The organism is Massilia sp. CT11-137 (genome assembly GCF_047302885.1).
In the GTDB taxonomy this organism is placed as follows: Bacteria; Pseudomonadota; Gammaproteobacteria; order Burkholderiales; family Burkholderiaceae_D; genus Telluria; species Telluria orientalis.
Genome location: NZ_JBKYMP010000002.1, coordinates 2,463,916 through 2,687,860 on the forward strand (window position 1 = coordinate 2,463,916; position 223,945 = coordinate 2,687,860).

Annotated in this window: 216 protein-coding genes, 5 tRNA genes, 5 pseudogenes and 1 riboswitch (2 of these 227 running past the window's edge); of the genes and pseudogenes, 100 read left to right on the forward strand and 126 right to left on the reverse strand. The window is 66.5% G+C overall.

Annotated features, from left to right (window positions below; all coding sequences use genetic code 11):
- From ACEN98_RS27660 to ACEN98_RS27680, 5 genes are all read right to left on the reverse strand, one after another.
- Window positions 1-405, reverse strand: partial view of a family 43 glycosylhydrolase gene (locus tag ACEN98_RS27660; protein ID WP_413388097.1) — the beginning only. 1,656 nt of this gene lie to the left of the window's left edge; only the first 405 of its 2,061 coding nucleotides appear in the window; it begins with the start codon at window positions 403-405; the stop codon falls past the left edge of the window.
- A 244-nt stretch (window positions 406-649) separates the two neighbouring features.
- The gene (locus ACEN98_RS27665) at window positions 650-1,525 is read right to left on the reverse strand and encodes a peptidase (RefSeq protein WP_413388098.1); all 876 of its coding nucleotides are present in this window, start codon (window positions 1,523-1,525) and stop codon (window positions 650-652) included.
- 36 nt (window positions 1,526-1,561) lie between these two features.
- Window positions 1,562-2,371 (reverse strand): transglutaminase family protein, encoded by an 810-nt coding sequence (locus ACEN98_RS27670; protein ID WP_413388099.1) that lies wholly within the window; start codon window positions 2,369-2,371, stop codon window positions 1,562-1,564.
- Window position 2,372: 1 nt separating this feature from the next.
- Entirely contained in the window at window positions 2,373-3,320 is a 948-nt protein-coding gene (locus ACEN98_RS27675) for an alpha-E domain-containing protein (RefSeq protein ID WP_413388100.1), read from the reverse strand.
- Window positions 3,320-4,735, reverse strand: a complete 1,416-nt coding sequence (locus tag ACEN98_RS27680) for a circularly permuted type 2 ATP-grasp protein (protein WP_413388101.1) — start codon at window positions 4,733-4,735, stop codon at window positions 3,320-3,322. Before ACEN98_RS27680 ends, ACEN98_RS27675 begins: the two co-directional genes overlap by 1 nt.
- Window positions 4,736-4,887: 152 nt before the next feature.
- Here ACEN98_RS27680 and ACEN98_RS27685 point away from each other — a divergent pair, with 152 nt between their 5' ends.
- Window positions 4,888-5,877: a GlxA family transcriptional regulator gene (locus ACEN98_RS27685; protein WP_413388102.1), complete on the forward strand. Its 990-nt coding sequence runs from the start codon at window positions 4,888-4,890 to the stop codon at window positions 5,875-5,877.
- Here ACEN98_RS27685 and ACEN98_RS27690 read toward each other — a convergent pair.
- The 4 genes from ACEN98_RS27690 to ACEN98_RS27705 all read right to left on the reverse strand — a co-directional run bounded on the left by ACEN98_RS27690 (window position 5,850) and on the right by ACEN98_RS27705 (window position 9,050).
- Complete coding sequence (locus tag ACEN98_RS27690) at window positions 5,850-6,623, reverse strand: SDR family oxidoreductase (RefSeq protein WP_413388103.1); 774 nt, start codon at window positions 6,621-6,623, stop codon at window positions 5,850-5,852. The genes ACEN98_RS27685 and ACEN98_RS27690 overlap by 28 nt on opposite strands.
- Before the next feature lie 13 nt (window positions 6,624-6,636).
- Complete coding sequence (locus tag ACEN98_RS27695; RefSeq protein WP_413388104.1) at window positions 6,637-7,116, reverse strand: carboxymuconolactone decarboxylase family protein; 480 nt, start codon at window positions 7,114-7,116, stop codon at window positions 6,637-6,639.
- Between the two features lie 126 nt (window positions 7,117-7,242).
- On the reverse strand, window positions 7,243-8,055 hold the full coding sequence (locus ACEN98_RS27700) for a DMT family transporter (RefSeq protein WP_413388105.1): 813 nt from the start codon (window positions 8,053-8,055) through the stop codon (window positions 7,243-7,245).
- Complete coding sequence (locus tag ACEN98_RS27705; protein WP_413388106.1) at window positions 8,052-9,050, reverse strand: LysR family transcriptional regulator; 999 nt, start codon at window positions 9,048-9,050, stop codon at window positions 8,052-8,054. The genes ACEN98_RS27700 and ACEN98_RS27705 overlap by 4 nt, the downstream gene beginning before the upstream one ends.
- 201 nt (window positions 9,051-9,251) lie before the next feature.
- On the opposite strand from ACEN98_RS27705, the gene ACEN98_RS27710 reads away from it, so the two are divergent.
- The gene (locus ACEN98_RS27710; protein ID WP_413388107.1) at window positions 9,252-9,647 is read left to right on the forward strand and encodes a cupin domain-containing protein; all 396 of its coding nucleotides are present in this window, start codon (window positions 9,252-9,254) and stop codon (window positions 9,645-9,647) included.
- Here the strand turns inward: ACEN98_RS27710 and ACEN98_RS27715 are convergent.
- From ACEN98_RS27715 to ACEN98_RS27725, 3 genes are all read right to left on the reverse strand, one after another.
- Window positions 9,625-11,532, reverse strand: a complete 1,908-nt coding sequence (locus ACEN98_RS27715; RefSeq protein ID WP_413388108.1) for a response regulator — start codon at window positions 11,530-11,532, stop codon at window positions 9,625-9,627. The two genes, ACEN98_RS27710 and ACEN98_RS27715, sit on opposite strands and share 23 nt — an antisense overlap.
- Window positions 11,529-13,031, reverse strand: a complete 1,503-nt coding sequence (locus ACEN98_RS27720; RefSeq protein ID WP_413388109.1) for a sensor histidine kinase — start codon at window positions 13,029-13,031, stop codon at window positions 11,529-11,531. The genes ACEN98_RS27715 and ACEN98_RS27720 overlap by 4 nt, the downstream gene beginning before the upstream one ends.
- Window positions 13,032-13,100: 69 nt before the next feature.
- Entirely contained in the window at window positions 13,101-14,915 is a 1,815-nt protein-coding gene (locus ACEN98_RS27725; protein ID WP_413388111.1) for a sensor histidine kinase, read from the reverse strand.
- Window positions 14,916-15,005: 90 nt separating this feature from the next.
- On the opposite strand from ACEN98_RS27725, the pseudogene ACEN98_RS27730 reads away from it, so the two are divergent.
- A pseudogene (locus ACEN98_RS27730) lies at window positions 15,006-15,532 on the forward strand (M23 family metallopeptidase).
- An 87-nt stretch (window positions 15,533-15,619) separates the two neighbouring features.
- Window positions 15,620-16,375 (forward strand): hypothetical protein, encoded by a 756-nt coding sequence (locus tag ACEN98_RS27735; RefSeq protein WP_413388112.1) that lies wholly within the window; start codon window positions 15,620-15,622, stop codon window positions 16,373-16,375.
- Between the two features lie 118 nt (window positions 16,376-16,493).
- Here the strand turns inward: ACEN98_RS27735 and ACEN98_RS27740 are convergent, their stop codons facing one another.
- The 3 genes from ACEN98_RS27740 to ACEN98_RS27750 are packed head-to-tail and all read right to left on the reverse strand — an operon-like array spanning window position 16,494 to window position 20,285.
- On the reverse strand, window positions 16,494-17,861 hold the full coding sequence (locus ACEN98_RS27740) for an MFS transporter (protein ID WP_413342793.1): 1,368 nt from the start codon (window positions 17,859-17,861) through the stop codon (window positions 16,494-16,496).
- Window positions 17,848-18,900: a glucokinase gene (locus ACEN98_RS27745; RefSeq protein ID WP_413388113.1), complete on the reverse strand. Its 1,053-nt coding sequence runs from the start codon at window positions 18,898-18,900 to the stop codon at window positions 17,848-17,850. The genes ACEN98_RS27740 and ACEN98_RS27745 overlap by 14 nt, the downstream gene beginning before the upstream one ends.
- Before the next feature lie 44 nt (window positions 18,901-18,944).
- Window positions 18,945-20,285 (reverse strand): GH1 family beta-glucosidase, encoded by a 1,341-nt coding sequence (locus ACEN98_RS27750; protein WP_413388114.1) that lies wholly within the window; start codon window positions 20,283-20,285, stop codon window positions 18,945-18,947.
- 191 nt (window positions 20,286-20,476) lie between these two features.
- Here ACEN98_RS27750 and ACEN98_RS27755 point away from each other — a divergent pair, with 191 nt between their 5' ends.
- Entirely contained in the window at window positions 20,477-21,496 is a 1,020-nt protein-coding gene (locus tag ACEN98_RS27755; protein WP_413342787.1) for a LacI family DNA-binding transcriptional regulator, read from the forward strand.
- A gap of 59 nt (window positions 21,497-21,555) precedes the next feature.
- Here ACEN98_RS27755 and ACEN98_RS27760 read toward each other — a convergent pair whose 3' ends face one another.
- Window positions 21,556-22,302: an SDR family oxidoreductase gene (locus ACEN98_RS27760; protein WP_413388115.1), complete on the reverse strand. Its 747-nt coding sequence runs from the start codon at window positions 22,300-22,302 to the stop codon at window positions 21,556-21,558.
- Window positions 22,303-22,414: 112 nt separating this feature from the next.
- Between ACEN98_RS27760 and ACEN98_RS27765 the strand changes: the two genes are divergently transcribed.
- From ACEN98_RS27765 to ACEN98_RS27785, 5 genes are all read left to right on the forward strand, one after another.
- On the forward strand, window positions 22,415-23,326 hold the full coding sequence (locus ACEN98_RS27765) for a LysR family transcriptional regulator (protein WP_413388116.1): 912 nt from the start codon (window positions 22,415-22,417) through the stop codon (window positions 23,324-23,326).
- An 81-nt stretch (window positions 23,327-23,407) separates the two neighbouring features.
- Window positions 23,408-25,096, forward strand: a complete 1,689-nt coding sequence (locus ACEN98_RS27770) for an alkaline phosphatase family protein (protein WP_413388117.1) — start codon at window positions 23,408-23,410, stop codon at window positions 25,094-25,096.
- Window positions 25,097-25,182: 86 nt separating this feature from the next.
- Complete coding sequence (locus tag ACEN98_RS27775) at window positions 25,183-26,634, forward strand: Ppx/GppA family phosphatase (protein ID WP_413388118.1); 1,452 nt, start codon at window positions 25,183-25,185, stop codon at window positions 26,632-26,634.
- A gap of 103 nt (window positions 26,635-26,737) precedes the next feature.
- Window positions 26,738-27,184 (forward strand): nuclear transport factor 2 family protein, encoded by a 447-nt coding sequence (locus ACEN98_RS27780; protein ID WP_413342743.1) that lies wholly within the window; start codon window positions 26,738-26,740, stop codon window positions 27,182-27,184.
- 20 nt (window positions 27,185-27,204) lie between these two features.
- Complete coding sequence (locus tag ACEN98_RS27785) at window positions 27,205-27,843, forward strand: GNAT family N-acetyltransferase (protein ID WP_413388119.1); 639 nt, start codon at window positions 27,205-27,207, stop codon at window positions 27,841-27,843.
- On the opposite strand, the gene ACEN98_RS27790 is transcribed toward ACEN98_RS27785, so the two are convergent.
- From ACEN98_RS27790 to ACEN98_RS27805, 4 genes are all read right to left on the reverse strand, one after another.
- Window positions 27,776-28,942, reverse strand: coding sequence for a helix-turn-helix domain-containing protein (locus ACEN98_RS27790; RefSeq protein WP_413388120.1), 1,167 nt, complete (start codon window positions 28,940-28,942; stop codon window positions 27,776-27,778). The two genes, ACEN98_RS27785 and ACEN98_RS27790, sit on opposite strands and share 68 nt — an antisense overlap.
- 46 nt (window positions 28,943-28,988) lie before the next feature.
- Complete coding sequence (locus ACEN98_RS27795; RefSeq protein ID WP_413388121.1) at window positions 28,989-30,404, reverse strand: polysaccharide deacetylase family protein; 1,416 nt, start codon at window positions 30,402-30,404, stop codon at window positions 28,989-28,991.
- 123 nt (window positions 30,405-30,527) lie between these two features.
- The gene (locus ACEN98_RS27800; RefSeq protein ID WP_413388122.1) at window positions 30,528-31,625 is read right to left on the reverse strand and encodes a helix-turn-helix domain-containing protein; all 1,098 of its coding nucleotides are present in this window, start codon (window positions 31,623-31,625) and stop codon (window positions 30,528-30,530) included.
- Between the two features lie 37 nt (window positions 31,626-31,662).
- Window positions 31,663-32,454, reverse strand: coding sequence for an AraC family transcriptional regulator (locus ACEN98_RS27805; RefSeq protein WP_413388123.1), 792 nt, complete (start codon window positions 32,452-32,454; stop codon window positions 31,663-31,665).
- A gap of 89 nt (window positions 32,455-32,543) precedes the next feature.
- Here ACEN98_RS27805 and ACEN98_RS27810 point away from each other — a divergent pair, with 89 nt between their 5' ends.
- Window positions 32,544-33,767, forward strand: coding sequence for an MFS transporter (locus tag ACEN98_RS27810; RefSeq protein WP_413388124.1), 1,224 nt, complete (start codon window positions 32,544-32,546; stop codon window positions 33,765-33,767).
- Here ACEN98_RS27810 and ACEN98_RS27815 read toward each other — a convergent pair.
- Together ACEN98_RS27815 and ppk1 are read right to left on the reverse strand one after the other, a co-directional pair.
- Window positions 33,759-34,232 (reverse strand): SixA phosphatase family protein, encoded by a 474-nt coding sequence (locus tag ACEN98_RS27815; RefSeq protein WP_413388125.1) that lies wholly within the window; start codon window positions 34,230-34,232, stop codon window positions 33,759-33,761. The two genes, ACEN98_RS27810 and ACEN98_RS27815, sit on opposite strands and share 9 nt — an antisense overlap.
- The gene (ppk1, locus tag ACEN98_RS27820) at window positions 34,198-36,357 is read right to left on the reverse strand and encodes a polyphosphate kinase 1 (protein WP_413388126.1); all 2,160 of its coding nucleotides are present in this window, start codon (window positions 36,355-36,357) and stop codon (window positions 34,198-34,200) included. The genes ACEN98_RS27815 and ppk1 overlap by 35 nt, the downstream gene beginning before the upstream one ends.
- Before the next feature lie 456 nt (window positions 36,358-36,813).
- On the opposite strand from ppk1, the gene ACEN98_RS27825 reads away from it, so the two are divergent.
- Genes ACEN98_RS27825 through ACEN98_RS27850 form a run of 6 tightly spaced genes read left to right on the forward strand, consistent with a single transcriptional unit; the run spans window position 36,814 to window position 43,815 of the window.
- On the forward strand, window positions 36,814-38,385 hold the full coding sequence (locus ACEN98_RS27825; RefSeq protein ID WP_413388127.1) for a type VI secretion system Vgr family protein: 1,572 nt from the start codon (window positions 36,814-36,816) through the stop codon (window positions 38,383-38,385).
- Between the two features lie 60 nt (window positions 38,386-38,445).
- Complete coding sequence (gene istA / locus ACEN98_RS27830) at window positions 38,446-39,504, forward strand: IS21 family transposase (RefSeq protein WP_413385955.1); 1,059 nt, start codon at window positions 38,446-38,448, stop codon at window positions 39,502-39,504.
- Window positions 39,501-40,286, forward strand: a complete 786-nt coding sequence (gene istB / locus ACEN98_RS27835) for an IS21-like element helper ATPase IstB (protein ID WP_413382469.1) — start codon at window positions 39,501-39,503, stop codon at window positions 40,284-40,286. The genes istA and istB overlap by 4 nt, the downstream gene beginning before the upstream one ends.
- Before the next feature lie 9 nt (window positions 40,287-40,295).
- Window positions 40,296-41,615, forward strand: coding sequence for a DUF2345 domain-containing protein (locus tag ACEN98_RS27840; protein ID WP_413388128.1), 1,320 nt, complete (start codon window positions 40,296-40,298; stop codon window positions 41,613-41,615).
- Entirely contained in the window at window positions 41,612-43,222 is a 1,611-nt protein-coding gene (locus ACEN98_RS27845; RefSeq protein ID WP_413388129.1) for a hypothetical protein, read from the forward strand. The genes ACEN98_RS27840 and ACEN98_RS27845 overlap by 4 nt, the downstream gene beginning before the upstream one ends.
- A complete protein-coding gene (locus tag ACEN98_RS27850; RefSeq protein ID WP_413388130.1) occupies window positions 43,219-43,815 on the forward strand; it encodes a hypothetical protein in 597 nt (198 codons plus the stop codon). The genes ACEN98_RS27845 and ACEN98_RS27850 overlap by 4 nt, the downstream gene beginning before the upstream one ends.
- A 14-nt stretch (window positions 43,816-43,829) precedes the next feature.
- On the opposite strand, the gene ACEN98_RS27855 is transcribed toward ACEN98_RS27850, so the two are convergent.
- The 3 genes from ACEN98_RS27855 to ACEN98_RS27865 form a co-directional block, all read right to left on the reverse strand.
- A complete protein-coding gene (locus tag ACEN98_RS27855) occupies window positions 43,830-44,336 on the reverse strand; it encodes a DUF1993 domain-containing protein (RefSeq protein WP_413388131.1) in 507 nt (168 codons plus the stop codon).
- Window positions 44,333-45,205, reverse strand: coding sequence for an AraC family transcriptional regulator N-terminal domain-containing protein (locus ACEN98_RS27860; protein ID WP_413388132.1), 873 nt, complete (start codon window positions 45,203-45,205; stop codon window positions 44,333-44,335). Before ACEN98_RS27860 ends, ACEN98_RS27855 begins: the two co-directional genes overlap by 4 nt.
- A gap of 86 nt (window positions 45,206-45,291) precedes the next feature.
- Entirely contained in the window at window positions 45,292-48,306 is a 3,015-nt protein-coding gene (locus tag ACEN98_RS27865) for a triple tyrosine motif-containing protein (RefSeq protein ID WP_413388133.1), read from the reverse strand.
- Between the two features lie 133 nt (window positions 48,307-48,439).
- Between ACEN98_RS27865 and ACEN98_RS27870 the strand changes: the two genes are divergently transcribed.
- The 4 genes from ACEN98_RS27870 (at window position 48,440) to ACEN98_RS27885 (ending at window position 50,569) form a co-directional block, all read left to right on the forward strand.
- Complete coding sequence (locus ACEN98_RS27870) at window positions 48,440-49,126, forward strand: hydrolase (protein WP_371760293.1); 687 nt, start codon at window positions 48,440-48,442, stop codon at window positions 49,124-49,126.
- Window positions 49,127-49,222: 96 nt separating this feature from the next.
- Entirely contained in the window at window positions 49,223-49,498 is a 276-nt protein-coding gene (locus ACEN98_RS27875) for a XapX domain-containing protein (RefSeq protein WP_413388134.1), read from the forward strand.
- A complete protein-coding gene (locus ACEN98_RS27880) occupies window positions 49,482-49,877 on the forward strand; it encodes a response regulator (RefSeq protein ID WP_413388135.1) in 396 nt (131 codons plus the stop codon). The genes ACEN98_RS27875 and ACEN98_RS27880 overlap by 17 nt, the downstream gene beginning before the upstream one ends.
- Before the next feature lie 68 nt (window positions 49,878-49,945).
- The gene (locus ACEN98_RS27885) at window positions 49,946-50,569 is read left to right on the forward strand and encodes a response regulator transcription factor (RefSeq protein ID WP_413388136.1); all 624 of its coding nucleotides are present in this window, start codon (window positions 49,946-49,948) and stop codon (window positions 50,567-50,569) included.
- Window positions 50,570-50,721: 152 nt separating this feature from the next.
- Here the strand turns inward: ACEN98_RS27885 and ACEN98_RS27890 are convergent, their stop codons facing one another.
- The 8 genes from ACEN98_RS27890 to ACEN98_RS27925 all read right to left on the reverse strand — a co-directional run bounded on the left by ACEN98_RS27890 (window position 50,722) and on the right by ACEN98_RS27925 (window position 60,856).
- Window positions 50,722-51,552, reverse strand: a complete 831-nt coding sequence (locus tag ACEN98_RS27890) for an alpha/beta fold hydrolase (protein ID WP_413389103.1) — start codon at window positions 51,550-51,552, stop codon at window positions 50,722-50,724.
- Window positions 51,553-51,825: 273 nt separating this feature from the next.
- Window positions 51,826-52,521 carry a YoaK family protein gene (locus ACEN98_RS27895; protein ID WP_413388137.1) on the reverse strand — a complete coding sequence of 232 codons (696 nt, stop codon included), beginning with the start codon at window positions 52,519-52,521 and terminating at the stop codon, window positions 51,826-51,828.
- A 16-nt stretch (window positions 52,522-52,537) separates the two neighbouring features.
- Window positions 52,538-54,400: an amidohydrolase gene (locus ACEN98_RS27900; protein WP_413388138.1), complete on the reverse strand. Its 1,863-nt coding sequence runs from the start codon at window positions 54,398-54,400 to the stop codon at window positions 52,538-52,540.
- Between the two features lie 24 nt (window positions 54,401-54,424).
- Window positions 54,425-54,751: a helix-turn-helix domain-containing protein gene (locus ACEN98_RS27905; RefSeq protein ID WP_056131176.1), complete on the reverse strand. Its 327-nt coding sequence runs from the start codon at window positions 54,749-54,751 to the stop codon at window positions 54,425-54,427.
- Window positions 54,744-56,759 carry a sensor histidine kinase gene (locus ACEN98_RS27910; protein ID WP_413388139.1) on the reverse strand — a complete coding sequence of 672 codons (2,016 nt, stop codon included), beginning with the start codon at window positions 56,757-56,759 and terminating at the stop codon, window positions 54,744-54,746. The genes ACEN98_RS27905 and ACEN98_RS27910 overlap by 8 nt, the downstream gene beginning before the upstream one ends.
- 130 nt (window positions 56,760-56,889) lie before the next feature.
- Complete coding sequence (locus tag ACEN98_RS27915) at window positions 56,890-59,127, reverse strand: molybdopterin cofactor-binding domain-containing protein (protein WP_413388140.1); 2,238 nt, start codon at window positions 59,125-59,127, stop codon at window positions 56,890-56,892.
- Window positions 59,124-59,597 carry a (2Fe-2S)-binding protein gene (locus ACEN98_RS27920; protein ID WP_413388141.1) on the reverse strand — a complete coding sequence of 158 codons (474 nt, stop codon included), beginning with the start codon at window positions 59,595-59,597 and terminating at the stop codon, window positions 59,124-59,126. The genes ACEN98_RS27915 and ACEN98_RS27920 overlap by 4 nt, the downstream gene beginning before the upstream one ends.
- Window positions 59,594-60,856 carry a cytochrome c gene (locus ACEN98_RS27925; protein ID WP_413388142.1) on the reverse strand — a complete coding sequence of 421 codons (1,263 nt, stop codon included), beginning with the start codon at window positions 60,854-60,856 and terminating at the stop codon, window positions 59,594-59,596. The genes ACEN98_RS27920 and ACEN98_RS27925 overlap by 4 nt, the downstream gene beginning before the upstream one ends.
- 202 nt (window positions 60,857-61,058) lie before the next feature.
- Between ACEN98_RS27925 and ACEN98_RS27930 the strand changes: the two genes are divergently transcribed.
- Entirely contained in the window at window positions 61,059-62,027 is a 969-nt protein-coding gene (locus tag ACEN98_RS27930; protein ID WP_413388143.1) for a TIGR03571 family LLM class oxidoreductase, read from the forward strand.
- Here the strand turns inward: ACEN98_RS27930 and ACEN98_RS27935 are convergent.
- Window positions 61,996-62,943, reverse strand: coding sequence for a LysR family transcriptional regulator (locus tag ACEN98_RS27935; protein WP_413388144.1), 948 nt, complete (start codon window positions 62,941-62,943; stop codon window positions 61,996-61,998). The two genes, ACEN98_RS27930 and ACEN98_RS27935, sit on opposite strands and share 32 nt — an antisense overlap.
- A 115-nt stretch (window positions 62,944-63,058) precedes the next feature.
- On the opposite strand from ACEN98_RS27935, the gene ACEN98_RS27940 reads away from it, so the two are divergent.
- Window positions 63,059-63,223, forward strand: coding sequence for a hypothetical protein (locus tag ACEN98_RS27940; protein ID WP_413388145.1), 165 nt, complete (start codon window positions 63,059-63,061; stop codon window positions 63,221-63,223).
- Window positions 63,224-63,228: 5 nt separating this feature from the next.
- Here ACEN98_RS27940 and ACEN98_RS27945 read toward each other — a convergent pair whose 3' ends face one another.
- From ACEN98_RS27945 to ACEN98_RS27955, 3 genes are all read right to left on the reverse strand, one after another.
- Window positions 63,229-64,068 (reverse strand): alpha/beta fold hydrolase, encoded by an 840-nt coding sequence (locus ACEN98_RS27945; RefSeq protein ID WP_413388146.1) that lies wholly within the window; start codon window positions 64,066-64,068, stop codon window positions 63,229-63,231.
- A 123-nt stretch (window positions 64,069-64,191) separates the two neighbouring features.
- Window positions 64,192-65,139 (reverse strand): LysR substrate-binding domain-containing protein, encoded by a 948-nt coding sequence (locus ACEN98_RS27950; protein WP_413388147.1) that lies wholly within the window; start codon window positions 65,137-65,139, stop codon window positions 64,192-64,194.
- A 346-nt stretch (window positions 65,140-65,485) separates the two neighbouring features.
- A complete protein-coding gene (locus ACEN98_RS27955) occupies window positions 65,486-67,159 on the reverse strand; it encodes an AMP-binding protein (protein WP_413388148.1) in 1,674 nt (557 codons plus the stop codon).
- Between the two features lie 225 nt (window positions 67,160-67,384).
- On the opposite strand from ACEN98_RS27955, the gene ACEN98_RS27960 reads away from it, so the two are divergent.
- From ACEN98_RS27960 to ACEN98_RS27975, 4 genes are all read left to right on the forward strand, one after another.
- Window positions 67,385-68,086, forward strand: coding sequence for a pirin family protein (locus tag ACEN98_RS27960; protein ID WP_413388149.1), 702 nt, complete (start codon window positions 67,385-67,387; stop codon window positions 68,084-68,086).
- 50 nt (window positions 68,087-68,136) lie between these two features.
- Entirely contained in the window at window positions 68,137-68,556 is a 420-nt protein-coding gene (locus tag ACEN98_RS27965) for a DoxX family protein (RefSeq protein WP_056131209.1), read from the forward strand.
- Between the two features lie 111 nt (window positions 68,557-68,667).
- The gene (locus tag ACEN98_RS27970; protein ID WP_413388150.1) at window positions 68,668-69,051 is read left to right on the forward strand and encodes an OsmC family protein; all 384 of its coding nucleotides are present in this window, start codon (window positions 68,668-68,670) and stop codon (window positions 69,049-69,051) included.
- 1 nt (window position 69,052) lies between these two features.
- Window positions 69,053-69,973 (forward strand): pirin family protein, encoded by a 921-nt coding sequence (locus tag ACEN98_RS27975; RefSeq protein ID WP_413388151.1) that lies wholly within the window; start codon window positions 69,053-69,055, stop codon window positions 69,971-69,973.
- A gap of 2 nt (window positions 69,974-69,975) precedes the next feature.
- Here the strand turns inward: ACEN98_RS27975 and ACEN98_RS27980 are convergent, their stop codons facing one another.
- Complete coding sequence (locus tag ACEN98_RS27980; RefSeq protein ID WP_056131219.1) at window positions 69,976-70,173, reverse strand: hypothetical protein; 198 nt, start codon at window positions 70,171-70,173, stop codon at window positions 69,976-69,978.
- 103 nt (window positions 70,174-70,276) lie between these two features.
- Between ACEN98_RS27980 and ACEN98_RS27985 the strand changes: the two genes are divergently transcribed.
- The gene (locus ACEN98_RS27985; RefSeq protein ID WP_413388152.1) at window positions 70,277-72,058 is read left to right on the forward strand and encodes an amidohydrolase; all 1,782 of its coding nucleotides are present in this window, start codon (window positions 70,277-70,279) and stop codon (window positions 72,056-72,058) included.
- On the opposite strand, the gene ACEN98_RS27990 is transcribed toward ACEN98_RS27985, so the two are convergent.
- A complete protein-coding gene (locus ACEN98_RS27990; protein WP_413388153.1) occupies window positions 72,055-72,942 on the reverse strand; it encodes a LysR family transcriptional regulator in 888 nt (295 codons plus the stop codon). The two genes, ACEN98_RS27985 and ACEN98_RS27990, sit on opposite strands and share 4 nt — an antisense overlap.
- Before the next feature lie 132 nt (window positions 72,943-73,074).
- Here ACEN98_RS27990 and ACEN98_RS27995 point away from each other — a divergent pair, with 132 nt between their 5' ends.
- Entirely contained in the window at window positions 73,075-74,064 is a 990-nt protein-coding gene (locus ACEN98_RS27995; protein ID WP_413388154.1) for an aldo/keto reductase, read from the forward strand.
- Window positions 74,065-74,087: 23 nt separating this feature from the next.
- On the opposite strand, the gene ACEN98_RS28000 is transcribed toward ACEN98_RS27995, so the two are convergent.
- Entirely contained in the window at window positions 74,088-74,333 is a 246-nt protein-coding gene (locus ACEN98_RS28000; protein WP_413388155.1) for a hypothetical protein, read from the reverse strand.
- Window positions 74,326-74,730, reverse strand: coding sequence for a hypothetical protein (locus tag ACEN98_RS28005; protein ID WP_413388156.1), 405 nt, complete (start codon window positions 74,728-74,730; stop codon window positions 74,326-74,328). The genes ACEN98_RS28000 and ACEN98_RS28005 overlap by 8 nt, the downstream gene beginning before the upstream one ends.
- A gap of 629 nt (window positions 74,731-75,359) precedes the next feature.
- On the opposite strand from ACEN98_RS28005, the gene ACEN98_RS28010 reads away from it, so the two are divergent.
- Window positions 75,360-75,575: a PEP-CTERM sorting domain-containing protein gene (locus tag ACEN98_RS28010; RefSeq protein ID WP_413389104.1), complete on the forward strand. Its 216-nt coding sequence runs from the start codon at window positions 75,360-75,362 to the stop codon at window positions 75,573-75,575.
- An 85-nt stretch (window positions 75,576-75,660) separates the two neighbouring features.
- On the opposite strand, the gene ACEN98_RS28015 is transcribed toward ACEN98_RS28010, so the two are convergent.
- Genes ACEN98_RS28015 through tssI form a run of 7 tightly spaced genes read right to left on the reverse strand, consistent with a single transcriptional unit; the run spans window position 75,661 to window position 82,264 of the window.
- Window positions 75,661-76,113 carry an SMI1/KNR4 family protein gene (locus tag ACEN98_RS28015; protein ID WP_413388157.1) on the reverse strand — a complete coding sequence of 151 codons (453 nt, stop codon included), beginning with the start codon at window positions 76,111-76,113 and terminating at the stop codon, window positions 75,661-75,663.
- A 16-nt stretch (window positions 76,114-76,129) separates the two neighbouring features.
- Window positions 76,130-76,603 (reverse strand): hypothetical protein, encoded by a 474-nt coding sequence (locus ACEN98_RS28020; RefSeq protein ID WP_413388158.1) that lies wholly within the window; start codon window positions 76,601-76,603, stop codon window positions 76,130-76,132.
- Window positions 76,600-77,004 carry a tetratricopeptide repeat protein gene (locus ACEN98_RS28025; RefSeq protein WP_413388159.1) on the reverse strand — a complete coding sequence of 135 codons (405 nt, stop codon included), beginning with the start codon at window positions 77,002-77,004 and terminating at the stop codon, window positions 76,600-76,602. The genes ACEN98_RS28020 and ACEN98_RS28025 overlap by 4 nt, the downstream gene beginning before the upstream one ends.
- Complete coding sequence (locus ACEN98_RS28030; protein ID WP_413388160.1) at window positions 76,997-77,725, reverse strand: SMI1/KNR4 family protein; 729 nt, start codon at window positions 77,723-77,725, stop codon at window positions 76,997-76,999. The genes ACEN98_RS28025 and ACEN98_RS28030 overlap by 8 nt, the downstream gene beginning before the upstream one ends.
- A gap of 31 nt (window positions 77,726-77,756) precedes the next feature.
- On the reverse strand, window positions 77,757-79,031 hold the full coding sequence (locus tag ACEN98_RS28035) for a PAAR domain-containing protein (RefSeq protein ID WP_413388161.1): 1,275 nt from the start codon (window positions 79,029-79,031) through the stop codon (window positions 77,757-77,759).
- Complete coding sequence (locus tag ACEN98_RS28040) at window positions 79,032-79,889, reverse strand: DcrB-related protein (protein ID WP_413388162.1); 858 nt, start codon at window positions 79,887-79,889, stop codon at window positions 79,032-79,034.
- 8 nt (window positions 79,890-79,897) lie between these two features.
- Window positions 79,898-82,264: a type VI secretion system tip protein TssI/VgrG gene (tssI, locus tag ACEN98_RS28045; RefSeq protein ID WP_413388164.1), complete on the reverse strand. Its 2,367-nt coding sequence runs from the start codon at window positions 82,262-82,264 to the stop codon at window positions 79,898-79,900.
- A gap of 137 nt (window positions 82,265-82,401) precedes the next feature.
- Between tssI and ACEN98_RS28050 the strand changes: the two genes are divergently transcribed.
- The 18 genes and pseudogenes from ACEN98_RS28050 to ACEN98_RS28135 all read left to right on the forward strand — a co-directional run bounded on the left by ACEN98_RS28050 (window position 82,402) and on the right by ACEN98_RS28135 (window position 96,785).
- On the forward strand, window positions 82,402-86,880 hold the full coding sequence (locus ACEN98_RS28050) for a DUF6861 domain-containing protein (protein ID WP_413388165.1): 4,479 nt from the start codon (window positions 82,402-82,404) through the stop codon (window positions 86,878-86,880).
- Window positions 86,881-86,888: 8 nt separating this feature from the next.
- Complete coding sequence (locus tag ACEN98_RS28055) at window positions 86,889-87,344, forward strand: hypothetical protein (protein ID WP_413388166.1); 456 nt, start codon at window positions 86,889-86,891, stop codon at window positions 87,342-87,344.
- Window positions 87,345-87,468: 124 nt separating this feature from the next.
- The gene (locus tag ACEN98_RS28060) at window positions 87,469-87,888 is read left to right on the forward strand and encodes an HNH/ENDO VII family nuclease (RefSeq protein WP_413342483.1); all 420 of its coding nucleotides are present in this window, start codon (window positions 87,469-87,471) and stop codon (window positions 87,886-87,888) included.
- A gap of 11 nt (window positions 87,889-87,899) precedes the next feature.
- Window positions 87,900-88,010: a hypothetical protein gene (locus tag ACEN98_RS28065; RefSeq protein ID WP_413342494.1), complete on the forward strand. Its 111-nt coding sequence runs from the start codon at window positions 87,900-87,902 to the stop codon at window positions 88,008-88,010.
- 3 nt (window positions 88,011-88,013) lie between these two features.
- Window positions 88,014-88,286 carry an SMI1/KNR4 family protein gene (locus tag ACEN98_RS28070; protein ID WP_413388168.1) on the forward strand — a complete coding sequence of 91 codons (273 nt, stop codon included), beginning with the start codon at window positions 88,014-88,016 and terminating at the stop codon, window positions 88,284-88,286.
- Window positions 88,287-88,646: 360 nt separating this feature from the next.
- On the forward strand, window positions 88,647-90,173 hold the full coding sequence (locus ACEN98_RS28075) for an RHS repeat domain-containing protein (RefSeq protein WP_413388169.1): 1,527 nt from the start codon (window positions 88,647-88,649) through the stop codon (window positions 90,171-90,173).
- Window positions 90,173-90,646 (forward strand): hypothetical protein, encoded by a 474-nt coding sequence (locus ACEN98_RS28080; protein ID WP_413342487.1) that lies wholly within the window; start codon window positions 90,173-90,175, stop codon window positions 90,644-90,646. Before ACEN98_RS28075 ends, ACEN98_RS28080 begins: the two co-directional genes overlap by 1 nt.
- A gap of 191 nt (window positions 90,647-90,837) precedes the next feature.
- Window positions 90,838-91,158, forward strand: coding sequence for an SMI1/KNR4 family protein (locus ACEN98_RS28085; RefSeq protein WP_413342489.1), 321 nt, complete (start codon window positions 90,838-90,840; stop codon window positions 91,156-91,158).
- Window positions 91,159-91,172: 14 nt separating this feature from the next.
- On the forward strand, window positions 91,173-91,511 hold the full coding sequence (locus ACEN98_RS28090; RefSeq protein WP_413388170.1) for a hypothetical protein: 339 nt from the start codon (window positions 91,173-91,175) through the stop codon (window positions 91,509-91,511).
- Between the two features lie 117 nt (window positions 91,512-91,628).
- Window positions 91,629-92,104: pseudogene (locus ACEN98_RS28095) on the forward strand (IS5 family transposase); the annotation flags it as partial.
- A 407-nt stretch (window positions 92,105-92,511) separates the two neighbouring features.
- A complete protein-coding gene (locus tag ACEN98_RS28100; protein WP_413388171.1) occupies window positions 92,512-93,000 on the forward strand; it encodes an RHS repeat domain-containing protein in 489 nt (162 codons plus the stop codon).
- Complete coding sequence (locus ACEN98_RS28105) at window positions 92,985-94,292, forward strand: RHS repeat-associated core domain-containing protein (protein ID WP_413388172.1); 1,308 nt, start codon at window positions 92,985-92,987, stop codon at window positions 94,290-94,292. The genes ACEN98_RS28100 and ACEN98_RS28105 overlap by 16 nt, the downstream gene beginning before the upstream one ends.
- A 98-nt stretch (window positions 94,293-94,390) precedes the next feature.
- The gene (locus tag ACEN98_RS28110) at window positions 94,391-94,549 is read left to right on the forward strand and encodes a hypothetical protein (RefSeq protein WP_156403799.1); all 159 of its coding nucleotides are present in this window, start codon (window positions 94,391-94,393) and stop codon (window positions 94,547-94,549) included.
- On the forward strand, window positions 94,546-95,019 hold the full coding sequence (locus tag ACEN98_RS28115) for a macro domain-containing protein (protein WP_413388173.1): 474 nt from the start codon (window positions 94,546-94,548) through the stop codon (window positions 95,017-95,019). The genes ACEN98_RS28110 and ACEN98_RS28115 overlap by 4 nt, the downstream gene beginning before the upstream one ends.
- Before the next feature lie 654 nt (window positions 95,020-95,673).
- Entirely contained in the window at window positions 95,674-95,904 is a 231-nt protein-coding gene (locus ACEN98_RS28120) for a hypothetical protein (protein ID WP_413388174.1), read from the forward strand.
- Complete coding sequence (locus ACEN98_RS28125) at window positions 95,901-96,368, forward strand: SMI1/KNR4 family protein (protein ID WP_413388176.1); 468 nt, start codon at window positions 95,901-95,903, stop codon at window positions 96,366-96,368. The genes ACEN98_RS28120 and ACEN98_RS28125 overlap by 4 nt, the downstream gene beginning before the upstream one ends.
- 80 nt (window positions 96,369-96,448) lie before the next feature.
- Window positions 96,449-96,700 (forward strand): RHS domain-containing protein, encoded by a 252-nt coding sequence (locus ACEN98_RS28130; RefSeq protein ID WP_413389105.1) that lies wholly within the window; start codon window positions 96,449-96,451, stop codon window positions 96,698-96,700.
- Complete coding sequence (locus ACEN98_RS28135; protein ID WP_413345649.1) at window positions 96,621-96,785, forward strand: SRPBCC family protein; 165 nt, start codon at window positions 96,621-96,623, stop codon at window positions 96,783-96,785. The genes ACEN98_RS28130 and ACEN98_RS28135 overlap by 80 nt, the downstream gene beginning before the upstream one ends.
- 71 nt (window positions 96,786-96,856) lie before the next feature.
- On the opposite strand, the gene ACEN98_RS28140 is transcribed toward ACEN98_RS28135, so the two are convergent.
- Window positions 96,857-97,750 (reverse strand): AraC family transcriptional regulator N-terminal domain-containing protein, encoded by an 894-nt coding sequence (locus ACEN98_RS28140; RefSeq protein ID WP_413388177.1) that lies wholly within the window; start codon window positions 97,748-97,750, stop codon window positions 96,857-96,859.
- Window positions 97,751-97,888: 138 nt separating this feature from the next.
- On the opposite strand from ACEN98_RS28140, the gene ACEN98_RS28145 reads away from it, so the two are divergent.
- Window positions 97,889-98,953, forward strand: a complete 1,065-nt coding sequence (locus tag ACEN98_RS28145; RefSeq protein WP_413388178.1) for an aldo/keto reductase — start codon at window positions 97,889-97,891, stop codon at window positions 98,951-98,953.
- Between the two features lie 5 nt (window positions 98,954-98,958).
- Here ACEN98_RS28145 and ACEN98_RS28150 read toward each other — a convergent pair whose 3' ends face one another.
- The 3 genes from ACEN98_RS28150 to ACEN98_RS28160 all read right to left on the reverse strand — a co-directional run bounded on the left by ACEN98_RS28150 (window position 98,959) and on the right by ACEN98_RS28160 (window position 102,668).
- On the reverse strand, window positions 98,959-99,516 hold the full coding sequence (locus tag ACEN98_RS28150) for a TetR/AcrR family transcriptional regulator (protein ID WP_413388179.1): 558 nt from the start codon (window positions 99,514-99,516) through the stop codon (window positions 98,959-98,961).
- A gap of 190 nt (window positions 99,517-99,706) precedes the next feature.
- On the reverse strand, window positions 99,707-101,608 hold the full coding sequence (locus ACEN98_RS28155; RefSeq protein WP_413345166.1) for a putative bifunctional diguanylate cyclase/phosphodiesterase: 1,902 nt from the start codon (window positions 101,606-101,608) through the stop codon (window positions 99,707-99,709).
- Window positions 101,609-101,696: 88 nt separating this feature from the next.
- A complete protein-coding gene (locus ACEN98_RS28160) occupies window positions 101,697-102,668 on the reverse strand; it encodes a GlxA family transcriptional regulator (RefSeq protein WP_413388180.1) in 972 nt (323 codons plus the stop codon).
- A gap of 173 nt (window positions 102,669-102,841) precedes the next feature.
- Between ACEN98_RS28160 and ACEN98_RS28165 the strand changes: the two genes are divergently transcribed.
- Window positions 102,842-103,516, forward strand: coding sequence for a M24 family metallopeptidase (locus ACEN98_RS28165; RefSeq protein ID WP_413388181.1), 675 nt, complete (start codon window positions 102,842-102,844; stop codon window positions 103,514-103,516).
- Here ACEN98_RS28165 and ACEN98_RS28170 read toward each other — a convergent pair.
- Genes ACEN98_RS28170 through ACEN98_RS28180 form a run of 3 tightly spaced genes read right to left on the reverse strand, consistent with a single transcriptional unit; the run spans window position 103,507 to window position 106,088 of the window.
- On the reverse strand, window positions 103,507-104,394 hold the full coding sequence (locus tag ACEN98_RS28170) for a LysR substrate-binding domain-containing protein (RefSeq protein ID WP_413389106.1): 888 nt from the start codon (window positions 104,392-104,394) through the stop codon (window positions 103,507-103,509). The genes ACEN98_RS28165 and ACEN98_RS28170 overlap by 10 nt on opposite strands.
- Window positions 104,395-104,425: 31 nt before the next feature.
- Window positions 104,426-105,325, reverse strand: a complete 900-nt coding sequence (locus ACEN98_RS28175) for an SDR family NAD(P)-dependent oxidoreductase (RefSeq protein ID WP_413388182.1) — start codon at window positions 105,323-105,325, stop codon at window positions 104,426-104,428.
- A 13-nt stretch (window positions 105,326-105,338) separates the two neighbouring features.
- A complete protein-coding gene (locus ACEN98_RS28180) occupies window positions 105,339-106,088 on the reverse strand; it encodes an SDR family oxidoreductase (RefSeq protein WP_413388183.1) in 750 nt (249 codons plus the stop codon).
- 234 nt (window positions 106,089-106,322) lie between these two features.
- Between ACEN98_RS28180 and ACEN98_RS28185 the strand changes: the two genes are divergently transcribed.
- Complete coding sequence (locus tag ACEN98_RS28185) at window positions 106,323-106,655, forward strand: energy transducer TonB (protein WP_413388184.1); 333 nt, start codon at window positions 106,323-106,325, stop codon at window positions 106,653-106,655.
- A 197-nt stretch (window positions 106,656-106,852) separates the two neighbouring features.
- On the forward strand, window positions 106,853-107,545 hold the full coding sequence (locus tag ACEN98_RS28190) for a hydrolase (RefSeq protein ID WP_413388185.1): 693 nt from the start codon (window positions 106,853-106,855) through the stop codon (window positions 107,543-107,545).
- Window positions 107,546-107,600: 55 nt separating this feature from the next.
- On the opposite strand, the pseudogene ACEN98_RS28195 reads toward ACEN98_RS28190, so the two are convergent.
- Window positions 107,601-107,783 (reverse strand): annotated as a pseudogene (locus ACEN98_RS28195) (hypothetical protein); the annotation flags it as partial.
- On the opposite strand from ACEN98_RS28195, the gene ACEN98_RS28200 reads away from it, so the two are divergent.
- Window positions 107,774-108,502: an SDR family oxidoreductase gene (locus tag ACEN98_RS28200; protein WP_413388186.1), complete on the forward strand. Its 729-nt coding sequence runs from the start codon at window positions 107,774-107,776 to the stop codon at window positions 108,500-108,502. The pseudogene ACEN98_RS28195 and the gene ACEN98_RS28200 sit on opposite strands and share 10 nt — an antisense overlap.
- A gap of 6 nt (window positions 108,503-108,508) precedes the next feature.
- Here ACEN98_RS28200 and ACEN98_RS28205 read toward each other — a convergent pair whose 3' ends face one another.
- A complete protein-coding gene (locus tag ACEN98_RS28205) occupies window positions 108,509-109,219 on the reverse strand; it encodes a glutathione S-transferase N-terminal domain-containing protein (RefSeq protein WP_413388187.1) in 711 nt (236 codons plus the stop codon).
- 98 nt (window positions 109,220-109,317) lie between these two features.
- Between ACEN98_RS28205 and tssF the strand changes: the two genes are divergently transcribed.
- From tssF to ACEN98_RS28220, 3 genes are read left to right on the forward strand one after another with little or no spacing between them, the layout of a single operon-like run.
- Entirely contained in the window at window positions 109,318-111,159 is a 1,842-nt protein-coding gene (gene tssF / locus ACEN98_RS28210) for a type VI secretion system baseplate subunit TssF (RefSeq protein ID WP_413388188.1), read from the forward strand.
- On the forward strand, window positions 111,150-112,151 hold the full coding sequence (gene tssG, locus ACEN98_RS28215) for a type VI secretion system baseplate subunit TssG (RefSeq protein ID WP_413388189.1): 1,002 nt from the start codon (window positions 111,150-111,152) through the stop codon (window positions 112,149-112,151). Before tssF ends, tssG begins: the two co-directional genes overlap by 10 nt.
- Window positions 112,152-112,204: 53 nt before the next feature.
- Window positions 112,205-114,610 (forward strand): heavy metal translocating P-type ATPase, encoded by a 2,406-nt coding sequence (locus ACEN98_RS28220; RefSeq protein ID WP_413388190.1) that lies wholly within the window; start codon window positions 112,205-112,207, stop codon window positions 114,608-114,610.
- A gap of 190 nt (window positions 114,611-114,800) precedes the next feature.
- On the opposite strand, the gene ACEN98_RS28225 is transcribed toward ACEN98_RS28220, so the two are convergent.
- The 3 genes from ACEN98_RS28225 to ACEN98_RS28235 form a co-directional block, all read right to left on the reverse strand.
- Window positions 114,801-116,168, reverse strand: coding sequence for a multicopper oxidase family protein (locus ACEN98_RS28225; RefSeq protein ID WP_413388191.1), 1,368 nt, complete (start codon window positions 116,166-116,168; stop codon window positions 114,801-114,803).
- Window positions 116,165-117,568, reverse strand: a complete 1,404-nt coding sequence (locus ACEN98_RS28230; RefSeq protein ID WP_413388192.1) for a TolC family protein — start codon at window positions 117,566-117,568, stop codon at window positions 116,165-116,167. The genes ACEN98_RS28225 and ACEN98_RS28230 overlap by 4 nt, the downstream gene beginning before the upstream one ends.
- 65 nt (window positions 117,569-117,633) lie before the next feature.
- A complete protein-coding gene (locus tag ACEN98_RS28235) occupies window positions 117,634-117,975 on the reverse strand; it encodes a hypothetical protein (RefSeq protein ID WP_413388193.1) in 342 nt (113 codons plus the stop codon).
- Window positions 117,976-118,119: 144 nt separating this feature from the next.
- Here ACEN98_RS28235 and ACEN98_RS28240 point away from each other — a divergent pair, with 144 nt between their 5' ends.
- Window positions 118,120-118,509 carry a hypothetical protein gene (locus ACEN98_RS28240; RefSeq protein ID WP_413388195.1) on the forward strand — a complete coding sequence of 130 codons (390 nt, stop codon included), beginning with the start codon at window positions 118,120-118,122 and terminating at the stop codon, window positions 118,507-118,509.
- On the opposite strand, the gene ACEN98_RS28245 is transcribed toward ACEN98_RS28240, so the two are convergent.
- Window positions 118,470-119,420, reverse strand: coding sequence for a cation diffusion facilitator family transporter (locus ACEN98_RS28245; RefSeq protein ID WP_413388196.1), 951 nt, complete (start codon window positions 119,418-119,420; stop codon window positions 118,470-118,472). The two genes, ACEN98_RS28240 and ACEN98_RS28245, sit on opposite strands and share 40 nt — an antisense overlap.
- Window positions 119,421-119,508: 88 nt before the next feature.
- Between ACEN98_RS28245 and ACEN98_RS28250 the strand changes: the two genes are divergently transcribed.
- From ACEN98_RS28250 to ACEN98_RS28260, 3 genes are all read left to right on the forward strand, one after another.
- On the forward strand, window positions 119,509-122,199 hold the full coding sequence (locus ACEN98_RS28250) for a GNAT family N-acetyltransferase (RefSeq protein ID WP_413388198.1): 2,691 nt from the start codon (window positions 119,509-119,511) through the stop codon (window positions 122,197-122,199).
- Window positions 122,196-122,693, forward strand: coding sequence for an N-acetyltransferase family protein (locus tag ACEN98_RS28255; RefSeq protein WP_413388199.1), 498 nt, complete (start codon window positions 122,196-122,198; stop codon window positions 122,691-122,693). The genes ACEN98_RS28250 and ACEN98_RS28255 overlap by 4 nt, the downstream gene beginning before the upstream one ends.
- Before the next feature lie 89 nt (window positions 122,694-122,782).
- The gene (locus tag ACEN98_RS28260) at window positions 122,783-123,118 is read left to right on the forward strand and encodes a hypothetical protein (protein WP_413388200.1); all 336 of its coding nucleotides are present in this window, start codon (window positions 122,783-122,785) and stop codon (window positions 123,116-123,118) included.
- Here the strand turns inward: ACEN98_RS28260 and ACEN98_RS28265 are convergent.
- Window positions 123,108-124,376, reverse strand: coding sequence for a DEAD/DEAH box helicase (locus ACEN98_RS28265; protein ID WP_413388201.1), 1,269 nt, complete (start codon window positions 124,374-124,376; stop codon window positions 123,108-123,110). The genes ACEN98_RS28260 and ACEN98_RS28265 overlap by 11 nt on opposite strands.
- A 179-nt stretch (window positions 124,377-124,555) precedes the next feature.
- Between ACEN98_RS28265 and ACEN98_RS28270 the strand changes: the two genes are divergently transcribed.
- The gene (locus ACEN98_RS28270; RefSeq protein ID WP_413388202.1) at window positions 124,556-124,735 is read left to right on the forward strand and encodes a hypothetical protein; all 180 of its coding nucleotides are present in this window, start codon (window positions 124,556-124,558) and stop codon (window positions 124,733-124,735) included.
- Window positions 124,736-124,806: 71 nt separating this feature from the next.
- Here ACEN98_RS28270 and ACEN98_RS28275 read toward each other — a convergent pair whose 3' ends face one another.
- From ACEN98_RS28275 to ACEN98_RS28290, 4 genes are all read right to left on the reverse strand, one after another.
- Window positions 124,807-125,049, reverse strand: coding sequence for a hypothetical protein (locus ACEN98_RS28275; protein ID WP_413388203.1), 243 nt, complete (start codon window positions 125,047-125,049; stop codon window positions 124,807-124,809).
- A gap of 64 nt (window positions 125,050-125,113) precedes the next feature.
- Window positions 125,114-126,373 (reverse strand): D-amino acid dehydrogenase, encoded by a 1,260-nt coding sequence (locus ACEN98_RS28280; protein ID WP_413388204.1) that lies wholly within the window; start codon window positions 126,371-126,373, stop codon window positions 125,114-125,116.
- Window positions 126,374-126,467: 94 nt separating this feature from the next.
- A riboswitch (TPP riboswitch) is annotated at window positions 126,468-126,572 on the reverse strand.
- Between the two features lie 92 nt (window positions 126,573-126,664).
- The gene (locus ACEN98_RS28285) at window positions 126,665-126,793 is read right to left on the reverse strand and encodes a hypothetical protein (protein WP_413388205.1); all 129 of its coding nucleotides are present in this window, start codon (window positions 126,791-126,793) and stop codon (window positions 126,665-126,667) included.
- A gap of 63 nt (window positions 126,794-126,856) precedes the next feature.
- Window positions 126,857-127,528, reverse strand: a complete 672-nt coding sequence (locus ACEN98_RS28290) for a hypothetical protein (protein ID WP_413341731.1) — start codon at window positions 127,526-127,528, stop codon at window positions 126,857-126,859.
- Between the two features lie 178 nt (window positions 127,529-127,706).
- On the opposite strand from ACEN98_RS28290, the gene ACEN98_RS28295 reads away from it, so the two are divergent.
- Together ACEN98_RS28295 and ACEN98_RS28300 are read left to right on the forward strand one after the other, a co-directional pair.
- Window positions 127,707-128,213: a hypothetical protein gene (locus ACEN98_RS28295; RefSeq protein WP_413388206.1), complete on the forward strand. Its 507-nt coding sequence runs from the start codon at window positions 127,707-127,709 to the stop codon at window positions 128,211-128,213.
- Between the two features lie 79 nt (window positions 128,214-128,292).
- Window positions 128,293-129,597, forward strand: coding sequence for an NAD(P)/FAD-dependent oxidoreductase (locus ACEN98_RS28300; protein WP_413388207.1), 1,305 nt, complete (start codon window positions 128,293-128,295; stop codon window positions 129,595-129,597).
- A 3-nt stretch (window positions 129,598-129,600) separates the two neighbouring features.
- Here ACEN98_RS28300 and ACEN98_RS28305 read toward each other — a convergent pair whose 3' ends face one another.
- Window positions 129,601-130,326 carry a sensor histidine kinase gene (locus ACEN98_RS28305; RefSeq protein ID WP_413388208.1) on the reverse strand — a complete coding sequence of 242 codons (726 nt, stop codon included), beginning with the start codon at window positions 130,324-130,326 and terminating at the stop codon, window positions 129,601-129,603.
- A 156-nt stretch (window positions 130,327-130,482) separates the two neighbouring features.
- Here ACEN98_RS28305 and ACEN98_RS28310 point away from each other — a divergent pair, with 156 nt between their 5' ends.
- Window positions 130,483-130,992, forward strand: coding sequence for a hemerythrin domain-containing protein (locus tag ACEN98_RS28310; protein WP_413388209.1), 510 nt, complete (start codon window positions 130,483-130,485; stop codon window positions 130,990-130,992).
- 93 nt (window positions 130,993-131,085) lie between these two features.
- On the opposite strand, the gene ACEN98_RS28315 is transcribed toward ACEN98_RS28310, so the two are convergent.
- Window positions 131,086-132,732 carry a response regulator gene (locus tag ACEN98_RS28315; RefSeq protein WP_413388210.1) on the reverse strand — a complete coding sequence of 549 codons (1,647 nt, stop codon included), beginning with the start codon at window positions 132,730-132,732 and terminating at the stop codon, window positions 131,086-131,088.
- A gap of 226 nt (window positions 132,733-132,958) precedes the next feature.
- On the opposite strand from ACEN98_RS28315, the gene ACEN98_RS28320 reads away from it, so the two are divergent.
- Complete coding sequence (locus ACEN98_RS28320; RefSeq protein WP_413388211.1) at window positions 132,959-133,405, forward strand: hypothetical protein; 447 nt, start codon at window positions 132,959-132,961, stop codon at window positions 133,403-133,405.
- A 41-nt stretch (window positions 133,406-133,446) separates the two neighbouring features.
- Here the strand turns inward: ACEN98_RS28320 and ACEN98_RS28325 are convergent, their stop codons facing one another.
- The 5 genes from ACEN98_RS28325 to ACEN98_RS28345 form a co-directional block, all read right to left on the reverse strand.
- Complete coding sequence (locus tag ACEN98_RS28325) at window positions 133,447-135,765, reverse strand: TonB-dependent receptor (RefSeq protein WP_413388212.1); 2,319 nt, start codon at window positions 135,763-135,765, stop codon at window positions 133,447-133,449.
- A gap of 310 nt (window positions 135,766-136,075) precedes the next feature.
- Window positions 136,076-137,002: a hypothetical protein gene (locus tag ACEN98_RS28330; protein ID WP_413388213.1), complete on the reverse strand. Its 927-nt coding sequence runs from the start codon at window positions 137,000-137,002 to the stop codon at window positions 136,076-136,078.
- Between the two features lie 132 nt (window positions 137,003-137,134).
- Window positions 137,135-138,157, reverse strand: coding sequence for a diguanylate cyclase domain-containing protein (locus ACEN98_RS28335; protein WP_413388214.1), 1,023 nt, complete (start codon window positions 138,155-138,157; stop codon window positions 137,135-137,137).
- Between the two features lie 158 nt (window positions 138,158-138,315).
- Window positions 138,316-141,360 (reverse strand): ATP-binding protein, encoded by a 3,045-nt coding sequence (locus tag ACEN98_RS28340; protein WP_413388215.1) that lies wholly within the window; start codon window positions 141,358-141,360, stop codon window positions 138,316-138,318.
- Between the two features lie 233 nt (window positions 141,361-141,593).
- Window positions 141,594-142,427 (reverse strand): response regulator, encoded by an 834-nt coding sequence (locus ACEN98_RS28345; RefSeq protein ID WP_413388216.1) that lies wholly within the window; start codon window positions 142,425-142,427, stop codon window positions 141,594-141,596.
- A 606-nt stretch (window positions 142,428-143,033) separates the two neighbouring features.
- On the opposite strand from ACEN98_RS28345, the gene ACEN98_RS28350 reads away from it, so the two are divergent.
- Window positions 143,034-143,618, forward strand: a complete 585-nt coding sequence (locus ACEN98_RS28350) for a YfiR family protein (protein ID WP_413388217.1) — start codon at window positions 143,034-143,036, stop codon at window positions 143,616-143,618.
- Window positions 143,618-145,507, forward strand: a complete 1,890-nt coding sequence (locus ACEN98_RS28355) for an ATP-binding protein (RefSeq protein ID WP_371765043.1) — start codon at window positions 143,618-143,620, stop codon at window positions 145,505-145,507. The genes ACEN98_RS28350 and ACEN98_RS28355 overlap by 1 nt, the downstream gene beginning before the upstream one ends.
- A 49-nt stretch (window positions 145,508-145,556) precedes the next feature.
- Here the strand turns inward: ACEN98_RS28355 and ACEN98_RS28360 are convergent, their stop codons facing one another.
- The 7 genes and pseudogenes from ACEN98_RS28360 to ACEN98_RS28390 form a co-directional block, all read right to left on the reverse strand.
- Window positions 145,557-146,108: an FxDxF family PEP-CTERM protein gene (locus ACEN98_RS28360; RefSeq protein WP_413388218.1), complete on the reverse strand. Its 552-nt coding sequence runs from the start codon at window positions 146,106-146,108 to the stop codon at window positions 145,557-145,559.
- A gap of 402 nt (window positions 146,109-146,510) precedes the next feature.
- Window positions 146,511-146,587, reverse strand: a tRNA-Arg gene (locus ACEN98_RS28365).
- Between the two features lie 120 nt (window positions 146,588-146,707).
- Window positions 146,708-146,784 (reverse strand) — tRNA-Arg (locus ACEN98_RS28370).
- A 48-nt stretch (window positions 146,785-146,832) separates the two neighbouring features.
- Window positions 146,833-147,006, reverse strand: coding sequence for an Ig-like domain-containing protein (locus tag ACEN98_RS28375; RefSeq protein WP_413388219.1), 174 nt, complete (start codon window positions 147,004-147,006; stop codon window positions 146,833-146,835).
- Window positions 146,939-147,472, reverse strand: a complete 534-nt coding sequence (locus ACEN98_RS28380; protein ID WP_413389107.1) for a S8 family peptidase — start codon at window positions 147,470-147,472, stop codon at window positions 146,939-146,941. The genes ACEN98_RS28375 and ACEN98_RS28380 overlap by 68 nt, the downstream gene beginning before the upstream one ends.
- Window positions 147,376-147,579 (reverse strand): annotated as a pseudogene (locus tag ACEN98_RS28385) (hypothetical protein); the annotation flags it as partial. The gene ACEN98_RS28380 and the pseudogene ACEN98_RS28385, both read right to left, overlap by 97 nt.
- Window positions 147,580-147,692: 113 nt before the next feature.
- Window positions 147,693-147,769 (reverse strand) — tRNA-Arg (locus tag ACEN98_RS28390).
- A 112-nt stretch (window positions 147,770-147,881) separates the two neighbouring features.
- Between ACEN98_RS28390 and ACEN98_RS28395 the strand changes: the two genes are divergently transcribed.
- Together ACEN98_RS28395 and ACEN98_RS28400 are read left to right on the forward strand one after the other, a co-directional pair.
- On the forward strand, window positions 147,882-148,775 hold the full coding sequence (locus tag ACEN98_RS28395) for an SPFH domain-containing protein (protein WP_413388220.1): 894 nt from the start codon (window positions 147,882-147,884) through the stop codon (window positions 148,773-148,775).
- A 12-nt stretch (window positions 148,776-148,787) separates the two neighbouring features.
- On the forward strand, window positions 148,788-148,982 hold the full coding sequence (locus ACEN98_RS28400; RefSeq protein WP_413388221.1) for a hypothetical protein: 195 nt from the start codon (window positions 148,788-148,790) through the stop codon (window positions 148,980-148,982).
- Between the two features lie 38 nt (window positions 148,983-149,020).
- Here the strand turns inward: ACEN98_RS28400 and ACEN98_RS28405 are convergent.
- From ACEN98_RS28405 to ACEN98_RS28415, 3 genes are all read right to left on the reverse strand, one after another.
- A tRNA-Arg gene (locus tag ACEN98_RS28405) sits at window positions 149,021-149,097 on the reverse strand.
- Window positions 149,098-149,155: 58 nt separating this feature from the next.
- The gene (locus ACEN98_RS28410; RefSeq protein WP_413388222.1) at window positions 149,156-149,617 is read right to left on the reverse strand and encodes an N-acetyltransferase family protein; all 462 of its coding nucleotides are present in this window, start codon (window positions 149,615-149,617) and stop codon (window positions 149,156-149,158) included.
- Window positions 149,618-149,692: 75 nt separating this feature from the next.
- A tRNA-Arg gene (locus ACEN98_RS28415) sits at window positions 149,693-149,769 on the reverse strand.
- A gap of 87 nt (window positions 149,770-149,856) precedes the next feature.
- Here ACEN98_RS28415 and ACEN98_RS28420 point away from each other — a divergent pair.
- Window positions 149,857-153,762, forward strand: coding sequence for a two-component regulator propeller domain-containing protein (locus ACEN98_RS28420; protein ID WP_413388223.1), 3,906 nt, complete (start codon window positions 149,857-149,859; stop codon window positions 153,760-153,762).
- Here the strand turns inward: ACEN98_RS28420 and ACEN98_RS28425 are convergent.
- Both ACEN98_RS28425 and ACEN98_RS28430 read right to left on the reverse strand, forming a co-directional pair.
- The gene (locus ACEN98_RS28425) at window positions 153,759-154,703 is read right to left on the reverse strand and encodes a D-2-hydroxyacid dehydrogenase (protein WP_413388224.1); all 945 of its coding nucleotides are present in this window, start codon (window positions 154,701-154,703) and stop codon (window positions 153,759-153,761) included. The genes ACEN98_RS28420 and ACEN98_RS28425 overlap by 4 nt on opposite strands.
- Before the next feature lie 117 nt (window positions 154,704-154,820).
- The gene (locus ACEN98_RS28430) at window positions 154,821-155,147 is read right to left on the reverse strand and encodes a hypothetical protein (RefSeq protein WP_413388225.1); all 327 of its coding nucleotides are present in this window, start codon (window positions 155,145-155,147) and stop codon (window positions 154,821-154,823) included.
- Window positions 155,148-155,358: 211 nt separating this feature from the next.
- Here ACEN98_RS28430 and ACEN98_RS28435 point away from each other — a divergent pair, with 211 nt between their 5' ends.
- Complete coding sequence (locus ACEN98_RS28435) at window positions 155,359-157,029, forward strand: M28 family metallopeptidase (RefSeq protein WP_413388226.1); 1,671 nt, start codon at window positions 155,359-155,361, stop codon at window positions 157,027-157,029.
- 160 nt (window positions 157,030-157,189) lie between these two features.
- Window positions 157,190-159,808 (forward strand): DNA ligase D, encoded by a 2,619-nt coding sequence (gene ligD, locus ACEN98_RS28440; protein WP_413388227.1) that lies wholly within the window; start codon window positions 157,190-157,192, stop codon window positions 159,806-159,808.
- 48 nt (window positions 159,809-159,856) lie between these two features.
- On the opposite strand, the gene ACEN98_RS28445 is transcribed toward ligD, so the two are convergent.
- From ACEN98_RS28445 to ACEN98_RS28455, 3 genes are all read right to left on the reverse strand, one after another.
- Window positions 159,857-160,144: a hypothetical protein gene (locus tag ACEN98_RS28445; protein WP_413388229.1), complete on the reverse strand. Its 288-nt coding sequence runs from the start codon at window positions 160,142-160,144 to the stop codon at window positions 159,857-159,859.
- Window positions 160,145-161,245 carry a Ku protein gene (locus ACEN98_RS28450; RefSeq protein ID WP_413388230.1) on the reverse strand — a complete coding sequence of 367 codons (1,101 nt, stop codon included), beginning with the start codon at window positions 161,243-161,245 and terminating at the stop codon, window positions 160,145-160,147.
- A gap of 163 nt (window positions 161,246-161,408) precedes the next feature.
- Complete coding sequence (locus tag ACEN98_RS28455; RefSeq protein ID WP_413388231.1) at window positions 161,409-162,380, reverse strand: SDR family oxidoreductase; 972 nt, start codon at window positions 162,378-162,380, stop codon at window positions 161,409-161,411.
- A gap of 147 nt (window positions 162,381-162,527) precedes the next feature.
- Between ACEN98_RS28455 and ACEN98_RS28460 the strand changes: the two genes are divergently transcribed.
- From ACEN98_RS28460 to ACEN98_RS28510, 11 genes are all read left to right on the forward strand, one after another.
- On the forward strand, window positions 162,528-163,964 hold the full coding sequence (locus tag ACEN98_RS28460) for a diguanylate cyclase (protein WP_413388233.1): 1,437 nt from the start codon (window positions 162,528-162,530) through the stop codon (window positions 163,962-163,964).
- Window positions 163,965-163,978: 14 nt separating this feature from the next.
- Entirely contained in the window at window positions 163,979-165,646 is a 1,668-nt protein-coding gene (locus tag ACEN98_RS28465; RefSeq protein ID WP_413388234.1) for a SulP family inorganic anion transporter, read from the forward strand.
- A 91-nt stretch (window positions 165,647-165,737) separates the two neighbouring features.
- Entirely contained in the window at window positions 165,738-165,899 is a 162-nt protein-coding gene (locus ACEN98_RS28470; protein WP_156133696.1) for a hypothetical protein, read from the forward strand.
- Window positions 165,900-166,154: 255 nt separating this feature from the next.
- Window positions 166,155-166,979: an urease accessory protein UreD gene (locus ACEN98_RS28475; protein ID WP_413388235.1), complete on the forward strand. Its 825-nt coding sequence runs from the start codon at window positions 166,155-166,157 to the stop codon at window positions 166,977-166,979.
- Between the two features lie 9 nt (window positions 166,980-166,988).
- Window positions 166,989-167,291 carry an urease subunit gamma gene (locus ACEN98_RS28480; RefSeq protein ID WP_413344107.1) on the forward strand — a complete coding sequence of 101 codons (303 nt, stop codon included), beginning with the start codon at window positions 166,989-166,991 and terminating at the stop codon, window positions 167,289-167,291.
- Window positions 167,292-167,298: 7 nt separating this feature from the next.
- Window positions 167,299-167,616: an urease subunit beta gene (locus ACEN98_RS28485; RefSeq protein ID WP_413388236.1), complete on the forward strand. Its 318-nt coding sequence runs from the start codon at window positions 167,299-167,301 to the stop codon at window positions 167,614-167,616.
- The gene (gene ureC / locus ACEN98_RS28490) at window positions 167,617-169,317 is read left to right on the forward strand and encodes an urease subunit alpha (protein ID WP_413388237.1); all 1,701 of its coding nucleotides are present in this window, start codon (window positions 167,617-167,619) and stop codon (window positions 169,315-169,317) included.
- A gap of 15 nt (window positions 169,318-169,332) precedes the next feature.
- Entirely contained in the window at window positions 169,333-169,842 is a 510-nt protein-coding gene (gene ureE, locus ACEN98_RS28495) for an urease accessory protein UreE (protein ID WP_413388238.1), read from the forward strand.
- On the forward strand, window positions 169,839-170,504 hold the full coding sequence (locus tag ACEN98_RS28500) for an urease accessory protein UreF (RefSeq protein ID WP_413344103.1): 666 nt from the start codon (window positions 169,839-169,841) through the stop codon (window positions 170,502-170,504). The genes ureE and ACEN98_RS28500 overlap by 4 nt, the downstream gene beginning before the upstream one ends.
- Window positions 170,505-170,517: 13 nt before the next feature.
- The gene (gene ureG / locus ACEN98_RS28505) at window positions 170,518-171,129 is read left to right on the forward strand and encodes an urease accessory protein UreG (RefSeq protein WP_413388240.1); all 612 of its coding nucleotides are present in this window, start codon (window positions 170,518-170,520) and stop codon (window positions 171,127-171,129) included.
- 12 nt (window positions 171,130-171,141) lie between these two features.
- Window positions 171,142-171,756 carry a HupE/UreJ family protein gene (locus tag ACEN98_RS28510; protein WP_413388241.1) on the forward strand — a complete coding sequence of 205 codons (615 nt, stop codon included), beginning with the start codon at window positions 171,142-171,144 and terminating at the stop codon, window positions 171,754-171,756.
- Here ACEN98_RS28510 and ACEN98_RS28515 read toward each other — a convergent pair.
- Window positions 171,730-172,362 carry a 1-acyl-sn-glycerol-3-phosphate acyltransferase gene (locus tag ACEN98_RS28515; RefSeq protein ID WP_413388242.1) on the reverse strand — a complete coding sequence of 211 codons (633 nt, stop codon included), beginning with the start codon at window positions 172,360-172,362 and terminating at the stop codon, window positions 171,730-171,732. The two genes, ACEN98_RS28510 and ACEN98_RS28515, sit on opposite strands and share 27 nt — an antisense overlap.
- A gap of 160 nt (window positions 172,363-172,522) precedes the next feature.
- Between ACEN98_RS28515 and arsC the strand changes: the two genes are divergently transcribed.
- The 5 genes from arsC to ACEN98_RS28540 all read left to right on the forward strand — a co-directional run bounded on the left by arsC (window position 172,523) and on the right by ACEN98_RS28540 (window position 178,176).
- Window positions 172,523-172,870: an arsenate reductase (glutaredoxin) gene (gene arsC / locus ACEN98_RS28520; protein ID WP_413388243.1), complete on the forward strand. Its 348-nt coding sequence runs from the start codon at window positions 172,523-172,525 to the stop codon at window positions 172,868-172,870.
- Between the two features lie 99 nt (window positions 172,871-172,969).
- Window positions 172,970-174,448, forward strand: a complete 1,479-nt coding sequence (locus ACEN98_RS28525) for a glycoside hydrolase family 30 protein (protein WP_413388244.1) — start codon at window positions 172,970-172,972, stop codon at window positions 174,446-174,448.
- Between the two features lie 246 nt (window positions 174,449-174,694).
- A complete protein-coding gene (gene fusA, locus ACEN98_RS28530) occupies window positions 174,695-176,803 on the forward strand; it encodes an elongation factor G (protein ID WP_413388245.1) in 2,109 nt (702 codons plus the stop codon).
- Complete coding sequence (locus tag ACEN98_RS28535; RefSeq protein WP_413388246.1) at window positions 176,800-177,630, forward strand: aldo/keto reductase; 831 nt, start codon at window positions 176,800-176,802, stop codon at window positions 177,628-177,630. Before fusA ends, ACEN98_RS28535 begins: the two co-directional genes overlap by 4 nt.
- A gap of 177 nt (window positions 177,631-177,807) precedes the next feature.
- Window positions 177,808-178,176: a hypothetical protein gene (locus tag ACEN98_RS28540; RefSeq protein WP_413388247.1), complete on the forward strand. Its 369-nt coding sequence runs from the start codon at window positions 177,808-177,810 to the stop codon at window positions 178,174-178,176.
- A 29-nt stretch (window positions 178,177-178,205) separates the two neighbouring features.
- Here ACEN98_RS28540 and ACEN98_RS28545 read toward each other — a convergent pair whose 3' ends face one another.
- Window positions 178,206-178,373: a hypothetical protein gene (locus tag ACEN98_RS28545; RefSeq protein WP_413388248.1), complete on the reverse strand. Its 168-nt coding sequence runs from the start codon at window positions 178,371-178,373 to the stop codon at window positions 178,206-178,208.
- 358 nt (window positions 178,374-178,731) lie between these two features.
- On the reverse strand, window positions 178,732-179,598 hold the full coding sequence (locus ACEN98_RS28550; RefSeq protein ID WP_413388249.1) for an endonuclease/exonuclease/phosphatase family protein: 867 nt from the start codon (window positions 179,596-179,598) through the stop codon (window positions 178,732-178,734).
- Between the two features lie 121 nt (window positions 179,599-179,719).
- Between ACEN98_RS28550 and ACEN98_RS28555 the strand changes: the two genes are divergently transcribed.
- Entirely contained in the window at window positions 179,720-180,157 is a 438-nt protein-coding gene (locus ACEN98_RS28555) for a hypothetical protein (protein ID WP_413388250.1), read from the forward strand.
- On the opposite strand, the gene ACEN98_RS28560 is transcribed toward ACEN98_RS28555, so the two are convergent.
- From ACEN98_RS28560 to ACEN98_RS28575, 4 genes are all read right to left on the reverse strand, one after another.
- Window positions 180,114-180,975, reverse strand: a protein-coding gene (locus ACEN98_RS28560; RefSeq protein WP_413388251.1) for an IS5 family transposase whose coding sequence is annotated in 2 segments (ribosomal slippage) — window positions 180,114-180,621 and window positions 180,620-180,975 — 864 coding nt in all. Because the reading frame shifts where the segments join, the coding sequence is not laid out codon by codon here. The genes ACEN98_RS28555 and ACEN98_RS28560 overlap by 44 nt on opposite strands.
- Window positions 180,976-181,047: 72 nt before the next feature.
- Window positions 181,048-181,866 carry a hypothetical protein gene (locus ACEN98_RS28565; protein WP_413388252.1) on the reverse strand — a complete coding sequence of 273 codons (819 nt, stop codon included), beginning with the start codon at window positions 181,864-181,866 and terminating at the stop codon, window positions 181,048-181,050.
- A gap of 2 nt (window positions 181,867-181,868) precedes the next feature.
- A complete protein-coding gene (pepN, locus tag ACEN98_RS28570) occupies window positions 181,869-184,532 on the reverse strand; it encodes an aminopeptidase N (protein ID WP_413388253.1) in 2,664 nt (887 codons plus the stop codon).
- 195 nt (window positions 184,533-184,727) lie between these two features.
- Window positions 184,728-185,792, reverse strand: coding sequence for an alkene reductase (locus tag ACEN98_RS28575; RefSeq protein WP_413388254.1), 1,065 nt, complete (start codon window positions 185,790-185,792; stop codon window positions 184,728-184,730).
- Between the two features lie 162 nt (window positions 185,793-185,954).
- Between ACEN98_RS28575 and sugE the strand changes: the two genes are divergently transcribed.
- Window positions 185,955-186,275 (forward strand): quaternary ammonium compound efflux SMR transporter SugE, encoded by a 321-nt coding sequence (gene sugE, locus ACEN98_RS28580; protein WP_056131479.1) that lies wholly within the window; start codon window positions 185,955-185,957, stop codon window positions 186,273-186,275.
- Window positions 186,276-186,293: 18 nt separating this feature from the next.
- Here sugE and ACEN98_RS28585 read toward each other — a convergent pair whose 3' ends face one another.
- Window positions 186,294-187,061, reverse strand: coding sequence for a substrate-binding periplasmic protein (locus tag ACEN98_RS28585; protein ID WP_413388255.1), 768 nt, complete (start codon window positions 187,059-187,061; stop codon window positions 186,294-186,296).
- A 205-nt stretch (window positions 187,062-187,266) separates the two neighbouring features.
- Here ACEN98_RS28585 and ACEN98_RS28590 point away from each other — a divergent pair, with 205 nt between their 5' ends.
- The 4 genes and pseudogenes from ACEN98_RS28590 to ACEN98_RS28605 form a co-directional block, all read left to right on the forward strand.
- Window positions 187,267-188,307 carry a glycosyltransferase family 2 protein gene (locus ACEN98_RS28590; RefSeq protein ID WP_413388256.1) on the forward strand — a complete coding sequence of 347 codons (1,041 nt, stop codon included), beginning with the start codon at window positions 187,267-187,269 and terminating at the stop codon, window positions 188,305-188,307.
- Window positions 188,304-189,902 (forward strand): ArnT family glycosyltransferase, encoded by a 1,599-nt coding sequence (locus ACEN98_RS28595; protein ID WP_413388257.1) that lies wholly within the window; start codon window positions 188,304-188,306, stop codon window positions 189,900-189,902. The genes ACEN98_RS28590 and ACEN98_RS28595 overlap by 4 nt, the downstream gene beginning before the upstream one ends.
- Before the next feature lie 4 nt (window positions 189,903-189,906).
- Window positions 189,907-190,770 (forward strand): phosphatase PAP2 family protein, encoded by an 864-nt coding sequence (locus ACEN98_RS28600; RefSeq protein WP_413388258.1) that lies wholly within the window; start codon window positions 189,907-189,909, stop codon window positions 190,768-190,770.
- Window positions 190,763-190,987 (forward strand): annotated as a pseudogene (locus tag ACEN98_RS28605) (lipid-A-disaccharide synthase N-terminal domain-containing protein); the annotation flags it as partial. The gene ACEN98_RS28600 and the pseudogene ACEN98_RS28605, both read left to right, overlap by 8 nt.
- A gap of 27 nt (window positions 190,988-191,014) precedes the next feature.
- Here ACEN98_RS28605 and ACEN98_RS28610 read toward each other — a convergent pair.
- Window positions 191,015-191,626 carry a LysE family transporter gene (locus ACEN98_RS28610; RefSeq protein ID WP_413388259.1) on the reverse strand — a complete coding sequence of 204 codons (612 nt, stop codon included), beginning with the start codon at window positions 191,624-191,626 and terminating at the stop codon, window positions 191,015-191,017.
- Window positions 191,627-191,694: 68 nt separating this feature from the next.
- Window positions 191,695-192,669, reverse strand: coding sequence for a succinylglutamate desuccinylase/aspartoacylase family protein (locus ACEN98_RS28615; RefSeq protein ID WP_413388260.1), 975 nt, complete (start codon window positions 192,667-192,669; stop codon window positions 191,695-191,697).
- Window positions 192,670-192,760: 91 nt separating this feature from the next.
- On the opposite strand from ACEN98_RS28615, the gene ACEN98_RS28620 reads away from it, so the two are divergent.
- Window positions 192,761-193,909: an acyltransferase family protein gene (locus ACEN98_RS28620; RefSeq protein WP_413388261.1), complete on the forward strand. Its 1,149-nt coding sequence runs from the start codon at window positions 192,761-192,763 to the stop codon at window positions 193,907-193,909.
- Here ACEN98_RS28620 and ACEN98_RS28625 read toward each other — a convergent pair.
- The 3 genes from ACEN98_RS28625 to ACEN98_RS28635 all read right to left on the reverse strand — a co-directional run bounded on the left by ACEN98_RS28625 (window position 193,878) and on the right by ACEN98_RS28635 (window position 195,988).
- The gene (locus ACEN98_RS28625) at window positions 193,878-194,363 is read right to left on the reverse strand and encodes a hypothetical protein (protein WP_413388262.1); all 486 of its coding nucleotides are present in this window, start codon (window positions 194,361-194,363) and stop codon (window positions 193,878-193,880) included. The two genes, ACEN98_RS28620 and ACEN98_RS28625, sit on opposite strands and share 32 nt — an antisense overlap.
- Before the next feature lie 109 nt (window positions 194,364-194,472).
- Window positions 194,473-195,366, reverse strand: coding sequence for a pirin family protein (locus tag ACEN98_RS28630; protein ID WP_413388263.1), 894 nt, complete (start codon window positions 195,364-195,366; stop codon window positions 194,473-194,475).
- Window positions 195,367-195,394: 28 nt separating this feature from the next.
- On the reverse strand, window positions 195,395-195,988 hold the full coding sequence (locus ACEN98_RS28635; protein ID WP_413340035.1) for an FMN-dependent NADH-azoreductase: 594 nt from the start codon (window positions 195,986-195,988) through the stop codon (window positions 195,395-195,397).
- Between the two features lie 105 nt (window positions 195,989-196,093).
- On the opposite strand from ACEN98_RS28635, the gene ACEN98_RS28640 reads away from it, so the two are divergent.
- The gene (locus tag ACEN98_RS28640) at window positions 196,094-197,005 is read left to right on the forward strand and encodes a LysR substrate-binding domain-containing protein (RefSeq protein WP_413340037.1); all 912 of its coding nucleotides are present in this window, start codon (window positions 196,094-196,096) and stop codon (window positions 197,003-197,005) included.
- A 3-nt stretch (window positions 197,006-197,008) separates the two neighbouring features.
- On the opposite strand, the gene ACEN98_RS28645 is transcribed toward ACEN98_RS28640, so the two are convergent.
- Window positions 197,009-197,575: a DUF7010 family protein gene (locus ACEN98_RS28645; RefSeq protein WP_413388264.1), complete on the reverse strand. Its 567-nt coding sequence runs from the start codon at window positions 197,573-197,575 to the stop codon at window positions 197,009-197,011.
- Between the two features lie 56 nt (window positions 197,576-197,631).
- On the reverse strand, window positions 197,632-198,483 hold the full coding sequence (gene asd, locus ACEN98_RS28650) for an archaetidylserine decarboxylase (RefSeq protein ID WP_413388265.1): 852 nt from the start codon (window positions 198,481-198,483) through the stop codon (window positions 197,632-197,634).
- Between the two features lie 191 nt (window positions 198,484-198,674).
- Between asd and ACEN98_RS28655 the strand changes: the two genes are divergently transcribed.
- The 4 genes from ACEN98_RS28655 to ACEN98_RS28670 all read left to right on the forward strand — a co-directional run bounded on the left by ACEN98_RS28655 (window position 198,675) and on the right by ACEN98_RS28670 (window position 207,086).
- Window positions 198,675-200,858 (forward strand): TonB-dependent receptor plug domain-containing protein, encoded by a 2,184-nt coding sequence (locus tag ACEN98_RS28655; protein WP_413388266.1) that lies wholly within the window; start codon window positions 198,675-198,677, stop codon window positions 200,856-200,858.
- Window positions 200,859-201,174: 316 nt separating this feature from the next.
- Window positions 201,175-203,994, forward strand: coding sequence for a TonB-dependent receptor (locus ACEN98_RS28660; RefSeq protein ID WP_413388267.1), 2,820 nt, complete (start codon window positions 201,175-201,177; stop codon window positions 203,992-203,994).
- A 92-nt stretch (window positions 203,995-204,086) separates the two neighbouring features.
- On the forward strand, window positions 204,087-205,589 hold the full coding sequence (locus ACEN98_RS28665) for a tryptophan halogenase family protein (RefSeq protein WP_413388268.1): 1,503 nt from the start codon (window positions 204,087-204,089) through the stop codon (window positions 205,587-205,589).
- A complete protein-coding gene (locus tag ACEN98_RS28670) occupies window positions 205,590-207,086 on the forward strand; it encodes a glycoside hydrolase (RefSeq protein ID WP_413388269.1) in 1,497 nt (498 codons plus the stop codon).
- A gap of 2 nt (window positions 207,087-207,088) precedes the next feature.
- Here the strand turns inward: ACEN98_RS28670 and ACEN98_RS28675 are convergent, their stop codons facing one another.
- The 23 genes from ACEN98_RS28675 to ACEN98_RS28785 all read right to left on the reverse strand — a co-directional run.
- A complete protein-coding gene (locus ACEN98_RS28675; RefSeq protein WP_413388270.1) occupies window positions 207,089-207,925 on the reverse strand; it encodes an EamA family transporter in 837 nt (278 codons plus the stop codon).
- Window positions 207,922-209,157, reverse strand: a complete 1,236-nt coding sequence (locus ACEN98_RS28680; protein WP_413388271.1) for an MFS transporter — start codon at window positions 209,155-209,157, stop codon at window positions 207,922-207,924. The genes ACEN98_RS28675 and ACEN98_RS28680 overlap by 4 nt, the downstream gene beginning before the upstream one ends.
- 73 nt (window positions 209,158-209,230) lie before the next feature.
- The gene (locus tag ACEN98_RS28685) at window positions 209,231-209,911 is read right to left on the reverse strand and encodes an HD domain-containing protein (protein WP_413388272.1); all 681 of its coding nucleotides are present in this window, start codon (window positions 209,909-209,911) and stop codon (window positions 209,231-209,233) included.
- On the reverse strand, window positions 209,892-210,560 hold the full coding sequence (locus ACEN98_RS28690) for a ribonuclease HI family protein (protein ID WP_413388273.1): 669 nt from the start codon (window positions 210,558-210,560) through the stop codon (window positions 209,892-209,894). The genes ACEN98_RS28685 and ACEN98_RS28690 overlap by 20 nt, the downstream gene beginning before the upstream one ends.
- A gap of 50 nt (window positions 210,561-210,610) precedes the next feature.
- Complete coding sequence (locus ACEN98_RS28695; protein WP_413388274.1) at window positions 210,611-211,177, reverse strand: hypothetical protein; 567 nt, start codon at window positions 211,175-211,177, stop codon at window positions 210,611-210,613.
- A 197-nt stretch (window positions 211,178-211,374) separates the two neighbouring features.
- The gene (locus ACEN98_RS28700; protein ID WP_413388275.1) at window positions 211,375-211,512 is read right to left on the reverse strand and encodes a hypothetical protein; all 138 of its coding nucleotides are present in this window, start codon (window positions 211,510-211,512) and stop codon (window positions 211,375-211,377) included.
- The gene (locus tag ACEN98_RS28705) at window positions 211,509-211,994 is read right to left on the reverse strand and encodes a hypothetical protein (protein ID WP_413388276.1); all 486 of its coding nucleotides are present in this window, start codon (window positions 211,992-211,994) and stop codon (window positions 211,509-211,511) included. The genes ACEN98_RS28700 and ACEN98_RS28705 overlap by 4 nt, the downstream gene beginning before the upstream one ends.
- On the reverse strand, window positions 211,991-212,446 hold the full coding sequence (locus ACEN98_RS28710) for a glycoside hydrolase family 73 protein (protein WP_413388277.1): 456 nt from the start codon (window positions 212,444-212,446) through the stop codon (window positions 211,991-211,993). The genes ACEN98_RS28705 and ACEN98_RS28710 overlap by 4 nt, the downstream gene beginning before the upstream one ends.
- Window positions 212,436-212,681 carry a hypothetical protein gene (locus ACEN98_RS28715; protein WP_413388278.1) on the reverse strand — a complete coding sequence of 82 codons (246 nt, stop codon included), beginning with the start codon at window positions 212,679-212,681 and terminating at the stop codon, window positions 212,436-212,438. The genes ACEN98_RS28710 and ACEN98_RS28715 overlap by 11 nt, the downstream gene beginning before the upstream one ends.
- On the reverse strand, window positions 212,678-212,926 hold the full coding sequence (locus ACEN98_RS28720; RefSeq protein WP_413387699.1) for a hypothetical protein: 249 nt from the start codon (window positions 212,924-212,926) through the stop codon (window positions 212,678-212,680). The genes ACEN98_RS28715 and ACEN98_RS28720 overlap by 4 nt, the downstream gene beginning before the upstream one ends.
- A gap of 11 nt (window positions 212,927-212,937) precedes the next feature.
- Complete coding sequence (locus tag ACEN98_RS28725; RefSeq protein WP_413387700.1) at window positions 212,938-213,342, reverse strand: hypothetical protein; 405 nt, start codon at window positions 213,340-213,342, stop codon at window positions 212,938-212,940.
- A 127-nt stretch (window positions 213,343-213,469) separates the two neighbouring features.
- Window positions 213,470-215,587, reverse strand: a complete 2,118-nt coding sequence (locus ACEN98_RS28730) for a tail fiber domain-containing protein (RefSeq protein WP_413388279.1) — start codon at window positions 215,585-215,587, stop codon at window positions 213,470-213,472.
- Window positions 215,588-215,596: 9 nt separating this feature from the next.
- Window positions 215,597-217,615: a hypothetical protein gene (locus tag ACEN98_RS28735; protein ID WP_413388280.1), complete on the reverse strand. Its 2,019-nt coding sequence runs from the start codon at window positions 217,613-217,615 to the stop codon at window positions 215,597-215,599.
- Window positions 217,615-218,976 carry a hypothetical protein gene (locus ACEN98_RS28740; protein WP_413388281.1) on the reverse strand — a complete coding sequence of 454 codons (1,362 nt, stop codon included), beginning with the start codon at window positions 218,974-218,976 and terminating at the stop codon, window positions 217,615-217,617. The genes ACEN98_RS28735 and ACEN98_RS28740 overlap by 1 nt, the downstream gene beginning before the upstream one ends.
- Window positions 218,976-219,596, reverse strand: coding sequence for a hypothetical protein (locus tag ACEN98_RS28745; protein ID WP_413387704.1), 621 nt, complete (start codon window positions 219,594-219,596; stop codon window positions 218,976-218,978). The genes ACEN98_RS28740 and ACEN98_RS28745 overlap by 1 nt, the downstream gene beginning before the upstream one ends.
- Window positions 219,597-219,600: 4 nt before the next feature.
- On the reverse strand, window positions 219,601-220,137 hold the full coding sequence (locus tag ACEN98_RS28750) for an aspartyl/asparaginyl beta-hydroxylase domain-containing protein (RefSeq protein ID WP_413387705.1): 537 nt from the start codon (window positions 220,135-220,137) through the stop codon (window positions 219,601-219,603).
- Window positions 220,134-220,538 carry a cupin domain-containing protein gene (locus tag ACEN98_RS28755; RefSeq protein ID WP_413387706.1) on the reverse strand — a complete coding sequence of 135 codons (405 nt, stop codon included), beginning with the start codon at window positions 220,536-220,538 and terminating at the stop codon, window positions 220,134-220,136. The genes ACEN98_RS28750 and ACEN98_RS28755 overlap by 4 nt, the downstream gene beginning before the upstream one ends.
- A gap of 127 nt (window positions 220,539-220,665) precedes the next feature.
- On the reverse strand, window positions 220,666-221,001 hold the full coding sequence (locus tag ACEN98_RS28760; protein WP_413387707.1) for a hypothetical protein: 336 nt from the start codon (window positions 220,999-221,001) through the stop codon (window positions 220,666-220,668).
- A 3-nt stretch (window positions 221,002-221,004) separates the two neighbouring features.
- Window positions 221,005-221,700: a hypothetical protein gene (locus ACEN98_RS28765; protein WP_413387708.1), complete on the reverse strand. Its 696-nt coding sequence runs from the start codon at window positions 221,698-221,700 to the stop codon at window positions 221,005-221,007.
- Window positions 221,693-223,096 (reverse strand): packaged DNA stabilization protein, encoded by a 1,404-nt coding sequence (locus ACEN98_RS28770; protein WP_413387709.1) that lies wholly within the window; start codon window positions 223,094-223,096, stop codon window positions 221,693-221,695. Before ACEN98_RS28770 ends, ACEN98_RS28765 begins: the two co-directional genes overlap by 8 nt.
- Before the next feature lie 3 nt (window positions 223,097-223,099).
- Window positions 223,100-223,396 (reverse strand): hypothetical protein, encoded by a 297-nt coding sequence (locus tag ACEN98_RS28775; RefSeq protein WP_413387710.1) that lies wholly within the window; start codon window positions 223,394-223,396, stop codon window positions 223,100-223,102.
- A 12-nt stretch (window positions 223,397-223,408) separates the two neighbouring features.
- Complete coding sequence (locus ACEN98_RS28780) at window positions 223,409-223,816, reverse strand: packaged DNA stabilization gp4 family protein (protein WP_413387711.1); 408 nt, start codon at window positions 223,814-223,816, stop codon at window positions 223,409-223,411.
- A 2-nt stretch (window positions 223,817-223,818) separates the two neighbouring features.
- A protein-coding gene (locus ACEN98_RS28785) for a hypothetical protein (RefSeq protein ID WP_413387712.1) crosses the window boundary here: on the reverse strand, window positions 223,819-223,945 show its end. It continues 170 nt past the right edge of the window; the window shows 127 of its 297 coding nt (coding positions 171-297); its start codon lies off the right edge, out of view; the stop codon is at window positions 223,819-223,821.

Consider the following 223,945-nt stretch of genomic DNA (forward strand, 5'->3'; position numbering starts at 1 on the left):
CCGGTAGCGCAGGCTCGGGGCCCAGATGCCCTGGCCATAGATGCTCTTGCCGTCCTCCAGGCGGTAGGCCGGGCCGAAGTCCAGCTTGTCGACGGCATAGCCGAGGAATTCCCAGTTCACGAGATCGCGCGAGCGCAGGATCGGCAGGCCGGGCATCGCGTGCATCGTCGTGCCGGTGAGGTAGAACCAGTCGCCCACGCGGATCATGTCCGGGTCGGAGAACTCGTCGTAGAACAGCGGGTTCGTGAACGTGCCGTTGCCGTTGTCCGGCGTCCAGGTGGACGTCGACAGGCCGGTGGCGGGGCGCGGTTCTTCCTGCGCACGTGCGCCCATGCAGGCGAGGGTGGCGCAGAGGGCGAGGACCGTCGCGGCAAGGCGCGGCGGGCGGGGGCGGTGTGCGGTCATGTGCGGTCCGGTGGATTCAGGGCATCCGGCAATGTAGGGCATGCATGCTAGCGCTGTCAAAAGGGCGGTGTGGTGCCGGCGGCGGCAGGTGCACGGCGCGCCGGCGTCGCCAAGTCGTTGTTATTGCTGGCTTTTACGCGATAACCCGCCATCAGTTCTGCAACTAACCGACATGAGCGATACCCAACCCGATATCGGTCGCCAGGAAAAAATCATCGCTCCGCGGGTGTGCCGGACGGCGCGGTCAATGCTGGCCAGGCGCGGGCGGCTGTTCGGCGACCGACTGTAATGGCGCCGGAGGCGCCCCGGCCGTCATGCCCGGCGGCAGCGCCGCACGCACGGGCCGGCTGTGCAGGTTGGCGGAGGAGAGCACGTTGTCCGTCGTACCCGGCGCCGCGTCCCACACGGGTGCGGCGATCCCCTCGAACACGGTTTTAAGTTGCTGGCCCCAGCTGGTGCGCAGCAGCTGGAAGTACTGGTTGTGTTCGTCGATGGTGACGAAGCGGGTGACGGCCAGGCTGCCGTCCTCGTACACGAGCAGGTCCAGGGGCAGGCCGACCGAGATGTTCGAGCGCAGGGTCGAATCCATCGAGATCAGGGCGCACTTGGCCGCGTCGTCCAGCGACGTGCGCGGCGTGACGACGCGGTCGATGATCGGCTTGCCGTATTTCGCCTCGCCGATCTGGAAATAGGGGTTCTCGTCGTGCGACTCGATGAAGTTGCCGGCCGAGTACACGTAGAACAGGCGGCAGCGCTCGCCCCGGATCTGGCCGCCGAACACGATGCTGATGTTGAAGTCGACGCCGTGCTCGGCCAGCCGGCTTGACTCCTGCCGGTAGATCGCGCGGACCGCTTCGCCGACGATGCGCGCGGCCTCGTACATGTCCGGTGCGGTCCAGATCGTCGTGCCGTTCTCGCTCACCCACGCCGACACGGTCTGGCGCACGGCCTGCGAGATCGCAAGGTTCCCCGCGGTCATCATGACCATCATGCGGTCGCCCGGGTTTTCGAAGACGGAGAGCTTGCGGAACGTGCCGACCTGGTCGACGCCGGCGTTCGTGCGTGAATCGGCAAGGAACACGAGGCCGGCCTCGAGGCGCATGCCCACACAGTAAGTCATCGGCGAAATCCGTAATGGTCGAAGAAAGCGGTCATTCTACACGGGGACGATCTGCGCCTCGACCCGCATGACTTCGTCGCCGCCGCCGCGCCGCATGCCGCGCACGGGGGCGGCCGATTCGTAGTCGCGGCCGATCGCGAGGCGGCAGTACCCGTCCGTCATCAGGCGGTTGTGCGTCACGTCGATGCTGACCCAGCCCGTGAAGTCGGCATCCTCGGCCCACGCGTCCACCCACGCATGGCTGGCCGCGTGGCCCGTCGATCCCGGGTCGATGTAGCCGGACACGTAGCGCGCCGGTACCCCGTGCGCATGGCAGCAGGCGAGGAACACGTGGGCATGGTCCTGGCAGACGCCGGCGCCCAGCAGCATCGCCTCGGCGGCGGCCGTGTCCACGTGGGTGGCACCAGTCTGGTACGTGATCGCACCGTGGACGTGCGCGGCGAGCCGCAGCAGGTCGGCCGTCGTCACCGGGTTCCCGCGCACCGGCAGGCAGGCCGCCGCGACGTCGGCCAGCGCCGTCGTCGGCTGCGTCAGCCGGGTGGGGACCGTGAAGATCAGCGGCGGCAGGCTGTCGTGGGCCTGCAGGCGCCCGCCGGGCAGCGGCACCGTCGCGACGATCCCTTCGACGAGGATGCGCACGGCGGTGTGCGGCGCGTTCAAGGTCAGCATGTGCGAGGCGTTGCCGTAAGCGTCCACGTAAGCGGCACAATGGCCGGGGGTCGCGATGTGCCAGGACAGCACCTGCTGTTGCGGCTCGGCGCGCGGCGTCAGGTGCAGTTGCTCGATACTGTAGGCCTGCGGCTGCGAATAGCGGTACAGGGTTTCGTGGCGGATGGACAGGTGCATGTCAGGCTCCCAGGGGGACGAGGAAATCGCGGCTGATGCCGTTGCCGAGCGCGTAGATGTTTTCCATGAAGGTGCCGAGCGTCTCGTCGATGCCGGCGGCCAGCACGTCCCCGATGCGCGCGAACTGCAGCTCGGCGTGCATCTTCCCCGCCAGCCGCTCCGTGCCGGCGGAGACGTCGTTGCGCACGGCCTTCAGGTTCGCGACGACCTGCTCCATGCAGGCGAGCAGGGAGCGCGGCATGTCGGCGCGCAGCATCAGCAGTTCGGCCACGCGCGCCGGCGTGATCGAATCGCGGTAGACCTTGCGGTAGATTTCGAAGCCGGCCACGGAGCGCAGCAGCGCCGCCCAGTAATAGAACTCGCGCTGCGTGAGCACGTCGTGCGTGGCCGCGGCGCCGGCGCCGTGGTATTTCACGTCCAGCAGGCGGGCCGTGTTGTCGGCCCGCTCCAGGAACGTGCCGAGGCGGATGAACACGAGGGCCTCGTCGTCCAGCATGGTGCCGAGCGTGACCCCGCGCGCCAGGTGGCAGCGCAATTTGACCCAGTCGAAGAACTCGCCCGGGTCGGCGTCGAGGTTCGCGCCGAGGCGGTCGCGCAGCTCGATCCATGTCGCGTTCTGCGTTTCCCACACTTCCGTCGTGAGCACGCCGCGCACGGCCCGGGCGTTCTCGCGCGCCGCCGTCAGGCACGCCACGATCGACGATGGATTGGCCGGATCGCTCACCATGAAGGCGAGGACGTTCTTCGCGTCGAGCGTGCCGTAGGCGGCGTCGAACGCGCCCTGCAGCTCGGAGATGCCGAGGATGGCGCGCCACGCCTGTTCGGTGTCGAGGGCGGACTGCGGCAGCATGGCCGTCTGCACGGCGACGTCGAGCATGCGCGCCGTATTCTCGGCGCGCTCGGTGTAGCGCGCCATCCAGTACAAGTGGTCTGCGGTGCGGCTCAGCATCATTCCTCCAGTATCCAGGTGTCCTTGGTGCCGCCGCCCTGCGACGAGTTCACCACCAGCGAGCCTTCCTGCAGCGCGACCCGGGTCAGGCCGCCCGGCACCATCGAGATGGTCTTGCCCGACAGGACGAACGGACGCAGGTCGATGTGGCGCGGCGCGATGCCGCTTTCCACGTAGGTGGGGCACGCCGACAGGGCCAGGGTCGGCTGAGCGATGTAGCCGTCCGGGCGGGCGAGGAGGCGGCGCCGGAAATCCTCGATCTCCTGCTTCGAGGCCGCCGGCCCGATCAGCATGCCGTAGCCGCCGGCGCCGTGCACCTCCTTGACGACCAGCCGGTCGAGGTGGTCCAGCGTGTACGCGAGGTCTTCCGGCCGCCGGCACTGCCAGGTCGGCACGTTGTGCAGCAGCGGTTCTTCCGACAGGTAGAAGCGGATCATGTCGGGCACGTACGGGTAGATGGACTTGTCGTCGGCGACGCCGGTGCCGATGGCGTTCGCCAGCGTGACGCGGCCGGCGCGGTAGACGGAGAGGAGGCCCGGCACGCCCAGCGTGGAATCGGCGCGGAATGCCAGGGGATCGAGGAAATCGTCGTCGAGGCGGCGGTAGATCACGTCGACGCGGCGCGGTCCGCGGATCGTCCGCATGTACACGGCGTTGGCGTCCACGAACAGGTCCTTGCCCTCGACCAGCTCGACACCCATCTGCTGCGCGAGGAACGCATGCTCGAAGTAGGCCGAGTTGTAGGTCCCGGGCGTCATGACGACGACGGTCGGGTCGAGCACGCCGGCCGGCGCGACGGAGCGCAGGTTCTCCAGCAGCATGTCGGGATAGTGCTCCACGGGCGCGACGCGGTGGCGCGCGAACAGTTCCGGGAACAGGCGCATCATCATCTTGCGGTCTTCCAGCATGTACGACACGCCGGACGGCACCCGCAGGTTGTCTTCCAGGACGTAGAACTCGCCTTCGCCGGCGCGCACGATGTCCACGCCCGCGATGTGCGCATAGATGTCGGACGCCACGCTGATGCCCTGCATCTCCGGGCGGTACTGCGCGTTCTGGTAGATCTGCTGCGCCGGGATGATGCCGGCGCGGACGATGTCCTGGCCGTGGTAGATGTCGTGCACGAACATGTTCAGCGCCTTGATGCGCTGCGCGAGGCCCGCCTGCAGCCGCGCCCACTCGTGCGCCGGTATGATGCGCGGGATCGTGTCGAACGGGATCAGCCGCTCGGTGCCGGCGCCGTCGCCGTACACGGCGAAGGTGATGCCGACGCGGCGGAACGTGAGGTCCGCCTCGGCGCGCTTGCGTTCGATCCGCTCGGGCGGCTGGTGCCTGAGCCAGTCGTCGAAGGCGCGATAGTGGTCGCGCACGGCGCCCGCGCCGTCCGCCGTCATCTCGTTGAAAAAGTCTGTCATGGCCGCCTTCCGTGATGTCGACACGGAAGTCGTATCAAGAAGCGTGCCAGCGGAATACGGCTGCGCCGCACGATTCCGGTGCAGGCGGTGCCGCGGCTTGACATCGCCCGCACGCACAGTAAGATCGCAGGATCCACCCAGCCGTACATACGATGACCCCTGTCTTTGCTTCCCCCCTCGTCCTGTTCGTCGCCTTCCCGGGCATGGGTCTGCTCGACCTGACCGGGCCGCAGACCGTGTTCTGGTGCGCCGCCAAGCGGATGGCGGAGCGGGGCCTCGTGCCGTACGAACGGCACACGGTCAGCGTGGACGGCGGCCTCGTGGTGACGGCCGAAGGCGTCGCGCTCGACACGCTGCCGGCCGCGCAGTTCGCGGGGCGCGCGCTCGACACGATCCTCGTGCCCGGTGCGCCGGGCATCGCGGCCGTGCTCGCGGACGTGGGCACGACGGTCGACTGGATCGCCGGCGCCGCGCCGCATGCGCGCCGCGTCACGTCCGTGTGCACGGGCGCGTTCCTGCTCGCGCAGGGCGGGCTGCTGGATGGACGGCGCGTGGCGACGCACTGGAACATGGCGGACGTGCTGGAACAACGCTTCCCCGCGCTCGAAGTGGACCGCGAGGCGATCTTCGTGCGCCAGGATCCCGTGTGGACGTCGGCGGGCGTCACGGCCGGCATCGACCTCGCGCTGGCGCTCGTCGAAGAAGATTGCGGGCGCGCGCTCGCGATGGACGTCGCGCGCGAACTGGTCGTGTTCATGAAGCGCGCCGGCGGCCAGGCGCAGGAGAGCGAACTGCTGCGCGCCCAGGTGCGCGACGACGCGGCATTCGACGCGCTGCACGGCTGGATCCTCGACAACCTGCACGACGCCGGTCTCACCGTGGAACGCCTGGCCGCACAGGTCCATATGAGCGCCCGCAACTTCGCCCGCGTCTACAAGCAGAAGACCGGCCGCCCGCCGGCGAAGGCGGTGGAACTGTTCCGCATCGGCGCGGCGAAGCGCATGCTGGAACAGTCGGAAGCGAATCTCGCCCAGATCGCCCGCCAGTGCGGCTTCGGCGACGAGGACCGCATGTGCACCGCGTTCCGGCGCCACCTGGACGAGACGCCTTCGGCCTACCGCAAGCGGCTCGCCGGCGCCTGAGCCTGCAGCCAGTTGCCGATGCGGCTGGCGCCGAGGCGCGCGGGGCCCTGCGGCACCAGCGTGTCCTCCTTGAGCTCCGCGCCGAAATAGCGCGCGTGGACGTCGGCGCGCACCGTGCGCGTGTCGCCCCTGGCCGCGAGGTAGTCGCGCACGAGGTCGGACAGGCGGAAGCGGTCCGGCCCCGCGATCTCGACGATGCCGTTCACGGGCGCACCGAGGACCACATCCGCCAGCGCCGCCGCCACGTCGTCCGAGGCGATGGGCTGGATGAACGCGGGCGACAGGGCGATCGTGTCGTCCTGGCCCGCCGCCGCGGCCGCAGTTGCAACCGCGCCGAGGAATTCGAAGAACTGCGTCGAGTGCACGATGGTGTACGGCAGGCTTGATGCGCGAATGAGCTCTTCCTGCGCGATCTTGGCGCGGAAGTAGCCGCTCTCGGCGAGGCGCTGCGTGCCGACGACGGACAAGGCCACGTGGTGTCGCACGCCCGCCCGGCGTGCGGCAGCCAGCAGGTTGCGGCCCGAGGTCGTGAAGAATTCGAGGACGGCGTCGTCCGCGAACGACGGCGAGTTCGCCACGTCCACGACGACGTCGCAGCCTTCCAGCGCGGCGTCCAGGCCTTCGCCCGTCAGCGTGTTCACGCCCGAGTTGGGCGACGCGGCCAGCGCTTCATGGCCGCGGGCGCGCAGCAGGGTCACGAGCTTGCTGCCGATGAGGCCCGTGCCGCCGATGACGACGATGTTCATGGGTGTCTCCTTGTCAGTTCAGGTTGGCGCGGTCCAGGCCGAAGTCCTTGTCGTACGAACCCGGCACCGCCTGGAACGCGACGTTGATGCGGTTCCACGCATTGATCGCCATGATCTCGTACGTCAGGTCCACGAGTTCCTGCTCCGTGAGCTGGGTGCGCACGCGCTCGTAGATCTCGTCCGGCACGCCCTGGCGCGACAGCGTCGTCAGCGCTTCCGTCCACGCCAGCGCCGCCCGTTCGCGCGGGGCGAACAGGGTCGATTCGCGCCACGCGGCCAGATGGTGCAGGCGCAGCGCGCGCTCGCCGTGGATCGTGGCCTGCTTCACGTGCATGTCGATGCAGAAGGTGCAGCCGTTGATCTGCGACGCGCGGATGGCGACGAGGTCGCGGATGCTTTCCTCGATGCTGCCGTCGTTGATCAGGGTGCCCAGCTCGACGAGCTTCTTGAAGAGGGCGGGGGACTGCTTGAGGTAGTTGATACGCTGGGTCATCTCGTTCTCCTTGGTGGTTGTGGTACGACAGGAGTGTAGGCAGCGCGCCGCGCGGCCGGTAGGCGGCTGGCCGGCCGCACGGTGGTGCCGAAAACGCACCAATGAGCGCACCAATGAGCGCACCAATCAGCGCGACAGGCGCACCCCGGCGACGACGAGCAGCAGCGCGGGTCCCAGGCGCCACCAGCTGCCTGCGGCCACGGCGCCCGTGACGGCCAGCGCGAGCGTGGACAGCACGGGCGTCAGGTAGGACAGAGACCCGATCGTCGCCGCGCGGCCCAGGCGCATGGCGCGGTCCCACAGGACGAACGAGAGACCGAGCGGCCCGATGCCGATGGCGGCCATGCCGGCGAGCTCCGTCCCGGACGGCCGGTACGGCGGTTCGAACAGCGCGTGCGCCGCCAGCGCGAGCAGGCCGGCGCCGAGGCAGAAACCGCCCGTGGCCCAGGACGAATAGGCGGGCAGGCGGGACGGCGCCAGCGAATACACGGCCCACGTGAACGCCGCGAGCACGGCGAGCGCGTAGCCGGCGAGATGCGTGACGGTGGGCGCGGACGGCGCGATGACGAGCGCCCCGCCCGCGAAGGCGATGATGCAGCCGGCCAGCTGGCGCCGCCGCAGCGGCACGGCGCGCTGGGCCAGCACGACGATCAACAGCGGCCACAGATAATTCAGCAGGTTCGCCTCGGCGATCGGCGCGAGCCGGAACGCGGCCACGAGGCTCGCGTGGTACAGGAACAGGCTGGCGATCCCGAAACCCAGGATGGCGGCCGGCACCCTCCATTCGCGCCACCGGTGGATGGAAGCGAGGCCGCCGCAGCACAGCGCGACGCCCGTCAGCAGCAGCGGCGGGGCGTCGCCCGCCAGGCGCACGAGGGCCGCGAACAGCGCCCACAGCAGGATGGCGCCGAGCGCGCATGCCCAGGCGGTCCGGCTCATGGCTGGCCTCCGCCCGCCAGGTCGGGATCGTCGAGGCCGAGGGCGCGGATGCGCTGCGAGATGTCGTCGACGAAGACGCGCACGCGCATCGGCATGTGGTGCCGGCTCAGGTAGCACAGGAAGTGGCCGCGGTCGTCCGGCGCGTACTCGGCCAGGCAGGCGACGAGGCGCCCGGCGCGCAGGTGGTCGCGGATCTGGTAGCCGGCCATCTGCGCGATGCCGTCGCCGTCGAGGACGGCCTGCAGCACGAGGTCGGCGTCGTTGAAGCAGAGCCACCCTTGCGGCGTGTGCTTGCGCACGGCGCCGTCGACCTTGAATTCCCAGTCGAACAAGCGGCCCGACGCGAAGCGGAAGTTGACGCAGCCGTGACCCGCCAGTTCGTCCGGCGTGCGCGGCAGGCCGTGGCGCTGCGCGTACGCGGGCGACGCGCACACGAGCATGCGCATCGGGACGAGCTTCTTGGCGACGATCTGGCTGTCGTCCATGCGGCCGTTGCGGAAGGCCACGTCGATGCGGTCGGACGTGAAATCGGTGGGGCGGTCGTCGAGGATCAGGTCCACGGTGATGTCCGGGTAGCGCGCATGAAAATCCTTCAGCAGCGGCGCGACGATCTTGCGCCCGAAGCCCACGGTGGACGAGATGCGCAGGTGCCCGCGGGGGATGCCCGTACGCAGCTCGCGCATCTCGTCGAGCGCCTGGAAGATGCGGTCGACGCCGGGCCGGCAGCCCTCGAAGAAGCGCTGGCCCTCGGCCGTGAGGGCTGTGCTGCGCGTCGTGCGCAGGAACAGCCGCGTGTCGAGCTGGGTCTCCAGTTTCAGTACGCTGCGGCTGACGGCGGAGCGCCCGATGCCGAGCCGCTCGGCCGCCCGGGCGAAGCTCCCTTCGTGGACGACGGCCATGAATGCGACCACGCCCGCATACGTCGTGGCGAAGCTGGAGGCCAGCGCGTCGTTGCGGTCGGGGCTGGGAAGAACGGAAGTGAGGCTGCGGGGCACGGCTGTCCTGTCGGTACGCAAGTACGCCGATGGTAGGCCTGCTCCCTTCCAGCGGCAATGACAAGAATCCCCGGTTTCCTGCCAGCGCCGCGCGCGCCGATTGGTGTTTTTGCGGCACCGGCTTGCGTCCCCGCCGGCGCCTGTCGCAGGGCGGGCGCCCTGTCTACACTGGCGTTTTCACGCCCAACAAGGACCTCGATCATGTTCCGCTACCTTCCCCTCGCCCTGGCCGCCTGCGCCACGCTCGCCCACGCGGCCCCGCCCGAACCCGTCGTCAAGACGCTGATGAACCAGGCCCTGTCCGACGCGCCGGGCAAGGAAGTCATGATGCTCGCCGTCGACTACGCGCCCGGCGCGGCCGACCCCGTGCACCGCCACGACGCGCACGGCTTCGTCTACGTGCTCGAAGGGACCATCGTCATGGGCGTGGAGGGCGGCAAGGAAAAGACGCTGCGCGCCGGCGAGACTTTTTATGAAGGGCCGCGCGACGTGCACACGGTCGGCCGCAATGCGAGCAAGACGAAGCCGGCGCGCTTCGTCGTGTTCTTGCTGAAGGACAAGGACAAGCCGGCGCTCATCCCGGTGGGGAGCCACTGACGGCAGCGAGCAGCTGCGCCATGTCGACGGGCTTCACCAGGCGCACGTCGAAGCCCGCGTCCAGCGCCTGGCCGCCGTCGTGCTCGATGCCCCAGCCGGTCACGGCGACGAGCCGCACGGCCGCGCCCCACGGCTGTTCGCGTACCCAGCGCGCGACCTCGTAGCCGTTCGCGCCCGGCATGCCGATGTCCAGCACCATCACGTCCGGGCGGTGCGCTTCGGCCAGTGCCATCGCGGTGATGCCGTCGAACCCCGTGTGGACCGTGTGTCCCTCGGCTTCCAGCAGCAGCGCCAGCAGGTTCGCCGCGTCGGCATTGTCGTCCGCGAGCAGCACGCGCAGGCCGCGGGCGCCGCCGTCCGCCGCCGGTGCGCCGGATGCGGCGGCAGGCGCGGATTGCGCGAGGGCGGGCAAGGTCACGCGGATGCGCGTGCCCTGGTCCGCGCCCGCGCTGAACGCGCGCACGGTGCCGCCATGCAGGCCGACGAGCGAGCGCACGACCGCGAGGCCGATGCCCAGGCCGGGCGTGCCGCCGTGTGCCTTCGTCTCGCCCTGCGAGAACATCTCGAACACGCCGTCCAGGCGGTGCGGCGCGATGCCGATGCCGTCGTCGGCGACCTCGATCACCGCGTCCAGGTCTTCGCGCGCCACGCGCACCTCGATGTGTCCCGGCGCCGGCGTGAACTTGGCGGCATTGACGAGCAGGTTGGCGACGACTTGCGTCAGGCGGACCTCGTCGCCGACGACCATGACCGGTTCCGCCGGCAGCGACAGGCGCAGGCCGTGGCCCTTGCCCTCGAGCGCGGGCAGGGCGTTCTCGCACGCGAGTTCGGCGATCCCGCGCACGTCGAGCGGCGCCCGTTCGAGTTCGATGCGGTTGTGGGCGATGCGGCTCAGGTCCAGCAGCTCGTCCAGCATCTTCGCCATGTGGCCGATCTGGCGGTCGATCACGTCGATGGCGCGGGCGCGCGCGGCGGCGTCGTCCGGGGCCTGGCGCAGCAGCGCGATCGAATAGCGCGCGGCGCCCAGCGGGTTGCGCAGCTCGTGCGCGAGGATCGCCAGGAATTCGTTCTTCTGGCGGTCGGCGCGTTCCAGTTCCCCGGTCTTGCGTTCCAGGTTCTGGCGCGTCTCGATGTCGGCCGTGACTTCGCGCGCCGTGCCGATCACCATGGACGGCTTGCCGTCCGCGCCGCGCAGCACGCGCGCGCTCGACGCGATCCAGCGCACGATGCCGTCGGCGCCGCGGAAGCGGTATTGCATGCGGTAGTGGTCCGCACCCGCGAACGCGGCCTTCCACGCGTCGATCACGTGGGGCCGGTCCTCGTCGTGGATGTCGGCCAGCCAGGCGTCCACGGTCGCCGGCGCATGGCCGGGCGGCTGGCCCAGCATCGGCCCGAGGTCGCTGGAGGCGGCGATCGTGCGGTCGCGCGGATCGTACTGCCACGTCGCCATCCCGGCCGACCGCAGCGCGATCTCCAGGCGCGCCTGCGCCTGTTCGGCCCGCGCGCGCTGCGCCACGTTGTCGAGGCAGGCGCGCACCGCATAGCCGATGCGCGGGTAGTGCTTGGGCGTCTTGGTGATGTCGGCGTCGAGCCCTTCCTTCATGGCCTCGACGGCGATTTCCTCGTTGCCGCTCGCCGTGAACATGATCACGGGACGCGCGGGGAAGCGGCGTTTCAGCTCGCGCAGGACCGTGATGCCGTCCGTGAAGCGCAGGCGGTAGTCCGTGATGGCGATGTCGAAGCGGCCGTCATCGAGCGCCGCGGCCAGCGTCTCCGGGCTGCCCGCCTCGGTGATGCGGACGTCGGGAAAATGCCGCCCCAGCTCGCGCGCGACGAGCGCCCGGTCGTCCGGGCTGTCGTCGACGAGGAGGGCGGCGAACGTCACACGGGCTCCGGCGGCGCGGGCAGGTCGACCGCGAACGTGGCCCCGCTGCCCGGCGCCGACTCCACGGCGACGCGGCCGCCCATGCGCTCGACGCCCTTCTTGACGATCGCGAGGCCGATCCCGGTGCCCGGGTATTCCTCCTCGCTGTGCAGGCGTTCGAACACGTTGAAGATGCGGGCCTGGGCCGGCGGCGCGATGCCGATGCCGTCGTCGGCCACGGTGACGCGCACCATCGATCCCGCTGCGCTGGCGCCGATGCGCACGACGGGCGTCTCGCCTGGCCGCACGAACTTGACGGCGTTCGACACGAGGTTCGTCAGCGCCTGCACGAACGTCTGGCGGTGCGCCCGCACGGTCAGGCCGTCCGGCACGTCGATGTGCAGGCGGGCCTTCGCCTGCTGGATCTCGGCGTGCAGCGCGGCCGTCACTTCGTGCAGCGCTTCGGTGACGACGACGTTTTCGGTGGCGATCTCGGTGCGCGACAGGCGCGCGAATTCGAGCAAATCGGACACCATCGTGTCGACGCGGTGCGCGACGGCCTCGATGCGGCCGATGTACAGGCTCGCCTTGTCGAGGTGGCCCTCGGCGAAATCCTGCTTGAGGACATTGGCATAGCCCTGGATCGTGCGCAGCGGCTCGCGCATGTCGTGCGAGACGGAGAAGCCGAACGTCTCCAGCGCCTCGTTCGCCTCCTGCAGCTGGCGCGTGCGCGTGGCGATGCGCTGTTCCAGGTCGGCGTTCAGGCGCAGGATCTCCAGTTCGGCGCGGCGCAGCGATGTTACGTCGTCCACGATGCCGTCGACCGCGTCGTGCCCGTTCACGCGCACGCGCACGAGCTTGACCTTGAAGGCGCGGCCGCCCATGTCGAGGTCGCCCGCATCGAGCTGCAGGTCGGCCGCATCCAGCGTCGCCTTCAGTTCCGGTATGTGCTGCCGCACGTCCTCGATCAGCGGGTGGTGCGCCGCCTTCGTGAATTCGCCGGACCCGAGGCCCAGCATGCTCCAGAACGCGCGGTTGCCTTCCTCGATCTCGCCTTCGAGCGAAATGCGGAAGACGCCCACCTGGATGTTCTCGAGCAGCGATGCGAGCCGCGTCTCGCTGCGGATGGCGCGCGAGCGGATCTCGGTGCGGTCGAGGCAGGTGCGCACGGCGACGGGCAGCCGCGCGTAGTGGCGCGGGCTTTTGATGACGTAGTCGTCCAGCCCGTGCTTCATGGCTTCCACCGCGATCTCCTGGGTGCCCGTCGCGGTGAACATGATGACGGACAGTTGCGGAACGTGCGCCTTGATCAGCTTGAGCGCGTCCAGGCCCGTCGTCCAGCGCATCTGGTAGTCGGTGATGACGAGGTCGAACGGGAAGCCGGCTTCGGCGACCTGTTCGAAGCCTGCGCGGTCGCCCACTTCCGTCGACTGGCACTCCGGAAAATGGCGTTCGAGTTCGCGGCGGGCGAGCAGGCGGTCGTCGGGATTGTCGTCGAGGAGGAGGAAGCGCAGGGGCATGGTGGGGTCGCGGACGGGGCTTGTCGTGGTGCAAGGCTTCCTATTGTAGCCGTAATATGACAGGCCGCGTCAGGCCACCGGCGGCGCATCCGCCGGCGCGGCGGCCGGCCGGGGTTGCGGACGCGGCCGTTGCAGGCACAGCCGGAACACGGTTCCATCCGGCGCCGGTTCGACGCGGATCGTGCCGCCCAGGCGCTCCACGCCTTTCTTCACGATCGCGAGGCCGATGCCCGTGCCCTGGTACTGGTCTTCGCCGTGCAGGCGCTCGAACACGTCGAACACGCGCTCGCGCTTGTCTTCCGGAATGCCGATGCCGTTGTCCGCGATGCACACCCAGGCCGCGTCGGCGTCGACGCGGGCATCGATGCGCACGTGCGGCGTCACGTCCGGGGCGACGAACTTGATCGAGTTGCCGATCAGGTTCTCGAATACCTGCACGAGGACCGCTTCGTTGCCGAGCACCGTGGGCAGCGGGGAGGCGGCCTCGATGCGGGCGCCGGCCGCCGCGATCTGCATCTCCATGTCGCCCAGCGCGAGCTGCACGACGCGGTCCAGTTCGACGGGTTGCAGGCGCAGCTCGGCGCGCGCCAGCTGGCTGTAGGCGAGCAGGTCCGTCACGAGCCGGTCCATGTGCTGGCTGACGGCGAGGATGCGGCGCAGGAACCGTTCGCCCTTCGCGCTCAGTGTGGCCGCCTCGTCTTCCAGCAGCGCGGCCGCGTAGCCCTGCACGTTGCGCAGCGGCGCGCGCAGGTCGTGCGCGATCGTGTGGGCGAAGGCGCGCAACTCGATATTGGCCTCCGCCAGCTGCTCCGTGCGGTCCTGGATGCGGTGTTCGAGCAACAGGTTGGCGTCGCCGAGTTCGCGCTGGGCGCGCTTCAGCGCCGTCACGTCCAGCATGCTCATCACGGCGCCGCGCACCTCGCCATCGACGAGGAGCGGCTGGCAGTTGAGCTGCCACGCGCGCATCCGCTCCGGGTGCGCGGAGCTGCTGCCGGTAATCGGAATGCCCGTCACGGCCTGCTTTTCGCGCAGCGCCGCCCGCAGCGCGGCGGCCAGTGCGTCGTCGTCGCTGCGCGAGCCGGCAATGCGGAATACCGTCGTCAGCAACTGGCCGCGCGCTTGCGCCTCTTCGCAGCCGAGCAATTGTTCCGCCACCCGGTTCATGAACCGCACGCGGCCGAACATGTCGACGGCGATCACGGCTTCGCCGATGCTGCGCAGGGTCGCGTCGAGATTGGCCCGCTGGTCGGCAAGAAAGTCGGCGTCGCGGCGCGCCATCGCCCGGACGAAGAACAGCAGCGCGACCGACAGCACGGACACGGCGCCGGCGGCCGCGATCGTGCGTGCGCGGTCGGTGCCCGCGGCCGCGTCGCGCAGCACGAGCAGCCGCTCTTCCTCGGCCAGCAACGCGGCGATGCGCAGGGCGATCGCCTGGCGCAAGGCCCGCTCGTCGTCCTTGCTGGGATAGGCCATGGCGCGCTCCATGCCGGTGCGCAGGTTGCGCACGTACTCGTCCAGCAGCCGGCGCAGGTCGGCCAGTGTACGCTGCTGGGTCGGGTTGTCGCTGGTCAGTTGTGTCAGCGTTTGGAGTGCGTGCGGCAGGGCGGTCAGGCGCTCCTGGAAATCCGCATCGTCGCGCCGGCTGTATTCGAGCCGCAGCGATTTCTGCAGCGCATCGGCCTCGTTGATCAGGCTTTGCGTGCCCTGCACGTGCTGCAGCACTTCGCGCGTGTGGTTGACCCAGCGCCAGGACGCAGCCGTGCGCTGGATGCCGACGGCAAGCGTGGAGATGCCTGCGAGCAGTACAGCTATGCTGATGGCTGCTGCGATATTGACGTACCGATGTGTCCTGTGGATGAGCATTGTGTCGGCGCCGGGCTTCATGTTTAACTATTCTACCCATGTGGGGGGCGATTGCGGGCTCGACGACGTGTGTCCCCTGTGATTCGGGACGGCCATCCCCATCTGCCCCGCATGCGAACCCTGCTGCGCAGCCTCCTCATCGCCGTCCTCCTGCTCGCCGCCGAGGGCATCCTGCGCCCGTGGGTGGACGACGTCGTCTACGCGATCCGGCTCGGCTCCCTGCCGGCGCCGGCGGCGTTGCCGGTGCCCGTGGCCGGCGTGAAGGCGGCGCAACTGGCCGATACGTGGGGCGGCGCGCGCAGCGGCGGGCGCAGGCACGAGGGCATCGACATCTTCGCGCAGCGGGGCACGCCCGTGCTGTCGAGCACGGAAGGCATCGTGCTGCGCGTGGGGACCAACCGGCTGGGCGGGCAGGTCGTCTGGGTGCTGGGACCCCCGGCGGCCAGCGCCACTACTATGCGCACCTGGACCGCTACGGCGACGTGCGCGCGGGCATGCGCGTGCGGATGGGCAGCATCCTCGGCTATGTTGGCAATACCGGCAACGCCGCGACCACGCCGCCGCACTTGCATTACGGCATCTATACGGCGGGCGGAGCCATCAATCCCTATCCGCTGCTGAAGGCTGGATCGGCATAGTCCTACACGCGCACGGCTGTTCGATGACGGGGGACGCGCACGCACTACAATCAGGTATACAACCGAGGTAAACCTGAGTTTCAAGCCATGGATATTGCAGCTGGCACCATCGTCGATCTTGCGCGCGCCGACCGGCGCAGCGCGGGCGAACCATTGCGCAGCGACACTGTGCTGTGGCGCTATCTCGACGCGGCCAAGCTGTTCGATTTCTTCGAGAATTCCACGCTGTTCTTTTGCCGTGCCGACCATTTCAGCGACAAGTTCGAAGGCGCGTTCACGCCGTCGCTGCGCGCCCAGATCAGCGAAGCGCACGCGCGCGGCGAGATCGACTACGACTACGAGCAGTTCAAGCGGCGCATGCGCGAATCCGTCTTCATCAACTGCTGGCACCGCAACCAGGACGACAGCGCGGCCATGTGGGCGTTATATGGCAAGTCGGAATGCGCGGTGGCGCTGACGACGACGGTCGGCCAGCTCGCGGACACGGTGGAACACATCGCCGAGCACAAGATCTCGATCGCCCGCGTGGAATACGTGAAGCACTGGAGCGACCCGAAGCTGGACGTCTCGCCGGACTACACGCGCATCTTCGCCTACAAGACCAAGGCCTACGAATACGAAAAGGAGGTGCGCGTGATCATCGATCGCACCCGCGATGCGTCCGCACCGGACCTGCGCCAGCCCGGCATCGTCGTGCCCATCGACGCCGACCGCCTGCTGCGCACCATCGTGATCGCGCCGGACGCGCCGCCGTGGTTCGAAAACCTCGTGCGCCAGTCGGCGCAGCGCTACGGCATCCGCGCACCCGTGCGGCGTTCGAAGCTGGCGACCGACCCGATCTGACCCCGAAGTCGAGACTTCGGGGTCAGAGCCCGGTTTTAGGCAACATCTCTCAGGCAAGCGAGATTGCGGGCGAAAAAAAGCCGGGCACGCGGCCCGGCCTGAAATGACGGCCTGGGTCTCAGGCCGCGCGGTGAGAGGCGTTTGCGTCATTGGCGGCCGACGCGTGCTTGACGCTGTCACCGCCGGCGCCCATGCCGTCGTCGTGGTGGAACGGCGCGAACCACGTGGCGAGGAACGATGGGATCGTGGCGATCATGACCGCGACGAAGTAGCTGACGTAGCCCAGGTATTCCTGCAGCATGCCGCTGAGCGAGCCCGTGACCATCATGCACAATCCCATCAGGCCCGTGCCGAACGCGTAGTGCGTCGTCGTGTACTTGCCCGGCGCGAGCTGCTGCATCAGGTAGATCATGTAGCCGACCGAGCCGAAACCGTAGAAGAATTTTTCCACGATGACGCCGGCCGCGATGGTCCACGGATCCGAGGGCAGCGCCATGGCCATCGCGAGGAAGGTCAGGTTCGGGATGTTGACGGCGCAGCACAGGATGAACAGCGTGCGCTTCAGGCCGCGCTTCGCGACGAACATGCCGCCCAGCAGCGAGCCGGCGAGCACCGCGATCAGGCCCCACGTGCCGTAGATGATGCCCAGGCTCTCGTTGGAGAGACCGAGACCGCCCTTCGCGGCCGAATCGACCATGAAGAAGGGGCCGATTTTTTCCAGCATGCCGATGCTGAAGCGGAACAGGAACGCGAAGGCGATCATCTTCCACACGTCGCGCTTCTGGAAGAACGTGACGAACGAATCCAGCAGGATGACGGCGGCGCCGCGCACGTTCGTCGGCGTGTTTTCCGCACGCGCGCCCTCGGGCATCACGCGCGCATGCCACGCGGCCATCACGAGGACGAGGCCGGCGACGATGAAGAAGATCACGCGCCACGCGTCCATCCAGTCCGGCCCGAACACCTTCGGATCGTGGTGGAACACCTCCGTGTGCAGGCGCCCGCTCAGATAAACGAGGAAGCCGGAAGCGACGATCGGCCCGACGTTCCACGACAGGCTCTGCACGCCGCAGTACAGCGCCTGCGTGCGCGTGTCGAGCGACGTCACGTAGACGCCGTCGCTGGCGATGTCCTGCGTCGCGCCGATGAACGACATCAGGACGAACAGGGACAGCATCACCACCATCCAGTTGGGCAGGCTCATCGCCAGCCCGGCGCCGGCGAAGCCCAGCGCGATGAGCACCTGCATCAGCAGCACGAAGAATTTCTTCGTCCGGTACATCTCGACGAACGGCGCGAACAGCGGCTTTGCCGTGTAGGCGAAGATCAGCAGGCTCGAATACGCGGCGGCGCGCGTATTGTCCATGCCGATGTTCTTGAACATGATGGCGGTGACGCTCGTCAGCATGATGTAGCCCATCGCCATCGTGAAGTACCCGGTGGGTACCCACAGCAACGGGTGGCTGATGCGGTCAGGTGTGCGCATGATGGGCCGCCGTGACGGAGTCGATCGGGGCGCGCTGGGACGCAGCGCGGGCGTCGACCAGCTGCTGGTCCAGCATCGCGGCGGCGCCGGCCAGGGCGGGGTAGGGCGCGTGGATCACGTACACCGGGATCTGCCTGCAGAAGTCGGTGAAGCGGCCCTTGTTCTCGAAGCGGGCGCGGAACGACGACTTCGCGAAGAACTCGCCCAGGCGCGGCACGACGCCGCCGCCGATGTAGATGCCGCCGCGCGCGCACAGGGTCACGGCCACGTTCGCGGCCATCGTGCCCAGCGCGCCGCAGAAGACGTCCAGCACTTCCGCGCACAGTGCATCGCCCGCCAGGCCGCGCTCGACGACCTGCGCCGGTTCGAGCGCTGCGCCCGCGACGCCGTCGATGGCGCACAGCGCTTCGTGGATGGTGGCGAGACCCGGGCCCGAGATCAGGCGCTCGGCCGACACGTGGTCCCATTTCGTCCAGCAGTAGGCGAGGATCGCCTGTTCGCGCGCGTTCGACGGCGAGAACGCGACGTGGCCGCCTTCGCTGGGCAGCACCTTCCAGCGGCCGGCGTCGGGAATCACGCCGCCGACGCCGAGGCCGGTACCGGCGCCCACGAGGCCGATCACGGCGTCCGGGCTCACGCGGGTGCCGCCGACCTGTTCGAGGTCCGCGTCCGCCAGGCTGGGCACCGACATCGACAGCGCGGCGAAGTCGTTCACGACGAGCAGCGTGTCGAGGCCGAGGTCGCGGCGCGCGGCGTCGATCGAGAACTGCCAGTGGTGATTCGTCATCTTGATGAAATCGCCCTCGACCGGATTCGCGATCGCGATCACGGCATGGCGCAGTTCACGGGCGGCGCCGGGATGGCCGGCCAGGTAGGCACGCACGGCATCCGTGAACGTGGCGTGGGCGGCGCAGGCCAGCGTCGCGATTTCCTCGATGCGGCCGGGGCCGCGCTGCAGCGCGAAGCGGGCGTTCGTCCCGCCGATGTCGGCGAGCAGGCGGGCGCCGCCGAAAAGCACATCATCCATGGTATCCCTCATGTCTTCCTCGGTCTCCTGTTTTTCTCACCTCACCCCCGTGGGGGTCAGGCTGCGCGCAATGCGGCGCGCTGACCGGCGATGAAGTCGCGGTACCACAGCGCGCTCGCTTTCGGGATGCGCTGCTGGGTCGCGTAGTCGACATACACGATGCCGAACCGCTTCTCATAGCCGGAATTCCATTCAAAATTGTCCATCAGGCTCCACAGGAAGTAGCCGCGCACGTCCACGCCCGCGTCCATCGCGGCCTTCAGGGCCTCGAGGTGGGTGCGGACGTATTCCACGCGCTGGGTGTCGTTGACCTGGCCGTCGGCGCCGACGCTGTCGACCGCGGCCATGCCGTTTTCCGTAATGTACACCGGCGGCAGGTCCGGGTACTCCTGTTTCAGCTGCACGAGCAGGTCCGTGAGGCCCTGCGGGTAGATTTCCCAGCCCATGTCGGTGAAGCCCAGGCCACCTTCCGGCTTGCGCGGCGGGACTTCCGCGCTCATGACTTCGCGGCGGTAGTAGTTCACGCCCAGGAAGTCGAGCGGCTGGGCGATGATGTCGAAGTCGCCCGCATGCACGACCGGCGCGTTCGCGCCATGCGCTTCCAGCGACAGGGCGGGATAGCGGCGCTTGAAGATCGGGTCCATGAACCACTCGATCGAATTGGCCCATTCCAGTGCGGCCAGGCGGCGGTCGGCTTCCGTGTCCGTGGCCGGTTCCGCGGTCCACTGGTTCAGCACGATGCCGAGCTGGCAGGTGGGATTCACCGCGCGCATTGCCTGCATGGCCAGGCCGTGCGACAGCAGCAGGTGGTGCGACACCTGGATCGCCTGTTTTTTATCCGCGACGCCCGGCGCGAACTGGCCGTTGCCGTAGCCGAGGTTCGCCGTGCACCACGGCTCGTTGTGCGTGGCGATGCTGGCCACGCGGTTGCCGAAGCGGCGCGCCACTTCGGCCGCGTAGTCGGCGAAGCGGTGCGCGGTGTCGCGCGACATCCAGCCGCCGTCGTCCTGCAGGCCCTGCGGCAGGTCCCAGTGGTACAGCGTGATGTGCGCGACGATGCCTTTTTCGTCCAGCGCGTCCAGCAGGCGCGTGTAGAAATCGAAGCCCGGTTCATTCCATGCGCCCTTGCCGGTCGGCTGCACGCGCGCCCACGCCATCGAGAAGCGGTAGGCGTTCACGCCCAGCGACGCCATCATCGCCACGTCGTCGCGGTAGCGGTTGTAGTGGTCGCACGCGACGTCGCCGTTGCTGCCGTCGATGATGTTGGCCGGATCGTGCGAGAACGTATCCCAGATCGAAGGGCCCTTGCCGTCGGCGTCAAAGGCGCCTTCGATCTGGAAGGCGCTGGTGGCGACGCCCCACGTGAAGTTGGAAGGAAAACGGATGGAGTCGGTCATGGCGCGTTGTAGTCGTTATGGGAATGAACTTGGAATTCGCTTGAAATCGATTTCATCGTACATGCGTCATCGGCAGGGTGTCAACACCATTTTTTCCTTCCAAGCATCAATGCCACATGTCAAACGGGCATGTCTGGTGTATATTCACGAGCTTCGCGGCAGCCGCCGTGTATAGATGCAGGCCGAAACGCATGAAAAAGGATTCCAGCAGTTCGCCGATGGTCACGGTCCACGAGGTCGCCCGTGTGGCGGGCGTGTCCGCGGCAACCGTCTCGCGCTTCCTGAACGGCACCGCCAAGGTGTCGGAGGAAAAGCGCCAGGCCATCGAAAGCGTCATCGAAAAGCTCAATTACAAGCCCAACGTGCTGGCCCAGAACCTCAAGACGGGCAGCTCGCGCACGATCGGCGTCCTGACGCAGTCGCTCGTGTCGGGCTACTTCGCCGACGCCATGGCCGGCATCGACGAGGCCCTGCAGGGCACGGGCTACGCGCCGCTGATCGTGTCCGGCCACTGGCATGCGGACGAGGAGGCCGAGCGCATCGAGCTCCTGATCGCGCGCCGCGTCGACGGCCTCGTCATCCTGAGCGGTAAATTGAAGGATGCGCAGATCCTGAAACTGTCGCAGCGCGTGCCCATCGTCGCCTTCGGCCGCGACCTGAGTTCGCCGCGCGCGTACGGTTTCTGCCTGGATAACTATTGGGGCGCGTGCGAGGCGGTGAGCTATCTGCTCGACCAGGGCCACCGTAACATCGCGTTCATCACCGGCCCGTCCGACCACCAGGATGCGCTGGCCCGCCTGGCCGGCTACCGCGACACGCTGGCGAAGCACGGCATCAAGGAACAGCAGCAGCTGATCGTCGGCGGCGACTTCCAGGAATCGAGTGGCCTGCTGGCCGTCGAGCGCCTGCTGGAATCGGGCCAGCGCTTTTCCGCGATCTTCTGCGCGAACGACCTGACCGCGTACGGCGCCCGGCTGGCGCTGTACCGGCGTGGCATCCGCGTGCCGGAGGACATTTCCGTGATCGGCTTCGACGATCTGCACAGCTCGATGTACACGACGCCGCCGCTGACGACCGTGCGCCAGCCGCTGTTCGACGTCGGCAAATGCCTGGGCCGCGCGATCGTCAAGATGATCGGGCACGAGATGCTCGACATCGAGGTGCCGCAGCTGAACCTCGTCGTGCGCGAGTCCGTCAAGCGCGTCGACTGAACACCGGGGTCAGAGCCCGATTTTGGGAAATTTCCAAAATCGGGGCTCTGACCCCGGTTTTACGCCGCGAAGCCGCCGTCGACCGCCAGGTCCGACCCCGTGACGAAGCTCGCTTCCGGGCTCGCCAGCCACGCGACCATCGCCGCGACTTCTTCCGGCCGGCCATGGCGCGGCAGGGCCATGAAGCCGTGCAGCGACTTGCCGAAATCCGTGTCGGCCGGATTCATGTCCGTGTCGACCGGCCCCGGCAGCACGTTGTTGACGGTGATGCCGCGCGGCCCCAGGTCGCGCGCCAGGCCTTTTGCGAGGCCGGTGAGGGCCGACTTGCTCATCGCGTAGACCGCGCCGCCGGCGAACGGCATGCGCAGCGCGTTCGTGCTGCCGATGTTGATGATGCGGCCGCCATCCGGCAGGTGGCGCACGGCGGCCTGCGCCGCGGCGAACACGGCGCGCACGTTCACGGCGACGGTCTTGTCGAAGTCGGCGAGCGGGAATTCCGTCACGTGGCCGCCGAGGAAGACGCCCGCGTTGTTGACGACGATGTCCAGCCGCCCGAATTTCGCGGCGGCCGTGTCGATGGCGGCGGCGAGCGCCTGCGCATCGGCCACGTCGGCGCGCAGGGCGAGGGCGCGGCCGCCCGCGGCTTCGATGCGTCCGGCCAGCGCCTGCGCGGCGGCGTCCGACGACTGGTACGTGAAGGCGACCGCCGCGCCGTCGCGGGCGAGACGCTCCACGATGGCCGCGCCGATGCCGCGCGATCCGCCGGTGACGAAGGCGACTTTGTCTTTCAGGTTCGTGTTTGCCATGATGCTCTCCATTCGGTTGGGGTGGTTGATGTCTGCAGTATCATTCCAACTCCCGGTTCAAACTAGCCGGTCAAAAAGCACAAGACTTTCAACCCTCAGTTAAAGGTCGGCCATGGAGCATCTGGATTCCTTCATCTACAGCGCCGAGGACGGCGGCTTTTCGGCGGCTGCGCGGCGCCTTGGGCTCACGCCGGCCGGCGTCAGCAAGAACGTGGCCCGGCTCGAGGCGAACCTGGGCGTGCGCCTGTTCCGGCGCAGCACGCGCAAGCTGAGTCTGACGGAAGAGGGCGAGCAGTTGCTGCGCGAGGTGGCCGAGCCCTGGCACCGCATCCAGGACGCGATGGCCGTCGTGCGCCAGGGCGCCAACCGCGCCGCGGGGCCGCTGAAGGTGGCGATGGCGCCGGCCGTCGGACGCATGCATTTCGTGCCGATGCTGGCGGAATTCCGCCGCCGCTATCCCGATGTGCTGCCCGACCTGCACTTCGATAACCGCCAGGTCGACCTTATCGCGGAAGGGTTCGACGTCGCGATCGGCGGCGGTGTCGAGCTGCCGCAGGGCGTCGTCGCGCGCGAGCTGGCGCGGGTGCGCATCGTGCTCGCGGCGTCGCCCGACTACCTGGCCCGGCGCGGCACGCCCGCGCACCCGGACGACCTGGCCGCGCACGATGGCATCGCGCGCCGCTCGATCCGCACGGGCCGGCTGCAGGTACTCACGCTGCGCGACGCCACGGGCCGCGTGGCGCCTTACGATCCGCGCCCGGTGGCCGTGCTGGACGATCCGGAGGCGATGGCGCATGCGGCCGCCGCCGGTCTCGGCATCGCGCTGTTGCCCGCGCCGCACGCGGGGCCCCTGCTGGCGGACGGGCGCCTCGTGCGGATTCTCCCGGACTGGTACGCGGAGACGGGCCCGCTGTTCCTCTACTATTCGAACCGGCGGCTGCTGCCCGCCAAGACGCGCGTGTTCGTCGAGTTCGTCGTCGAGCGTTTTCGGGAGCAGGGGCTGGCGGCGCACTTCGCGGGCTGACGGCTGTCACGGAACTGACATCTGGCCTTAATACAATGTACGATTGCCAATCACCAGCAACCCGACAGAAAGACCGACCGCATGAGACCGTCCTGGCTGAAGACTTCGCTCACCCTGATCACCTGTTGCGCGCTGTGGCTGCCCGCATTGGCCCCCGCGGCGGGTGCCGGCAAGCCGGCCGCATCCGGCCAGGGCGCCGCGCAGGCGAAGCCGCCGAAGCTGGTCGTCGTGATGGTCATCGACGGCCTGCCGGCCGAGCAGGTCCAGCGCTACCGCGACCAGTTCGGCCCCGGCGGCCTGCGCCGGCTGCTGGAGCAGGGCGCGTCGTTCACGGATGCGCACCAGGCGCACGGGATCACGGTGACGGCCATCGGTCACTCGGCCGTGTTGACGGGCGCGTACCCGTACCGGCACGGCATCATCGGCAACACCTGGATCGATTCGAACGGCAAGCAGGTCTATTGTACCGAGGACACCCGTTACCACTACATCGACGAAGAGACGGACCCGCACGACGGCACGTCGCCCGCGAACCTGCGCGTGGACACGCTCGGCGACCAGCTGCGCTACGCCACCGGCAACCGCAGCAAGGTCGTGACCGTCTCCGGCAAGGACCGCGGCGCGATCCTGCTCGCGGGCAAGACGGGCACCGCGTACATGTACATGGACAAGACGGGTGACTTTGCCAGCAGCACCTATTACATGGACAAGCATCCGGCCTGGGTCGAACGCTTCCGCGCGTCGAAACCGCAGGACCGCTACTATGCGAAGTCGTGGAAGCCGCTGCTGGACGACAAGGCCTACGCGGACGACGCCCCATACCCGGAAGCGACGACGTCCAACCCGAACCGATTTCCTTTCATGTTCTACAGCGAGAGCGGCAAGCCGGCCGCCGACTATTACGGCCGGTTGAAGGTGAGCCCGGCCGTGGATGAACTGACCCTCGAGTTCGCGGAGGCCGCCGTCGACGGCGAGCAGCTGGGCCGCAATCCGACCGGCGCGCCGGACCTGCTGGGCGTGAGTCTCTCCGGCCACGATTACGTGAATCACGCGTACGGCCCGGAAAGCCGCATGTCGCACGACCACCTGCAGCAGATCGACCGCAAGATCGGCGAATTCTTCGCGTTCCTCGACAAGCGCGTCGGCCTGGACAATGTCCTCGTCGTGCTGACGGCCGACCACGGCTTCGCCAACACGGCGGAGTTCGCGCGCACGCAGCATGCGGACGCCCTGCGCGTGAATCCGAAGACCCTGCTCGAGAACCTGAACGCCGCGCTGGCCGAGCGCTTCGGCGGCGCGAAGCTCGTCAAGACATCGCTGCTGCCCGACGTGCGCCTGGACGACGAGGCGATCGCGCGCCGCGGCCTTGTCCGTGCCGACGTGGAAAACGCCGCCGCCAGGTTCCTGCTGACGCAGCCGGGCATCTCGGAAGTCTTCACGCGCACGCAGCTGGAGCAGGGCGTCGCCGCGAAATCGCGCCTCGGCACGCTGATGCAGCGGGCGTGGAACAGCCAGCTGTCCGGCGACCTGCTGGTCGTGACGACGCCGTACACGATCTTCGGCAGCGGTTCGTCGGGCGCGAGCCATGGCACGCCGTGGCAGTACGACACGTCGGTGCCCCTGCTGGTCATGGGCAAACGGTGGATCCGGCCGGGCGAACAGCCAGGTTATGCGGAAGCCGTCGACATCGCCCCGACGCTGGCGCAGATCCTGCATGTACGCCGTCCGGCGGGCGCGGAAGGGCGCGTGCTGAAGGAGGCGCTGCGTTGATGGCGTTCCCTGAAGACGTAACGGGAGACGCGGGAGCGTCGGGGGCCGCTATACTGCCGTCAACGCCACTCAACGCGAGCCCATCCATGTACGCAGCAGTCGACCTCGGCTCAAACTCCTTCCGCCTGCACATCGGCGAGCCCATCGCGGGCCAGATCCACATCGTGCGCACGGCGCGCGACCCGATCCGCCTCGCGGCCGGCCTCGGCCCGGACAATGCGCTGTCGGAGGCGGCGGTCGAGACGGCGCTGCGCACCCTGCGCGACTTCAGCGGCATCCTGCGCCAGTTCCGGCTGGACGCGGTGCGCGTCGTCGCGACCAACACGATGCGCGTGGCCACCAATGCGCAGGCCGTGCTGCCGCGCATGGAAGAGGCGATCGGCTATCCGATCGAGATCATCTCCGGCGAGGAAGAAGGGCGCCTGATCTACATGGGCGTCGCACGCGCGTTGGGCCGGCGCACCGGGCGGCGGCTCGTGATCGACATCGGCGGCGGCTCGACGGAAGTCATTGCGGCGGATGGCGACGACATCCGCATCGTCGAGTCGTTCAGCACCGGCACGCATCCGCAGAGCGCCACGTATTTCCGCGGTGGCCACATCAGCGCGGACGCGTTCGAGACGGCCGTCAACGCGGCGCGTGCCCAGTTCGAAGACCTGGCCGGCCAGTACCGCCAGCATGGCTGGGACGCGGTCTACGGCTCGTCGGGCACGATGCGCGCGATCAGCGAGGTCATCTCGCGCAACCGGATCGGCGACGGCACGATGTCGCTGGCGAGCCTGTTCGCGCTGCGCGACAGGCTCATCGAGCTCGGCCACGTCGACGCGTTCGACCTGCCGGGCGTGAAACGCGAGCGCGTGATCGTGATGACGGGCGGCCTGTCGATCCTGATCGGCGTGATGCAGGAACTGGGGGTGGCCGCCATGACGGCGATTAACGCCGGCCTGCGCCTCGGGGTGCTGTCCGACCTGGAACTGCGCGCCAACCGCCACGACCGCCGCGACCTGGCCATCCAGGACTGCATGCGCCGCTTCGGCGTCGACGCGCAGCGCGCCGCGCGCACGGCGGCCATCGCGAAGATCCTGTTCGACAAGCTGGCGCCGCAGGACGAAGCCGTCGTCCACCACCTGCTGCGCGGCGCCATGCTGCACGAGGTGGGACAGGCCGTCTCGCACACGGGCGCGCACAAGCATGCGGCCTACATCGTCGAACACGCCGACCTGCCCGGTTTCACGGCGCGCGAGCAGCGGCTGATGAGCCTCATCGTGCTGGGCCAGAAGGGCAACCTGCGCAAGGTGAGGGAGGTATTGGGCGTACCCGACCTGGCCAAGGCGGTGCTCGCATTGCGCCTGGCCGCCGTGTTCATGCACGCGCGCGTGGATGGCGACGTGGACGCCGTCCGCCTGCGCATGAAGGGCCGCATCGACATCGAGACGCCGCGCGGCTGGCTGCGCCAGCACCCGACGGTCGCCGCCTGGTTCGAGAAAGAGGCGGACGCGTGGAACGACGTGGGCGTGCCGTTCAGCGTGACCACGTGATCCGCCGCACGTTCGGCGCGCCGCCCGCCGCCTGACCGCGCTTGCAATCCCGGGCGCGGAAGCGATACTGAAAGTCCGATCATCGACTTTCAGGGAGAGGATCATGAACGAGCAAGCCAACATCAGCCTGATCAAGCAGGCGTACGACGCGTACGGCAGGGGCGACATCCCAACGCTGCTCGGCCTGGCTGCGCAGGACATCGACTGGGAGCTGCCCGAAGTGGAAGGCATTCCGTTCAGCGGCAAACGCCATGGCGTGAGCGAGATGGCCGACTTCTTTCGCATCCTGGCCGAGTGCCAGGAACCGCGCGAATTCCAGCCGGACCGCTTCATCGCCCAGGATGACCAGGTCGTCGTGCAGGGCCACGGCACGTTCGTCGTCAAGGCCACCGGCGCCGAGTTCAGCGGCGACTGGTGCCATATCTTCCGCGTCGCCGGCGGCAAGATCGCCAGCTTCAAGGAATACGACGATACCCACCAGGCCGCGCAGGCCTACCAGCCGCGGGGTGCCGGCGCGGGCATCACCCCGCCGCAGCCGTCTGTTCATTAACGCTCTGCTATCATGGGGACATGAACCCCGACCCCCTCGCGGGTCGCCACGTGCGGCTCGAACCTTTTGACGAGACGCTCCGCGCACCCGTGCGCGGCGCGCTCGATTGCGACCCCGACGCATGGCAGCTGTTCGCGATCAACGGGCGGGGCGACGGCTTCGACGGCTTCTGGGACAGTCTCAACGCACAGGTGGCGCAGGGCGGCTGGATCGCCTACGCCATCCGCGCCGTCGCGAGCGGCGCCGTCGTCGGCACCACCAGCTTCCTGAACATCAAGCCCTCGCGCCAGACCGTGGAAATCGGCGGCACGTTCATCCATCCGGACGTGCGCTCCACGGCCGTCAACGCGGAAGCGAAATACCTGATGCTGGCGCACGCGTTCGGGAGCGGCATGCGCCGCGTCGAGCTGCTGACGGATGCACGCAACGTGCGCAGCCAGGCCGCCATCGCGAAACTGGGCGCCGTGCGCGAAGGCGTGCTGCGGCGCGAAAGAGTCACCTGGACCGGGCACGTGCGCGACAGCGTGCTGTTCGCGATCACCGACCTCGACTGGCCGGACGTCCGGGCGGGCCTGGAGCGGCGGCTCGGCGTCAGCCAGGCCTCACACGGGTGCCATGGCGCCGGAACGCCCCCGGCGTGCAGCCGTATTCTTCCTTGAACAGCTTGTTGAAGTACGAGACGTTCGCATAACCGACGGCAAACGCGATATCCGCGATGGGCGTGCCGGCCTGCTCGGTCAGCAGCCGCGCCGCTTCCGTCAGCCGCAATTGATTGACGTAGGCCGTGAAGGTCATGCCGAGCTCCGACTTCAGGATCTCGTTGATCTTTTCGCGGTCCGCGCCGATGCGCGCGGTCACCGTGCCCATGTCCAGGTCGGGGTTCATGTAACGGGTGCCGATGTAGTGCAGGATGGCGGCCTTTTCCTTGTCCTTGAACGGCTCCAGGGTCAGCTGCCGGTAGGCGACGAAATGCCTGTCGTTCTTCAGTTGCGACTGCAGGCTGGCGACGAGTGCCCGCGAGTGTCCCCGCAAGAACCAGACGGCGAACGCGCCCCAGCCGATCACCGAGATGACCGCCAGCGCGACACCGTAGCGCTCGTCGTGGCCGTGCAGCGTGAATTCGCTGATCTCGACCCTGGAATCGGTGTCGCGCGGGCTCTTCTGGGTGACGCCGAATACGAATCTGCCGACCTGCCCAAGATCGTAGGACTGGCGCGCCGGGTCGACCTTCGACGTCTGGAACCACCACGGCGGAATCGTCAGGCGGGTCAGGTCCAGCGACACCGGCGTGCCCTGCTCGCTGCAGGAGAAGTAGGTTTGTGGCGACGGGTAGGTATGAAACAGGCCCGGCGTCGAGATGGCCGGGTCGAACGCGGACAGGCTGAACAGCAGTGAATTGGCGGGCGCGCATCTGGCGACGAACGTGACGGTGGTGTATTTCGACAAGTCCGCCGGCCCCGCCTTGGCCTGGCCATCTTCCAGCAGCATTTCGGCCGCCACGTAGGGATAACTGGCGGCGGGCGTGACCCGGAAGTCGAAGCGAAGCGCAGCGCGGCCCGGTTCCAGGATGCGAATGGTCGACGTGCCGCCCAGGAAGGCGTCCGTGATGACGTCCGGGCGCCAGTGCACGTCGCTTCGTTCCCTGGGAATGAGCCTGGCGGACGGGTGGCTTTGGCGGATGCAGAACCAGGCGACCAGCGCATTGGCCACCAGGACGAGGATGAGCGCAACCAGCGCTTTCTTGTAGAACTCTTGCATGGGCCTATCTAGTGATTCCCCGCGCGGGGGAATCATTTTATACGCGTCACTGCGTCCAGCTCAGCGACTGCGCATCCAGCGACACCTCGTAGTAGCCGCGGCGATCCCAGGCCAGGGGCTTGCCGTTCTGCGACAGCGTGCCGCCGTTCACCACGACGCGCAGCTTGCGGCCCGACGGGAAGTTGGCCGGCAGCGTCCAGCGCCACGTGGTCACGCCGGCACTGGCCGTGGGCGTGGCTGCCTGCAGCAACTGCTGGCCGCGCCAGTAGGCGCCGATGTTGACCACGCTGTCGATCCATACCGTGCCCAGCGCCTTGGCGTGGGCCATGTTGCCGGTGACCGCGCCGATGTCCACGCCGCCGCCCCAGTCCTGCGTGGTGGGCAGCAGCGTGTGGAACAGATAGATCATCCAGCGGCCCTGGCTCGCGGCGGCGTCGAATTTGGACGTGTCGCTGGGGAACTCGGCGAGCGGCAGGTTCTGCGCGTCGCTGCCCGTGCCGGCTGCCACCATGCCCGGCCACACGCCGCGCGAGACGAGGAAGCGCGATGCGGCCGCGGCCTTGTAGTCCGTGTCGCCGAACGGGTAGGCGGACGTCCAGACGGCGGACTGTCCGAGCTTCGTGCGGATGTAGACGCCGGTGTCGTCGAACTCGGCCCCGGCGCTGCCCAGGCTTGCCGGGCAGGTGTTGGGATCGTTGTCGGTCAGTTCCGCGGCCCGGCAGTGGTGCGTCGTGTGGTTGCCGATTTCCGAACCCTGCGCGACCGCGTCCTTCCACGTGGCGTCGTAGTTGGCATACCAGTTGGCGACCGGATTGACGTAATAGGTGACGCGGACGCGCTGCGCCCTCAGGTCCGGATAGTGATCGATCTGCGACGGCTGCGAGTCGTCGAAGGTATAGGACAGGGCGGCCTTGAAGCCGGCCCAGTCGAGCACGCGCAGCCCGGGCTGGCCCGTGGTGCCGCCAGGGCGGGCCACGTCGCTCGCCGCGAGCGGCAGCGGCAGGCCCGCCGCGCCGCCGTCGTTCCAGGGAAGCACTTGTACCTTCAGCGGGGCCTGGCTGGTGCGCTGGCCGTCGCTGACCTGCACGCTGAGGTCGTAGTCGTTGTGGCCATCGGCGTCGCCGGGCTGCGCGGTGTCCGGCGCCTGCCGGAACGACAGGGCGCCGGTCGCGGGATCGATCTTGAAGCGCGCCGCGTCGCCGCCGGCGAGGGACCACGTGGCGGTGCGTCCGCCGGCGACGGTCGCCGTCGGGATAAGGAACGTCGCGGTCAGGCCTTCGTGGACGCCCAGGCTGGCCGGCACCGACAGGACGGGGGCGGCCGCGGCCGCGCCGCCGGCGCCCGCCTGGACGTCGGGACCGTTGACGGCACTGCCGCCCGCACTGCTGCCTCCGCTGCAGGCTGAAAGAAACGCCACCAGCAGGGCAGGGATGGCGGCCTGGATGTTGTACTTCCTGTTCAAGATGGACTCCTCCAATCGTTATTGTCGATCCCCGATCGTAGGCATCCGCCCGATGGCGCTCTAACGCTTATTGCGGAAATTTCCATCGTGTGCAGAAATTTATAAGAATGTCTGCAGATTGTTTTAGTGCCCGGAAGGCGTTTTCAGCCGGCTTGCGAGCCTTCTGAATTCCCTGGGGGAACAACCATATTCTTCCTTGAACAGCTTGTTGAAATACGAGCCATTGGCATAGCCGACCGAATACGCGACCTCCGCCACGGTCGCGCCGGCTGCGTCGGTCAGCAACCTGGCTGCTTCGGTCAGCCTCAGCTTCTTCAGATAGCCGGGGAATGTCATGCCGAGTTCGGTCTTCAGCACATCATTGACCTTGCCGCGGGCCGCGCCCGTGCCTGCGGCGACGGCGTCCAGGTCCAGTCCGGCCTGCGCGTAATGGGTGGCGATGAAGCGCAGGATGTCGGCCTTTTCCTTGTCCTCGAACCGTTCGACGGTCAGCTGGCGATACGCCGCGAAGGACAGGTCGTTCCTGAGCCGGGATATCACCTTCGCACCGAGGGCGCGGGACTGCGCCCGGTAGAAGCCGATGCCGAAGGCGCTCCAGCCGATCAGCAGGATCACGGCCAGTGCGACGAGGTAGCGGTCGTCGCGGCCATGCAGCGTGAGACCGCTGATCTCGACATGCGAATCGAGCTCACGCGGGCTGTACTGGCTCGCGCCGAATTCGAGTTTTACCACCCGATCCAGCTGGTAGGAGCGGCGCGCAAGGTCGACATGTTGGGCGTCGTACCACCACTCCGGAATGGCCAGGCGGGTAAGGTCCAGCGAGACCGGCATGCCCTTTTCGTTGCAGGAAAAGAAAGTCATGGCGGGCTTGGCGACACCTTCGTCGACCACGGTGATGTTGAGGATCAGCGAATTGGCGGGCGTGCATTTCGCAAGGAAGGTCACCGTCGAGTACGCCGACAGATCCGCCGTCCCATCGAACTGCAGCGCCGCCCACGCCCAGGGATGCGGGATGGCGTCCGATACCTTGAAGTCGAACCGGAGCGATTGCCGCGTGGCCTCCTGGATGCGTAACGTCGACGCGCCGCCGAACGGGGCGTCATCGATGGCGGCGGCGTGCCAGCGGGGCGCCGTGCGATCCCGCGGCAGGAGCGACGCGGATGGCGCGCTGCGATGGATGCAGAAACCCGCGATCAGCGCGTCGGCGGCCAGCAGCAGCACGAACGCGCCGAGGGCCTTCCTGTAAAAGTGCTGCATGTCAGCGCTGCGCGAAAAACGCCGACGGCGAACAGCCGAACGTCTTCCGGAACATGTGCGAAAAGGCCGACTGGCTCGTATAGCCCAGTTCCTCGGCCACGCGGGACAGCGGCATCCCGCGCGCGATCAGCGGCGCCGCGTGCGCGAGGCGCACCTGCTGGCGCCATTCGGTGAAACTCATGCCCAGTTCCCGCTCGAACAGCCGCGCCAGCGTGCGTTCCGATGCGCCCACCTGGCGCGCCCAGTCGGCCAGCGTGTGGGTGGCGCCGGGTTCATCGAGCAGGCGTTCGCACAGGCTTTGCAGCCGCTTGTCGCGCGGCAGCGGCACGCGGATCGGCAGCGCGGGCGAGCGCGCCAGCTCGTCCAGCATCAGTTCCGACAGCATCGTCGCGCGCGGCGACGGTTCCAGCTGCGGCAGTTGTTCCAGTGCGAGGATCAGTTCGCGCAGCAAGGCCGACACTTCCAGCACGCGGCATGGATCAAAGGGGAAGGGCGAGCGCGCGGCGTGGATGCGCACGGGACGCAGGCGCACGGGTTCGAGCACGGTGACCTCGTGCACGACGCCGGGCGCCGTCCAGATCGCGCGCGACGGCGGCACGATCCAGCTGCTGCCGGCGGCCGTCAGGCGGATCACGCCTTCGCGCGCATAGGTCAGTTGGCCGAACGTGTGCGTGTGCGGCGCAACATTGTCCAGCGCCACCAGGTCGCGCGCCGTCAGGGTGACGGGCCGCGCCGGCGTGGGATCGAAGCAGTCGGGGAACGGCTGCGTATGGTGGACGACGGGGATGCTCACGGATGTCCGATTCTCGATAGAAGTTGTCCTGCTATCGTAATTCAGCCGTGGTCCATTTGCCTACACTGGCGTTTTCCCCTGGAGTAAATATGTCACAAGACAGCACCCTGCGCGCCGACGCGCGCGTGATCGCCCTGGTGGGGCTCGCCCACGGCACGTCGCACTTCTACCACCTGATCCTGGCCGCGCTGTTTCCCTGGCTGAAGCCCGCGTTCGGCCTCAGCTATGCGGAACTGGGCCTGCTGCTGACGGCGTTCTTCGTCGTGTCGGGCGTCGGCCAGGCGCTGGCCGGCTTCGTCGTCGACAAGGTCGGCGCCCGCAGCGTGCTGTTCTTCGGCATGACGATGCTGGGCGTCTCGGCCCTCGTGCTGTCCGTCGCCGGCAGCTACGCGGCGCTGATGGCGGGCGCGCTGCTGGCCGGCGTCGGCAACAGCATCTTTCACCCCGCCGACTACACGCTGCTGAACCAGCGCGTCTCGCGCGCCCGGCTCGCGCACGGCTTTTCCGTGCACGGCATCAGCGGCAACATCGGCTGGGCCGCGGCGCCGCTGTTCATGACGACGGTCGCCGCGTCCTCGAGCTGGCGCATGGCGCTCGCGTCGGCGGCGATCCTGCCGTTCCTGGTGCTGGCGATTCTGATGCTGAATCGCGCACACCTGCGGCCCGAACCGAAACCGGTCGCCGCACCGGTCGCCGCCGGCGGAGAAGGGACGCTGTCGTTCCTGCGCCTGCGTGCCGTGTGGATGTGCTTCGCGTTCTTCTTCCTGACGGCCGTGGCGCTGGGCGGCATCCAGGCCTTTGCCTCGATCGGCCTGATGCAGCTGTACGGCATCTCGCGCGAGCTGGCGACGGGGTCGTACACGGCCTACATGCTGGCGTCGGCGGGCGGGATGCTGCTCGGCGGGTTTGTCGGGGCCGGCCGGCAGGACCACGACCGCACGGTGGCCATCGCCTTCGCCGTGGCCGCCGCGCTGGCGCTGCTGCTGGGCGTGGCCGTCGTGCCCGGCTGGCTCGCGTTGCCGCTGATGGCGCTGGTCGGCTTCTTCTCGGGCATCGCGGGACCGTCGCGCGACCTGATGATCCGCGCGGCGGCGCCGAAGAATGCGACGGGGCGGGTGTACGGGATCGTCTATTCCGGGCTGGATGCGGGGCTGTCCGTGGGGCCGGCGCTGTTCGGGCTCGTCATGGATGCGGGGCATCCGGGGTGGCTGTTCGCGGGGATCGCGCTGTTCCAGGCGCTGGCCATTGTCACGGCAGTGGGTGTCGGCGGCGGGACGCGCAGCGCGCGGTTGCAGAACGTGCCGTCAGCGTAACTTTCCGACGATATCCGGCCCCACCGCCAGCCTGACGAACGGCGCGGGATCGTCTTCCCCTTTGCTGGCGATCCAGAACACGCTGGCCTTGCGGATCTTCCAGTCCTGCGCGGTCCCGGCAAAGATCAGCGACGCCACCTGGCCGAGCAGCGGCTGGTGCCCGATTACGACGACGGGATTCTTGTTGTCCGGCCAGCCGGCCGCTTCCAGGATGCGCTCCGCCGACGAATCCGTGTTCAGCGCTTCCACGGTGATGAACTTGCGGCCCAGCGCCTGCGCCGTCTGCACGCAGCGCGCGGCGGGGCTGGACAGGATGCGGCAGTGCGACGGCAACTGGCGGTCGAGCCACGCGCCCACGCGCGACGCGTGGCGCGCACCCTTGGCCGTCAGCTCGCGCAACTGATCGCCCTGGCGGTCGGGCACGTGCGGCTCAGCCTCGGCGTGGCGCCACAGGATCAGTTCCATGGTCGTTCTCCTTGTTATGTCCGTGGGCGGTGCTTTGCGCGCCCAGCGTCTCCATCAGGAATTGCTGGGCGCTGAAGGCCGCCTGGCTGCCGCGGGCCTTGCGGCGCTTGTAGCGGCCGTCGCTGCCCAGTTCCCAGGCATTCACGTTGTCCTTCAAATAGACTTGCAGGCCCTCGCGCAGCACGCGCTTCTTGAGCGCCGGCGAGCGGACGGGGAAAGCCACCTCGACCCGGCGGAACAGGTTGCGGTTCATCCAGTCCGCGCTGCCCAGGTAGATGTCGTTCTTGAGATTATTGCGGAAGTAGTAGACGCGCGTGTGTTCGAGGAAGCGGCCGACGATCGAGCGCACGCGGATGTTCTCCGACAGCCCCGGCACGCCCGGCCGCAGCGAGCACGCGCCGCGCACGATCAGGTCGATGCGCACGCCGTCCGCGGACGCTTCGTACAGGGCGCGGATCACGGATTCGTCGGTCAGCGAATTCATCTTGGCGATGATGCGCGCCGGCTTGCCTTCGCGCGCGATCGCCGCTTCCTGGCGGATCGCCTTGACGATTTCCTTCTGCAGCGTGAACGGCGCCAGCCACATCGCCGACAGCTGCGTGGGCCGCGTCATGCTCGTGAGGTGGATGAACACCTCGTTGACGTCCGCCGTGAGCTCCTCGTCCGACGTGAGCAGGCCGAAGTCCGTGTAGAAGCGCGCCGTCGTCGGGTTGTAGTTGCCCGTGCCGAGGTGGGCGTAGCGGCGCAGGCCGTCCGGTTCGCGGCGCAGCACGAGCGCCATCTTCGCGTGCGTCTTGAGGCCGACGACGCCGTACACGACCTGGGCGCCGGCTTCTTCCAGCCGCTCGGCCCAGTTGATGTTCGCCTCTTCGTCGAAGCGCGCCATCAGTTCGACGATGACGGTGACTTCCTTGCCGCGCAGCGCCGCGTTGATCAGCGAATCCATCAGCTCGGAGTTCGAGCCGGCGCGGTAGATCGTCTGCTTGATCGCGACCACGTTCGGATCGGCCGCGGCGCAGCGCACGAATTCGATCACGGGCTGGAACGACTGGTACGGATGGTGCAGCAGGACGTCCTGCTTGCGCAGCACGGAGAAGGTGTCGTGCGCGTTCACGAGCTTGGCCGGGAAGCCCGGCGCATACGGCGTGAACTTGAGGTCCGGACGGGCGTTGCTGTTGGCGATTTCCAGCAGGCGGCCCATGTTGACGGGGCCGTCCACCGTGAACAGGCGCGAGCGGTCGATCGAGAACTGGTCGAGCAGGAAGTCGGCCAGGTGCTTCGGGCAGCCGCGCGCGACTTCCAGGCGCACGGCGAAACCGTAGTTGCGGCTATGGAGTTCGCTTTGCAGCGCCTGGCGCAGGTTTTTCACTTCTTCCTCGTCCACCCACAGGTCGCTGTTGCGGGTGACGCGGAACTGCGAGTACGACACCACCTCGCGTCCCGTGAACAGGTCCGCCATGTGGGCCTGGATCACGGACGTGAGCAGGCAGTAGGACGCGCCAGGCTTGTCGGACAGTTCGTCCGGCAGGCGGATCAGGCGCGGCAGCACGCGCGGCGCCTTCATGATCGCGATGCCGGTGCCGCGTCCGAACGCATCCTTGCCGGCCAGTTCGATGATGAAGTTCAGGCTCTTGTTGATCACGCGCGGGAACGGGTGCGCGGGGTCGAGGCCGACCGGCGTGAGCAGCGGGCGCACCTCCTTGTCGAAGTACTGCTTGACCCACGCCTTCTGCGCCGCGTTGCGGTCCGAGCGGCGCAGCAGGTGGATGCCGTTCGCGGACAGCTGCGGCAGGATCTGGTCGTTCAGCAGCGCGTACTGGCGCGCGATGATCTGGCGGCATTCGTCGGCGGCGCCGTCCAGGTCGGCCTGGCCGGGCTCCGGGCCGCCGTGCGCCTGGTGCTGGGCGAGCAGGCTGGCGACGCGGACCTCGAAGAATTCGTCCAGGTTGCTGGAGACGATCGTCAGGAAGCGCAGGCGTTCGAGCAGCGGGACGGACGGATCTTCCGCGTTTTCGAGCACGCGGCGATTGAATTCGAGCAGCGACAGTTCGCGGTTGAGGAACAGGTGTGGGCTATCGGGCGGAAGCGCGGCAAGTGCCTCGTCCGTTTTTAACTTCATATCCATTTTTCGGGAATATTTCACTCGTGACAACGGAGTGTAGAAGCCGATTATGACAACATTGTGACAGAGAACGCTCGGCAGCGTCGTCCCGTCACAATGGTTAGAGTGGGCGGGCTTGCACGCGTTTCAGATTCTTACGCAACGAAATCCACTCCGCTGTCCAATTCGGGCCTGAAGGAGCCGAGGCGGGCTTGAAGATGCCCGCGCCGTTTGAGCAGATCGCGAATTCTTATCTGCCGCCTTCACCGTTCTGACGCACACACGCTCGGACGGTCATGACCTTGCGTAGCTACAAGTTGTCTGCGGTTACTCAATGGAAGTCGCACTTGTTATGTCACGATAACGAGCTGTCGCGACCGTATTGCCGTAGAAAGCACGGCACTCCTTGGCTTGCTCCGGGCATTCTCATTGTCAATAGTAATTCCTTGACGACTCAACAGCGATGAGGTAATCGTTCCAATGGCCGATCTGAAAAGTGCTCAAACCGTATATCAAGCGTTCATCGGACAGCAAGATAGGCTTCTGAAGCTGACAGGCCCGCTTGGTGACGAGACATTTCTTCCCCAACGTGTAATCGCTCATGAGCGGCTGGGCAGGGGTTACGAGTATACGATCGATGTCATATCGGTACGCAGTGATGTCGAACTGAAAAAGCTGGTTGCGCAGCCAGTAACGCTCTGGGTTAAACAGGCCAATAGGAGCTACTTGCCGATCAACGGCTACGTGCATACGGCGAAGCGGTTAGGAAGCGATGGCGGGTTGACGTTCTGCCAAATAGCGTTTGCGCCATGGCTGTATTTTCTAAAGTTCCGCAAGGACGCGCGAGTTTGGCAAGACAAGAAAGCGGACGACATTCTTGCCGAGGTGTTTTCTGCACACCCGCAGGCGCGCGGGAATTTTCGCTTTGATCTTACCGAGCCGGTTTCACGACGTTCCTATTGCACCCAATACGAAACTGACTGGAACTTCGTTCATCGGTTGATGGAAGACGAAGGCTGGTATAGCTACCACGAGCAAAATGCCGATGGTACAGCCCACGTGCTCGTCGTTACGGATGCGACACATCATCTCAGACCGGTCGTGCCTCAGCAAATTCATTTTCATCGCGGAAGCACCGAGGATGAGCTACATAGCATTGTGCATTGGAGCGCAAACCGTACGTTGAAGTCGAGCCAGCTCACTCTCAGAACTAACGATTACAAGGCTCCTGCCTATCAAAAACAGAGTAACACGGCCGTACTCGCGGAGCACGGGAGACTCCCAAGCCAACTGGAGATCTATGAATATACCGGCGCTTATACATATTCAAGACAAGAACAGGGGGACAAACAGTCGCGTATCCGCGTGGAAGAATGGGAGTCCAGCATAAAGCGTTTCTATGGAGTCTCCGGGGTACGCTCTCTGCCCGTCGGGAGATGGTTCACGTTGGAAGGTCATCCTGCACATCAGGTCGAGACAGAAGAAGGCCGTCGGTTCATGGTCGTCGCTGTTGAGTGGAGTATTGAAAACAACCTATCGCTGGCGAATAGTGCCAGAGAGTTTCCAGGGAGCCTCGTGGCGCAAACCGAAGCGTTTAAATCTGGAATTGGGCGTGATATCGGGCTCGGGCAGCCGGGCAGTGGAGAATCGACCAGGAATGGTAGCAATGGCCACTGCTTCAACAGGTTTGAAGTACAGCGACGCATCGTTCCGTTCCGCAGCCCGCTTATACACATCAAGCCTGAGCTACATCCGCAGACTGCCATCGTTGTCGGCCCCCCCGGTGAAGAGGTTCACACCGATTATCTCAACCGCGTCAAGGTCCAGTTTCGTTGGGATCGACAAAATCCTGGTGATGAACGGGCTTCCTGCTGGGTGCGCGTCAGTTACCCAAACGCAGGTCAGGGATGGGGGGGCATCAGCGTGCCCCGCGTTGGTCAGGAAGTCATCGTTACCTTCTTGGGCGGTGATCCTGACCGTCCCGTTGTCACCAGCCGGCTCTATAATGTCAGCAGCGGTTGTAAACTGATACAGGCAGCGATTGAAAACTGATACACCGATTTGAGAAGATGGCCGCTTTGCGGAGCGGCCTTGAAACCCAAAGAGGTGTACGTGGAAGTCAAGCTACTGAAGAAGCATGGGTTGAGCCTTCGGCAGATTGCCGCTGAAGTCGGCTGCGCAGTGAACACGGTGCGCCGGCATCTGGCTCTGGAGGCCGTGCCGAAGTACGAGCGCAAGGTCAAGCGCCAGACGAAGCTGGCGCAATTCGAGCGGTATCTGAGGGATCGGCAGCAGGCCGCCCAGCCCGATACGATTCCAGCCACGGTGCTGTACCGTGAGATCGCAGCGCGCGGCTACGAAGGCGGCATGAGCCAGCTGCGCGCCTTCATGCGCACGCTGCGCCCGACGCCGCCGGTAGATCCGGTGGTGCGTTTCGAGACGGCGATGGGCGAGCAGCTGCAGGTGGACTGGGTCGAGTTCCGCAAGGGCAGCGCGCCGCTGTATGCATTTTGCGCCACGCTCGGCTTTAGCCGGGCCAGCTATGTGGAGTTCGTCAGCAACATGAAGGTGGAAACCCTGATCGCTTGCCACGAGCGCGCTTTCGCTGCCTTCGGTGGCGTGACGCGGCGGGTCCTGTACGACAACATGAAGACGGTGGTACTGGAGCGCGACGCTTACGGCGAAGGCGAGCACCGCTTCCATGCCGGCTTCCTGGACTATGCCAGGCATAGCGGCTTTGTGATCAAGCTGTGCCAGCCGTACCGTGCCAAGACCAAGGGCAAGGTCGAACGCTTCAACGGTTATCTGCGCCGTTCGTTCTACGTGCCGCTGGTGAGCCGGCTGGCGCAGAGCGGCCAGAAGCTTGATGTCGTAACGGCCAACGTGGAAGTGGCTCACTGGTTGCAAGAAGTGGCCAATGCACGCATCCACGGCACCACCGGGGAGCCGCCAGCCGCGGCGTTGAAGCGGGAGTCGGAGCACCTGCAGCCACTGCCAGCACCGTGGCGGGCAGACATTGCGGCAGCCCGGCCGCAACCGGCAGTAACGGCGCCTGCGGCACCACGGCCGGCGGCAGTGGTGGAGCGGATCGCGCAACCTTCTCCGGTACAGCATCCGCTGCAGGTCTACGACGCGCTGCTGATGCGGGTATCGGAAGGAGTGGTGGCATGAATCTGCAGCATGAGCGGATCGCGGCGCTGTGCGAGAGCCTGAACCTGCCGTTCGTGGCGCAGGGCTACAGCGCCGCAACCCAGAAGGCAGCCAAGCAGGGAACGGCCTACAGCGACTTCCTGGAAGGCTTGCTGAGGGAGGAAGTAGCTGGACGCAATGTGCGCAAGCAAAGCACGCTGACCCGGCTGGCCGGATTCCCGGCAGTGAAGACGCTGGATGAGTTCAACTACGACTTTGCCAAGGGCGTCAAACGCAGCCAGGTCGAGGAGTTGGCCGGCCTGGGCTTCGTCGAACGGCATGAAAACGTGGTACTGGTCGGCCCCAGCGGCGTGGGCAAGACGCACTTGGCAATGGCCCTCGGTTACAAGGCCACGCAGGCCGGCATCAAGACGCGCTTCACGACGGCAGCCGACCTGTTGCTGGCGTTGACGACGGCGCACACGCAGAACAATCTGAAGGCGGTGATGCACCGCGCGATCAAGGCATATCGGCTCCTGATCATCGACGAGATCGGCTACTTGCCGATGAACCGGGAACAGGCCAATTTGTTCTTCCAGGTGATCGCGGCCATGTACGAGCGCAGCAGCCTGGTCGTGACCAGCAACCTGCCGTTCGGGCAATGGGACACGACCTTCGCGCAGGACACGACGCTGACTGCGGCCCTGCTCGACCGGTTGCTGCACCATGCGCATATCGTGCCGATTGCAGGGGAAAGCTATCGCTTGAAACACCAGCGACAGGCCGGAATGATGAGGGGGAACGACGTTGCAGAACTGGGCTGAACACGGACGGTGTTCGGCGACGGCGGTGTATCAGTTTTAAATCGCTGGCATGACGAAATCTGTATCAGTTTTCAATCGCCGTTGACATATAACCAGGATCAGACGCCGCAATGGCATACCAACGGCAGGCTTTCAGGCTATAAGTCAAAGGAATTTAATGGCAACGGGTTCAATCAACTTGTTCTTGACGACACGACTAATCAAAATAGGGTCCAGCTCTACACTACGAGTGCTCATGCGCAGCTAAACCTCGGTTATCTAATCACGCAACAGGGCAATGAGCGGACCCGTTTTTTCGGAACCGGATTTGCGTTGAGTACCGATGAATTTGGCGCAATTGTCACGAACAAGGGACTATATATCAGTGCCTATGGGCGTCCAGGAGCGCAAGGTACGCAGCTCGACGCAACGGAAGCCTCTAGCCAACTGAAAGCGGGCGCATCGCTAGTTAAGGACCTTTCTGAAACTGCATCCAAAGCTGGAGCCGAGGCCCTCGCCGGTCAGGAGGTACTCGGACAGTTTATCGATGCGACACAGGACCGCTATGAAGGTCCAGGACAGAGGGATGCTAAGCGCTTCAAAGAACCCATCATATTGGTCGCGTCGCCGTCCGGCATCGGGCTGACGAGCGCAAAAGGCGCGCATGTCAATGCAAGCGATCAGGTAACGCTGTCTTCCGGAAAGGACACCAATATCGCGGCCGGAAAAAGCTTGCTTGTCAGCGTCGCTGAAAAGATCAGTCTGTTTGCTTCGAATGCTGGAATCAAACTCTTCTCGGGGAAGGGGAAAGTCGAGGTGCAAGCGCAAGCTAATGACCTCGACCTTATCGCGGAAAAAGTGGTGCGCTTGCTTTCGACAACTTCCCGTATCGAAATTCACGCAAAAGAGGAAGTGGTCATCTCGGCAGGCGGCTCTTTTATAAAAATCAACGCCTCGGGCATTACCAACGGCACGTCTGGCAGGTGGATTTCACAAGCGTCAGCACACAGCTTCGAACGACCGACCACGAATTCGTACGTCATGCCGCATTTGCTCAAGGCCGATCCGCAAAAGACGGATCTTGAGTTTCGTCATGTAACCAACTGGGGGCTGCCACTAGCCGGGGCTGTCTACAAGGCGACGTTAAGCGATGGCAGCGTTCGCAAAGGAACACTCGACGCCCAAGGCATTGCCCGGATCAGCGACGTGTCAGCGGGTACCACTGCAAAGATCGAGTATGACTACAAGCCATTGCAGGTGAGGGCAAATGTAGCGTCGGAATTACACGAAGATATCCATCAATTGCTGAATTGGACTCCAGGCAGCAAAGTCCGTGAAGGTGATGCATGAGCCAAAGTCCTTCGTCAACCGATCAACATACCATACTCGCGGATGCGTGGGGACATGTCGTTGGCGGAATGGAATGGCTCCAGTCTGTGCTCTTCGGAGAGTTCGCCGACCATCGACCGCTGTCCGCCGTGGTTGCCGACATGCTGGTCAGCTTTATTCCAGGTGTGGTTATTGTCACGAGCGCGCGCGACGCCGTAGCCGTGGTCTTGCGTCTGGCCATCCACCCGGAGAAGCGCGACGAACTTATGGAGTGGGCACTCCTGTGCGCATGCCTGATCGTCATTGCCCTGCCAATCGCGATGGCTGCTGGCAGTGCCGTCGCGCTCGGGGTAGGTGCCATCGTCGGTGGAATCGCCGGCTCGGAGCTCGGCGCCGCGCTACGCGCAGTCATGCTTTTGCTGATCAAAGAGACGTCTAAACTCGCAGAACTCTTGCACTTCCTGCAAAAATTCATGGAGGGCGACATCCTGAAGTTTTTGCGCGCAATTCGGTTCGCGAAATACGAAAAGGCCCTGATTCAGGCCGTAAGCAAAATTATCGGGAAACTCATAGAGGTTGTAAGGACGCTACGTGTTCATCTGGAGACTCTGCCGTCCTTCGAAACAGTCAAGGCCACTATTGCCAAATTGGCAGAGTGGGAGGAGAAGTTCTATAGTGTCCAGCGTGACGCGCTCAGGCAAGTGCCAAAGGCATTGGCAGAGCTCGATAGAAGGCTCGCGAATGTGCTGGCGCAGAGCACGCCGAAAGAAGTGCATACGACGGTTGCCGGTGTGCGGACAGAAAACACCGTTGCGGCACCGCCGATGAAACAGCGAGTTAGAGATACCTCGGGAAAGGTGTTGGAGAAGGGAGACGCGACAATACCCGAACCCAATAGTGAAGCAACGTCTCATGCCAGTGTTAAGCGTATAGCCAAGACAGAGCCAGACTCGAGCGCTCCACTCAAAAACAATCCTGAGCCAATTAAATCCCCTGATGAATCGCCAAATACTAAGAAGCAGGCGGTGGCCGATGCTGCCATCGCCGCAGAACGTGAGCGAATTACGCAGTTGTCGAAGGAAGGCAAAATTGATGAGGCACGTGCAATTCTGCAGCCTCATGTTGAAGCGGCAAAGAATGCAAAGACAGTGCCAGAGAAGGAAGCTGCAATGAAGACTATAATTGCAAGGTTGGACGTAACGTCCGATAAGGAGAAAATGTTTTGGTCCGGCAATAAGAATTTGGCGGGAAAAATAGCGACTGAAAAAGGAAAAATTATCCTCGAGCAAACTCCAGGTGGCAAAGTGATTGATGGTTGGGAGGACTTGAATAAAACATTTTCATGGGATGCAAAGGACATGGGGCCCCATGGTTGGAATTTGTGGGGTGACGTGTCTACTGAGTATGCCAAACATGCAACCGGGGATATCGAGATCATCCAAGATATTGAGAAGTTCCCGGCTGGTGGTCCCACTTGGAGGACAAGGGAGTGGACGACGATAGTAGATGAGGGTAAGGTTACATCGATGAAGATTTATGGGATGGACAAGTTGGGCAATATCCTTAAGAGCACGACAATGGAGCCAGATGGTGCTATTGCTAAAAATTTATTTGGGGAGGGGCGATGACGCTGGCGTTCGAAAAATTTATGAGGCAATATGAATCGACAGGGCCGGAAAAAGCCGACGGCTATAGTCAGGATGTATTCTTGGGCCTGGATGAGAATGAGAAAAAAAAGGCATTTGAACTGTTGGTAACGGAGCTCCCGTGGGGGATCGAGTGGTTGTTTTTTCTTGAGCCCCAAAAAGCGCTAGCAGTTGCGAAGGATAGAGAAGCCAAATTGCGGGGGAAGCCTTATGCTGATACTTATATGTTGCAACAGCAAATCGTAAAATATTCTGGAGATTTGCGTTACCAACAGCATATGATTGATGATTATCCTGGATACTCGGAAAATGTCAGGCCGCTTGTGGTGGACGCTATACATAGCACGCCACAAAACGAAAATACAATGGCTTTTTTTAAAAGCGTTATTCTGACAGAAGTCAGCGGGAGTGCGGTCGCCAGGGCAAGTCGGCACTTGTTGGACGCGTTAAGAGTCCCTCAAGTGACCCCAGCTGAGAAGGAGAATTACAGGGCGCTGGTGGCTGAATTGCGTAGCGACGACACTCAAAGGAAGTTGAGGACTATTGCTAAACTCGAGAGAAAGTATGTGACTTAGCAACTGACGGTAAATCACTGACTCGAAAATGCGAATTCTGACGGATAGTGATGGTAGCCGTCGAAATCGGATTTCCCGACCGGCACGCCGGCCTGGCGCGCGATCGCATAGACCATCGAGTAATGAAAGAAGAAGTTGGGCACCGCATACATCTGGTAATACTCCGTCGCGGGCAACGATAGCTCGGCGAAGCCCGCAGTCGTATCGACCGTCAAGCCATCCATCCCGTCGAATGCCGCATCCGGGATCGCCGCCAGGTACGCCATCGTCCTTTCGAGCTCGCCGAAGACGCTGGGAAATGTCAACGCGTCGGCGCGGAACGAGACGATCTCGCGTCCCGCCAGCGGACAGGTGGCGCGCAAGGTGAACCCGATCGCGACCCGGGCCTGCTGCAGCAGCGGGAACATGTCCGGGTGCAGGCGGCGGTCCGCAACGGTCCCGTCGAACGCCTCGACCTGCTTCAGGAGGGCGTCCAGTCGTCCCAGGTAATGCAGGAAAAGCCGGGCCGGCGTGACCGTCATACGACCGCCTCCCGCACGCGCCGGAGATCGTCGCGCGGCGGCCGTCCGAACATGCGGCTGTACTCGCGCGTAAACTGCGACGGGCTTTCGTAGCCGACCTGGTACGCGACGGCCGCCACGTCGCAGCTGGCGGCCGCGAGGCGGGCGCGCGCCTCGTGCAGGCGGATCTGCTTCTGGTATTGCAGGGGGCTCAGCGACGTGAAGTCCTTGAAGTGGCGGAACAGCGACGACGCGCTCATGCCGCTCACCGCCTCCAGCTGCTGCGTCGAGACGGGTTCCGCGTAATGCTGCTGCAGCCAGCGGATCGCGCGGCCGATGCGGGAGGCGCGGCTGTCGGCCAGTCCCACCTCGCGCAGCATCGGGCCGTGCGGGCCGGACAGCAGGCGCCACAGGATCTCCTTTTCCAGCAGCGGCCGCAGGATGCGCGCGTCGTCCGGGTGGTCGAGCAGGGTGACCAGGCGCCCGACGGCATCCAGCAGCTGGCTGGACGCCGCATGCACGGCCATGGGCGCGGCGGCCGGCGGCGCCTCGGCTTCCGCTTCGACGATCAGGCCCGCGATCTCGGCCGGGCGCAGCGTGAGCGCGACGCCGAGATACGGTTCGGCCTCGCTGGCATGGGTCACCTGGCCCGTCGACGGCATCGTCAGCGACACGATCACGCAGTCGCCGGGACCATACTCGTAGGTGCGCCCGCCGATCGTCGAGCGCTTGCGGCCCTGCAGGATCAGCGCGAACATCGGCTCTTCGATGCCGCTCATCGGCATGGTCGGCGCCGTGACCGAACGCACCCGCAGCCCGGGCACGATGCAGTCCGGGCCCGTGCCGGCATGGCGCATGGCGAGGTGGCGAAGGTCGTGGAGAGTCATCATGATGTCGTTCGTTCGTAAAGGACGCGCATGTCATTACGGGACACTGATCGTAACATGATCGACGCTACCATGACACATATGCATATCTACGGCTGGCCGGCCGGGACACCGCCGGCGAGGCGGCGCCACCACGGCCGCCGCGCGGGACGCTCGTACGCCTGGCCGGCGGGCACCGTGAGCGCGACGACCGTCCCGCGTTCGGCGCCCGGTCCGATGTCGAGCCGCGCGCCGATCGCCGCCGCGCGCTCGCGCATGCCCGCGAGGCCCCAGTGGCCGGGCCGGGCGGCCTCGCGGATGCCGCGGCCGTCGTCGCGCACCCGCAGTTCGAACGCCTGCTCGCCGTAGGCCACCTCCAGCACGACCTCGCTCGCCCGCGCGTGCCGGAACGCGTTCTGCAGCGCTTCGCGGGCGATGAAGCACGTTTCCTGGGCCACGTCGCGGCACAGCGCGCGCCGCTGGCCCTCCACGCGCACGTCGAAGCGCACGCCGAACTGCTCGCCGAGGATGTGGCCCAGCGGGACGACGGCGCCGACGAGGTCCTCGGCCGGCGCCGCCGCGCCGCGCAGCGCCGTCAGCTCGTCGCGGCCTTCGCGCAGCGCGTTGCGCGCCTGTTCGAGCGTGCGGTCGATCAGCGGGCGGTCGGGGCAGTCCTGCGGCAGCCGGTCGCGCGCGTGCTCGAACAGCATCAACAGGGCCTGCACGGATTGCATCAGCGTGTCGTGCAAGGTGCGCGCGATGCGTTCGCGTTCGCCCGCGCGCTCCTGCAGCAGGCGGCGCAGCTGCAGCGTCACCCGGCGCAGGCGCAAACGGTACAGCAGCCATGCCGCCAGCGCGAGGAGGGCGGCGCACAGCGCCTTGAACGGCGCGCCCTGCACGAACGTGGGCGCGATCGTGACGTCGAGCGCGGCCCCCGTCGGGTTCCACACGCCGTCCTCGTTGGCGGCGCTGACGGCGAAGCGGTAGCGGCCAGGCCCCAGGCGCGTGTAATAGGCCGTGCGGCGCGGGCCGGCGTCGCGCCAGTCGTCGTCGACGCCTTCCAGTTTGTAGCGGAAGCGGACCCGCTCCGGCATCGTGAAGCTGGGGGCCGTGTAGGCGATCTGCAGGTCCCGCGTGCCGGCCGGCAGGATCAAGCCGCCCGTTGCATCGAGCGTGCGCCCGCCGGCGGTCACGCTCGTGATGTGCACGGGCGGCGCCAGCCGGTTGCGGGGCAGGCGGGCCGGGTCGATCCAGGCGGCGCCGTCGGTGCCGTACAGCCACAGGCGGCCGTCGGGCGTCTCCATCAGGCTCGGTTGCCCCGAGCGGAACTGCGCGATGCCTGGATAGCCGTCGGTCGCGTCGAACAGGTCGTAGGCGGCGATGGTGCCGGCCGGCGCCTTCAGGAACGCGCGCCACTGCGCGGCCGGGATGCGCACGAGGCCGCGGCTGCCGTTCAGCCACAGGTCGCCGTCGGCGCGCAGCAGCATGCCGGTGATGCCGGCCAGGGCCTGCGGGTCGGCCAGCCGTACCGGGACGAAGCGGCCGCGGGACAGCATCGACAGACCCTTGTCGCCGGCCGCGAGCACGACGCCGCCCGCGTCGGCCACGCTGCCGATCACGCCGACGTCGAGCCCGTCCGCGGCACCGTAGCGCCGCGCCTTCCCGTCGCGCAGGGCCCATACCGTGCTGTCGCGGTAGCCGAACCACAACGTGCCGTCGGCGCCGCGCGCCATGCTGATCGCCTGTGTGTCCGGCAGGCCGGCCTCGTGCGCGGGATGCCAGCGGCCGCCTGCCCAGCGGTACGTGCGGTTGTAGGAAAAGCCGGCCCACAGTCCGGATCCATCGTCCAGCATCGTGCGCACGCCGGCGTCCATCGCTTCCAGGGGGACGTCGCGCGGGAGCGGGATGCGCGTGACGGCGCCGGCCTTGCGCCGTTCGATGACGCCGGGCCGTGCCACCAGCAGGGCGCCGTCCGCGGCCGTGGCGAGCGCCCGCACGTCCCGCTCGGGCTGTTCGGCGAGGCCGGCCGCGTCGTACGTCCACAGCCGCAACCGGCGGATGCTCTCCGCGCCGGTCCACACGCGGCCCGCGTCGTCGAGCGCCATCGTCACGTTCGAGTAGCCGGGCGGCAGGTCGAGCGACACGACCCGGTTGCGCCGGAACCGCTCGACGCCGCCGCGCGTGCCGAGCCAGATATTCCCTTCGCGATCCTCGAACATGACCATCGGTGCGCCGGTGACGAGGCCCGACGGCGCGCGCTCGCGGGGATCGATGCGCTGGCGCCACGTGTCGACGCGCGCCTGCGCCGCCGGACCCAGGCGGCACAGGCCGTCGCAGCCGGCATGCCACAGGTTGCCGTCGCGGTCGAAGATGGCGTCGAACGAGTACGACGTCATCCACCAGTCGCGTGGCCGCGGCGGCGTGGCGAGGCGCTCCGGCAGGCGCGTCATGCGGTCCAGGTACCACAGCCACAGGCGCCCGTCGCGGTCGGCGATGACGTTGAAGTGCTGGCCCGCGAGGCCCGTGGCGACGAACCGGTCGACGCCGGGATCGCGGTAGTACAGGGCGTTCTCGGTGTTCACCCACAGCCGGCCGGACGGGTCGCGGCGCACGCCTTCGGACGTGCCCGCGAGGCCCCAGTCCGCGCCGATCTTGCGCCAGCGCGCGCCTTCGAGCATGAACAGGCCCTTGCCGGTCGCGGCCCAGGTGCGCCCACGCTCGTCCGCCACGACGGAATACACGATGGAGGGCTCGAGGCCGTCCGCCTCGGCATAATGGCGCAGGCGGCCGCCGCGATACACCGACAGGCCGTTGAAGCGGTACCCGATCCACAGCGACCCGTCGGGAAACGCGCGCACCGTCGCGATCACGTTGGACAGCAGCGGCACGCCGCCGAGCGACCGGATGTGCTCGAAGCGCACGCCGTCGAAGCGGTACAGGCCGGACGGCGTGGCGAACCACATGAAGCCGTCCCGGTCCTGTGTCATCTCCCACACGTCGCCCGGCATGCCGTCCTTGCTCGTCCACGCGTCGTGGTGCAGCTGGGCGATGGACAGCGTGGGGTCGAGCGCGTGCGCGCTGCCGGACAAGAGCGCGAGGAGGAAGACGATGGCGGAACGGAACATTGACCGGATTGTAAAGCACGCCGTGCCTGCGCGCCTATACGAACGGATACTGGCAATGCGGGAGGGGCGGGACTACCATGGCCTGGCCGGTGCACCACCGACCATCTTTTCATCCCTCCCAGAGGATCATCCCATGAGCAATCCAAAACTCGAAGTGCTGACGCCGCAGAACAGCCAGATCATCTTCATCGATCACCAGCCGCAGATGGCTTTCGGCGTCCAGTCCATCGACCGCCAGGTCCTGAAGAACAACACCGTCGGCCTCGCCAAGGCCGCCCGCACGTTCAACATCCCGACGACGATCACCACCGTCGAGACGCAAGGCTTCTCGGGCTACACCTACCCGGAACTGCTGGACGTGTTCCCGAACCAGCCCATCCTCGAGCGCACCTCGATGAACTCGTGGGACGACCAGAAAGTGCGCGACGCGCTGGCCGCCAACGGCCGCAAGAAGGTCGTCGTCGCCGGCCTGTGGACGGAAGTCTGCAACACCACCTTCGCCCTGTGCGCGATGCTGGAAGGCGGCTACGAGATCTACATGGTCGCGGACGCCTCGGGCGGCACGACCAGGGAAGCCCACGACTACGCCATGCAGCGCATGATCCAGGCCGGCGTCGTGCCGGTGACCTGGCAGCAGGTGCTGCTCGAGTGGCAGCGCGACTGGGCACACAAGGACACCTATGACGCCGTGACCGGCATCGCCAAGGAGCATTCGGGCGCGTACGGCATGGGCATCGACTACGCGTACACGATGGTGCACAAGGCACCGCAACGCGGCACCACCAGCCACGAAACGCTGGCGCCGGTACCGGCACGCTGATTTTTCGCGCGCGCCGGCCATCCCGGTGCGCGCGTCCGCGGCTCTGGCGCCTATCCGCGCCGGGGCCGCTCCCGCCATTCATCCACAGGGGGGTGCATGAAGTTCTACCTGGTTTCCTTGGCAGTCGGCCTGCTGGTCGGCTGCATCTACGCATTGCTGGGGGTCCGTTCCCCCGCGCCGCCGGCGATCGCGCTGATCGGGCTGTTCGGCATGCTCGTGGGCGAGCAGGCCGTGCCCATCGCCAAGCGCCTGATCTCGGGCGAGCCCGTCACCGTGTCCTGGTTCCGCAGCGAGTGCGTGAGCCGCATCAGCGGCGTGACGCCGCCGCCCGCACCGGCGGACAACAAGGCCGGCCATGATCGCGCAGCCTGACGGCAGCCAGACGGTGCTCGTGGTGGACGACGACGACACCGTCCGCGCCGGCATGCTCGGCCTGCTGCGCGCGGCCGGCTACGCGGCCCAGGGCTATCCGAGCGCCGCCGCCGCGCTGGACGCCTGCGACCCCGTGCGCGCCCACTGCGCCGTGCTCGACATCCACATCGGCGAGCCGGACGGCTTCGCGCTGCGCGAAAGCCTGCGCGCGCTGGCCCCGAGCCTGCCCGTCATCTTCATCACGGGCGACGACGATCCCGCGCTCGTGCGCCGCGCGAGCGTGGTCGGCGCGCTGACGCTGCTGCTCAAGCCGGTCGACGCCGACTGCCTGCTGGCGCTGATCGATTCGATCCCGATGCCGCCGGACGCCGTCCGGTGATGACCGCCCCTCCGCGCAACCCGGTGTTTTCGGCTATGCTTGCGTCTGCGACGGACGAGGAGGCAGGCATGGGCGAGCGGCTGGTGATCGTGGTGGACGACGATGCGAACGTGCGTTCCGGCCTCGAACACCTGCTCGAGGCGGAGGGGTACGACGTGCGCGCGTTCGCCGACGCCGCCGACTTCCTCGTGCAGCCGGCGCCGCCCGTGCCGGCCTGCCTGATCCTCGACATGCAGATGCCGCAGCTGGACGGCATGAGCGTGCTGCAGCACATGGCCGAGCGCCACCTGGCGCTGCCCGTCATCTTCCTCACCGGCCATGGCACCATCCCGCTGTCCGTGGCGGCGATGAAGGCCGGTGCCAACGAATTCCTCACGAAGCCCGTCGATCCGGACGCGCTGCTGGCCGCCGTCGGCGAGGCGCTGGCCAGCGATGCGAGCCGCATCGCGCAGCGCCGCGAAGCGGACGAGCTGGCGCGCCGCCACGCCCAGCTCACGCCGCGCGAGCGCGAGGTGTTCGGCCTCGCGATCGGCGGATTGTTGAACAAGCAGATCGCCGACGAGATGGGCATCAGCGAGATCATGGCCAAGGTCCACAAGCGCAACCTGATGCAGAAGATGCAGACGCGCACCCTGGCCGAACTGGTGCGCATGGCGGAGAAGCTCGGCATCGCGAGCGTGCGCAGCCGCTGATCCGCAGCGGGCGCGTGGGCACAGGGTGCCCACCCTACGGCCTGAAATTGAATCGTAGGCGCGTGGGCACAGGGTGCCCACCCTACGGCTACGGCCTGAAATTGAATCGTAGGCGCGTGGGCACCCCGTGCCCACCATGCACAGCCGCCCGCTTAACCCTTGATGAAGGCGAGGATGTCGGCGTTGATGACGTCCGCATGCGTCGTCGGCATCCCGTGCGGGAATCCTTTGTAGGTCTTCAGCGTACCCTTCTGCAGGAGCTTGGCGGACAGCACGCCGGAGTCGGCGTACGGCACGATCTGGTCGTCGTCGCCGTGCTGGACCAGCACCGGCAGCGTGATCTTCTTGAGGTCTGCCGTGAAGTCGGTCTGCGAGAACGCGACGACGCCGTCGTAATGGGCCTTGGCGCCGCCCATCATGCCCTGGCGCCACCAGTTCTGGATGATGCCTTCCTGCGGCTTCACGCCCGGACGGTTGAAGCCGTAGAACGGGCCGGACGGCAGGTCGCGGTAGAACTGCGCGCGGTTCGTCGCGACCTGCTGCTGGATGCCGTCGAAGACGTCTTTCGGCAGGCCGCCCGGGTTCGTCGCCGTCTTGACCATGATCGGCGGCACGGCCGCGATCAGCACGGCTTTCGACGCGCGCGACTGGCCGTGGCGGGCCAGGTAGCGCACGACTTCGCCGCCGCCGGTCGAGTGGCCGACGTGGATCGCGCCCTTCAGGTCCAGGTGCTCGACGACGGCCGCCAGGTCGTCGGCGTAGTGGTCCATGTCATGGCCCGCGCCGACCTGCGTGGAGCGGCCGTGGCCGCGGCGGTCGTGCGCGACGACGCGGAAGCCGCGCTCGACGAAATACATCATCTGGGAATCCCAGTCGTCGGAACTCAGCGGCCAGCCGTGCGAGAACACGATCGGCGTGCCGCTGCCCCAGTCCTTGTAGAAGATGTCGACGCCATCCTTCGTGCGCACGTAGCTCGACGTCATGCGGGCGGCGCCGCCTTTCGATTCCGTGGCGGCTTGCGCCGAACCGGCGGCAGCCATCATGGCCAGGGGCAGCGCGGCGGCGCCGCCCAGCATGCTCCGGCGCCTGGCGTTCATATCGTTCATATCGTTCATATCGTTTTCCCTTTCGTTTGGTGTTGTTGCGATGAACCGATGTTCGGCTGCTACGATGCCCGATGCGAGCGGCAAAAAACACGCGCCGGAATGTAGGGTGGGCACGCCATGCCCACGCGTGACGTACGCGTATCGTTGACGCTACACCGCCGCCGGTGCCGCTTCCAGCGCCGGCCAGTCCAGCAGCACGAGCCACGCGAGCAGCGCGAGTGCGGGCACAAAGCACCAGAATCCGAACGCCATCCACGCCATGCCGCCTGAGATGCAGCCGAGCGCGAACGCGAGCACGGGCCAGAAGAACTTCACGAAGCGCGCCTTGACGGCCGGCGTGGCGCGGCCCGTGGCCAGGTCGGTCATGTCGATCAGGAGCTCCGTTACGTTGCCGGTCATGACCGTCGTGGGTGCGATGCGGCCCAGCTGCAGCTTGCCGACGGCGTTCTGCACGCCCATTGCCGCGGTGCCCAGCATGCCGGTCACGAGGACCAGCGGCGCTTCCGGACCGGCCAGCGGCGACGCCGCGAGGCCCGCGATCGTGAACAGTGCGAGCAGCACGAACTGCATGCCCAGCAGCGGGCGGGCCGGATTGTGGCCGAGCCGAGCGCAGCGCACGTCCATCAGGCGCGCCACGACGACGCCGGCCGCGAACGCGGGAATCGCAAGGAATTTCAACGGCAGCACGCCGGCGTGCGACGGCCGTGCGAGCTCGCTGCCGATGAGGACGAAGTTGCCCGTCACGTGCGCCGTGAACAGGCCGAACAGGCCGACGAACGCGGACGTGTCGATGTAGCCGGCCAGCAGGCCGAGGCCGACGCCGAGCGTCAGGTCACTGGGTTTCATGGACATGGTCTCCTCCTCAGAACGCAAAGCAGCTGCAGCCGAACGCACCCCAGAACGCGCGGAAATCCGACACCGGCACATCCGACTTGCGCGCGCGGTCGTGCGCATGCGCGTGGACGGAGCACGCGCCGCGGCACTGGTGCGGCAGGGTTGCGGCGACCGGTTGCTGGACGGGGCGGTAGTGGCCCGGCACCTTCGCCACGGGCGACCACTCGGGCAGCACGGGAATGGCGGGCGGCGCCAGCTTGTCGAACGCACCCTGGCCGAACACGATGCGCCCGCCCACGACGGTCAGCACGGATTCGATGGCCTTGATGGCGTCCTCGTCGACGCGGAAGTAGTCGGCCGAGAGTACCGCGAGGTCGGCCAGCATGCCCGCCTGGATGCGGCCTTTCTGGCCCTGTTCGCTGGAGAACCAGGCACTGCCCGCGGTCCACAGCTCCAGCGCCGTGTGGCGGTCGAGACGCGAGCCGGCATCGTACAGGCGCAGGCCGCCGACGGTGCGGCCGGAGACGAGCCAGTACAGCGCCGTCCACGGGTTGTAGCTGGCCACGCGGGTGGCGTCCGTGCCGGCGCCGACGGGCACGCCGGCGTCCAGCATGCGCTTGATCGGCGGCGTCGATTCGGCCGCCTTCGCGCCGTAGCGGTCGACGAAGTACTCGCCCTGGAACGCCATGCGGTGCTGGATCGCGATGCCGCCGCCCAGCGCCTTCACGCGTTCGATGTTGCGCGGGGTGATGGTCTCGGCGTGGTCGAACATCCAGCGCAGGCCGTTGAACGGGATCTCGCGGTCGACCTTCTCGAACACGTCCAGCATGCGCGAGATGGATTCGTCGTAGGTCGCGTGCAGGCGGAACGGCCAGCGGCTCGACACGAGGTGGCGCACCACTTGCTCGAGTTCATCCTCCATGCCGGCCGGCAGGTCGGGGCGCGGTTCCAGGAAGTCCTCGAAGTCGGCGGCGGAAAACACGAGCATCTCGCCCGCGCCGTTGTGGCGGTACCAGTCGCTGCCCTGGCCCGGCGTCACCATCTCCGTCCACTTTTTAAAATCGTCGAGTTCCTTGCCCTTGTTCTGCGTGAACAGGTTGTAGGCGATGCGGATGGTCAGCTGGTCTTGCGCGGCCAGCTGTTCGACGACCTGGTAGTCCTCGGGATAATTCTGGAAGCCGCCGCCCGCGTCGATCGCGCTCGTGAGGCCGAGACGGTTCAGTTCGCGCATGAAGTGGCGGGTCGAATTGATCTGCTGCTCCAGCGGCAGCTTCGGGCCTTTCGCCAGGGTCGCGTACAGGATCATCGCGTTGGGGCGCGCGATCAGCATGCCGGTCGGGTTGCCGGCGGCGTCGCGCACGATTTCTCCTCCGGGCGGGTTCGGCGTCGTCTTGTCGTAGCGGACGGCGCGCAGGGCGGCGCGGTTGAGCAGGGCGCGGTCGTACAGGTGCAGGACGAACACGGGCGTCTCGGGTGCCGCCGCGTTGAGTTCGTCCAGGGTCGGCATGCGCCGTTCCGCGAACTGGAATTCGTTCCAGCCGCCGACCACGCGCACCCATTGCGGGTTCGGGGTGCGGTCGGCCTGCTCCTTCAGCATGCGCAGCGCGTCGGCCAGCGACGGCACGCCTTCCCAGCGCAGCTCGAGATTGTAGTTCAGGCCGCCGCGGATCAGGTGCAGGTGCGAATCGTTCAGGCCCGGGATGACGGTGTGGCCGTCCAGGTCGATTACGCGGGTCGTGGCGCCTCGATGGCGCATGACGTCGGCGGCGTCACCCACGGCGACGAAGCGGCCGCCGGCGATGGCGACCGCGTCCGCCTGCGGGTTGGAACGGTCCAGCGTGTGGAAGCGGCCGTTCGTGAGGATCAGGTCGGCGATGGCGGGTAGGTTCATGGTTTCCTCCAGAATGTAAATATATTACTGCGCGCGGCTGTACTGCAGCGGCGACAGGCCCGTGCTGCGGCGGAAGCTGCGGCAGAAATGGCTCTGGTCGGCGAAGTGCAACAGCATGGCGATTTCGCACACGCTGTGGCGGCGGTCCAGCAGCAGCCGGCGCGCGTGCTCGATGCGGCGCCGCATCAGGTAGCGCATGGGCGGGTCGCCCGTCGTGGCGCGGAACAGGCGCGAAAAATAATGGCGCGACAGGCCCGCGTGGCCGGCCAGGTCCGCCAGGGTGAGCGGCTCGGTCAGGTGGTCGTCGATGTAGCGGCAGACGCGGATCACGGGCGCGGGATTTTCAGGCATGGTCGCGGCTTTCGGACGGGGGGACGACGCTGGCGATGCTGCGCACGGGCAGCACGACGCGGAACAGCGCGCCGTGCGGCTCGGCGGCCGTGCATTCGATGCGGCCGCCGTGCGCCTCGACGATGGCGCGGCTGATCGACAGCCCGACGCCCGTGCCGTGCGCCTTGGTCGAATACAGGGCGTCGAAGATGCGCTCGCGGTCGGCCGGGGCGATGCCGGGGCCGTTGTCGCGCACGCGCAGCTCGACCAGTGCGGGGCCGGCCGGCACGGATTCCAGCACGATGCGGCGCGGCCGGTCGCTGACGCCCGCCAGCGCCTCGATCGCGTTCAGCAGCAGGTTGATGAGCACCTGCTGGATCTGGGCGCGACTCGCGTGGATCTGGCGTTCCGGCAGCAGCAGGCGCGTCTCCAGTTGCACGTTCTGGCGCACCATCAGCGCGCGCAGCAGTTGCGCCACTTCGCCGACCGCCGTGTCCAGTGCGAACATGCTGGCCGCTTCGCCCTCGCGCCGCGCGAGACCGCGCACGCTGCGCACGATGTCGCCGGCCTGTCGGCCGCACGCCGTGATCTGTTCCAGCGCTTCCAGCGCGCGCGTCGTGTCGGGCTGGCCGCGGCGCAGCCAGCGCCGGGCGGCCGCCGCGTGCAGCAGGATCGCGGCCAGCGGCTGGTTGACTTCGTGCGCGATCGTGATGCCCAGTTCTCCGACCGTGCCGGCGCGCGCGGCGCGCGTCTGCTGGTCGTGGTCGGGCGCGGCGGGCGCCGCGTCCCAGGCCAGCATCAGGTCGCGCACGCGGCCGTGCGCGCCCCAGTCGCGCCAGGCGTCCAGCGCGAGCTTGCGGTAGCCCGGCAGCGCGCCGGCGAGGCCGTGGCGGGCGCACAGGCCCGCGGCCCCTTCCCAGGCCAGTGCGGCGACCCAGGCCTGGCCGGCCGACTGGGCCTGCGCGGCGGCGCGTTCGTAGGCGGTGAGGGCACGCGCGCCACCGGCGGCATCCTGCTCGGCCGCGAGCGCGAGCAGCGCCATCGCGCCGGCCACGTCGGGCGCGCGCCGGGCCCACGCCTGCAGGGCGCGGCGGTGCGCGCGCAGCGCGGCCGTCGCCCCGGGAACATGGTCGAGCCGCGCCAGCGTCAGCGCGCCGAACAGGTGATACGGCAGCAGCTCGCACGGCGGCGTGACCGGCGTGACGAGCTCGCGGGCCGCAGCCAGCGCCGCACGCGCCGCGCCCGTTTCGCCGCGCAGCCAGGCGGATTGCAGGCTGCCGAGCCAGCACCCGAACTGCATGGCGTCGGCAGGCACCGTCGGCATGTACGGCGGGCGCGGGCCGTCCGCGAGCGCGCGGAACAGGGCAATGCGGCTGTCCAGCTGGCTGGTGGCGACGGAAACGTTGCCAAACGGGACCGACTGACGGACGGCGTCGGCGTAATGGAGCAGCTCGGCCAGCGGCGCGCCGCACAGCAGGCGCACCCCCGTCCACAGCACGGCGTTGCGGGCCAGCGTGTCCGGACGGCCGGCTTCCAGGCGGCAGGCTTCCGCTTGCAGCAGCGCCGCTTCGCGCAGCGGTGCGCAGCGCGACAGGATGAGCGTGGCGTGGGCGCGCAGCACGGCGCCGGCGACGGCGCGCCCATCGTCATGGCGGGCGCGCACCGCGCACGTTTCGGCGAGCAGCATGGCGCGGCGGCCGCCGTGGAAGCGGTCGAGCGCGACGGCCGCCAGCAGCACGGCGGCCAGCAAGGTCGCGTCGCGCGGGCCGTCCAGCAGCGCGCGCCGGATCTCCGCTTCGATCAGCGCGCCGGGCAAACGGCCCGCATTGAACGCATCCTGCAGCGCGTCGGCGAGCAGCGGGTCGCAGGCCAGCACGGGGGCGTCGGCCAGCGTGGGCATGCCGGCGTCGCACAGCAGCTGCCAGGCGCGCCGGCAGGCGGCGATATGGGGCTCGGACGCCGCGGCGCCGGCGGCGAGCGGGGCGGGCGGGGCACAAGCAGGTTCGTTAGGTACGGTCGTTCGATTCATGTGCGCGCTCAAGTGTGCCGCCGGCGCGAATTGGGCCGGGGCTGAACCAGTATCGCGGCCTTGTAGGACAATCCCCTCATACGAAAGGAGGATCGATGCGGGTCTTGAATGAATGGCGAGCATCGCAGCCTCAGGCGGGGAAGGGCCGCCCGAGCAGCGGCAGGTCGTGGCGGCGCGCGCCGGTCGCGTTGGCCAGCCCGTTCGCGAGCGCGGCCGCCATCGGGCCCTGCGCGGCTTCCGCGACACCCAGGAAGGGTAGGCCGGGCTGGTCCAGCAGGTCGACGTCGATCCGCTCCGGCACCCCGGAAAAGCGCAGGATGGGGTAGGTGCTCCAGTCCATGCTGGCGATGCCGTCCGGGCCGTAGCGCAGCTGTTCGTGCAGGGTCCAGCTGGCGGCCTGGATGATGCCGCCTTCGAGCTGGTTGCGCGCGCCGTCCGGATTCACGACCTGGCCGCAGTCGGCGGCGCACGCCACGCGGACGATGCGCACGGTGTTCTTGTCCTTGTCGACCGCGAGTTCCAGCGCGATCGCGACGTAGGCCATGATGTTCTTGTACTGGCCGAACCCGAAGCCGTAGCCGTGTCCCGGCGCCGGCTTCGACTTGCCCCAGCCGAAGCGCGCGGCCGCCTTTTCGATGACGGCGCGGGCGCGCGGCTCGTTCCCCAGATGGTCGAGGCGCAGGCGCACGGGGTCGGCGCCGGCCAGCTGCGCCAGCTGGTCCATCGTCCCTTCGATCGCCGTGACGTTGATGTGCGCCCCGAGCGAGCGCATCGCGGAGCTGCGCAGCGGCGTCACCGGCAGAAAATGGTTCACGACGCGCGCGTTCGGGATCGCGTACAACGGCAGCGCGTTGCGGTCGCCGCCGCCTTCCGGCATCGGCATCGGCTGCGACGGCGACGGCGCAATCGGCTGCGCCAGCAGCCACGCGGGGACCAGCTTGCCCGCGTTGCCGGGCCGTTCGTTGTGCGAACCGCTCCACAGCGCGTAATCCCAGTGCGAGATGCGGCCCTGGCCGTCGAGCGCCGCGCGCACGGTCGTCACCATCGCGGGGGCATACGGCTCCCACAGGTTTTCCTGGTCGCGCATCAGCTGCACGCGCACGGGCACGCCGGGCACGGCGCGCGCCAGCAGCGCCGCATCGGCCGCCACGTCGTCGGCGCCGTTCTGGCCATAGCAGCCCGACCCCTCCGTGTGGATGCAGCGGACTTTAGCGAGCGGCATGCCGGTGAGTTCCGCCAGCGCGGCCCGGAGCGGATACACGCCCTGCGTGTGCGTCCAGACGGTCAGCATGTCCCCGTCCAGCCGGGCGACGGCGCACGACGGGCCGATCGAGCCGTGCATCACGTACTGCTTCGTGTAGCGGGCGGAGATGCCGGGGCCGGCCGCGGGCGTGTCCACCTTGCCGCGGTCGAGGATGGTGATGTCCTGTGCGGGCAATGCCTGCAGGGTCGCGTGGATCGCGTCCGCCCGCGGCAGCGGCGCGCCGCCCTGCCATTGCGCGTTCGCGGCCAGCGCGTTCATCGCCTGGATCGCGCGCCATTCGTCGTCCGCCAGCACGGCCAGGTAGTCGCCGTCGCGCACCACCTGGCGCACGCCCGGCAGGCGCCGGATGGCGCCGAAGTCGGCGCGCACGAGTTTCGCGCCCGGACGCGGCGGCCGCACGACGCGGGCATGCAGCATGCCGGGCAGGCGCATGTCCTGCACGTACGCCGCGCCGCCCGTGACTTTCGCCGGGATGTCGAAGCGGGCCAGTGGCCTGCCGATCAGGCGGTAGCGCGCGGGTGGACGCAATGGCGACGTTTCGCTGGCCGCGCGGTGCAACCCGGCCGCGTCCAGGCCGCGCAGCGCTTCGCCGTAATGCATGCTGCGGCCGTCGGGGCCGACGGCGCGGCCCGCGCGCAGGAACACCGTCTCCGGCCCCACGCGCCACTGCGCCGCCGCACCCTGGCGCAGCAGCGCGGCCACCTGGCTCGACGCATGCAGCAGCGCGCTGCCGCTGTCGGCCATCGTGTGGCTGCCGGCCGTGAAACCCTCGTTCGGCGTGCGCGCCGTGTCGCCCTGCACGAACTCGATGTCGCCCGGCTGCAGTTCCAGCTGTTCGAGCGCGACCTGCGCGAGCGCCGTGCGCACGCCGGTGCCCAGTTCGACCTTGCCGCTGAAGACCGTCACCTTGCCGTCGGGCGCCACGCGGATCCACGCGTCCAGGAAGGGCGTGCGCTGCAGGCTGCCGGCCAGTTTGGCGTTTGCGACCGGCGGCACGCCCATGCCGTTGAATTCGGCGCGCGCGGCGCGTGGCAGCAGCGCGAACGCGAGGACGAGGGCACCGCCTTCGAGGAAGGCGCGGCGGCCTTGATTGACTTCATTCATGCGGGTTCTCCCGCCGCGGCGCGGATGGCCGCGAGGATGCGGTGGTGCGTGCCGCAGCGGCACAAATTCGGTTCCATGTGGCGGCGGATTTGCTCGTCGGTCGGATGCGGCACCTTGTCGAGCAGGGCCTGCGCCCGCACGATCATGCCGGCGATGCAATAGCCGCACTGCGCCGCCTGGTGCTCGATGAACGCGGCCTGCAGCCTGCCCGGCCTGGCGGCGCTGCCGAGACCCTCCACGGTGCGTACTTTGCGCCCCGCGCAGGCGGCCAGCGGCGTCACGCAGGAAAACACGGGCTTGCCGTCCAGCTGCACCGTGCAGGCGCCGCACTGGCCCATGCCGCAGCCGAACTTGGCGCCGTTCAGGTGCAATTCATTGCGCAGCACGTACAGCAGCGGCGTGGCGGGATCCGCGCGCAGGTCGTGCATGCGGCCGTTGACGTCGACCTTTATGGGATGAGATTGGGTCACGGTTGCATCTCCTTGCGCAGCTTCGCGCTCGCGGCGGCTACGCCGGGCCAGGCGGGACGGCCGGCGCCGGTGCGGACCCACGCGGCCAGCTCGGCGACCTGGGCGTCGGACAGCACGTCGGCGAACGGCGGCATGTAGGCGGCAGCCGCGCCACCGGGCGCGGGGCGTTCCCACGGGATCCCGTGCAGCACGGTCTGGATGAAATTGGATGCATCGTCGCCCAGCACGGCGCTGCTGCGGTCGAGACCCGGCCGTCCGCCGAGACGCATCATCGGTGCCGACGGCGTGTGGCAGCCGGCGCAGGCGGCCGCGAACAGGGCGGCGCCGGACGATCCGGTTCGTGCGACCGCCGGGACGGCCGTTGCCGTTGCGGTTGCGGGCTGCTGGATCGTCATCAGGTAGGCGGCCATCGCCGCGACGTCCGCGCGCGGCACGCCGGCCAGCCGTTCCGTCACGGGCCGCATCGGCCCCTTCGCGGCACCGTGCGTGAGCGACAGGCCGCCCTGCAGATAATCCGCGAGTTCGGCGCGCGTCCACGGCGCATCGCCTTGCGCGAGGCGAGTGAGCGCGGGCGCATGCCAGCCGTCGACGGTGCCGCCCTGGAACGCGGGACTGCGCTCGCCGCCCAGCAGATTCATGCCGCTGTGGCAGGAGGCGCAGTGGCCCAGCGTGTCGACGAGGTAGCGGCCCCGATCGACCGGGCCCGTGCCGGGCGCGGTACCGTCGCCGGGACGCAGGTACAAGGCATTCCAGAACGCGAGCAGGGGCCGGAAATTCAGCGGGAACGCGAGGTCGTTGTCCGGCTGTTTTACGCGCACCGGCGGGCGCGACATCAGCCAGGCGTAGGCCAGTTCGATGTCCTCGTCCGACATGCGCGTGTAATGGATGTACGGGAAAGCGGGATACAGCAGGTGGCCGTCGCGTGCCACGCCTTCGCGCAGGGCGCGCTTGAACGCGGCGCTCGTCCAGCGGCCGATGCCCGTGTCGGGATCGGGTGTGATGTTGGTGCTGTAGATGATGCCGAACGGCGTCTTCAGACCGAGGCCGCCGGCATAGGCGGGACCGTCGGGCGCGGTATGGCACACCATGCAGTCGCCCAGCGCCACGACGCGTGCGCCGGCCGCGAGGACGGCGGCGGAGGGTGGCGGCGGCGGGCCGGCGGCAGGTGCGATCGCGGCCGGACGGGTCCAGGCATACAGGCCGCCCAGTACGACGGCCACGAAGGCGGTGCCGGCGGCGGCGAGGGTGCGCAATCTCATCGTGGATTCCTTGATTCGGTTGCGGCGATTGTCGATTCATGGCCGCCCCATCGTCTAGTTATACAAAGGGATACCGGCTGGCCGTCACTGTAGCGCCGGACGGCCCGGTCGATTGATGCTTTTGGCGCAAGAGTGTCTTGCGCGGCAGGCGCCGACGCGCGCGCCGCCGACGCGGTATGCTGGACGTTCGCAGGAGATCGCCATGACAGCCTTAACTTACAACCGCGCCTGGCACCGCGTGCTCGGCGCGGGGCACCTCACGCTGGGCCTGATGACGCCTCTCGCCCGCGCGCCCGGCGCGCCGGCCGACAGCGCGCGCGAGGCGGCGCTGGCTGCCCGTGCCGACGCGCTCGGCATCGCCGCGCTGTGGGCCCGCGACGTGCCGCTGATCGTCCCGCAGGGCAACACGAGAGAAGCCGCCGTGCTGGACGATCCGTTCATCTGGCTGACGCTGTTGGCCGGCGTGACGGCGTCCACCGCATTGGGTACCGCCGCCGCCGTGCTGCCGCTGCGCCATCCGCTGCATGTCGCCAAGGCCGCGTGGTCGCTGGACCGGCTGAGCGGCGGCCGCTTCATCCTCGGCCTCGGCTCGGGCGACCGGCCGGAGGAACTGGCGCCGTTCGGCGTCGACACCGCGCCGGAAGTCCTGTTCCGCGAGCGCTGGCAGACGTTGGCCGCCGCCCTGTCGACGGATGCGCAGGTGCGTGCCGACCTGCTCGAGGGCACGGGCGGCTACGCGCCGACACCGGTACCGGGTGCGCGCATCCCGCTGCTCGCGGTCGGCACGGCGCGCCAGTCGCTGCAATGGATCGCGGCGCACGCGGACGGCTGGGCCACGTACCACCGCGAGGAAGCGCGCCAGCAGGGCCGCATCGCGCTGTGGCAGCGGGCGCTGGAAGAGCGGGCCGGCGGGGTATCGAAACCGTTCGTGCAGTCGCTGCAGCTGGAACTGCTGGCCGACCCGCACGCGCCCGCGGAACCGCTGGAACTGGGCCTGCGCGCCGGCCGCCGTGCGCTGCTGGTCTATTTCGAGCGGATGGCGGCGTTGGGCGTGGCGCACATGCTCGTCAACCTGCAGGGGCCGCGGACGGTCGAGGACCAGGTCGAGGAACTGGGGCGCGAGATCGTGCCGCGGCTGCCTACGCTGGCGGTGCGCCAGGTTGGCCGCTGAGGTGGTCGCCCAGGTCCTGTTCCGCGAGATGCTCGGCCAGCAGGTCGACGAAGGCGCGGATCTTCGTCGAGTTGCGCCGGCTCGCGGGATACAGCGCGTACAGCCCGACGTCCATCGGGCCCGGATTGACGCGGTAGCCGGGCAGCACCTGCACGAGCGTGCCCGCGCGCAGGTCGCGCTGCACGAGCCAGCGCGCGAGCATGGCGATGCCGAGGCCGCCCAGCGCCGCCTGGCGCAGCACTTCCGAATTATTGGCGTGAACGACGCCGCGCACCTCGACGTCTTCCGCGTCGGCTTTCGAATCGTCGGCCTGCAGGCGCCACGTGCGGCGGCCGGCGCCGAACGCGAACTGCAGGCAGTCGTGCGCCGCGAGCGCGATCGGCGTCTCCGGCGCGCCATGCGCGGCCAGGTAGGCCGGGCTGGCGCACAGCACGCGGTCGTGGGCGGCGAGCTTGCGCGCGACGAGGTTCGATTGCGGGTCGAGGCTGCCGATGCGGATGGCCACGTCGATCGCTTCGTCGACGAGGTTGGCGGGCGCGTCGTCCAGGCGCAGGTCGAGCGTCAGGCGCGGGTGGCGCGCGCGCAGCGCGGGCAGGATCGGCGCGACGTACAGGGTGCTGAAGGTGACGGGCGCCGCCACGCGCAGCACGCCGGCCGCGCCGTCCGCCGCCGCTTCGTCGGCCGCGTCGAGGCGTTCCAGGATGCGCAGGGCTTCCTCGTAATACGTGCGGCCCGCGTCCGTCAAGGTGACGCTGCGGGTGGAACGGTTGAGCAGCACGGCGCCGAGGCGGCCTTCGAGGGCGTCGACGAGGCGCGCGACCGACGAGGTGACGAGTCCGAGCCGGCGCGCGGCGGGCGAGAAGCCGCCGGTGGCGGCGACGGTGCAGAAGGCCTTCAGTTCGGCGAAGCGGTCCATCGTATCCTCATGTCGTGTGTGGTTTTACGCTACTCATACCAAAGGATACTGTGCCGCGCGCGGATCTGCGTCTACCATGGTTTCATGATCGATTCGGCCCGATTGGGAGGGGATGATGCGTTACTACCTGACGTTCGCGCTGCTGGGCCTCCTGATGGGCGGCCTGTGTATCGTGCTGGAAGTGCATACGGCGGCGCCGGCCGTCGCGATGATGGGGTTGTTCGGCGCCAGCGACGCGCCGGCGCCCGCGCCCGCGGAGGGCGCGGCGCTGCCGGCGTGATTGCATCAGGAACGCAGGAACGCGAGCAGGTCGGCGTTCAGGCGGTCCTTGTGGGTGAAGGCCAGGCCGTGCGGGCCGCCTTCGTAGACGACCAGGCGGCCCTGCGGCAGGATCTCGACGGCGCGGCGCGCGGTGGTGTCGATCGGGACGATCTGGTCGTCGCTGCCGTGGATGACGAGGGTCGGGATCGTCATCTTTTGGAGGTCTTCCGTGAAGTCGGTTTCCGAGAACTGCTTGATGCACTCGTAGGCGGCGCGCACGCTGCACTGCATGCCCTGCAGCCAGAACGTGTCGCGCGCGCCCTGCGAATCCTTGGCGCCCTCGCGGTTGAAGCCGTAGAACGGGATGCTCAGGTCCTTGAAGAACTGGGCGCGGTCGGCCTGCACGCCCGCGCGGATGCCGTCGAACACGGACATCGGCACGCCGTTCGGGTTCGCGTCCGACTTGGCCATCTGCGGCGTCACCGCGCCCACCAGCACGGCACGCTTGACGCGGCCGGTACCGTGGCGGCCGATGTAGCGCGCGACTTCGCCGCCGCCGGTCGAGTGGCCGACATGGGTCACGTCGGTCAGGTCCAGCGCTTCGACCAGTTGCGCCAGGTCGTCCGCGTAGTCGTTCATGTGGTTGCCGTGCCAGGGCTTGCTCGACAGGCCGTGGCCGCGGCGGTCGTGGGCGATGACGCGGTAGCCGTGGTTCGCCAGGAACATCATCTGGTCTTCCCAGGCGTCGCCCTGCAGCGGCCAGCCGTGGCTGAACACGACGGCGGGACCGTGGCCCCAGTCCGTGAAGTGGATGATGGTCCCGTCGCGGGTCGTGATGGTGTTGGCGGTGCGGGTGATGGTCATGGCGTGTCCCTTCGGGTTGGTGGCTGGAAGCCGGAAGGGACAGCGCGCGCCGCCGCATCCGGACCCGGACATTGTCGGGAGCGGCGCGCGGGCGGTCTAGTCATACGAACGTATAGGTTTTGCTTACCCGGCGGCATCGGGTGTTGCCTTCTCGACCGGGCAGTTGAGGGCGAGCATGCGGTCCACCGGCGCCGACGCGCGCATGCGCTCGCGCCACCACTTCAGCGCCGCGCCTTCCTCGCCCGTGCGCCAGGCCATGTACAGCGTCTCGTCCGGCTTCGGTTCCTCGACTTCCTTCTGCACGAGGCGGCCGGCCGCGATGTCGGCGCGCGCCCACGCCTCGGGCAGGAAGCCGAAGCCGAGGCCCGCCAGCTGGAATTCGTATTTCGTCTGCATGTCGGGCACGGTCAGGGTGTCCTGGCCGAACAGCAGGCCCACCGTGCGCGCCTGCAGCAGCCGGACGGAGTCGGCGACGGACACCGCGCGGTGCGCCGTCAGCTCCGCCTTGCCCAGGCGGTGCCGGACCCTGGCCAGCGGGTGGGAAGGCGCGACGACGAACACGAACGACATCGTCCCGAGCGGTTCGGCCGTATAGCCGCCGCCGGATGGCCCTTCGCCGGCCGCGCCGACGAGGAGGTCGACGCGGCGGTCGAGCAGGCTTTCCCACGTGCCGGACAACGCTTCGCGCACGATGCGCAACCGGGTCTGGTCGGCCACTTCATAAAAGGCGCGGATGTCGTCCCGCAGGCCGAGCGGGGCGAGTGCGGAGTCCATGCCGATGGTGAATTCGGTCTCCCAGCCGGAGGCCACGCGGCGCACGCGGCTCTCCAGGTCGCCCGCGGCCTTGAGCAGGTAGCGGCCTTCCTTCAGCAGCTCTTCGCCGGCCGGCGTGAGGACGACGCGCGGGCCGAAGCGCTCGAACAGCTGCACGCCCAGGTCGTCCTCCAGCTTGGAGACGGTGTACGAGATCGTCGACGGCACGCGATACAGTTCCTTTGCGGCGGCCGAGAAGCTGCCGCGGCGGGCGATCGTGTCGACGGTGAGGAGGGCGTCCAGGCTGAGTCTGAGCATGTGCGGGCAATCGAGGGCGAGGGGCGCATCGTATCAGGCGCGCGCCCACTTCGACAACGTCCTTCCGATACGGGCGCGGAACGCCTGCACCCGATCCGGCGCGAGCGACTCGGCCCGGTCAGGTCTTCGACGACCACGTCGTGGCCGTGGGCGGTCAGGGTCGAGATGGCGTGCCGGGCCAGCGTGCGGCACAGGCTGTCATGGACGGGGTGGGCGATCACGACGAGACACTTCATGAATGATTTCCTGAGTAATAACCGTCGCCCCCGCGGAGGCGGGGGCCCAATTTTGAGTGCGCTACCACTAAGCGTGTAACTTGGGTTCCCGCCTTCGCGGGAACGACGTGTCAGGTATGCAGGCCCAATTCATCCGCCGCCTCCTTGCGCAGCATGAACTTCTGGATCTTGCCCGTCACCGTCATCGGAAACCCGTCCACGAACCGGATATAGCGCGGGATCTTGTAGTGCGCGATCTGCCCCTGGCAAAAGGCGCGGATCTCGTCCGCGTCCGCATGTTCGCCCGGCCGCAGCACGATGCACGCGCACAGTTCTTCTCCGTATTTCGGGTCGGGCACGCCCACGCACTGCACGTCCAGCACCTTCGGATGGCGATACAAGAACTCCTCGACCTCGCGCGGGTAGATGTTCTCGCCGCCGCGGATCACCATGTCCTTGGCGCGGCCCACGATGCGGCAATAGCCGTCCGCGTCCAGCGTGGCAAGGTCGCCCGTGTGCATCCAGCCGGCCGGGTCGATCGCCTCGCGCGTGCGTGCCTCGTCGCCCCAGTAGCCGAGCATCACCGAGTAGCCGCGCGTGAGCAGCTCCCCGGTTTCCCCGCGCGGGACGACCTGGCCCTCCGCGTCGACGATCTTGACTTCCAGGTGCGGGTGGATCCGCCCGACCGTGCCCACGCGGCACGCGAGCGGGTCGTCGACGGAGGTCTGGAAGCTGACGGGCGACGTCTCCGTCATGCCGTAGGCGATCGTGATCTCGTCCATGTGCATTTGCCGGATCACGCGCTGCATGACTTCCATCGGGCAGGGCGAGCCGGCCATGATCCCCGTGCGCAGGCTGCCCAGGTCGAACGATGCGAACCCGGGATGGTCCAGCAGCGCGATGAACATCGTCGGCACGCCGTGCAGCGCCGTGCAGCGCTCGGCCTGCACGGTGGCCAGCACCGCGCCGGCATCGAAGCCTTCGCCGGGATATACCATCGCGGCGCCGTGCGTCATGCAGGCGAGGTTCCCCAGCACCATGCCGAAGCAGTGGTACAGCGGGACGGGGATGCACAGGCGGTCGCGTTCCGTCAGGCGCATCGCCTCGCCGATGAAGAAGCCGTTGTTCAGGATGTTGTGGTGCGTGAGCGTGGCACCCTTCGGCGCGCCCGTCGTGCCGGACGTGAACTGGATGTTGACCGGGTCGTCGAACTGCAGGGTGCGCGCCACCGCGTGCAGGCGCGCCATGTCGGCCGGGGTCGCGCATTGCGCCACGGTGTCGAAGGCCAGCATGCCCGGTGTGGATTCGTGACCGAGGCGGATCACGTGGCGCAGCTCGGGCAGCGTCGCGCTGCGCAGTTCGCCCGGTGCGGCGCCATCGAGTTCGGGCACGAGGTCGCGCAGCATGCCGAGGTAGTCGCTCGATTTGAAGCCGGGCGCGAGGATCAGCGCGCGGCAGCCGACCTTGGCCAGCGCGTATTCCAGCTCGGCGCGGCGGTAGGCCGGATTGATGTTGACCATGACGAGGCCGGCCTTGGCGGTGGCGAATTGCGTGAGCACCCATTCCGCGCGGTTCTGCGACCAGATGCCGATGCGGTCGCCGGGCTGCAAGCCCAGGCCCAGCAGGCCGGCCGCGAGCCGGTCGGCCCTTTCGCGCAATTGGCGCCAGCTCCAGCGCACGCACTGGTGCGGGATGACGAGCGCATCGCGGTCGGGATGGCGCTCGGCAATGCGGTCGAGGTGGGCCCCGATCGTGTCGCCGATGAGGGGGAGCGAGTGCGCTCCGTGGACGTAGCTGGCTTGCATCTGTGTCTCCTGTTTATCCCTTCCGACACAGTGTAGCGTCCATGCGCGGCGGTCGATTGTCGAAAAAATCGATGATAGACCGTAAAACAACTCGTTTTTCTTCTTGCTTGGCACCGACCATAATGCTTTCCATGGAAACGCGCTTTCGAGGGCAATAAGCCAGCAGGAAAGCGCAGCGTGTTCGAACTGTTCGAACACCCAAATCACGATCACAAGGAGAACATCATGCTGAAAGTACGTAAAAGCGCGGACCGCGGTGTCGCCAGTTTCGGTTGGCTGCGCTCGCAGCACACCTTCTCGTTCGGTCACTACTACGATCCGGCCCACATGAACGTCGGCCCGCTGCGGGTGATCAACGAAGACCGCGTGGCCCCGGGCCGCGGCTTCGATCCGCACAGCCACAAGAACATGGAGATCATCTCCTACGTGCTGGACGGCGCGCTGGAGCACAAGGACAGCATGGGCAACGGTTCGGTCCTGCGCTACGGCGACGTGCAGCGCATGAGCGCCGGCACGGGCGTCACCCATAGCGAGTACAACCACTCGGCGACGGAATCCGTGCACTTCCTGCAGATCTGGGTGATCCCGGCCGAGGCGGGCGGCGAGCCGGGCTACGAAGAGAAGCACTTCGACACGGACAGCAAACGCGGCAAGCTGCGCCTGATCGCGTCGAACGACGGCCGCGACGGTTCCGTGTCGCTGCGCCAGGACGCCGCCCTCTACGCGACGATCCTCGATGGCAGCGAGCGCGCCGACCATGCACTGCTGCCGGGCCGCCAGGCCTATGTGCAAGTGGCGCGGGGCAGCCTGACCGTGAACGGCTGCGCCCTGGAAGCCGGCGACGCCGTCCATGTCAGCGACGAGGCCGTCGTGGCGCTGTCGGACGCGAAGGATGCGGAAGTGCTGCTGTTCGACCTGCCGGTCTGAACCTGGTGAACATTAACGAGTCAAACGCAACGATATTCAAGGAGAAGATCATGGAAACCACTAAGCTCTACCCCGTCGGCCGCGCCCTGGTGGGCGCCCTGTTCCTGGCATCGGGCATCAACAAGATCATCGGCTTCGGCTACGTGGCCGGATGGATGAACAGCCTGGGCATCCCGGCGGCGGGGTTGCTGCTGGCGGGCGCGATCCTGCTCGAGGTCGGCGGCGGCCTGGCGCTGGTCACCGGGATCCAGGCGAAATACGCGGCGCTGGCGCTGGCGCTGTTCACGGTGCCCGTCACCCTGATCTTCCACGGCTTCTGGCATGTGGACGCGGCCGAGTTCCAGAACCAGCTGAACCACTTCCTGAAGAACGTGGCGATCTTCGGCGGCTTGCTGGCCCTGTTCGACGTCGAACGCCAGCGCGAGACGAGCGCCGCACGAGTGAACGTACTGCGCAGCCGGGCAGCCTGAGAATGACAACGCGCCGCGGCCGGCGGCGCACGTGACGTACAATTTGTCCGCGACCTGGCGTACACGGGTGGCGGACATCCACGCAAACGAAAGAGACGAGGAGAACGAGCCATGGAAGTGACGACGCATCGCGGCACGGGGCCGCTGCAGCAGGTGATCGAGATCGGCCAACACCGCATCCTGACGGACGTGAAGCCGGAATTCGGCGGCGAGGACAGCGGCCCGGAACCGCACGACATCCTGGCCGCCGCGCTGGCGGCCTGCACGACGCTGACCGTGAGCCTGTACGCCAGGCGCAAGGGCTATCCGCTGGACGAGATCAAGGTCTCGATCAGGCATGGCCAGGAAGGCGCGGCCTACGGCCTGCACCGCACGATCGAATACATCGGCGCGCTGGACGACGAGACGAAGGCCCGCCTGACCGACATCGCCAACAAATGCCCGGTGCACAAGACGCTGTCCGGGACCATCCAGATCACCACGGAGGCACGCTGACATGGACGCGTTCGAACACGAGAGTCTCGAAACCATCGTCATCCCCCGCACGCACGACCTGGGCGGCGGCTTCGAAGTGCGGCGCGCGCTGCCGCACAAGGACCGCAGGATGGTGGGGCCGTTCGTCTTCCTCGACCAGATGGGGCCGCACGTCTTCCACGCGGGCGAGGGCATCGACGTGCGGCCGCATCCGCACATCGGCCTGGCCACCGTCACATACCTGCTGGACGGCCAGATCCGCCACCGCGACAGCCTCGGCACCGTGCAGGACATCAAGCCGGGCGAGGTGAACTGGATGACGGCCGGGAAGGGCATCGTCCATTCCGAGCGCACCGGCCCGGACGTGCGCGCGGCGGGCTCCAACCTGTTCGGCCTCCAGTGCTGGGTGGCGCTGCCGAAGGAGAAGGAAGAGTGCGATCCCGCCTTCGCGCACATCGGCTCGCAGGAACTGCCGATCCTCGACGGCGACGGTGCCACCGCCCGCATCATCGCCGGCAGCTATTTCGGCAAGCGCTCGCCCGTGCCCGTGCAATCGCCGCTGTTCTATGTCGACCTGGCGCTGCAGCCGGGCGCGCGCCTGACGCTGCCGGCCGAGTATCCGGAACAGGCGCTGTACGTGGTCGACGGCACGCTCGACCTGGGCCGCGACGGCCGCTTCGAACAGGGCCAGCTGCTCGTGCTGAAACCGGGTGCGACGGTCACGCTGGCGGCGAGCGGGAACAGGGGCGCCCGCGTGATGCTACTGGGCGGCGAGCCGATGGATGGCCCGCGCTACCTGACGTGGAATTTTGTTTCGAGTTCGTCCGACCGCATCGAGCAGGCGAAGGAAGACTGGAAAGCCCAGCGCTTCCCGCAGGTACCGGGCGAGACGGAATTCATTCCCTTACCGGATCTGCCGGGCCGGCCGGTCCGCTATCCCTGAAGTTAGCCCTGGGCATCCGCGCTGCGCGGCGGCGGCACCGCATGGCGCCGCTCGTCCGGGCGCGTGAGCACACGCATCGCAATCTCGAACGGCACGCCCAGCGACGCCAGTGCGCGCGCGGGCGAGCGGTTCTGTTCCTGGGCCTCGTGGATCGTGGATTCGATCATGAGGGCGGTCTTGTAGTCGCTTCGTCGTTCCATCGTCGGATGCTAACACGAAGCCCGCCGGCCCGGTCGTAAGGCAGGTGTGCTACGCATTGCGATCCGCTAACCTGCGCCCGTTGAGCAACCGAAGAAAGACATCATGAACACGATTCGTATCCCCGCGCTGCGCGCCGCCCTGGCCGCAGCGGGCTTCCTCACGGCCGGCGCCGCCTTCGCGCAGGCCGACCTGATCCTCACGAACGGCAAGATCGCCACGATGGCGAAAGAAGGCGAGTTCGTGCAGGCCATCGCCGTCAAGGACGGCAAGGTGCTCGCCACCGGCAGCAACGCGAAGGTGCTGAAACTGAAGCGCGCGAACACGCAGGTGATCGATGCGCACGGCCGCACCGTGATCCCGGGCCTGAACGACTCGCACCTGCACGTGATCCGCGAGGGCCTGAACTACAACATGGAGCTGCGCTGGGACGGCGTGACGTCGCTGAAGCGCGCGCTGGCGATGCTGAAGGGGCAGGCCGCGCGCACGCCGGACGGCCAGTGGGTGAAGGTCGTGGGCGGCTGGAACGAATGGCAGTTCGAGGAAAAACGCTTGCCAACGCTGGAAGAAATCAATGCCGCCGTGCCGGACAAGCCCGTGTTCATCCTGTACCTGTACGGCCTCGGTTTCCTCAACAAGAAGGGCATCGCGACGCTGGGCTACGACCGCAACACGCACTACAAGGACGGCGAGGTCGAACTGGACGCGAACGGCCAGCCGACCGGCAAGCTGATCGCCAAGCCCAACGCGCTGATCCTGTACTCGACCCTCGCGAAGACGAACAAGCTGGGCCACGACGACCAGGTCAACTCGACCCTGCAGTTCTACCGCGAACTGAACCGCCTGGGCGTGACGAGCGCCATCGACGCGGGCGGCGGCTTCCAGAACTACCCGGACGATTACGGCGTGTCGCTGGAACTCGCGAAGCAGGGCAAGCTGACCGTGCGCACGGCCTACTACCTGTTCGCGCAAAAGGCCGGCAAGGAACTGGAAGACTTCCAGCGCTGGCTGACGATGACGCATCCGAAGCAGAACGACCACATGCTGTACCCGAACGGCTTCTCGGCCGAGGGCGCGGGCGAAAACCTCGTCGCCAGCGCGGCCGACTTCGAGAACTTCCTGGAGCCCCGTCCGGACCTGCCGGCCTCGATGGAACACGACCTCGAACCCGTCGTGTCGCTGCTCGTGAAGAACCGCTGGCCGTTCCGCCTGCACGCGACGTATGGCGAGAGTATCGCGCGCGATCTCGACGTCATCGAGAAGGTCGATGCGCAGACGCCGCTGGACGGCCTGCGCTTCATCATCGACCACGGCGAGACCGTGACCGACGCCGACCTCGCGCGCATCAGGAAGCTGGGCGGCGGCATTGCCGTGCAGGACCGCATGCACTTCCAGGGCGAGTCTTACTTTAAGCGCTACGGCGAACAGACGCGCCAGATGCCGCCGATCCGCAAGATGCTCGCGCAGGGCATCCCCGTCGGCCTGGGCACGGACGGCACGCGCGTCTCCAGCTACAACCCGTGGCCCTCGGTGTACTGGGCCGTCACCGGCAAGACGGCCGGCGGCCTGCAGATCTGGCAGGATGGCGACCGCCTGACCCGCTTCGAAGCGCTGAAGCTGATCACGACGGGGTCCGCGTGGATGAGCGGCGAGGAGAAAGTGAAGGGCACCCTGAAACGCGGCCAGTACGCCGACTTCGTCGTGCTGCCGCAGGATTACTTCGCCATGGACGCGGAGGGCATCAAGCGGCTCGAAAGCGTGCTCACCGTCGTCAACGGCAAGGTGGTCTACGGCGCGGGCGACTACGCGCCGCTCGCACCGAAGGCGCTGCCGGTGTCGCCGGCGTGGAGTCCCGTCGCGACGTACGGCGGCTACCAGAACCGCTAAGCCTCGCCCGCCAGCGCGGCGCGGGCTGCTTCGACCGTCTCCGCGAGGAAGTCGGCGACGGCGCGCACCCGGCTCGACGCGGCGAGATCCGCATGCAGCACGAGCCAGACGCCGTCGCTGAACACATCGCCCGGCGCCAGCACGCGGACGAGATCGGGATCCGTGACGAGGAAGTCCGGGATGATGGCGAGGCCGAGCCCCGCGCGCGCGGCCGCGATCTGCGCGCGCAGCGTGGACACGGCCAGCACCACGTGCGCATCCGGCGCCCGCTTCGCGAGCCACTGCGCGGCCGGCAGGTGCGCGTGCGCTTCGTCCCACGTGATCATCGCGCGGCCCGCGAGCGGATCGTCGCCGGCTGCCGGATGGCGCGCGAGATAGTCGCGGTGGCCGTACACGCCGTACGACATCGCCCCGAGCCGGCGCGCCTTCAGGTTGCCGTGGCTGGGGCGCACGAGACGCAGCGCGAGATCGGCGTCGCGCCGGCCCAGTTCCACGGCGGCCGTCGTCGTGACGATCTCCAGGCGCAACTGCGGATGGCGGGCGACGAAACGGGGCAGGGCGGGAATCACGAGGTCGGATGCGAGGTTGTCCGACGTGGCCAGGCGCACGAGGCCCGACACGCCGGGACTCAGGCCGGACGCGCCCCGTTCGAAGGCGAGCATGTTGTCCTCGACGGCCTCCGCGCGCCCGAGCAGTTCGCGGCCTTCGTCCGTCAGGTGGTAGCCCGTCTGGTGGCGGGCGAACAGGCGCGTCGCGAGGCGCGCTTCCAGTTCGGCGATACGCCGGCCGACGGTCGACTGGCTCACGCGCAGCACGTCCGCCGCGCGCGTCAGGCTGCCGCCGCGCGCCACTTCCAGAAAAAATTTGAGATCGTTCCAGTCCAAGGCGCGCTTTTCCTCTCATCTTCCATTTTTGGAAAATGATTATCCGATTATTGGTGTTTTCTTTGCAAGGTGCAACGACTACATTGTCTTCAAGCCGCCGCCGGCGGCATTTTGCAAAAAAGGATGAAGAACATGCTGACGACTCGACAACTGGGATCCCAAGGACTGCAAGTCTCCGCCATCGGCCTGGGCTGCATGGGCATGAGCCACGCCTACGGCACGCCGGACGACGCGGAATCGATCGCGACGATCCACCGCGCCATCGACCTGGGCTGCACCTTCTTCGACACGGCGGAAGTGTACGGCCCGTTCACGAACGAGGAATTGCTGGGCCGCGCGCTGGAAGGCCGGCGCAACGAGGTGCAGATCGCGACCAAGTTCGGCTTCGTCATCGGCAAGGGCCATTTCGCCGGTGCCGACAGCCGTCCGGAACACATCCGCGAGGTCGTCGAGGCCTCGCTGAAGCGCCTGCGCACGGACCGCATCGACCTGCTGTACCAGCACCGCGTGGACCCGAACGTGCCGATCGAGGACGTGGCGGGCACTGTGAAAGACCTGATCCGCGAAGGCAAGGTGCTGCACTTCGGCCTGTCGGAGGCGGGCGTCGCCACGATCCGCCGCGCGCACGCCGTGCAGCCCGTGTCGGCGCTGCAGAGCGAGTACTCGATCTGGGAGCGCAACCTCGACGCCGACGTGCTGCCCGCGCTGCGCGAACTGGGCATCGGTCTCGTGCCGTTCAGTCCGCTCGGCCGCGGCTTCCTGACGGGCACGGCGAAGCGTGCCGAGGACTATCCGGCGGACGACTTCCGCGCCCAGAACGACCCGCGCCTGCAGGGCGAGAACTTCGACCGCAATCTCGCGATCGCCGACCTGGTGAAGGAGATCGCGGCGCGGCATGGCGCGCTGCCGGGGCAGGTGGCGCTCGCGTGGCTGCTGGCGCAGGGCGACGACATCGTGCCGATTCCGGGGACCAAGCGCCGGACGTATCTCGAGCAGAATCTCGCTGCGGCCGATCTCAAGCTGGATGACGAGGACCTGCGCCGGCTGGATGGGGCGCTTGAGCAGATCGGCGTGGCGGGGGCGCGGTACAACGAGAAGGCGATGGCGATGGTGGATCGCTGACCGGGGGCGCGGCCTCGCGCATGTCAAGCGTTCCCCGTGGCGTAGCGCAGGTTCTCGACCGGTACCCCGGCGCGCTGGCTTGCGTAGATGACCTTTGCGACGCCCGTGTAGTACTCGGGCTTCACCGGTTCGATCACGAGCGCCACGTTCGGGTTGTCCCGCAAGGCGGACCTGAGCGCGTCGACCAGTTCGGCATTCCCGGCCACCAGGCGTCCATCGATGCTGATCGTCTCGTCATCGGTCACGCGCACGTGCAGCGAGTCATCCATGGCGTTCCGCCCGATTCGCGCCGTCCGTCGGCTCCAGCCGGCAGTTGTCGAGCGCAGGATCGATGACGTCGACCGGCCCATACCACTGGTAGACGCCCACGAAGCCGCCAGTGCGGAGAATCCAGGCTTTCTTCGTGCTGCGATCCATGACGATGGTGTGGTGGAAGCCATCCAGCACATTGCTTGCGTCCGGCATGCGCACGCGGATGAAGGGGCCGCCGTGGGCCGTGTCGGGCGCGACAGATTCCGGCACCGCGGTGCTGAAACCCGAGAACGAGATGCCGTAGCGCTTCGCCAGCGAGTCGGACAGTGGGCAGGCAAGCGCCTGCGCCGAAGACAGGCCGATGGCGGTAGCCAGCACCAGGTGTTTCATCGTGATTTCCAGTCGTGTGTTCATGTCGTTTTGAAGCGGATGCGGCGTAACGATAGCACCTCTGCCGCGCTACAGGCTCACACATTTTCACGAACACGCGTATGCGTCTTGGATGGACGCGCACGCTTGCGCCGGGCTGTGGACATGAGTGCAAGTACTCAATAGTATCGCTACCGCTTCAGCCTGCCCGTACAGGGTCTCCTCAACTCAACGTCACCGTCCATCCGATGAAAAAACTGTTTTGCTCCCTGTTCCTGTCGGCCTGCGGCCTTGCCGCCATGCCGGCGTTCGCAAGCCCTGTCCTCATCGATTTCGAACATGTCCCGGGCGCGGACGGCGTGCTTGGCACCGCCGACGATGTGCCGACTGCCTCCACCTTTCTGCAACCCCTGGACCAGCTGTACGCCGCGCTCGGGCTGAGTTTTACCCAGGGGACGCTGCTGCAGGCCGACTTTTATGACGGGAATCCATCCAATCACTTCATCAGCTCGACCTACCCGATTGCGCTGCTGAGCAAGCCCGTGACCGCCATCGGCATCGACAGTTTTTCGTCGTGGGACGTGAACCTCGTCGCCTACGACAAGAATGGCCAGACGATCGCCAGCGCATTGCTGGCCAACCCGAACCCGGGCGGGAGCAACCTGCGCGGACATGTGGCGCTGACCAGTGCGCAGGACATTTATGGATTCGCGATCTACGCGGACGATCCCAACCACATCCTCAACCTCGATAACCTGGAACTGACCTTCGCCGATCCGGCGGCCACCGTTCCGGAGCCGTCGAGCCTCGCGCTGATCGGACTCGGCGTGTCGCTGGCGGGGCTGATGCGGCGTGCGAAGACGCAGGGCAAAGGGGGCGGGACAGCCTGAGCCGCAGTGCGGCCCGGCGTGCCGGAAAGCGCCGGGCTGGCGTCGCTCAACGCGAGCACATCGTCACGAGGAGAAGATCGGAGGTCTATCCATAGCTGTGAAGGTCACCGTGATCTTCCGCCACTTTCATGATGAACTCGGAAAAACTCGTTGCAGTAAGGCCCGCACGTGTAGCGCCAAGGCTATAAACGTGGCCGAATGTCGGCGCGGCGTTGTCGAGATCGATGACATAAAACACGCACTCGATCGCGTAATCCGCGCAAACGAATACATACGACGACAGAGACTTGAATACGTCATCGCTGGCGAACTCCGGGGTCGTGGGCGTCCATTCTTCGATGGGCCAGAACCTTATCCAGGACGTGTGGCTGTCGGTCCAGTCGTCGGCGCCGTTCATGATCGAGTAATTCGTTTTCACGTCGGTGGGCAAATTGACGCGAAAACGGTGCTCGAAGGCGTCGAGCTGATGTTGTGTCGCCGGCGCTCGTGGTGATACATTCAGCGAAATCAGGTGATCGCGAACGGTATTGAAATCCATTGTTTTGGGCCCTCGCTCATCGTCTCTCGACGCGAATGATATCGTCGTATTGTCCGAATTCGGGCCGTATGTCGTAAAGCGGTGCTGGATCGCACGATGACGCCGCGGTTTCCGCGCGATGCGGGCGGAAATACTCGCGCCGGATCCGCATCGTGCCGCTTCGATCGAATAGGTACGTCACGCCACCCGTCACGCTGTCGGTGTCGGCCTCGAATTCCCGGTGAACCGCCATCGTCATGAACAGCTTCCCGGCCTCGACTTCCTTGAATGCATACGTCAGCGATTCGCGCAGCAGGCTGTCGAGGAAACCGACGACCACGACGTTGGCGGCAACGTCCACGAAACAATACGGCCGTTCGGCGCTGCCAACGAGTGCCGTATAGGGTTGCCGATGCAGATGCGCCGCCTCGGCCTTCCCGGCGGGCCAAAGCTCGGTCGGTTTTTTCTTCGCACGGGACCAGCTTTTGCAGTAATGGATGGGGCGTTTCACAGCGAGATCCTTGTCTCGAGAAACGTCAGGTATCTGGCGTCGTCTTCCATGAAGATATCGATCCCCCCACCCATGTACGCGCGCGTCAGTTCATCGGCTGCCTTATCGAAGCGACGCTGTTCGAAGTAGAGCTGCCCAAGACGCAAGTGAATGTAGGGGTTGCCGAGCCCTTTCGGACATTGGACCGCGTTATGAAAACACTTGAAGGCCTTGTCGAAGCGCTGCGCGTGGAAGTGCACGTCGCCGAGCGCCACGTAAATCCACGTCGCGGCTTCCCACTGCCTGGGCTCACCAGGCAGCAGCTTCAGCGCCGCGATGTATTTCAGTTTGGCGTCGTCGGGTCTGCCTGCCGATGCCAGCGCATCGCCTTCCTTGCACAGGGCGGCGATCCGTTCATGCACCGTGGCGGTCGGCTTCTTCGAGAAAAATGCCGACCCAGGCATCCAGCACGCCCCAGAAATCGACCGGCTCGGGATTCTCGGGATCTTCGTGCCACCAGATGACTCCCGTCGCTTCCCCGTTGCCCACGCAATTCAGGCACAGGTAATCGCCGGCGCCGTTGTGAAACACGGCGACGGTTCGCGAGATATCGATGGGCAGCCGGCGCGCGGTGTCGTCGTCGATGTCGAACTTGTCGTCGGACAGGAATGCCCAATCCTCGACCGGCAGCGGTCCCATCGAATTCGCCGGCAGGAAGGTCCAGCCGTCGTGCAACTGCGTATAAAAATCGCGGAATTTGGCGGGCACCCAGTCCCAGACCGGACGCAGGCGCTCCGGCACGTCGGTGATCGGCGCGCGGCCGCGGAAAAAGTTCAGGTCCTTGCCGCCGACGGTGTAGAGATACAGCAGCGACGGGGTGTCGTCCGGTTCGCGCATCACGTACAGGTGCTTCAGCATCGTGCGCAGGAAATCCTGGACGCTGGGCCACTCCGCGGCAAAGTCGCTCCATTCCGTGAGCAGCGCGAGCCTGCGGCCGTGTTCCTGCTCGTCGAGGAAGCGCAGCCACTGCACGGGCACGGCCGGATCCGCTTCCGCTTCGGCCGGCGAGGCCATCAATGCGGCCGGCTGCACGAACTGCTGCAATTCATTCAGTACCGCGTTCTTGTCGGGTGTTGTTGTCATCGCTTCGTCTTTCAGTGATTGCCGGTGCACGCTAGCCGCCGCCCAGGAGATTATAAATCTGCTGTTGCAACTCGGCCGCCATGTCGACCTCTTTCTGCATCATCTCCTGCCGGAAGGCCGGGTCCACGGCGATGCCGCCTTTCTTGTATTCGGTCCACTCGGCGAACGATTTCGCCCCCTTCGACGTATTCGCCGTCTCGCTCAGGCCGATGAAGTTGCGGGGATTGTTCAGCACCGCGAGCTGATCTTCCTGCGACAGCCGGGCGAATCCCTCCATTTCCGTGATCTGCTTCATCGACACGATATGGTCCGCGTGCAGCGGCTTCGTCACGGTCAGGCCCGGCAGTGCCCGGTCGGGCATCGGCAAGGTCACGCCTTCGTTGACCTGTTTTTGAATGGCGGAACTCGGCGTCTTGGCGCGCAGCCGCGCATACGTCGATGCCGAGACGCGTGCCGGCGGTTCCACCGGCGGCGTGGCCGGCGGCTCGGCAGCCGTCGCAGGCGGACGCAGGGACACGCGGACGTTCCCGCCGTTCATGCCCAGCGTGCCCGGTTCGACCGACACCTGGACCCGCTGCGCGAACTCCCACGCCCCCGGCGCGGCCTTCGCACCGAGATACCCGCCCAGGAAACTGCCCGCGATCGCCGACCATTTCTGGCCATCGCTGCCTTCGCCGAACATCTTGCCGCCGACCCAGCCGCCGCCGATCCCGCCCGCGAACGCGCCCACCAGGCCGCCCACGGCGACCACGGGCCCGGCGAGGACGATCGCCGAGCCGACGCCGACGACCAGCAGCGACGCATGCACCCAGCCCGGCACGAGGTTTTCCGGATTGATCGTGTCGGTCTGCGTCGTGCCGCCGCCGATGTAGACGTTGCCCGACCCCTTCGTGATGACGGCGCTGCATCCCGTCTTGTCGTCCACGCGCGCGGCCGGCATGCCGTTGATGTAGACCTGGCTGCTGCCCGTCGCGATCGGTATCGGTCCGGGGTGCTTGGAGCACAGGACCTGGTCGATGTGCGCCCGGGCCGCGGCCAGGCCGTTGACGAACACGTTGGACGAACCGGTCATCGCGATGGCGCCCGTGACCTCCTTGCCGGCAAAGCTCATCGTGCTCATCGCTTCGCCCAGGCCCGCGCCCATCGCCGCGCCCGCGCCGACGACGGCGACCGCCGCGAGACCGCCCGTGCCCACGATCGCCACGCCGGCCACCGCGATGGCCGCGCCGATGAGGAGGCCTTTCAGGAGCCAGCTCATGGTCGGGCTGTGCCCGATCGGGTCTCCCAGCCGTGCCGCCGCCGGCATCTAGCGCTCCGCGGCCCGGTCGCTGGTGACCTGATCGAGATGCGCGCGCACCTCCGTCAGGCTGTAGAACGGCACGGACGACGAGCTGGCCTGGATGTACTGGGCCAGGTGCAGCCGCTCGGCCAGTGCCGGTCCCGGTGGTTCCGCCGTGCGTTCCAGCGTGACCGTGCCCGACGGCCGCAGCAGCGACAGGCCGGCGTTCGTACGGGAGACGTTGGCCTGCAGGCGCGTGCCATCGGCGTCATAGAATTCCCAGTGGTCCTGGTTGACGTCGCGCGCCGACAGTTTGCTGCCCGCCTCGTGCCTGTCCGCGAACACGTGCAGGGTCTTGCGCGGTTCGGACAATGCGAAGATCGTGGGCAGGGCAGGGGACGGCACGGCGGCTGGGCCATCCTGCGCTTGCGGCAGCGGACGGCGCAGCCGGATGCTGTCCACGATCGCGTCGAACGCGGCATTCCACTCGTCGCTGAACTCGCGCAGGCACGTCGCCGCCATCAGCATGGCTTCGATCGTGCCGGGCTTGCCGCCCTGGACCAGCGTAATGACCTGGCGCTGGTGCATGAAGCCCGCCTCGTTGCGCCAGCTGTAGGCCAGTTCCAGTGCCGGCGCGCCGTCGACGGTGCGTTCGGTCATCGCCTTCAGCTGGAACCGGGGCAGTGCCCGCGTCAGTTCCTTGACCAGGCGGTCGCCGAACTGGTCCAGGCTTTCCTCGGGCTTGACGTCCGCGTGCGAGACGACGACGTTGAACTCGCTCGGACCATCGTCGCGCAAGGTGAACATGTGCATCGTCTTGTCCTTCAACTGCGCGGGCAGTTCGAAGGTGGCGTGGTTGGCGTGGTACATGGCGCGCTCGCTCATTGGCTCATTTATTTATTCAGGTCGATCCGGCTGCCCATCACCGCGACGTTCACGCCCTGGATCAGGATCGTGCCGTCGGCCTGCAGCACGATCTTGCTGCTGCCGACTTCCAGCGTGATGTCGGTGTTGGCCTTCAGGTGGATGTGCTCCGTCTGCGACGTCAGCTCGATGTTCTGCTTCGCGGTCTGGTGCAGGTGGGCCGTCTGCGCCACCAGTTCGATATTGGTCTTGGCCGTCGCGTGGATGTAGTCGTCCTCGGCGGTCAGCTCGATGTTCGTCTTGGCCGTGTCGTGGATGTGCCCCGTCTGCGCCGTCGTCACGATGTACTGCTTGACCGTGTTGGTCTGGTAGCCCGTGCTGACCGTGTTGGTCTGGTGCGGCCCGTTGACGACCGTCGCCTGCGTGTTCTGCACGGTCGTGACCATATCCTTTTGCGAGTGGATATTGATCAGTTCCTTGCCCTTGCTGTCATGGATCACCATCTCGCAGAAGCCGCCGCCGCCCGGCGTGGAGCGGCTCTTGAAACCCATCATGTGGGCGCCGTCCGGCAGGCCGTACGGGACCGGCTGGTCCGCATTGAACAGCCGTCCCGTGCAGACGGGGCGGTCGGGGTCGCCCTCGAGGTAGTCGATGATGACTTCCTGCCCGATGCGCGGCACGGAAATCGTGCCCCAGCCGCGACCCGCCCACGGCTGCGAGACGCGGATCCAGCACGAGCTGCGTTCGTCGCGGCGGCCGTAGCGGTCCCAGTGGAACTGCACCTTGATGCGGCCGTACTGGTCCGTGTGGATCTCCGTGCCCTTGGGGCCGACGACAGTCGCCGTCTGCGGCCCGGGCATGCGCGGCGGCGGGTGCGCGCGGCGCGGGCGGTAGGGGATCTTGCGGCGGATCGCGGTGAACGTGTTGCGGTAGACGTCGCTCTGGCCGCGCTCGAAATAATTGTTGCGGGCGCTGACCTGCACGGACAGCACGAGGAAATCGTTGTCACCCTCGGTGGCCGGATCGAACCAGTGGTGGCCCTGCAGCCTGAACGTGCGGCCGGCGACGAGGCCGCGGCAGTCGGAGGCGCCCGTGAAGACCTTGGCCTGCCACTCCAGCACTTCCAGGCGCTGGCGCGCTTCGCGCTGGCCGTCGTCCTTGTCCTTGTACGAGAACGCGGGGTTGCCGTCGTAGATCTCCATGGCCGGCATGTCGCCCTGTTGCGTCACGGTGGGCAGCTCCACGTACTGCATCGCATTGGGCGCCTTGAAGTCGAACGTGTTCAGGGCCACCTTGGTCGGCTGCAGGTTGCGCTCGGCCGCGAACGCCGTCACGCTGTCGCGGTCGTGCCAGCGGTTGCCGCCGTTGAATTCGACCTCGGCGTGATCCGGCTGCGGCGGGCAGAACGCGCCCGAGCGCGAATCGTCGCTGATCACCATCACGTGGCCGTTCGGCTTGTGGTCGAAGTAGTAGAACAGCCCGTACTTCTCCATCAGGCGGCAGACGAAGTGCTCGTCCGTCTCGTCGTACTGCACGATGTAGTTTTCGGGGCGGTAGGTCTGGCTGACGCGGAATTCGTACGCGGCGAGGCCGTTGTAGTCGCCCTTGAAGATCGTGTCGAGGACCTCGAGCACGCTCTGGTCCTGGAAGATGCGCGAGTTGACGCGCTGCTTCAGGTAGCTGAGCCAGGGCACGATCTGCGCGTGATAGAACGCGAAGCCGCCGTCCGCATGGCTGAAGCCGAACGAGTGCACGTAGCCGTTGACGAAATGTTCGCTGCCGTCCGCGAGCTGCACGCCCACGCTGACGTTCTTGCCCATCAGGTCTTTCAGGTCGATGGCGGCGTTTTCCGAGATCAGGCTGAGGTTGAACACGAACTGGTCGGACATGGCCGACGAGCCGCTCAGCGATTCGATCAGCAGGGTCTTGTCGCCCTGCAGCGGCGAATAGAAGCGCAGCAGGCGCTTGCCGTCGTTGAACTTCGCCAGCAGGGATGCCACGGCCGATGCGGCGTCGTCCTGTCCGGCGGGATCGATATTGGGCGGCACGTAGTGCGGCTCGTTGCCGGCGAAATCGCTCACGGCCTGGCCCGCCAGGGGATGTTCTTCGATGGCGAGGTTTTCCGCGACCGCCGCGCCTTGCGCCAGCGCTGCGGGCTGGTCCGCGCCTGGTCCCGCATGGTCGGCCAGCGCGCCGGCATGCTGCGCCAGCGAATGCGCCTGCGACGCGACCTGGAGTGCCTGCGCGAGTTGCGGACTCGCGTGCCCGGCCAGGCCGGCGACGCCCGACGCCAGGGCCGCGCCCCCCGAGCCGGCTTTCAGCTGCGCCGCGGTGTCGAGGGCAGTGCCGGCAACGCCGAGCGCCTTTATCCGGTTATCGAGCGAATCTGATGACATATCGCAGCTCCTGCATCGAATGTGTCCTCCGCACGGGGGATTGTTAGATTTATGTTAAATCATGTATATACTATCAGAAATTTCCTGTTCGTTAAATCGGCCATTGGCGCCGTTCACAATTGTTTTCCTGCGAGCACATGTCTGACTTTTCGAGCAACTGGACCGATCTGACGCGCGCCCTCGACACCATGCAGCGCCACTATGCCCAGGCCGGCGCGCAGGCCCGGCTCGACATCGCGCGGCGCGTACAGCGCTGGTCGAACGAGGCGAGCGCGACGCTCGGCCGCATCGCCGATACGGGCGCCGACATGGGCGGCGTGCGCAACGCATTGGCCGTCAAGCAGGCGCTCGACGCATCCCGGCCGCGCTTCGCGGAACTGCTCAGGCAGCAGTTCGCCGGCCTGAACTTCGCGGTGATCGTCGACGTGTTGTACGAGGTCATGAAGCAGATGGCGCTGTACCTGGGCGGCGGCGCCGTGCTTGGCGCGGCGGCGGGCGGGGCGCTGGGGTCGCTGGCCTTCGGCGTGGGCGCCATCCCGGGCGCGGCGGTGGGTGCGCAGGCGGGCGTCGCGATCGGCGGCGAGATCCTCGTCTGGATGGGTCTCGGGATGCTGGTCATGGACATGAGCGGCACGGTGCCGGACCTGTGCCGGCATGCGGCCCACGGTTTCGCGACCGCGTGGCACGCCGGCGACCTGCCGGCGGACGCGACCGCCCGGCGCACGACGATGCTGCGCGAGGCGACGGAATCGTTCGCGCAAGGGCAGATGCTGCTCGTGAAGGCAATCCTGACGGCGCTGGTGCTGTACCTGTCGCGCGGCCAGGTGCAAAGTTCGCTCCTCGTGCGCAACCTGTCGCAGAGCCGGCTGGGGCCGAAGTTCGCGGAATGGGTCGGCCAGAACCGCGACAAGCTGATGGCGCACCCGAACCTGCAGCCCAGGCTCGCGTCGGCACAGGGACAGGCCGAAGCCGGCGCGGGCAAGGGCGTCGCGAGGGAACCGGTGGAGGCGCAGAAACCGGCCGAGAGACCGTCGGAGGTCAAGCGCGGCGTCGCCACCAGCAAGCCGCCGTGCAACCTCGTCGGCCAGCCCGTCAACCCGATCACGGGCGACAAGATCCTGCTGGGCGACCTGGACCTCGACTTCGCGCTGCCCGCGCCGCTGCCGCTGGTCTGGCAGCGCACGTACAGCTCGGCGCTGCACCGCGCCGGCTGGCTGGGCCAGGGCTGGGCGCTGCCCATCAGCGACAGCCTGCAACTCAGCGTCGACGAGGTCGTCGTGCTGGACGCGTTTGATCGCGGCATCACGTTCTCGCTGCCGCGGGTCGGTGACGCGATCCATTCGCCGTCCGAACAGATCACGCTGGCGCGCACGGGAGATACGACGTTCGAGCTGGTCGACAACAATGGCCTGCGCGCGCAATTCGCCGTCCTGTACGGCGACGGCATCGCCCGCCTGACGGGCTGGCAGGATGCGAACGACAACCACATCCGCGTCACGTACGACGCCCGCCGCCTGCCCGCACGCATCGACGACAGCGCGGGGCACAGCCTGGCCCTCGAGTTCGGACGCGTCGCGGGCGGCATGCGCCTGCTGGGCGTGACCTTGATGCCCGCGGAACCGGAAGGCAGCGCGCATACGCTGGTGTCCTACGAGTATGACGGCGCGGGCGACCTGCGGCGCGTGCGTAACCGTGCGGGCGATGTCGTGCGCGAGTTCGGCTACCGCAACCATGTGATGGTGGAACACGGCCAGCCGGACGGCCTCGTGTCGCGCTATGAGTACGACGTCGAGGGGCCGGATGGGAAGGTAGTGCGCAACTGGACCAATACGGGCCAGTGGTGGGCATTCCGCTATCTCGACAAGGAGACGGTCGTCACCGACCAGCTGGGCCGCGTGCAGCACTACCGGTTCGACGCGCGCGGGCGCCTGGTCGCGCAGGTGGATGCGGCAGGCGGCGTCACGACACGTCGTCTGGACGAGAACGACAACCTGCTCGAACTGACCGACCCGGCCGGCCGCACGGTGCGCTACCGCTACGACGAGCGCAGCCGCATCGTGCGCGTGGAGCGGGGCGGGCGGGGCACGGGCATCGTCTACGACGCCCGCTTCGACAAGCCGGCCCTCATCACCGACGCCCTCGGCGCGACGACCGTGCTGCGCTACGACGCGCAGGGCAACCTGACGAGCGTGACGAACGCGCTGGGTCAGCGTACGGCGTACCAGTACGACGATCGCGGCCTGCCTGTCAAGGTGATCGACGCGCGCGGCGGCGTCAAGGCGCTTGCGTACAACCGCGCCGGCCAACTGATCCGCTATACGGATTGCTCGGGCAGCACGAGCAGTTTCGATTACGACGACGAGGGGCGCCTCGTGCGCGCGCTCGACCCGAACGGCAACGCGAGCACGTATGCCTACGACGCGCTCGGCCGCATGCAGGCTGTGACGCATGCGGACGGCACGACCGAGCGCTACGAATACGACCGGCTGGGCCGCCTCGTCGCCCACGTCGACGCCGCGGGCCACCGCACCGCCTACGAACTCGATCGCGACGGCAAGCCGCTGAAACGCATCGACGCGCGCGGCGGCGTGCTGGAATACCGCTACGACACGGCGCGCCGGATCGCCGAACTGATCAACGAGAACGGCGACGTGCACCGCTTCGTCTACGACGCGCTGGACCGCCTCGCCGAAGAAACGAGCTTCGATGCGCGCGTGACGCGCTACCGCTACGACGACAGCGGCCTCATCGTCGGCAAGGACGAACTGGGCTGCGCGCCGCGCACGGAATTGACGCCCATCGCGACAACGTATGTGCGCGATGCGCTGGGCCAGTTGACGGAAAAAGTGATCTCGCGCGTGACGGGTGCGGCACAGGCGCAGCAGATGCGGCTGCGCTTCGCCTACGACGCGCTGGGGCGCATGACGCAGGCGATCAATGCGGATGCCGTTGTCAGCATGGCATATGACGCTATCGGTCAGCTGGTGACGGAGCAGACGGATGCCTCGGGTACGTCGACCGTGCTGCGTCATGAATACGACGAGCTGGGCAACCGGGTGCGGACGACGCTGCCGGATGGCCGCATCCTGAACAATTTGAATTACGGCTCGGGCCATCTGCATCAGGTCAACCTGGATGGCGAGGTCATTACCGACATCGAACGGGACCGGGCGCACCGGATGATCGCCCGCACGCAGGGGACGCTCGTCAGCCAGTTCCGGTACGACCCCGTGGGGCGGCTGTTGTCGCAGACGGCGGGCGAGGGCGCGTCGACCGTCATCGCGCGGCAGTACGAGTACGACGAGGTGGGCAACCTCGTATCGATCGACGATCAGCGCAACGGTGTGACACGCTACAGCTACGATCCGATCGGACGCATTTTGTCGGCCGTGCAGCCGCAGCTGAGCGAACGGTTTGCATTCGATCCGGCGCATAATCTGCTCGATACGACGGTGGCGCCGGTCGGCCGCGTCGAGGGCAATCGCATCCGGGTGTACGAGGACAAGCGCTATGACTACGATGCGCACGGCAACGTGGTCGAGAAGCTGGTCGGCAAGCATACGCGGATGCGGTTCGAGTGGAATCCGGCGCATCAACTGGTGCGCAGCGTCGTTTCACGTGGGCCTTCGGATGTGGCGCAGACTGTCAGCTATGCCTATGATCCGTTCGGGCGCCGGATTGCGAAGCGGGATGCGTTTGGCGTCACGCGGTTCGTGTGGGATGGGAACCGGTTGCTGTGCGAGAACCGGGGGAGTCATTCGCGGACATACGTGTACGGCGAGGATGCGTTCGTGCCGCTGGCGCGGGTGGATGCCGTCGCAGATTCGGGGGGCGCGGCGCGGGCTGAGGTGCGGCATCTGAATACGTATCATCTCGGGACGCCGCGGGATATGACCGATGCGGGTGGGCGGGTCGTGTGGGCTGCGCGGTATCGTGCGTGGGGTAATGTGCTCGAGGTTGCGCAGCGGGATTCGCCGGAGGTGGTTTCGCCTGATGAGATCGGGGAAGTGCAGCCTGTTCGGTTCCAGGGGCAGTATTACGATAACGAGAGCGGATTGCATTACAACCGGTTCCGTTACTATGATCCGGATATTGGGCGGTTTGTTTCAGTTGATCCGATCGGTCTGTTGGGTGGGGCGAACACATTTACGTATGTTTGGAACCCGGTGACCTGGATTGATCCGTTTGGTCTGAGCCCGTGTCGGGCCGGTCAGGGAACGCCAAGTGAAAAAGGTGCTACGCGGACCGACACTTTGCCTAGGCAACCGAATACAACACGCTCGGGAGTAACTCGAACAAATGCTGCTGATTGGCGTGCTCTTCGTGATCACTGGGATAGCATTGGATATGGCGAAATACTTAGCGGAGATAATTTATCAGCAATCGCTAAGGGTAGGACCCCTATAGTAGATGAGGCATGGGTTATGTTTTTTCCGGAAGATGTCGGTTTAATGGGCGAAAAAATTTCTATGCATCATATCGCTAGTACTCCGGTGACAATTCCGTTGCCAGCAACTCGTCATTTGAACGCTCATCTTCCTGGAGGGTTCCGTTATAACGTCGGCGGCCCCGGATCAGCCCTGCCTTTTTATCCACCTAAATTGACTGAGCCTTGATAAATATTATGCAAATCCATTTCGTTGAATCGCACCCAAAGCAGAAATTACTTTTTTTTCTGGCCCAAGACGTGGACGATGAAGCTCGGAAATTGGTAAGGGATGCAATTGAAAAAATGTCGTCATTGAGAACTTGGGTTATCCGTGCCCCTGAGTTTGTCGATACTGTGGAAAGCACGGGGACGCGTCCAGGTGACGCTCTAGTTGAAACAGTGGGGGGGGTGCATGAGATTTATTCGGCGTCGCCCTCTAATCATCTGCCCCGCGAAATCGATGCGCTTCTTCTTGAAGAGGTTGAATATATTGTCGATTCCGTCCAGCGCTTATCGCAAGAGCATGGACTTGAATTCGAGTTTGAATTGGACGGGCAATATGTGGGCACTATCGATAACGGGGTCATTGATGCCATTCTGGCTAAAGGATTGATTGAAGAGTGGCGAAATCACATCAATGCGGCGAATTAAAACCTTCACGTTAATGTGAGCACTTGGCGGGTCAAGCTGCGGTGTTAATTTGGTCGAACCAGGACAAATGGTCGAAACCGGGTTATTTGCCATATTGAACCCAATATTGCGACAACGAACTGGCTTGCATTACAACCTGTTCCGCTACTATGATCCAGATATTGGGTGGGTTGTTTCCATTGATCTGATCGGTCTATTGGGCGGAGTTAATACCTTCGCCTATACTTCCAATCCAATAAGCTGGGTCGATCCGCTAGGCTTAACGCCATGCAGATTTTCTGAAAATGGCGGAAATCCTGGCAGGGTTTATTGGCCAAATCAGACTGAATTTGAAGGAATTACGGCCTATCCCAGAAATGATACTTTTGATCAAAATTTAGTCACGTCGTGGTGCGCAAGCGGGAAAGTTATTTCCGGAACGAATATTGAGAGGATGGCGACAGGTCGCGAGCCGATTGGCACGGATGGGAAGCCCATACACCTTCACCACATGCTCCAATCAAATGACAGCGCGATAGCTGAGTTGACGCAGACATTCCATTAGAAAATAGTGAAATAATTCACATTAATCCCAACGTTATCCCTTCGGGGATTGATCGGTCCGCATTTGATGCATGGAAGGCTCGCTATTGGGCGAACCGTGCGACTAACGATGGGGCGCAATAAATTATGAATCCACCTTTAACGGCGACGGAGATTAAAAAATTGATCGCGGCCCATCAGTCGATCATTGATTTTGGATCATCGTCCGATGCGGTAGACGATGAATGGCTGGTAAATGCAGAAAACGCGCTAAATCGAAAGTTGTCAGAATCATATAGGTGGTTTCTCAAGCAATATGCAGGCGGCGAAATTGGAGGGGAAGAGATTTACAGTATTTATGGAATTCCTTTTGAGTCGGCGAATGGGGGACATAGTTTTTCAACATCTAATGAATCGTAAAGCTGGGCTGCTGGACGATTCAAAACTTGTTGTTAGTGAGACTGATCTTGGTGAAGTTTTTTCTTCGACTATAGAAATTTCAAAAACGGCGAATGTCCGATATATCTAAGGCTCCCGTCGGGCGAGGATATGCCGTACGCTGAGAATTTTTATGAATTTCTTGGGAAACGAATTGAGGCTCATGTCTCATGATGCCTTAATTCAGCGGTGTGGGTTTCGCAAGATATTTAGCCGTCAATTTTTCGCGAGAATTCTTCTCAAACAAATAGATTAGTTGACGCGCTCGTCGACGCGGTAGCGTCAGCCGTGGTGCGGCTGCGGTTGTATCGGGCAGATAATTCGCTTGCGCTGCGTGTTCACGTGCAGACGACGCTGCCGGATGGCCGCATCCTGAACAACCTGTACTACGGCTCGGGTCACCTGCACCAGGTCAACCTGGACGGCGAGGTCATCACCGATATCGAGCGCGACCGGGCGCACCGCATGGTGGCCCGCACGCAGGGGGCGCTCGTCAGCCAGTTCCGGTACGACCCGGTGGGGCGCCTGTTGTCGCAGACGGTGGGCGAGGTGGCATCGACCATCATCGCGCGCAAGTACGACGAGGTGGGCAATCTCGTGTCGATCGACGATCGGCGCAACGGTGTGACACGCTACAGCTACGATCCGATCGGGCGCATTTTGTCGGCCGTGCAGCCGCAGTCGAGCGAGCGGTTTGCGTTCGATCCGGCGCATAACCTGCTCGATGCCACCGTGGCGCCGGTCGGCCGCGTCGAAGGTAACCGTATTCGCGTGTACGAGGACAAGCGTTACGACTACGATGGGCATGGCAATGTCGTCGAGAAGCTGGTCGGCAAGCATACGCGGATGCGATTCGAGTGGAATCCTGGGCATCAGCTGGTGCGTAGCGTGGTGGCGCGCGGGCCGACCGATAGCGCGCAGACTGTCAGCTATGCCTACGATCCGTTCGGACGCCGGATTTCCAAGCGTGATGCGTTTGGTGTGACCCGCTTTGTCTGGGATGGCAACCGGTTGCTGTGCGAGGAGCGCGGGAGTCATGCGCGGACGTATGTGTATGGCGAGGATGCGTTTGTGCCGTTGGCGCGGCTGGATTCAGTGGCAGGTGCGGATGGCGCCGAGCCGGCCGAGATGCGGCATTTGCATACGGACCATTTGGGGACGCCGCGGGAGTTGACCGATGCGGATGGGCGCGTTGTGTGGGCTGCGCGGTATCGAGCTTGGGGGAATGTGCTCGAGGTTGTGCGGGAGGAGGTGCCGGTCGTCGTATTGCCCGATGAGATCGGGGAGGTGCAGCCTGTTCGGTTTCAAGGGCAGTATCACGATAACGAAAGCGGATTGCATTACAACCGGTTCCGTTACTATGATCCGGATATTGGGCGGTTTGTTTCGATTGATCCGATTGGCCTAGCTGGCGGTACAAATGGTTATGGTTATGCGTCTAACCCAGTTGGCTGGGTGGATCCGGCAGGACTGAGTCCATGTAAAAATGGCAATACGGAAGGGGCGAATAAGATCGCGACGCCAGCCTCATGGGGTCTTACCCTATCTGAGACCAAGACAGTTCTGTCATCTGCACAAGTGCCCTATAAAGGATCTACTATCGTCGGGCATGCGCTTGCTAAACATAGCGGAAGACCTGTTACGTTTAGCAATCCGTCTGTTTCTGGGGCCGAGGTATGGGGGAAGATTAAAGGAAAAATGACCACTTGGAACGAGCAAGGCAAGTTCCACCTGAAGGATATCATTCGGGCTCCCGGTGACTTTTCACCGATAGCGGATGGGAATCTGGTCTTTCTGGAAAAGCGTTTGCCTGATGGTCGTGGAGTACGGTTGAATCAAGATAAGACCTTTAAAGAATTCATTGACTAATGAACGGGCTATTGGAGTTTGTTTTCGAAGAGGTTTCGCCCAGTCATCTCGCGGCAATGGTTATCGAATGCGTGCGTGAAAAGAACAACGTCAGCGAAGTGGTACGGGACGGCGTACCCTTGCGACTGGATTCTGTTCTCGACTCGGCCTACTTGTCGAAAATCGCAGCTGGCGATGAAGACGTTGCGTGCACCGCTAATCTCAAACACCTGAGTGTCGGTGAGAACTTAGTTGAGTGTGTAACGTTGCGTATAATTCATTATGATGACATCAGCGATGTCTCATTGCTTTTTTCAAGTTTCGATTGCAAGAAAGCAGGTATATCGACATCTGAAGAGCTTTATCGTTGGGCTAAAGGGTTCAGCGTCAAATATCGCATCGCCAATTTCTTCGGCGGCTTAGAGCCCGCTTCGGACAAGCAGACGCAACTATTCTCGAAAGATCGAGTCGGTCCTGTCATGGAATTGCGGTAGGACTGATGAAGTAAAACCAAAGAGATAAGGCTTTTCAAGGGATAGGTAAAACAGGACATCGAGCCAAGGGGACGCCACGAAAAACATTGTCCAGGTCGAGCGTGATAATGACCCGGTACCATATTGTGAATACGACGCTGCCGGATGGCCATGTTCGGAAAAACTTGTAATACGGCTCGGGCAACCTAAAAATGAGCATCAGCGACATCGCAAGATTGATTACTCCGCCAAACAATCCAAACGAAGCTCCCCAACAGCATGATTGGTCGAAGATTGAAGCCACGCTTGCAACTTCTCTTCCCAAAGATTACAAAGAGTTTATAAACTTATTTGGCACTGGGAAGATAGATAATTTCTTATGGATATTTAACCCATTCTCACAAAACGAAAATATAAATTTGACGACGCTGCAATTGGTTGACAGAGCGGATCACGCGTCGCGCCATCTTGACTACCATGCAAATGGTGTTGGCGGTCGGAACACATGGGGTGGCGGAACCCGTTGCCGTTAATTTTAGGAGTGTTTATGAAAATATATCAATCGATTCAGGATTTGCTTGGTGAGTTACACGGGCTTGACTGGGATTCGGCTCTTTTTATTAATGAAAGTGCGTGGAAGGGCGATCCTCAGCACACAGAGATCCTCGTTTTGGAAGGGGATGAAGAACTCGAAGACGTCGTTCCAGGGACGCATCTGCCAAAGATTGCGGAAGTTAGGAATGTGCGGCAACTATTTGATATGGAAACTTTTCGAGATGTAGTTAATTTCGAGCGGAAGAGAAATCCTGGAGCGTCTGTTTCGGAAATCATCTTCGCCATAAATTTTTATCGTGAGAAAGATGACTTCTTTGATCCGCGGAAATGATTGACCGGTAAAAAAGGCACGGAGGGCGCGATAAGAAACTCGGCTGTGTCCGTACTGGCTTTGTTGCACAAATCTGTCCCTGCAGAGGCCGAGCCGGACCATGGGTAAACCAGCGGCATGTGCGCGCCAACCAGACCGAAATACCGAACGACCAACTGGAAGGAATACGACGAAGCGTTGAGAGCGAGCCGATCGCTGCTGTTTCGGCTGGCAAGGACATGCGCTGGCACGGCGGCGCCAACGGCAAACGGGGCCGCAGACCCAGGTACAGCGAGGCGGCGATTCAGTTCTGCCTGACGATCAAAAGCCTGTTCAATCTGCCACTGCGACAGGCGATGGGCATGACGCAACGTCTGCTCAGGCTAGCCGGCCTGGACTGGCAGACTCCCGACTTCAGCACCGTCAGCCGGCGCCAAAAACATCTGGCGGCGATGATCGGAGCGCACCCAACGACGACGGGCTTGCATCTGCTGGTCGACTGCACCTGCATCAAGATGCTGGGTGAAGGCGGGTGGAAGACGAAGAAGCGCGGCGCCGACTACCGCCGCCAGTGGCGCAAGGTCCATCTTGATATCGATGCCACCACACTGGAGAATCCGGGCCACCGCACCGCCTACGAATTCGATCGCGACGGCAAGCCGCTGAAACGCATCGACGCGCGCGGCGGCGTGCTGGAATACCGCTACGACACGGCGCGCCGGATCGCGGAACTGATCAACGAGAACGGCGACGTGCACCGCTTCGTCTACGACGCGCTGGACCGCCTCGCCGAAGAAACGAGCTTCGATGCGCGCGTGACGCGCTACCGCTACGACGACAGCGGCCTCATCGTCGGCAAGGACGAACTGGGCTGCGCCCCGCGCACGGAACTGACGCCGATCGCGACGACGTATGTGCGCGATGCGCTGGGCCAGTTGACGGAAAAAGTGATCTCGCGCGTGACGGGTGCGGCACAGGCGCAGCAGATGCGGTTGCGCTTCGCCTACGACGCGCTGGGCGCATGACGCAGGCGATCAATGCGGATGCGACGGTTGGCATGACGTATGACGCGGTCGGGCAATTGATTGCGGAGCAGACGGATGCCTCGGGCGTTTCGTGTGTCCTTCGTCATCAGTACGACGAGCTGGGCAACCGGGTGCAGACGACGTTGCCGGATGGGCGTGTCCTGAACAACCTGTACTACGGCTCCGGCCATTTGCACCAGGTGAACCTGGATGGCGAGGTCATTACCGACATCGAACGGGACCGGGCACACCGGATGATCGCCCGCACGCAGGGGACGCTCGTCAGCCAGTTCCGGTACGACCCCGTGGGGCGGCTGTTGTCGCAGACGGCGGGCGAGGGCGCGTCGACCGTCATCGCGCGGCAGTACGAATACGACGAAGTTGGCAACCTCGTATCGATCGACGACCAGCGCAACGGTGTGACACGCTACCGCTACGATCCGATCCGATCGGACGCATTTTGTCGGCCGTGCAGCCGCAGCTGAGCGAACGGTTTGCATTCGATCCGACGCATAATCTGCTCGATACGACGGTGGCGCCGGTCGGCCGCGTGGAGGGCAATCGCATTCGCGTGTACGAAGACAAGCGTTACGACTACGATGCGCACGGCAACGTGGTCGAGAAGCTGGTCGGCAAGCATACGCGGATGCGGTTCGAGTGGAATCCGGCGCATCAGCTGGTGCGCAGCGTCGTTTCACGTGGGCCTTCGGATGTGGCGCAGACTGTCAGCTACGCCTACGATCCGTTCGGACGCCGGATTTCCAAGCGGGATGCGTTTGGCGTCACGCGGTTCGTGTGGGATGGGAACCGGTTGCTGTGCGAGAACCGGGGGAGTCATGCGCGGACGTACGTGTATGGCGAGGATGCGTTCGTGCCGCTGGCGCGCGTGGACGCTGTTGCTGGCGCGGATGGCGCGGCGCGGGCCGAGGTGCGGCATCTGCATACGGATCATCTCGGGACGCCGCGGGAGATGACCAATGCGGGTGGGCGGGTCGTGTGGGCTGCGCGGTATCGGGCCTGGGCGAATGTACTTGAGGTTGCGCAGCAGGATTCGCCGGAGGTGGTGTCGCCCGATGAGATCGGGGAGGCACAGCCTGTTCGGTTTCAGGGGCAGTATTTCGACAGCGAAACGGGCTTGCATGACAACCGGTCCCGTTATTATGATCCGGACATTGGGCGATTTGTTTCGATTGATCCCATCGGATTGTCTGGCGGGGCAAACACTTTCGCATACTCTGCCAATCCAACAGCCTCGGTCGATCCGCTCGGTCTAAGTCCATGCAAGACCAGTAACGCGAATGATGCGAATAAAATCGTCTCCGAATTTGCGGGCGGAGCAGATCGACTGCCGAGCGCCGCTTATACTGGTGGCAGGCAAACCCTGTTTCATTACACTGATGAGGCAGGAATGCGGGGAATTATCAGTTCACAAGAACTGCGGGTTTCGACAGGAGTAACACATGCTCGTTACGGCGATGGGCAATACCTCACTGATTTGGCGCCAGAAATGGTTGGGGCACGCACGGTGGGGCAGCTGTCGGCAGAGCAGCTAGGTAATGGAGTCATCTCAGGCGGACAGGCTTCACGATTCCTGTTTAATGATCCTAGAAAGTTGGGGAAACTTACGAATTTTGTTGAGATCGACATTACCGGTCTTCCGGTTAGGCAAGGTCTTAATTCATCCGGCACAGAATTCCGCGAACATGTTCAATTTATACTGAACAAAAACGACATGGATTTGACGGGTCGTATCGTACGGACAGGAAGGACATTTTGATGCGGTACTATTGTTTCTACTCTGAATCGCTTAAGGGTGAAGTGGGGAAGTTCTATTGCGAGGTGTCGCCCGAGAACTTAATCACTCGGCAAATCGATGTGTTTGGTTCCGAAATTTATTGGGCTGAACCTGGATCTCAGTATAGTGAAGATTATCCTTTTACTGATCAGCCAGAATTTGATGAATCGGATCAAGAGGCGGAAGAATTGGATCGAGAAACATTTGAGAGAATTTGGGCTGAAGGAAAAAAGCAGTGACCGTCATATTTTGCAAAGGCGATATATTTGCAGTGAGCTCGCCTCAAGCATTTGCGCACGGTTGTAACTGTGCTGGCGCAATGGGGAAAGGCATTGCCGTTACATTTCGTGAAAAATGGCCATTGATGTACGCACGGTATCGAGAATTATGCAAGACTGGTGCCTTCGTTCTAGGCGATGTCTTTGAGTGGACTGACGGTGCGACCAGAATATACAACTTGGGAACGCAAAGGACCTGGAGGTCAAAGGCTGACGTTTCAGCCATAAAAATTTCGATGACTCGATTAAAGAAACTTCTAACCGATGCCGAAATTTCTGAAATTTATATGCCGCGCATTGGTGCTGGATTGGGAGGGGGTGACTGGAATGAAATCAAGTCGATCATTGAATGGAGTTTTGGCGAAAGTCCCATCCATGTATATGTGTGCGAAGAATTTGTGCCCGGAGCAGCATTGCAGGTTATGTCATAATCATGCAAGCCGCCGAGCATGCAGCAGGATTTATTGACTAATGAGTGGGCTATTGGAGTTTGTTTTCGAAGACGTTGCGTCCAATAATCTCGCAAAAATGGTTGTCGAAAGCGTGCGTGAAAAAAGCAATATCAGCGAAGTTCTGCAGGACGGCGCACGTCTGCGACTGGACTCCATTCTTGCGCATCGTTGCTGAGGCCGTAACAGAAAGACGCCAAGTGTCGAGTCCCGTTTGATCGTAGATGCGTTTGACGAATAGTTCCGGCCGCTTCTTCTGCTATTGCTTGAGTGCCAGGATGGGCGTTTTGACGACGGTCTAATTTTATCGTTCAGGTACTTTTACACATCTAACGAGCCGCTCGCTGCAGAAATATTTCTTTATGCTCGAAATCATAAGCTGGACGGCAACGTTTGGCGCAAGGTTAAAGTGGTGGTTGGAGACGTCGAGGAGCTCGTTGCAAAAGTTAAGGGAAATCAATTTAATTGCATATCCTCCGGAGTGAAACTGCTTAACTTTGGAGATTTGTGGTGTATTGATATTGACGGCGATTACAGTCTGGCTGGCGATCCGAGCTCCCTGGATGAAGTGCGCGAGGACGGACAGTGCTACGTCATTGGGCGCCAAGTCGAAGCTTGCGAACTCGACGAAGTTGCATGACGACGATAATCGTCTCCTTGGCAGCGGCAGCGGCAGAGGTGGAGCAATTAGTTGCTGCCCATCAATCGGTAATTAATTTTGGATTGCCCTCTGATGCGGTCAACGATGAATGGCTGATGAAGGCGGAAGAAAAGCTAAATCGTGAGTCGCCACGATTGTACAAATGGTTTCTCAAACTATGCGCAGAGCGGGGAGATCCGAGGGGTATGGGGCACAACAGATTGTGAGTACACCTTTAACAGCAACGGGAGTTGAGGAATTGATCGCGGCCCATCAGTCGATCATTAATTTTGGATTATCGTCCGATGCGGTCGAGGATGAATGGCTGGCAAATGCAGAAAATGCACTAAACCGCAAATTGCCGGAATCATATAAATGGTTTCTCAAACGATATGCAGGCGGTGAAGTCGGAGGGGAAGAGATTTATAGCATTTACGGAATTCCTTTCGAGTCGGCTAATGGGGGAGACATAGTTTTTCGCCACTTAATGAATCGCAAGGCTGGCTTTCTTGATGATTCAAAACTTGTCATTAGCGAAACTGATCTTGGCGAAGTTTTCTTCTTTGACTATATGAATTTCAAAGACGGCGAATGTTCGATATATCTCAGGCTTCCGTCGGGAGAGCACATTCTGTATGCAGAGAATTTTTATGAGTTTCTTGGGAAACGAATTGTGGCTCATGATTCATGATGGCTTGATTCAGCGAGCAGTGCGGGACTCATTCGCGGACGTGCGTGTATGGCGAGGATGCGTTTGTGCCGCTGGCGCGGATGGATGCTGTCGCTGGTCGGGAGGGCGCGGCGCGGGCCGAGCTGCGGCATTTGCATACGGACCGTCTGGGGACGCCGCGGGAGAGGACCGATGCGGGTGGGCGGGTCGAGTGGGCTGCGCATTATCGGCTTCCGGTAATGTGCTCGAGGTTGTGCAGGAAGAGGACTCGCCGTGGCACCTTCGGGCAAGGGCAGCACAATCACGTGGAAGAGCCGGTTCAAGCGCGACCCGGCGGCCAAGGATGTGGATGACGCCAAGGCAAAGGAAATCGTCGCCGGGATGTACAAGTCGGGATTTGATGGACTGCGCACGACACTTGGTGAAACCGCCCACTGACCTTCGGCAGTGTTGGCCGCGTTGCGGTCGGCCAACCAGCGGGCGCCGGCGTCGAGAGGCGCTGATCGGCTTCAGTACGCCACGCCCGCCGTCTCCCTCAACCTGCCCGCATCCCTGCCCGGCGGCACCCCAAACAACCGCACATAATCCCGACTGAACTGCGACGGACTCTCATACCCGACGCGATACCCCGCACTGGCCGCATCCATCCCCTCGGCCACCATCAGCCGCCTGGCCTCCTGCATGCGCAACTGCGTGCGGAATTCGAGAGGACTCATGGCCGTCACCGCCTTGAAATGCGCGTGAAAGGTCGACCGGCTCATGCGCGCCACGTCGGCCATCTCGTCGATGCGGCAGTCGCGCGCGTAGTGCGCGCGCAGCCAGACGATGGCGCGGGCGATCTGGTTCTGGCGGCTGTCGCCACGCGCCATGCGGCGCACGATGCGGTTGCCGGCGCCCGTCAATAACCGGTACAGGATCTCGCGCGTGACGAGCGGCGCCAGCGCGTCGATGTCGGCCGGCGTGTCGAGCAGTCGCGCCAGCCGCAGCGCCGCGTCGAGCAGTTCGGGCGTCGTCCGGTTCAGTGCCATGCCCACGTCTTCTCCACCATCCTCATCGGCGGGAGGATGCCGCACCGCCAGGTCCCCCAGCATCACCATGTCCAGGTCGAGACTCAGGCACAAATACGGCCGCTCCGGCGACGCCTCGATCACGGCGCCCGTCACGGGCAGTTCGACGGATGCGACGAGGTAGTACGCGGGGTCGTACACGAAGGCCGTCGCGCCGAGCACGGCGCGCTTGCGGCCCTGCGCGACGAGGCATACGGTCCGTTCGTACAGCACGGGCATGGGCATCGTCGGGCTGGACGATCGGATAAGGCGGACGCCCGGAAGAACGGTGTCGTGAATACCGTCCACGGGGGCGTGGCGGGCGATGGCGGCGGCAAAGAGGGCGAGCGTATCCATGGCGGCAAGGATAGCAGGCCAGCAGGCGGGGTGTGCGCGCCGCCGGACGATCGTGCAAGCTTGTGCGACGTTTGCGCTACCGCCGATCGGCTGTGCGGCCCGACACTGTGCCCACTTTCAACCGCACAGGAGATCACCATGACCGCACTCGATCAATACCGCCTGCTGGGCCGCTCCGGCCTGCGCGTCTCGCCGCTGGCGCTCGGCACGATGACCTTCGGCCAGGACTGGGGCTGGGGCGCCGACGAAGCCGAGGCCCGGAACATCTTCGACGCCTACGTCGACCGCGGCGGCAATTTCGTCGACACGGCCGTCAACTACACGAACGGCGCGTCCGAGCGCATCCTCGGCAAGCTGATGGAAGGGCGGCGCGACCGCATCGTCCTGTCGACCAAGTTCACGATGGCGCGCGCTCCAGGCGATCCGAATTCGGGCGGCAACCACCGCATGAATCTCGTGCGCTCCGTCGAGCAGAGCCTGCGCCAGCTCGGCACCGACCGCATCGAACTGCTGCACCTGCACGCCTGGGACGATACGACGCCGCCCGACGAAGTCCTGCGCGCCCTCGACGACCTGGTGCGCGCCGGCAAGGTGCTGTACTTGGGCATCTGCAACACGCCCGCGTGGCGCGTGGCGCAGTTGCAGACGATCGCCGACCTGCGCGGCTGGTCACCGTTCGTCGCGCTGCAGATCGAATACAGCCTCGTCGAGCGCAGCGTCGAACACGAACTGATGCCGATGGCGCGCGCGCTGGGACTCGGCGTGATGCCATGGTCGCCGCTGGGCGGCGGTCTCCTGAGCGGCAAGTACGGGGCGTCCGACCTCGCCACGAACGACGCGGCCGGCGTGGCGGACACGCGCAAGGGCGTGATCGCGTCGACCGGGTTGTTGAACGAGGCGTCGCTGCGCATCGCGGAGGAAGTGAAGGCCGTCGCGCGCGCGACCGGCGCCAGCGCGGCGCAGGTGGCGCTCGCGTGGACCTTGCTGCATCCGGCCGTCACGGCGCCCGTCATCGGCGCGCGCACGCTCGCGCAGGCCCAGGACAACCTGGGCGCGCTGGACGTGAAACTGGATCCGGACCACGTGACGCGCCTAAATGCGGCCAGCCGGCCGGCGCCCATCTTCCCGCAGCGCTTTACCGAACGGCCGCTCGTGCAGCAGCTCGTGTTCGGCGACGCGGCAGTGGAACGGCGCGGCCGGTGACGGGATCAAGCCTCCGGTTCGGCCGGTTGCATGGCGCCGCGCACGGCCGTGAGGATGGCGTCCGACGCGGTGCCGTCCGACACGGCGCGCGCGAGCGTCAGCGCCCCGACCATCGCGGCGAGGGCGACGATGCCCTCGTCGCCGGCGGCGGGCGCCAAACGGCACTCGGCCAGCAGCGCCGTCATGCGCGCCACCATGGCGTCGGCCGTTGCGCTGGGCTGGCCGCGCAGGCCCAGTTCCGCGGCCAGCGTGGGGAGCGGGCAGCCTTCGCCCGGTTCGTCGCGGTGTTCCGCCGACAGGTAATGGTCGATGACCGCGCGCGGCGCGGCGTCCGCCGACGGCAGCCAGCGTTCCAGCGTCTGCTGGACGGCGGCCTCCAGCGAAGCCTGCACGAGCGCGTCCTTGGATTCGAAATGGGCGTAGAAGCCGCCGTGGGTCAGGCCGAGCGCCTTCATCAGCGGCACGAGGCCCGTGCCTTCGATGCCGTCCTTGCGGAAGCGGCGCGACGCTTCGCCGATGATGCGCTGGCGCGTTTCGGCCTTATGGTTACTCGAGTAACGCATAGTTATGGGATTGGTTTGCAATGATTCGGATGCGGTCCGTGCGGCCGAAAGCGACGGACCCGTTGAGCGACGGATGTGCCTCATGAATTTAGGCAACGCTCCGTGTCACCATTGTAAGCCTTAATGAGGGATTCCACAATTCCGGCCATGAATTTGCCGGAATCGTGTTGCGCGAGGCCGTCTTTACTGCTTAGTGCGACGCGGCCGCGGCCGGCAGCGCCTTGGTGGCGGCCCCGTGCTTGCGCAGGTACTCGGCGCAGGCGTCGGCGTCGAGCGGCTTGCTGAAGTAATCGCCCTGGATCTGGTCGCAGCCTGCGCTGCGCAGGGCGGCCAGCTGCCCATCGTTCTCGACGCCCTCGGCGATGACTTCCAGGCGCAGCGTGTGCGCCATGGCGATGATCGCCTTCACCATCGCCAGCGATTCGGCACTCTGGTGCACGTCGAGGACGAACGAGCGGTCGACCTTCAGCTTGTCGACGGGCAGGCGCTTGAGGTAGCTGAGGCTCGAATAGCCGGTGCCGAAATCGTCGATGCTGAGCGTGGTGCCCAGTTCGCGCAGCTGGCGCATCAGGTCCGCGGTGCGGACCGGGTCGTCCATCGAAATGCTTTCCGTGAGTTCCAGCTCCAGCAGGCGCGGAGGCAGGCCCGATTCACGGAGGACGGCGCCGACTAGCGCCACGACGTCCGTGCCCAGGAACTGCTTGCCGGACAGGTTGACGGCCACCGGCACGTCGGGCACGCCGGCATCGGTCCACGCGCGGCGCTGGGCCACGGCCGTGCGCAGGATCCATTCGCCGATCGGCACGACGAGGCCGGAATCCTCGGCGATCGGGATGAATTCGGCCGGGGAGATGCTGCCGTGCTCGGGATGCTTCCAGCGCACGAGCACTTCCAGGCCGGCGACGCCGCCGCTGTGCAGGTCCGTCTTGGGTTGATAGTTCAAATACAGTTCGCCGCGCTCGATCGCATGGCGCAACTGGTTTTCCAGCGTGAGCTTGCGCTGCAATGCCTGGTTCAGTTCTTCCGAATAGCGTTGGATCTGGCCCCCGCCCAGCACCTTGGCGCGGCGCACGGCCATCGTCGCGTTGTTCAGCAGGAGGTCGCCGTCGGTGCCGTCCTCGGGGAAGATCGCATAGCCGATGCTGCACGTGAGGGGGATCGCGCCGCCCGGCGTCTTGAATTCGCGCGTGGCGGCCTGCAGCAGCTGGCGCAGGCGGTCGCGCGCGACGCTGTCGTCGCCGAGGCCCGGCAGCAGCACGACGAATTCGTCGCTCCCGGCGCGCGCCAGCATGTCGCCCGGCCGCAGCAGGTTCTGCAGGCTCCACGTGATGGCGACGAGCGCCTTGTCGCCTTCATGGTGGCCCAGCAGCTCGTTGAGGCGCTTGAACTTGTCGATGTTGATCGTCGCGACCAGCGTGTGCAGGCCGTCGCTCTTCCATTTGTCCAGGTTCTGGCCGATCGTCCGCACGAGCACCTGGCGGTTCGCGAGGCCCGTCAGCACGTCGTGCGTGAGCAGGAATTCAACCTGGCCCGCGGCCGCCGCGAGGTCGGGATTCGCATTGTCGACGTAGACGTGCGAGTGCAGCGACTGCGCCGCGGTCGCCAGCTGGCGGAAGTGGATCAGCTGTTCCGTCATGCGCGCGAGGTCGCGCAGGATGTCCAGTTCCTCCTCGTTCAGCGTGCGCGGCACGCGGTCCAGGACGCACAGGGTCCCCAGCGGCATCCGGTCGATCGAGTACAGCTGCACGCCCGCATAAAAGCGCACGTGCGGCGGATTGACGACCATCGGGTTGTCGGCGAAGCGCGCATCCTGCGTCGCGTCCGGGACGATCAGCGGCTCGTGGTCGAGGATCGCGTGGCCGCAGAACGAGATCTCGCGGCGGGTGCCGGTCATGTCGATGCCGCAGCGCGACTTGAACCACTGGTCTTCCTCGGCGACCAGCGAGACCAGCGCGATCGGCATCTTCAGCAGCCGGCTCGCCATGCGCGTGATGCGGTCGAACGCGTCCTCGGGGGCGCTGTGGAGGAGGCGGGTGGCGTGCAGCGCCGTCAACCGGCGCGCTTCGTCGAGCGGTATCGATGGAGTCTGCATGTCGTGTCATGAGGAGTTTCGTTGAGACACATTCTGCCACGACCGGCGAAGCGGAGGCACGAGCTTGGCATGGCGTTGCAGCCAGGAATTAATCACGCTGGCGGAACGCGCCGAAATGCTGGCGATAATCGAGCGCGCTGACGCCCAGGTGGCGCAGGAACGCCGCGCGCATCCGCGCCGCCGAGCCGAACCCGCAGCGGTGCGCGACCGTCTTGAGGGGCTGGTCGGAGCGTTCGAGCAGGGCCCTGGCCGCGTCCACGCGCGCCCGCTCGACGAATTCCGCCGGCGTGACCCCGGCCGCGCGCGCGAACTGGCGCGCGAAGTGGCGCTCGCTCAGCGCCGCCACCCGCGCGAGGTCGGCCACCGTCAGCGGCGCGTCGAGGTGGGCGAGCACGTGGTCCTGGACGGTGCGCAGCACGGAATCGTCGCCCACGTACGGCGTCAGGTAAGGACTGAACTGCGATTGCCCGCCGCTGCGCTGGGTAAACACGACGAGGCGCTTGGCCACGTTCAGCGATACGTCCGCGCCGTGGTCTTCGTAGACCAAGTGTAGCGCGAGGTCGACGCCCGCCGTGACGCCGGCCGACGTATAGACCGGACCGTCGCGCACGAAGATGCGGTCCGGCTGGACGGCCACCCGCGGAAAGCGCGCGGCCAGCAGCGCGACGTCGTTCCAGTGCGTGGTGGCGCGGCGGCCGTCCAGCAGGCCCGCGTGCGCGAGCAGGAACGCGCCGTTGCAGACGGACGCGATGCGGGCGCAGCGGGTGCTCATCGTGTGCAGCCACGCGGCGAGCGCGGTATCGGCCGGCCGGCGCGGCAGGTCCGGGCCGCCGGGGACCAGCAGCAGGTCGGGTGCGGCGTCGTCTTCGTCGTAGCGCGCGTGCGGTTGCAGCAGCATCCCGTTCGAGCACGCGACGGGGCCGTCCACCGTGCCGAGCACGCGCATGCGGTAATGGTCGCGCGGCGCGAGAAAACGGTTGGCTTCCGCGAACACGTCGAGCGGACCCGTGACGTCGAGCGACTGCACGCCGGGGAAGGCGAGGATGGCGATGGTGGGCAAGCGCGGGCTCCTGGGATCGACAAGCACGCCATCACTATAGCCGCGCGTGCGTGGCCGCGGCGGGGCGTGGCGGGAAATGCGCGCACCGTGGCGGGAAACCGGTGCACGCTGCCGGCGTCGGCGCGCGGCCAGGCGCCAGAATGGCGTCATCCCCAACACACGAAAGGACGACAATGGACAATACCGCAGAACGCGTGGGCCCCGCATTTTCCGTCGACGGCATGCTGCGCGCACGTCGTGAGACCCGCAAGGCCATCGCCGCGATCGCGCGGCGCATCCGGCCCGGCATGGTGGAAGAAGACGCCGTGGCCATGGCGCGCGACGTCATCGCCACGCGGGGCCACACCCTCAGCTGGCACCCGGTGCGCGTGCGCTTCGGCGCCAACACGATCCTGCCGATGAAGCGCGCGTCGACACCCGGCATCGTGCTGGGCGAGCACGACATCTTCTTCATCGACATCGCGCCGCGCGTGGAGCATTGGGAAGGCGATGGCGGCGCCACGTTCACGGTGGGCGACGTGCCCGGATATGCGCGCTGCGCCGCCGACGCCGAGCGCCTGTTCCATGAGGTGCGCCAGGCGTGGAAGACGCAGGACTGGAGCGGCAGGAAGCTGTACGAGTTCGCGGACCGGCGTGCGCGCGACCTGGGCTGGGACCTCGATCCGGACCTGCCGGGCCACCGCGTCTCCGACTTCCCGCACGCGGCGCTGCACACGGGCGCACTGGCCGATTACGACCATGCGCCATCGGACATGCGCTGGATCCTCGAGATCCACTTGCTCGATCCGCGGCGCCGCTTCGGCGCGTTTTTCGAGGACATGCTGCTGGACGACGCGGACTACGTCTGACGGAGGCACTGCACGAGGAAGTCGGCGAACACGCGCACGCGGGCCGACAGCTGGCGCGCGTGCGGATACATCACGGAGACGGGGATGGTGGGCGGCGGCACGTCCGCCAGCACCTCGACGAGACGGCCGTCCGCGAGCTGCCCGGCGATGCGGTAGCGCGGCACCTGCACGAGGCCGAGGCCCGCGAGCGCGGCCGCCGTGTAGGCTTCGGTGCCGGTGACGGAGACGATTCCGGGCGGCGTCGCCAGCTTTAGGCCCGCGTCCGTCATGAATTCCAGCGGATATGGCCGGCCCGTCGCCGTCGACACGTAGTGCACGGCCTGGTGATGCACGAGGTCCGCCAGCGCGGCCGGCGTGCCGAAGCGGTCGAGGTAGGCGGGACTCGCGACCGTCACCTGCTCGATGTCGGCCGCGCGCCGTGCCACCATCGACGAATCGTGCAGCTGGCCCGCGCGCAGCACGCAGTCGACGCCTTCGCGCACGAGATCGACGAGGCGGTCGTCCTCCCCCACGTGCAGCTGGATGCGCGGGTAGCGCGCGAGGAATCCCGATAGCGCGGGAAAGACGAAGTAGCGGGCCAGCGTCGGCTGCAGGTTCACCCGGAGCAGGCCCGCGGGCTCGCTGCCGCGGAACGCGTCTTCCGCTTCGTCGAGGTCGGCCAGCAGGCGCACGCACCGTTCGTAGTAAGCGGCGCCGTCCTGCGTGGGCGCGACGGCGCGCGTCGTCCGTTCCAGCAGGCGCGTGCCGAGGCGGTTTTCCAGCCGCTTGATCGCGTTGGTCGCGGTGGCGCGCGGGATCAGGAGGTCCTCGGCGGCCTGCGTGAAGCTGCGGCGCTCCACGATGCGCACGAAAATCTGCATTTCCTGAAACCGGTCCATCTGCGTCGACATGCGCCACCTCCCTCTGCGATTATACGGTCGGCGCGGCTGGCACCAGCAGGTCGGCGATGCCGATGCGGCGGGCGAAGTCCACGCGCACGGCCTCCGCCACCTCGAGCACCTCGCGCGCGCCGTCGCCGACGAAGTCGACCACCGTGCGGAACGGCCGCCGGCCACGCGGCAGTCCGACGATGCGCACCAGTTCATCGGCCACGGCCTGCGGATCGGCCCCCGGCGGCGTCAACGCGTCGAGGCGTTCGCCCACCTGGTCCAGCACCCCGTCGTAGCGGGCATACGCGGCGATCCGTGCGGCGTCCGCCGGCTTGCCGGCGCTGGGGAAGTGCTCCGTGCCGCGGGTGAACGCGCCGGGGACCATGATCGCGGTCTCGATGCCGAAGCGCGAGATTTCGTACGACAGCGACACCGCGAGCGAATCCAGCGCCGCCTTCGCCGCGCCGTACGGGCCGAGGAAAGGCGGGAAGCCGCCCTTCGTCGTCGTGCTCGAGATCCACAGCAGCAGGCCGGATGCCTGGGCGCGCAGCTGGGGCAGGGCCGCGCGCAATACGCGCTGGGCGCCGAGGAAGTTCGTGTCCAGCACCTTGGCCACTTCCTCGGCCGTGAAGGCTTCGGTGGGGCCGACGACCAGGTGGCCCGCGTTCTGCACGACGACGTCCAGCCGGCCCTGTTCCGCGACGACCGCCGCGACGGCCGCGTCGCACGAGGCTTGGGACAGCACGTCCAGTTCGAGCGGCCGCAGGTCGGCGCCGTGCTGCCGCGCCCAGTCGCGCGCTGCGGCGGCGCGGGGCGCGTTGCGTCCTGCGACGTCGCGCATCGACGCGTAGACCGTGTGGCCGGCGCGGGCCAGCGCCTGTGCCGAGAGTTTGCCGATGCCGCTGCCGGCGCCCGTGATGAGGATGACTGCCTGGTCCATGGTTGCGATCTCCTCAGGCCATGCCGCCGTTGGCGCGCAGGACCTGGCCGTTGACCCAGCCGCCGTCCGGACCGACCAGGAAGGACACGACGCCGGCGATGTCCTCCGGCTGGCCCAGGCGACCCAGCGGCGCCGAGTTCGCGATCTGCTGGACCAGCTCATCCGACTTCCCGGTCAGGAACAGCTCCGTCGCGACGGGGCCCGGCGCCACGGCGTTGCACGTGATGCCGCGGCCGCGCAGCTCTTTCGCGAACACGCGGGTCAGCGCTTCCACCGCGCCTTTCGTGGCGACGTACACGCCATAGGTCGGCGGCGCCATGTGCAGCACGCTGGTCGAGAAATTGACGATGCGTCCGCCTTCGTTCAGGCGCGTGGCCGCTTCGCGCATCGTGTTGAAGGTGCCGGTGACGTTGATGGCCATCGTGCGCTCGAACTGCTCGTCGGTCGTCTCGGCGATCGTCACGTACGGCAGGATGCCGGCGTTGTTGACGAGGATGTCCACGGGGCCGAGCTTTTCCTCGATCGCCGCGAACATCGCTTTCACGTCGTCGACCTTGGCGACGTCGGCGCGCACGGCGATGGCACGGCCGCCTGCCGCTTCGATGGCGGCGACGGTGGCGTTGGCAGCCGCCTCGTTGCCGGCATAGTTGACGGCGATGGCGAACCCGTCTTCGGCGAGACGTTTCGCAACGGCGGCGCCGATGCCGCGCGAGGCGCCGGTGACCAGGGCGACGCGGGGGGGGTGTTGGGCTTGGGTGTTCATCGTGACCTCCTTAATTGGTTGAGCGTGAAGTCATGATGATTGATTTTGATGCAAAGATAATCTAGCAAAGTTTGCCTTCAGAATTCCATCTTGAATAACAATCTGGCGTGTTTATCGCCGATATAACCGGACGGTGCATAACTGCCATTCGAACAATAAATTTTTCAAGCATGCTGCAGCGCAGTAAATTGGATTCGCAGTCTCGCTATTCGAACCCAACCACTGGAGCTGATCATGATCGGTAAACGTCACGTTGTTGCTCTCGCATCCGTCCTCTCGTTGAACGCCCACGCCGCCGAACCGGCTGCGCGCCTGAGACCCGCTACCTGCAGCACGCCGGCCTTCACGTCGGACCTGAAAGACGAATACCTCCAGGGCACCGTCCGCCTGGCCGTGCTCGTGGACCCTGACGGTTCGGTCAAGCGGGCGAAGGTCGTCGAGTCCAGCGGCCACCGCGCGCTGGACCGGGCCTCGCTGCGTGCCAGCTATACGTGCAAGTTCGGTGTCGCCGGCAAGGACGGCGAGCCGAGCTGGTCCACCGTGCAATACAAGTGGATCAACGATTGATCCGGATCGGGCCGCCGGCATCGGTCGCAGGCGGCTCAACCAACGTTCGAAAAATTCGATAAAAGCTTGGCAATTTTCTCGTTTTTTTAATGCCGGGCCACCGCGCATAATGTCTCCATCGCAGCGAACAACGAAGAGAACATCTTCGAAACGTTCGATGCAATATCGAACCCCAACCGATAACACTGGAGAACATCATGAGCAACGCCAAACTGGAAGTCCTGACCCCGCACAACTCGCAACTGATCATCATCGACCACCAGCCGCAGATGGCGTTCGGCGTGCAGTCGATCGACCGCCAGACCCTGAAGAACAACGTGGTCGGCCTGGCCAAGGCGGCGAAGGCGTTCGACATCCCGACCGTGATCACCACCGTCGAAAGCGATTCCTTCTCCGGCAAGACCTATCCCGAGATCCTGGATGTCTTCCCGGGCAAGGAGATTCTCGAACGGACGTCGATGAATTCCTGGGACGACCAGAAGGTGCGCGATGCCCTGGCCGCCAACGGCCGCAGGAAGATCATCGTCGCCGGCCTGTGGACGGAAGTGTGCAACACGACCTTCGCGCTGTCCGCGATGCTGGAAGGCGGCTACGAGATCTACATGGTGGCCGATGCGTCGGGCGGCACGTCGAAGGACGCGCACGACTTCGCGATGCAGCGCATGGTGCAGGCCGGCGTCGTGCCCGTGACGTGGCAGCAGGTGCTGCTCGAATGGCAGCGCGACTGGGCGCACCGCGACACCTACGATGCCGTGATGAAGATCGTCACCGAACACTCGGGCGCGTACGGCATGGGCGTCGACTACGCCTACACGATGGTGCACCAGGCACCGGCGCGCAACCAGGGCGACAACCCGGTGCTGGCCCCGGTTGCGGCACCCGTACGCTGAGCTTCAGGTCCGAAACGCCTGGAAAGAGAACGATCATGAAAACCATCGTGCCGACCATGCGGACGGGCTGGCCGTCCGTTCCGCGCTCGACGACCTTGCCGCGCGACTGCGCCCACACCCAGTGGCCGGTTCGCTCATACGTTCGCTCACACGTTCGTATAGGTGCGCACGATTGGCGGTAGGACGTCCTTGGGTTAACATTTGATTCACCCGCCCCAGGAGACTCCCATGAAAGCAATCGTCACCGGCCACACGAGGGGCCTCGGCGCCGCGCTCGCCGCCAATCTGCTGGCGCGCGGGGTACCCGTCCTCGGCCTGGCGCGCACCCGTTCGGCCGAACTGGTCGACGCGTATCCCGACCTGTTCGAGGAGGTCGAACTGGACCTGGCCGACAGCGTCGCGCTGTCGCGCTGGCTCGCGGACGGCATGCTGGGCGATTACCTGGACGGCACCGGCGCCGTCCTGCTGCTGAATAATGCGGGGATGGTGAGCCCCGTCGGCCCGCTCGACGCGCAGGACCCGCAAGCCGTGCTGCGCGCCGTGCAGTTGAACGTGGCCGCGCCGATGGCGCTCGCCGCCGCCGTCGTGCGCGCCAGCGGCGGGGCGCAACGGCGCATCCTGCACATTTCCAGCGGCGCCGGCCGCAACGCGTACCCGGGCTGGAGCGTCTACTGCGCCACCAAGGCCGCCCTCGACCACCACGCGCGCGCCGTCGCCCTCGACTGCGAACGCGGCGTGCGCATCTGCAGCCTCGCGCCCGGCGTCATCGACACGGACATGCAGGCCGAGATCCGCGCCACGACGGAAGACCGCTTCCCCATGCGCAAACGCTTCGTCGACATGAAGGAGACCGGCGCGCTCGTGGAGCCGGACGAATGCGCCGAACGGCTGGTCGACTACCTGCTCGGCGCCGGGTTCGGCGCCGAGGTCATCGCCGACCTGCGGATGCTCAGTTGAGCACCTTCAGGCCGCGGGAGCGCGCGGGATCTGCAGCCCTTCGATGACGGCGGGGCGCGCGCGGAACGCTTCCAGCACGCGGCCCACTTCCGGAAAGCGGTCGAAGCCGACGATCTCGGCCGCGTCGTAGAAGCCGACCAGGTTGTTCACCCACGGGAAGCAAGCGACGTCGGCGATCGTGTACTCGTCGCCCATGATCCAGGCGCGGCCCTTCAGGTGGCCGTCCAGCACGCCGAGCAGGCGCTTGGCTTCGTGCACGTAGCGGTCGCGCGGGCGCTTGTCCTCGTACTCGCGGCCGGCGAACTTGTGGAAGAAGCCCAGCTGGCCGAACATCGGGCCGATGCCGCCCATCTGGAACATCAGCCACTGGATGGTCTGGTAGCGCAGCGCCGGATCGGCCGGGATCAGCTTGCCCGTCTTCTCGGCCAGGTACAGCAGGATCGCGCCCGATTCCCACAGCGGCAGCGGCTTGCCGCCCGGGCCGTTGGGGTCGATGATCGCGGGGATCTTGTTGTTCGGGTTCAGCGACATGAATTCCGGCGACGTCTGCTCGTTCTTGTCGAACGCGACGCGGTGCACCTCGTAGGGCAGGCCGATTTCTTCGAGCATGATCGCCACCTTGACGCCGTTCGGCGTGGGCAGCGAATACAGCTGCAGGCGGTCGGGGTGCTGCGCGGGCCATCTCTGCGTGATGAGGAAGTCGTTCAGGTCGGTCACGGCGGTCTCCTTCGGGTTGAGAGCGTTGATTGTACTCAAGGTACGGTTTTTCGCCGGGTGGGAGCATACATCTTGGTCTTGGGCAACGACGGGGAGCCATGGACGACCTGCTGCGCTATTACGAGGAAGAGCTGGGATTGTTCGGCCAGTTCGCGCGCGAATTCCGCGCCCGCTATCCCAAGCCCGCCAGCGACCTGCACGTGGCCGGCGAGACGTGGGACGATCCCGGCGTCGCCCGGCTCATCCAGTCCGTTGCGCTGCTGTCCGCCCGCATCCACAAGCGCCTCGACGACGACTACCCCAAGTTCACGGAAGCGCTGCTCGACAGCCTGTACCCGCACTACCTGCGGCCGCTGCCGTCGTATTCCATCGTCCAGGTAGGACAGCGCGGGCCGGCCGAAGTGCCGGACACCCCGTCCGTGCTGCCGCGCGGGACCATGCTGCGCTCGAGCGCGGGCACCGACACGCCGTGCCTGTTCCGCACCGTTTACGACGTGCTGCTGGCGCCGCTCGCCGTCGCGCGCCTCGCGTTCGTGCCGCTGCTCGACGCGCCGCGCACCGCGCGCGCACCGCGCGGGGCCGGCTGCGGCATCAGCCTGACGATCGCGGCGACCCGCGGCGACGTCGGCCGCCTCCCGCCGACGTGGCGCCTGTTCGCGGACGGCGAGGCGTCGACCCGCGCCGCGCTGATCGACGCGCTGTTCCTGCGCTGCGCCGCCGCCTGGGTGCAGCCGGAAGGCGACAAGGGCTGGCTGCCGCTGCCGCGCGTCCCGCTGCGCCTGGCCGGCCTCGCGGACGCCGATGCCATGCTGCCGTATCCCGCCCGCTCGCACCCGGCGCCGCGCCTGCTGACCGAGTATTTCTGTTATCCGGAAAAATTCAATTTCATCGACGTCGACCTCGCGGCGCTGGCCGGCATGCTGCCGCCGCGCTGCCGCCGGTTCACGCTGCACCTCGCGCTGTCCGCCATCGCCCCCGATTCCGATGCCGCCCGCCTGCTGGCCGGCCTGGACGCGCGCAACCTGCTGCCTGGCTGCACGCCCGTCGTCAACCTGTTTCCGAAGGCCGGCGCGCCCGTGCAGCTTGCGTACACGAGCGCCGACTATCCGCTGCTGGCCGACGGCGCGCACGCGGGCGCGTACGAGATCCACAGCGTGGACGCCGTGCGGCTCGTGCGCGAAGGGACAGGCACGGTCACCCGTTTCGATCCCCTCTACGCGCCCGGCGACGAGGGCAGGGCGGGCGGCGAAGCGTCGCACCGCGCGCACTACTGGATCGCGCGGCGCGATTACGCGACGGCAGCCGTCAGCCCCGGCCACGAGATGCGCATCGCCCTCGTCGACGCCGATTTCCATCCGCTGGACGCGGCCGGCGCCACCCTGTCCACGGACCTGACGTGCAGTAACCGCGACGTGCCGTCACGCCTGCCTTACGGCCAGCCGCAGGGAGACTTGCGCTGCGACGAACTGTCCACGCTGGCGCCCATCCGCATGCTGAGGAAACCGACACGAGGCCGGCGCTTCGGCGGCACGCGCGGGTCGCACTGGCGCCTGATCGCCCACCTGGCGCTGAACCACGCGGGCCTGACGATGGCCGGTCTCGCCGATTTCCAGAAAATGCTGGCGCTGTACGATTTGCCGCGGTCCCCGGTCGCCCAGCGCCAGATCGCGGGCATCGTGGGGCTCGAACACGGCACGGTGCGCGCGTGGGTGGGTGCGGCGCCGGTCGCGAGCCTGATGCCGGGCATCGGCATCCGCCTCACCGTCGACGAGGAAGCGTTCGCGGGCACGGGCCTGTATCCGTTCGTGCAGGTGCTCGACCAGTACTTCGCGCTGAACGGCCACCTGAACTGCTTCACGCGGCTGGAAGTCGTGTCGCAACAGACCGGCCGCGAAATCATCGCCTGCTCTCCACGCACGAGCAGCGGCGGATGGACCTGATCGCCCGCCTGCTGGCCGAGCCCCAGCGCTTCGACTTCGTCCAGGCCGTGCGCCTGCTGCTGCTGGCGCTCGGCGCGCGCGGCATCCCCGAACGGCGCGCGCTGGCCCGCCACCTGCGCTTCGCGAACAGTCTCGCGCTGGCGTTCCCGCCCAGCCAGATCGAGGCCGCCGCGGCGGACCCCGACGGCTACCGCCTCACGCCGAGTTTCATGGGCCTGCTGGGCGCGCACGGGGCGCTGCCGCTGCACGTGACGGAACGCCTGCTCGCGCTGCCGCAGGACGGACAGGACGCGCAGGCGGCCCGCGCGTTCCTCGACATGTTCAGCACGCGCATGCTCGCGCTGTGGTACCGCGCGTGGCAGAAATACCGCGTCGAGCACCTGGTGGCCGCCCCGCGCGACGCGTTCCTCCCGCTGTTGCTGGCGCTGGCCGGCGTGCCCGGCGGCGGCGTGTTCGCACACGACGGCGTGCCCGACACCGCGCTGGCCGCGTTCGCCGGCCTGCTGCGCCGGCGGCCCGTGTCGGGGGCCGTGCTGGGCCGGGTGCTGTCCAGCCATTTCGGCGTGGCCGTGCGGGTACAGGAGGGCATCGGCCACTGGGACCCGCTGGCCCCGGGCGAGCAGACGATCGTCGGCACCAACGCGCTGCTCGGCCGCCGCGCACTGCTGGGGGAACGCAGCTGGCGGCCGGACCTGCGCGTGCGCGTGCGCATCGGCCCCCTCGACCGTGCCCGCTACGATCACTTCCTGCCCGGCGCCCCGGGCGCCGGCGCGCTGCGCACCCTGCTGCGACTGTTCGGCGTGCCGACCCTTGCCTACGACATCGTGCTCGTGCTGCGCCAGGCCGACCTGGGGCCGGCGCAGCTGGACGCGTCCGGGCGCCGGCTCGGCCTGGACAGCTACCTGTTGTCGGTACCCGCCGCGGCCGACCGGGCCGACCTCTGTTACGAACTCCGCCCGCTGGATCCACTGCCCGCTTTACAATCCGCTTGACCTTCCCATTGTGGGAAGGCATATCCTGTACTGGCAATCACAGGAGGATACCCATGGCGATCGATATCGACATCAGCGGAATGACGTGCGCCTCGTGCGTGGCGCGCGTCGAAAAGGCGATCAAGGCCGTGCCGGGCGTGCGCGACGCGAGCGTCAACCTGGCCACGGAACGCGCGGCCGTGCAGGGCGAGGGGCTCGACCTGCAGGCCATCCTGGCCGCCGTCGAGCGGGCCGGCTACACGGCGCGGCCGACCGGGACTCCGAAGGCGGAAACTGCGCCGGGCCTGCCGGCGTGGTGGCCCGTGGCGCTGGCAGCGTTGCTGAGCCTTCCCCTCATCGCGCCGATGCTGCTGGCGCCGTTCGGCATCGACTGGATGCCGCCCGGCTGGCTGCAATTGCTGCTGGCGACGCCCGTCCAGTTCTGGTTCGGCGCGCGCTTTTACCGCGCGGGCTGGAAGGCGCTGCGGGCCGGCGCCGGCAACATGGACCTGCTCGTGGCCATCGGCACGTCGGCCGCGTATTTCCTGTCGCTCTGGCAGTTGCTGAATGCGGGCGGCCACGGCCACCTGTACTTCGAATCGGCCGCGGTCGTCATCACGCTCGTGCTACTCGGTAAATGGCTGGAAGGCCGGGCGAAGCACCAGACCGTCGCGGCGATCCGCGCGCTCGAGGCGCTGCGGCCTTCGGAAGCCATCGTCCGGCGCGACGGCCGCGACACCGTCATGGCACTCGACGCCCTGCGCGCCGGCGACCTGATGGTCGTGCGGCCGGGCGAGCGCGTGCCCGCCGACGGCAAGGTCGTGGAAGGCGCGAGCCACCTCGACGAAGCGCTGCTGACGGGCGAAAGCCTGCCCGTGGCGAAGGGCGCGGGCGACCGCGTGACGGGCGGCGCCGTCAACGGCGAAGGCCTGCTGCTCGTCGAGGCGACCGCGGTCGGCGCGGACAGCATGCTGGCCCGGATCATCTGCATGGTCGAGGATGCGCAGGCCGCGAAGGCGCCGATCCAGCGCCTCGTCGACAAGGTCAGTGCCGTGTTCGTGCCCGTCGTGCTGCTGGTTTCCCTGGTCACGCTGCTGGCCTGGGGCTTCGCCACGGGCGACTGGCAGCAGGCATTGCTGAATGCCGTCGCGGTGCAGGTGATCGCATGCCCGTGTGCGCTGGGTCTCGCCACGCCGACCGGCATCATGGTCGGCACGGGCGCTGCCGCGCGCCACGGGATCCTCATCAAGGACGCGGCAGCGCTGGAGACGGCGCACGCCCTGCAGATGGTCGTGTTCGACAAGACGGGCACGCTGACGGAAGGCCGTCCCCGCGTGGTGGCGCTGGAAGGGGACGACCCGCAACGGCTGCTGGCGCTGGCCGCGGCCGTGCAGCAGGGCAGTGCGCATCCGCTGGCGCGGGCCGTGACGGCGCTGGCGGCGGCGCAGGACGTGGCGACGCCGGCCGCCACGGAAGCGGCGGCATTGCCGGGCCGCGGCGTGCGGGCCCGCGTGGACGGCGCAACCGTCTGGATCGGCAACCGCCGGTTGCTGGACGAAATCGGCGCCGGTTCCCCGGCTGCCGCATTGGTGGCCGCGGCCGAACGCCACGAAGCGGACGGCCGCACCGTGTCGTGGCTCGCGCGTGAAGCGGGCGGCGGCATCGGCGTGGAAGGCGCCCTCGCGTTCGGCGACAGCCTGAAACCGACGAGCCGCGCCGCCATCGCCCGCCTGCGCGCTCTCGGCGTGGACAGCATGATGCTCAGCGGCGACAACGAAGGCAGCGCGCGCGCCGTCGCGCAGGCGCTCGGCCTGACGCGCTGGGTCGCGCAGGTGCAGCCGCAGGACAAGGCGGACGTCGTGCGCGGCCTGATGGCGGAAGGACGTACAGTGGGCATGGTGGGCGACGGCATCAACGACGCGCCGGCGCTGGCGGCGGCCCACGTCGGCATCGCGATGGCCGGCGGCACGGACGTCGCGCTGCACACGGCCGGCGTGACCCTGATGCGCGGCGACCCGCTGCTCGTCGCGGACGCCATCGACATCTCGGACCGCACGTGGCGCAAGATCCGCCAGAACCTCGTGTGGGCGTTCGTCTACAACGTCGTCGGCATCCCCGTCGCGGCCTTGGGCCTGCTGAACCCCGTGCTGGCCGGCGCGGCGATGGCACTGAGTTCCGTCAGCGTCGTGACCAACGCGCTGCTGCTGCGGCGCTGGCGGCCGGCGCCGCGGCCCGCACCCGAACCCATTCCAACCCAACCCCAAGGAGCACACAAGATGTATGAACTGACCGTCGAAGACATGAGCTGCGGCCACTGCGTGGGCCGCGTCACGAAGTCCGTGCAGGCCCTCGACAAGGATGCGAAAGTCGAAGTCGACCTGCCCACGAAGAAGGTCAAGGTCGACAGCACCGCGGACCTCGACAGGATCGCCGAGGCGATCGTGGCGGCCGGCTATCCGGTCAGCGCGAAAAGCGCTTGACGAGCCCCACGTACACGCGCCGGGCGACGTCGACGAGGACCGTGACCTGCGTGTTGCCCCGGACGGCGATCTGGCCGTCGGCCGTCACCGCCATCGGGCGCCGCTTGCAGCACGTCCTGCGCGTCCCGGGGTGATACAGCGGCAGGTAAGCGTCGTCCCCGCGAAGGCGGGAACGACGGAGCTGCTTTGCTCAATGCCCCTCGTGTCCCCCGCGCTTGGCGGTCCCGATCACCGCCCCTGACGCCGGCGCCGCCGGTGCGCCGACCGCGTCGGGCACGGGACCCGTCCACTCGCGCGCCACCGTGCCGGCGGGATGCCTGTACCAGCCGGGATCGCGGTAATCGCCCCGCGCGAGGCCCTCGCGCACCTTGATGACGGTGAACATGCCGCCCATCTCGATGTCGCCGAACGGCCCGCGGCCCGCCATCATGGGCAACGTGTTTTCCGGCAGCGCCATGTGCATGCCGCCCATCGATCCGCCCTTGTCGCCCATGACCATGTAGCCCGGCACGAGGTCGTTGATCTTCTTCGCCACGCCGGCCTGGTCGACGCCGACCAGGTTCGGCATGGCGTGGCTCATCGCGTTCATCGTGTGGTGCGATTTATGGCAGTGGAACGCCCAGTCGCCGGGATTGTCGGCGACGAATTCGATGGCGCGCATCTGGCCCACGCCGATGTCGACCGTCACCTCGGGCCAGCGCGCGGCGGGAGGGATCCAGCCGCCGTCCGTGCCCGTCACCTCGAAGCGGTGGCCGTGGATGTGGAACGGGTGGTTCGTCATCGTCAGGTTGCCCATGCGGATGCGCACCTTGTCGTCCTTGCGCACGACCATCGGGTCGGTGCCGGGGAAGGCGCGGCTGTTGATGGTCCACAGGTTGAAGTCAAGCATCGTGTTCACGTTCGGCGTGTAGTTGCCCGGCTCGATGTCGTACGCATTCAGCAGGAACACGAAGTCGCGGTCGACGGCGTGCCGGCGCGGGTCCTTCGGGTGGGTGACCCAGAAGCCCATCATGCCCATCGCCATCTGCGTCATCTCGTCGCTGTGCGGGTGGTACATGAAGGTGCCGGCGTAGCGCGCGACGAATTCGTAGACGAACGTCTTGCCCGGGGCGATCGCGGGCTGCACGAGCCCCGCCACGCCGTCCATCCCGCTGGGCAGGATCTGGCCGTGCCAGTGGATCGTCGTCGCCTCCGGCAGTTTATTGGTCACGAAGATGCGCACCTTGTCGCCCTCGACGACCTCGATGGTGGGGCCCGGACTCTGGCCGTTGTAACCCCACAGGTTCGCCTTCATGCCGGGCGCGATCTCGCGCACGACGGGTTCGGCGACCAGGTGGAATTCCTTGACGCCGTCCTTCATGCGCCACGGCAGGCTCCAGCCGTTCAGGGTGACGACGGGGTTGTACGGACGGCCGCCCGGCGGATGCAGCGGCGGCTGGGTGGCGGGCGACGACTGGACCGGGGCTTCAGGAATGGCGGCCGCGCCGGCCTTCGACACGAGCGAGGCGCCGACCATGGCGCCGGCCGCGCCGGTGATGAAGTTGCGACGGGTGGTCATTGTGCGTGATCCTCATGTTGCTGGGAACTGAGTCGGGTGCCGAGCGTGGCTTCCAGCTCGGCGTGGGCGGTCCAGAAGGTGTCCAGCGCCTCGATGTAGGCGCTGACCGCTTCGGCCTGCGCGCGCGCATCGGCCAGCAGGTCGTGCGGACTCGCGAGCATGCCGTTGTAGCGCAGCAGGACTTCCTTCCCGATCCTTTTGCGCAGCGGGAGGATCGTGTCGCGGTAGTGTTTCGCCACGTCGTATGCGTTGCGGTACGCGAGATAGCCTTCGCGCGCCTCGCTGCGCGCCGTGACGGCCGTGAGCGCGACCTTGTTCACCGCCTGCATATACGTGGCTTCGGCGCGGGCGACGCGCGCGCCGCCCCAGTCGAACAGCGGCAGTTCCAGCGACAGCGAATAACCGCGTTCGGTCGGCTCGCCCGTTTGGGTCTTGTTGGCGACGCCGAGGTCCAGCACGTTGATGAAGCGCGTCGTGCGCGTGAGCCCGAGATCCGCCGCGGTGGCGGCCGCCTCGGCCTGCGCCGCGCGCACGTCCAGGCGCTGCGCCAGCGCGATGCGTTCGACGTCCGGCAGCTCCGCCGGCGCGGCCGGCAGGTCGGGCAGGTGGTCGGGCAGGGCGTAGTTCGCGTCCTGGCCCCACAGGCCCAGCGCGCGCGTGAGGCGCTCGCGCGTCCTCGTTGCGCGCTTGTCCGCGCGTGCGGCGTCGCGCGCCGCTTCGGCCAGGAACACCTGTTCGCGCGCCAGTTCGAGCTGGTTCGTGTTGCCGGCCTTCGCCATGCGGCCCGTGAGTTCCGCGCCCGCTTCCGCGGACGCCTGCACGCGGCGCGCGTACTCCAGCGTCTGCCGCGCGGAGACCGCCTCGATCCACGCCGTGCGCGTCTCGAGCGCATGGCGTTCGATGGCCGCGCCCACCTCGCGTTTCACCTGTTCGAAACGGCGCGTCTCCATGCGCGCGGCCAGCGGCGTCGTCAGGAGGCCGACGAGGTCGAGCGTGATGCCGCGCTCGATCTCGAGGACGCGGCCGCCGGCGAGCCGCGTGAAGTCGAACGAGGGATTGCGGGGCCGCGCCGCCTGCGCGAGATCCGCCTGCGCGATGCCGACGTTCCAGTACGTGGCCTGCAGCCCCGGGTGGTTGACGAGCGCGATGCGCACGGCCGTGTCCATGTCCAGCGGCCGGCCTTCCCGGAACACGGGCAGGTCGCGCAGCGATGCGGCGAGCGCACCTTGGCCGGTGGCGTCGCGCGTCAGTTGCGGCGCGGTGCCGATGCGGTTTTGTGTCGTGGCGGCGACGTCGCCGAAGCCGCCGTCCGGCGTGACCGTGGCGCAGCCGGCCAGCAGGGCCAGCGCGGCGGCGGAAGAAGTCTGTACGAGCGCGTGTACGCGCGTGTGTCGTTTCATGTCGTCCTCGTTGCGAATGCGTGAATGGCACCGCCGCGCACGGGCGCGGGCGGCGACTACGGCGATCAGGCGGCGAGGCGGCGCGGAGGGCGTTCGAGCAGGGGCGGGTCGACGCTGGCCAGGTGGCCGGCGCGGAAGGGGATCGCGGTGGAAGGCGGCGGGAACGCCGGAGGAACGAGCGGCACGGGCACGAGCGCGACGACGATGCAGCAATCGCCGCAGGCGCCGCGGTGCTCGTGCTGGTGAGCGCTGTCGTCCGCCCTGGCCGCGGCCGTGGCGTGGCAGTGCTGCGCGACCGGCGTCGCGTGCGTGATGGCCGGTGCAATCACGGACGGCAGCATGCGTGCCGCAGCCAGGCCCTGGAAGGGCAGGGCGAGCAGCAACAGCCAGGCGATCAGTGAGCGCATCACGGTCTTCATCGGGCGCATTCTAGCACGATGGACTGTTGCATTTCGATGCATCCAGGGCACAATAAATGATGCAAGAATGGCCACGCGTGCTAGCATAATGTTATTACAACGAGAACAAACGGGGACGGGATGTTGAGGCGCATGTTCGCGATACGGACCATGCGCAGCCAGCGCCAGGTAGGCGAACGGGCCGCGCAGGTCATCGACCGGGTGATCTTCGACATGGGCGTGGATCGCCTCGTACAAGGCTCGTTCGCGCTGGACCGTCACTTGCGCCCGCACTTTTCCAGCGCGCCCGTCATGCCGGGCCGCGACGGGGTCGCGGTGGCGCTGGCGCAGCTGGCGGAATGCACTGTGCTGTCCGCCGTGGCGAAGCGCGATCCCGATCCGGCGGTGCTGCGGCTGCACACCGCGGCCGTCGTCGACGGCCTGCTGCGCGAGTTCCGCGCCCGTTCGCCGCGGTTCCGGGCGCTGCCCATCGCGCAGGCCGATCAGCGCATCGCCGAGCGCAGCGCGCCCGATTCGAAATAGATGTGGCGGATGGCCGGATACACGGCCGTCACGGCCTTTTCGAGGCGCTCGATCGCCGCCTCCACTTCGTCGATGCGCATGCCGCGGTTGAAACGCACGGCCGCCGTCAGCAGGACTTCGTCCGGCCCCAGCTGCATGCTGAGCAGCTTGCCGACGTCTTCGATGGCCGGATCGTCGCGCAGGATTTCGCACACGTGCCGCGTGGCGTCCGTGCCGATGCCTTCGCCCACGAGCAGCGCGCCGGTCTCGCGCGCGAGGGCGAACGCGGCGCCCACGAGCAGGAGGCCGATCAGCACCGACGCGGCCGGATCGAAATACGGGCTGTCGAACATGTGGCCGAGCAGGATGCCGGCCGCCGCGATGGCGAGGCCCAGCAGGGCGGCCGTGTCTTCGATGAACACGGTGAACACGGAGGCGTCCTTGCTCGCGTGGACCGTCTGCCACAGCGAGGCGCCCGCCTTGCGCCGCTTGTTCAACGCCTTGCGCGACACGTTCCAGCTATAGCCTTCGAAGCACGCCGACACGCCCAGCACGACGTAGTTCCACATTGGATCCGCCAGCGGCTCCGGATGGCGCAACGCGCTGATGCCGTGGTAGATGGACAATCCGCCGCCCAGCGAGAACACGGACAGCGCGACGAGCAGCGCCCAGAAATACAAGGCCTTGCCGTAGCCGAACGGATGCCGCTTGTCGGGCGGCTTCTCGCTGTTGCGCTCACCGACCAGCAACAGGAATTCGTTGCCGGTGTCGACGGCGGAGTGGATGCCTTCGGCCAGCATCGCCGCGCTGCCGGTGATGGCGGCGACGACGAACTTGGCGGCGGCGATGCCCAGGTTGGCGAGGATCGCCGCGTAGATCACCTTGCGCGAGCCGCCGTCTGTTCCGCTTTCTTCCCTGTTTGTTTCCGTCATGGTGTGTGAGCGCTGATATCATCCTGTCTATGTCGAACCAAGTGTAGCCAATCCGCGTGGAGCGGCTTGCACGGCTGGGAGCGGGTGGATGAGCGTACGTAACCTCAAGCAACTGTTTGCCCCGAAGTCGGTGGCGCTCGTCGGCGCGTCGGAACGTCCGGGAAGCGTCGGCGCGACCATGCTGCGCAACCTGCGCGAAGGGGGCTTCAAGGGGCGGCTGTACCCCGTGAATCCGAAGTACGAGACGCTGGACGGCCTGGAGGTCTGGCGGGACGTCGCGCGGCTGCCGGCGGCGCCGGACCTGGCGATCATCTGCACGCCGCCGTCCACCATCCCCGCCATCGTGCGCAGCCTCGGCGAGCTGGGGACGCGCGCGGCCATCGTGATGAGCGCCGGCGTGTCGACGGCGCGCGACCTGCGCGGCCGCAGCATCAAGCAGGCGATGCTCGATGCCGCCAACCCGTATTTGCTGCGCATCCTCGGCCCGAACAGTTCGGGGCTGCTGGCGCCCGGCATCGGCTTGAACGCAAGCATCGCGATGGGCGGCGCGGCGGCGGGGCGGATCGCGTTCGTGTCCGAATCGGGCGCGCTGATGGCGGGCGTGCTCGATTGGGCACGCACGCGCAACGTCGGCTTTTCCACGATCCTCGCGCTGGGCGAATCGTCCGACGTCGACTTCGGCGACGTGCTCGATTACCTGGCCAGCGATCCCGGCACGTCCGCCATCCTGGTGCATGCGGAGAGCGTGCGCTACGCCCGCAAGTTCATGTCGGCCGCGCGCGCGGCGGCGCGCAGCAAGCCGACCTTGATGCTCAAGGCCGGACGGTCGCTGGAAGCGGCGGCGGCCGGTGCCTGCCTGTCCGGCGTGCTCGCGCGGCCGGACGACGTCTACGACGCCGCGATCCGCCGCGCCGGCATGCTGCGCGTGTACACGACCGACCAGCTGTTCGCGGCCGTGGAAACGCTGGCGCGCGCGAAGCCGCTGTTCGGCGAGCGGCTGGCGCTCCTCGGCAACGGCGCCGGCCCCGTCGTGCTGGCGAGCGACGCGCTGCAGTACGGCGGCGGCCAGCAGGCGGAACTCGCGCCGGAGACGGTGTCCAGGCTGCGCGACCTCGTGCCCGAATGGAGCGGCACCGGTGAACTGAACCTGCGCGGCGACGCGCCGCCCGAGCGCTACCGCGACGTCATCGACGTGCTGCTGCACGACCCGCAGGCCAACGCCGTCGTGATGATCCACGCGCCGAATGCGGTCGTCGATCCGGCCGACGTGGCGCGCGCCGTGGCGCCGCTGGCGAAGGCGTCGTCGCGCAACGTGCTCGCGTGCTGGCTCGGACTGCAGTCCGTGGGCGAGGCGCGCACGATCGCGTACGAGGCGGGCATGCCGGCCTACCGCACGCCGGAAGCGGCCGTGAACGGCTTCCTGCAGATCGTGAACTTCCGCCGCAACCAGCAGTTGCTGATGGAAGTGCCGGCGTCCGTCGGCGACGGCGAGCCGGACCGCGAACGCGCGCGCGGCCTCGTGCGCGCCGCGCTGGAGCGTGGCCGCCGGACGGGCCGCTACCTGCTGGACGACCCGGACACGAAGGCGATCCTGGACGCCTACGGCATCCCCACCGTCCCCACGCGCGCCGCGGCGACCCCGGACGAGGCGGTGGCGATGGCGGCGGACATCGGCTATCCGGTCGCCGTGAAAATCCTGTCGCCGGACGTGGTGCAAAAGTCCGACGTGGGCGGCGTCTCGCTCGACCTGGACACGCCCGACGCCGTGCGCGCGGCGACGGAACGCATGGCGCGACGCCTCGCGGAACTGAAGCCGGACGCGCGCCTGGACGGCTTCATCGTGCAGGCGATGGCGCGCAATCCGGAAGCGCACGAACTGATCGCGGGCGCCGCCACCGATCCCGTGTTCGGGCCCGTGATCCTGTTCGGCCAGGGCGGCCTCGCGGTGGAAGCGGTGAACGACCACGCCGTCGCGCTGCCGCCACTGAACACGGTGCTGGCGCGCGACCTCATCGCGCGCACGCGCGTGGCGCGCCAGCTGGCCGGCTACCGCAACCACCCGGCCGCGGACCTGGACGCGATCGCCGCCGTGCTCGTGCAGGTGGCGCGCCTCATCGCCGAGGTGCCGGAGATCGTCGAACTGGACATCAACCCGCTGCTCGCGGACGCCAACGGCGCCGTCGTGCTGGACGCGCGCATGCGCATCGCGATGGCCGACCGCGCCGGCAACGCGCTCGACCGGCTCGCGATCCGCCCGTATCCGGTCGAGCTGGAAGAAGTGGTGCCGTGGCAGGGCGGGACGATCCTGCTGCGGCCCATCCGCCCGGAAGACGGCGCCGCGCACGTGGCGTTCTTCAACGCGCTCACGCCGGACGACGTCCGCTACCGCATGTTCGTGCGCGTGCGCGAGCTGCAGCCCGCGCAGCTGGCGCGCTTCACGCAGATCGACTACGACCGCGAGATGGCCTTCATCGCCACGCGCACGGGGCCGGACGGCCATCCCGAGACGCTCGCCGTCGCCCGCGTCGTGGCGGACCCGGACAACATGAGCGCGGAATTCGCCGTGACGGTGCGCTCCGACCTGAAGGGCAAGGGCCTGGGCGTCATGCTGATGAACAAGCTGATCGCCTACTGCCGCGCGCGCGGCACGCGCGAGATCGTGGGCGAGGCGCTGCCGCAGAACGCGCCCGTCATCGGCCTCGTGAAGAAGCTCGGGTTCACCGTCGGGCCGGTGGACGAGGACGAGGGGGTGCGTAAATTCTGGCTGGAGCTGCGGTGACGTCGAACGACAAGATGGAAATGCGGCCGGCGACACGTGACGATGCAGGCGCGATGCTCGGACTGTTGCAAGCGGTGTGCGCGGAAGGCAGCGCACTGCCGTTCGTCGACGGCATCGACGACCACAAGATCGACCAGGTCTGGCTGGGGGCCAGGGGCTGTGTGCTCGCCTGCGACGGTGGCGGCGTGCTCGGCATGTACCGCTATGGTCCGGCCATGCCGGGGCGAGGCTCGCACATCGCCACGGCCACCTTCCTGGTCGGCGAACATGCACGCAACCGGGGCGTCGGCCGGGCACTGGTCGAACACTGCATGCGATCGGCGCAGGCGGCGGGCTTCCGGGCCATGCAGTTCAACCAGGTCCTCGGCTGCAATCTGCCAGCGCTCGCCCTCTACCGAAGCCTGGGCTTTGCCGTCATCGGGACCGTGCCCGACGCGTTCGATCATATCCGGCACGGCTACGTCGATGCTCATATCATGTACCGGGCGCTTTGACCGGGGCACCCCGCTGGGTCGTGATAAACCGTGATTATTTTCCTGTTTGCATCACGTAAAATCGGTGCGGTTGAACCAATGGAGACGACATGGCTGAACTGATCGTGCGCAGGCGCGCCGGGGTGTTGCAGGACATGGCACGCGACTACATCGTCCTCGTCGACGGCAACGAGCGCGGGCGCGTCGCCGACGGCCAGGAAATCCGCTTGCACGTGGAACCGGGGCGGCACCGCGTGCAGCTGAAGATCGACTGGTGCGGCTCGCCGGCGGTCGACGTCGACGTGGCGGAGGGGAGTGCGCAGGTGCTCGACTGCGGTCCGAACGCGACGCTGCTGACGCTCCTCTTTTACGTGTTCTTCCGCGCCGGGCATTACCTGGCGCTGCAGCCGGGAGCGCGCGGCGCCGGCAGACCGCTCAGCGCCTGAACCGCACGTCTTCCCGCACGACGGGTGCGTCGCCACGCGCGTCCTTCGTGCCGCCTTTCGGTTTCTTCGGTTTCTTCGGCTTCTTGACGACCTGCCCGGCCGCATTCGTCTGCGGCACGCGGTGCTCGGGCTCGAAGCCGGCTTCGTCCTGGCGCTCCAGGGCCTGCTGCGTCAGCGCCTCGATGGCGGCCAGCTGCTGGACTTCGTCCGCGCACACGAGCGACACCGCTTCGCCGGACGCCCCCGCGCGACCCGTGCGGCCCGTGCGGTGCACGTAGTCCTCCGCCACGATGGGCAGGTCGACGTTGACGACGACCGGCAGTTCCTCGATGTCGAGGCCGCGCGCGGCGACGTCGGTCGCGACGAGCACGCGCACCTCGCCCGCCTTGAAGCGGTCGAGCGCGCGCAGGCGGGCGGGCTGCGGCTTGTCGCCGTGGATCGAGTCGGCCGCGATGCCTTTCGCGTCGAGCAGGTCGACGAGCTGGTCGACGCCCTTGCGGGTCTTCACGAACGCGAGGACCTGCGGCCAGCCGTGGCGCTTCAGCAGGTGCAGGAACAGGTCCGGCTTGCGCTTCTTGTCGACGGGGACGATCCACTGGCGGATCGCCTTCACGGTCGTGTTGCGCGGCGTGGCCTCGATGCTGACCGGATCGTCCAGCAGCTTCGTCGCCAGCGCCCGGATCGGGTCGGAGAAGGTGGCGGAGAAGAGCAGGGTCTGGCGGCGCTTGGGCAGCAGCGCGAGCAGGTTGTCGATGTCGCGCGAAAAGCCGAGATCGAGCATGCGGTCCGCCTCGTCCAGCACGAGCGTCTGCACCTGGTTGAAGCGCACCGCGTTCTGGCGCTGCAGGTCGAGCAGGCGGCCCGGCGTGGCGACGAGGACGTCGACGCCTTTACGCAGGCGCATCATCTGCGGATTGATGCTGACGCCGCCGTACGCGACCATCGAGCGCAGCGGCAGTCCGGCCCCGTAGGCGCGCACGCTCTCGTGCACCTGTTCGGCCAGTTCGCGCGTCGGCACGAGGATCAGGGAGCGCGCCGAATTGCTGGCGACCTGCGCGCCGTCCATCACGAGCCGCTGCAGCAGGGGCAGGGCGAAGCCGGCCGTCTTGCCGGTGCCCGTCTGGGCGGCCGCCATGACGTCGCGGCCGGCCAGCACGGCGGGTATCGCCTGCGACTGGACGGCGGTGGGCGTGGTGTAGGACAGCGAGGCGAGGGTGCGCGTGATCTGGTCGATCAGGCCGAGCGATGCGAACGACATGGTGAACGAGGCGGGTTGTAAAAGGCGACAGTGTAACCTGTCGGTGCAGGGAGGGGACGTGGAGACATTCCGGATCAGGTCCGTAAGCGGCGGAACGGGACGGCGCATCGAATTTTGCGGGGATCACCGGGCGCCGGGATTTCCGGACCTCGCGCGCCTCCGTGCCGGCGGCGCAGGCGATGATGGCGAGCGACCGCTATGTGGGCGCATGGTCGTACGCGGGCGGATGCTACGAGATCGACGACGACGTGTGGGCCTGTGTCATTCATGCCCGCGACGGGGGTGACCGGGTCGTGGCCGACATCGAACGGGCGCTGGTGCGCAGCGGCCGGTTCGTCAGAGACGACGCGCCGGGTTGAGTTGCGGTGCCCAGGTTCGCTGGACCGCGTACAGGACGCGGATGACGGCCGCCGGATTCTTCAAGCCGGCTTCAAGGCATATCGGCGGCGCGCCCGGGCGCGACGACGAGCACGACGGCCCACAGTGCGAACCGGAGCGCCCGGTCGACGGCGAAGACGCAGCAGGTCCAGACGGCGAGCTGCGCGAGCGAAGAACCGTGGCTTGGCAGTGCGGCGTCCAGCCCGGCGGCGCGCAGCAGCGCATGGGCCAGCGCCATCGCGCAAAACAGGCAGGGGAGTTCGACCCACCGGTATTTTTCGAATAGCTTTTTCATTGCTGCCTTGTCGTGTAAAGACGGTAATGTAGCATGGCTCGCGCGCCGCAAAACACGCCGATTGTCACGCCCCGCAAGTGAACGCGAAGTCCACCTCCGGCTTGCGTCCCGACACGATGGCCGCGATGGCCCGCCCCGACCCGCACCCCATCGTCCAGCCGAGCGTCCCGTGCCCCGTGTTCAGGTACAGGTTCGCGTAGCGCGTGCGGCCGATGTACGGGACGTTCGACGGTGTCAGCGGGCGCAGGCCGGCCCAGTAGGTCGGGTTGTCGTAGTCGCAGGCGTCCGGGAACAGCGCGCGCACGCGGCGCGTGATCGCGTCGCAGCGCACGGGGTTCAGGTCGCGCGTGTAGCCGTTCAGTTCGCACGTGCCGGCCACGCGCAGGCGGTCGCCGAGGCGCGAGAACACGAGCTTGTGGCCGTCGTCCGTCAGCGAGACCGTGGGCGCCGCGTCCGCGTCGAGGATGGGGTAGGTGGCGGAATATCCCTTGCCGGGATAGATCAGCGGCCGGATGCCCAGCGGCGCCAGCAGGCCGACGGAAAAACTGCCCAGGGCGACGACGACTGCGTCCGCATGCAGCACGCGGTGGCGGCCGTCCGCATCGATGATTTCCACGCCGCGGATGCGGTCGCCTTCGGCCAGCAGGCGCGTGACGGTCGTGTTGTACGTGAAACGGATGCCGGCGGCCGCGCCGCGTGCCGCGAGCTGCGTCGTGAAGCGGTGGACGTCGCCCGATTCGTCGGTGGCCGTGAAGTCGCCGCCGACGAGCTTGCGGCGGACGGCCGCGAGGGCCGGTTCGATCCGCACGGCCTCGTCGGCATCGACCGTCATGCGCGGGCAGCCCAGGTCGCGCATCGCGGCGGCCGCGTGGCAGGCGCGCTCGAATTCCCGGGCGTCGGTGTAGAAGTGCAGGATGCCGCGCGTGAGGCTGTCGTACTCGATGCCGGTGCGCGCACGCAGCGCCTGCAGGCTGCGGCGGCTGTACTCGGCCATGGCGACGATCCGGCGCAGGTTGGCGGCCACGCGGCCGGGCCCGCATTCGCGCACGAACTGCAGGCACCAGCGCCATTGCAGCGGGTCGGCCCGCAGGCGGAACAGCAGCGGCGCGTCGGCGCGGCCCAGCGACTGCACGACCTTCAGCAGGCCGGCGGGCGTGGCCCACGGTTCGGCGTGCGAGACGGAGATCTGGCAGCCGTTGGCGAAGCTCGTTTCCTGCGCGGGGCCGCTCCGGCGTTCGATGACGGTGACGTCGTGGCCGGCTTCTGCGAGATACCAGGCGGATGCCGTGCCGACGACGCCGGCGCCCAGGACGATCACGTTCATGGGTGCGCGACCAGATGGAAAACGGGACGATGCATGCGGCTCCTCGTAAGTGCGACGGGTGGAGCCGGCAAGGGAGAACCGGAGCCGGTGCGCGACCGGAATCCGCATGCTTCCCTTCGCTGGCATTACCCAGATCAGGTTCGGAGGGTGTTTCTCACCCGCGGCCGCGGTGGCGGCTGCAGGACCCCTAGCGTTGCCTTATGGCAGGGAAGATTCTAACACGAGGATGCACAGGGACACCGGCCCGCGGAGGGGGCCGGAAGGCGGGCAGGCCGCGCGGCGATCGCGCGGTCAGGCCGTGACGGCGATGGCGGCCGCGGCCGGCACGACGGTGGGCTTCACCGGTTCGCGCCGGTCCTGGCAGGCCACCAGCATGAGGCAGGCCAGGAGCAGCAGGCTCCAGCGTGCGCGATGGTTCATGATGCGCCTCCTTTGGCAGCATCGTAGCGCAACGCCGGGGCGCGCGGCGCGCCGGTCACATCGTCAGAACTGGTAGCCGATGCTCGCGCGCACGACCGGATAGACCTTCAGCGCATCCACGTCGTCGCGCAGGCGCAGGCGCTCCACGGCGACGTCGCTGGCGAGGGCCTTGCAGACCGTGTTCGACACCGTGCAGCCGACGCTGGCCAGCTGGACGTTCGGATTGCCCTGGTAGAAGACGCCGAGATCGACATTCGTGGTCCAGTGCGACGAGCGGGCCAGCGCGTTGCCCCAGCCGATGCCCAGGTAGGGCGCCGCCTTGCGGTAGTCGATGCGGCCGGTCAGCAGGCCGACGTCGGTAGCGGAATACGCGTGGCCGTTCAGCGTGAATCCGCCGGTGCCGTTCGGTTTCGCTTTCGCATTGAACTTGTTGCCGTTGTAGACGAGACCGCCGGTCAGGTGGAAGCTGCTGCCTTCGGTCAGGTACCAGTCGAACAGCACGTCGAACGTCTGCAGCTTGCCCTTGATGTCGTAGTCGACGCCGTCGGACGTCTTGTCGAAGTTGTGGCGGAAGTAGTTGGCGCCGAAGCGGCCGTTCAAATAGGTTTCCATCGGCACGACGACGTGGAAGCCCACGCCGGTGGAGCCGAGGTCGGCCGTTACGCCGACCTGCGCGTTGGCGGCACCCGCCGCCAGCAGGGCGGCCGCGGCCAGCACGGTGTATTTTGCGAACATCGATAGCCTTTCAGTGGTTGAGGCCGCGATTGTAGCTGCGCACTTACTGCAGTGGAATTGTTGCGCTGCGGTTTGTGGTAATCCCGCCCGGAACGACAATGTAAGCAGGTGTTGCAGCCAATTGTGCATATGCTTTCATTTGATAAACTTCACTTAAACATTACAACGAGGTCATCCTATGAAAGCCCTGATCTTCGGCGTGGCGCTGTGCGCCGCCTCCCTCCCGGCCCTGGCGCAGACCAACGTCTCCGTCAGCATCGGCCAGCCCGGCTTCTATGGCCGCATCGACATCGGCGACTACGTGCCGCGTCCCGTCGTGTACGCGCCGCAGCCGGTGATCATCACGCCGGCGCCGCACTACGTGGCGGAACCGGTGTACCTGCGCGTGCCGCCGGGCCACCGCAAGCACTGGGCCAGGTTCTGCGGCCGCTACGGCGCCTGCGGCCGTCCGGTCCTGTTCGTGCGCGACGAGTGGTACACGAACACGTATGTGCCGCGCTACCGCGAGCATGTCGGCTACCGCGGCGGCTACCGCGGCGGCCCGCGCGAAGTGCGTGTCGTCGAGCGCGTCGAGTACCGCGACGACCGCGGCCACCGCGGCGACTGGGACCGCGGCCACGGCAATGGCCATGGTCACGGCCACGGTCACGGTCACGGCAAGGGTCACGGACACGGCCACGACTGATCCGTGCCGGGTGGTTTCGCCGCCCCGTAGTAAACTGCCTGCGTGAGCCCGGCAACGGGCGCGACCGACGGAGGCAGGCTTGCAAAGCGATATCGTGATCGTGGGCGGCGGGGCTGGCGGACTGGAGCTGGCCTGCAAACTGGGCCGCAAACTCGGCCCGGACAAGGTGACGCTGGTCGACAGCCGGCTGTACCACGTGTGGAAGCCGTCGCTGCACGAGGTGGCGGCCGGCACGCTGGATATCCACCAGGAAGGCCTGTCGTACCAGATGCTGGCGCACGACCGCGGCTTTTCCTTCGTGTACGGCGCCATGACGGCGCTCGATGCGGCCGCGCACCGCATCACGATCGCTCCCGTCACCGCGGCCGGCGACGGCGAGGAGGTGCTGCCCGAGCGCACCCTCGGCTACCGCTCGCTCGTGATCGCCGTCGGCAGCACGTCGAACTATTTCGGCGTGCGCGGCGCGCGCGAACACACGATTTCCCTGAATGCCACCGAGGACGCCGAACGGTTCCGCCTGCGCCTGCTGCGCCTGCTCGCCCAGGCCGAGCAGCAAAAGGAGGACGGTGCCGGCGCCTCCGGGCTCGACATCGTCATCATCGGCGGCGGCGCCACGGGCGTCGAACTGGCGGCGGAATTGCGCGAGGCGTCCGGCGTGTATGCCGCGTATGGCTTTCGGCGCCTGCAGGTCAAGCGCGACGTGCGCATCACCTTGCTCGAAGGCGCGCCGCGCATCCTCGCGCCGCTGCCCGAGCGGGTGTCCGCCGCGGCCGCGCGCCTGCTCGACCAGCGCGCCATCCGCGTCGTGACGGATTGCCGCGTGAACGGCATCAGCCAGAAACAGGTCAGCGACAACAAGGGCAATGTCTATCCGGCCGACCTGTGCGTGTGGGCGGCGGGCATCCGCGCGCCGGAATTCCTGGGCTCGCTGGGGCTGCCGGTCGCGAAGGGCGGCCAGATCGAGGTGGACGCGCACCTGCGCGTGCAAGGCGTGCCCGACGTGTATGCGCTGGGCGACTGCGCCGCCTGCACGGACGGCAACGGCAAGCCGGTGCCGCCGCGTGCCCAGGCCGCGCACCAGCAGGCCGACTATCTGCTCAAGACGTTCCTGCGCCTCGACAAGGGCGAACAACCGCAGAAGGATCCCTACGTCTACCGCGATTACGGGTCGCTCGTCTCGATCGGCCGCGAGACGACGGTGGGCAGCCTGATGGGTTCGCTACGGGGCGCCAGCCTGTTCGTGGAAGGGTTCATGGCGCGCATCATGTACATGAGCCTGCACCTGATGCACCACAATGCCGTGCTTGGATCGCTGCGCACGGGCCTGATGGCGTTCGCGCGCTTCCTGATCCGGCGGACGACGCCGCTCGTCAAACTGCACTGAGCTTTACGTCGCCTCGCCGTTTCCCTGTTTTGGAAAGACCAGCGTGAGCGCGGTGCCCTTGCCGTCGGGTCCGGCGCCGATGGTCAAGGTGCCGCCCAGCGTGCGGGCCCGTTCGCGCAGCATGCGCAGGCCGTGGCAGCTCGCGGGCGGGGAGGCGGCCGTGCCGGGGCCGACGCCATCGTCGCGCACGGTCAGCATGGCCTGGTCGCCGTCGTCGTCGAGGATCACGTCGACCTTCGCCGCCTGCGCGTGCCTGACGATGTTGCGCAGGCCTTCCTCGGCGCAGCGCAGCAGCGCCACGCCCTGGGCGCGCGTGTAGTCGGGATCTTCGTCCGGCATGCTGGCTTTCGCCTTGATGCCGTGTTCGCGGCTCCATTCCTGCACGAGTTCCGCGATGGCGGCCTTGGGGCCGAGGAATTCCAGCTTGTCGTTCCAGAGCGCCAACTGCATCTTGCGGTTGGTCTCGATGATGTTGTTCAGCAGTTGCTTCATCTGCGCGGCGCGGTCGCGCTGCGGCTGTTCCTGCAGGTGCTGCGACAGCAGGCCGAGATGCATCGTCAGCGCCGTCATCGACGAACCCAGGCTGTCGTGCAGCCGGCGGGCCAGCAGGCGCCGTTCTTCGTCCCAGCAGGTCGTCATATGGGCCAGGAGTTCGGCCAGCTCGGCGGCACGCGCCGCATGCTGGCTGTCTTCCCCGGAATCCGGCGGGTGAGGTTCCGAAACTTTCATGAAGGCAACCAAATTATGTTTCTCGGGATGATACAACAGCTTGGCCCGGGACGGCGCAGGAATCGTCTTTGTGAGTTCCCGTACAGTCCGATGTTGCAGATCCGGTCATTCTAAGGGCTCTGGCCAAGGCCGATAACCCCCACTGAAGGAGTCAACATGAGCACGAGAACCCAATCCGGCGCACGCGCCGGCACCCAGTCGAACACCATGGCCGCAGGCCAGGACGCCATCGCCCTCCTGACCGCCGACCACCGCGAAGTGTCCGAGATGTTCGAACAGTTCGAGCAGCTGGGCGACCGCGCCACCACCAGCAAGGAAAAGCTGAAGGACAAGATCTGCAAGGCGCTGATCGCCCACACGACCATCGAAGAGGAAATCTTCTATCCGGCCGTGCGCGCGGCCAACGTCGAGGAGGGCGAGGACATGGTCGACGAGGCGATCGTCGAGCACGCCGCGGCGAAAGACCTCATCAAGCAACTGCAGGAAATGCAGCCGGACGACGACCTGTATGACGCGAAAGTGAAAGTGCTCAGCGAACAGATCGAGCACCACGTCAAGGAAGAAGAGAAAGAAATGTTCCCGAAGGCGAAGAAGGCAGGCCTCGACCTGCTCGCGCTGGGCCAGGAAATGGCATTGCGCAAGCAGGAACTGATGTCGACGCTGTAGGGTGGGCGGCCCTCCGCCCGCGCGAACGCCGGCATCGTGCTGGCGCTACGCGTGGGCACGTATCATTTGAGGCCCCGGCCTCAAATGCCCGCCCTACGTCTGCACGGCCGCCGGCCGGTCCGCGTCGTCCGGAGCGGGCGCCGCGGCGGCCAGCTGTTCGAGCAGGGCATTCAGATCCACGGGCTTCACGAGGTGCAGGTCGAAACCCGCCTCCATGACGCGGCGCTGGTCTTCTTCGAGACCGTAACCCGTCACCGCGATCAGCCGGATTGCACGCGCCGCCGGGTCCTGGCGCAAGCGACGCGCCACTTCGTAGCCATCGATGCCGGGCAGGCCGATATCGACGAGGGCCACGTCCGGCGTTTCCGAGCACGCCACCCGCACGCCTTCCAGGCCGTCGCCTGCCTGCAACACCGGGTAGCCGAACGACGCGAGCATCGTCGCCATCATCTCGCGGCCGTCGTCGTTGTCTTCGATCAGCAGGACTTTCGGCTTGCCGGCTTCCTGCGGCCGGGCGCGCGCGGGCGCGTCGGCGGCCTGCGCCGCGTCGGTGCGCGGCAGGCGGATCTCGAACGTGCTGCCGTTGCTGTTGCCGGGGCTGCTGGCGTTGACGGTGCCGCCATGCAGTTCGACGAGGCGGCGCACGAGCGACAGGCCGATCCCGAGGCCGCCCTGCGAGCGGTCGATCGAGATCGCGCCCTGCACGAACACGTCGAACACGTGCGGCAGCAGGTCCGGCGCGATGCCGACGCCGGAATCGCTCACGCGCAGCACGACGTCTTCGCCGATCGGCACCACCGTGATCTCGATGCGGCCGCCGGCCGGCGTGTATTTCAGCGCGTTGTCGATGAGGTTCGTCGCGATCTGTTCCAGCCGCGTCGCGTCGCCGTCGACCCAGGCCGGCGCCAGTTGCGCGTCGATGTCGTAGCCGGTCGTGCGGCCCGTCGCGCGGAACGTGTCGAGGCAGCTGGAGACGAGCGTGGCCATGTCCAGGCGCTTGCGCGACAGCAGGATCTTGCCCGACATGGCGCGCGACAAATCCAATAAATCGTCGACGATGCGCGACAAATGCTGGCTTTGACGCTGGATGATCAGGCGCGCCCGCGCGATTGAATCGCCGCTGACGCCCGGCATGCCGAGCAGCGAGCCGGCGCTGCTGATGGCGGACAGCGGATTGCGCAGCTCATGGCCCAGCATCGCGAGGAATTCGTCCTTGGCGCTGCTCTTGCGTTCGGCCGCGCGCCGCTCTTCCATCTCGCGCACGAGACGTTTATTGGTCGCGGTCAGCTCGGTCGTGCGCTGGGACAGTTTTTCGGCCTGGCGCTTCAGCTGCTCGTTCTTCGTCGCGAGCGCCACGAACACCTGCACCTTGGCGCGCAGGACCTGCGGGATCACGGGGGTGAACAGGAAATCGGCGGCGCCGCGCTGATAGGCCTTCAGGCGGTCGATCTCGTCGGCGAGGAAGGCCGTGACGAAGATGATCGGGATGTCGGCGGAGCGGGGACGCAGGTGGATCGCCTCGGCCGTTTCGAATCCGTCCATGCCGGGCATGTTCACGTCGAGCAGGATCACCGCGAAATCGTGACGGAGTACCTGGCGCAGCGCATCCTGGCCGGAGCGCGCGGACAGGACCTCGTAATTGCTTTCGTCGGCCCATTGCTCCAGCAGGCTCGTCAGTGCAAGCAGGCTGGCAGCGTCGTCGTTGACGACGAGAATCTTCGGTTTTTCGGTGTGGGACACGGCGTTCGAACAGGCTCGGAAACTGTATTCACAAGCTCGGCAGGATAGCAGAGCATGCCGTTTTGCAAAATATATTGATAAAAACTGTTGCAATTCGTCATGGTAGCACGGGCGCGTCCTTACCCGAAAATCAATCGTGCGCGGCCATCGTTCGGTGCCGCACATACCGTGTCAGGGCCGTATGCGATAGTGGAAACGTGTCAGGGGCCCACTTGAAAGGACAGACATGAATATTCAAATCATCGTAAACGACACCCATCACGACAAATGTTTCCGCGAACTGGTGCACCAGCCCGTGACGGCGCTGCGCGACGTCACCCAGCAGCAGGCGGATGCGTTGCGTGATGCGTTCGGTATCAATACCATCGCCGACCTGGCGGACCTGAAGGTCGTGAAATGGGCGCGCGCGATCCGCACGATGGCCAGCGCCGAAGCCGAGCCGCGCGAAGCCGTGGCCAAGGAAACGCTGCTCGACGACGCCGTGGAAATGACGTTCCCGGCCAGCGACCCGGTCTCGGTGGCGTCCAGCATCACCCGTATCGAGGTGGCGCCGGAAAAGGTGGATGCGAGCTCGGACCACCAGAACGCGGCCGCCATCGAGGCGCATAACGAGCAGGCGGTCGGTTGCCGGGCGCTGGGCCCGGGCGGGGAAAAGACGGCCGGCGCGGCCTGACTCGTTGCGGGTGTGCGCCCGGCCGGCGCACACCCGTGCCATCAGAAGTTCACGCGGAACTGCGCGCCGTAGTTGCGCGGTTCGTTGACGATACCCGTGAGGTTGTCGAAGTCGATCGCCGCCACGACCTGGATGCGGTTGGTGATGTTGCGGGCGAATGCGGCAAGCTCGTATTTGCCGTTGTCCCACTTGTAGCCGACCCGCAGGCCGCCTTCCAGCAGGGCCTTCGCCTTGTACTCCTTCGCTTCGTACAGGAACATGTTGTACTCGGTGCGGTACGACCAGTCCGTTAGCGCATAGAGTTCACCGTCGGCCAGCGGATGCGAATAGCGCAACGTGAAGTTCGTCTGCCATTTCGGCGAACGGGGCAGCGGCAGGCCGTTCAGCTTCTGCGTGTACGGGAACGGGCCGGGGGCGCCGGTCGGGGTGCAGCCGTTCACGCCGCCCGTATTGGGCTGGTTGCCGCAGGTCTGCACGAACAGGTTCGGATCCTTGATCTCGGTGTCGTTGTAGCTTGCGCCGATGCTCGCGCGCCAGTCGTCCGCCAGGATCGCCTGGAAGTCCAGTTCCACACCCTGGCCCGTGACCTTCTCGGCGTTGATCAGCTGGTTCATGTTGATCGTGCCGCTGCCGGCCGTCAGCTGCTTGTCCTTCACGCGGTACTGGAACGCCGTCGCGGACAGGCGCGCGCGGCGGTCGAGCAGGTCGGCCTTGATGCCCGCTTCATACGACAACGCCTTTTCCGCACCCGCGATCGACGGCTTGTCGCCGAGGCCGTTCAGGCGGCCCTGCATCGACGGTGCGCGGTAGCCGGTCGCCACGCGCGCGAACAGGTTCGTGTCCGCATCCAGCGCATAGGTCGCCGACGCATCCCAGCTCACGTTGTGCGAATCGCGGTGCAGCGGCAGCGGGCCGCTCGTCTGCGGCGGTTCGAAGCGCTGCGCGACGAAATCCTTGTTGTCGCTCGTGTAGCGCAGGCCGCCGCGCAGTTTCAGCTGTTCCGAGACCTTGTAGTTCAGCGTGCCGAACACGGCCCACGAACGGGCGTCCTGCGTCTGCGTCGCGTAGGCGTCGTTCTGCGGATTGCCCGGCGCCAGCGTGTTGAAGCTGATCGAATCGATGCGGATGTGTTCGTTGAAATAGAACACGCCGGCCATCCACTGCAGCGGATCCTTCGTGTTCGATTCGAGGCGGATTTCCTGCGTCGTCTGGTCGTGTTCCGGCAACAGGTCGGCCGTCTCGACGGTGAACGGGATGAAGGCGTTCTGGCCAGGATAGTTCGGTCCCATCGGCGGGGCGTACACGGCGCCGAAACCGCCGTCCACGTCGCCGCGGCTGTAGAAGGACGCGTGCTCGTAACCCGTGATCGAGTGCAGGGTCATGCCGTCCAGGTCCCAGCGCAGGCGCAGGTTGGCGCCGCTGGTGCGCAAGGTCTGGCTGTTGCCGCCGTCGGTGGGGTAGCGGTCGTAGTCGAAGCCGTCGACGAGGTCGTTCGTGCCCTTCTTGATGATGTTCGCGCGGAACAGGGTCGCATTGCCCTTCATGTCGCGGCCGTGGGCATTGAACAGTGCGGAGAAGTCGCGCGTCGGCTTGAACAGCAGCTGGATGCGCGCGGCGTTGTCGTCGTAGCCTTCGAAATCGCGGGTGTAGGCGTTGGGCCGCGGGTTGTGCACGCGGTCGTTGCGGTGCTGCGACTGCAGCGAGACGCGCAGCGCCAGCATGTCCGACAGCGGCACGTTGTACGCGCCTTCCGCATTGATCGTGCCGTAGTTGCCGGCGCCGAGCACGGCATAGCCTTCCGTCTTGAACACCGGTTTCGCGGAATCGAACTTGATCACGCCGGCGGGCGAGTTGCGGCCGAACAGCGTCCCCTGCGGGCCGCGCAGCACTTCGACCTGGTCCACGTCGAACACGGGGAAGCCCTTCAGCATGGGGCTTTCCTGCACGATGTCGTCGACGACGAGGCCTACCGGCTGCGACGCGTTCAGGTCGAAGTCGGTATTGCCCTGGCCGCGGATGTAAAAGCGCGGGAACGAGCGGCCGTAGTCCGATTCGACGTTCAGCGAGGGCGAGCGGCCGGCCAGGAAGCGGATGTCGGCGCCGCCGGACGTCAGCACGTCCAGCTTCTCGCCCTTGATGGCGGTGACCGACATCGGGACTTCCTTGAGGTTCTCGGCGCGCCGCTGGGCGGTCACGATCACGGTTTCCAGGCGCTGGCCGGTGGGTTTGGCTGCGGTGGAGGTGTCTTGCGCGGCCACGGCCTGGTCCGGCTCGTCGGCCAGGGCAATCATGGGAAAGGCGCTCGTCACGGCGGCGGCGAGCAGCGTGCGGGCGAACAGTCGGGTGGGGCGTACGCTCATGGATATCTCTTCCTTGTCTTGATGCCTGTTTTTATTCTCTTTGTCATTTGGCAAAGATTGCTCATCCTAGCAGTAAAGACATTTGGAAAAGATGTCGATGTATATATTTTGAAAACGTATAAATTACTTAACTAAACGGTATTTGCCGGTGCCGACCCATTGTTGCATAGTGACGGGTTGGGGTTCACGATCGTATTTGCGGATTCCAGAGAGAGAGGGCGGTGGTGAGGGTCGGCGCCGGGCGTCCTGTGGCGTGCCCGGCGTATGATTCAAGCAACGTTTCCCCTGTTGTTAAAGGCCAACACCGACGCTAGTTCTGGAGGTCCGGCGGGATGTCGTAGCTGAAGGTCCTGGTGTCGAACATCAGCTTCCAGGTTTGTGCTTCCACCGGCTTGTCGTCCAGCGTGCCGCCCGCCGTCACCGTGATCGGCACGGGGATATTGCCGTTGACGGTGGCCGTGCGATAGGTCCAGCGGCGCTTGTCGCAGCGGGCCGGCGGTATGCCCCCGTCGTCGCCATCCTCCGTGTTCGCGACCTGTGCCAGCCAGGCGTCGTACGCGGCCTTCGCGTCCTCGCAGGACCCCTCCGGCTTCGCGTCGCGTGCGGCGAGGAATTCTCCCAGCACGGCGATCTGGCCGTCGTGCGGTGCCAGCACCGTATTCATGGTCGTGACGGCCTCGCTGTCCGGCTCGGCGTCCCAGCGCGTCTTGACGACCCAGCCCCACAGGTTCTCGCTGAGGGCTTCGAAGCGGACCTGTTCAGGCTTGACCGGGGCGTTGGACAGGAAGCGGATCTGCGTATTTTCCTGGGCCAGGCCGCCGTCCTGGCCGTCCGGGTGCACGTAGAACACGCCATAGACCGCCTGGCCGTCGCCGTTCACGGCGGCGCCGCTGGCGACGAAGTACAGCTCGTCGCCGGCCGCCCCGTCGGGGATCTTCGCCTGCTGCACGACGCGCATCAGATACGTCACGTTGTCTTCGCCCACGTACAGCCACCCCTTTTTCGCGGCCGAGTATTTGCCGTAGGTCTGGCCCATCACGTCGTCGATGACGGCAGCTTCGTCGATCGTGACGCGTTTCTGCGCGTCCTTCGCCTGCAGCCAGTAAACCAGCGCGATCAGGGCCAGGGCGAGCGCGCCGACCGTGGCCAGCACATACAGTACGAGGCGGCCCCAGCGGCGGGGCGGCCGGGCAGGGTGGACGGGCGTGGCGGTGGCCGGTTCCTTCAGGTCTTCCATGAGGTCCTCAAAAGTGAAAAATCGAAAATGCTAAATTGCAATTGTCAAATTTTACATTAGAGGTGGAGAATGTTGTAAAGAGAAAAACAAAACGCCCGCGCAAGGCGGGCGTCGGGATGGAGACGGCGACGGTCAGCGGTGTTGCGCCAGCTCCGGCGACGGCGCGACGGCCGGCGTGGCGGGCGGCGGCATGGTCGGCTTGACGGCCAGCGCGGCCTGGCGCGCGGCGCTGCCGTTGGCGCAATAGCGGTTCTTGCCGGCGCGTTTCGCTTCGTACAGCGCGTAGTCGGCGATGCTGATCAGGTCGACGACGTTTTCCGCGTCGTCCGGATACAGGCTGATGCCGATACTCGTCGACAACTGCAGGGTCAGGTCGTTGATGAAGAACGGTTCGGACAGCGCCTCGACGAGCTTGGCGGCCGGTCCCTGCGCATCGGCCAGGCTGTGCACGTCAGCCAGCAGGACGATGAATTCGTCGCCGCCCAGGCGCGCCACCGTGTCTTCCTTGCGCGAATTCGACAGCAGGCGCTGCGACACCATCTTGAGAATCTCGTCGCCGTAGGCGTGGCCGTATGTATCGTTGATCGCCTTGAAGCCGTCCAGGTCGAGGTACATCACCGCGGCCTTGTGGTGGTTGCGGTTGGCGTGCTGCACGGCCGTTTCGATGCGGTCTTCCAGCAGGCGGCGGTTCGGCAGGCCGGTGAGGGCGTCGTGCAGCGCCAGTTCCTGCTGGGCGCGGCTGTACTGGGCCAGTTCCTTGTACAGCAGGCGCACTTCCAGCATGTTATGGATGCGCTTGTGCACTTCGAGCAGGTCGAACGGCTTGCTGATGAAATCGCGCGCGCCCGCTTCCAGCGCGGCGATCTTGAAGCTGGGCTGTGCCGTCAGGGCGAGCACGGGCAGGTAGCCGCCCTGTTCGATTTCCTTCAGGCCTTTCATGACCTGGAAACCGTTCAGGCCCGGCATTTGCAGGTCGAGCAGGATCAGGTCGTAGTTGTGTTCGCGATGCAGCGGGCACACCTGTTCCGGCAGCATCGTCGAACTGACGTCGGTGTAGCCTTCCTCGCGCAATATCTCTTCCATCAATTCGATATTGTCCGGGGAATCGTCTACGACCAGGATCTTCGCGTTCAGGATGTCTTGTCGGCTGGGCATGCGTACTCTCGTCAAATCAAGGCCGGTATTATTTGTTCCTTAACTACTCATACCAGCTCTAGAACAACATTTCATAGTCTAGCAAAACGCCGAGAATTTCTTGTAGGACAGCGCCGCGTCCTTGGGTAGGAACATCTTTCGAATTACTCGAGTCCCTATTAGCGTACGCCATTTCTGCCCGCCGTGGATGCGGCAGCGCGATTCACGAGCGGAGAGGAGGGGCCGACAACGGAAGCAACTGTTGCAATTAGTTCACTCGGTTCGACCGGTTTGGAGATATGCGCCGAAAATCCGGCCTCGAGCGCGCTCAGCCGGTCTTCCGAGCGGGCGAATGCCGTCAGGGCGATGGCCGGGACCTGGCTGCCTTCCTCGCGCCCCAGGTGGCGGACCCAGTCGAGCAGTTCGAAACCGTCCACTTCGGGCATGCCCAGGTCGCTGATCAGGAGGTTCGGCACGCGCTCCTTGAACAGGGCGAACGCATCGCGTGCGCTGGCGGCGATACGGACGGACGCGCCGCAATCGCTCAGGATGCGCTTGATCAGCTCGCGCGCATCGCGGTCGTCGTCGACCACCAGCACGTTGACGCCGGACAGGTCGAGCACCGTCATCTCCGGCGTGGCGGGCGTCGGCAGGATCATCGCGGCGCGTGCGCTGCGCGTCGCCGGCGGCTGCTGCTTGGCGAGCGGTAATTCGATGGTGAAGCTGGCGCCCTTGCCCTCGCCGGCGCTCTCGGCGCGGACGGTGCCGCCGTGCTGCTCGATCAGGTGTTTGACGATCGCGAGACCGAGGCCGAGGCCGCCGTGGCGGCGCGTCATCGATGCGTCCGCCTGGCGGAAGCGTTCGAATACGTGGGTGATGAATTCCGGCCGGATGCCCGCGCCGTTGTCGCGCACGGTGATGGCGACGCTCGCGTCGCTGCGCGCGAGTTCGATGCTGACCTGGCCATCGCGCGGTGTGAACTTGATCGCATTCGACAGCAGGTTCCACACGATCTGCTGCAGGCGCGCCGGATCGCCCGCGACGAGGCCCGGATCGGCCGCGTACTGCTTGTCGATACGGATGTTCTTCGCATCGGCCGCGGGGCGCACCGTCTCGATGGCCGCGTCGATGAAGCTCGCGGGCGCCACGGCCTGCATGTCGAGCAGGACCTTGCCGGACGTGATACGGCTCATGTCGAGCAGGTCTTCGATCAGCTGGGCCTGGGCACGGGCGTTGCGCTCGATCGTCTGCAAGCCTTTCTGCAGGTCGTTCTGGTCGCGGCTGCCGCGCCGCAGCACCTGGGCCCAGCCGAGGATCGCCGACAGCGGCGTGCGCAGTTCGTGCGACAGCGTGGCCAGGAATTCGTCCTTCATCTGGCTCGTGCGTTCGGCCTCGGCGCGCGCCTGGCGCTCGCTTTCGAGCAGCACCTTGCGCTCCTCGGCGGCGCGCTGGGCGGCTTCGTACAGGCGCACGTTGTCGATGGCGACGGCGGCCTGGGCCGCGATGCCGCGCACGATGCGTTCCGTGCGTTCGCTGAACACGTCCGGTTCCGGATGGCCGAAGAACATCGTGCCGAGCAACTCGCCGGAATGGCCGACGACCGGCACGGCGAGATAGCTGCGCACGGCCGGGTGACCCGCCGGAAGAGCGAACGGCGGCGCGTCGCGCAGGCGTGCGTCGAGCGTGACGTCGGCGGAGCGGATCACGCCCGCCGGATGGTCCCGCAGGCCCGGGCCGAACAGGCCGGAGGGACCGGCCGCGCCGAACGCCTCGAATCCGACCGGACTGCCGCCGGACACGGTGTACAGGGTGAACAGGTTGTTGGCATCGGGCTCGATGCCGTCGTTGCGTCCGTGGTACAGGAACGCACCCTGGCGCGCGCCGGCGATGCCCGTGGCGGCGTCCGTGGCGACTTGCAGCAGCGAGCGCAGGTCGCGCGTGGAAGCGAGCGCGCTGCCGGTGCTGTTGAGCAGTTCGAGCACGTGCGATTCGTCCCGCAGCGCCTGCTCGGCCCGCTTGACCTCGTCGACGTCCGTGTCCGTGCCGAACCAGCGCAAGACCTTGCCGTGGCGGTCGCGGACGGGATTCACCCGCGTGAGGAACCAGCGGTACTGGCCGTCCGCGCCACGGATCGGGTATTCCATTTCGAACGGGTCGCCGCTCTTGATGCTCGCGTTCCAGCGCTCCAGCACGGCCGGCAGCACCGTCGGCTCGACGGCCGTCTGCCAGCCCCAGCCCACGACCTGGTCCGGCGTCGTGCCCGTGTATTCGAACCAGCGTTCGTTGAACCAGACGATGGCGCCGTCGGCCTGCGCCATCCAGGCCAGCTGCGGGATCGTGTTGGCCAGCGCGCGCAATACTTCCTCGCTCTGGCGCAAGGCGTCGGCGGCGCTGCGCCGGGCCGTGACGTCCTGCACGACGCCGGTCATGCCGAGCACGCCTTCGCGCCGCGCCTGGTCGGCGTAATCGGCGCGGCCCACGAGCGCCACCCAGCGCGGTTCGCCGCTCGGGCCCGGCAGGCGGCATTCCAGTTCGAGGTCGCTGTGGCCGGCAAAGGCTTGCAGCACGGCGCGGCGCACGCTTTCGCGGTCGCCCGGGTCGATGCGGGCGCGCAGTTCGCTCCACGCGAGCGGCTGCTCGGCCGGCAGGCCGAAGATGGCGGCCGCCCGTTCGCCCAGCATCACGCGGTCGCTGGCGGCGTCCCAGCGCCAGTCGCCCAGGCGGCCCGCGGCCAGTGCCACCTGCAGGCGGCTGTTGCCTTGCTGCAGGGCCTGCTGGTCGGCCTTGCGCCGGTTGATGTCCTGGAAGTACAGCGTCAGGCCGTCCGGCGACGGATGGGCGCGCACCTCGAACCAGCGTTTCAGCGCCGGCCAGAAGAATTCCTGGATCGCCGTCTCGCGGCTGACCATCGCGCGCCGGTAGACGGTTTCGAGCATGCTGCCGCGCAGTTCCGGGAACGAGGCCCACAGGTCGTGGCCGACCAGGCTGGGCCGGGTCTTCTGCAGGGGCGCGAGCATCTCCAGCGCGCGCCCGTTGATGTACATGATGCGCCAGTGGTGGTCGACCGCGCAGAAGCCGTCGACCAGGCTCTCGAGCATGTTTTCCATGCGCGCGTTGGCCAGGCGCAGGGCTTCGCGCGCTTCCTGCAGTTCGCGCGCGGCCGCGGCCGCGGCGGCAGCGGGCTGCGCGGAGGGATGCCGCAGCTCGTCGCGCTCGTTGCTCACCGTACGCCTCCGCGCGAGACCATCGCGGACGGCGCCGGGTCGAGCATGTCCGTCAGCTCGGAGGGGCGGGGTGCACTGCCGGTGGGCTCGAAATCGATCATCGTGTTGGGCTCTGCGCGCGCGACGGTGGTGTCACGCAAAATGGACGGGCACGTCCGTCCACGGCGCGTAATGAGCCGTACACCGATTCTAGCCCAGCCCGGGCGCTTTGTTGCACACCTTTGGGCCATCGTTCAGGTGCGCACCGGCAGCGGATGCGCCACCTTGTCGAGCGCTTGCTGGAGCTGGTCCAGCTCATAGGGCTTCTGCAGTGACAGGTAGGGGAATTCCACGTGGCGCAGCAGGGTGTCGCCATAACCCGACGCGAAGATCACCCGCATCGACGGTGCCTGCGTCACGGCCTGGCGCGCCAGGTCGACGCCGGACATGCCGGGCAGGCTGACGTCCGTGAACAACACGTCGTATTGCCCGGCCGCAAGGCGCGCGAGCGCGTCGTTCGGATGACCGACGCCGTCCGCCTCGTGGCCGAAGGCGCGCAGCATCTCGCACACGAGGTATTGTGCGTCGACGTTGTCCTCGACGACGAGGATGCGCATGGGGCCGCTCGACTCGGCCGGCGCCTCCACGACCGGCGCGGCGGGCGCCAGCGCGCACAGCACGCCCGCGACGGCGTCGCCGTCCCCCCGCACGGGCGTGAAATACAGGTCGTAGCGGCCGCTGCCGCCTGCGCTGCCCGCGAACATGAGGTTGCGGTCCGGCGCGTACGCGGCCTCGCCGTTCCAGGCGCGCTGCAGTTCGGCGCCCGCCACCGCCAGCGGAGGCGGCATCACGGGCGGCACGCTGCCGCCGGGGACCCGTCCGTACGCCGGCCCGGCCAGCGCGCCGTAGGCGTCGTTGAACAGCACCGTCATGTCGCGTCCCCACACGAGCAGCAGGGGCAGCGGCGTGTTGAACATGACGTCGGCGGCCAGCCTCAGTGCCTGCGGCCATTGCTGCGGTTCGCCGAGCCGGGAAGCGGACCAGTCGTAGGAACTGGAAGAGTGTGCGGACCTGCCGGGATGGAGCATAGCGCGGTAAATATTGTTATCTAAACGAAAAGAGGTTGCATAGTACCCCAAATTGTAAGCAGGGGGCGACACGACTGCGCGCCCTGCGCAGAGTCGGAAAAGGCGGTAACCGGGTCGTAAAACAACAACATCGTGCACGATTGATATTGCACCACAGCATATGCGGCCCCGTGCGCGCGCCGGGGCAAAAAAAAGCCCGCTACGGGAGCGGGCTGAATCTATCCTTGGAGGAGAATAGAGGAGACAGGTTCATAATGCTGCATCGCAAAAAAGAAATCCAATTTAGATTTCTAATGTCAGCCATTGCTTTTATAAATGACACAGCCGTGCACGCTTCAATCGGGTCACTCTTGGTGCACCAAAGAAAATGTTCTACGATAGCAAAATGTTTAAAGACGCCTTGCTGTCGTTTACGAATTTTCGAGTCGATCCATCCGCGTGGACGTTGCCGCAGGGCGCCGCGTTGGCATGGCCGACCATACCCGGCTATCATGGGCCGTCCATTTCCGGCCGTTCCGTAGGGCGCCGAAAGCCCGGGCGCTTCCTGCCACCGTTTCCAGTCCAGGGTTTGCCATCCGGCCGATGCATCGTCAACTGAAGCCATCCATGAATCGAGGCCTGCGCCGGTCCTTTGCCGGCTGGGCGCTGGCCTCGCTGGCCTTGCTGTGCGCAGGCGCCGGGCTGGTGCCGCCCGCGCGCGCGCAGAGCGCCGTGCCGGGGGCGCCGCTGGAGCGGCGCGTGAAGGCGGCCTTCCTGTACAAATTCCTCGGCTATACCGATTTTCCCGCGAGCGCGTTCGCCGACGCCACGGCGCCGCTGACGATCGGCGTGATCGGCGCCAACGACCTCGCCGTCGAGCTGGCGCGCGTGGTGGCCGGACGCACTGTCAACAACCGCATGATCGAAGTGCGCGAGCTGCGCGAAAGCGACGCGGCGGCCCGCGTGCACCTGCTGTTCGTGGGCGGGAGCGATCCGCAGCGGGTCGCGCGCATCGTCCACCAGGCGACCGGGGCGATGCTCGTCGTGACCGAATGCGACAACGGCCTGCAGGTCGGTAGTGTGATCAATTTCCGCATCGTGGACGAACGGGTCCGCTTCGACGTCGCGCTGGATGCGGCGGAACGCAATGGCATCAAACTCAGTTCGCGCCTGCTGACGGTGGCGAACCGGGTGCAGAAAGGAGCGCAGTGATGGTGGTGCGCGACGGCGGCACGGTCCGCGGCAAACTGATTCTGATGGCGGTATCGACGACGTTCGTCGCGTTACTGGCGGCTTCCGTCGCCATGTTGCTGTTCGACCTGCGCGCGTTCCAGCGCTACTGGACGGACGACCTGATGACGCAGGCCGACATCATGGCGCGCGTGACGGCCCCGGCCCTCACGTTCAACGACGAGGAGACGGCGCGCCAGAACCTCGCCGTCCTGCGCGTGCGCCCGCAGATCCTCGCCGCCGCGATCTACACGAGCGACGGCACGCGCTTCGCCACGTACGCGGCGGCCCCGAACCAGGCGATCCCGGCGCGCCCGGCCCCGTCCGGCTACCGCATCGAGGGCGGCGAAGTGGCGGTGTTCCGCAACATCGTGGAAAACGGCGAGATGGTCGGCACGGTCTACCTGCGCTCGCGCTACGGCCTCGTCGACCGCCTGTTCAGCTATGGCGCCATCCTCGGCGCCGTGATGCTGGGTGCGCTGCTGATCGCGGGTCTGGTCGCGTCGCGCCTGCAGGCCGCCATCACGCGGCCGCTCGCGGCAGTGACGAACGTCGCGCGCCAGGTGATGCAGCGGCGCGACTTCACCCTGCGCGTGCCGGGGAACGACAGCGGCGAAATCGGCGTGCTTGTCGCCGCCTTCAACGACATGCTGGCCGAGATCGGCCGCCGCTCGCACGCGCTGCAGGAAGCGAACGCGACCCTCGAACACGAGATGCAGGTGCGCGAGCGCGCGGAGGAAGCGCTGCGCCTCGCGGACCGCCGCAAGGACGAATTCCTCGCCACGCTGGCGCACGAGCTGAGGAACCCGCTGGCGCCGATCCGCACGGGCCTCGACATCCTGCGCCTGCGCAGCGGCGACGCGCAGGCGACCCAGCGCGCGACCGACATCATGGAGCGCCAGCTGCGCCAGATGGTGCGCCTCGTCGACGACCTGCTGGACGTCTCGCGCATCAACACGGGCAAATTCACCATCAAGAGCGGCCGCGTGGAACTGAAAGCGGTCGTCAACGATGCGCTGGAGGTGGTGCGGCCGTACATCGAACTGCATGGCCACGAGCTGACGATCGACCTGCCGGACCGCCCTGTATTCCTGAACGGCGACGCGACGCGTCTCGCGCAAATCCTTTCGAACCTGTTGAATAATGCCGCCAAATACACGAACCGCGGCGGCCGTGTGGGCCTGAGGGCGACGGTGGATGACCGCACGCTGACGCTGGTCGTGTCCGACACGGGCATCGGCATCGCGCCGGACATGCTGGACACCGTATTCGAGATGTTCGTGCAGGTCGATTCGACGCTGGAGCGTTCGGTGGCCGGCCTGGGCGTGGGGCTGTCGCTGGCGCGCAAGCTGGTCGAGCTGCACGGCGGCTCCATCGAGGCGCACAGCGCGGGCCTCGGCCATGGCAGCCAGTTCGTCGTGCGGCTGCCGATCGTCGTCGAGCCGGAACTGCCCGCGAAGCCGACGCCAATGTCGTTCATCAGCGCGGAAACGTACCGCATCCTGCTCGCCGACGACAACGTCGACTTCGTCAACAGCATCGGCGCGCTGCTGACGGCGATGGGGCACAGCGTCGTCATCACGCACAACGGCGCGGATGCGCTGGCCGCGGCCAAGCGCTTCTGTCCGGATTACGCCTTCCTCGACATCGGCCTGCCGCAGATGTCCGGCTATGACCTGGCGCGCGGCATCCGCGACCTGTCGTGCTGCACGATGACCGTCATGGTCGCCGTCACGGGCTGGGGCCAGGAAAAGGACCGCCAACTGGCGTTCGAGGCCGGCTTCGACCACCACATGGTCAAGCCCGTGCGCTTCGAACAGATCGAGGAAATCCTGGGGAACCGCAGCGTCATCAAGAAGCTGCGCACATAAAAAAAGCGGAAGCGCGTGCGCTTCCGCCCGACTCATGCGCAGGGGGCTATCAAGCCGGCTTGCCCTGCTTGCGGCGACGCGCCAGGAAGCCCAGGACGCCCAGGCCGGCCAGCATCATGCCGTAGGTTTCCGGTTCGGGCACCGGGGCAGCCAGGGACACCGCGCCGCCGAAGCTCGCGGCCTGGTCCGACACCAGGTTGCCGCTCACTTGCAGGTAGTAGTTGCCGGCAGACAGGTTGTCGCTCGAGATCGTCCAGACGTCGATGTTGCCGGACTGCAGCGATTTGCCCGACGAGATCAGCGCATTGCCGGTGGCGTTGTACAGGGACACGCCAGTGATGTCGAGACCGGTGTCGGCGCTGTGGCTCACCGACGAGATGATGGCGTCGAGGTTCCAGCCGGTGGTGCCTTCGACGGAGAAGGTGAAGCGGTCGGCAAAGGTATTGCCGTTGTTACCGGTTGCGAACGTATCGCCGAAGAAGCCGGCGCCGTCGGTCAGGTCGAGGACCTGCGGGGTGTTGCCGACGGTGGCCGCCATGGCAGCGGTGGAAACGAACGACGCAGAAGCCAATACAACAGCAGCAATCAGTGATTTTTTCATTTCTTACCTCGCAAAGAAACAGCCGCGTCCTGCAGCTTGGTTTTCAAGAATCGGGGAACTTCATCGTATCAAATCATCGATAAAACGCACGAAAAATCACCGAAGTGTGCGCTTCTTCGTGGAAAGATGCTGAACATAAATAATTTCCGCGAGGATGCGGTTTTCACCCGCTTTTCATAGAGGAGTTGGTGTGTCTGGCATCAAACGACGGCGGAAATCAGCCAAATTGCATAGTATTTGTAGGTCCAATCCTACGTAAAGACGCGAGAAAATCCGCCGCTGAGTTTTTTCTGTTTGCAAGCGGGCATTGGGCGCTCGTCAAAATCGCAGGGGATATGGCTGGCAGGAGGGGGCGCGGCAATGAAAAAGGCCAGATCTTGCGATCTGGCCTTTCGTATAAGCTGGTGCGGCTGGCAGGAATCGAACCCACGACCCCTTGGTTCGTAGCCAAGTACTCTATCCAGCTGAGCTACAGCCGCCCGAGGCACGCATTATAGCGGCGAATCGCGGTTTCGCAAAGGACAATGATGCCGGTTCGGCAGAAATCCGCGAAGATAAAGAAAAAGGCCAGATCTTGCGATCTGGCCTTTCGTATAAGTTGGTGCGGCTGGCAGGAATCGAACCCACGACCCCTTGGTTCGTAGCCAAGTACTCTATCCAGCTGAGCTACAGCCGCCCCGAGGCCGGCATTATAGCCGACTTTTTCCTTTTGGCAAATACGAGGTCACTTCGTCGTCACGGTGACCGACGTGCTGCTCGTATTGCCCGCGGCATCGCGCGCCGTCGCGGTGATGGTGTGCTGGCCGGCGGCAACCTTGCGCGTGTTCCAGTTATAGCCGAGCGTGCCGCCCGTGCCCTGGGCCTTCGTCTGGCCGTCGATGACGAGCGGTGGCGGCATCCACGCGGCCATAGCCGAACATGGGGTCGCGGCCGGCCGCGCCGAGATCGACGGCCGTCGAGTACAGCAGCGACTCGATCGTGTCGCCGCCCAGATCGGGACGGGCCGCCATCATCAGCGCGGCGACGCCGGCGGTGACCGGGGCCGAGAACGACGTGCCGTTCCATGCCGAATAGCCGAGGGAATTGTTCGTCGTCCAGATATTCGTGCCCGGCGCCGCGATGGTGACGAAACTGCCCCAGCTCGAGAAGCTGGCCTTGGCGTCGTTGCCGTCGGTCGCCGACACGACGACCATCGCCGGATCGGGCACCACGTTCTCGTCGACGTTGTTATTGCCGGCGGAAACGAACACGAGGCCGCCCTTGCTGTTCATGTAGCGGGCCGCGCTGGGGATGGCGGAGCTGCCGGCGATGCCGGTGTAGCTGATGTTCGCGATCCGGGCGCCGTGGTCGGCCGCATAGGTGATGCCGCTGGCGATCGTGCTGAAGTAGGCCTGGCATCCGGTGCTGTCGCTGTAGGGATGCGCAGGGGCATGATGCAGGCCGCGCCCGCGATGCCGGCCACGCCGGCCGCGTTGTTGGACGTGGCTGCCGCCGTGCCGGCGACGGCAGTGCCGTGCCCGCGTACGTATCAATGAAAAATGGCTCATAAACCGCAACGCGTTTTATGAGCCATTCGTAATGAGTTGGTGCGGCTGGCAGGAATCGAACCCACGACCCCTTGGTTCGTAGCCAAGTACTCTATCCAGCTGAGCTACAGCCGCCCGAGGCACGCATTATAGCAGGCTTGCCGCGAATGACAAAACGGCATACTTGACAACCCGGAAAGGTGATCGTAAAGTGATATCACTTTCATATAACCTCATGGGATCCGGCATGTCTGCACTCACTCGTCAGGAAATACCGCTCGCTTCGATGAATGGCTACCTCGCGCTGGGCGGTGGCATCCTCGCCGTCCTGGCCGGCGCCTGGCTGGTCCACCTGTCCATCCTGGGCAGCCTGGCGGGCGGGGCGGCGCTGGCCGGCATTGCGCTCATCCTTGCCGGCGTGTTCATGTGCGCAGGGCTGTACATGCTGCAGCCGAACGAGACGGCCGTGCTGACCTTGTTCGGCCGCTACGTGGGCACGGACCGCGGCGAGGGCCTGCGCTGGGCGTTCCCGCTGTATCGCAAGCGCAAGCTGACCGTGCGGGCGCGCAACCTCAACATGTCCACGCTGAAGGTCAACGACAAGCGGGGCAATCCGGTCGAACTGGCCGCCGCCGTCGTCTGGCGCGTGCGCGATACGGCGCAGGCGCTGTTCGAGGTCGACGATTTCGAGCGCTACGTCAGCGTGCAGGCCGAGGCTGCGCTGCGCCACCTGGCCGCGCAATATGCGTACGACGAAGGCGAGGACCTCGCGCCGGGCGAAACGACACTGCGCGGCGGCGCGGCGGAAGTGGCGCACGCGCTCAGCGTGGAACTGACGGCGCGCTTCGAGGCGGCGGGCGTGGAAACCCTGGATGCGAAGCTGACGCACCTGGCCTACGCCCCCGAGATCGCCCAGGTGATGCTGCGCCGCCAGCAGGCGCAGGCGATCATCAGTGCGCGCGCCCGCATCGTGCATGGCGCCGTCACGATGGTGGAAGATGCCTTGAAAGGCCTGGCCGAGCGCGAGATCGTCGAGCTGGACGCGGAACGCAAGGCGTCGATGGTCAGCAACCTGCTGGTCGTGCTGTGCTCGGACCGCGACGCGCAGCCCATCATCAATGCAGGCACCCTGTACAACTGAGGCGGTGCGTCGATGGCAAGTCCCGGCAAGAAGTCCTATCCGCTGCGGATCGATCCCGCGTTGTGGGAGCAACTGCAGCGCCTGGCCGCCAACGATCTGCGCAGCGTGAACGCGGAGATCGAATTCCTGCTGCGCGAGGCGCTGGCGCGGCGGGGCATCCGCGTCGGGACCGCGCAGCCGGACGAGGAAGAGGGGAGCGCGAAATGAAAAAGGCCAGATCTTGCGATCTGGCCTTTCGTATAAGCTGGTGCGGCTGGCAGGAATCGAACCCACGACCCCTTGGTTCGTAGCCAAGTACTCTATCCAGCTGAGCTACAGCCGCCCGAGGCACGCATTATAGCAGCGGATTATTGTTTGGAAAAGCGTGTTTGGCACGGTCGTCACAATTCGTGCGCATAGAGGATGAAGCCCAGGTGCCGCGCGACCTTGTCGTAGAGGGCGCGCCCGGCTGCGTTGTCCGTGTGCGTCTGCCAGTACACGCGCGAACTGCCGGCCGCGCGCGCCTTGTCGTAGACGGCTTCGATCAACTGCCTGCCGACGCCCAGTCCGCGCCTGTCGGGTGCGGTGAACAGGTCTTGCAGGTAACAGACGTCGTGCAGCCGCGTCGTGCTGCGATGAAAGATGTAATGGGCAAGACCCACGATGCGGCCTGCGCTTTCCGCGACCAGCGCGTGCACGGGCTCCGCTGGATCGAAGAACCGGTGCCACGTGACTTGCGTGATGGATTCGGGAAGGGCCGTGGGGCCGCTGCGTCCGTAGAAGGCGTTATAGCCGTCCCACAGCGGGCGCCAGCCGGCGAGGTCCTGGGGATCGAGAGGGCGAATGATGAGCTGGTCGGACATGATGAGATGTAGAGCAGCAAATGGGAACGACCAATGGAAAAGGCCAGATCTTGCGATCTGGCCTTTCGTATCACTTGGTGCGGCTGGCAGGAATCGAACCCACGACCCCTTGGTTCGTAGCCAAGTACTCTATCCAGCTGAGCTACAGCCGCCCGATGCACGCATTATAGCAGTGGCATGACGAATGAGGAAGTCTTAATTTCTTTCAACATTTTTTGGGGTTCTGGTAGATTAGCCCGGTGCCCTGGAAACCCGTACCCTTCCCATTCGTCAACCAAGCGCTGCGGCGCATGCTGTGCGGCCTGCTGCTGGCCTGCGTGAGCTCGCTGGCGTTGGCGGGCGGTTCGCGCAGCCTGCGTTTCGAGCGCATCGGGCTGGAAGAAGGGCTGTCGCAGGAATCCGTCCTCGCGATCCTGCAGGATCACGACGGCTTCATGTGGTTCGGCACGCAGGCGGGCCTGAACCGCTTCGACGGCTACCGCAACCAGGTCTTCCGCAACGACCCCAGCGACCCCGCCAGCCTCGCCGACAACTACGTGCAGGCCGCGTACGAGGATGGCCAGAACCGGCTGTGGTTCGGCACGCGCGGCGGGCTCGCACGGTTCGATCCCGCGAGCCGCAAGTTCATTCGCCTGCCGCTGCTGGCCGGCACGGAACGCAATGCGCGCAACAGCGCCGTCACCGCGATCATCGGCGATGGCGCCAACGGCCTGTGGGTCGGCACCAGCGACGGCATCGTGCACGTCGATCCGGCGACGGGCACGCTACGCACGCTGCGCCACGACGGCCAGGATCCCGGCAGCCTGCGCGACGACCGCGTCACCGCGCTCGCCCTCGATCCGCGCGGCGGCCTGTGGATCGGCACCGGCGTCGGTCTCGACCACCTGCCGGCGGGCGCCGCCCGCTTCGCGCATTACGACATCGACGCCGGCAAGCGCAATGCGGTCGTCGCGCTGTCGATGGGCCCGCGCGACACGCTGTGGATCGGCACCGACGCCGGCCTGGAAGCGTGGCGCATCGGCCAGGGTGCGCCGCGGCGCCACCATGTCGGCGCCGACGAAGGCATGAACGACGGCCGCGTGCAGTCGCTGTACCACGACCAGGGCAACACGCTGTGGGTGGGCACGGAACTCGACGGCCTCAAATGGCGCGACCCCACGACCGGGCGCTTCATCGGCTACACCAGCCAGCCCCTCGACCGCCACACGCTGTCCGACAACCGCGTCATGTCGATCTGGGTCGACCGCACGGGGACGCTGTGGGCGGGCACGATGTTCGGCGGCGTCAATCGCGCGGACCTCGCCAGCGGCGGCTTTTCCCGCTTCGCGCTGTTGCCGGGGCAGGTCGCGGACCCGCGCAGTGCGCGCAAGATCCGCAGCATCGCCGTCGGCGCCGACGGCCGCCTGTGGCTGGGCACGACCGGCGGCGGCATCCTGCACCTCGATCCGGAGAGCGGCCGCGTGAACATGCTGCGCCACGATCCGCGCGACCCCGCCAGCCTGCCGGACGACACGGTCGGCAGCGTGCTGCCGGGACGCGGGCGGCTGTGGGTGGGCTCGCCCAGCGGCCTGTCGTGGCGCGATTCGGCGACGGGCCGTTTTACACCCGTGCCGCTCGGGCGCGAGGCGGGCGCCAGCTGGGTCCAGGCGCTCACGCTCGACCGCACCGGCGCGCTGTGGATCGTCACGCGCGGCGGCCTGTTCATGCTGGCGGCGGACGGCACGCTGCGCGGCTGGCGTCACGACCCGGCGAATCCGGCCAGCCTGGGCGACAACTATGGCTTCGCCGTGTTCGAGGACCGTGCCGGCACGATCTGGATCGGCACGGAGAATGGCCTCGACCGCTACGACCGCGCGACGGACACGTTCACGCACTTCCGCCACGACGCGCGCGACCCCGCGAGCCTGGGCCACAACCGCGTCTATTATCTGTACGAGTCCGCGCGCGGCGACCTGTGGGTCGGCACGGCGGGCGGGCTGCACCGCATGCAGCGGGAGCCGGGCGGCAAGACGGTGTTCCGCCGGTTCCCCGTCGCGCCCACGCGCGAGCAGGTGCCGATCGGCGGCATCCTCGAAGACGGCAACGGCCAGATCTGGGTCAGCACGACGACGGGCCTCACCCGCGTCGATCCGGAGACGGGGCGCTACAAGAACTACACGGCCAAGGACGGCCTGACGGACGGCTCGTACTTCGTCGGCTCGGCGGCGCGCGGCGCGGACGGCGAGCTGCATTTCGGCGGCATCGACGGCATGACGTCGTTCCAGCCGGAGGACATCCACGACAACCCGTTCCCGCCCGCCGTCGTGATCACCGACTTCCTCGTGTTCAACCGGCCGCGCGCGCTGCCCGTCGCCGTCGACCGCCTGCGCGACATCCGCCTGAGCCACCGCGATTCCGTGTTCACCCTGGAATTCGCGGCGCTGCACTACGCCGATCCGCAGGCGAACCGCTACGCCTACCGGCTGCTCGGCTTCGACCGGGACTGGACCGAGACGGATGCCCGCAAGCGCTTCGCCACCTACACGAACCTCGATCCGGGCGAGTACGTGTTCGAGGTGAAGGCCGCCAACAAGGACGGCGTGTGGAGCGAACGTCCGGCTACCCTGAACATCAAGATCCCGCCGCCGTTCTGGGCGACGTGGTGGTTCCGGCTGCTCGCGGCGAGCGTGCTGGCGACCATCGCCGTCGCGCTGTACCGCTTGCGCGTGCGCGTGCTCGTGCAGCAGAAGGCGCGCCTGGAACGCCAGGTCGGCGCGCGCACGGCGGAGCTGGTGCTGCAGAAGGAACGGGCGGAAAAGCGCAAGCAGGAGGCGGAAGCGCAGAAGGAAGCGGTGGAGCAGGCGCGCCGCAACATCGCGCTGCTGTCCGACATCGGCCGTGAACTGACGGCGAACCTCGACGGCGAGGCGATCATGGCCAACGTGTACGGCCAGGTGCGCCAGCTGATGGACGCGCCGCTGTTCGCGATCGGCGTGGCGCGCGTGGACGGGCCGATCGACTACCCGTACGTCGTCGCCGACGGCCGCCGCGTGCCCGACCAGGGGCGCTTCCCCGCGCGCGTGCGCGGCCTCGGCGAATACTGCCGCGTGACGGGCGAGGAGATCCTGATCGGCGACCTGGCCCGCGATTACGCCCGGTTCTCGGGACTCGTGCGCGACGTGCTGGGCGCGGATCCGGCCAGCACGGATGCCGACACGCTGCCGGCGCCGCGCTCGCTGATGGTCGTGCCGATCCTCGTGGGCCAGCGCGTGCTGGGCGTGATCACGGTGCAGAGCGGCCGGCCCGGCGCGTACCAGAACGTGCAGCTCGACATGCTGAGCACCCTCGCGTCCTATGTCGGCGTCGCGCTGGACAATGCGGACGCCTACCGCCAGCTGAAGGAAACCCAGGCCCAGCTGGCCGCGCGCGAAAAACTCGCTTCGCTCGGCGCCCTCGTCGCGGGCGTCGCGCACGAATTGAACACCCCGATCGGCAACAGCCTGCTGATGGCCAGCACGCTGGAAGAAAAGACGAACGCGCTGGCCGACCGCTTCGCGCACAACGCGCTGAAGAAATCGGACCTGGAGACGTGGATCGCGGCGGCGCGCGAAGCGGCAAGCCTCATCGTGCGCAGCCTGCACGGCGCGGCCGATCTCGTGAACAGCTTCAAGCAGGTGTCGGTGGACCAGGCCAGCACGCAGCGGCGCCGCTTCGACCTGGACCAGGCCTGCCACGAGATCGCGGCGACGATGATGAACCAGGTGCGCCGCGCCGGCCACACGCTCGACCTGCAGGTCCCGGCCGGCATTGCGATGGACAGCTATCCCGGCCCGTTCGGCCAGGTCGTCATCAACTTCATCAACAACGCGCTTCTGCACGCGTTCGACGCGCCGGGCGGCCGCATGCGCATCCATGCCCGGCCGCTGGACGGCGACCGCGTGCGCATCGAATTCTCCGACGACGGCCGCGGCATCGCGCCGGAGCACCTGTCGCGCATCTTCGATCCATTCTTCACGACGCGCATGGGGCAGGGCGGCACGGGCCTCGGCCTCAACATCGCGTACAACCTCGTGACCACGCTGCTGCAGGGGACGATCCGGGTCGAGAGCCGGCCCGGGCACGGCACGGTGTTCGTCGTCGAGCTGCCGCTGCGGGCAGACGGCTAGACCGTGTTGGTCGGCTTTCCGGCCACCCACGCCTCGAGATTATCGACCAGCATATCGGCCAGGGTCTGCATCGCGCCGCCGCTGGCCCACGCCACGTGCGGCGTCAGCACGAAGTTCGGCAACCGCAGCTGCAGCAGCGGGTTGGCCGGCACGGGCGGCTCCTTGCTCAGGACGTCGAACCCGGCGCCCGCGATCGTCCCGTCCGTCAGCGCCTGCGCCAGCGCCGCTTCGTCGACGAGGCCCCCGCGTGCCGTGTTGATCAGGATGGCGCTTGTCTTCATCGATGCGAGCTCGCGTGCGCCGATCAGGTGGCGCGTCTGGTCCGTCAGCGGCAGGTGCAGGCTCACGACGTCCGACGTGGCCAGCAGTTCATCCAGCGGCAACTGCACCACGTCCGTGTCCGCCACGGGCGAGCGCGACGTGACGGCGACGTCCATGCCGAACGCGCGCGCGATCTGGGCGACGCGGCGCCCCAGCGCGCCATAGCCCACGATGCCGAGGCGGCTGCCGGCCAGGTCGCCGATCGGGTGGTCGAGCAGGCAGAAACGTGTCGACTGCTCCCAACGCCCGTCCTCGACGTCGGCCACGTAGGCGCGCAGGTTGCGGCGCACGGCGAGCAGCAGCGCGAAGCAGTGTTCGGGCACGGAGACGAGCGAGTAGTTGCGGATGTTCGCGACGACGATGCCCCGTTCGCGGCAGGCGGCGAGGTCCACGTTGTCCGTGCCCGTCGCGGCCACGGCGATCATCTTCAGGTCCGGCAGTTGCGCGATCGCGTCCGCGCGCAGCGGCACCTTGTTCGTGATGGCGATCGTGGCGCCGCGCAGGCGTTCGACGACCTCGTTCGCGTTCGTGGCGGGGTAGTCGCGCCAGCGGTGCTCGAAGGATGGCTTGCGGATGGTGGCGATCAGGCTGTCGCGGTCCAAAAAGACGATGTCGTGCATGGTAGTCCCGGCTGATAACGGACTGCCATTGTAGATCGCGGACGAAAAAAAGACAGGGCGAACCCTGTCTTCGGAGGATGGAGGGGCTTGAGCCGGTTGTGCGCTACCGGAGGGGGCTTACCTGGCAGCGGCGGCTTTCTGGTCTGCGTGTGCCTCGGCCTTGTCGGCTGCGGCTTCCGCCTTGGCTTTGGCGGCTTTCTTGTGTGCTTTGGCTTTCGTCTTCGCGGCGTCGGCCTTGGCGACGGCGACGTCCGCATTGGCTTCGGCGGCTTTCTTCTCCAGCTTCGCGTCGGCCTTCACGTCGGCCTTCTCTTCCTTGACCTCGGCCTTCGCCGCTTTCTTGTCGGCCTTGACTTCGGCATGCGTGGCCGGGGTGGCGGTCGTCTGGGCGTACACCGAGGTGGCGAACAGGCCTGCGATCAGGGTGGCGACGATTTTGTTCATGGCGGCATTTCCTTCAGGTGTCGTTAAAGTGTGCTACTAGGCCAGAAACGCGGCCATGCGGCGCGTGGTTGACGTTCCTTTACATCCCGTTACAAGTGTACGTACGGAAATCCTTTTGTCGGAACGATGTTTGACAGTGGAAATCATTCGAACGATACTTTGGCGGCACTATCCGTGCCCATCCAATAATTCGACGCCCAAGAGACCGCTCGTGACACTACAAACTTCCCTCCGTACCACCCTGACCGCCATCGCGCTCGCCACCGCGGCGCTGGCCGCCCAGGCCGCAGACGCCGTCCACATCGATCCGAAAATCCTGTCGCAGGACGTGAAAGTCCTGTCGTCCGACGCGTTCGAAGGCCGCGGCCCGAACACGGCCGGCGAGACGAAGACCGTCAACTACATCATCGAACAGTTCAAGCAGGCCGGCCTGCAGCCGGGCGGCGACCTCGTCGACGGCAAGCGCGGCTGGACGCAGGACGTCCCGCTGGGCCGCTTCGAGATCAGCGGCCCGGTCGACGTGTCCGTCACGGCCGGCGGCACGACGAAAGCCTTCACGCAGGGTAACGAAGTCGCCGTGCGCGCCGCGATGACGGGCGCGAAGAGCGTCGATTTCAAGAATGCGCCGCTCGTGTTCGTCGGCTATGGCGTGACGGCACCGGAACGCAAGTGGGACGATTTCAAGGGCCAGGACCTGAAGGGCAAGCTGGCCGTCGTGCTGATCAACGACCCGGACTTCGAGACCGGCAAGGGCGACTTCGGCGGCAAGGCCATGACCTACTACGGCCGCTGGACCTATAAATTCGAGGAACTGGCACGCCGCGGCGCGCTGGGCACGCTGATCGTCCACGAGACCGCGCCCGCGTCGTACGGCTGGGCCACGGTGAAGAATTCGAACACGAACGTCCAGTACGACATCGTGCGCAAGAACCCGCTGGAAGCGCACGCGCCGGTGGAAGCGTGGATCCAGCGCGACGTCGCCGTCGACCTGTTCAAGCGCGCCGGCCTCGACTTCGACAAGCTCAAGAAGCAGGCGCAGGCGCGCGCCTTCAAGCCGGTCGAGCTGAAGGGCGTGACGATGTCCGCGCACTACGCCGTCGACGCCAAGGTCATCACGTCGAAGAACGTGCTGGCCGTGCGTCCGGGCAGCGCGCACCCGGACCAGGTCGTGATCTACAGCGGCCACTGGGACCACCTGGGCGTCGGCCTGCCGGACGCGAAGGGCGACAAGATCTACAACGGCGCCGTCGACAACGCCACCGGCATCGCCGCGCTGCTGGAACTGGGCCGTGCCTACGCCAAGGCGCCGGCGCCGAAACGCAGCGTCGTCTTCCTCGCCGTGACGGCGGAGGAGAAGGGCCTGCTGGGTTCGGAATACTATGCGAACAACCCGGTCTACCCGCTGGGCAAGACGGTCGGCGTGATCAACATGGACGCGCTGAGCCCGTACGGCCCGTCGCGCGACTTCACGATCTCGGGCAGTGCCAAGCTCGACCTGCTCGACCAGCTGGTCGCGAAGGCCAAGGCGAACGGCATCCGCTACTCGGCCGACCCGAAACCGGAAGCGGGCCACTTCTTCCGCTCCGACCACTTCCCGTTCGCCAAGCACGGCGTGCCGGCGATCTCGTTCGGTTCGGGCGAGGACTGGGAGCAGGGCGGCGTCGCGGCGGGCAAGGCGGCCGAGGACAACTACGTGTCCGTCGCGTACCACCAGCCGGCCGACGAGTGGAGCGCCTCGTGGCCGTTCACCGGCATGGCGCGCGATCTCGGCGTGCTGTATTCGGTGGGCCGCGACCTGGCCGATTCGGGTGCCTGGCCGAACTGGTCGAAGGACTCCGAGTTCCGTGCGGCGCGCGACCAGACCGCCGCGGAACGCAAGTAACATGCATACGAACGTGGGCACCCCGTGCCCACGCGGACTACGCTCGAGTTGCACGTAGGGTGGGCACCCCGTGCCCACGCGCACCACATAGAGTTAGCCAGCGAACAGTCGCGTCTGCAGCTACTGCCTACACTAAGGCACACACTGCAGAGGTGATGCCATGCCCGACCCGTTAAAGCTGTACAAGGCCAAGCGCGATTTCAAGATCACTGCCGAGCCCGCAGAGGGTGGGGAGGTCAGCAAGGGCCTTCTCACCTTCGTGATCCAGAAGCACTGGGCTTCCCGCCTGCATTACGATTTCCGTCTGGAACTCGATGGCGTCATGAAGAGCTGGGCCGTACCGAAAGGCCCCAGCTACGACACCCACGACCGGCGCATGGCCGTGCACGTGGAAGACCATCCCATCTCGTATTCCGATTTCGAAGGCACCATCCCGCCGCACCAGTACGGCGCGGGCAAGGTCATCATCTGGGATAAAGGGACGTGGGAGCCCGTCGGCGACCCGCGCCAGGGTTATAAGAAAGGTGAGATCAAGTTCGAGATGCACGGCCACAAGATGCACGGCCGCTGGGTGCTCGTGCGCCTGCGCGGCCATGAAGACGACAAGCAGGAACCGTGGCTGCTCATCAAGGAAAACGACGAATACGCGAAGCCGGCCGCCGAATTCTCCGTCGTCGACGAATTCCCCGACAGCGTGAAGGATCTGCCGATGCCGGAGCATGGCGCCGAGGTGAAGGTGGAGGAACCGAAGGCCGACAAGCCGGTGCCCGGAAAGGCGGCGAAACCGAAGCGCGGCGCCATGCCCGCCGGCGCCGTCAAGGCCGACCTGCCGGAGACGCTGACGCCCGAACTGGCGACGCTCGTCGACGGCCCGCCCGCCGATCCGGAAAACTACATCTACGAAATCAAGTTCGACGGCTACCGCATGGTCACGCGCGTGCAGGGCAAGGACGTCCGCCTCGTCACCCGCAACGGCAACGACTGGACCGACAAGCTGAAACCGCTGCAGCAGGAAATCCGCCGGATGAAACTGCCGGACGGCTGGTACGACGGCGAGATCGTCGTCCACGACGAGAACGGCAAGCCGAATTTCAACCAGCTGCAGCTGGCGTTCGACGGCTCCAACAGCGCGCAAATCGTTTATTTCATATTCGACGCCCCGTACTTCAAGGGCTACGACATGCGCGACGTGCGGCTCGACGAGCGGCGTCCGTTGCTGCAGGAGGCGCTGGCGGCGCGGCCGTCGGACACGGTGCGCTTCTCCGCCGAATTCGGGACGGACCCGGCGCAGCTCGTCGTGGCCGCGTGCCAGATCGGCCTGGAAGGCGTGATCGGCAAGCGCAAGGACTCGCGCTACGTCACGCGCCGCTCGCCCGAGTGGATCAAAATGAAATGCGGCCAGCGCCAGGAATTCGTCATCGGCGGCTACACCGATCCGCATGGCGCCCGCACGGGCATCGGCTCGCTGCTGCTCGGGTACTACGACAAGGACGGCGTGCTGCGCTACGCGGGCAACTGCGGCAGCGGGTTCAACGGCGCGTCGCTGCGCCACATGCGCGAGGTGCTGGAAGCGATCGAGACGGACGAGAATCCGTTCCCGGCGCGCGCCGTGCCGGGACGGACGAACCACTGGGTGAAGCCGGAGCTGGTCGCGGAAGTCAGCTTTTCGGAATGGACGGCCACCGACTCCATCCGCCACCCCGTGTTCCAGGGCCTGCGCAAGGACAAGCCGGCGAAGAGCGTCGTGCGCGAACTGCCCAGGCACATGCAGGAGGCGCCCGTGGAAAATGCGAAACCCGCCGCTAAACAGACGACGAACAAGCGGACGACGAACAAGCGGACGGCGAAGAAGGCCGAGCCGGAGAGCGGCTTGCCGGGCAATCTGCCCGCCACGTTCAAGGTCACGCACGGCGACCGCGTGATGGATGCGGAAAGCGGCGTCACGAAGGTCGAGATGGTGCGGTATTACGCGCTGGTCGGCGAACTGATGATGGAACACCTGAAGGGCCGCCCGGTCTCGCTGGTGCGCGCGCCCGACGGCATCGGCAAGGAGCTGTTCTTCCAGAAGCACGTCGCGGACACCGCGAAGATGCCCGGCGTCGCGCAGATGGATCAGGCGCTCGACCCGGACCACCCGCGCATGACGGAGATCGCGACGATCGAAGGCCTGCTGTCCAGCGCGCAATGGAACGTCGTCGAGATCCACAGCCAGAACGCGACGTCGAAACACTACGACACGCCGGATCGCATGGTGTTCGACCTCGACCCCGGCGAGGGCGTCGAGTTTGCGAAGGTGCGGGAAGCGGCCCAGCTGGTGCGTGCGTTCCTGGAGGAGCTGGGGCTGAACCCGTTCCTCAAGACGAGCGGCGGCAAGGGCCTGCACGTGGTCGTGCCGCTGAAGCCCAAGCTGGACTGGGACACGGTGAAGGATTTCTCGCGCGCGATCGTGACCCACCTGGCGAAGACGATCCCGGACCGCTTCTCCGCCAAGAGCGGCGCGAAGAACCGCGTGGGCCGCATCTTCATCGACTACCTGCGCAACGGGCGCGGCGCGACGACGGTGGCCGCGTGGTCGGCGCGCGCGCGTCCGGGCCTGGGCATCTCCGTGCCCGTGCGCTGGGAAGAACTGCCGAAGCTGAAGTCGGGCAGCCAGTGGACCGTCAAGAACGTGCACACCCGGCTGGACGAGGGCAATGCGCCGTGGGCGGACTACGACAAGAGCGCGGTCACGCTGACCAGGGCGATGAAGGCGCTGGGGTTCAAGGCGGAGAAAAAATGATCGTCGTTACCGCGGAGGCGGGAACGACGTGCGAAAGGTCCGGCGCCACTATCGGGTAGTACGCCGCTTTGCGTCGACTTGTTCATCCGCCGGATCGCCCCGCTCGTTGCGGAAGATCGCGCGCACGTTCATCGCCGCGAGGCCGGCCTGCAGCGCGATCAGCGCCCACGCCTCGTCGTGCACGCCCCACACGATCCACAGCACGTTACTCAGGATGAAGGTCCAGAACCCGACCACGCGTTTCTTCGCGTGCCGGGCGCCGACGAGGAAGGCGGCCACCAGCGTGACCGCCATCGCGGGCCATTGCAGCAGGTCCAGCAGCGTATCGGGATCCACTCAGGCGGCCTTCCTGCGCCGGGCGGGCGCCGCTTTCGCCGCGGGTTTTGGCGCGGCTTTCGCGGCGTTTTTCTTTGCCGCCGTCTTCGCCGCCGTCTTCGTCGCGGCCGACTTGGCCGCTGGCGTGCCCGCTGACGTACGTTTTGCGCTCGCGTGCGTGGCCGCATGCGAAGGCGCCTTGCGCGCGCGTGGCGGCGGCCGATTGCCCGTGTCCTTGTCGGTATCCTCGTCGTCCTCAGACGGTTTCCTCGCCTTGCGCGGCGGCGGTTCGTCGTCGTCATCGTCGTCCGCCGCGGCTTTGGAAGGCTTCTTGCCGAGGCTGGCCTGCAGCAGCGAGACCAGGTCGATGACGTTCGACTTGGCGGGTTTCTCTTCTTCCGGCTCCGGTTCGGTGAGTGTCTTGGTCTGGTTGGCGGCGATCTTCTTCTTGATCAGCGCCATCACGTCCTCGCGGTACGTGTCGTGGTACTGCTGCGGCTTCCACTTCTCGCTCATGCCTTCGACGAGCGCCCTGGCCATCTGCAATTCCTTCTCCGTGACCTGCGCCGCCTTCGAGTCCGCCGCCGGGATCTTCAGCTCGTCGGTGGGACGGATCTCGTCCGGGTAGCGCAAGGTGTTCAGCACGATGGTGTCGCCCACGCAGACGAGGGCGGCGAGGTGCTGCTTGACGCGGATGACGACGTTGGCGATGCCGATCTTGCCGACGTCGCGCAAGGTCTCGCGCAGCAGCGCATAGACCTTGTCGCCGCCCTTGCCGGGCGCGAGGTAGTAGGGCTGTTCGTAGTAGATCAGCGGGACCTGCTCGGCGTTCACGAACGCGATGATGTCGATCGTCTGCGTCGCTTCCGGGTTGGCGCGGCGCAGGTCTTCGTCGGACAGGACGACGTATTCACCGTCGCTGTATTCATAGCCCTTGACGATGTCGTCCCAGGAGACCTCCTTGCCGGTCGCCTTGTTGTAGCGCTTGAAGCCGATCGGCGCGAAGTCGCGCCGATCGAGCATCGACAGGTCGAGCCCCTGGTCGCTCGCCGCCGGATACATCTCGACCGGGATGTGCACCAGCCCGAAGCTGATCGCACCTTTCCACATACTCCTTGCCATGTGCGCCTCCCTCAGTGGGGCCGCGGAGAACCTACTGCGCGTTGCATATTCGGCCTGCGATGCTCCGCAGTGGCGGACCAGCCGTACCGGATGTACGGCTGCGCTTCTCGGCCAAATCTGCCGCCGCTCGCTACGGTTCTCCGCGGCCCCGTTAAGCCAACAATTATTCGCCGACCGACCCCGTGATGGGGAGTACGACGCCGGTCACATAGCCGGAGCAGACGTTGGATGCCAGGTAGACGTACGCCGGCGACAGCTCTTCCGGCTGCGCGGGACGGCCGAACGTCGTGCTCTGGCCGAACTTGGTGATGTCTTCCGGCGACTGGTCGGCCGGGTTCAGCGGCGTCCACACGGGGCCCGGCGCGACGGCGTTCACGCGGATGCCCTGGTCCAGCAGGTTGGCGGCGAGGGACATCGTGAAGGCGTGGATGGCGCCCTTGGTCGTCGAATAGTCGAGCAGCTTCTTCGACCCCTTCAGGCCCGTCACGGAGCCCGTGTTGATGATCGCGGCGCCGCGCTTCATGTAGGGCAGGCAGGCCTTCGCCATGTGGAAGTAGCCGTAGATATTCGTGCGCATCGTCTCGTCGAAGCGGTCTTCCGTCAGGTCGAGCAGCGACTCGGCGTGTTCCTGGAACGCGGCGTTGTTGACGAGGACATCCAGGCGGCCCCACTTGGCGACGATCTGGTCGACGGCCTGCTGGCAGAATTCCATGTCCTTCACGTCGCCGGCGACCGTCACGCATTTCGTGCCCTCGGCCTCGATCAGGCGCTGCGTCTCGGCCGCGTCCTCGTGTTCGTTCAGGTACAGGACGGCGACGTCGGCGCCTTCGCGCGCGAACAGGATCGCGACGGCGCGGCCGATGCCGGAATCGCCGCCGGTCACGATGGCGACCTGGCCCGCCAGCTTGCCACTGCCCTTGTAGTGCTCGGCCATGAACTTCGGCTTCAGCTCCATCTGGGCTTCGATGCCCGGCTTGGCCAGGTGCTGGGCGGGGAAGTCGCCGCTGGGCTGCTGGATACCCGTCTGGGCTGCGCCGCCCGACCCCTGGTCACCCTTCTGCATGCTGGCGTCAGCCTGGTCCTGGCGGTTCTGGATGGCCTTCTGCCTGTTCGCTGCGTCGTCCTGTATTGCCATGGTGGTCTCCTTGTGCATGATTTCGCCAGTATTCCCGCCTGAAGGACGCGCTGACGGTGCGCTTCCACACATTGCGAGCATTTGCTGGCCGTTACAGGTGCTTTGTGGCAAACTTGTTAGCGTAACAAAGTATTCCAGAGGTGATTCATGCTGCAGCAGACCGCGATTTACCTGAGTCCGATGGCGCAACGGCGCGCCGAATTCGGGGACGCCTGCGCCTCCCTGTTCGCACGCCTGCACCTGGCCGACAGTGCCGACGTCGCCGCGAGCCTGCTGGCGCGCGAGCAGCCGGACCTGCTCGTGATTGACCTCGACCGCTTCGAGCCCAGCATCGACGCGGAAGCCCTCGGCGACCTCGTCGTTCGCCGTGCCGGCGCACCCGTGCTGTTGTTATGTCCTTTCGCCGGCGCCGCCTGGCTGCCCGCGCTGATGGCGCACGGCCCCGTGCACTATGCCGTCACGCCGCTCGACGCGGCCGCGCTGCGCGCCGCGGTGAGCAGGCGCCTTGCGCAGCCGCAAGCGCCGTCGGGCGGCGCCGCCGGCCTGCGCACCCTGCTGGACCTGCGCGCCCGCGTCCAGGCCGCGCTCGACGAGGCGGAAGACGCACATACGTTGTCCGAAGCCTTGTGCGCCGCGCTGTGCGCGTGGCCGGGCGTGCTGCATGCGGGCGTCTTCCTGCTCAAGGAGGGCAACGATCTGCAACTGGAAGCCCAGCAGGGACCGGAGGGATTGCTGCTCGGCGCGCTGCTGCAGCGCACGGACCGCCTCCTGCAGGCGCCGCTGCGCCACGCATTCCCCGGCCTGCTGGCCGCGGCGGGCGGCGCGGCTGCGTTGATCGAAGTCCCGGAGCAATCGGGCGAACCGGCGCTGGCGGAAGGGCTGCGCGCGCACGGCGTCGCGATGGCGCTGGGCCTGCCCATTCCCGCCGACGGTCCCGGCACGCCGCGCGGCGCGCTGTCGCTGCTGTTCGGCGCCGCGCGCGAGCTCATGCCGGACGAGTGGGCGACGTTGCAGGACGTGGCGCGCCTGGCCGCCTTCGGCCTGCGCCTCGTCGCCATCGGCCAGGAAAACGAGCACCTGATGGCGCGCCTCACGTACATCTCGACGACGGATGCGCTGACCGGCGTCGCGAACCGCCGCCACGGCGAGGAATTGCTGGAAAAAGAGATCAAGCGCGCCCGCCGCTACCGCGTGCCGCTCGCGCTGCTGTCGTTCGACATCGACCGGTTCAAGGCGGTCAACGACACGTACGGCTACCCGGTCGGCGACGTGGCGCTGCGCACCGTGGCCGACACGACGCGCGCGGTGCTGCGCGCCAGCGACATCCTCGTGCGTTCGGGCGGCGAGGAATTCCACATCATCGCGCCGCACACGAGCGCCATCGACGGTTTGAAAATGGCGGAAAAGGTGCGCGTGGCGATCGAACAGGCGGAGATTCCCGGCTGCGACCACGTGACGGTGAGCCTCGGCGTGGCCCAGCTGGGCGAGCAGGAAAGCGGCGATTCGCTGACGCAGCGGACCGATGCCGCCCTGGCGCGCGCCAAGCGGGCGGGCCGCAACTGCGTCGAACTGGCGATGCAGTGAGCGGCGGCGCGCCGATGCGCACGGTAGCGACGAATCCGCGCCTGCTCGGCTGGCTGCGGACGTATCGCCGCGACGATCTCGCGGGCGACGTGGGCGCTGGCATCGTCGTGGCCATGATGATGATCCCGCAGGGCATGGCCTACGCGCTCGTCGCCGGCCTGCCGCCCGTCGCGGGCCTGTATGCCAGCATCGTGCCGCCGCTGCTGTACGCCCTGTTCGGCACGAGTTCCTCGCAATCCGTCGGGCCGATGGCGATCATCTCGCTGATGACGGCGTCCGCGCTGGCGCCGCAAGCATCGCCGGGCAGCGCGCTGTACGGCATGCTGGCGGCGCAGCTGGCGCTGGTGTCCGGGGTCGTGCTGCTCGCGTGCGGCCTGCTGCGCGTGGGCTACCTCGCCAACTTCTTCTCGCGCCCCGTGATGAGCGGCTTCACGCTGGGCTCCGCCGTCGTCATCTCGCTGGGGCAGGTGCGCACCCTGCTGGGCGGCGCGCTGCCGCACGTGCACGGTCCCAGCGCCGCGCTGGGCGTCGGGAGTATCGCGCTGCTGCTGTTCGCGCGGCGCTGGCTGGCGCCGCTGCTGCGCCGGCTCGGCATGCCGTCCGGCGCGGCCGACGTCGCCGCGCGTCTCGCGCCGATGGTGCTCGTCCTGGGCGGCATCGCGCTCGTGGCATCGATGCGCCTCGACCGCATGGGCGTGCAGGTGATCGGCGCCGTGCCGGCCGGGCTGCCGGGCCTGAGCCTGGCGACGTCCGCCACGCATTGGCAGGCGTTGCTGAAACCGTCCCTCCTGATCGGCTTCATGAGCTTCCTGATCGCGATGTCGGGTGCGCAGACGCTCGCGCTGAAGCGCGCCGAAAAACTGCACACGAACCGCGAACTCGTGGGGCTGGGCCTGGCCAACGTCGGCAGCGCGCTGTCCGGCGGCTTTCCCGTGACCGGCAGCCTGTCGCGCTCCGCCGTGAACTTCGCGGCCGGCGCGCGGACCCAGCTGGCGGGCGTGATCACGGCGGCGCTGCTCGCGGGCGCGCTCGTGCTGCCCACCGGCTGGTTGGCGCTGCTGCCGCTGCCCGTGCTGGCCGCGACGATCATCGTCGCCGTGCTCGGCCTGCTGGACTGGTCGACGCTGCGCACCGCATGGAACTACGACCGCGCCGACGCGCTCGCGCTGGTGGCCACTAGCGGCGGCGTCCTGCTGCTCGGGGTGGAGGCGGGCGTCGTGCTGGGGCTGCTGCTGTCGCTGGGGACGATGATCTGGCGCGAGAGCCGGCCTCACATCGCGGTGCTGGGCCGGATTCCGCACACTGAACACTTCCGCAACATCGACCGGTACTCGGCCGAGACGGATCCGAACGTGCTGCTGCTGCGCGTGGACGCGGGGCTGTTCTTCGGGAATATCGAAGCGGTCAGCGAGCGCATCGAGGAAGAACTGGCCGCGCACCGCGAGGCGCGCCACCTGGTGCTCGTGCTGTCGGCCGTGAACGCCATCGACAGTTCGGCGCTGTTCGGGTTGCTCGAATTGAATCGCGCCCTGGCCCGGCGCGACGTCCGCCTGCACCTGGCCGAGGTCAAGGGACCGGTGCTGGACCGCCTGCGCGCGTCGACTTTGTTGAGTGAGCTCAGCGGACGTCTCTTTTTAAGTACAGCAAATGCCTGGAATGCCCTCGCACGACACGACACGTGATTGCAAGCAAATCCCAGCTGTGGCAGGATGGAACCACGGTTTTAGAGAAAAGGTGGATATCATGCCGCGCCCAAGTACTATCGTTATTCTGTTGTCAACCGTCGCCTTGCTCGCCCTCGGCTTCGCCGCCGCTGTCCCGGCCGGCATCGCCCTGGCGCTGACGTTCGAACTGGCCGCCTACAAGCGTGCCGCCGACCGCGAACGCGCCCTGCGTCCGGTCCGCATCGCCCGCCCGCTGCGCCGCCGCCGCTGAATTTTTTTCGGCCCTGGTTCGCCCGCCTGACCGGTGCTATCGCCGGTCGGGCCCGCGGACACCCTCCGATTTCCTCTCCTGGTCGCCACGCGCGGCCCTCTGTCGGCTTCACCTTTGACGTTGCCGAAATCATATTGATCACCTGATCCGGGCGTGCGCCCGCACCGTTCCGGTGCCGCCGGTGCCGTGCTGGTGCGCCGCGTCCGCGCGTTCCTCCGTCCCGCGAGTGGCACGCATCGTGCTAACTCATCGGGTATGCCCTTCGACGATCCAACCTGCACCTCCTGGCACGCATCCCTCCGTCTCGGCTTCGCCCGCGACGGCGGCTGCACGCGGCTCGTCCGGCGCGAGCACCGCGGGCCGCTGCGCGTGCAGAAGGCGTTGTATCCCGAAGGGCCGGGAACCTGCCACGTGATCGTCGTGCACCCGCCCGGCGGCATCGTGGGCGGCGACCGGCTCGACATCGCGCTCGACGTGCCGGCCGGCTGCCACGTGCTGGCCACGTCGCCCGGCGCCGCGAAGTGGTATCGCGCCAACGGCCGGACGTCGCGCCAGGACGTGCGCCTGGCCGCCGGACCCGGCGCCGCGATCGAATGGCTGCCGCAGGAAACCATCGTCTACGACGGCGCCGACGTGTTGCTCGCGCACGACGTCGACCTGGCCCCGGGCGCCGTCTACATCGGCAGCGAGGTGCTGTGCTTCGGCCGCCGCGCGTCCGGCGAACGTTTTACGCGCGGACAGGTGGGGCAGCGCACGCGCATCCGCATCGACGGCCGGCCCGTGTGGTGGGAGCAGGGCGGCGCCACGCCCGCGCTGCTCGCGAGCCCGCTGGGCATGGAGGGACACAGCGTCTGCGCGACGCTCGTCGCCGTCGGCAGGCCGGTGCCGGCGGGCCTGCGGGACGCGCTGCGCGCCGTCGATCCGGGCCTCGCCGTCAGCCAGGTCAAGCACGTGTTCGTGGCGCGCTTCCTCGGCGACGACGGCGAACGGGCCCGTGCCGCGCTGACGGGGGCGTGGACGGCGCTGCGGCCGCACCTGCTGGACCGGCCGGCCACGCCGCCGCGCATCTGGAATACGTAAAGGATCGCCATGGACCTGACCCCACGCGAAAAAGACAAGCTGCTGATCTTCACGGCCGCGCTGCTGGCCGAACGCCGCCGCGCGCGCGGCCTGAAGCTGAACTACCCGGAAGCCGTCGCGCTGATCACGGCCGCGATCATGGAAGGCGCCCGCGACGGCCGCAGCGTCGCCGAGCTGATGAGCGAGGGCACCATGATCCTGGCGCGCGCCGACGTGATGGACGGCGTGCCGGAGATGATCCCGGACATCCAGGTCGAAGCCACGTTCCCGGATGGCAGCAAGCTCGTCACCGTCCACAACCCAATCCCGTGAGCGCCCCATGATCCCCGGCGAATACTTCCTCGAGAATGGCGACATCGTCATCAACGCGGGCCGGCCCACGGTGGCGCTCGTCGTCGCGAACGCGGGCGACCGTCCCGTGCAGGTGGGCTCCCACTACCACTTTTACGAAGCGAACGCTGCGCTGCGGTTCGAGCGCGAGCTGGCGCGCGGCATGCGCCTGAACATCGCGGCCGGCACCGCCGTGCGCTTCGAGCCGGGTCAGCGGCGCACCGTCGAACTGGTGGCGTTGAGCGGCGCGCGCATCGTGCATGGCTTCCAGGGCCTGATGGGCGGCCCACTCGATGGAGGCGCCTGAATGGCCACGATCTCCCGCCAGGCGTATGCCGACATGTACGGACCGACGACGGGCGACCGCATCCGCCTCGCCGACACGGCGCTCGTCATCGACATCGAAAAGGATTACGCCATCTACGGCGAGGAAGTGAAATTCGGCGGCGGCAAGGTGATCCGCGACGGCATGGGCCAGTCGCAGCGCGTCCGCGCGGACGTGATGGACACGGTGATCACGAACGCCGTCATCGTCGACCACTGGGGCATCGTCAAGGCCGACATCGGCATCAAGGATGGCCTGATCGCCGCCATCGGCAAGGCCGGCAACCCGGACATCCAGCCCGGCGTGACGATGGCCATCGGCGGCGCGACGGAAATCATCGCGGGCGAAGGCATGATCGCCACCGCGGGCGGCATCGACACGCACATCCACTTCATCTGCCCGCAGCAGATCGAGGAGGCCCTGATGTCCGGCATCACGACGATGCTGGGCGGCGGTACCGGTCCCGCCGTGGGCACCGCCGCGACGACGTGCACGCCGGGCGCGTGGCACATCCATTCGATGCTGATGGCGGCCGACGCGTTCCCGATGAACCTCGGCTTCTTCGGCAAGGGCAACGTGAGCCAGCCGCGGCCGCTCGAAGAACAGGTCGAGGCCGGCGCCGTCGGCCTGAAGCTGCACGAGGACTGGGGCAGCACGCCGGCCGCGATCGACAACTGCCTGTCCGTCGCCGAGCGCATGGACGTCCAGGTCGCGCTGCACTCCGACACGCTGAACGAGGCCGGCTTCCTGGAATCCACGCTGGCCGCGTTCAAGGGCCGCACGATCCACACGTTCCACACGGAGGGGGCGGGCGGCGGGCACGCGCCGGACATCATCGCCGCGGTCGGCCAGGACAACGTGCTGCCGTCGTCGACGAACCCCACGCGCCCGTACACGGTGAACACGCTGGACGAGCACCTCGACATGCTGATGGTCTGCCACCACCTCGACCCCGCCATCGCGGAAGACGTGGCGTTCGCGGAATCGCGCATCCGCCGCGAGACCATCGCCGCCGAAGACATCCTGCACGACCTGGGCGCCATCTCGATGATGTCGTCCGATTCGCAGGCGATGGGCCGCGTGGGCGAGACCATCACCCGCACGTGGCAGACGGCGCACAAGATGAAGGTGCAGCGCGGCCCGCTCGAAGGCGATTCGTCCCGCAGCGACAACGCGCGCGTAAAACGCTACGTGGCCAAGTACACGATCAACCCGGCCATCGCGCACGGCCTGTCGCACGCAGTGGGCTCGCTGGAACCGGGCAAGATCGCCGACATCGTGCTGTGGCGGCCCGCGTTCTTCGGCGTGAAGCCGTCGATGATCCTGAAAGGCGGGATGATCGCGGCGAGCCTGATGGGCGACCCGAACGCGTCGATCCCGACGCCGCAGCCCGTGCACTATCGGCCGATGTTCGGTGCATTCGGCGGGGGACTCCGCAAATCGTTCACGTTCGTGTCGCAGGCGGCATTCGACCTCGGCATCGCGCGCGAGCTGGGACTGGCGAAGACCGTGATCCCGGTGCGCGGCACGCGCGGATTGCGCAAGCGCGACATGGTCCACAACGGGGCCACGCCGCACATGGAAGTGGATCCGGAAACGTACGAGGTGCGCGCCGACGGGCGCCTGCTCGTGTGCGAGCCGGCCAGGGTGCTGCCCCTCGCGCAGCGGTATTTCCTGTTCTGATCATCGGGAGCCACCATGATGTCACTGCATACGAAGATCGCCCACGCGGACACCGTCCACGACCTGCTCGAACTGCCGTACGACCAGCGCGAACGCTGCCGCCAGCGCGCGCGGCTCGCGTCCGGCGAGGAAGTCGCGCTGTTCCTGGTGCGCGGCACGGTGCTGCGCGACGGCGACCTGCTGGCGGGGGAAGACGGGCGCGTCGTGCGGGTCGTCGCCGCGGCGGAGCCGACCTATCTCGTGCGCTGCGCGAACCCGACGCTGCTCGCGCGCTGCGCGTTCCACCTCGGGAACCGCCACACGCAGACGCAGGTCGGCGCGGGCTGGCTGCGCATCCGCGTCGATCCGGTGCTGAAGGACATGGTGGCGGGCCTGGGCGCGCACGTCGAGGAAGAGCTGGCGAAGTTCGAACCGGAAGCGGGCGCGTATGCGGGCGGCCACGGTCACGGCCATCACGCCCACGGCGGCGGCCTGCTGGCGCCCGTGCCGCTGCGGCAAAAGATCCACCGTCCGGCGGACCTATGAACGCCGCGAGCCTGCTGCACCTGCTGCAGTTCGCGAGCCCGGCGCTGCCGATCGGCGGCTACAGCTATTCGCAGGGCCTGGAGACGGCCATCGAGGAAGGCCGCGTGCACGATGCGGTGAGCGCGCATGCGTGGCTCGTGCGCTATCTCGACCAGGTGCTGGCGCGCTGGGACGCGCCGCTGCTGTGGCGTTTGTTGAACGCGTTCGCCGCGCGCGATGCCGCCGGCGTCGACGAGTGGAGCGCCTGCTTCCTCGCGTCGCGCGACACGGCCGAGTCGCGCGCGGAGACCGTCCAGATGGGCTATTCGCTCACGCGCCTGATCGCGGAGCTGGGCGTGGCCGACGTGAGCCTGCTGGGCGACGAGGTGACGCTGCCGGCCGCCTATGCATGCGCCGTCGACGCGCTCGACATCCCGCACGAAGAGGCGCTGCTGGCGCTGCTGTTCGCGTGGGCCGAGAACCAGGTGCTCGTGTGCGTGAAGTCGGTGCCGCTGGGGCAGGTGGCGGGGCAGCGGCTGCTGCTGTCGCTGCGGCCCGACCTCGAACGCGCCGCCGCCACGGCGCGCGCCTTGCCCGATGCGGACCTGTCGAACTGGTCGCCCGGCCTGTCCATGCTGTCGATGCGGCACGAGGTGCAGCATGGGCGGTTATACCGTTCCTGAAAGAGGTAAAGCAATGACATCGAATCCCCTGCGGGTGGGCATCGGCGGTCCGGTCGGTTCCGGCAAGACGGCGCTGTGCGAGATGCTGTGCCGGCGCATGCGCGACCGCTACGACATGGCGGTGATCACCAACGACATCTACACGCGCGAAGACATGGAGATCCTGCTGCGCGCGCATGCGCTGCCGCCCGAGCGGCTGATGGGCGTGGAGACGGGCGGGTGCCCGCACACGGCGATCCGCGAGGATGCGTCGATCAACCTGGAGGCCATCGCGCGGCTGCAGGCCGACTTTCCGGCACTGGAACTGGTGCTGGTGGAATCCGGCGGCGACAACCTCGCGGCCACGTTCAGCCCCGAGCTGTCGGACCTCACCCTGTACGTCATCGACGTGGCGGGCGGCGAAAAGATCCCGCGCAAGGGCGGGCCGGGCATCACGCGCTCCGACCTCCTCATCATCAACAAGACGGACCTCGCGCCGCACGTGGGCGCCGACCTGGACGTGATGGCGCGCGACGCACAGCGCCAGCGCGGGGCGCGGCCGTTCGTGTTCACGAACCTGCGTACGGGCGAGGGCGTGGACACCGTCGTTTGCTTCATCCGCGAGCAGGGATTACTTGACCAATGAAAGGGGAAAGCCATGAAATGGAACGACAACACGAACATCCGCGTGCGTCATGAAGGCCCGTGCCCGCGTCCGTCCACGCGCCTGGGTGGCGCGGTCGCCGCGCTTGCGACCCTTGCCGTGGCGCTGCCCGCGGCCGCGCATCCCGGCCATCCCGACGGCGGCTTCACGGCCGGCCTGCTGCATCCGTTGACGGGGCTGGATCACCTGTGCGCGCTGCTGGCGGTCGGCCTGTGGAGCCGGCAGCAGCGCCATGGCGCCGTGCTGCCGCCCGCGTTCCTCGTGATGATGGCGCTCGGCGCGGCCTGCGCCGGCGCGGGCCTCGTGCTGCCCGCGCTGGAGACGTCGATCGCCGCGACCGTGCTGCTGCTGGGCGCCCTGGTTGCGTGCGCGCCGGGCCTGCAGCGGCGCCTGCCGCCGCAGGTGGCGATCGTCGTCGTGGGGGGATGCGCGTTCCTGCACGGGCTGGCGCACGGGCGGGAACTGGCGGGGATGGCGAGCGGCGCCGGCTTCCTCGTCGCGAGCGCCCTGCTGATGCTGGCCGGCGCGTTGCCGGGGGAACGCGTGCGCCGGATGGCTGGCGTCGCGATCGGCGCGGCCGGCTTATACCTGCTTGCGGGCGTCGTCTGAACGCGACCCTGGTTCGGTCAGCCGGATCGGCGCCGCGTTCTCCGGATACAGCGCGCGCACGCCGTCGTACGCCTGCGCGATGGCGGCCATGTCGACCGCCTCGTCGCCCGTCATCGCCAGCGTACGCGTGACGTCGATGACCTTCTTGCCGTAGTCGAGCGCGACGAGCAGCACCGGCACGTCGGCGGCCAGCGCGATGCGGTAGAAGCCGCTCTTCCAGTGCGGCCGGTAGCTGCGCGTGCCTTCCGGCGTGATGGCGAGCCAGAACCAGTCGGCCGCGTGCATCGTCTGCGCGAGGCGCCGGATCGCGCCCTGCGGCGAGCTGCGGTCGACGGCCACGCCGCCCCAGTAGCGCATGAGGGCGCCCATCGGGCCGCGGAACAGCGAATCCTTGGCGAGCCAGCGGAACTGGATGCCGACGGCCCACTTGGCCAACAGGCCGATGGGGAAATCCCAGTTCGACGTGTGTGGATACACGACCACGATGCCGTGCGGACCGGGCAGGGGTTTGAAATTGAAGCGCCAGCCGAATGCGTTCAGCAGACGCAGCGCGGCGCGCTGGCGCCAGGTCGGCAACCCCTCGGGGCGCACCAGGTAGTCGTCCATGTTCTCTCCATACGGCGGGCCGCCTGCAAGCAATGATGATTGCGCCTCGGCAAGCAAACCGGGCATTTTATAGCGCTACCAGAAGGCGGACAAGCAAAAAGACTGGAAGCGTTGCGGTCGCGTCGGTATCATCCTTGCCTCTCAAACATGGATTTTCAAGATGGATATCACGATTTTTCACAATACCCGCTGCGGCACGTCGCGCACGACCCTGGAGACGATCCGCGCGACCGGCGCCGAACCCCGCGTCGTCGACTATCTCGCGCAGCCGCCGACGCGGAACGAGCTGAAGGACTTGATCGCCCGCGCGGGTTTGCAAGTGCGCGACGCCGTGCGCAGCAAGGAAGCGCTGTTCAAGGAACTCGGCCTGGATGACCCGGCCACGACCGACGACGCGCTGCTCGACGCGATGGTCGCGCATCCGATCCTCATCAATCGTCCGTTCGTCGTCACGAACAAGGGTGTGCGGCTGTGCCGGCCGGCCGAGCTGGTGCGGGAGATCCTTTGACACGTCTTTTGACATCGTGAAACGACGAGTGGTATAGTCGTCCGACTTCGATTGGTAACGTTTCCAATCGCGCGGCCGACAACACAGACAGGAGACACGATGACGACGAGACGAGATGCGATGCGGCTGCTGGGCGCCGCGACACTGATGGGCGGACAGGTGGCCGTGGCCGGCCGGACCGCGGCGGCGCCCGCAACCGCCCCGGCGGCCGGCGGCACCGGCTGGCAGGTCGTGACGTCCGCCCCCGGCGCCGACCGCTTCGCCGCGCGTCCGCTCGGCGCCTTCCAGCCGGCGGGCCAGCCGCCCGAGACGGACATCGCCGTCTTCGTCGACACGTCGAAGCGCTACCAGGAAGTGTTCGGCTTCGGCGGCGCCGTCACGGACGCCGTCGCCGAGGTCCACGCGACCCTGACCCCGGCGCAGCAGCAGGCATTCCTGGCGGCTTACTTCGACCCGCGCGCGGGCCTGGGCTACAACATCCTGCGCACGACGATCCACAGTTCCGACTTCGGCAGCGGCAGCTACACGTACGTGCGCGACGGCGACCGGTCGCTCTCATCGTTCAGCATCGCGCCGGACCTGAAGCTGCGCGTGCCGCTGCTGCGCGCCGCGCTGGCGGCCGCGCGCGCCCACGGCACGGACCTGCGCGTGTTCGCCAGCCCGTGGAGCGCGCCGGCATGGATGAAGTCGAACAAGAGCATGCTCGCCGGCGGCAGCCTGCTGCCCGAGTACCGCGACACGTGGGCGCGCTACGTCGTGAAGTTCGTGCAGGCGTACGAAGCGGCCGGCATCCCGCTGTGGGGCCTGTCGGTGCAGAACGAGCCGATGGCGAAGCAGAAGTGGGAGTCGATGATCTTCAGCGCGGACGAGGAAACGCGCTTCCTCGGCGACCACCTCGGCCCGGCGCTGAAGGCGGCGGGACTGGGCGGCAGGAAAGTCATCGTGTGGGACCACAACCGCGACCTGCTGCCGCAGCGCGCCGCGACGATTCTCGCGGATGCGAAGGCGCGGCCGTACATCTGGGGCGTCGGCTACCACTGGTACGAGACGTGGGCGGGCGGCGAACCCATGCATCGCAACGTCGCCGCCGTGCACGCGGCCTGGCCGGACGTGAACCTGCTGATGACGGAAGGCTGCATCGAGAAATTCGATCCCGCGCGCCTGCAGGACTGGGCCAACGGCGAACGCTACGGCCGCGAGATGATCGCGGACCTGAACGCGGGCTCCAGCGGCTGGGTCGACTGGAACATGCTGCTCGACAGCCGCGGCGGCCCGAACCACAAGAACAATTTCTGCTTCGCGCCGCTGCACGCGAGCGACGACGGCCAGCTCGTGTTCACGCCCATCTACACGGCCATCGGCCACTTCAGCCGCTACATCCGGCCGAAGGCGCGCCGCGTGGGCGCCACGACGAGCCGCAGCACCCTCGACGCGACGGCGTTCCGCAACGCGGACGGGCGCCTCGCCGTCGTCGTCATGAACCGCAGCGACCAGCCGCAGCGCTACCGGTTGTTCGTCGACCGGCAGGAGGTGGCGGTCGAGATACCCGCGCGGGGGCTGCAGACCATCGTCGGCTGAGTCATCCTCATCGCATGATCCGTCATCCCCGCGCAGGCGGGGATCCAGGTTCGAGCCGTCGCCGCGCCCGTGGCGCCATCCCGCCTCCGCGGGGGCGACGTTCAGGCGGCATCTCCAGCACGAACGCCGCACTTCAGTTACATTGTGCAGTCATACCCCCTGCCTTAAGACCGGTTCACGCGGCCCGGCCTTGAAAGTGGGGGTATATGCACTTACATTGGCGTTCCGTATCCACAGGAGATTGTGATGAGCCGTAAGACCCCCATCGAGCGTTACCGCAACATCGGCATCAGCGCCCACATCGATGCCGGCAAGACCACCACCACGGAGCGCATCCTGTTCTACACCGGGGTGAATCACAAGATCGGCGAAGTGCACAACGGCGCGGCGACGATGGACTGGATGGAACAGGAACAGGAACGCGGCATCACGATCACCTCGGCCGCGACGACGGCCTTCTGGAAGGGCATGGGCGGCAACTTCGCCGAGCACCGCATCAACATCATCGACACGCCGGGCCACGTCGACTTCACGATCGAGGTCGAGCGCTCGATGCGCGTGCTCGACGGCGCCGTCATGGTCTACGATTCCGTCGGCGGCGTGCAGCCGCAGTCCGAGACCGTCTGGCGCCAGGCCAACAAGTACAAGGTGCCGCGCATCGCGTTCGTCAACAAGATGGACCGCGTGGGCGCCGACTTCTTCCGCGTCCAGCAGCAGATCAGGGACCGCCTGAAGGGCAACGCCGTGCCGATCCAGATCCCGCTCGGCGCGGAAGAGCACTTCGAGGGCGTGATCGACCTCGTCAAGATGCGCGCGATCCGCTGGGACGACGCGAGCCAGGGCGTGCGCTTCAGCTACGAAGACATCCCGGCCGACCTCGTGCCCGTCGCGGAAAAATGGCGCGAGACGATGATCGAGGCCGCCGCCGAGGCGACGCCCGAGCTGACGGAAAAATACCTGAACGGCGAGGCGCTGACGGAAGACGAGCTCAAGGCGGCGCTGCGCGCCCGCACGATCGCGGGCGAGATCGTGCCGATGCTGGCCGGCTCCGCGTTCAAGAACAAGGGCGTGCAGGCGATGCTGGACGCGGTCATCGAATACCTGCCGTCGCCGGTGGACGTGCCCGCGATCGCGGGCCACGACGAGGACGACAGGCCGCTGGAACGCCATCCGTCCGATGACGAGCCGTTCTCCGCGCTCGCCTTCAAGATCATGACCGACCCGTTCGTCGGCCAGCTGACGTTCTTCCGCGTGTACTCGGGCGTCGTGAATTCGGGCGACACCGTGTACAACCCGACCAAGGGCCAGAAGGAACGCCTGGGCCGCATCCTGCAGATGCACGCCAACGAACGCAAGGAGATCAAGGAGGTCTTCGCGGGCGACATCGCGGCGGCCGTCGGCCTGAAGGGCGTGACGACGGGCGACACGCTGTCCGACCCCGACAAGGTCATCGTGCTGGAAAAGATGACGTTCCCGGAACCCGTGATCTCGCAGGCCGTGGAGCCGAAGACGAAGGCCGACCAGGAAAAGATGGGCATCGCGCTGTCGCGCCTCGCGCAGGAAGACCCGTCGTTCCGCGTGCGCACGGACGAGGAATCGGGCCAGACGATCATGTCCGGCATGGGCGAGCTGCACCTGGAGATCCTCGTCGACCGCATGAAGCGCGAGTTCGGCGTCGAGGCGACCGTCGGCAAGCCGCAGGTGGCGTACCGCGAGACGATCCAGAAGGCCGTCGAGAACGTCGAAGGCAAATTCGTCAAGCAGTCGGGCGGCAAGGGCCAGTACGGCCACGTCGTGCTGAAGCTGGAACCGCTCGAGCCGGGCAAGGGCTACGAGTTCGTCGACGCCATCAAGGGCGGCGTCGTGCCGCGCGAGTTCATCCCCGCGGTCGACAAGGGCATCCAGGAGACGCTGCCGAACGGCGTGCTGGCGGGCTATCCGGTCGTGGACGTGCGCGCGACCCTGACGTTCGGTTCGTACCACGACGTGGACTCGAACGAGAACGCGTTCCGCGTCGCCGCGTCGATGGCGTTCAAGGACGCCATGCGCAAGGCGTCGCCGGAACTGCTCGAGCCGATGATGCAGGTCGAGGTCGAGACGCCCGAGGAATTCACGGGCAACGTGATGGGCGACCTGTCCACGCGGCGCGGCGTCGTGCAGGGCATGGACGAGATCCCGGGCGGCGGCGGGAAGCTGATCAACGCGGTCGTGCCGCTGGCGGAAATGTTCGGCTACTCGACGACCCTGCGGTCGCTGACGCAGGGGCGGGCCACGTACACGATGGAGTTCAAGCACTACGCCGCCGTGCCGAAGCACATCCTCGACCAGATCGCGACGGCCAGGGCGGCGAAATGATGCAGCTCCCGATCCTCGGCCAGGGCACCTGGAACATGGGCGAGGATCCGTCCGCCCGCGCGGCCGAGGTGGCCGCGCTGCGGCTCGGCCTCGATCTCGGCATGACCCTGATCGACACGGCCGAGATGTATGGCGAAGGCGGTGCCGAGGAAGTGGTAGGCGCGGCCATCGCCGGCCGCCGCGACGGCGTTGTCCTCGTCAGCAAGGTCTATCCGCACAATGCCTCGCGCGCGGGCGTGCGCGCCGCGTGCGAGCGCAGCCTGCGCCGGCTGCGCACGGACCATCTCGACCTCTATCTGCTGCACTGGCGCGGCAGCGTGCCGCTGGCGGAGACGCTGGAGGCGTTCGAGCGCCTGCGCGACGAGGGCAAGATCCGCGCGTACGGCGTCTCGAATTTCGACACGGACGACATGCTGGAAGCGGCCGCGCTGCCCGGCGGTGCCGGCATCGCGGCGAACCAGGTGTTGTACAACCTGGTCCAGCGCGGCATGGAATGGGATTTGCTGCCGTGGTGCCGCGCGCGCGGCATCCCCGTGATGGCGTACTCGCCGCTGGAATCGACGCCGGCCGAGCAGCGGCCGCTGTTGACCCGTCCGCAACTGGGCGAGGTGGCGCGCCGCCATGGCGTCACGCCGGCCCAGGTGGCGCTGGCGTGGCTGCTGCGCCAGGACGGCGTCGTCACGATCCCGAAGGCCGTGCAGCCGGCCCACGTGCGCGCCAACCGCGCCGCGCTGGACCTCGCGCCGCAACTCACGGCCGACGACCTGGCGCTGCTGGACGCCGGCTTTCCGCCGCCGGGCCGGCGCCGGCCGCTGGCGATGCGCTGACCGCGGTTCAGTGCGCCGTCATGGTCTGCGCCCCTCATCGACGCCGAGTGATGCCAGCGCGCGCCGGCGGCGCTTGATCGCATCGGCCTGGCGGCTGCGCGCACGGAATCTTGCGGCCTCGTTCCACTCGAACGTCGACGGCAGCCGGCCGGACGCTGGACCCACGGACCCGAGACCATGAACATCCAGATCGAAGCCAAGGACATCGTCCTCGTCCTCGTGGGCGTGGCGAGCAGCGTGGTCGCAAGCTATATCTACCGGTATCTGGAAAGCGCCAGTACGGCGTCGCAGGCGCTCGAACGGGACCTCGAGTCCGCCGACCCGGCCGTCCGCGACCGGGCGGCACGGCACTGCCTGCTGACGGCCGCGAAATTCTTCGTGTTCGCGAACATCTTCACGGTCGTGTCGGGCGGTGCCTGGATCTTCGGCAACGCCCGGTACGACCTCACGCTGCTGGTGCTGGGGGCCTCGTCGGTAATCGCCATCCTGCTGTTGTGGGGCGCGTTGCGCTGGCTCGTGCGGGCACAGAAGGGAAATGGCGGCTGACGTCCGCGCGGGCGCTGCCCCGCGGCGCGTCAGGACGCGGCCTGCGCGTCCACCACCACCGTCATGTACGCGTCCAGGAACGCTTGCGGCATGCGGCGCGGGCGCCCGCTCGACAGTTCGATGCACACGAGGTCCCAGCGGCCGCGCAGCACCGTCGCGCCGTCGCGTTCGCGCACGAGCTGGAAACGGCGTTCCATTGCCAGCTTGGCGTCCCCCCGCGACGAGCCATGTGCCGGGCACGAGCGCCTCGCCGGCAAAGGTCGGCAGCAGGTAATCGTATTCGCCGCGCCGGATCGCCATGGCGCGGTCGAGGCGCCGGTAATCGTCCAGCGACAGGCCCAGCGCCTCCGAGTGGGCCCACCCGGCCTGTTCGCACCAGCGGACGTAGACGGCGTTGTTGGTGTGGTTCAGCCCGTCGATGTCGGCCGCTTCGGGCACGCGGGGCAGGGTGAACGGGTGCGGGAAATCCCAATCCAAGACAAGTCCTTCCAGTTGCTGCGGTGCCGCCTATTCTACGTCGGCGCGCGCACAGGATGGTCTTTACGGCCGGGCTGCTCATGCGAGCTCCAGCAGCAGCGGCTGGTGGTCGGATCCGCTCGCGGCCGTATCGACGCGGACCGTGTGCACCCGTGGCGCCAGCGCGGGGCTGACGCAGGCGTAATCGAACGTGCGGGGCGGTTCGGCCGTGGTGTCGTGCAGGCCCACGGTCGGCGCATGCGGTTCGCCGGGATGCGCCAGTTCCCAGGCGTCGCGCCACAGGGCGCCACCGTCCGGCCCGGGCGCCAGCAGGCGCGCGTGGCCATCCGAACCGGGCACCATGTTGAAGTCGCCGGCGAGCACGGCGGCGGCGGGATGCGGCAGCGGCGCGAACGGGACGCCGCCCGGACCGTCGGGCGGCGCCGCCGGCGCGCCGGCGGCGCCCGCGTGCGCGAGCGCTTCCGCCTGGAGCTCGCGCAGGTGACCGACCTGGGCCATGCGCTGGCGCGCGGAAAAATATTCGAGGTGGACGTTCAGCACGCGCAGCATGCCGTCCGCCGTCGCGACGACGGTCTCGAGGGCGGCGCGGGGCATCGCCGGCACCCCGGGATCGGACGGCCAGGGCAGGGCGTGGCGGCGCACGTGGACGATGTGGCCGCGCGCGAACGTCATGCAGCCGAGGCGGCGCGGGGACCCGTCCGGGTTGCACGCGTCGAGGGCGAACGCGGACGCGGCGTGCAGGTGGTCGAGGCGCCGGGCGAGCCCCGCGAACTGGTCGCCGATGGGGCGGCCGTCGCGCGCGGGCAGGCCGCAGCCGACTTCCTGCAGCAGCAGGATGTCGAAGCGGGCACCGAACGCCAGCACGCGGTCGACGACGCGGTCGAGGTCGGCGCCGTCGTCCGGCGTGCGGGCGCATTGTATGTTCCAGGTAATCAGTGTGAGCATGGCCGTCCTTTCGAGATCGTCAGGCTAGCGCGGCACCGATGCCGCGGACTGATCCAGCTCAGGTGTGCGCAGCGAACTGCCGGAATGGCGTACGGTCTATGCAAATGACGGAGGGGCGACGATGTACACGATGATTCTTCTGTTGTACCTGCAGCAGGGCCTGGACGTGACGCTCGACCAGGCCAACCTGCGGGGGCAGTACCTGAAGCAGGACGCGTGTGAAACGGCAGCACGCAGGTTGCGTGGGCCGGTACCCATCCCCCGCAATTACTCGGCGGCGTGGCAGGACGTCATGTGCATCAAGGTGAACAACAACGTCCGGGTCAACGGGATGAAGCCGATCGACCTGTCCAAGGCGCTGCAGGCGTATGCCCCCTGCATTGCCAGGCCGAAGGGGCATGGGAACGGATGGCCGAGCTGTGCCGCGCGCCGGAACAGCCGGGCAATGGCGAGGAAGGAGGAAGCGGCGACAGGCCGGCCAGGTCGGCACGGCGCTAGGGCGTGTCTGACTGACCTCAGAGCAGCCATAAAACAATTGTCGCCACAAGCACGGCGGTGAAGAAGTTATGGCCGCGTTTATCGTATCGCGTTGCGACGGCGCGGAAGTCTTTTAATCGGTTGATGGCGCGCTCGACGACGTTACGCCCCTTGTACGCTTCAGCGTCGAAGCGCGGTGGCGATCCGCCCCGACGCCCTTTGCGCAGCCGGTTTTTCTGTGCATCGAGTCGTTCCGGGCAGACGCAGCGAATTCCCCGCTGCTGGATCTCTCGCCGATAATGACGCGCGCCATATGCCCGGTCGACACGTAGGCACGTCGGGCGTTTGCGCGGACGCCCTCGTCCCGATCGGGGCACGGAGATGGCATCAAGGACGGTGCCGATGTTCGCCGCGTCGCTGCATTGCCCGGCTGTGACTACGAAAGATAAAGGCAAGCCATGCCCGTCTACGCAGAGATGGATTTTGCTGGTGAGGCCACCACGCGAATGTCCCAGCCACTCGTCAGTTACATCCCCTTTTTTCTGACGAAGGAAGCGTCTTCCGGGCGCCGGCCGCACTTCGTTGCGCCTTCACATGGGTCGCGTCAAGCGCAGCGCCATCCCAGTCGATGCGGCCAGACGCATCCGCTGCCGCTTGCATGATCTTGAGAAGGCGGTGCCATGTACCGTTGCGCGACCAGCGCACAAACCTGTCGTAGCAGGTCTGCCAGGGACCGTAGCGAGGCGGAATGTCGCGCCAGGGCGCGCCAGTTCGCAATCGCCACAAGATCCCGTTGATCACATGTCGATGCCCGACATACGCATGACCGTGACGTGGATTGGGCGGCAAATGTGGCTCCAGCTGCCGCCATTGCTGTTCAGTTAGATCAGTTCGGCTCATCGCCATCTGACCAACCAAACAAAATTTCGTTCACTCAGTCAGACAGACCCTAGGGCAGTGCGGCGACGATCATCAGTCCTGGTTCCACACGACGCCCTTGGGGCAGTCGGTGGCGCCGGCGGCGCCCGCGCTTGCCGCCGTGATCGAGCCGGTGCCCGGCATCCCGGCAAGGGGCATGCCGACGCCGCCGGCGCGGCGGCAGCGCACGCGATTGCCCTGGCGGAAGCGGTAGATGACCACGCCGTCCGGCGACGTATAGGTGTCCGACTGCCAGGTCAGCGTGCGGTCGATGTAGGCGGACTCGACCCCGCGCTGGAAACGGGCCGCCGGGGTATCGGCTTCGGTCGGCACGCCCGATTTACCCTTGCGAAGTTCACGGTCGACGCGCCCAGCCTGCTGCTTCGCGAGACCGGCCACAAAGCCGCCTTGCGCGGCGCGCGCGTCCGTGTTCGGGGCGACCGGCTGGGCCGTGTCGATGGGGTTGGGCGCGAGGGTGTCCGGCGCCGGTGGTGCGGCGGCGGGCGCGGCGTCGGCAGGTGCGTCGGCACGTATGTCGGCATGCCGGTCGCGCCGGGTGGCGTGCTGTAGATCGTCGTCGTCGGCACGGTGCGCGGGTTCGGGCTGCATCGCGGGCGCGGCGATGGGTGGCGCGGCCGGCATCGGCGGCACGGGCAGCAGGTGCATGTCCGCGTCCAGCGGCGGCCGCGCAGGCTGGGCACGGTCGGTTTGCAGGAGGATCGTCACGGCCCGGGACGGGCGGACGGGAAGGAGGCGCCGTTCCTGCGTCCACAGGAACAGCGCCAGCAGGTGGGCGGCGCACGTGAACGCCAGCACGCCGCGCCGGCGCGCGTCGAACGTGGCGTTGGGCAGCGTGTATGCGCCGTTCCGCATGGTCAGTGCGCGGTCATCGCCTGCTTGATGGTGACGCAGCGCTGCGCGTCCTCCACCGCGTCGACGAGGGCGCGGCGGGTGCCGGCGGACAGGTCCTTGCCGGCGTCGGCCGCCGCTTGCAGGCGCTGGACGCTGGCCGGCGTGCAGCCGGCCGGGATCAGTGCCGGACCGTAGGCGCGCATGAAGACAGGACCGGCCGTCTTGTCGAGCTGCGGCAGGCGTGCAAGACGCGCGCCTGCCGTCTGCTCGCCCAGGCCGTGCTGTTCGGCCGGGTACAGGTGCTCCATCGCCGTGCGCACCTTCGAGAACGGCAGCTTCGTCTGCAGGTCGTGCACGGTGTCCAGCCATTCGGTCTTGACGGCCGGATCGGGCCGGCTGACGACGGCCGCCAGGGCGGCGGCCTGGCCGGCGTCGGACTTGTCGCGCGCCTGCTCGGCGTCGATCAGGGCGGCGGCGCCGGGGTAGTTGTAGCGGTTCAGGCGGCCGATGATCGCCCAGCGCAGATCCTGGTTGATCGCCAGGCCGTCGACCTGTTCCTTGCCGTCGAGGAGGGCGGCGAGGCGGCGCAGCGCGTCCGGCGAGCTGGCGACGTCGACATAGGTGCCGAACCAGCGGCGCTGGAAGTTGTCGTCGCCCTTGCTTGCGAGGGTGCTGGTCCAGGCCATGTCTTCCAGCTGGCGGGTGACCGCCTGGGCGTATGCGGCCTGCGGATCCATCAGGTCGAGATAGCGCTTCGCGCCGAGGACCTTGCCGAGCACGTCGCCGAGCAGTGTGTAGTCTTTTTCCTGCGGCGCATTGTTGAGTGCCGTGGACAGGAAGTCGTTGAGGGCAAGCTTGCCGTCGCGGACGCCGTCCCACAGGCTTTGCCACAGCATGGCGCGCAGCAACGGGTCGGCAACAAAGGCCAGGTGGCTGCGTGCGCTGTCGAACGAGCGCGGATCGAGCTGGACCTTCACAAAGCCCCAGTCGTCGTAGTTCGGGTAGACGAGGTCCGGGCAGGCCGCGCCGTTCATGGCCGGGACCGGCGTTTTCGCACCCTTGTACGTGACGGCGACGTTGCGTTCGAGCTTGTACTCCTTGCCGTCCAGGCGGAACGCGGCGACCTGCACGCGTTGTTCGCGCAGGGTCGGCAGGGCCTTGCTCTGCGCGGTCTGGGTGAGCGTGAAGCCGGTGACCTTGCCGGCGTTGCAGGTGTAGTCGGCGGCGATCGTGTTGACGCCCGGCTGGTACAGCCATTCCTTCGTCCAGCCCGTCAGGTCGCGGCCGGCGGCCTGGCCGAGGCTGCCGATGAAGTCGTCCAGCTTCGCGTTGCGGTACTGGTATTTGACGAGGTAGTTGTGCACGCCCTTGCGGAACACGTCGGCGCCCAGCAGGTGGCGCAGCTGCATCAGGGTCGACGCGCCTTTGGAATACGTGATGTTGTCGATGTTGTCGAACGCGTTCCGGGTCGACGGCACCGGGACTTCGATCGGGTGCGTGGTGGTGCGCTGGTCCTGCGCGTAGGCGCGCTGCTTGCCTTCCGAATAAAAGGCGCGCCACGCGTCCTTGAACTCCGTGGCCTCGGCCGTCGCCAGCGTGCCCATGAACGACGCGAAGCTTTCGTTCAGCCACAGGCCGTTCCACCACTGCATCGTGACGAGGTCGCCGAACCACTGGTGCGCCATCTCGTGCATGATGACGTAGGCGAGGCGCGCGCGCTGTTCGGCCGTCATGTCGGCCTTGTACATGAAGCCGCGCTCGGCGAACGTGATCGCGGCGGCGTTTTCCATCGCGCCATACAGGAAGTCCGGCACGAGCACCTGGTCGTACTTCTCGAACTGGTAGGGAATGCCGAAGTAATCGTCGAAGAACGCGAGGCCGGCCTTCGTGTACTTGAACCATTCGGCCGGCTTGACCTGCGCGGCGACCGACTGGCGCGCGAACAGGCGCATCGGGTATTTGCCGCTCGTGTCTTCCCACATCTTGTAGGGACCGGCGTGCATCGAGAAATTGTACGGGCTCAGCTTCCTGGTCTTCGCGAACGTCCAGCGGCGCAGGTCGCCGGCCGGGGCGACGTTCGTCTCGCGCGTCGTCGAGATCACCTGCCAGTCGGCCGGGACGCTCACGGTCACCTGGTATGTGGCCTTCAGGTCGGGCTGGTCGAACACGGCGAACATCTGGTGCGCGGCGGCCGGTTCGAAATGCGAATACGTGTAGACGCGGCCATCGACGGGATCGACCATGCGGTGCAGGCCTTCGCCGTTCGTGCTGTGGGGGCGTTCGTAGGCGACGACGACGGTGTTGCGGCCCTTGACCAGATCCTGGGCGGGCAGCGTGATGAACCAGCCGTTGTAGCGCGGCGTGACGGTCTTGCCGTTGACGGTCAGCGACTTGATCGTGGCCTTGTCGAGGTCGACGGTGAGCGGGCTGTCCGCATCCTTCAGGTCGAACGCCAGGGTCGTCGTACCGCTGAACGTCTCCTTGCCGGTGAGCGTGAAATCGAGCAGGTAGTCGACGTTGGACACGCGCGCCGAGCGGGCGGCCGCGTCGAGTTGCGACAGGTAGGCGTTGTCGGCACGCGCCGCGCTGTTCGCTTTGCCTGGGGCGGCGTGGACAAAAGGGGTAGAGGCAAACGCCAGCGCGGTGGCGACGGCGAGCGGCATCAGGCGGGGGTGGCAGGTCTTCACGGGACTCCTTGCGAGGCTGAACGAAGGCCGCGGCTTGTGGCCACGGCCCGTAGGAATCTCACAAGAATATCATGTCAGCAATAGTATTCGTATCGGTGACGCCTGCGAATGAAGGTTTTTTTACCGCGATATATGCATGAGAAAGGAGGAAGATGTTCGGACGAACAGGGCGTCCGTCCGCACATCAAGGCGACGTCAGCCGTTGGCCTGCAGGGCCGGATAGTCCGTATAGCCTTCGGCGGTCGGGGCATAGAACTTGTCCGGACGCGGCGCGTTCAGCGGCGCATTGCGCTTCAGGCGCTCCGGCAGGTCCGGGTTCGCGATGAACCACTGGCCGAAGGCGACCGCATCCGCGTCTCCGCTCGTCAGCAATTGCTCGGCACTTTCCTTCGTCAGCTTTTCGTTGGCGATGTAGACGCCGCCGAAGATCTTTTTCAGCTGCGGGCCGAGGCGATCCGCGCCGATCGCTTCGCGCGCGCAGATGAACGCGATGCCGCGCTGGCCGAGCTCGCGGGCCACGTAGCCGAACGTGTCCAGCGGCGTGGAGTCGCCCATGTCGTGGGCATCGCGACGCGGGGCCAGGTGCATGCCGACGCGGTCGGCGCCCCACACCTCGATGCACGCATCCGTCACTTCCAGCATCAGGCGGGCACGATTCTCGATCGAGCCGCCATACGCATCCGTGCGCTGGTTGGTGCTGTCTTGCAGGAACTGGTCGAGCAGATAGCCGTTGGCGCCGTGGATCTCGACGCCGTCGAAGCCGGCCTTCTTCGCGTTCTCCGCGCCCTTGCGGTAGGCGGCGACGATGGCGGGGATCTCCTCGAGCGTCAGCGCGCGCGGGGTGACGTACGGCTTCACGGGGCGCACGAGGCTGACGGTGCCTTTCGGCTGGATGGCCGACGGCGCGACCGGCAGCTCGCCGTCCAGGAAGAGCGGGTCGGAGATGCGGCCCACGTGCCACAGCTGCAGGAAGATGCGGCCGCCTGCGGCATGCACGGCGGCGGTGACCTGCTTCCAGCCTTCGACCTGTTCGTCGGACCAGATGCCCGGGGTGTCGGCATAGCCCACGCCCATCGGGGTCACCGAGGTCGCTTCCGACAGGATCAGACCGGCCGAGGCACGCTGTACGTAGTATTCGGCCATCAGGGCGTTCGGCACGCGGCCGGTGCCCACGGCGCGCGAGCGGGTCAGCGGCGCCATGATGATGCGGTTCGGCAGCTCGAGGCTGCCGACCTTGATCGGGTCAAACAAAGTCGTCATCGGTACTCCTGTTTCGTTGATCCGCCGCGTTCGTGCGGCGCAAGAGGGCATCTTAAAGCAGGGTCGGAAATCCTGCAGAGGACGGCTCGATTTCGCCGTGCCGGGGCGGCATCGCGGGACCCCTGCTATACTGGCCGGTTTTTCGTCGGGCAGGAGCAATCGATGAGCTGGATCTACCTGGCCGTGGCCGGCCTGCTGGAAGTCGCGTGGGCGGTCGGACTCAAGTACACGGCCGGATTCACGCGCCTGTGGCCATCCGTGTTTACGCTCGCCACGATGGCGGGCAGCGTCGGCATGCTCGGCCTGGCGCTGCGGACTTTGCCGCTCGGTACCGCCTACGCGGTCTGGACCGGCATCGGCACGATCGGCACGGCGGTGGCCGGCATGGTGCTGCTGGGCGAGCCGGCCGGTGCGCTGCGGCTGCTGTCGATCGGTCTCATCGCGGCCGGCATCGTCGGCCTCAAATTGCTGACGCCGGCCTGATCAGAGTCTGGGGCAACATCAGGGCGTGCCGGCCCAGCGTGCGTAGATGCGGTCCAGTTCGCCGCTGGTCTTCAGCTTGTCGAGGGCCGCGCCCAGCAGCGGCGCGAGCGCGGGCGCGGCCCTGCGGCTGACCCAGAAATACGTCGGCTCGTCGGCCAGCACGACCGGCAGCACGCGCACGCGGTTTTCCAGCCCTTCCTGGCGGATCAGGTAGTGCAGCGTGAGGTCGTTGACGTAGGCAAAGCGGCCGTGGCCCGCCAGGATCTTGCGCAGGTTCGCGCGGTTGTCGTCGGTCGCATCATCGATCCGCACACCGGCCGCGACCAGGCGTTCCGTGAACACCGAGGCGCGCTGCGTCGTGACGAGGTCGCCCAGCCGCGCGAGGTCTTCCTCCGATTCGATCGTCACCGGATCGTTCCTGCGTACCACGAGGTAATGACGGACCTGGTAGATCGGCTTGCCCACCGGCTGCCCGATGCCGAGCCGGCGTGCCGACGACACGAGGCCGCAGGCGGCATCCAGCGTGCCCGTCTCCAGTCCCGTTTCGATGCCGGACAGCGAACGGCTGGTGTGCTGGTAGCCGGTGAAGCGCAGGCGTGGTTCGATCTTCTGGATGGCCGCCATGATGTCCGGACAGATGCCGGTGACGCGTCCGCCTGCGCGTAGCCACTTCGGTTCCAGCACTTCCTGGGAGGCGACGCGAACCTCCAGCGCCCGTGCCGCCGGGCCCGCGGCGAGCGCGCATGCGATCACCGCGCACCGCACTGTCCTTGGGTAATTCTCCATTCGCATGTCGTTCTGTCGAGATCTTGCGAGACTGCCGATTGTCGCACGATCCGCGCACGTTTGACCTGAATCGTCTCCGCATCGCGGCCGCGCGCGAAGATACCGCTGCCAGCCCGCCGCGGCCGGCATCGACAAGGAGATGGAATGATGGACTTCATCGCGAAGCCGGGCCCGGTTGCACACGCCGGCCGGCACGGAGTTCGCCATGCGTGAGCCGGGATCCGGGGCGGGCCATTCGCTCTCAATCGTCGTGCCGCTGCGCGACGAGGAAGACAACGTGCTGCCGCTGGTGACCCAGGTCCAGGCCGCGCTGGCGGGCGCGCCGTGGCCGTGGCAACTGATCCTCGTCGACGATGGCAGCCGCGACCGTACCAGCGAACGCATCCGCGAGGCCGTCGCCGCAGGGCCCCGGCACTTGAGCGGCGCGATCCTGCGCCGCGGCTTCGGCCAGACGGCCGCCATGCAGGCCGGCATCGATCTCGCGCGCGGTACCGTCATCGCCACGCTGGATGGCGACCTGCAGAACAATCCCCACGACATCGTGCGCATGGTGCGCCGCCTGCTCGACGAAGACCTCGACCTCCTCGTCGGCTGGCGCCGCGCGCGCCGCGACGGTCTGTGGCGGCGCCTGCCGTCGCGGCTGGGCAACCGGCTGATCGGCCTGCTGACGGGCGTGCCGCTGCACGACTACGGCTGCACGCTGAAGGTCTACCGTGCCGCCGTGCTGCGCCAGGTGCGCCTGTACGGCGAGATGCACCGCTTCATCCCGAGCTGGATGGCGACCCTCACGTCGCCGGACCGCATCCGCGAGGAAGAGGTGAGTCACTTCCCGCGCCGTCACGGCCGCTCGAAATACGGCGCGTACGGCCTCGGGCGCGCCGTGAAAGTCTTGCTGGACCTGCTCACGATGGCGTTCTTCGTGCGCTTCCGCGCCAGCCCGGGTTACTTCTTCGGGCGCATCGGGCTCGGATGCGGCGGCGCCGGGCTCGCCGCACTGGGGTGGCTGGCGTGGCAGAAGCTGGGCGAGGGCGCCGCCATCGCGGGGCGCCCGCTGCTCCTGCTGGCCATCCTGCTCGTGGTGATCGGGGCGCAATTCGTCTGCACTGGCATCCTCACCGAAATGGTGGCCCGGACCTGGTTCGAAGCGGGCGGTGCGCCGGCCTATCTCGTGCGCGAGACGGTCGGCGGCAGCGGCGAGGACCTGCCGTCCCACCAGCGGCCGCGTACGGCACGGGAGCGGCCATGAGCGCGGCGCGTGGTCAAACGGTACCGGTGCCCCCGTCCGGGGCGCGCGCCCTGTTGGCGGCATGGGCATGGCCGGTCCTGCTCGCGGCGGCCGTGTGGCTTGGGCTGTTTTACAACCTGGGCGCGATCCCGCTGTTCGACGTGGACGAGGGGGCGTTCGGCGAAGCGACGCGGGAAATGCTGGTGCGCGGCGACTACGTGTCGACGTGGCTGAACGGCCAGCCGCGCTTCGACAAGCCGATTCTCATCTACTGGCTGCAGGCCGCGTCCGTGCGCCTGTTCGGCCTGGACGAATTCGCGCTGCGGCTGCCGTCCGCGCTCGCGGCCACGGCGTGGATCGCCGCGATTCACACGTTCACGCGCCGCGTTGTCGACCGCGACACGGGCCGCGCCGCCGCGTTCATCGCGGCCACGAGCGCGGGCGTCGTCGTGATCGGCCGGGGCGCGATCGCCGATGCGCTGCTGAACCTGTTTCTCGCGCTGGCGCTGTTCGACGTCTACCGCGAGCTCGTCGACCCGCGGCCGCGCTGGCGCCGCCGCGCATTCTTCTGGATCGCGCTCGGCGTGCTGACGAAGGGACCGGTCGCGCTGCTCGTGCCGGCTGCGGCCAGCCTGCTCGCGTTCGGGCTGCAGCGACGGATGGCCGGCTGGTGGCGCGCGGTGCGCGACCCGGCCGGCTGGCTGATCCTGCTCGCCGTCGCGGGGCCCTGGTATGCGCTGGAATACGCGGCCCGGGGCGATGCGTTCCTGGCCGGCTTTTTTATGCGCCACAATGTCGAACGCTTCCTCGTGCCGTTGCAAGGGCACGCGGGCAGTCCCTTCTTCTACCTGCCGGCGTTGCTGCTGCTCGTGCTGCCGTACACGGGTCTCCTGCTCGCCACGCTTCCCGGCATGCGGCGGCTGCGCGCGACACCGCTCGACACCCTGCTGTGGTGCTGGTTCCTGTTCGTGTTCGGCTTCTTCACGCTGGCGGGCACCAAGCTAACGCATTACCTGCTGTACGGCGCGACGCCGCTGTTCATCCTGATGGCGCGCCGGCGCCACACGCTGCGCAGCCGCGTGGCGGCACTGTTGCCGGCGCTGGTGCTGGGCGGCGCCGTCGCGGCCCTGCCGTCCGCACTGCGCCTTGCCGCACCGGGCGCGCGCAACGCCTATGTGCGCGACGCGCTGGCGCGGACCGACGTCCTTGGCCCGGCCTGGCATGCGCAGGCGGTCGCGCTGCTCGCTAGTGTGGTGCTGCTGATGCTGTGGCCCGGACGGCCGCGCACGGGCGGCCCGTGGCCCCGCCTCGTCGCGGCGGCGCTGGCCTGTTCGTACGCCATCGGCGGCCTGCTGCTGCCCGCCGCGGCCGAGCTGCAGCAGGGCCCCGTCAAGCGGGCCGCGCTGCTGGCCCGGCATGCCGGCTGGCCCGTGCGCAGCTGGCGCATCAACGTGCCCAGCTTTTCCGTCTACCGCGGCGCCGTCACGCCCGCGACGGACGCGCCGGGCCCGGGCGACGTCATCCTCACGCGCAGCGACGCGCTGGACGGTTTGCCGTCGCCCGTCCGCGTGCTGTACCGCGAAGGCGGCGTGCTGCTGGTGCGCGTGGAAGGGTGAGGCGATGCCCGTCTCGCTGCGCTCGCCCTGGACTTGGCTTCCGCCCGCCGTCGCGCTGGCGCTGGTGGCCGGCATCCTCGCCACGGACACCAACCGTGCGCTGTTCCTGTGGCTGAACCGGACCGGCCAGGCCGTCGGCGACCTCGTGTGGTTCCACCTGACGATGCTGGGCGATGGCGCGGTGGCGCTCGCGCTCGTGCTGCCCTGGATCCGGCGCGCGCCGCGCCTCTTTTGGGCCGCGCTGCTGGCGGCCATCGTGGCGGGCCTGTGGACCCAGGTCACGAAGGAGTTCGTCGACGTGCCGCGTCCGTTGTCCGTGTTCGCGGGCGGCGCGTTTCACCAGGCCGGACCGGCCTACCGCCGCGTGTCGTTCCCGTCCGGCCACGCTGCGGCCGCGTTCGCGCTGGCCGGCATCTGGGCGATGGGCGTGCGCGGCCGGCGGCTGTGGCGCGGCCTGCTGCTCGTGCTGGCCAGTCTCGTCGGGGTGTCGCGCATCATGGTCGGCGTGCACTGGCCGCTGGACGTGTTGTGGGGCATGCTGGGCGGCTGGCTGGGCGCGTGGTGCGGCCTCGCGCTGCAGGCCAGCCGGCACGGACCATGGCAGACGGCGGGACCGGCCGGCAAGCTCGCCGGCGCGCTGCTGATGGCCGTCGCGGCGAGCCTCGTGGTCAGTCGCCACATCGGCATTCCGGCGATCCTGCCGGCACAGCGCCTGCTCGCGGTCGCGTGCGTCGCCTGGGGCGCCTGGGACATCGGTTGCCTGTCCCGAGCACCGCCGATCCGCGCGCCGCAGCTGCGCTGGTGGCCGCCGAAGATCGGCCTGGTCCGGCTCGTCCAGCGGGTCCAGAGAAGGAGGCAGGATGGCTGAGGTAGATGGGTGGCTGCTGCTGGGCTTCGGCGGACAGGCCGTGTTCATGGGGCGGTTCGTCATCCAGTGGCTGGCCAGCGAGCGCAACCGCCGCAGCGTGATCCCCGTGTCGTTCTGGTACCTGAGCATCGCCGGCGCGCTCTTGCTGCTCGCCTATGCACTGCACCGGCGCGATCCCGTGTTCGTCGCCGGGCAGGGCCTCGGCGTCGCGATCTACCTGCGCAACCTGCGGCTGATCCGGCGCTCAGCGCACGGCGAGCAGGGAGACCTTGGCGGCCAGCACGAGCAGTATGGCGCCCACCGTCCGGTCGAGCCAGACGAGGCGCGCGCGCAGCCACGCCAGCACGGGGCGCGACGAGAACAGCAGCGCGACGAGCGCGAACCACAGCAGCGACTCGGCGACGAGCAGCGTCCAGAGCAGGGCGACGTCGGCCGTGGCCAGGTCCGGCTTCAATGCCTGGGACAGCACCGAGCCGAAGTACAGCATGGCCTTCGGATTCAGGAGGTTGGTGAGGAAGCCGCTGACGAACGCCTTGTGGCCGGCCTGGGCCGCCTGCGCCTCGGGCAACTGGCCGCGGGAACGCAGGCACTGGATGCCGAGCCAGGCGAGGTACAGCGCGCCGACGACGGCCAGGATGCGCGACAGGCCCGGCAGCGCGGCCAGCACGAGCGACATGCCGAGGACCGAGATGAGGACGTAGATGCCGATCGCCGTCGCGACGCCGGCGGCGGCCCACAGGCCGGCGCGGCGCCCGGAGACGATGGCGGTGCGGGTCACGACGGCGAAGTCGGGGCCCGGTGAGATCAGCGCCAGCGCGTGGATGCCGAGGATGAGGAACAAGGTGTTGGACGTCATGGTCTGAAGGCGGCGTGGACGGTGCCGGACATCGTAGCACCGTCCGCGTCAGTCCGCAGACCTCGACATCACTCGCGCCCGAACGCGGGATTCGGACGCGTCAGGTAGTACCACTCGTGGTTCGGCTGGGCGTTCACGTCCGGGAACAGGATGCGGCCCGCGAATTCCGCGACGACGGGCGAGCCGTCCGCGCGCACGCCGATCTGTTCGCCTTCCGCGACGGGGTCGAAGCTGGCCCACTGGCGCGTGAACTGGTCGCCGGCGTCGAGCTTGTCGTGCACGACGACCATCTGCAGCGCTTCCATCTGTTCGAACGGGATCGGTTCCGGTTCCGGTGCGTCGATGATTTTCAGGAAGGCGAGGGTGTTCATGATCGCGGTGTACGCGACGTCCGGCGCGCGCGGGTCGAGGTGCTGGCCGCATTCGAGCGTCAGCGCGTAGCCGCCCGTGCTGCGCATGTATTCAGTCGTACCCATGCCGTAGCGCAGCACCGTTTGCAGTTCCTGCGCGTTGCCGCGCGAGCGGCGCTGGACGCCCCCGCCGTACGCGGCCATCCAGCCCGTGACGAAGCGGCGCACGCCCAGGCGGCGTGCCAGAGCGCGTTCGGCGCGCATGTGCGTGAAGGGCTCCAGCGGACCGTCGTTGTCGAGCGGGCCGACCATCACGAACGGTTCGCCGTGCGCGGCGTTGAACGAGTGCAGGTCGAGCAGCACGTCGTGCTGCGCCAGCAGCGGGCACAGCCAGTTGGCGACGTGGTCTTCGAAGTCGTGCGGCTCCGCTTTCGGCGACAGGTCGCGGTTCAGGTTGCGGTCGCCCGAGCGCGTGTTCTGCGCATACGCCTTCGGGTTCACGATGGGGACGAAGGTCACGCTGCCGTTGACGATGGGGAGTGTACCGGCGTCGATCTCCGCCATGATCCGCTGGATGGCCTGGGTGCCGCACTTTTCGTTGCCGTGCGTGGCACCCATGATGATGACTTTCGGACCGGGGCCCTGGCCGGTGTAGTTGACGGACTTGAAGTGCAGCTGGCTGGCGGGGATCATGCGTCGTGTTCCAGGAAAAAAGAATGCCGGCATTGTAGCGTGCCGGCCCCGCCCATGGCATCATCCGTGGTTTTCGTAGAAGAATGTCAGCATGGACGGCGTCAATACGGGGACTGCGTCCCGCATCCACGGCCTCGACACCTTGCGCGCCCTTGCGGTCACGCTCGTCGTGCTGCACCACTACACGCTGTTCGTCAGCGACGCGCCCACGTTCGGCTGGGTCGGGACGATGGGCTGGGCGGGCGTCGACCTGTTCTTCGCGCTGTCCGGCTACCTGATCGGCAACCAGATCTTGGCGGCGCTCGGTTCCGCCAGCGGGTTCGGACTCGGCCGGTTCTACGTGCGGCGGCTGCTGCGCACGCTTCCCAATTTCTGGGCCGTGCTGGCCCTGTACGCGCTGTGGCCGGCGTGGCGCGGCGACACGCCGATGCTCCCGCTGTGGCAATACCTGACGTTCACGCAAAACATCCATCTGCAGCCGGGCACCGCGTTTTCGCACGCGTGGTCGCTGTGCATCGAAGAGCAGTTCTACATGCTGTTGCCGGCGGCCGCCATCCTCGGTGCCGCACTGGGGCAAGGTGGCGTGCGGCAGCGCTGGGCGTGGGGCGCATTGCTGTTGGCCGTCGCGGGCGGCATGCTGGCCCGCGCGACGATCTGGCAGGACGGCGAGAATGCACCTAACCGACTCGGTTACTACTACCAGTACATCTATTACTCGAGCTGGTGCCGCGCCGACGAATTGCTGGCGGGCGTGGCGCTCGCGCTGCTGAAGCATCGCGCGCCCGGGTTGTGGCGCCGCTTGCTTGCGTACGGCGATGCGCTGCTCGCGGCCGGGGCCGCCGTCATCGGTGTCGCGTTTGCATGGTTTCTTGACGATCACTATGGATTTGCGCAGACGGTCGCCGGCTACCCGCTGCTCGCCCTCGGTTTTGCCCTGCTGATCCTGGCCGCGCTGGCGCCGCATTCCCTGCTGCACCGCGTGCGCGTGCCGGGCGCGGCCGGCCTCGCGTTGTGGTCGTACGCAATCTACCTGACGCACAAATCCGTCAGCATCCTCGTCGCGCAACGGCTGGCGCAGGCGGGCCACGGGGCGGAGGAGGCGATCACGGTCGCCGCATGCATGGCGGCATCGCTGGCGGCCGGGGGGCTGTTGTACGTCATCGTCGAGGCGCCGTTCATGCGCCTGCGCGCACGCTGGGATGCGGCACTCAGCCCCGCACCCGCACCGGCGCTTCGATGACGTCGAAGGCGGCCGGCATGTCGGCCAGCCAGGCTTGCAGGTGGGCGATGCGCATCGACGGGTCGTAGCCGTCCGTGGACGCCAGCGCCGCGCGCAGGCCGGGCAGGGCTTCCGGCGTGCGCGGGCTGTCGCAGGCGTCGATCAGCATCGCGACGAGGTCCGTCGGCGCCGTGCCGCCGCGGCGCAGGCGCGCGTGGATGATGGCCAGCAGCGCGCGCTGCATGCGCGGGGTCGGATGGGTGATGTGGGCGAAGACGGTGGGGGTGTTCGTGATGGCTTCGCAGATCGCCGTCTCCATCTGGTCCGCCGAGAGGTCGGAAGCGATGTCGAAATAGGCGCGGTCCCAGCGCGTGTGGGAATAGCGGTGGCCGGGCGGGAAGGCGTCGACGCTTTCCAGGCCGAGGGCGCGGCTGGCGCGGGACAGCAGGGACGACAGGACGGGGAGAAGCGGCATCGTTAGCGAACGTCAATCGGGCAATGCGCGCTAGTGTAGACCAAGAAAAGGAAATGCGCGGGGAGCGGACCCCAGGTCGCTCGCCCGCGCGCAAAACCAGCTCGAGCGCTTACGCCGCCGAAGCCGCCGTGCTGTCCGTGAATTTCCCGTTACGGAAATCCTCGACGGCCTGGAACACCTCGGCCTGCGTGTTCATCACGAACGGGCCGTATTGTGCGATCGGCTCGTTCAGCGGCCGGCCCGCGATCAGCAGCAGGCGCGACGGTTGCGACGCCTTGATGCGCACGCCGTCGGCGGCCTTGGCGTTGTCGAGGATCGCCATGCGGGCCTGCGGCACGGCTTTACCCTCGACGACGACCTCGCCCCGGAACACGTACAGGAACGCGTTGTGCCCGGCCGGCAGCGCCTGCTCGAACGTGGCGCCGGCAGGCAACTCGATGTCCAGGTACAGCGGTTCCGTCACCTCGCGCTGCACGGCGCCGGCGACGCCGTGGGAGCTGCCGGCGATCACCTGCACGGTCGCGCCCGAGTCCAGGGTGAAGCGGGGCACGGCTTCGGCGGGAATGTCGCGGTACCACGGCGCGCTCATCTTGTCCCTGGCGGCCAGGTTGAGCCACAGCTGGAACCCTTCCATCAGGCCTTCGTTCTGCTCCGGCATTTCCGAGTGGATCACGCCGCGGCCGGCCGTCATCCACTGCACGCCGCCGTTCGTGATCGCGCCTTCATGGCCGGCGCTGTCGCGGTGGCGCATGTTCCCGGTCAGCATGTAGGTGACGGTCTCGAAGCCGCGGTGCGGGTGCTCCGGGAAGCCGGCGATGTAGTCGCCCGCCTTGTCGCTGCCGAACGCGTCCAGCATCAGGAACGGGTCGAGGCGGCGCTGCAGCGGTTGCGTCAGGACGCGGTTGATCTTGACGCCTGCGCCATCCATCACGAACTGGCCGCCGACGAGGCGTTCGACGCCGCGGCTGGTGGCCACGGCCTGGGTTTGCACTTGCTGGGTCATGATCTCTCCTCGACGCAATGTTAATGATTTATGCCAGTGCTGCGACCGCGGCGTCCGCTTCGGCCTGGCCTTTCGCCGCCGCCTCCGGACCCATCGCCAGGCCCGCCGAGTAGATGAACTGGTGGTCCGTCAGGCCCAGGAAGTTCAGCAGCATGCGGATGTGCGGGACTTGCGGATCGGCGTCAAGCGGGTAGATGCCGCCGCGCGCCGTGGCCACGACCACCTTCTTGTTCTTCAGCAGGCCTTCCGGACCGCTTTCCGTGTAGCGGAAGGTGACGCCGGCGCGGGCGATGGCGTCGAACCAGGCTTTCAGCTGGATCGGCATACCGAAGTTGTACATTGGGGCGCCGAGCACGATCACGTCGGCGGCCTGCGCTTCGGCGATCAGCGCGTCGTCCAGGGCCACGCGGGCAGCCTGGTCGGCGGTGCGCTGGTCGGCCGGGGTGAACAGGGCTCCCAGCGCTGCTTCGTCCAGCACCGGATGCGGGTTCGCGCCCAGGTCGCGCACCGTGACGGTCGCGCCCGGATTGGCGGCGGCCACTTTGGCGACGATCGCATTGGCCACGCGGGTCGATTCGGATTGGGTGCCGCGGAGGCTGGAATTGATCTGCAGGATGTTCATGGTGTCTTCCTTGGTTTGCGTTTCGATATGGACACTTTAACGGTTCCAAATATCGTGCGGTAGACGTTAGAATGGATAACATTATTCAACGAGTGGAACAATCATATGGACGTCGAACCGAACGACCTGCTGCTGTTCGCCCGTATCGTCGAGGCGGGCAGCTTCAGCATGGCCGCGCAGCGCCTCGATTTGCCGAAGTCGACCGTATCGCGCCGCATCGCGATGCTGGAGGCGAGCGTGGGCGAGCGCCTGCTGCAGCGGACGACGCGGCGCCTGATGCTGACGGAGTTCGGCGCGAGCCTGCTGGAGCACGCGCGCAAGGTGGCGGAAGAGGTGGAGGCGGCCGGCGCGCTGGCCCAGCACCGCCAGGCGGCGCCCAGCGGCAAGCTGCGCATCTCGATGCCGCAGGATTTCGCCAATGTCGTCATGGCCGACATGATTCCGCAGTTCATGGACCGCTATCCGGCCGTGTCGCTGGAACTGGACCTGTCGCCACGGCGCGTGGACCTCGTCGCGGAAAACTTCGACATCGCGATCCGCATGGGCGACCTGCCCGAGGATTCCACGCTGGCCGCGCGCCGCGTCGCGATCCAGCAGTTCGGCCTGTACGCGGCGCCGTCCTACCTCGCGCGGCGGGGCCTGCCCGAGCATCCGGACGATCTGCTGCAGCATGACCTGCTGTGCATCCTCAGCCGGTCCGGCGGTGCCGTACCGTGGATTCTGCAGCGCGGCAAGGTGCGTTGGGAAAAGGAGTTGACGGCGCGCCTGACGGCCAATTCGCCGCAGTTGCTGGCGAAGATCGCGTGCAGCGGGGCCGGCATCGCGGCGAGCACGGATTTCATCGTGGCCAAGCACGTCAGGAAGGGAGAACTGGTGCGCGTGCTGCCGGACTGGGATTTGCCGGGCTCGACGGGCTGGGCCGTGTTCCCGGGCCGCCGGCTGATGCCCGCGAAGACGCGGGCGTTCCTCGATATGCTGGACGAGGTGTTCTGCAAGGACCGGAACAAGTCCGAATAAGCGTCAGGCCGATACGCGCAACGTCTCCCTCGTCCCGCGCAGGGCGGCCAGCACGATGACGCCGAACACGATCTCGATGGCGCCGCCGGCGAATGCGCCCACCGCCGGCGGCGCATGCAGGGCGGCCAGGCCGTAGCCCGCCAGCGCCAGCACGGCGCCGCACACCCAGAACAGCTTCGTGCCGAATAGCGTGGCGAACGTCAGGTAGCGCCCGCCGATGACGAACAGCATCGCGGGGAAGAACAGCTCGATGCGCCACAGGGAGATGCCGTAGGCGAGGGCGAGCATCATGATCATCCAGATCGTGGTCGCGAAGGCGAGCATGCCGAGCGGATTGCCCGCGGCGTGCTTGCCGGAGCGCCCCAGCAGGCGGGTCAGCAGGGACGACACGGGATGAATCAGCACGCCGCCCGCGTACAGGGCCCAGACGGCGTCCTGCGGCGACTTCCACAGGCAGACGAGACCGGCGATGGTCCAGACGGTGCCCGACACGAACAGGCCGGGCGCGCCGCCCAGGTAAGCCGTGCGCATGTCCTGCTGGGCGCCGGCGACGGTAAGGGTGTCCTGCATGGCTTGCCTCCATGAAATAAGGCGTCCATGCTGCCACGAAAAACTTGTCAGTACAATCAGGCCGGCCGGTTGCCCATCAATTCGCCCAGGCGCACGGCGCGTTCCGGCGCCCAGTCCGGGTTGAAGCGGATCGTGTCGGGGCGGAACAGCATGACGATCGTCGAGCCGAGCAGGAAGCGGCCCATCTCTTCGCCCTTTTTCAGGACGATGTCGCGGTCCGTGTAAGTCCACTCCGTCACCTTCTGCAGGCGCGTCGGATTCACGACGCCGTGCCACACGGTGGCCATGCTGCCGACGATCGTCGCGCCCACGAGCACCAGCACGAACGTGCCGTGTTCCGGCGATTCGAACACACACACGACGCGCTCGTTGCGCGCGAACAGGTTCGGCACGCCGCGCGCGGTCGTCGGGTTCACGGAGAACAGGGCGCCCGGCACGTAGATCATCCGGGTCAGCTTGCCGTCGCACGGCATGTGCAGGCGGTGGTAATCCTTCGGCGACAGGTACAGGTTGGCGAAGCAGCCGTGCTGGAACTGCTTGGCGAGGGACGCGTCGCCGCCGACCAGTTCCGTCGTCGTGAAGCGGTGGCCCTTGGCCTGCAGGATGTGGTGATCGTCGATCGCGCCGAACTGGCTGATGGCGCCGTCGACGGGGCAGACGAAGTCGGCCTCGGCCAGCGGACGCACGCCGGCTTTCAGCGGACGGGTAAAGAATTCGTTGAAACTCTTGTAGCTCGTGATGTCGGGATTCTCGGCCTCCAGCATGTTCACGCCGTACTTCGCGACGAACCAGCGGATCAGCCGCGTCGTCACCGTGCCGCCATTGGCACCGGCCACGCGGCCGGCAAACGTCGTGAGGCGCCGTTTCGGCAACAGGTACTGGGGCAGGACTTTCAGGCGATCGGACACGGTGAACCTCGATATGAAGACGCGCCATTATAGCGGCACGGATGTTCTCTAAGGCAAAACCACGGGCGGGCGGCCCGCAGGGCCGGCCGCGCGCCAATGCATATCAAAAATATTTACGCAAAAGCAACAAAAGGCCGGCGATCTGTCGGACAATGGCGGCCGGTCTCTTTTGCCATTCTGACATGCATACCGTGAAAACGCCATTCCGCCTGACCTTGCTGGCCGCCGCCATCGCCGCCATCGCCGCCCCGTGCATCGCCCACGCCCAACAACCTTCGGCACCGCTCGCCAAGGACGACAAGATCCAGCAAGTCGAGGTCAAAGGCGCGGCCGACGCCTATGATCCGCGCCGCGACGACACCGCCAGCAAGATCGTCGTCAATCACGACGAGATCGTCAAGTACGGCGACACGAGCGTGCTCGACGTGCTGAAGCGCGTGCCGGGCGTGACCGTCAGCGGGACGGGTGGCGGACGGGGCGGCGAGATCCGCATGCGCGGGCTCGGCGCCGGCTACACGCAGGTGCTGCTCAACGGCGAGCGCGCGCCGGCCGGGTTTTCCATCGATTCGCTGGCGCCGGACGTCATCGAACGCATCGAAGTGCTGCGCGCGGCGAGCGCGGAATTCTCCACGCAATCGATCGCCGGCACGATCAACATCGTCCTCAAGAAGACGGTGAAAACGGCCCAGCGCGAACTGAAGGCGGGCTATGGCCACGGGCATGACGTGGCGAATCCGTCCTTTAACCTGCAGCTGTCGGACCGCGCCGGCAAGCTGTCGTATTCGCTGGCGGCGAACCTGTCGCGCTCGCACTTCTGGCGCGAGCCGGCGACCGTCGAACGGCATCTCGACACGGCCGGCCGCCTCGACGGCCTGCGCCTGGGCGGCCAGTCCGACGCCGCCCGGTTCACGGCCTTCAACCTGAGCCCGCGCCTGAACTGGAGCTTCGACAACGGCGACACGCTGACGTCGCAGACGTTCTTCAACATCAACCGGTTCCAGAACGCGTCCGAGGGGCGTTTGACGACCCGGCTCGGCCCGCTCGCCGCGTATCCCGCGCTGGACCAGACGATGAGCAACGACAACCGCTTCTTCCGCGAAGAGCTGAACTGGGTGCACAAGTTCGCGGGCGGCGGCAAGCTGGACGCCAAGCTGAGCGGGCTGTACGGCGCCCTTGCCAACGCGACGTATCGCACGGGCAGCGGCAACCCGGCCTCCCCAGCGCTGCACGAGGTCATCTTCTCGGCCGGCACCGACCGCGGCATCAGTTCGATGGGCAAATACACAAGCGCCAGTTGGCAAGGCCACGCGCTCGCGTTCGGCTGGGACGGCGGCTATTCGACGCGCGACGATGCCCGGCGCGACCGCGACTATTTCCGGCCCGACGTCGCGCTGCCCGGCGGCGACGAAATCTACAATGCCCACGTCGCCCGGCTGGCGGTCTACACGCAGGACGAGTGGAACGTGACGCCGCGCTGGTCCGTGTACCTGGGCGCGCGCTGGGAAGGCATCCAGACGAGAACCGAAGGCAACACGTTCGCGACGGCGCACTCGCGCTCGACCGTGTGGAGCCCGCTGATGCAGACGCTGTACAAGCTGCCCGACACGAAGGGGGATCAAGTCCGCTTCGCCGTCACGCGCACGTACAAGGCGCCGGGCCTGCAGAGCCTCATCCCGCACCGCTTCACGTCCGTCAACAATAGCCAGACGGAGCCGGATTTCATCGGCAACCCGAACCTGAAGCCCGAGCTGGCGCTGGGCATCGACGCGTCGTACGAGCATTACTGGGCCGAGGGCGCGCTGCTGTCGGCGAGCGTATCGAGCCGGCGCATCGACGACTACACGCGCAACCAGGTACTGTTCGACGGCACGCGCTGGGTGTCGACGCCATCCAACGCGGGCCAGGCACGTACCCACGGTCTGGAACTGGAAGCGAAATTCCCGCTGAAGGCCCTGATCGACACGAAAGAGGCGCTCGACCTGCGCGCGAGCCTGTCGCGCAACTGGTCGACCGTCGACTCCGTGCCGGGGCCGAACAACCGCCTGGACGCGCAGACGCCGGTCTCGGCCACGCTGGGTGCCGATTACAAGCGCGGACCGCTGACCGTGGGCGGCTCGTACGTGTTCAAGAACGGCGGCCAGGTGCGCGTCTCGGCGAACCAGATCAGCTACCAGTCCGTGCGCCGCGACCTCGACCTGTACACGCTGTGGAAATTCGACCCGAAGCTGCAACTGCGCGTCGCCACCGCGAACCTGCTCGCGCAGGACTATATCAGCGAAAGCAGCTACGTCCTGGCCGGCAACGGCACGCAGTCGACGCGCACCATCACGCCGCTGTACCGCAGCGTGCGCGCGACGCTCGAAATGAAGTTCTGATCCCGCACCGACGCGCCGCAGCATCGCGTACCGGCCCGGCCACGCCGGGCCGGACGCCTATCCCGATCTATCCGCAATCGTTATACCACCATACAAAATCCGCATAGGATTGTTGGCAATCCTTTCTCGTAACATTGTATTTATGCGATAACGTTGTCGCGCTGCTCCGATGGTCGAGCGGCGATGACTTACGCGACATTCCCGCCGGCTGGAATGTGATCCATACGAGCCGGCAGCATACAAGGCAATGCCCAAAAATTACTATAAGGAGATATTTGCTGTGCGAAACGGAAATGTAAAAACGATTGGAAAGACGATGGTGGCCCAGGCCTGCGCGCTTCTCGTGGCAGGGCCCATTGCCGCGCATGCGCAGGACACGAACGTTGCGAGTGCAAGCGGGGACACGAGCGCCCCGAACACCGTTATCGTCACCGGTCAGCGCGCGGCGTTGAAATCGGCGCGCGATCTCAAGCAGGACGCCAACCAGATCGTCGACTCGATCCAGGCGACCGATATCGGCAAGCTGCCGGACGTGAGTACGGTCGAGTCGCTGCAGCGGGTCGCCGGCGTCCAGATCCAGCGCCGCTATGGCGAGGGTGGCACCGATTACGACCATCGCACCGAGCCCGCGATCACGATCCGCGGCATTACGCAAGTCCGTAACCTGATCGACGGGCGCGACTTCTTCACGGCGAACGGGGGCCGGGCACCGGACCTGGAAGGGCTCCCCTCCGAACTGATGGCCGGCGTCGACGTGTACAAGAACGCGGCGTCGAACCTGATCGAAGGCGGTGTCGGCGGCGTGGTCAACATTCGCACGCGACTGCCGTTCGACTCGAAAGAAGACGTCAACGTCATTACGCTCAAGTCCAATTACTACGACCGCATTCGCAAGTATTCGCCGGCGGGATCGGGCCTGTTGAGCCGCCAGTTCAAGACGGATTTCGGCCGCATGGGCTTCCTGGTGAATGCGACCGCGAGCAAGACCTATTATCGCCAGGACGCCGTTCTTCAACAGCAGCAGCACTGCCTGACGGCAACGGTTGGGAAATGTGCGACGGACGCGGCGCAACCGCCCTCGGCGGCCAAGGTCGCGGCCTACAATTCGATGCCGAACAAGGGGGCGCTTTCGGAACTCTATGTGCCGACCTCCTTCGAGATGTACGAGGACTCGGGTGAGCGAAAGCGCCAGGGCCTGGCGCTCGCCTACCAGTGGCAGGTGAACAGCGACGTTCTCCTCACGGCACAAAACCTCTATTCGAACTACACGTTCATCCGGCGCGGCGAATACATCTACGGCGACGACAAGAACAGCGACCCGCGCGCAGCGGCAGGTTCCACATGGACGTGGGCACCTGACGGCAGTGCCACGAGCGGCACGTTGTCGCCGCAGATTTTTTCATCCTCCCGGTTCGACCAGGACGTTCGCAATCGCACGAACCTGTCCGCGGTGAACGTCAAGTGGCGCATTTCGGACAGGCTCAAGTCGAAGACCGACTTCGCGTATGAACGTGCCAACTACGATGCCGACCGCAATGGCGACTCCATCAAGCTTTACGATAATGAAAGCAGGAGTGTCGCCAATATCCCCAACCTGAACCTGGCTTTCGACGTGCGCGGCCGGATCCCGACATTTTCTATCGTCGATCCAGCCAATCCGGCCAATCCTTACGCCTATTTCGGCAATCCGAAGAATTGGTATTACGAGTGGCTCGCGAATGCGGTCGACCGTCACAAGCTGAAGATGTCGGCCCTCAGCCAGGATTTCGACTATGACCTCGGCGATCATTTCTTTACCAAACTGCACGTCGGCATACGCGCAGCCGATACCAAGGTGCTGTTGCGGGGTAACTGGAACAATACCGGTGTCTGTAACGATACGGGCACCAACCCCAGCTGGGGCGCATGCCCGCTTATTCCGGTTGCGCAACATCCGGATCTCGCCTACGCTGGGCCTTCCAGCAATTTCATGCAGCCGGGTATTGGCTGGCCAGTCGCCGTGTTCCCGGAGTACGCCAATCCCAACTCGAGCGTTCTCGATCGAACCGTCGCGACGTATGCGCAGTTATTCGCCGGCAAGCCGAATACGTATACATTCGACACGACGTTCCGTCCCGGGGATATCAACGAGCAACACGAAAAGACGCGGTCGTTCTTTGTCACGGGTGATTTCGGTACCAGCGTATTCGGTTACGAACTCGACGGTACCGCCGGTATTCGCGTCGTGAAGACCGACCAGACGTCGATCGGCTATGTCCAGGACAGCAACGGGTCGCGTGCCGCCACGCTCAATAACAGCTACCGGAATTTCCTCCCGAGCCTCAATACACGCCTGCACCTGAACGAGGATGTGCAGGTCCGCTTTGGCTACAGCAAGACGATGACGCGGCCAAACTTTACCGACATGGCCGCCCATGTCCAGCTGAATCCAAACATCCCTTCGCAATACGACGCCAACGGCCGCCCGACGGGCAGTTCCGGTAATCCGTACCTGAAGCCGATGACTGCGACGTCCTACGATCTGACGTTGGAAGACTATTGGGGCACGTCGAATATGGCGTTCCTGGGGTTATTCAAGAAGGATATCGACGGTTACCTGGCCGGCGGCACCGAACCGATGAACTTCGGTGGCGTCGTCTACGATATCGGCACCAGCATCAATCTCGGCAAGGGCTCGGTAAAAGGCATCGAAGCCGGCTTTACCCAGTTCTTTGATTTCCTTCCCGACCCGTTCAAGGGATTCGGCATCCAGGCCAACTACACCTATGTCGACTCGAAAGTCGAGCTCAAGCCCGGAACCCTCATTCCCTTGCCGAAGTTGTCGAAGAATAGCTACAACCTGATCGGCCTCTATGAAAAGGGACCGCTGCAAGCGCGTCTTGCGTACAACTGGCGTTCCTCCTACCTCGACCAGATCAACGGCAGCGGTGTGTTTGGTGCGAACCAGTATGCGGCGCCGTATTCATCGCTCGATGCGTCGGTGAGCTACCAGATCAACAAGATCTTCACGCTGTCGGCGGACGCCGTGAATCTGAGGAACTCGATGTACCACACGTATGTCGAGCGGCCCTCGGGCGGTTTGTTGTGGCAACTTAACGATCGTCGATATAGTGTGTCCCTGAAGGCAAGCTTCTAACGCTGATATGAGCGAACGCGCCGCGGGTCTTTCCGCGGCGCGCTTTTTGTGAACGCGATCCACAAGGGGGCAGGATGGTCAAGGATAGATGGATGGCCAAGGTTGTCATCCTCGGCGGCGGAACCGCCGGATGGATGACGGCGGCCGCGTTGTCCCACACGTTCGGTCAAGCCGTCGAGATCGTGCTGGTGGAATCGGACGCCATCGGCACGGTGGGCGTTGGCGAGGCGACGATCCCGCCGATCCGCACGTTTCATCAGATGATCGGCATCGATGAAGCCGAGTTCATACGCGCCACCGGCGCGACGTTCAAACTCGGTATCGAATTTCGCGGCTGGCTCAACGACAGTTCGACGTATTTCCACCCTTTCGGCGCGTATGGGGTGGAGCGCGACATCGGCTACTTCTTCCAGTACTGGCTGCGTTTGAAGGAGAAAGGGCAGGTTTCGGACTTCTCCGAATTCTCGCTATGCACGTTGGCAGCGCGACATAACGTATTTGCGCCCGCGTCCGAACGGCCGGGCGATCCGCTGCAGCACCTCCAGTCCGCCTATCACTTCGACGCCGGCCGCTATGCGAAATACTTGAAGGGGGTCTGCCTGGCGCGCGGGGTGTCGCACAAGATTGGCGACATGCTGACGGCGGAGCGTGACCCGGAAAACGGGCATGTCACAGGCCTGAAGCTCAAGACGGGCGAGCTCGTGCCGGGCGACTTGTTCATCGACTGCTCCGGCATGCGCGCCATGCTCCTCGGGCAGGAGCTGGGTGTCGAGTATGAAGACTGGTCGCGCTGGCTGCCGATGAACCGCGCCTGTGCGGTGCCTTGCGAACGAAAGCTGGCACTGACGCCCTATACGATTTCCACCGCCAGACCTTTCGGCTGGCAGTGGCGGATACCTTTGCAGCATCGCGTTGGTAACGGCGTGGTGTATTCGAGCGAATTTGCCACGGATGAAGCGGCGGAGCGGTGTCTGCTGGATGGATTGGAGGGGGAGCCGCTGGCGCCGATCAACCGCATCAAGTTCACGGCAGGAAGGCGCAGGACGCCCTGGACGAAGAACGTGGTCGCCATCGGGCTTGCCAGCGGATTCCTGGAGCCGCTGGAGTCGACCAGTATTCATTTCATTCAATCCAGCATCCAGCGACTCATCCGCTATTTTCCGGACGCCGGTTTGGCCCCGGTGTGCGCACAGGCTTTCAACAAGGAGGCGACCCGGGAAGTCGAAAACGTCAGGGACTTCCTCATCCTGCATTACCACGCGACGGAACGTGACGACTCGGCATTATGGCGCTACGTGAAAGCCATGCAGATTCCGGACAGTCTCCAGGAAAGAATTGAGCTGTTCCGTGAGCGTGGACAACTGAACCTTGCCGCCGAAGAACTGTTCCAAAGCACGTCGTGGCATGCGGTCCTGTTGGGCCAAGGGATTCGGCCAAGAGCCTACATGCCTACGATGGCCCTTCAAGACGACGCCATGCTCGCGAATGCGTACAGCAATCTGGAGCGCAACTTCAAGAAAATCGTGTCAAGGCTTCCGGATCACGCCGCCTACATCAAGGAACACAAGCTGGCCTCGACCATGGAGAATCGCTGAATGAGGTTGCGCAAGGTACTGCAGTATATGGTTGTCGTCGGATTGGGTGTCCTGGCAAGCGGCGCCCATGCCGGACATACTGGCGACAAGCCGGCGACCGTTCCCGTCGTGATCCATGTCGACTGGCGGCATCCGACGCCGCCGTTTGAAGGATGGGGCACCGCGCTCGCCTGGTTTGCCCATGTGACCGGGAAATTCGCCGAGCCGCAGCGCACCCGGTTGGCTGATTTGCTCTATGGGCGGGACGGTCTTGCATTGAATATCGCGCGTTACAATATTGGTGGCGGCAATGCGCCCGGGGCACCAGCGTATTTGCGCCCCGGTGGCGATATTCCCGGATTCTGGCGCAAGCCGGATGGGTGGAATCCGGACGCCGACGATGCCTGGGACTGGTCCGCGGATGCCGGGCAGCGCTGGTGGCTCGATGCCATCAAGGCTCGGGTCGCGCCGCCCGATTTGATCCTGGAGGCGTTTTCGAACTCGCCGCCGTATTTCATGACGCGCAGTGGCCTGGTTTCCGGTAACGTCAATGGGCTGGAGGACAACCTTCGTCCGGGATTCGAAACCCAGTTTGCCAAATATCTCGCGCGCGTCACGGCGGAGCTCGAGCGACGCCACGGTATCCGATTCAGGACCCTGTCTCCGGTCAACGAGCCCAATACGCCTTATTGGTTTTCCACCAACAAACAGGAAGGCGCTCACTGGTCGCCGGAAGCGCAATCGCGCATGTTCATTGCGTTGGCCAAGGTGCTGGCCGAATATGGCATGAAGACGGAAATATCGGGGCCGGACGAAACCAATCCCCAGACTTTTTTCGTCGACTGGGCCGGTTTGTCACCCGATGCGAAAAGCGTTATCCGGCAACTCAACGTCCATACCTACGAATGGATAGCAAAAAGTGGGGTGCGGGACATCGCGGAAACGTCGGGAAAACGGTTATGGATGTCGGAAGTCGATCTATCGCCCAGCAATGTGCGGGAAGACATCAACGACATGCGCCCGGCCATTGCTCTGGCGCAGCAGATCGTCACTGACATCAACAGCATGAATCCGCGCGCCTGGGTCCTGTGGCAAGCCATCGAAAACAGGTCGTCCGATCCCAATAAGAGCTCGAACTGGGGATTGATCAAGACTGATTTTTCAAACCTCGAGCGACCGGACTACCAAATCACCAAGAAATTCTGGGCGTTTGCCAATTTTACGAGATTCATCAGGCCGGGATATCGGTTCCTGAAATCCGATAACCAGGATGCGCTGGTGGCCGAAAATCCGGAAACGCACGAAGTCGTCATCGTGGCCGTCAATCCGGGGATCGTGTCGCGGATGCTGGACATCCGGCTGCCGGATGCAAAGCGCGGCACGATGACATGCAAGACCTATATCACCCAGGCAGAAGACAGCCTCGCGACGTCGAAACCCGCATCATGCGGCGCCAGGTTGTCCGTGCATGCGCGGCCCATGTCGGTGGTGACTGTCGTTGCGACGCCTCGACAATAGGGTCAGGCCAGCCGCATCGCGACCGCGCCGCACGCGATCAGGGTGACGGCCGCCAGCCGTGCGCGGCCGATGGGTTCGCGCAGGATGAGGGCGGCGATCGCGGTCGCGAACAGGATCGATGTCTCGCGCAGCGCGGCGACGGCGGCGACCGGCGCGCGCGTCATCGCCCATAGCGCGATGCCGTACGAGCCGACGGAGGCGAGGCCGCCCAGCGGCGCCACGAGCGGATGCGCGCGCGCGAACGCCACGAGCGCGCCCACGCGGCCGCGGGCCGTCCAGGCGCACACCCAGGCGCCCGTCAGCAGGAAGATCCATAGCGTGTACGCGGCCGGCGCGCCGGAACGCCGCACGCCCTGGCCGTCGATCAGCGTATAGGCCGCGATCACGCCGGCCGTCAGCAGGGCGAACACGGTTGTCCGGCGCGCACCGGCGGCGCGCGGGGCAAGCCATAGCCCCAGCACGCCGCCGCAGATCAGCAGCATGGCGACCCACTGGCCGGGACTCAGCCGGTCGCCCGTCAGCGGCCCGTTGACGATGGCGACGAGCAGCGGCGCGCAGCCGCGCATCAGCGGGTAGGCGTGGCTGACCTGGCCGTCGCGGTAGGTCTCGATGAGCAGCAGGAAGTAGGCTGCCTGGACGACGCCCGACGCCGCGATGAACGGCCAGCTGGCCCGCGCCGGCGCCGGCAGGAAAGGCAGCAGGACGATGGCGACGCAGGCCGATCCGGCCACGACGAGCACGGTCGCGAGCAGCGGCTCGCCGCGCCGCTTGAGCAGCGTGTTCCAGCTCGCGTGCAGCAACGCCGCGCCCAGCACGGCGCACAGCACGGAAGGCGTCACGCCTGCTCGGCCGCCGGTGCCGTCTCGGGAATGCCGTGGCGGCGGAAGTAGCGGTGTGCGACGAGCAGCGCGGCCGCCTGCATGGCGGCGCACAGGAAGAACGGCCCGCCCACGCGCCAGTCCTGCGGCGGCAGGTCGCTCGCGGCGCCCAGCAGCAGCGTGCCGACGAGCGGCGCGACGACCAGGCCGATGCTGCTGATCGATTGCAGGGAGCCCATCAGTTCTCCCTGTTCGCGGCTGGACGACGATTTCGACAGGATGCCCTGCAGCGCCGGTCCCGCGGCGAACGACAGCAGGTTGCAGAGGATGAAGACGTACATCATCCAGCCGTGCGTCGCGATCGCGTACAGGAAGTAGGTGACGGCGCCGGACGCGAGGCCGATCAGCGACAGCCGCACATCGCCGAAGCGCCGGATCAGCGGCGCGAGCAGCCCGGCCTGCACGACGATCGAGCACACGCCCACGCAGAACAGGGCGATGCCGTTGTCGCGCGGCGTCCAGTCGAAGCGGAACGTCGTGAACAGCACCCACGTCGACTGCAGCATCATCTGGGCGAAGGCGACGAGCGTGTAGACGGTGATCAGGCCGCGGATATCCGTGCGGCGCACGAGGCGCAGCAGGGAGGTGAACGGGTTGATGCGCGACCACTGGAACGCCGCGCGGCGCTCGCGCGGCAGCGATTCCGGCACGGCGAAGTAGCCGTAGACGAAGTTCGCGGCGGACAGCGCGGCCGCCACGTAGAACGGCAGGTGCAATCCCATATTGCCCAGCAGGCCGCCCAGGATCGGCCCGCAGATGAAGCCGAAGCCGAACGCGGCGCCGATCTTGCCGAAGCTTTTCGCGCGGTTTTCCGGCGCCGACACGTCCGATGCGTACGCGGACGCGACGGACATGCTGGCCGACGACGCCCCGCCGATCACGCGCCCGATGAACAGGCATGCAAGATTGGGCGCCCAGGCGGTCGCGAGGAAGTTGATGCACATGCCGCCCATCGAATACAGCAGCACGGGGCGGCGGCCGATGCGGTCGGACAGCGCGCCCACCATCGGCATGAACAGGAATTGCATCAGCCCGAACGTGGCGCCCAGCACGCCGTACCACAGCGCCTGCTGCGTGCGATTGTCGACGAATTCGCCCACGAGGCTCGGCAGCACCGGCACGATGAGGCCGATGCCGAGCATGTCGACGAACACGCAGATGAGGACGAAATTCAGGTTCGCGCTTTTGGCCATGGGCGTTCCGGGACGATGCGGAAAACGCCTATGGTAGCACCGATTGCCCGGCAGACAACTGCTTGCTTTTCGATCAAGCTGCCACGTGCGGGATGCCTGCCCATTCGGCCGCGAAGGCGCTGCGGAAGTCCGTCAGGATCGCCAGCCGCTGTTCGGCGAGGCGGCGGCCGGCATCGGTCTGCATCATGCCCGGCAGGCGCGCCAGCTTCGCGTCGATATGGTCGAGCGAATACGATTTGTCGTCGAGCGGACGGTCCAGCGCAAGCGGATCGCTGCCGTGGGCGAGGGCGCTGCCCATGCGGCCCGCGATATAAAACATGCGCGCGAGGCCGACGGCGCCGAGGCCGTCCAGGCGGTCGGCGTCCTGCACGATGCGGGCTTCCAGCGTGGTCGCGGGGACGGCGGCGGAAAAGCTGTGCGCTTCGATCGCGTGGGCGACGGCCGCAAGCTTGTCCGCCGGAAAGCCGAGCGCCGCCAGCCGCTCGGTGGCCAGTTCGGCCGACAGGCGGGATGCAATGCTGCGGCGCGGGTCGTCCTTCGGCACGTTGACGAGGTCGTGCAGGTAGCACGCCGCGAGCACGACGAGCGGATCGGCCTGGTCGTGGTGCGCCAGCAGCGCCTGCGCATTGCGCCAGACGCGTTCGACATGGTTCAGGTCATGGGCGCCGTCGGGGCCCTGGTCGGCGACCGCCTGTGCGGCCAGTTGGACGAGGCGGGGACGCCAGCTGTCGAGTTCAGGATGGAGTGCTTGCATTCGAGTCTAAGGAAATGAGGGCGCGCTGCGACAGCGCGTCGGCCCCGGTGTTCTTGTGGCGCGGCACCCAGCGCAGGCGCACGTCGGGCAGGAGGGCCAGCAGCGCCAGCGTCCGGGCGCGATAGCCGGCCAGGGCGGGCGCGGCGTACAGGTCGGGGCCGGTGACATCGTCGATCACGACCCGGCTGTCGCCGTGGATGGTCAGCTCGTGCGCGCCGTGGGCGGCGGCCGTTTCCAGCAGGGCGATCAGCGCGCGGTATTCCGCCTCGCTGCTGTTGCCGTGGCCGGCCGGCCGGGCGAGTTCGATGAGCTGGCCGTCCGGGCATTCGATCCGCACGCCGATGCCGCAGCGGCCCGGGTTCGGTTTCGCGGAGCCGTCGAACCAGGCGCGCCATGCGCTTGGCTGCACATCGCGCCGCGAGGCCGCAGCGGCTTTTGTGGAGGCGCGGGCCGCATCGCGCGCCGCCTGCGCGGCCAGCGTGCCGGTGCGCCCCTCGACGAGGGCGGCGAGGCCGGCGGCGCCGGCCGCCAGTTCCAGCGTGCGGCGCAGCGCCTGGTCGGTGGGCAGCCCTTCGGCCAGCGCCAGGCGGCGGCTGGCCGCGCGCTCGGCCTTGTAGGCGATCCGGTCCAGGTCGGGATAGTCATTCATGCCGAGAGGATACTACAAAGAAAAACAGCGCCGGGGCGCTGTTTCCAGGATTAGCGGCGGTAGGGATTGTCCGGCCGGCGATCCCAGCGATTCGGCACACCGTCGCCGTCGCGGTCGCGGTCGTAGCGGTTCGGCACGCCGTCGCGGTCTTCGTCCCAGCGGCGGCCGTGGCGCTCGTAGCGGTCGGGGATGCCGTCGCGGTCGCGGTCCCGATAGCCCGGCCGGTCGTTGTAGTACGAACCCCGGTCGTAGCCGCGGTCGTAGCGGCGTTCGAAGCGGTCGGGCACGCCGTCGCGGTCGCGGTCGGGACCGTATGGCGTCCACGCGGCAGGCTGCATGTACCAGCCGCCATTGCCCTGGTACCAGGCCGGTGCGCGGTAGACATAGCCGGGACGCTCGGCGACCCAGTAGCCCGGTGCCCACGTATGGCGGTGGCCGGACCACTCCCAGTGGCCGGGTGCCCACACATAACCGTGGCGCGGCGCGGGGACGCGTTCGTACAACGGGGCCGGCGGGGCGGTGCTGATGGTCAGGCTGACATTGCTGTAAGCCATGGAAGGAAGCGGTGCGGCGGCGGCGCCGATGGCGATCAGGGTGGCAAGTGCGAGGCGTTTCATGTTGGTCTCCAATCCGGACTTCGGATGTGACCAATATAGCGCGGCGGGCGGAACGATTCAGCGGTTGAAGCAGACTCTTACATCTGAAACCTAGTTGTAAAGCTGTGTTCTCATAGGTAAATCAGGTGCTTACATGATCAATTTAGGAGGATGACATGCACAAAAATGCAGGGACCAGCCCCTAAGTAAACAATAACTTAGGAGCGCATTTCTGTAATTTCTGGAGCGTCTTCTGACTGCTGATCAGGCGATGGCGGCACGATGACGATCTGGCCGTCGACCACCTGCATGACCAACTCGGCCGACTCGGGCGTGATGACGTGGTAGTCGGTCACGGTAAGAATCCGTTCTTCTTGCCCCATTCCTGGCACGATCGCCCGGTCGCCAAGTCTTCCTCCACGGCCAGTTTCAGCGCCTTAATATCTCGGTCAACGTCCGGTCGAACCAGCCGGCCGGGTGGATTGGCGCCGTCGCCGCTGGCGGCATCTGCGGTTTGGGCGGGGGCGGGAGGTCCGTCACAGATGGCGGAACCGACGTACACGCGCTGAGTAACAATGCGCTCGCGAACAGGGGCAAGTTCTTCATTTTTGGCTTTCGTGATGATGGAATTGGTATGAGCCTGGGCAGCGGCAGTGGCGGCGTTCTCGGTCGTCCGTTTCAGCACGGCGACAGCATCCAGTGCGGCGCGCTCCTTCATTGCGGCAGCATGGCCGGCGTCATACCGCTCGGCGCCGTAGTGGTGGATGCCGAACCATGTGCCGACCGCGAGCAGCACGGCAAGCACGGCGGCGATGAGCAGGCGTTCGAGCGCGGTCACGAATGCACCTCGTCATAGAAGGCAAGATTCCGGAAGCGCATGATGTCGATCAGCTTCTTCGCGTAGTCCGGGTCGGTCGCGTACCCGGCCGCCTGCAGAGCACGCGCCCAGCCCGGCCCGGTCGTCTCCTTGAAGCACGCCGCATAGCGCGGGTTCTTCAGCAGGAACTGCGCGTGGTCGACCATGCTGTCGAGCCAGCTGGAGTAGCGGCGGAACTTGTCGGGCATAGCCACGCTCTTTCCGTCCACGTGCTCATGCGTGCCGAAGGTGACGGTCGGCCCGGTCCACGATTTGTCCGCCTTGATGCCGAACAGGTTGTTGCCGATCGCGCGCGCGCCCCACGAGGATTCGAGTGCGGCCTGCGCGAGGGTGATGGATGCTGGTATCCCGGTCTTGCGCTGGCAGTCCTGCGCGGCTTGGGCCAGCATGCCGATGAAGGCGCTAGGCGGCATGATTCTCCTTCGCTGCCTTCGCAGCCGCACGAGCACCGTGCACGATGTTGTAGACGACGAGGGCCAGCCCGACAGCGCGGAACACGTTCGCCGGTAGGTACGGTGCCAGATCAGGCAGGTTGTCGCGTAGGGCGTCGATGATGGAATCCGCGAATGGGTATGCCGCCAGCAGTACGGCGTTCATCCACACGGTGAACGATTTACGCGCGGCGCGGATATGGTCGAGGATGCTCATGCGATTTCCTTCTCTTCGTGTGCACGTTCGCGCCAGGCTTTCTCCAGGCGGATCAATTGGATGCCCAGCACAACGAGCGCTGTCACGATGCCGACGGCCATGGAGGCGACCGACAGCCATCCTTGGATCGCCTCCATCTTGGTAGCTGCGCCAATGGCGGTCGTGCTCGCGGCAACGGCTGCGGCCATCTTCGGATTGCTCGCCGCGGCCTCAATCGCGGAGCGTACGTTTTCGGGTTCTTGCATGGTTTGTTCTCTCAAGGATGGTGGCTGCCGCTGAAATGATCACGATGACGAACCAGATCGAGCCAAGGAAGATCAGCATGGCGGTCGGGAATAAAAAGTCGAAGCAGTTGGGCATACGTCAGCACCCACATGAAGCAGTTGTAAAAGGTGGGCGAGACATATGCGACGTACAGAAGCCAGCCAGCGAAATTCCCGACGATCGACGCCAGCAGCAGCCGCTGCGCATCCGCGCATAGCCGGCCATGAAGCAAGGCGGGCGCGGCGTACAGCAAAAGAAGATCCAGTAGCGCGGCGCTGCCGTGAAACATCAGCATGCCTTCGGGCGTATTGGGCAGATGGCCCGTTGCCCATGCATGCCCGTACATCGCTAGCAGAATCGATGCCCCGGCAAGGCAGCGTGCGCGCCACGAGTTCATTTCTTCTTCGTCGGCGTGGTTTTCTTCTGCTGCTCGGTCGGTGGGCGTTGCTTGCCGCCGCCCGCGCCGGTTGCCATAGTCGATTTCTTCATGTGTGTTTCCTTTCGTGGTGGGTGTGGGATGTGGACTACGCTGCAGCAGCCTCGATGGCGGCCAGCTTCAGTGAGAAGAGTTCGTCGTAGCGGACGCCGTACCGGTTGCCCGCCGGGCGCGCCACCTGGACGATCACGCCTTCTTCGTCCACGATTTCCGGCAATGCCTCCCACTCGTCGTAGCAGAGCAAGCCGTACGCGAACGCATCGAGGCCCTCGGCCTCAAACGCTTCCTTGACCTGCTGGGCGATCACGCCGAAATGCCAGCGCGCGCCGTCCCCCTTGGCTTGCACCGCATCGTTGAACTTGAACTGAACGAGATTGACCCGCCGGACTGCGCGTATGGCGGCTTGGTTGATGTCCTGAACTTGCTGCTTTTCGCGTCCATCGGACGTGTTGATGGCGCCCGTACCGGCGTACACAGTTTTGAAACGGAAGGTCGCCCCGCCGAGGTCAGTTGCGTTGTCCTGGCGCGCGAGCAGCGCCGACGAGGACAGCGATAAGATGTCCGTGCCGGCCGCTGTTTTCCAGAAATGAGAGTCGGTCTGGTACGACAGCGTGGCCCCCGCAGCGGTCGCGGCGATAATGTTCGATCCCGCGCGGGTAAAAGTCAGCGTTGCGCCAGAGGCCTCTAACTGGATATTGCCGACAGTGCCGTAGAACGTCTCGATGCCGGTCGAGCTAAAACGTTTCTTCGCTGCGCCGTTCAGCTGTAGCTCCAGCGCCTTGGCGCCGGCATTATCCGGGTCAGCGACCAAGTCGACGAAGCCGGGATAGCCGAACGTCAGGCGGGCGGCGAGATTGGTCAGCTTCGCGACGTTGATCGCGCCCGGGAGGCTGCGGTGCATCTTGTATTCGGAGGCATCGGGCGGCCGGTTGTGCGTGAAGCCGATCAGCGATACCGCTTCCGGCGCCGTGGCGATCGGGCCCACAGCGGCGCCCGAGCTTTCACCGTAGCCGCCGATCAGGCGAATATTCGCTGCGGCCGCGCTGGCCGGCACATAGTTCAGCAGCGTTCCGGTCCACAACTCCCAGAAGCAACTGATGAAGTCGATTTCCGTGGCAGCCTGGATGTAGATCGAATTCGTCGCGCGCAGGAATTTGCAGTTCGTGAACGTGGTCCGGGTCGTGCGGTTGTTCGCGCCCGTCGGATCTGGACGAAACCACACGTCGTACGTACCGCTGACGTTGGTCATTACGTTCGTGAAATGGTGGTAGAAGCCGCCAGAGTCCGAGCCGCCAACGGTCGGCCCCGGCTGCAACATGATCTGGTGCGTGCAATTCGAGATAAACGCGTCGCGCACGGTCTGGTACGACTGGCTCGTGAACGTAGTGGTCTGCGTGATGCTCTCGGGGACGCCGCCGTAACCGACCACGGAGGCAAGGTTATTGCCGTCGATCTGTAGGTCGCGCACACCCGAGAACAGACGCGCGTTTCGCACGACCATCATCGTCGCTGAGTTGGCGCGCAGGATCGTTCCAGCGCCTTCGCCCTCGATGATGATGCCGTTCGCGGTCGTGGTCACGCCGCCCGTGCTCGGGATCAGGATGCCGTCCTTGAAGCTGTCGCCGCCGGCCTTGCCGTCGAGGCGGTAGCCACCAGCAGGAACGAACAGCCGGCCGCCCCCGCGCGAGACAAGATAGGTCATGGCTGCGGAAAACGCCCCCGTCATGTCGAGCGAGTATGTGTACGCGGCTGCATCGGCGCGCTGGTCGTTCGTCATGAAGTCGGTGACACTGACGCGTTCCCGGCTTTTATCCTGCAACGTGCGCGCAACTGCGCCGACGCCGGACTGGATGAAGCCGATCAGGGACGATCCTGCTGCGGCCGCCAGACCGACAACGTATGAGCCAATGCTGAAGTCATCCGACGTCGGCGCGTAGAAGACCGTGCGGCCTTTCGAGTCGATGACCGTTTCGGAATACGCGCTGTCGTAGAACACGTTCGCCGGGGCGTTCGAATCGTTGACGATGTAGCCGTTCAGCGTGCGCGCGGGTTGAGCGACGGGCAGCGTGCCGGCCGCGTCCCAATACACCGTGACAGGATGCGTTATCGGGTCTTGGTCCGGTTCTCCGAAGTAGACGGAGCCGTTACTCAGCGGCTTGCCGTCGAGGCCGGTGTAGGTCTTGAAGGGTTGTTCGACTGGGAGCATGCGGGCCTCTTAGTTTTGTGTGTCTTGTGCGTTTGCGAGTACTGCCGGCGGCATTTGTGCGGGCTGCTGCTGGGGCACCGTTTGATGTTCTGCGCGCTCCTGTAGAGCGGCCGCGATCGCGCGCGCGTAGTTCGCCTCTTGGGCGGTGTTTGGCTTGGAATTCGCCAATTTCAGCAGTAGGTTGCGAACAGGCGCGGATTCGTAGATGCGAGCGAGGCCGCCAGCCGTAGCGGCAGCGGTTACGGTCGTTCCAAGATCGGCAAGCGCTGATGCCCCAAGGGCGTAAGGCGTCAACGTCGCGCCCGTGGTAGTCGGTGCCACTGCGGCGTCCTGAGCGCGCCGCGTGACGCGCAGCAGTCGGATCAGTCCTTGGATAGAATCGCGCTCCGGGCCGTGGAAAAAGATGTCCAGCTTCTTCCCATGCTTCGCCAACTCTGCGCCGAAGGCATTCGGGTTGACCACGCCGTCGCGAGTCGCCTTCGTCGCCGCGTCGTTGATCAGGGCTGAACGCACCTGCGCGCGGCCGGACGTCCCGAGCGAGTCGTACAGGATCTTGTTTTCGCTCGGCTTGTTCGAATAGATCAGGTTGCGCACGTTCTCCGGCGTGATGTCGCCCTTGTCCAGTACGCTCTTGAGGCGCGATGCCTTCAAAAGCTGTGACTGGTCGCCATAGACCTGATTCGCACGCTGCAGCTTGCCGAACTTCTCGGGCGTCAGGTTCGCCGTCGCGAAGTCGTCCATGTCCGACTTCATCGCGTTGTAGACCTGCCCGACGAGGCGCTTGGCGTTGCTGGGAAGTTGGCTACGGCCCGCAGCGTCGACCGAGTCCATGAGCTCGCGTACCGCCGTGCGGGACTGGCGCATGGTCGAAAAGCTTTGCTGCCCGCTCTCCAGCGCGCTCTTAAGGTCGGTCAAGTCCTGAATGTGTCCGGCGGCCCCCGGCTTGAACGTGTTGGGCTTCGACAGTTCGGCAACGGCGTTGTCGATGGCCTGCAGGGACTTGACCGGCGCAACCGGGCCGACCGCGTCCAGCTCCTGGCCGGTCTTGTCGATCACGTTGCCGGCGGCGCGCTTGATTGCACCGATCTTGCCTTTGATGCTGGAGACGATGGCCTCGTAGCTCGGCGTACCGTATTTCTCGGCCAAGTTCGACACTGCAGCCTGTCGCGCCTCCTGCTGGGCTTCGCGCACGCCGGCGGTGCCAGCAACCGGGATGCGCTCACCGACCGCCTGCGCCTGCTTGCCCATGAACGTCTTAGGCGGCAACACGTCGGACGTGAGCACAGGGACGTCAGCCGCTTTACCGGCGTCGAGAATGGCCTGTTGCTCGGGCGAGATGCCGGCGCCGCGCAGCGCTGCGACACGAGACGCACCGGCAACGGCGGCGGGAACAGCTACGCCTGCTGCAAGCGCTGCGGCTAGTTGGGCGCCCGGGCCGCCGCCACCTTCCGCAGTTGCTTGGCTTGCCCCGCCTGCCGCTCCACCGGCTGCGATCTGCATTCCTGGCTGCGCCGCAAGTTGCTGGGCGACCGCCTGCGTTGTCCCGGTGGTTGCCCCAGCAATTCCGCTAGCTGCTGCCGCGCCTGCGCCTGCACCGGCCATTCCGCGTGCCACCGCGCCGACGACGCGCTCAGCTTGGGTTTCCGGTTGCGGCAGCCTGAGCGCGTCCGCAGCGTGTTGACCGATCTTGGACAGCGTCACCGGGTCGTAGTCCTTGCCAGTGACGGCGCGCACTGCAGCACCGATCGCGTTGACGAACGGGTCAGTGAGCATGCCCGCGCCATTGGCGACGCCTTCGATGCCATAGCGAGCCGTAAGCCCCACCTGTCGGCCGAGGTCTTCCAGCACGCCACGATTTTGCCCGGGCTCCGCTGACTTCTCGTCACGGACGACGTGCCCGGTCACGTCCACGCGCGGCACGCTCGGGTCGATTTCGTTATTCGGCGTGCCATATTTGGCCCACGGGCCATCTTCCGGTGTATCGGCGGCAGCCGGCGCGGTCTGGTACTTCTCCCACGGGTCGGCCATTACAGTTTCTCCCAGCTCGACGGCTTCGATGGGTCGCCGCCCTTGTAGCGGTAGCCGCCGTCGACGGTGCCGATGGCCGGGCCAGAACTGGCCGATGAGGACGATGCGGCCGGTGCGTTCGGTGCGGCCGGCGTATCAGGGCTCCCAAGCTGGACGCCGTAACGTTTGCTGACAGCGGCCCGCCCTTTGTTCAGAAGGCGCGTAGCCTCGTCGAGGGTCGCGCGAAACTGCTTCTCGGACTGGACGCGCGACAGATTCTGGAATGCCGATTGGAGCTTTTCGCCTTCAGCATTCGAGAGTGCGCCCATCCCCTTGATGTTCGGGATCTGCGACAGAAAGGCTTGGGAGCCGAGCGTTTCGATCAGCGCAATAGCATCCGATCCCTCATCAGTGAATGCAGGCGTACGACCCTCAATGGAGCCCACCACGGCATCCAGACGAGGATTGGCCTTGATGCGCTCGATCGTGTTGAGCATATTGTCGATGTTTCCGGCAGCGCTTTCGGCGTCAGCAACCTTCGCACGCGCCTTGTCGCCGAATTCCTGCTGCGCTTTCTGAAGCTGCAAGGAAAGCTCCTGCCGCTTCAGCTGGTTGTTCTCCCGCGCGATCTGCGCGTTCAGGTAGCCGATCTTGGTCTGGTCGCGCTTGAACTGGTTGTCGGTGCGGATGCCTTCGAGGTCGAGCAGCGCCTTCGTGTCGGCGTACTTCGCGGTGACGGCGTCGGTGGTCGCCTTGGATTTGGCCGAGTCGGCGCCGGAAATGGCTGCGTCAGCGTCGGCTTCGCCCTTGCGTACGAGGCCGGGCTGCAACTCGTCAGCGCGTCGTTCGCCGCCCAGATCCTTGAAGGCAGCGGCGAATTTATCCGGGCCAAGGGCGCTTGCCAGCTGCATCCCAATGATGGTCTTCGCCTGCGCTGGGTTGTCGTGCACCATCTTGGCAAACTGTTCTGCGCCGGCGGCGCCTTGCTCGTTGCCGCTGTTCCGCAGTGCTGTAGCGCGTTCAGTCAACAGCTTTTCCGCGACATCGGGCTGCCCGTTCAGCACGGCTGCATATACCTGAGAGGCATGGTCGACGTGGGCCTGCTGCTGCGCGGGCCCGACAACATCAGATGCGCGCTTGAGCTGCTCGCTCAGCGCGGGGTACTTCACCATGAGGGCGCCAATCGCCGACGGCGTCGGGTTCTGGCTCAACGCCTGCAGATCGCCCTGCATTTGCTGCTGCTGAAGAAGTGCGGCCTGCTTCTGTTGCTGCTGCGCGCGCACATCGTTGATTGCAATGCCGTTCTTGAGCCCGGCAAGAAAACTGTCGCCTGGTGAGGGTAAGTTCGCAAATGCGCTGGTGTAGTCGTACGGTTCGGGCATTAGAAGGTCCCTCCCAGGTAGGCGCCGAAGGTGTTCGTCAGTCCATTGATCAGTTGGCCGTTCGCCCTTCCATTGGCGAGCGCTGCACCCGCCTGCGCCGAGCCCTGCTGGCCCAACAACTGGGTAACGTTATTGCCAGTCGCTAGTCCGGCGTTACCGACTCCGGCTGCCGCGTTTTGCCCAAGGCTGGTCATGCCACCGAGCCGTGAATACTGCTGATCGATCAGTTGAGCCAGTAACTGCGGCTGAAACTGCCCCAGGGCCGCCTGCACGTTCCCGCCACGAAGGCCGCCGGTAGCGGAGGCGTTCGCCAGAATGGCATCCTGTCCGGACTGGCTCAGCGCCTGATATTGCGGCGATGTCTGGATGCCGCTGATAGCTGCCTGCTGGGCCGCTGTGCCGTTTGTGCCGAGCAGGTTCTGCTGTGCTCCAAGCGCGCCAGTGCCGGCATTCACGTACGGCGACAGCAGTTTCTGTACCTGATCGAACTGCCGATGTTGCTCATCGATGCCAGCTTGTGATGCTTGCGTGCTTGCGTTTGCGGCACTACTTGCCGCGTCTTTCTGGCTGTCCGCCGCGAGGTAGGTACCCACTGCGGCCGCCGCATATCCCCATGGCATAGGGCTACTCCTTGTCGGTTTTAATGCACACGATCAGCGTGATGCGCTCGTGCGTGGTCGGGTTGGTCACCCAGTGCAAATACGAGTTGTCGAACCAGAACAGGTCGCCGGGTGCGGTGACGAGCTGCTCACCTTCGAAGCAGAAGGCTTGACCTGGGGCAGCCGCAATCTGGATCGCGAACTTGTCGTAGTAGCGCGCATGCCAGCCGTGGTCGACATGCGGCTTGCACTCGGCGCCTGGCGGGATGCGCGTGATTAGTACCCCGCCGAGGCGGTCACCGTGCACCGCGGCCATGAGTGGATAGACCAGTTCGCGCAGCGGCAGGCATTCAGCCGCCGGATACCAGATAGCGTCGTGGTCGGCGTCGCCGTTCGCGCCGGGCGGCGCGAAGCGGGCCCAGATGTCGGACAGGCCGTGGTGCGGCGAGTCGATGCTTGCGGTGCGGGCGGTATGCTGGTCCCACAGGTGCGGGTTGGCCGCCAGGGCCGCGCGGATCGGCTCGACGTTCAGGCCCGAGGCCAACAGGCGAATTTTGTTCACGCCAAGCCCTCGGCGATGGCCAGCATCTGTGCGGCGTCCGGACGCTCGATTAGCACCTCGTCGACGTGGGCCGGATCGGTTTCGTCGGTAGCATGGATGCAGAACCAGACGACGTCGGTCAGCGCTTTCACGCCGTGATGTTGGTGCGCGCGGATGGTGAGCAGCTGCGGCGCGTGCGCGATGGTACGCTGGCCGTCGACTTCGACTTCCACCATACCCGCCGCCAGCAAGGCGAAGTGGTCGTAGTGGTGACGGTGCTGGACCAGAATCGATCCAGCGGGGAACGAGGTTTCCTTCGCGTACAGGCCGTCTGCGAAGTGGTGTGCGAGCTCGACCTGTTTGCGAGTAGGGATTCGTGCCTGAGAGGCCAGGTCTTGCGATGTGCCGGGGTCCAGCAGCATGATTTCTCCCGTTCGGGGTTCATGGCCGCTGGTAGCCTGGACTCAGCTACTGCCCAAGAAACGGGCAGATGCTGAATTATAGAAATATCCTATGAGAAATTGCAATCAGGATAGAAAGGATTCATGACTATGTGAACTTGCGGCCACTTGCGCGCACCTTGATCGTGCTCGCGGTGGGGCAAGTGACGGTCAGTTTCCCGCCGCTGGCGATGGTGTGACCGACAATATCGGGGAAGGGCCACGAGGCGCCGACGACGAGCGCTTTCGCGAACGTCTGCACCGACGTGCCATCGGGCGCGAACAGTTGCGCGGTCGCGGTTGCGGTAACAGCACCTTCGTTCGTGCACGTGAGCTTGTCGACGGCGGTTACGCACTGGTCGGACAGGTAATAGGCGCCGACGCTGGCCGTGGCGGTAGCGGCGGCGAATGTGCCTTCGATGAGGACGGCGGGGGTCGTGGTCATGGGTCAAACTCCTTTTGCAGTGTTGGCGGCCTTGAGCGCATTCGCTAGCGTGATGCACGAGGCTAGATCGGTGGCATTCGCCGGATATGCGGACGCGGTGCCGAGGCTATCCGCGACGGCGGCATGTAGGTTCGCGACAAGCGTCGTGCTCGCGACGACGAGCGGCGCCGTGCCGGTAGCAACGGTGGACGTGATCTGGTTCGAGACGGTCAGTGCTCCTGTGATGGTCACCAACTGCGTTGCCAGTTCGATCAGCTTCGCGCCCGCGATCGCGATGTCGAGCACATCGGGGGCACTGCGGTAGAGGCCAGACGATGTATCGCCGCCCAGCGTCAGACTCGGTGCGGCCACTGTGCCGGCATCGAAATTGGCCGTGCCGCCGGTGATCGCGACGGAGTCGTGGTTCTGCGCGCTGATCGTTCCCAAGTGCGTGCGCGGCGTCGTATCGTCGCTGTCGACCTGCGGAACCTGCGCCGGCATGGTCTCAAGCCGCGAAAGCGCGTCGACGAGCAATGACAGCAATGCGGCATTACTCTGCGCCACGGCTAGAGCAGATCCGGCAAGGGCGTTCGCTTCCTCGATCGTGGACGGGAACGTGTCGCCGACATCATCGAACACTTGCTCAAGCGCGATCACGGCGCGCTGATTGCCCTGTGCGATCTTGGCGAGAACGTCACGACTCAAGTTCAGCTTAGGCATTCAGCGGCTCCAATTTTGCCTCCAGTCGGGCGACGGCGATATGCGCGTCGCTCGTGCCCCGGAATTTCTGGATGCGCCAGTTGCGCATGCTGCCTTGACCGATCCACACGAGGCGCTTCGCTCTCTGACCTTGACGCCCGGCCTTGATGGATCGCTCCAGGCTCCACGTCTCGCCATCCAGCGAGTACGATGTCCAGATGACCGGATCGGCGCCGAGCGGAACTCGCCCGGGCAGCGCGACAAGCTCCAGTTCGTGGAAGATCGCACCCATGCCGGCGTTGTAGAGGATGCTCGTACCGAACTCCCAGCCGACGACTTGGCCGTAGTGCGTCGAGACAGTTTCGTCCAGCTCCCCCAGCGCGCCTGACGTCGGGTCGCCGCACAGCCAGCGGTCGTAGCACCACACGAAGTTGCGCGCACGGTACTGCGCCGGCGACGTCAGGCCGGAATCGACCGTGAACCATACCGGCTCGCCCAGCACGGCCGATGCGGCGCCGTCGTACACCAGCGTCTGATCGGGCAGATGTAGGTAGAGCAGCTGGTGATTTTTCGTGACGCGTGTCTCCATGACCGATGCTGCAAGTTGCGCTTCGGTGTAGTCGAGCAGTAGCGTATCGATCTCGCCAGTCGACACCTTTTGCGATGCCGCGTTCATGCCGAGCCAGATGGCCGGAGGTTCGCCACGGCCGCCGCCAAGGAATGCAATCTGATCGCCGTACAGCGCGACGCAATGCGTGCCGATGGCGCCGCGGTTGATTTGCGCGCCCTCGATGCGGCTGAACGGGAAGCCCAGTCCTCCGACGTTCTCGAACATCTCGATCGTGTACCTGTTGACGGAGTAGACCTCGCCGGCTCGTGTCTTGAGGTTGCGCTTGATCGGGTCCGGATCCGCCTCGCTGCTGCCGTACTTGAGCGGGTTCACGGACATTGGATCATTGAGATCTGTGACGACGTTCGATGTGCCGTCCGTGGTCATGAAGTAGCCGCCGACCCAAATCACGTCCAGCGCTTCGCCTAAGTCTGCGTCGCTTACCTGGGTCAATGCTGACCCGTTCCAGTAATACAGGTTGCCGCCGCCGGCGATGGCAAGGCGATCAAAGGAGTAGTCCATGCTGACCGAGCCATATCCGGCAATGGCGCCCAGCGCGGTAACCACCCCGTTCGACTCGATACGCACGAGTTTGCCACCCATCACGCGATAGCAATGGCCATTCCAGTTGATCGCCCCCCGATCCACGCCCGGCCCGGTGCCGATCTGAGTGATGCCATCTGCCGGGCGCAAGTAGCCCGCGCTGATGCCCTGCGCGCGGGGCACGGGGATCATATTGCGCGGGTACTTGGTCCTGAAATCCGGACCTTCGTCAGCCACGATCCCGCTCAGGATTGGGATCTGCATGGCTTAGAAGCCCTCGCCCGACATCACGTGCAGCGTCGTGCCGGTCGCGGAGATGTGCGACAGCTTGTCGTCGCCCATGGCCTTCGTGATGACGACCTGTGCGCCGGCGGGGACCGGGTAATCGGCCGTGGTGGCGGTGAGCGTGCCCGTACCGACGCGCACGTAGCAGACGTTCGCGCCGAGGTTCGTCAGGATCAGTTGCTTGCTGCCGGGCGTCAGCGTAGCGGTTGCGGCGCCGGCCGCCGGGGTCAGGACTTGGCCGGTACCGTAGCCTGGTTGAACGGGTGCTTTGATGGTCATGATGAGTCCTCGTTAGAAGCAGCGCCACGGCTTGTTGCCGGCGCCAATGAGCGGGAGGCCGGACGACTGGCCAATAGGGGTAACGGCGACGCCGAGCAGGGCGTTATAGCCGCGAGTGGCTGCCGCGATGGTCTGCGGCGTCAGCGTCTTGCCGCGACTGGATGCCAGATTCACGGCGAGGTTCATGTAGACCGGCCGATTCGCGCCGTCCGGGATGCCCGAATCATCAGCGATGTTCGAATCGTCGGGCGTGGCCGGCAACGCGTAGCCGATCGAGATACCCTGATCAGCCCACTCAGCCATCATCGAATCGAGCGTACGCAGCGCGCTTTCGAGCGTGTCGGCGTCCAGGTCGAACACGACGTGCGCGAGGGCCAGTTCGCCGAATGCCGCTTCGATAAGCTGCTGCTTGGTCCACATGATCAGCCTTTCAGTGCGGCATCGACCATCGCCGACAGTTTTTCAGTCGGGATGTTGCCAGGGTAGGACAGGCCCAGCTCGTCCGCTTTGCGCTTCAGTTCGTCGCGCGTCGGCGGGGCGTTGTCTGCG

Bases quoted from the DNA above. Each gene is read 5' to 3' on its own strand.
- ACEN98_RS27855 (WP_413388131.1), bottom strand. From the start codon at position 44,336: ATGACGGTCACGCCGGCCCGGCTTTTCCTGCATTACCTGGGACGACTG.
- ureE (WP_413388238.1), top strand. From the start codon at position 169,333: ATGATGTCACTGCATACGAAGATCGCCCACGCGGACACCGTCCACGAC.
- ACEN98_RS28165 (WP_413388181.1), top strand. From the start codon at position 102,842: ATGGACAATACCGCAGAACGCGTGGGCCCCGCATTTTCCGTCGACGGC.
- ligD (WP_413388227.1), top strand. From the start codon at position 157,190: ATGCCCGACCCGTTAAAGCTGTACAAGGCCAAGCGCGATTTCAAGATC.
- ACEN98_RS28360 (WP_413388218.1), bottom strand. From the start codon at position 146,108: ATGAAAAAATCACTGATTGCTGCTGTTGTATTGGCTTCTGCGTCGTTC.
- ACEN98_RS28320 (WP_413388211.1), top strand. From the start codon at position 132,959: ATGAATATTCAAATCATCGTAAACGACACCCATCACGACAAATGTTTC.
- ACEN98_RS27725 (WP_413388111.1), bottom strand. From the start codon at position 14,915: ATGAAGCCCGGCGCCGACACAATGCTCATCCACAGGACACATCGGTAC.
- arsC (WP_413388243.1), top strand. From the start codon at position 172,523: ATGGATATCACGATTTTTCACAATACCCGCTGCGGCACGTCGCGCACG.
- sugE (WP_056131479.1), top strand. From the start codon at position 185,955: ATGAGCTGGATCTACCTGGCCGTGGCCGGCCTGCTGGAAGTCGCGTGG.
- ACEN98_RS28625 (WP_413388262.1), bottom strand. From the start codon at position 194,363: ATGCCGCTTCTCCCCGTCCTGTCGTCCCTGCTGTCCCGCGCCAGCCGC.
- ACEN98_RS27955 (WP_413388148.1), bottom strand. From the start codon at position 67,159: ATGCAAGCCAGCTACGTCCACGGAGCGCACTCGCTCCCCCTCATCGGC.
- ACEN98_RS28355 (WP_371765043.1), top strand. From the start codon at position 143,618: ATGGTGGTGCGCGACGGCGGCACGGTCCGCGGCAAACTGATTCTGATG.
- ACEN98_RS28345 (WP_413388216.1), bottom strand. From the start codon at position 142,427: ATGCTCCATCCCGGCAGGTCCGCACACTCTTCCAGTTCCTACGACTGG.
- ACEN98_RS27735 (WP_413388112.1), top strand. From the start codon at position 15,620: ATGGATATTGCAGCTGGCACCATCGTCGATCTTGCGCGCGCCGACCGG.
- ACEN98_RS27720 (WP_413388109.1), bottom strand. From the start codon at position 13,031: ATGCCCCTGCGCTTCCTCCTCCTCGACGACAATCCCGACGACCGCCTG.
- ACEN98_RS28720 (WP_413387699.1), bottom strand. From the start codon at position 212,926: ATGCAAGAACCCGAAAACGTACGCTCCGCGATTGAGGCCGCGGCGAGC.
- ACEN98_RS27685 (WP_413388102.1), top strand. From the start codon at position 4,888: ATGACCCCTGTCTTTGCTTCCCCCCTCGTCCTGTTCGTCGCCTTCCCG.
- ACEN98_RS28635 (WP_413340035.1), bottom strand. From the start codon at position 195,988: ATGAACATCCTGCAGATCAATTCCAGCCTCCGCGGCACCCAATCCGAA.
- tssF (WP_413388188.1), top strand. From the start codon at position 109,318: ATGGACGACCTGCTGCGCTATTACGAGGAAGAGCTGGGATTGTTCGGC.
- ureG (WP_413388240.1), top strand. From the start codon at position 170,518: ATGACATCGAATCCCCTGCGGGTGGGCATCGGCGGTCCGGTCGGTTCC.
- ACEN98_RS27870 (WP_371760293.1), top strand. From the start codon at position 48,440: ATGAGCAATCCAAAACTCGAAGTGCTGACGCCGCAGAACAGCCAGATC.
- tssI (WP_413388164.1), bottom strand. From the start codon at position 82,264: ATGTCATCAGATTCGCTCGATAACCGGATAAAGGCGCTCGGCGTTGCC.
- ACEN98_RS28465 (WP_413388234.1), top strand. From the start codon at position 163,979: ATGCGCACGGTAGCGACGAATCCGCGCCTGCTCGGCTGGCTGCGGACG.
- ACEN98_RS27675 (WP_413388100.1), bottom strand. From the start codon at position 3,320: ATGCTGAGCCGCACCGCAGACCACTTGTACTGGATGGCGCGCTACACC.
- ACEN98_RS28450 (WP_413388230.1), bottom strand. From the start codon at position 161,245: ATGGCAAGGAGTATGTGGAAAGGTGCGATCAGCTTCGGGCTGGTGCAC.
- ACEN98_RS27785 (WP_413388119.1), top strand. From the start codon at position 27,205: ATGAACCCCGACCCCCTCGCGGGTCGCCACGTGCGGCTCGAACCTTTT.
- ACEN98_RS28540 (WP_413388247.1), top strand. From the start codon at position 177,808: ATGAACATCCAGATCGAAGCCAAGGACATCGTCCTCGTCCTCGTGGGC.
- ACEN98_RS27845 (WP_413388129.1), top strand. From the start codon at position 41,612: ATGAGCCAAAGTCCTTCGTCAACCGATCAACATACCATACTCGCGGAT.
- ureC (WP_413388237.1), top strand. From the start codon at position 167,617: ATGGCCACGATCTCCCGCCAGGCGTATGCCGACATGTACGGACCGACG.
- ACEN98_RS28350 (WP_413388217.1), top strand. From the start codon at position 143,034: ATGAATCGAGGCCTGCGCCGGTCCTTTGCCGGCTGGGCGCTGGCCTCG.
- ACEN98_RS28000 (WP_413388155.1), bottom strand. From the start codon at position 74,333: ATGGATGACTCGCTGCACGTGCGCGTGACCGATGACGAGACGATCAGC.
- ACEN98_RS28670 (WP_413388269.1), top strand. From the start codon at position 205,590: ATGAGGTTGCGCAAGGTACTGCAGTATATGGTTGTCGTCGGATTGGGT.
- ACEN98_RS28740 (WP_413388281.1), bottom strand. From the start codon at position 218,976: ATGCCCGAACCGTACGACTACACCAGCGCATTTGCGAACTTACCCTCA.
- ACEN98_RS27930 (WP_413388143.1), top strand. From the start codon at position 61,059: ATGACAGCCTTAACTTACAACCGCGCCTGGCACCGCGTGCTCGGCGCG.
- ACEN98_RS27985 (WP_413388152.1), top strand. From the start codon at position 70,277: ATGAACACGATTCGTATCCCCGCGCTGCGCGCCGCCCTGGCCGCAGCG.
- ACEN98_RS28745 (WP_413387704.1), bottom strand. From the start codon at position 219,596: ATGCCATGGGGATATGCGGCGGCCGCAGTGGGTACCTACCTCGCGGCG.
- ACEN98_RS27880 (WP_413388135.1), top strand. From the start codon at position 49,482: ATGATCGCGCAGCCTGACGGCAGCCAGACGGTGCTCGTGGTGGACGAC.
- ACEN98_RS28730 (WP_413388279.1), bottom strand. From the start codon at position 215,587: ATGCTCCCAGTCGAACAACCCTTCAAGACCTACACCGGCCTCGACGGC.
- ACEN98_RS27850 (WP_413388130.1), top strand. From the start codon at position 43,219: ATGACGCTGGCGTTCGAAAAATTTATGAGGCAATATGAATCGACAGGG.
- ACEN98_RS28005 (WP_413388156.1), bottom strand. From the start codon at position 74,730: ATGAACACACGACTGGAAATCACGATGAAACACCTGGTGCTGGCTACC.
- ACEN98_RS27775 (WP_413388118.1), top strand. From the start codon at position 25,183: ATGTACGCAGCAGTCGACCTCGGCTCAAACTCCTTCCGCCTGCACATC.
- ACEN98_RS28170 (WP_413389106.1), bottom strand. From the start codon at position 104,394: ATGGACCGGTTTCAGGAAATGCAGATTTTCGTGCGCATCGTGGAGCGC.
- ACEN98_RS27740 (WP_413342793.1), bottom strand. From the start codon at position 17,861: ATGCGCACACCTGACCGCATCAGCCACCCGTTGCTGTGGGTACCCACC.
- ACEN98_RS27670 (WP_413388099.1), bottom strand. From the start codon at position 2,371: ATGCACCTGTCCATCCGCCACGAAACCCTGTACCGCTATTCGCAGCCG.
- ACEN98_RS28040 (WP_413388162.1), bottom strand. From the start codon at position 79,889: ATGAGCGAGCGCGCCATGTACCACGCCAACCACGCCACCTTCGAACTG.
- ACEN98_RS28685 (WP_413388272.1), bottom strand. From the start codon at position 209,911: ATGCAAGCACTCCATCCTGAACTCGACAGCTGGCGTCCCCGCCTCGTC.
- ACEN98_RS28460 (WP_413388233.1), top strand. From the start codon at position 162,528: ATGCTGCAGCAGACCGCGATTTACCTGAGTCCGATGGCGCAACGGCGC.
- ACEN98_RS28190 (WP_413388185.1), top strand. From the start codon at position 106,853: ATGAGCAACGCCAAACTGGAAGTCCTGACCCCGCACAACTCGCAACTG.
- ACEN98_RS28755 (WP_413387706.1), bottom strand. From the start codon at position 220,538: ATGCTGCTGGACCCCGGCACATCGCAAGACCTGGCCTCTCAGGCACGA.
- ACEN98_RS28640 (WP_413340037.1), top strand. From the start codon at position 196,094: ATGGACGTCGAACCGAACGACCTGCTGCTGTTCGCCCGTATCGTCGAG.
- ACEN98_RS28185 (WP_413388184.1), top strand. From the start codon at position 106,323: ATGATCGGTAAACGTCACGTTGTTGCTCTCGCATCCGTCCTCTCGTTG.
- ACEN98_RS28665 (WP_413388268.1), top strand. From the start codon at position 204,087: ATGGCCAAGGTTGTCATCCTCGGCGGCGGAACCGCCGGATGGATGACG.
- ACEN98_RS28510 (WP_413388241.1), top strand. From the start codon at position 171,142: ATGAAATGGAACGACAACACGAACATCCGCGTGCGTCATGAAGGCCCG.
- ACEN98_RS27925 (WP_413388142.1), bottom strand. From the start codon at position 60,856: ATGAGATTGCGCACCCTCGCCGCCGCCGGCACCGCCTTCGTGGCCGTC.
- ACEN98_RS28140 (WP_413388177.1), bottom strand. From the start codon at position 97,750: ATGGATACGCTCGCCCTCTTTGCCGCCGCCATCGCCCGCCACGCCCCC.
- ACEN98_RS27960 (WP_413388149.1), top strand. From the start codon at position 67,385: ATGCTGAAAGTACGTAAAAGCGCGGACCGCGGTGTCGCCAGTTTCGGT.
- ACEN98_RS28410 (WP_413388222.1), bottom strand. From the start codon at position 149,617: ATGTCCGACCAGCTCATCATTCGCCCTCTCGATCCCCAGGACCTCGCC.
- ACEN98_RS28295 (WP_413388206.1), top strand. From the start codon at position 127,707: ATGAAAGCCCTGATCTTCGGCGTGGCGCTGTGCGCCGCCTCCCTCCCG.
- ACEN98_RS28245 (WP_413388196.1), bottom strand. From the start codon at position 119,420: ATGACGGAAACAAACAGGGAAGAAAGCGGAACAGACGGCGGCTCGCGC.
- ACEN98_RS28265 (WP_413388201.1), bottom strand. From the start codon at position 124,376: ATGTCGTTCGCATCGCTCGGCCTGATCGACCAGATCACGCGCACCCTC.
- ACEN98_RS28535 (WP_413388246.1), top strand. From the start codon at position 176,800: ATGATGCAGCTCCCGATCCTCGGCCAGGGCACCTGGAACATGGGCGAG.
- ACEN98_RS27710 (WP_413388107.1), top strand. From the start codon at position 9,252: ATGTTCCGCTACCTTCCCCTCGCCCTGGCCGCCTGCGCCACGCTCGCC.
- fusA (WP_413388245.1), top strand. From the start codon at position 174,695: ATGAGCCGTAAGACCCCCATCGAGCGTTACCGCAACATCGGCATCAGC.
- ACEN98_RS28230 (WP_413388192.1), bottom strand. From the start codon at position 117,568: ATGAAACGACACACGCGCGTACACGCGCTCGTACAGACTTCTTCCGCC.
- ACEN98_RS28480 (WP_413344107.1), top strand. From the start codon at position 166,989: ATGGACCTGACCCCACGCGAAAAAGACAAGCTGCTGATCTTCACGGCC.
- ACEN98_RS27965 (WP_056131209.1), top strand. From the start codon at position 68,137: ATGGAAACCACTAAGCTCTACCCCGTCGGCCGCGCCCTGGTGGGCGCC.
- ACEN98_RS28515 (WP_413388242.1), bottom strand. From the start codon at position 172,362: ATGGACGACTACCTGGTGCGCCCCGAGGGGTTGCCGACCTGGCGCCAG.
- ACEN98_RS28145 (WP_413388178.1), top strand. From the start codon at position 97,889: ATGACCGCACTCGATCAATACCGCCTGCTGGGCCGCTCCGGCCTGCGC.
- ACEN98_RS28555 (WP_413388250.1), top strand. From the start codon at position 179,720: ATGTACACGATGATTCTTCTGTTGTACCTGCAGCAGGGCCTGGACGTG.
- ACEN98_RS27695 (WP_413388104.1), bottom strand. From the start codon at position 7,116: ATGACCCAGCGTATCAACTACCTCAAGCAGTCCCCCGCCCTCTTCAAG.
- tssG (WP_413388189.1), top strand. From the start codon at position 111,150: ATGGACCTGATCGCCCGCCTGCTGGCCGAGCCCCAGCGCTTCGACTTC.
- ACEN98_RS28150 (WP_413388179.1), bottom strand. From the start codon at position 99,516: ATGCGTTACTCGAGTAACCATAAGGCCGAAACGCGCCAGCGCATCATC.
- ACEN98_RS27885 (WP_413388136.1), top strand. From the start codon at position 49,946: ATGGGCGAGCGGCTGGTGATCGTGGTGGACGACGATGCGAACGTGCGT.
- ACEN98_RS28055 (WP_413388166.1), top strand. From the start codon at position 86,889: ATGCAAATCCATTTCGTTGAATCGCACCCAAAGCAGAAATTACTTTTT.
- ACEN98_RS28180 (WP_413388183.1), bottom strand. From the start codon at position 106,088: ATGAACACCCAAGCCCAACACCCCCCCCGCGTCGCCCTGGTCACCGGC.
- ACEN98_RS28780 (WP_413387711.1), bottom strand. From the start codon at position 223,816: ATGTGGACCAAGCAGCAGCTTATCGAAGCGGCATTCGGCGAACTGGCC.
- ACEN98_RS28725 (WP_413387700.1), bottom strand. From the start codon at position 213,342: ATGAACTCGTGGCGCGCACGCTGCCTTGCCGGGGCATCGATTCTGCTA.
- ACEN98_RS27780 (WP_413342743.1), top strand. From the start codon at position 26,738: ATGAACGAGCAAGCCAACATCAGCCTGATCAAGCAGGCGTACGACGCG.
- ACEN98_RS28585 (WP_413388255.1), bottom strand. From the start codon at position 187,061: ATGGAGAATTACCCAAGGACAGTGCGGTGCGCGGTGATCGCATGCGCG.
- ACEN98_RS28710 (WP_413388277.1), bottom strand. From the start codon at position 212,446: ATGCCGCCTAGCGCCTTCATCGGCATGCTGGCCCAAGCCGCGCAGGAC.
- ACEN98_RS28595 (WP_413388257.1), top strand. From the start codon at position 188,304: ATGAGCGCGGCGCGTGGTCAAACGGTACCGGTGCCCCCGTCCGGGGCG.
- ACEN98_RS28630 (WP_413388263.1), bottom strand. From the start codon at position 195,366: ATGACCCAGCAAGTGCAAACCCAGGCCGTGGCCACCAGCCGCGGCGTC.
- ACEN98_RS28130 (WP_413389105.1), top strand. From the start codon at position 96,449: ATGGATGCTGTCGCTGGTCGGGAGGGCGCGGCGCGGGCCGAGCTGCGG.
- ACEN98_RS27810 (WP_413388124.1), top strand. From the start codon at position 32,544: ATGTCACAAGACAGCACCCTGCGCGCCGACGCGCGCGTGATCGCCCTG.
- ACEN98_RS28285 (WP_413388205.1), bottom strand. From the start codon at position 126,793: ATGAACCATCGCGCACGCTGGAGCCTGCTGCTCCTGGCCTGCCTCATG.
- ACEN98_RS28500 (WP_413344103.1), top strand. From the start codon at position 169,839: ATGAACGCCGCGAGCCTGCTGCACCTGCTGCAGTTCGCGAGCCCGGCG.
- ACEN98_RS27915 (WP_413388140.1), bottom strand. From the start codon at position 59,127: ATGAATGAAGTCAATCAAGGCCGCCGCGCCTTCCTCGAAGGCGGTGCC.
- ACEN98_RS28590 (WP_413388256.1), top strand. From the start codon at position 187,267: ATGCGTGAGCCGGGATCCGGGGCGGGCCATTCGCTCTCAATCGTCGTG.
- ACEN98_RS27890 (WP_413389103.1), bottom strand. From the start codon at position 51,552: ATGACGTCGAGCTACGTGCGCACGAAGGATGGCGTCGACATCTTCTAC.
- ACEN98_RS28760 (WP_413387707.1), bottom strand. From the start codon at position 221,001: ATGACCACGACCCCCGCCGTCCTCATCGAAGGCACATTCGCCGCCGCT.
- ACEN98_RS27935 (WP_413388144.1), bottom strand. From the start codon at position 62,943: ATGGACCGCTTCGCCGAACTGAAGGCCTTCTGCACCGTCGCCGCCACC.
- ACEN98_RS28325 (WP_413388212.1), bottom strand. From the start codon at position 135,765: ATGAGCGTACGCCCCACCCGACTGTTCGCCCGCACGCTGCTCGCCGCC.
- ACEN98_RS28765 (WP_413387708.1), bottom strand. From the start codon at position 221,700: ATGCCTAAGCTGAACTTGAGTCGTGACGTTCTCGCCAAGATCGCACAG.
- ACEN98_RS28615 (WP_413388260.1), bottom strand. From the start codon at position 192,669: ATGATCCCCGCCAGCCAGCTGCACTTCAAGTCCGTCAACTACACCGGC.
- ACEN98_RS28425 (WP_413388224.1), bottom strand. From the start codon at position 154,703: ATGCACGACATCGTCTTTTTGGACCGCGACAGCCTGATCGCCACCATC.
- ACEN98_RS28620 (WP_413388261.1), top strand. From the start codon at position 192,761: ATGGACGGCGTCAATACGGGGACTGCGTCCCGCATCCACGGCCTCGAC.
- ACEN98_RS28235 (WP_413388193.1), bottom strand. From the start codon at position 117,975: ATGCGCTCACTGATCGCCTGGCTGTTGCTGCTCGCCCTGCCCTTCCAG.
- ACEN98_RS28275 (WP_413388203.1), bottom strand. From the start codon at position 125,049: ATGAAAAAGCTATTCGAAAAATACCGGTGGGTCGAACTCCCCTGCCTG.
- ACEN98_RS27975 (WP_413388151.1), top strand. From the start codon at position 69,053: ATGGACGCGTTCGAACACGAGAGTCTCGAAACCATCGTCATCCCCCGC.
- ACEN98_RS28545 (WP_413388248.1), bottom strand. From the start codon at position 178,373: ATGGAACGCCGTTTCCAGCTCGTGCGCGAACGCGACGGCGCGACGGTG.
- ACEN98_RS28050 (WP_413388165.1), top strand. From the start codon at position 82,402: ATGTCTGACTTTTCGAGCAACTGGACCGATCTGACGCGCGCCCTCGAC.
- ACEN98_RS28565 (WP_413388252.1), bottom strand. From the start codon at position 181,866: ATGCGGAACGGCGCATACACGCTGCCCAACGCCACGTTCGACGCGCGC.
- ACEN98_RS28260 (WP_413388200.1), top strand. From the start codon at position 122,783: ATGGCTGAACTGATCGTGCGCAGGCGCGCCGGGGTGTTGCAGGACATG.
- ACEN98_RS27875 (WP_413388134.1), top strand. From the start codon at position 49,223: ATGAAGTTCTACCTGGTTTCCTTGGCAGTCGGCCTGCTGGTCGGCTGC.
- ACEN98_RS27905 (WP_056131176.1), bottom strand. From the start codon at position 54,751: ATGCCTGAAAATCCCGCGCCCGTGATCCGCGTCTGCCGCTACATCGAC.
- ACEN98_RS28310 (WP_413388209.1), top strand. From the start codon at position 130,483: ATGAGCACGAGAACCCAATCCGGCGCACGCGCCGGCACCCAGTCGAAC.
- ACEN98_RS27945 (WP_413388146.1), bottom strand. From the start codon at position 64,068: ATGACCATCACCCGCACCGCCAACACCATCACGACCCGCGACGGGACC.
- ACEN98_RS28400 (WP_413388221.1), top strand. From the start codon at position 148,788: ATGGCAAGTCCCGGCAAGAAGTCCTATCCGCTGCGGATCGATCCCGCG.
- ACEN98_RS28550 (WP_413388249.1), bottom strand. From the start codon at position 179,598: ATGCTCACACTGATTACCTGGAACATACAATGCGCCCGCACGCCGGAC.
- ACEN98_RS28575 (WP_413388254.1), bottom strand. From the start codon at position 185,792: ATGACGACTTTGTTTGACCCGATCAAGGTCGGCAGCCTCGAGCTGCCG.
- ACEN98_RS27865 (WP_413388133.1), bottom strand. From the start codon at position 48,306: ATGTTCCGTTCCGCCATCGTCTTCCTCCTCGCGCTCTTGTCCGGCAGC.
- ACEN98_RS27690 (WP_413388103.1), bottom strand. From the start codon at position 6,623: ATGAACATCGTCGTCATCGGCGGCACGGGCCTCATCGGCAGCAAGCTC.
- ACEN98_RS28600 (WP_413388258.1), top strand. From the start codon at position 189,907: ATGCCCGTCTCGCTGCGCTCGCCCTGGACTTGGCTTCCGCCCGCCGTC.
- ACEN98_RS28035 (WP_413388161.1), bottom strand. From the start codon at position 79,031: ATGCCGGCGGCGGCACGGCTGGGAGACCCGATCGGGCACAGCCCGACC.
- ACEN98_RS27970 (WP_413388150.1), top strand. From the start codon at position 68,668: ATGGAAGTGACGACGCATCGCGGCACGGGGCCGCTGCAGCAGGTGATC.
- ACEN98_RS28525 (WP_413388244.1), top strand. From the start codon at position 172,970: ATGACGACGAGACGAGATGCGATGCGGCTGCTGGGCGCCGCGACACTG.
- ACEN98_RS28690 (WP_413388273.1), bottom strand. From the start codon at position 210,560: ATGAATGACTATCCCGACCTGGACCGGATCGCCTACAAGGCCGAGCGC.
- ACEN98_RS28120 (WP_413388174.1), top strand. From the start codon at position 95,674: ATGACGACGATAATCGTCTCCTTGGCAGCGGCAGCGGCAGAGGTGGAG.
- ACEN98_RS27745 (WP_413388113.1), bottom strand. From the start codon at position 18,900: ATGAGGGATACCATGGATGATGTGCTTTTCGGCGGCGCCCGCCTGCTC.
- ACEN98_RS28770 (WP_413387709.1), bottom strand. From the start codon at position 223,096: ATGCAGATCCCAATCCTGAGCGGGATCGTGGCTGACGAAGGTCCGGAT.
- ACEN98_RS28660 (WP_413388267.1), top strand. From the start codon at position 201,175: ATGGTGGCCCAGGCCTGCGCGCTTCTCGTGGCAGGGCCCATTGCCGCG.
- ACEN98_RS28330 (WP_413388213.1), bottom strand. From the start codon at position 137,002: ATGGAAGACCTGAAGGAACCGGCCACCGCCACGCCCGTCCACCCTGCC.
- ACEN98_RS28645 (WP_413388264.1), bottom strand. From the start codon at position 197,575: ATGCAGGACACCCTTACCGTCGCCGGCGCCCAGCAGGACATGCGCACG.
- ACEN98_RS28270 (WP_413388202.1), top strand. From the start codon at position 124,556: ATGATGGCGAGCGACCGCTATGTGGGCGCATGGTCGTACGCGGGCGGA.
- ACEN98_RS27860 (WP_413388132.1), bottom strand. From the start codon at position 45,205: ATGATGACTCTCCACGACCTTCGCCACCTCGCCATGCGCCATGCCGGC.
- ACEN98_RS28715 (WP_413388278.1), bottom strand. From the start codon at position 212,681: ATGAGCATCCTCGACCATATCCGCGCCGCGCGTAAATCGTTCACCGTG.
- ACEN98_RS28085 (WP_413342489.1), top strand. From the start codon at position 90,838: ATGAGCATCAGCGACATCGCAAGATTGATTACTCCGCCAAACAATCCA.
- ACEN98_RS28475 (WP_413388235.1), top strand. From the start codon at position 166,155: ATGCCCTTCGACGATCCAACCTGCACCTCCTGGCACGCATCCCTCCGT.
- ACEN98_RS27765 (WP_413388116.1), top strand. From the start codon at position 22,415: ATGGAGCATCTGGATTCCTTCATCTACAGCGCCGAGGACGGCGGCTTT.
- ACEN98_RS28305 (WP_413388208.1), bottom strand. From the start codon at position 130,326: ATGAAAGTTTCGGAACCTCACCCGCCGGATTCCGGGGAAGACAGCCAG.
- ACEN98_RS28220 (WP_413388190.1), top strand. From the start codon at position 112,205: ATGGCGATCGATATCGACATCAGCGGAATGACGTGCGCCTCGTGCGTG.
- ACEN98_RS28030 (WP_413388160.1), bottom strand. From the start codon at position 77,725: ATGACAACAACACCCGACAAGAACGCGGTACTGAATGAATTGCAGCAG.
- ACEN98_RS27755 (WP_413342787.1), top strand. From the start codon at position 20,477: ATGAAAAAGGATTCCAGCAGTTCGCCGATGGTCACGGTCCACGAGGTC.
- ACEN98_RS27940 (WP_413388145.1), top strand. From the start codon at position 63,059: ATGCGTTACTACCTGACGTTCGCGCTGCTGGGCCTCCTGATGGGCGGC.
- ACEN98_RS27980 (WP_056131219.1), bottom strand. From the start codon at position 70,173: ATGGAACGACGAAGCGACTACAAGACCGCCCTCATGATCGAATCCACG.
- ACEN98_RS27680 (WP_413388101.1), bottom strand. From the start codon at position 4,735: ATGACAGACTTTTTCAACGAGATGACGGCGGACGGCGCGGGCGCCGTG.
- ACEN98_RS27665 (WP_413388098.1), bottom strand. From the start codon at position 1,525: ATGACTTACTGTGTGGGCATGCGCCTCGAGGCCGGCCTCGTGTTCCTT.
- ppk1 (WP_413388126.1), bottom strand. From the start codon at position 36,357: ATGGATATGAAGTTAAAAACGGACGAGGCACTTGCCGCGCTTCCGCCC.
- ACEN98_RS27770 (WP_413388117.1), top strand. From the start codon at position 23,408: ATGAGACCGTCCTGGCTGAAGACTTCGCTCACCCTGATCACCTGTTGC.
- ACEN98_RS27790 (WP_413388120.1), bottom strand. From the start codon at position 28,942: ATGCAAGAGTTCTACAAGAAAGCGCTGGTTGCGCTCATCCTCGTCCTG.
- ACEN98_RS28775 (WP_413387710.1), bottom strand. From the start codon at position 223,396: ATGACCATCAAAGCACCCGTTCAACCAGGCTACGGTACCGGCCAAGTC.
- ACEN98_RS28430 (WP_413388225.1), bottom strand. From the start codon at position 155,147: ATGAACAAAATCGTCGCCACCCTGATCGCAGGCCTGTTCGCCACCTCG.
- ACEN98_RS28680 (WP_413388271.1), bottom strand. From the start codon at position 209,157: ATGGCCAAAAGCGCGAACCTGAATTTCGTCCTCATCTGCGTGTTCGTC.
- ACEN98_RS27750 (WP_413388114.1), bottom strand. From the start codon at position 20,285: ATGACCGACTCCATCCGTTTTCCTTCCAACTTCACGTGGGGCGTCGCC.
- ACEN98_RS28100 (WP_413388171.1), top strand. From the start codon at position 92,512: ATGACGCAGGCGATCAATGCGGATGCGACGGTTGGCATGACGTATGAC.
- ACEN98_RS27900 (WP_413388138.1), bottom strand. From the start codon at position 54,400: ATGAACCTACCCGCCATCGCCGACCTGATCCTCACGAACGGCCGCTTC.
- ACEN98_RS27815 (WP_413388125.1), bottom strand. From the start codon at position 34,232: ATGGAACTGATCCTGTGGCGCCACGCCGAGGCTGAGCCGCACGTGCCC.
- ACEN98_RS27950 (WP_413388147.1), bottom strand. From the start codon at position 65,139: ATGCTCAGACTCAGCCTGGACGCCCTCCTCACCGTCGACACGATCGCC.
- ACEN98_RS28090 (WP_413388170.1), top strand. From the start codon at position 91,173: ATGAAAATATATCAATCGATTCAGGATTTGCTTGGTGAGTTACACGGG.
- ACEN98_RS27910 (WP_413388139.1), bottom strand. From the start codon at position 56,759: ATGAATCGAACGACCGTACCTAACGAACCTGCTTGTGCCCCGCCCGCC.
- ACEN98_RS28375 (WP_413388219.1), bottom strand. From the start codon at position 147,006: ATGCCGCCACCGCTCGTCATCGACGGCCAGACGAAGGCCCAGGGCACG.
- ACEN98_RS28610 (WP_413388259.1), bottom strand. From the start codon at position 191,626: ATGACGTCCAACACCTTGTTCCTCATCCTCGGCATCCACGCGCTGGCG.
- ACEN98_RS28735 (WP_413388280.1), bottom strand. From the start codon at position 217,615: ATGGCCGACCCGTGGGAGAAGTACCAGACCGCGCCGGCTGCCGCCGAT.
- ACEN98_RS28080 (WP_413342487.1), top strand. From the start codon at position 90,173: ATGAACGGGCTATTGGAGTTTGTTTTCGAAGAGGTTTCGCCCAGTCAT.
- ACEN98_RS28240 (WP_413388195.1), top strand. From the start codon at position 118,120: ATGTTCGCGATACGGACCATGCGCAGCCAGCGCCAGGTAGGCGAACGG.
- ACEN98_RS27760 (WP_413388115.1), bottom strand. From the start codon at position 22,302: ATGGCAAACACGAACCTGAAAGACAAAGTCGCCTTCGTCACCGGCGGA.
- istB (WP_413382469.1), top strand. From the start codon at position 39,501: ATGAATCTGCAGCATGAGCGGATCGCGGCGCTGTGCGAGAGCCTGAAC.
- ACEN98_RS28175 (WP_413388182.1), bottom strand. From the start codon at position 105,325: ATGGACCAGGCAGTCATCCTCATCACGGGCGCCGGCAGCGGCATCGGC.
- ACEN98_RS27895 (WP_413388137.1), bottom strand. From the start codon at position 52,521: ATGAAACCCAGTGACCTGACGCTCGGCGTCGGCCTCGGCCTGCTGGCC.
- ACEN98_RS28695 (WP_413388274.1), bottom strand. From the start codon at position 211,177: ATGAAACGCCTCGCACTTGCCACCCTGATCGCCATCGGCGCCGCCGCC.
- ACEN98_RS28155 (WP_413345166.1), bottom strand. From the start codon at position 101,608: ATGCAGACTCCATCGATACCGCTCGACGAAGCGCGCCGGTTGACGGCG.
- ACEN98_RS28485 (WP_413388236.1), top strand. From the start codon at position 167,299: ATGATCCCCGGCGAATACTTCCTCGAGAATGGCGACATCGTCATCAAC.
- ACEN98_RS28395 (WP_413388220.1), top strand. From the start codon at position 147,882: ATGTCTGCACTCACTCGTCAGGAAATACCGCTCGCTTCGATGAATGGC.
- ACEN98_RS28225 (WP_413388191.1), bottom strand. From the start codon at position 116,168: ATGACCACCCGTCGCAACTTCATCACCGGCGCGGCCGGCGCCATGGTC.
- ACEN98_RS27700 (WP_413388105.1), bottom strand. From the start codon at position 8,055: ATGAGCCGGACCGCCTGGGCATGCGCGCTCGGCGCCATCCTGCTGTGG.
- ACEN98_RS28280 (WP_413388204.1), bottom strand. From the start codon at position 126,373: ATGAACGTGATCGTCCTGGGCGCCGGCGTCGTCGGCACGGCATCCGCC.
- ACEN98_RS28070 (WP_413388168.1), top strand. From the start codon at position 88,014: ATGAATCCACCTTTAACGGCGACGGAGATTAAAAAATTGATCGCGGCC.
- ACEN98_RS28200 (WP_413388186.1), top strand. From the start codon at position 107,774: ATGAAAGCAATCGTCACCGGCCACACGAGGGGCCTCGGCGCCGCGCTC.
- ACEN98_RS28455 (WP_413388231.1), bottom strand. From the start codon at position 162,380: ATGGCAATACAGGACGACGCAGCGAACAGGCAGAAGGCCATCCAGAAC.
- ACEN98_RS27825 (WP_413388127.1), top strand. From the start codon at position 36,814: ATGGCCGATCTGAAAAGTGCTCAAACCGTATATCAAGCGTTCATCGGA.
- ACEN98_RS28015 (WP_413388157.1), bottom strand. From the start codon at position 76,113: ATGGATTTCAATACCGTTCGCGATCACCTGATTTCGCTGAATGTATCA.
- ACEN98_RS28250 (WP_413388198.1), top strand. From the start codon at position 119,509: ATGAGCGTACGTAACCTCAAGCAACTGTTTGCCCCGAAGTCGGTGGCG.
- ACEN98_RS27995 (WP_413388154.1), top strand. From the start codon at position 73,075: ATGCTGACGACTCGACAACTGGGATCCCAAGGACTGCAAGTCTCCGCC.
- ACEN98_RS28335 (WP_413388214.1), bottom strand. From the start codon at position 138,157: ATGCCCAGCCGACAAGACATCCTGAACGCGAAGATCCTGGTCGTAGAC.
- ACEN98_RS28290 (WP_413341731.1), bottom strand. From the start codon at position 127,528: ATGTTCGCAAAATACACCGTGCTGGCCGCGGCCGCCCTGCTGGCGGCG.